This window comes from Acinetobacter tibetensis (assembly GCF_023824315.1).
Classification (GTDB): Bacteria; Pseudomonadota; Gammaproteobacteria; order Pseudomonadales; family Moraxellaceae; genus Acinetobacter; species Acinetobacter tibetensis.
Window position 1 is genome coordinate 2,881,550 of sequence record NZ_CP098732.1, and the last position, 230,686, is coordinate 3,112,235.

General features: G+C 42.1%; 208 protein-coding genes, 12 tRNA genes and 2 pseudogenes (1 of these 222 only partly in view). 90 read left to right on the plus strand and 132 right to left on the minus strand.

The genetic code is table 11. From position 1 onward, the window contains the following. Positions 1–139, plus strand: the 3' portion of a protein-coding gene (rpmG, locus tag M5E07_RS13880) for a 50S ribosomal protein L33 (protein ID WP_003654787.1). It extends 17 nt beyond the left edge of the window; only the last 139 of its 156 coding nucleotides appear in the window; the start codon falls outside the window, past its left edge; it ends in the stop codon at positions 137–139. A 143-nt stretch (positions 140–282) separates the two neighbouring features. Continuing rightward, positions 283–2,001 (plus strand): cation:proton antiporter, encoded by a 1,719-nt coding sequence (locus M5E07_RS13885; protein ID WP_252220106.1) that lies wholly within the window; start codon positions 283–285, stop codon positions 1,999–2,001. A gap of 64 nt (positions 2,002–2,065) precedes the next feature. On the opposite strand, the gene M5E07_RS13890 is transcribed toward M5E07_RS13885, so the two are convergent. The 13 genes from M5E07_RS13890 to M5E07_RS13950 all read right to left on the minus strand — a co-directional run bounded on the left by M5E07_RS13890 (position 2,066) and on the right by M5E07_RS13950 (position 14,364). Further along, the gene (locus M5E07_RS13890) at positions 2,066–2,344 is read right to left on the minus strand and encodes a hypothetical protein (RefSeq protein ID WP_116758647.1); all 279 of its coding nucleotides are present in this window, start codon (positions 2,342–2,344) and stop codon (positions 2,066–2,068) included. A gap of 109 nt (positions 2,345–2,453) precedes the next feature. Beyond that, entirely contained in the window at positions 2,454–2,957 is a 504-nt protein-coding gene (locus tag M5E07_RS13895) for a DUF6586 family protein (RefSeq protein ID WP_252220108.1), read from the minus strand. Between the two features lie 75 nt (positions 2,958–3,032). After that, positions 3,033–3,395: an ASCH domain-containing protein gene (locus M5E07_RS13900; protein WP_252220110.1), complete on the minus strand. Its 363-nt coding sequence runs from the start codon at positions 3,393–3,395 to the stop codon at positions 3,033–3,035. 41 nt (positions 3,396–3,436) lie between these two features. Then, on the minus strand, positions 3,437–3,697 hold the full coding sequence (locus M5E07_RS13905; protein ID WP_116758649.1) for an RNA recognition motif domain-containing protein: 261 nt from the start codon (positions 3,695–3,697) through the stop codon (positions 3,437–3,439). Positions 3,698–3,795: 98 nt separating this feature from the next. Next, on the minus strand, positions 3,796–5,784 hold the full coding sequence (locus M5E07_RS13910; RefSeq protein WP_252220112.1) for an ATP-dependent helicase: 1,989 nt from the start codon (positions 5,782–5,784) through the stop codon (positions 3,796–3,798). A 403-nt stretch (positions 5,785–6,187) separates the two neighbouring features. Next, positions 6,188–7,330 (minus strand): glycerate kinase family protein, encoded by a 1,143-nt coding sequence (locus M5E07_RS13915; protein ID WP_252220114.1) that lies wholly within the window; start codon positions 7,328–7,330, stop codon positions 6,188–6,190. Between the two features lie 94 nt (positions 7,331–7,424). Continuing rightward, the gene (locus tag M5E07_RS13920) at positions 7,425–7,997 is read right to left on the minus strand and encodes an HdeD family acid-resistance protein (protein ID WP_252220116.1); all 573 of its coding nucleotides are present in this window, start codon (positions 7,995–7,997) and stop codon (positions 7,425–7,427) included. Between the two features lie 134 nt (positions 7,998–8,131). Next, positions 8,132–8,890, minus strand: a complete 759-nt coding sequence (locus M5E07_RS13925; protein ID WP_252220119.1) for a hypothetical protein — start codon at positions 8,888–8,890, stop codon at positions 8,132–8,134. A 5-nt stretch (positions 8,891–8,895) separates the two neighbouring features. Beyond that, entirely contained in the window at positions 8,896–9,699 is an 804-nt protein-coding gene (locus tag M5E07_RS13930; protein ID WP_252220122.1) for an NYN domain-containing protein, read from the minus strand. A gap of 91 nt (positions 9,700–9,790) precedes the next feature. After that, the gene (topA, locus tag M5E07_RS13935) at positions 9,791–12,436 is read right to left on the minus strand and encodes a type I DNA topoisomerase (protein WP_252220126.1); all 2,646 of its coding nucleotides are present in this window, start codon (positions 12,434–12,436) and stop codon (positions 9,791–9,793) included. Positions 12,437–12,472: 36 nt separating this feature from the next. Continuing rightward, a complete protein-coding gene (locus M5E07_RS13940; protein ID WP_116758655.1) occupies positions 12,473–12,922 on the minus strand; it encodes an ammonium transporter in 450 nt (149 codons plus the stop codon). A 70-nt stretch (positions 12,923–12,992) separates the two neighbouring features. Beyond that, positions 12,993–13,985, minus strand: a complete 993-nt coding sequence (locus tag M5E07_RS13945; RefSeq protein WP_116758656.1) for a hypothetical protein — start codon at positions 13,983–13,985, stop codon at positions 12,993–12,995. A 133-nt stretch (positions 13,986–14,118) separates the two neighbouring features. Then, complete coding sequence (locus M5E07_RS13950; RefSeq protein WP_116758657.1) at positions 14,119–14,364, minus strand: SlyX family protein; 246 nt, start codon at positions 14,362–14,364, stop codon at positions 14,119–14,121. Between the two features lie 33 nt (positions 14,365–14,397). Here M5E07_RS13950 and M5E07_RS13955 point away from each other — a divergent pair, with 33 nt between their 5' ends. After that, positions 14,398–16,308, plus strand: coding sequence for an ATP-binding cassette domain-containing protein (locus M5E07_RS13955; RefSeq protein ID WP_252220129.1), 1,911 nt, complete (start codon positions 14,398–14,400; stop codon positions 16,306–16,308). A 114-nt stretch (positions 16,309–16,422) separates the two neighbouring features. Here M5E07_RS13955 and M5E07_RS13960 read toward each other — a convergent pair whose 3' ends face one another. Further along, positions 16,423–17,394, minus strand: coding sequence for an acyltransferase family protein (locus M5E07_RS13960; protein ID WP_252220132.1), 972 nt, complete (start codon positions 17,392–17,394; stop codon positions 16,423–16,425). Between the two features lie 342 nt (positions 17,395–17,736). Between M5E07_RS13960 and M5E07_RS13965 the strand changes: the two genes are divergently transcribed. The 3 genes from M5E07_RS13965 (at position 17,737) to M5E07_RS13975 (ending at position 20,636) form a co-directional block, all read left to right on the plus strand. Then, positions 17,737–18,369 (plus strand): LysE family translocator, encoded by a 633-nt coding sequence (locus M5E07_RS13965; RefSeq protein ID WP_252220135.1) that lies wholly within the window; start codon positions 17,737–17,739, stop codon positions 18,367–18,369. Between the two features lie 130 nt (positions 18,370–18,499). Beyond that, positions 18,500–19,435, plus strand: a complete 936-nt coding sequence (gene lpxL / locus M5E07_RS13970) for an LpxL/LpxP family Kdo(2)-lipid IV(A) lauroyl/palmitoleoyl acyltransferase (protein WP_252220138.1) — start codon at positions 18,500–18,502, stop codon at positions 19,433–19,435. 94 nt (positions 19,436–19,529) lie between these two features. Then, positions 19,530–20,636: a glycosyltransferase family 4 protein gene (locus M5E07_RS13975; protein ID WP_252220141.1), complete on the plus strand. Its 1,107-nt coding sequence runs from the start codon at positions 19,530–19,532 to the stop codon at positions 20,634–20,636. A 295-nt stretch (positions 20,637–20,931) separates the two neighbouring features. Here the strand turns inward: M5E07_RS13975 and M5E07_RS13980 are convergent, their stop codons facing one another. Next, complete coding sequence (locus M5E07_RS13980; protein ID WP_252220144.1) at positions 20,932–22,053, minus strand: endonuclease/exonuclease/phosphatase family protein; 1,122 nt, start codon at positions 22,051–22,053, stop codon at positions 20,932–20,934. Between the two features lie 188 nt (positions 22,054–22,241). Between M5E07_RS13980 and asd the strand changes: the two genes are divergently transcribed. The 5 genes from asd to truA all read left to right on the plus strand — a co-directional run bounded on the left by asd (position 22,242) and on the right by truA (position 28,168). Continuing rightward, positions 22,242–23,360, plus strand: a complete 1,119-nt coding sequence (asd, locus tag M5E07_RS13985; protein WP_252220147.1) for an aspartate-semialdehyde dehydrogenase — start codon at positions 22,242–22,244, stop codon at positions 23,358–23,360. A 140-nt stretch (positions 23,361–23,500) separates the two neighbouring features. Further along, positions 23,501–24,952, plus strand: coding sequence for a FimV/HubP-related protein (locus M5E07_RS13990; RefSeq protein WP_252220150.1), 1,452 nt, complete (start codon positions 23,501–23,503; stop codon positions 24,950–24,952). A gap of 68 nt (positions 24,953–25,020) precedes the next feature. Continuing rightward, a complete protein-coding gene (fimV, locus tag M5E07_RS13995; protein ID WP_116758665.1) occupies positions 25,021–26,334 on the plus strand; it encodes a T4P machinery localization factor FimV in 1,314 nt (437 codons plus the stop codon). A gap of 46 nt (positions 26,335–26,380) precedes the next feature. Next, positions 26,381–27,352 carry an asparaginase gene (locus tag M5E07_RS14000; protein ID WP_252223847.1) on the plus strand — a complete coding sequence of 324 codons (972 nt, stop codon included), beginning with the start codon at positions 26,381–26,383 and terminating at the stop codon, positions 27,350–27,352. 18 nt (positions 27,353–27,370) lie between these two features. Beyond that, the gene (gene truA / locus M5E07_RS14005) at positions 27,371–28,168 is read left to right on the plus strand and encodes a tRNA pseudouridine(38-40) synthase TruA (RefSeq protein ID WP_116758666.1); all 798 of its coding nucleotides are present in this window, start codon (positions 27,371–27,373) and stop codon (positions 28,166–28,168) included. A gap of 52 nt (positions 28,169–28,220) precedes the next feature. On the opposite strand, the gene M5E07_RS14010 is transcribed toward truA, so the two are convergent. Continuing rightward, positions 28,221–29,228, minus strand: coding sequence for an AraC family transcriptional regulator (locus M5E07_RS14010; protein WP_116758667.1), 1,008 nt, complete (start codon positions 29,226–29,228; stop codon positions 28,221–28,223). A gap of 229 nt (positions 29,229–29,457) precedes the next feature. Between M5E07_RS14010 and infA the strand changes: the two genes are divergently transcribed. Continuing rightward, positions 29,458–29,679, plus strand: coding sequence for a translation initiation factor IF-1 (gene infA, locus M5E07_RS14015; RefSeq protein ID WP_001284370.1), 222 nt, complete (start codon positions 29,458–29,460; stop codon positions 29,677–29,679). A 66-nt stretch (positions 29,680–29,745) separates the two neighbouring features. Here infA and M5E07_RS14020 read toward each other — a convergent pair whose 3' ends face one another. From M5E07_RS14020 to leuC, 5 genes are all read right to left on the minus strand, one after another. Then, on the minus strand, positions 29,746–30,117 hold the full coding sequence (locus M5E07_RS14020) for a lysozyme inhibitor LprI family protein (protein WP_116758668.1): 372 nt from the start codon (positions 30,115–30,117) through the stop codon (positions 29,746–29,748). 311 nt (positions 30,118–30,428) lie between these two features. Beyond that, positions 30,429–31,508 (minus strand): 3-isopropylmalate dehydrogenase, encoded by a 1,080-nt coding sequence (gene leuB, locus M5E07_RS14025; protein WP_116758669.1) that lies wholly within the window; start codon positions 31,506–31,508, stop codon positions 30,429–30,431. 42 nt (positions 31,509–31,550) lie between these two features. Beyond that, a complete protein-coding gene (locus M5E07_RS14030; protein ID WP_116758670.1) occupies positions 31,551–32,114 on the minus strand; it encodes a hypothetical protein in 564 nt (187 codons plus the stop codon). A gap of 100 nt (positions 32,115–32,214) precedes the next feature. Beyond that, on the minus strand, positions 32,215–32,865 hold the full coding sequence (leuD, locus tag M5E07_RS14035; RefSeq protein WP_116758671.1) for a 3-isopropylmalate dehydratase small subunit: 651 nt from the start codon (positions 32,863–32,865) through the stop codon (positions 32,215–32,217). A gap of 21 nt (positions 32,866–32,886) precedes the next feature. After that, the gene (leuC, locus tag M5E07_RS14040; RefSeq protein WP_116758672.1) at positions 32,887–34,305 is read right to left on the minus strand and encodes a 3-isopropylmalate dehydratase large subunit; all 1,419 of its coding nucleotides are present in this window, start codon (positions 34,303–34,305) and stop codon (positions 32,887–32,889) included. Between the two features lie 227 nt (positions 34,306–34,532). On the opposite strand from leuC, the gene M5E07_RS14045 reads away from it, so the two are divergent. Beyond that, positions 34,533–34,760: a DUF2061 domain-containing protein gene (locus tag M5E07_RS14045; RefSeq protein WP_116758673.1), complete on the plus strand. Its 228-nt coding sequence runs from the start codon at positions 34,533–34,535 to the stop codon at positions 34,758–34,760. A 137-nt stretch (positions 34,761–34,897) separates the two neighbouring features. Then, on the plus strand, positions 34,898–35,755 hold the full coding sequence (locus tag M5E07_RS14050; protein ID WP_116758674.1) for a LysR family transcriptional regulator: 858 nt from the start codon (positions 34,898–34,900) through the stop codon (positions 35,753–35,755). A 46-nt stretch (positions 35,756–35,801) separates the two neighbouring features. On the opposite strand, the gene M5E07_RS14055 is transcribed toward M5E07_RS14050, so the two are convergent. Together M5E07_RS14055 and M5E07_RS14060 are read right to left on the minus strand one after the other, a co-directional pair. Beyond that, positions 35,802–36,044, minus strand: coding sequence for a DUF2789 family protein (locus M5E07_RS14055; protein ID WP_252220153.1), 243 nt, complete (start codon positions 36,042–36,044; stop codon positions 35,802–35,804). Between the two features lie 148 nt (positions 36,045–36,192). Next, positions 36,193–36,846, minus strand: a complete 654-nt coding sequence (locus M5E07_RS14060) for an HAD family hydrolase (protein WP_116758676.1) — start codon at positions 36,844–36,846, stop codon at positions 36,193–36,195. Between the two features lie 182 nt (positions 36,847–37,028). On the opposite strand from M5E07_RS14060, the gene M5E07_RS14065 reads away from it, so the two are divergent. Continuing rightward, positions 37,029–37,511, plus strand: coding sequence for an RNA pyrophosphohydrolase (locus tag M5E07_RS14065; RefSeq protein ID WP_116758677.1), 483 nt, complete (start codon positions 37,029–37,031; stop codon positions 37,509–37,511). A gap of 82 nt (positions 37,512–37,593) precedes the next feature. Then, complete coding sequence (ptsP, locus tag M5E07_RS14070; RefSeq protein WP_116758678.1) at positions 37,594–39,891, plus strand: phosphoenolpyruvate--protein phosphotransferase; 2,298 nt, start codon at positions 37,594–37,596, stop codon at positions 39,889–39,891. Positions 39,892–39,899: 8 nt separating this feature from the next. Here the strand turns inward: ptsP and M5E07_RS14075 are convergent, their stop codons facing one another. After that, positions 39,900–40,088: a DUF7230 family protein gene (locus M5E07_RS14075; RefSeq protein WP_116758679.1), complete on the minus strand. Its 189-nt coding sequence runs from the start codon at positions 40,086–40,088 to the stop codon at positions 39,900–39,902. A gap of 250 nt (positions 40,089–40,338) precedes the next feature. Between M5E07_RS14075 and M5E07_RS14080 the strand changes: the two genes are divergently transcribed. Together M5E07_RS14080 and M5E07_RS14085 are read left to right on the plus strand one after the other, a co-directional pair. Further along, complete coding sequence (locus tag M5E07_RS14080; RefSeq protein WP_116758680.1) at positions 40,339–40,779, plus strand: MarR family winged helix-turn-helix transcriptional regulator; 441 nt, start codon at positions 40,339–40,341, stop codon at positions 40,777–40,779. A 389-nt stretch (positions 40,780–41,168) separates the two neighbouring features. Further along, complete coding sequence (locus M5E07_RS14085) at positions 41,169–42,134, plus strand: MDR family NADP-dependent oxidoreductase (protein ID WP_286675272.1); 966 nt, start codon at positions 41,169–41,171, stop codon at positions 42,132–42,134. Positions 42,135–42,461: 327 nt separating this feature from the next. Here M5E07_RS14085 and M5E07_RS14090 read toward each other — a convergent pair whose 3' ends face one another. Beyond that, a complete protein-coding gene (locus M5E07_RS14090; RefSeq protein WP_252223850.1) occupies positions 42,462–44,111 on the minus strand; it encodes an acyl-CoA dehydrogenase family protein in 1,650 nt (549 codons plus the stop codon). Between the two features lie 82 nt (positions 44,112–44,193). Between M5E07_RS14090 and M5E07_RS14095 the strand changes: the two genes are divergently transcribed. Both M5E07_RS14095 and M5E07_RS14100 read left to right on the plus strand, forming a co-directional pair. Then, positions 44,194–44,814, plus strand: coding sequence for a TetR/AcrR family transcriptional regulator (locus M5E07_RS14095; protein WP_252220159.1), 621 nt, complete (start codon positions 44,194–44,196; stop codon positions 44,812–44,814). Positions 44,815–45,096: 282 nt separating this feature from the next. Then, a complete protein-coding gene (locus M5E07_RS14100) occupies positions 45,097–45,705 on the plus strand; it encodes a LysE family translocator (protein WP_252220161.1) in 609 nt (202 codons plus the stop codon). Here the strand turns inward: M5E07_RS14100 and M5E07_RS14105 are convergent. Next, entirely contained in the window at positions 45,655–46,578 is a 924-nt protein-coding gene (locus tag M5E07_RS14105) for a LysR family transcriptional regulator (protein ID WP_252220163.1), read from the minus strand. The two genes, M5E07_RS14100 and M5E07_RS14105, sit on opposite strands and share 51 nt — an antisense overlap. A gap of 220 nt (positions 46,579–46,798) precedes the next feature. Here M5E07_RS14105 and M5E07_RS14110 point away from each other — a divergent pair. Beyond that, a pseudogene (locus M5E07_RS14110) lies at positions 46,799–46,915 on the plus strand (IS982 family transposase); the annotation flags it as partial. A gap of 103 nt (positions 46,916–47,018) precedes the next feature. Here the strand turns inward: M5E07_RS14110 and M5E07_RS14115 are convergent. Then, on the minus strand, positions 47,019–49,073 hold the full coding sequence (locus M5E07_RS14115) for a TonB-dependent siderophore receptor (protein WP_252223853.1): 2,055 nt from the start codon (positions 49,071–49,073) through the stop codon (positions 47,019–47,021). Between the two features lie 334 nt (positions 49,074–49,407). Continuing rightward, positions 49,408–51,597 (minus strand): catalase/peroxidase HPI, encoded by a 2,190-nt coding sequence (gene katG, locus M5E07_RS14120; RefSeq protein WP_252220166.1) that lies wholly within the window; start codon positions 51,595–51,597, stop codon positions 49,408–49,410. A gap of 312 nt (positions 51,598–51,909) precedes the next feature. Between katG and M5E07_RS14125 the strand changes: the two genes are divergently transcribed. Both M5E07_RS14125 and M5E07_RS14130 read left to right on the plus strand, forming a co-directional pair. Continuing rightward, positions 51,910–52,365, plus strand: coding sequence for a thiol-disulfide oxidoreductase DCC family protein (locus tag M5E07_RS14125; RefSeq protein WP_252220169.1), 456 nt, complete (start codon positions 51,910–51,912; stop codon positions 52,363–52,365). Further along, positions 52,343–52,744 (plus strand): DoxX-like family protein, encoded by a 402-nt coding sequence (locus M5E07_RS14130; RefSeq protein WP_252220172.1) that lies wholly within the window; start codon positions 52,343–52,345, stop codon positions 52,742–52,744. Before M5E07_RS14125 ends, M5E07_RS14130 begins: the two co-directional genes overlap by 23 nt. 22 nt (positions 52,745–52,766) lie before the next feature. Here the strand turns inward: M5E07_RS14130 and M5E07_RS14135 are convergent, their stop codons facing one another. The 7 genes from M5E07_RS14135 to hcaE form a co-directional block, all read right to left on the minus strand. Continuing rightward, positions 52,767–53,816, minus strand: coding sequence for an MBL fold metallo-hydrolase (locus M5E07_RS14135; protein WP_252220175.1), 1,050 nt, complete (start codon positions 53,814–53,816; stop codon positions 52,767–52,769). Between the two features lie 240 nt (positions 53,817–54,056). After that, entirely contained in the window at positions 54,057–55,295 is a 1,239-nt protein-coding gene (hcaD, locus tag M5E07_RS14140; RefSeq protein WP_252220178.1) for a 3-phenylpropionate/cinnamic acid dioxygenase ferredoxin--NAD(+) reductase subunit, read from the minus strand. Positions 55,296–55,299: 4 nt separating this feature from the next. Beyond that, positions 55,300–56,265: a 3-carboxyethylcatechol 2,3-dioxygenase gene (locus tag M5E07_RS14145; RefSeq protein ID WP_252220181.1), complete on the minus strand. Its 966-nt coding sequence runs from the start codon at positions 56,263–56,265 to the stop codon at positions 55,300–55,302. 319 nt (positions 56,266–56,584) lie between these two features. Then, the gene (gene hcaB / locus M5E07_RS14150; protein WP_252220183.1) at positions 56,585–57,400 is read right to left on the minus strand and encodes a 3-phenylpropionate-dihydrodiol/cinnamic acid-dihydrodiol dehydrogenase; all 816 of its coding nucleotides are present in this window, start codon (positions 57,398–57,400) and stop codon (positions 56,585–56,587) included. 2 nt (positions 57,401–57,402) lie between these two features. After that, complete coding sequence (gene hcaC, locus M5E07_RS14155) at positions 57,403–57,729, minus strand: 3-phenylpropionate/cinnamic acid dioxygenase ferredoxin subunit (RefSeq protein ID WP_067722172.1); 327 nt, start codon at positions 57,727–57,729, stop codon at positions 57,403–57,405. Then, complete coding sequence (gene hcaF / locus M5E07_RS14160) at positions 57,729–58,247, minus strand: 3-phenylpropionate/cinnamic acid dioxygenase subunit beta (protein WP_252220185.1); 519 nt, start codon at positions 58,245–58,247, stop codon at positions 57,729–57,731. Before hcaF ends, hcaC begins: the two co-directional genes overlap by 1 nt. Continuing rightward, complete coding sequence (gene hcaE, locus M5E07_RS14165) at positions 58,244–59,611, minus strand: 3-phenylpropionate/cinnamic acid dioxygenase subunit alpha (protein WP_252220187.1); 1,368 nt, start codon at positions 59,609–59,611, stop codon at positions 58,244–58,246. Before hcaE ends, hcaF begins: the two co-directional genes overlap by 4 nt. 282 nt (positions 59,612–59,893) lie before the next feature. Here hcaE and hcaR point away from each other — a divergent pair, with 282 nt between their 5' ends. Together hcaR and M5E07_RS14175 are read left to right on the plus strand one after the other, a co-directional pair. After that, positions 59,894–60,793 carry a DNA-binding transcriptional regulator HcaR gene (hcaR, locus tag M5E07_RS14170; RefSeq protein WP_116758695.1) on the plus strand — a complete coding sequence of 300 codons (900 nt, stop codon included), beginning with the start codon at positions 59,894–59,896 and terminating at the stop codon, positions 60,791–60,793. Between the two features lie 304 nt (positions 60,794–61,097). Then, positions 61,098–61,775, plus strand: coding sequence for a DUF1345 domain-containing protein (locus M5E07_RS14175; RefSeq protein WP_116758696.1), 678 nt, complete (start codon positions 61,098–61,100; stop codon positions 61,773–61,775). Positions 61,776–61,868: 93 nt separating this feature from the next. Here M5E07_RS14175 and M5E07_RS14180 read toward each other — a convergent pair whose 3' ends face one another. From M5E07_RS14180 to M5E07_RS14220, 9 genes are all read right to left on the minus strand, one after another. Next, positions 61,869–62,729 (minus strand): alpha/beta fold hydrolase, encoded by an 861-nt coding sequence (locus M5E07_RS14180; protein ID WP_116758697.1) that lies wholly within the window; start codon positions 62,727–62,729, stop codon positions 61,869–61,871. A gap of 282 nt (positions 62,730–63,011) precedes the next feature. Then, entirely contained in the window at positions 63,012–64,250 is a 1,239-nt protein-coding gene (locus tag M5E07_RS14185; protein WP_252220189.1) for an OprD family outer membrane porin, read from the minus strand. 720 nt (positions 64,251–64,970) lie between these two features. After that, positions 64,971–65,990: a 4-hydroxy-2-oxovalerate aldolase gene (gene dmpG / locus M5E07_RS14190; protein ID WP_068909697.1), complete on the minus strand. Its 1,020-nt coding sequence runs from the start codon at positions 65,988–65,990 to the stop codon at positions 64,971–64,973. A 10-nt stretch (positions 65,991–66,000) separates the two neighbouring features. Further along, positions 66,001–66,897, minus strand: a complete 897-nt coding sequence (locus tag M5E07_RS14195; protein ID WP_252220192.1) for an acetaldehyde dehydrogenase (acetylating) — start codon at positions 66,895–66,897, stop codon at positions 66,001–66,003. 25 nt (positions 66,898–66,922) lie between these two features. Next, on the minus strand, positions 66,923–67,720 hold the full coding sequence (locus tag M5E07_RS14200; RefSeq protein WP_116758701.1) for a 2-keto-4-pentenoate hydratase: 798 nt from the start codon (positions 67,718–67,720) through the stop codon (positions 66,923–66,925). Between the two features lie 555 nt (positions 67,721–68,275). Next, positions 68,276–68,881, minus strand: coding sequence for a glutathione S-transferase family protein (locus tag M5E07_RS14205; RefSeq protein WP_252220194.1), 606 nt, complete (start codon positions 68,879–68,881; stop codon positions 68,276–68,278). Positions 68,882–68,930: 49 nt separating this feature from the next. After that, entirely contained in the window at positions 68,931–69,644 is a 714-nt protein-coding gene (locus M5E07_RS14210; RefSeq protein ID WP_252220197.1) for a helix-turn-helix transcriptional regulator, read from the minus strand. 74 nt (positions 69,645–69,718) lie between these two features. After that, positions 69,719–70,387: an HAD-IA family hydrolase gene (locus M5E07_RS14215; protein ID WP_252220200.1), complete on the minus strand. Its 669-nt coding sequence runs from the start codon at positions 70,385–70,387 to the stop codon at positions 69,719–69,721. 249 nt (positions 70,388–70,636) lie between these two features. Next, positions 70,637–71,575: an RluA family pseudouridine synthase gene (locus tag M5E07_RS14220; protein ID WP_116758705.1), complete on the minus strand. Its 939-nt coding sequence runs from the start codon at positions 71,573–71,575 to the stop codon at positions 70,637–70,639. Between the two features lie 755 nt (positions 71,576–72,330). On the opposite strand from M5E07_RS14220, the gene M5E07_RS14225 reads away from it, so the two are divergent. The 5 genes from M5E07_RS14225 to M5E07_RS14245 all read left to right on the plus strand — a co-directional run bounded on the left by M5E07_RS14225 (position 72,331) and on the right by M5E07_RS14245 (position 78,132). Then, positions 72,331–75,675 carry an Rne/Rng family ribonuclease gene (locus tag M5E07_RS14225; RefSeq protein WP_252220203.1) on the plus strand — a complete coding sequence of 1,115 codons (3,345 nt, stop codon included), beginning with the start codon at positions 72,331–72,333 and terminating at the stop codon, positions 75,673–75,675. A 188-nt stretch (positions 75,676–75,863) separates the two neighbouring features. Then, the gene (locus M5E07_RS14230) at positions 75,864–77,705 is read left to right on the plus strand and encodes a long-chain-acyl-CoA synthetase (RefSeq protein ID WP_252220207.1); all 1,842 of its coding nucleotides are present in this window, start codon (positions 75,864–75,866) and stop codon (positions 77,703–77,705) included. A 133-nt stretch (positions 77,706–77,838) separates the two neighbouring features. Beyond that, positions 77,839–77,914 (plus strand) — tRNA-Lys (locus M5E07_RS14235). Positions 77,915–77,932: 18 nt separating this feature from the next. Further along, positions 77,933–78,008, plus strand: a tRNA-Lys gene (locus M5E07_RS14240). Positions 78,009–78,056: 48 nt separating this feature from the next. Further along, positions 78,057–78,132: transfer RNA gene (locus tag M5E07_RS14245), tRNA-Lys, on the plus strand. 98 nt (positions 78,133–78,230) lie between these two features. Here the strand turns inward: M5E07_RS14245 and M5E07_RS14250 are convergent. Continuing rightward, positions 78,231–78,887 carry a hypothetical protein gene (locus tag M5E07_RS14250; protein WP_252220209.1) on the minus strand — a complete coding sequence of 219 codons (657 nt, stop codon included), beginning with the start codon at positions 78,885–78,887 and terminating at the stop codon, positions 78,231–78,233. Between the two features lie 292 nt (positions 78,888–79,179). Here M5E07_RS14250 and M5E07_RS14255 point away from each other — a divergent pair, with 292 nt between their 5' ends. Next, complete coding sequence (locus M5E07_RS14255) at positions 79,180–79,446, plus strand: PspC domain-containing protein (protein ID WP_116758709.1); 267 nt, start codon at positions 79,180–79,182, stop codon at positions 79,444–79,446. Positions 79,447–79,529: 83 nt separating this feature from the next. Here the strand turns inward: M5E07_RS14255 and M5E07_RS14260 are convergent, their stop codons facing one another. Together M5E07_RS14260 and M5E07_RS14265 are read right to left on the minus strand one after the other, a co-directional pair. After that, the gene (locus M5E07_RS14260; RefSeq protein ID WP_434087816.1) at positions 79,530–80,630 is read right to left on the minus strand and encodes an HPP family protein; all 1,101 of its coding nucleotides are present in this window, start codon (positions 80,628–80,630) and stop codon (positions 79,530–79,532) included. A gap of 122 nt (positions 80,631–80,752) precedes the next feature. Continuing rightward, positions 80,753–81,163 (minus strand): lysozyme inhibitor LprI family protein, encoded by a 411-nt coding sequence (locus M5E07_RS14265; protein WP_252220215.1) that lies wholly within the window; start codon positions 81,161–81,163, stop codon positions 80,753–80,755. 263 nt (positions 81,164–81,426) lie between these two features. Here M5E07_RS14265 and glyQ point away from each other — a divergent pair, with 263 nt between their 5' ends. The 6 genes from glyQ (at position 81,427) to M5E07_RS14295 (ending at position 89,113) form a co-directional block, all read left to right on the plus strand. Next, positions 81,427–82,416: a glycine--tRNA ligase subunit alpha gene (glyQ, locus tag M5E07_RS14270; RefSeq protein WP_116758712.1), complete on the plus strand. Its 990-nt coding sequence runs from the start codon at positions 81,427–81,429 to the stop codon at positions 82,414–82,416. Then, the gene (glyS, locus tag M5E07_RS14275; protein ID WP_252220218.1) at positions 82,416–84,485 is read left to right on the plus strand and encodes a glycine--tRNA ligase subunit beta; all 2,070 of its coding nucleotides are present in this window, start codon (positions 82,416–82,418) and stop codon (positions 84,483–84,485) included. Before glyQ ends, glyS begins: the two co-directional genes overlap by 1 nt. 67 nt (positions 84,486–84,552) lie before the next feature. Further along, positions 84,553–86,988 carry a P-loop NTPase fold protein gene (locus tag M5E07_RS14280; protein WP_252220221.1) on the plus strand — a complete coding sequence of 812 codons (2,436 nt, stop codon included), beginning with the start codon at positions 84,553–84,555 and terminating at the stop codon, positions 86,986–86,988. A gap of 201 nt (positions 86,989–87,189) precedes the next feature. Beyond that, a complete protein-coding gene (locus M5E07_RS14285; RefSeq protein ID WP_252220224.1) occupies positions 87,190–87,579 on the plus strand; it encodes a hypothetical protein in 390 nt (129 codons plus the stop codon). Between the two features lie 308 nt (positions 87,580–87,887). Next, on the plus strand, positions 87,888–88,496 hold the full coding sequence (locus M5E07_RS14290) for a hypothetical protein (RefSeq protein ID WP_252220227.1): 609 nt from the start codon (positions 87,888–87,890) through the stop codon (positions 88,494–88,496). A 188-nt stretch (positions 88,497–88,684) separates the two neighbouring features. Further along, positions 88,685–89,113, plus strand: coding sequence for a hypothetical protein (locus M5E07_RS14295; protein WP_252220230.1), 429 nt, complete (start codon positions 88,685–88,687; stop codon positions 89,111–89,113). A 57-nt stretch (positions 89,114–89,170) separates the two neighbouring features. On the opposite strand, the gene M5E07_RS14300 is transcribed toward M5E07_RS14295, so the two are convergent. The 3 genes from M5E07_RS14300 to M5E07_RS14310 all read right to left on the minus strand — a co-directional run bounded on the left by M5E07_RS14300 (position 89,171) and on the right by M5E07_RS14310 (position 91,828). Then, the gene (locus M5E07_RS14300; protein ID WP_116758720.1) at positions 89,171–90,124 is read right to left on the minus strand and encodes a 2-hydroxyacid dehydrogenase; all 954 of its coding nucleotides are present in this window, start codon (positions 90,122–90,124) and stop codon (positions 89,171–89,173) included. A gap of 98 nt (positions 90,125–90,222) precedes the next feature. Next, positions 90,223–90,420, minus strand: coding sequence for a hypothetical protein (locus tag M5E07_RS14305; protein WP_252220233.1), 198 nt, complete (start codon positions 90,418–90,420; stop codon positions 90,223–90,225). Positions 90,421–90,538: 118 nt separating this feature from the next. Beyond that, the gene (locus M5E07_RS14310; protein WP_252220236.1) at positions 90,539–91,828 is read right to left on the minus strand and encodes a hypothetical protein; all 1,290 of its coding nucleotides are present in this window, start codon (positions 91,826–91,828) and stop codon (positions 90,539–90,541) included. Positions 91,829–92,105: 277 nt separating this feature from the next. On the opposite strand from M5E07_RS14310, the gene M5E07_RS14315 reads away from it, so the two are divergent. Beyond that, positions 92,106–92,882: a class I SAM-dependent methyltransferase gene (locus tag M5E07_RS14315; protein ID WP_252220240.1), complete on the plus strand. Its 777-nt coding sequence runs from the start codon at positions 92,106–92,108 to the stop codon at positions 92,880–92,882. Positions 92,883–92,903: 21 nt separating this feature from the next. Next, positions 92,904–93,455, plus strand: a complete 552-nt coding sequence (locus tag M5E07_RS14320) for a hypothetical protein (protein ID WP_252220243.1) — start codon at positions 92,904–92,906, stop codon at positions 93,453–93,455. Between the two features lie 92 nt (positions 93,456–93,547). Here M5E07_RS14320 and M5E07_RS14325 read toward each other — a convergent pair whose 3' ends face one another. The 3 genes from M5E07_RS14325 to M5E07_RS14335 all read right to left on the minus strand — a co-directional run bounded on the left by M5E07_RS14325 (position 93,548) and on the right by M5E07_RS14335 (position 95,880). Next, a complete protein-coding gene (locus M5E07_RS14325; RefSeq protein WP_252220246.1) occupies positions 93,548–93,955 on the minus strand; it encodes a GFA family protein in 408 nt (135 codons plus the stop codon). 65 nt (positions 93,956–94,020) lie between these two features. Continuing rightward, complete coding sequence (locus tag M5E07_RS14330; protein WP_252220249.1) at positions 94,021–95,208, minus strand: TIGR03862 family flavoprotein; 1,188 nt, start codon at positions 95,206–95,208, stop codon at positions 94,021–94,023. Between the two features lie 3 nt (positions 95,209–95,211). Beyond that, the gene (locus M5E07_RS14335; RefSeq protein ID WP_252223854.1) at positions 95,212–95,880 is read right to left on the minus strand and encodes a tRNA (guanine-N(7)-)-methyltransferase; all 669 of its coding nucleotides are present in this window, start codon (positions 95,878–95,880) and stop codon (positions 95,212–95,214) included. A gap of 83 nt (positions 95,881–95,963) precedes the next feature. On the opposite strand from M5E07_RS14335, the gene M5E07_RS14340 reads away from it, so the two are divergent. From M5E07_RS14340 to M5E07_RS14350, 3 genes are all read left to right on the plus strand, one after another. After that, complete coding sequence (locus M5E07_RS14340) at positions 95,964–96,137, plus strand: DNA gyrase inhibitor YacG (RefSeq protein WP_116758726.1); 174 nt, start codon at positions 95,964–95,966, stop codon at positions 96,135–96,137. Positions 96,138–96,299: 162 nt separating this feature from the next. Next, on the plus strand, positions 96,300–96,482 hold the full coding sequence (locus M5E07_RS14345; RefSeq protein ID WP_116758727.1) for a hypothetical protein: 183 nt from the start codon (positions 96,300–96,302) through the stop codon (positions 96,480–96,482). 356 nt (positions 96,483–96,838) lie between these two features. Then, complete coding sequence (locus M5E07_RS14350) at positions 96,839–97,021, plus strand: hypothetical protein (protein ID WP_116758728.1); 183 nt, start codon at positions 96,839–96,841, stop codon at positions 97,019–97,021. Positions 97,022–97,171: 150 nt separating this feature from the next. Here M5E07_RS14350 and M5E07_RS14355 read toward each other — a convergent pair whose 3' ends face one another. The 5 genes from M5E07_RS14355 to M5E07_RS14375 all read right to left on the minus strand — a co-directional run bounded on the left by M5E07_RS14355 (position 97,172) and on the right by M5E07_RS14375 (position 101,583). Continuing rightward, positions 97,172–97,816, minus strand: coding sequence for an MBL fold metallo-hydrolase (locus tag M5E07_RS14355; protein WP_252220252.1), 645 nt, complete (start codon positions 97,814–97,816; stop codon positions 97,172–97,174). A 15-nt stretch (positions 97,817–97,831) separates the two neighbouring features. Continuing rightward, the gene (gene hemH, locus M5E07_RS14360; RefSeq protein WP_252220254.1) at positions 97,832–98,845 is read right to left on the minus strand and encodes a ferrochelatase; all 1,014 of its coding nucleotides are present in this window, start codon (positions 98,843–98,845) and stop codon (positions 97,832–97,834) included. A gap of 81 nt (positions 98,846–98,926) precedes the next feature. Next, a complete protein-coding gene (locus tag M5E07_RS14365) occupies positions 98,927–99,940 on the minus strand; it encodes a DUF4062 domain-containing protein (RefSeq protein ID WP_116758731.1) in 1,014 nt (337 codons plus the stop codon). Positions 99,941–100,049: 109 nt separating this feature from the next. Beyond that, positions 100,050–100,925: a glutamate racemase gene (gene murI / locus M5E07_RS14370; RefSeq protein WP_116758732.1), complete on the minus strand. Its 876-nt coding sequence runs from the start codon at positions 100,923–100,925 to the stop codon at positions 100,050–100,052. A gap of 46 nt (positions 100,926–100,971) precedes the next feature. Further along, positions 100,972–101,583 carry a DUF1285 domain-containing protein gene (locus M5E07_RS14375; RefSeq protein WP_116758733.1) on the minus strand — a complete coding sequence of 204 codons (612 nt, stop codon included), beginning with the start codon at positions 101,581–101,583 and terminating at the stop codon, positions 100,972–100,974. A gap of 188 nt (positions 101,584–101,771) precedes the next feature. Here M5E07_RS14375 and M5E07_RS14380 point away from each other — a divergent pair, with 188 nt between their 5' ends. Next, complete coding sequence (locus tag M5E07_RS14380) at positions 101,772–103,484, plus strand: electron transfer flavoprotein-ubiquinone oxidoreductase (RefSeq protein WP_252220258.1); 1,713 nt, start codon at positions 101,772–101,774, stop codon at positions 103,482–103,484. A 158-nt stretch (positions 103,485–103,642) separates the two neighbouring features. Here the strand turns inward: M5E07_RS14380 and M5E07_RS14385 are convergent, their stop codons facing one another. Continuing rightward, a complete protein-coding gene (locus tag M5E07_RS14385; protein ID WP_252220261.1) occupies positions 103,643–104,170 on the minus strand; it encodes a hypothetical protein in 528 nt (175 codons plus the stop codon). A gap of 81 nt (positions 104,171–104,251) precedes the next feature. Next, positions 104,252–104,509 carry a sulfurtransferase TusA gene (gene tusA / locus M5E07_RS14390; protein WP_016168359.1) on the minus strand — a complete coding sequence of 86 codons (258 nt, stop codon included), beginning with the start codon at positions 104,507–104,509 and terminating at the stop codon, positions 104,252–104,254. Positions 104,510–104,746: 237 nt separating this feature from the next. Between tusA and M5E07_RS14395 the strand changes: the two genes are divergently transcribed. Both M5E07_RS14395 and lnt read left to right on the plus strand, forming a co-directional pair. After that, entirely contained in the window at positions 104,747–105,586 is an 840-nt protein-coding gene (locus M5E07_RS14395; protein WP_116758736.1) for a CorC family transporter, read from the plus strand. After that, entirely contained in the window at positions 105,583–107,142 is a 1,560-nt protein-coding gene (lnt, locus tag M5E07_RS14400; RefSeq protein WP_252220264.1) for an apolipoprotein N-acyltransferase, read from the plus strand. The genes M5E07_RS14395 and lnt overlap by 4 nt, the downstream gene beginning before the upstream one ends. A gap of 73 nt (positions 107,143–107,215) precedes the next feature. Here lnt and M5E07_RS14405 read toward each other — a convergent pair whose 3' ends face one another. The 3 genes from M5E07_RS14405 to gspF all read right to left on the minus strand — a co-directional run bounded on the left by M5E07_RS14405 (position 107,216) and on the right by gspF (position 109,512). Then, entirely contained in the window at positions 107,216–107,560 is a 345-nt protein-coding gene (locus M5E07_RS14405; RefSeq protein WP_252220266.1) for a hypothetical protein, read from the minus strand. Between the two features lie 277 nt (positions 107,561–107,837). Continuing rightward, a complete protein-coding gene (gene gspG / locus M5E07_RS14410; protein WP_116758739.1) occupies positions 107,838–108,275 on the minus strand; it encodes a type II secretion system major pseudopilin GspG in 438 nt (145 codons plus the stop codon). A 31-nt stretch (positions 108,276–108,306) separates the two neighbouring features. Continuing rightward, entirely contained in the window at positions 108,307–109,512 is a 1,206-nt protein-coding gene (gene gspF / locus M5E07_RS14415; protein WP_252220269.1) for a type II secretion system inner membrane protein GspF, read from the minus strand. A 152-nt stretch (positions 109,513–109,664) separates the two neighbouring features. Here gspF and M5E07_RS14420 point away from each other — a divergent pair, with 152 nt between their 5' ends. From M5E07_RS14420 to M5E07_RS14450, 7 genes are all read left to right on the plus strand, one after another. After that, positions 109,665–111,887 (plus strand): primosomal protein N', encoded by a 2,223-nt coding sequence (locus tag M5E07_RS14420; protein ID WP_252220271.1) that lies wholly within the window; start codon positions 109,665–109,667, stop codon positions 111,885–111,887. 54 nt (positions 111,888–111,941) lie between these two features. Next, positions 111,942–113,783 (plus strand): monovalent cation:proton antiporter-2 (CPA2) family protein, encoded by a 1,842-nt coding sequence (locus M5E07_RS14425; RefSeq protein ID WP_252220273.1) that lies wholly within the window; start codon positions 111,942–111,944, stop codon positions 113,781–113,783. Between the two features lie 50 nt (positions 113,784–113,833). Then, positions 113,834–114,709: an Hsp33 family molecular chaperone HslO gene (gene hslO / locus M5E07_RS14430; protein ID WP_252220275.1), complete on the plus strand. Its 876-nt coding sequence runs from the start codon at positions 113,834–113,836 to the stop codon at positions 114,707–114,709. Positions 114,710–115,008: 299 nt separating this feature from the next. Next, on the plus strand, positions 115,009–115,473 hold the full coding sequence (locus tag M5E07_RS14435) for a DUF2147 domain-containing protein (RefSeq protein WP_252220277.1): 465 nt from the start codon (positions 115,009–115,011) through the stop codon (positions 115,471–115,473). Positions 115,474–115,626: 153 nt separating this feature from the next. Beyond that, entirely contained in the window at positions 115,627–116,583 is a 957-nt protein-coding gene (locus tag M5E07_RS14440) for a DnaJ C-terminal domain-containing protein (protein ID WP_116758745.1), read from the plus strand. A 10-nt stretch (positions 116,584–116,593) separates the two neighbouring features. Continuing rightward, positions 116,594–116,932, plus strand: coding sequence for a chaperone modulator CbpM (locus M5E07_RS14445; protein ID WP_131264073.1), 339 nt, complete (start codon positions 116,594–116,596; stop codon positions 116,930–116,932). A gap of 89 nt (positions 116,933–117,021) precedes the next feature. Next, complete coding sequence (locus M5E07_RS14450; protein WP_116758747.1) at positions 117,022–117,282, plus strand: HP1242/YdcH family protein; 261 nt, start codon at positions 117,022–117,024, stop codon at positions 117,280–117,282. Between the two features lie 108 nt (positions 117,283–117,390). Here M5E07_RS14450 and M5E07_RS14455 read toward each other — a convergent pair whose 3' ends face one another. The 6 genes from M5E07_RS14455 to M5E07_RS14480 all read right to left on the minus strand — a co-directional run bounded on the left by M5E07_RS14455 (position 117,391) and on the right by M5E07_RS14480 (position 131,741). Beyond that, positions 117,391–118,626 carry a magnesium transporter CorA family protein gene (locus M5E07_RS14455; protein ID WP_252220279.1) on the minus strand — a complete coding sequence of 412 codons (1,236 nt, stop codon included), beginning with the start codon at positions 118,624–118,626 and terminating at the stop codon, positions 117,391–117,393. Between the two features lie 195 nt (positions 118,627–118,821). Then, entirely contained in the window at positions 118,822–120,909 is a 2,088-nt protein-coding gene (pnp, locus tag M5E07_RS14460) for a polyribonucleotide nucleotidyltransferase (RefSeq protein ID WP_171304924.1), read from the minus strand. A gap of 255 nt (positions 120,910–121,164) precedes the next feature. Next, the gene (rpsO, locus tag M5E07_RS14465) at positions 121,165–121,434 is read right to left on the minus strand and encodes a 30S ribosomal protein S15 (RefSeq protein ID WP_004656162.1); all 270 of its coding nucleotides are present in this window, start codon (positions 121,432–121,434) and stop codon (positions 121,165–121,167) included. A 1,090-nt stretch (positions 121,435–122,524) separates the two neighbouring features. Beyond that, complete coding sequence (gene recD / locus M5E07_RS14470) at positions 122,525–124,273, minus strand: exodeoxyribonuclease V subunit alpha (RefSeq protein ID WP_252220282.1); 1,749 nt, start codon at positions 124,271–124,273, stop codon at positions 122,525–122,527. Positions 124,274–124,314: 41 nt separating this feature from the next. After that, positions 124,315–128,052: a UvrD-helicase domain-containing protein gene (locus M5E07_RS14475; RefSeq protein ID WP_434087786.1), complete on the minus strand. Its 3,738-nt coding sequence runs from the start codon at positions 128,050–128,052 to the stop codon at positions 124,315–124,317. Continuing rightward, positions 128,052–131,741: an exodeoxyribonuclease V subunit gamma gene (locus tag M5E07_RS14480; RefSeq protein WP_252220289.1), complete on the minus strand. Its 3,690-nt coding sequence runs from the start codon at positions 131,739–131,741 to the stop codon at positions 128,052–128,054. Before M5E07_RS14480 ends, M5E07_RS14475 begins: the two co-directional genes overlap by 1 nt. A 178-nt stretch (positions 131,742–131,919) precedes the next feature. Between M5E07_RS14480 and M5E07_RS14485 the strand changes: the two genes are divergently transcribed. Further along, entirely contained in the window at positions 131,920–132,426 is a 507-nt protein-coding gene (locus M5E07_RS14485; RefSeq protein WP_252220292.1) for a hypothetical protein, read from the plus strand. 39 nt (positions 132,427–132,465) lie between these two features. Here M5E07_RS14485 and pap read toward each other — a convergent pair whose 3' ends face one another. Further along, on the minus strand, positions 132,466–133,884 hold the full coding sequence (gene pap / locus M5E07_RS14490; protein WP_252220295.1) for a polyphosphate:AMP phosphotransferase: 1,419 nt from the start codon (positions 133,882–133,884) through the stop codon (positions 132,466–132,468). A gap of 210 nt (positions 133,885–134,094) precedes the next feature. On the opposite strand from pap, the gene M5E07_RS14495 reads away from it, so the two are divergent. From M5E07_RS14495 to M5E07_RS14560, 14 genes are all read left to right on the plus strand, one after another. Beyond that, positions 134,095–134,799 (plus strand): DUF8198 family protein, encoded by a 705-nt coding sequence (locus M5E07_RS14495; protein WP_116758754.1) that lies wholly within the window; start codon positions 134,095–134,097, stop codon positions 134,797–134,799. A 167-nt stretch (positions 134,800–134,966) separates the two neighbouring features. After that, complete coding sequence (gene ubiE / locus M5E07_RS14500) at positions 134,967–135,911, plus strand: bifunctional demethylmenaquinone methyltransferase/2-methoxy-6-polyprenyl-1,4-benzoquinol methylase UbiE (RefSeq protein ID WP_252220298.1); 945 nt, start codon at positions 134,967–134,969, stop codon at positions 135,909–135,911. A 23-nt stretch (positions 135,912–135,934) separates the two neighbouring features. Then, positions 135,935–136,603 carry a ubiquinone biosynthesis accessory factor UbiJ gene (locus M5E07_RS14505; RefSeq protein WP_252220301.1) on the plus strand — a complete coding sequence of 223 codons (669 nt, stop codon included), beginning with the start codon at positions 135,935–135,937 and terminating at the stop codon, positions 136,601–136,603. A gap of 18 nt (positions 136,604–136,621) precedes the next feature. Continuing rightward, on the plus strand, positions 136,622–138,241 hold the full coding sequence (locus tag M5E07_RS14510; RefSeq protein WP_252220305.1) for an ABC1 kinase family protein: 1,620 nt from the start codon (positions 136,622–136,624) through the stop codon (positions 138,239–138,241). Positions 138,242–138,411: 170 nt separating this feature from the next. Continuing rightward, complete coding sequence (locus M5E07_RS14515) at positions 138,412–139,494, plus strand: patatin-like phospholipase domain-containing protein (protein WP_116758758.1); 1,083 nt, start codon at positions 138,412–138,414, stop codon at positions 139,492–139,494. 176 nt (positions 139,495–139,670) lie between these two features. Then, on the plus strand, positions 139,671–140,456 hold the full coding sequence (gene hisIE, locus M5E07_RS14520; protein WP_252220308.1) for a bifunctional phosphoribosyl-AMP cyclohydrolase/phosphoribosyl-ATP diphosphatase HisIE: 786 nt from the start codon (positions 139,671–139,673) through the stop codon (positions 140,454–140,456). A gap of 14 nt (positions 140,457–140,470) precedes the next feature. Continuing rightward, positions 140,471–141,976 carry a UvrD-helicase domain-containing protein gene (locus tag M5E07_RS14525; protein WP_252220312.1) on the plus strand — a complete coding sequence of 502 codons (1,506 nt, stop codon included), beginning with the start codon at positions 140,471–140,473 and terminating at the stop codon, positions 141,974–141,976. Between the two features lie 24 nt (positions 141,977–142,000). Next, complete coding sequence (locus tag M5E07_RS14530) at positions 142,001–143,380, plus strand: AAA family ATPase (RefSeq protein WP_252220315.1); 1,380 nt, start codon at positions 142,001–142,003, stop codon at positions 143,378–143,380. A 296-nt stretch (positions 143,381–143,676) separates the two neighbouring features. Continuing rightward, positions 143,677–146,517, plus strand: coding sequence for a monovalent cation/H+ antiporter subunit A (locus M5E07_RS14535; protein WP_252220318.1), 2,841 nt, complete (start codon positions 143,677–143,679; stop codon positions 146,515–146,517). A 1-nt stretch (position 146,518) separates the two neighbouring features. Further along, a complete protein-coding gene (locus tag M5E07_RS14540; protein WP_016168388.1) occupies positions 146,519–146,884 on the plus strand; it encodes a Na+/H+ antiporter subunit C in 366 nt (121 codons plus the stop codon). Next, entirely contained in the window at positions 146,884–148,695 is a 1,812-nt protein-coding gene (locus M5E07_RS14545) for a monovalent cation/H+ antiporter subunit D (RefSeq protein ID WP_252220321.1), read from the plus strand. Before M5E07_RS14540 ends, M5E07_RS14545 begins: the two co-directional genes overlap by 1 nt. A gap of 2 nt (positions 148,696–148,697) precedes the next feature. Continuing rightward, entirely contained in the window at positions 148,698–149,219 is a 522-nt protein-coding gene (locus tag M5E07_RS14550; protein ID WP_252223857.1) for a Na+/H+ antiporter subunit E, read from the plus strand. Then, positions 149,216–149,491: a monovalent cation/H+ antiporter subunit F gene (locus M5E07_RS14555; RefSeq protein WP_116758765.1), complete on the plus strand. Its 276-nt coding sequence runs from the start codon at positions 149,216–149,218 to the stop codon at positions 149,489–149,491. Before M5E07_RS14550 ends, M5E07_RS14555 begins: the two co-directional genes overlap by 4 nt. Before the next feature lie 12 nt (positions 149,492–149,503). Beyond that, positions 149,504–149,866 (plus strand): Na+/H+ antiporter subunit G, encoded by a 363-nt coding sequence (locus M5E07_RS14560; protein WP_116758766.1) that lies wholly within the window; start codon positions 149,504–149,506, stop codon positions 149,864–149,866. 61 nt (positions 149,867–149,927) lie between these two features. Here the strand turns inward: M5E07_RS14560 and M5E07_RS14565 are convergent, their stop codons facing one another. The 10 genes from M5E07_RS14565 to tpiA form a co-directional block, all read right to left on the minus strand. After that, the gene (locus M5E07_RS14565; RefSeq protein ID WP_116758767.1) at positions 149,928–150,332 is read right to left on the minus strand and encodes a ribosome-binding factor A; all 405 of its coding nucleotides are present in this window, start codon (positions 150,330–150,332) and stop codon (positions 149,928–149,930) included. Next, a complete protein-coding gene (gene infB / locus M5E07_RS14570; RefSeq protein WP_116758768.1) occupies positions 150,332–153,025 on the minus strand; it encodes a translation initiation factor IF-2 in 2,694 nt (897 codons plus the stop codon). Before infB ends, M5E07_RS14565 begins: the two co-directional genes overlap by 1 nt. A gap of 10 nt (positions 153,026–153,035) precedes the next feature. Beyond that, the gene (gene nusA / locus M5E07_RS14575; RefSeq protein WP_116758769.1) at positions 153,036–154,520 is read right to left on the minus strand and encodes a transcription termination factor NusA; all 1,485 of its coding nucleotides are present in this window, start codon (positions 154,518–154,520) and stop codon (positions 153,036–153,038) included. 35 nt (positions 154,521–154,555) lie between these two features. Beyond that, complete coding sequence (gene rimP, locus M5E07_RS14580) at positions 154,556–155,080, minus strand: ribosome maturation factor RimP (RefSeq protein ID WP_252220325.1); 525 nt, start codon at positions 155,078–155,080, stop codon at positions 154,556–154,558. Positions 155,081–155,284: 204 nt separating this feature from the next. Continuing rightward, positions 155,285–155,361 (minus strand) — tRNA-Met (locus M5E07_RS14585). 95 nt (positions 155,362–155,456) lie between these two features. Continuing rightward, positions 155,457–155,533: transfer RNA gene (locus M5E07_RS14590), tRNA-Met, on the minus strand. A 71-nt stretch (positions 155,534–155,604) separates the two neighbouring features. Beyond that, positions 155,605–155,681 (minus strand) — tRNA-Met (locus M5E07_RS14595). A 48-nt stretch (positions 155,682–155,729) separates the two neighbouring features. After that, positions 155,730–155,814: transfer RNA gene (locus M5E07_RS14600), tRNA-Leu, on the minus strand. A gap of 53 nt (positions 155,815–155,867) precedes the next feature. Beyond that, a complete protein-coding gene (secG, locus tag M5E07_RS14605; RefSeq protein ID WP_116758771.1) occupies positions 155,868–156,197 on the minus strand; it encodes a preprotein translocase subunit SecG in 330 nt (109 codons plus the stop codon). A gap of 13 nt (positions 156,198–156,210) precedes the next feature. After that, positions 156,211–157,002, minus strand: coding sequence for a triose-phosphate isomerase (gene tpiA / locus M5E07_RS14610; RefSeq protein ID WP_252220328.1), 792 nt, complete (start codon positions 157,000–157,002; stop codon positions 156,211–156,213). 280 nt (positions 157,003–157,282) lie between these two features. Here tpiA and pilB point away from each other — a divergent pair, with 280 nt between their 5' ends. From pilB to coaE, 4 genes are read left to right on the plus strand one after another with little or no spacing between them, the layout of a single operon-like run. Then, entirely contained in the window at positions 157,283–158,989 is a 1,707-nt protein-coding gene (pilB, locus tag M5E07_RS14615) for a type IV-A pilus assembly ATPase PilB (RefSeq protein WP_116758773.1), read from the plus strand. Positions 158,990–159,017: 28 nt separating this feature from the next. Next, entirely contained in the window at positions 159,018–160,244 is a 1,227-nt protein-coding gene (locus M5E07_RS14620; protein ID WP_252220331.1) for a type II secretion system F family protein, read from the plus strand. Continuing rightward, on the plus strand, positions 160,244–161,104 hold the full coding sequence (locus tag M5E07_RS14625; RefSeq protein ID WP_252220334.1) for a prepilin peptidase: 861 nt from the start codon (positions 160,244–160,246) through the stop codon (positions 161,102–161,104). Before M5E07_RS14620 ends, M5E07_RS14625 begins: the two co-directional genes overlap by 1 nt. Positions 161,105–161,106: 2 nt before the next feature. Next, positions 161,107–161,724 (plus strand): dephospho-CoA kinase, encoded by a 618-nt coding sequence (gene coaE, locus M5E07_RS14630; protein WP_252220337.1) that lies wholly within the window; start codon positions 161,107–161,109, stop codon positions 161,722–161,724. Here coaE and M5E07_RS14635 read toward each other — a convergent pair. The 3 genes from M5E07_RS14635 to ppnP all read right to left on the minus strand — a co-directional run bounded on the left by M5E07_RS14635 (position 161,721) and on the right by ppnP (position 163,885). Next, positions 161,721–162,638 carry a DMT family transporter gene (locus M5E07_RS14635; RefSeq protein ID WP_116758777.1) on the minus strand — a complete coding sequence of 306 codons (918 nt, stop codon included), beginning with the start codon at positions 162,636–162,638 and terminating at the stop codon, positions 161,721–161,723. The genes coaE and M5E07_RS14635 overlap by 4 nt on opposite strands. Before the next feature lie 34 nt (positions 162,639–162,672). Beyond that, positions 162,673–163,425, minus strand: coding sequence for a 23S rRNA (guanosine(2251)-2'-O)-methyltransferase RlmB (gene rlmB, locus M5E07_RS14640; RefSeq protein WP_116758778.1), 753 nt, complete (start codon positions 163,423–163,425; stop codon positions 162,673–162,675). Positions 163,426–163,561: 136 nt separating this feature from the next. Further along, on the minus strand, positions 163,562–163,885 hold the full coding sequence (ppnP, locus tag M5E07_RS14645; RefSeq protein ID WP_016168405.1) for a pyrimidine/purine nucleoside phosphorylase: 324 nt from the start codon (positions 163,883–163,885) through the stop codon (positions 163,562–163,564). Between the two features lie 328 nt (positions 163,886–164,213). Between ppnP and recN the strand changes: the two genes are divergently transcribed. From recN to ruvX, 3 genes are all read left to right on the plus strand, one after another. Next, a complete protein-coding gene (gene recN / locus M5E07_RS14650; RefSeq protein ID WP_252220340.1) occupies positions 164,214–165,875 on the plus strand; it encodes a DNA repair protein RecN in 1,662 nt (553 codons plus the stop codon). Positions 165,876–165,987: 112 nt separating this feature from the next. Next, on the plus strand, positions 165,988–166,542 hold the full coding sequence (locus M5E07_RS14655; RefSeq protein WP_104441194.1) for a YqgE/AlgH family protein: 555 nt from the start codon (positions 165,988–165,990) through the stop codon (positions 166,540–166,542). Further along, on the plus strand, positions 166,535–166,978 hold the full coding sequence (ruvX, locus tag M5E07_RS14660) for a Holliday junction resolvase RuvX (RefSeq protein WP_131264105.1): 444 nt from the start codon (positions 166,535–166,537) through the stop codon (positions 166,976–166,978). Before M5E07_RS14655 ends, ruvX begins: the two co-directional genes overlap by 8 nt. Before the next feature lie 43 nt (positions 166,979–167,021). On the opposite strand, the gene M5E07_RS14665 is transcribed toward ruvX, so the two are convergent. Genes M5E07_RS14665 through M5E07_RS14675 form a run of 3 tightly spaced genes read right to left on the minus strand, consistent with a single transcriptional unit; the run spans position 167,022 to position 170,363 of the window. Further along, entirely contained in the window at positions 167,022–168,026 is a 1,005-nt protein-coding gene (locus M5E07_RS14665; protein WP_252220344.1) for an HlyD family secretion protein, read from the minus strand. Between the two features lie 38 nt (positions 168,027–168,064). Beyond that, positions 168,065–168,274, minus strand: coding sequence for a DUF1656 domain-containing protein (locus M5E07_RS14670; RefSeq protein WP_116758782.1), 210 nt, complete (start codon positions 168,272–168,274; stop codon positions 168,065–168,067). Position 168,275: 1 nt separating this feature from the next. Then, positions 168,276–170,363: an FUSC family protein gene (locus M5E07_RS14675; protein ID WP_252220346.1), complete on the minus strand. Its 2,088-nt coding sequence runs from the start codon at positions 170,361–170,363 to the stop codon at positions 168,276–168,278. A 439-nt stretch (positions 170,364–170,802) separates the two neighbouring features. Between M5E07_RS14675 and M5E07_RS14680 the strand changes: the two genes are divergently transcribed. Next, entirely contained in the window at positions 170,803–171,579 is a 777-nt protein-coding gene (locus M5E07_RS14680; RefSeq protein WP_252220350.1) for an IclR family transcriptional regulator, read from the plus strand. A 254-nt stretch (positions 171,580–171,833) separates the two neighbouring features. On the opposite strand, the gene pgsA is transcribed toward M5E07_RS14680, so the two are convergent. From pgsA to M5E07_RS14700, 4 genes are all read right to left on the minus strand, one after another. Continuing rightward, on the minus strand, positions 171,834–172,421 hold the full coding sequence (gene pgsA / locus M5E07_RS14685; RefSeq protein WP_131264143.1) for a CDP-diacylglycerol--glycerol-3-phosphate 3-phosphatidyltransferase: 588 nt from the start codon (positions 172,419–172,421) through the stop codon (positions 171,834–171,836). A 108-nt stretch (positions 172,422–172,529) separates the two neighbouring features. Beyond that, the gene (locus M5E07_RS14690; RefSeq protein WP_252220354.1) at positions 172,530–173,324 is read right to left on the minus strand and encodes a thioesterase family protein; all 795 of its coding nucleotides are present in this window, start codon (positions 173,322–173,324) and stop codon (positions 172,530–172,532) included. A gap of 101 nt (positions 173,325–173,425) precedes the next feature. Next, positions 173,426–175,231 (minus strand): excinuclease ABC subunit UvrC, encoded by a 1,806-nt coding sequence (uvrC, locus tag M5E07_RS14695; RefSeq protein ID WP_252220359.1) that lies wholly within the window; start codon positions 175,229–175,231, stop codon positions 173,426–173,428. A 139-nt stretch (positions 175,232–175,370) separates the two neighbouring features. Next, positions 175,371–175,751 (minus strand): winged helix-turn-helix transcriptional regulator, encoded by a 381-nt coding sequence (locus M5E07_RS14700; protein WP_116758787.1) that lies wholly within the window; start codon positions 175,749–175,751, stop codon positions 175,371–175,373. 104 nt (positions 175,752–175,855) lie between these two features. Here M5E07_RS14700 and M5E07_RS14705 point away from each other — a divergent pair, with 104 nt between their 5' ends. Next, positions 175,856–176,857 (plus strand): zinc-binding alcohol dehydrogenase family protein, encoded by a 1,002-nt coding sequence (locus M5E07_RS14705; RefSeq protein ID WP_252220363.1) that lies wholly within the window; start codon positions 175,856–175,858, stop codon positions 176,855–176,857. Positions 176,858–176,924: 67 nt separating this feature from the next. Here M5E07_RS14705 and M5E07_RS14710 read toward each other — a convergent pair whose 3' ends face one another. From M5E07_RS14710 to M5E07_RS14720, 3 genes are all read right to left on the minus strand, one after another. Continuing rightward, the gene (locus M5E07_RS14710; protein ID WP_252220365.1) at positions 176,925–177,347 is read right to left on the minus strand and encodes a PH domain-containing protein; all 423 of its coding nucleotides are present in this window, start codon (positions 177,345–177,347) and stop codon (positions 176,925–176,927) included. Positions 177,348–177,460: 113 nt separating this feature from the next. After that, a complete protein-coding gene (lpxO, locus tag M5E07_RS14715) occupies positions 177,461–178,375 on the minus strand; it encodes a lipid A hydroxylase LpxO (protein ID WP_252220367.1) in 915 nt (304 codons plus the stop codon). 147 nt (positions 178,376–178,522) lie between these two features. Then, a complete protein-coding gene (locus tag M5E07_RS14720) occupies positions 178,523–179,500 on the minus strand; it encodes a hypothetical protein (protein ID WP_252220370.1) in 978 nt (325 codons plus the stop codon). A 450-nt stretch (positions 179,501–179,950) separates the two neighbouring features. Here M5E07_RS14720 and fadB point away from each other — a divergent pair, with 450 nt between their 5' ends. The 5 genes and pseudogenes from fadB to M5E07_RS14745 all read left to right on the plus strand — a co-directional run bounded on the left by fadB (position 179,951) and on the right by M5E07_RS14745 (position 185,026). After that, positions 179,951–182,104 (plus strand): fatty acid oxidation complex subunit alpha FadB, encoded by a 2,154-nt coding sequence (fadB, locus tag M5E07_RS14725; protein ID WP_252220372.1) that lies wholly within the window; start codon positions 179,951–179,953, stop codon positions 182,102–182,104. 12 nt (positions 182,105–182,116) lie between these two features. Then, entirely contained in the window at positions 182,117–183,289 is a 1,173-nt protein-coding gene (fadA, locus tag M5E07_RS14730) for an acetyl-CoA C-acyltransferase FadA (RefSeq protein WP_116758793.1), read from the plus strand. A gap of 167 nt (positions 183,290–183,456) precedes the next feature. Continuing rightward, positions 183,457–184,080: a PH domain-containing protein gene (locus M5E07_RS14735; RefSeq protein WP_116758794.1), complete on the plus strand. Its 624-nt coding sequence runs from the start codon at positions 183,457–183,459 to the stop codon at positions 184,078–184,080. Between the two features lie 31 nt (positions 184,081–184,111). Beyond that, positions 184,112–184,207: pseudogene (locus M5E07_RS16410) on the plus strand (hypothetical protein); the annotation flags it as partial. Between the two features lie 120 nt (positions 184,208–184,327). Next, positions 184,328–185,026 (plus strand): YidX family protein, encoded by a 699-nt coding sequence (locus M5E07_RS14745; RefSeq protein ID WP_252220377.1) that lies wholly within the window; start codon positions 184,328–184,330, stop codon positions 185,024–185,026. Positions 185,027–185,086: 60 nt separating this feature from the next. Here M5E07_RS14745 and M5E07_RS14750 read toward each other — a convergent pair whose 3' ends face one another. The 3 genes from M5E07_RS14750 to M5E07_RS14760 all read right to left on the minus strand — a co-directional run bounded on the left by M5E07_RS14750 (position 185,087) and on the right by M5E07_RS14760 (position 186,865). Beyond that, the gene (locus M5E07_RS14750) at positions 185,087–185,359 is read right to left on the minus strand and encodes a hypothetical protein (protein ID WP_252220380.1); all 273 of its coding nucleotides are present in this window, start codon (positions 185,357–185,359) and stop codon (positions 185,087–185,089) included. Between the two features lie 104 nt (positions 185,360–185,463). After that, the gene (locus M5E07_RS14755) at positions 185,464–186,204 is read right to left on the minus strand and encodes a hypothetical protein (protein WP_252220383.1); all 741 of its coding nucleotides are present in this window, start codon (positions 186,202–186,204) and stop codon (positions 185,464–185,466) included. Between the two features lie 145 nt (positions 186,205–186,349). Further along, entirely contained in the window at positions 186,350–186,865 is a 516-nt protein-coding gene (locus M5E07_RS14760) for a hypothetical protein (protein WP_252220387.1), read from the minus strand. Positions 186,866–187,102: 237 nt separating this feature from the next. Between M5E07_RS14760 and M5E07_RS14765 the strand changes: the two genes are divergently transcribed. The 6 genes from M5E07_RS14765 to M5E07_RS14790 all read left to right on the plus strand — a co-directional run bounded on the left by M5E07_RS14765 (position 187,103) and on the right by M5E07_RS14790 (position 191,935). Then, a complete protein-coding gene (locus M5E07_RS14765; RefSeq protein WP_252220391.1) occupies positions 187,103–187,813 on the plus strand; it encodes a DsbA family oxidoreductase in 711 nt (236 codons plus the stop codon). Positions 187,814–188,073: 260 nt separating this feature from the next. After that, positions 188,074–188,307: a hypothetical protein gene (locus M5E07_RS14770; RefSeq protein ID WP_252220394.1), complete on the plus strand. Its 234-nt coding sequence runs from the start codon at positions 188,074–188,076 to the stop codon at positions 188,305–188,307. 228 nt (positions 188,308–188,535) lie between these two features. Beyond that, positions 188,536–188,718, plus strand: a complete 183-nt coding sequence (locus M5E07_RS14775) for a hypothetical protein (RefSeq protein ID WP_252220397.1) — start codon at positions 188,536–188,538, stop codon at positions 188,716–188,718. Positions 188,719–189,024: 306 nt separating this feature from the next. Beyond that, entirely contained in the window at positions 189,025–189,204 is a 180-nt protein-coding gene (locus M5E07_RS14780) for a hypothetical protein (protein WP_116758830.1), read from the plus strand. A gap of 9 nt (positions 189,205–189,213) precedes the next feature. Further along, a complete protein-coding gene (locus M5E07_RS14785) occupies positions 189,214–190,716 on the plus strand; it encodes a hypothetical protein (protein WP_252220400.1) in 1,503 nt (500 codons plus the stop codon). Between the two features lie 79 nt (positions 190,717–190,795). Next, a complete protein-coding gene (locus M5E07_RS14790) occupies positions 190,796–191,935 on the plus strand; it encodes a hypothetical protein (protein WP_434087787.1) in 1,140 nt (379 codons plus the stop codon). 92 nt (positions 191,936–192,027) lie between these two features. Here the strand turns inward: M5E07_RS14790 and htpG are convergent, their stop codons facing one another. The 5 genes from htpG to M5E07_RS14815 form a co-directional block, all read right to left on the minus strand. Then, complete coding sequence (htpG, locus tag M5E07_RS14795; RefSeq protein ID WP_252220405.1) at positions 192,028–193,947, minus strand: molecular chaperone HtpG; 1,920 nt, start codon at positions 193,945–193,947, stop codon at positions 192,028–192,030. Positions 193,948–194,058: 111 nt separating this feature from the next. Further along, complete coding sequence (locus M5E07_RS14800) at positions 194,059–194,403, minus strand: lysozyme inhibitor LprI family protein (protein ID WP_116758804.1); 345 nt, start codon at positions 194,401–194,403, stop codon at positions 194,059–194,061. A 170-nt stretch (positions 194,404–194,573) separates the two neighbouring features. Beyond that, positions 194,574–195,179 carry an OmpW/AlkL family protein gene (locus M5E07_RS14805; protein WP_116758805.1) on the minus strand — a complete coding sequence of 202 codons (606 nt, stop codon included), beginning with the start codon at positions 195,177–195,179 and terminating at the stop codon, positions 194,574–194,576. A gap of 303 nt (positions 195,180–195,482) precedes the next feature. Next, positions 195,483–196,850, minus strand: coding sequence for a Na+/H+ antiporter family protein (locus M5E07_RS14810; RefSeq protein ID WP_252220407.1), 1,368 nt, complete (start codon positions 196,848–196,850; stop codon positions 195,483–195,485). A 106-nt stretch (positions 196,851–196,956) separates the two neighbouring features. After that, entirely contained in the window at positions 196,957–197,835 is an 879-nt protein-coding gene (locus M5E07_RS14815; RefSeq protein ID WP_252220409.1) for an alpha/beta fold hydrolase, read from the minus strand. A gap of 123 nt (positions 197,836–197,958) precedes the next feature. On the opposite strand from M5E07_RS14815, the gene M5E07_RS14820 reads away from it, so the two are divergent. Beyond that, a complete protein-coding gene (locus tag M5E07_RS14820) occupies positions 197,959–198,444 on the plus strand; it encodes a PaaI family thioesterase (RefSeq protein WP_252220411.1) in 486 nt (161 codons plus the stop codon). A 64-nt stretch (positions 198,445–198,508) separates the two neighbouring features. Here the strand turns inward: M5E07_RS14820 and M5E07_RS14825 are convergent, their stop codons facing one another. The 30 genes from M5E07_RS14825 to M5E07_RS14970 form a co-directional block, all read right to left on the minus strand. Further along, positions 198,509–198,868, minus strand: a complete 360-nt coding sequence (locus M5E07_RS14825; protein ID WP_252220413.1) for a YMGG-like glycine zipper-containing protein — start codon at positions 198,866–198,868, stop codon at positions 198,509–198,511. Between the two features lie 136 nt (positions 198,869–199,004). Continuing rightward, on the minus strand, positions 199,005–199,544 hold the full coding sequence (locus tag M5E07_RS14830; protein ID WP_252220415.1) for a hypothetical protein: 540 nt from the start codon (positions 199,542–199,544) through the stop codon (positions 199,005–199,007). A 144-nt stretch (positions 199,545–199,688) separates the two neighbouring features. Beyond that, the gene (gene rpoC / locus M5E07_RS14835) at positions 199,689–203,888 is read right to left on the minus strand and encodes a DNA-directed RNA polymerase subunit beta' (RefSeq protein ID WP_116758811.1); all 4,200 of its coding nucleotides are present in this window, start codon (positions 203,886–203,888) and stop codon (positions 199,689–199,691) included. Between the two features lie 156 nt (positions 203,889–204,044). Further along, the gene (gene rpoB, locus M5E07_RS14840) at positions 204,045–208,133 is read right to left on the minus strand and encodes a DNA-directed RNA polymerase subunit beta (protein ID WP_252220418.1); all 4,089 of its coding nucleotides are present in this window, start codon (positions 208,131–208,133) and stop codon (positions 204,045–204,047) included. A gap of 306 nt (positions 208,134–208,439) precedes the next feature. Then, positions 208,440–208,805: a 50S ribosomal protein L7/L12 gene (gene rplL, locus M5E07_RS14845; RefSeq protein ID WP_116758813.1), complete on the minus strand. Its 366-nt coding sequence runs from the start codon at positions 208,803–208,805 to the stop codon at positions 208,440–208,442. Between the two features lie 48 nt (positions 208,806–208,853). Next, positions 208,854–209,360, minus strand: a complete 507-nt coding sequence (gene rplJ / locus M5E07_RS14850) for a 50S ribosomal protein L10 (RefSeq protein ID WP_116758814.1) — start codon at positions 209,358–209,360, stop codon at positions 208,854–208,856. A gap of 304 nt (positions 209,361–209,664) precedes the next feature. Continuing rightward, positions 209,665–210,360 (minus strand): 50S ribosomal protein L1, encoded by a 696-nt coding sequence (gene rplA / locus M5E07_RS14855; RefSeq protein ID WP_100242784.1) that lies wholly within the window; start codon positions 210,358–210,360, stop codon positions 209,665–209,667. Positions 210,361–210,363: 3 nt separating this feature from the next. Then, positions 210,364–210,792 carry a 50S ribosomal protein L11 gene (gene rplK / locus M5E07_RS14860; RefSeq protein ID WP_004637639.1) on the minus strand — a complete coding sequence of 143 codons (429 nt, stop codon included), beginning with the start codon at positions 210,790–210,792 and terminating at the stop codon, positions 210,364–210,366. Between the two features lie 116 nt (positions 210,793–210,908). Further along, a complete protein-coding gene (gene nusG, locus M5E07_RS14865; RefSeq protein ID WP_116758815.1) occupies positions 210,909–211,442 on the minus strand; it encodes a transcription termination/antitermination protein NusG in 534 nt (177 codons plus the stop codon). A gap of 7 nt (positions 211,443–211,449) precedes the next feature. Continuing rightward, positions 211,450–211,890, minus strand: coding sequence for a preprotein translocase subunit SecE (gene secE, locus M5E07_RS14870; protein ID WP_116758816.1), 441 nt, complete (start codon positions 211,888–211,890; stop codon positions 211,450–211,452). Positions 211,891–211,965: 75 nt separating this feature from the next. Continuing rightward, positions 211,966–212,041 (minus strand) — tRNA-Trp (locus tag M5E07_RS14875). 49 nt (positions 212,042–212,090) lie between these two features. After that, positions 212,091–213,281 (minus strand): elongation factor Tu, encoded by a 1,191-nt coding sequence (gene tuf / locus M5E07_RS14880; protein ID WP_116763782.1) that lies wholly within the window; start codon positions 213,279–213,281, stop codon positions 212,091–212,093. A 147-nt stretch (positions 213,282–213,428) separates the two neighbouring features. Then, positions 213,429–213,503: transfer RNA gene (locus tag M5E07_RS14885), tRNA-Thr, on the minus strand. A 12-nt stretch (positions 213,504–213,515) separates the two neighbouring features. Beyond that, positions 213,516–213,591: transfer RNA gene (locus M5E07_RS14890), tRNA-Gly, on the minus strand. Between the two features lie 36 nt (positions 213,592–213,627). Continuing rightward, positions 213,628–213,711 (minus strand) — tRNA-Tyr (locus tag M5E07_RS14895). 54 nt (positions 213,712–213,765) lie between these two features. Then, positions 213,766–213,841 (minus strand) — tRNA-Thr (locus tag M5E07_RS14900). A gap of 99 nt (positions 213,842–213,940) precedes the next feature. After that, the gene (trpE, locus tag M5E07_RS14905) at positions 213,941–215,434 is read right to left on the minus strand and encodes an anthranilate synthase component I (RefSeq protein ID WP_252220421.1); all 1,494 of its coding nucleotides are present in this window, start codon (positions 215,432–215,434) and stop codon (positions 213,941–213,943) included. A gap of 115 nt (positions 215,435–215,549) precedes the next feature. After that, positions 215,550–216,221 (minus strand): phosphoglycolate phosphatase, encoded by a 672-nt coding sequence (locus tag M5E07_RS14910; RefSeq protein ID WP_116763500.1) that lies wholly within the window; start codon positions 216,219–216,221, stop codon positions 215,550–215,552. 70 nt (positions 216,222–216,291) lie between these two features. Beyond that, the gene (locus tag M5E07_RS14915; RefSeq protein ID WP_252220424.1) at positions 216,292–216,957 is read right to left on the minus strand and encodes an FHA domain-containing protein; all 666 of its coding nucleotides are present in this window, start codon (positions 216,955–216,957) and stop codon (positions 216,292–216,294) included. 74 nt (positions 216,958–217,031) lie between these two features. Beyond that, positions 217,032–219,290: a type II secretion system secretin GspD gene (gene gspD / locus M5E07_RS14920; RefSeq protein WP_252220427.1), complete on the minus strand. Its 2,259-nt coding sequence runs from the start codon at positions 219,288–219,290 to the stop codon at positions 217,032–217,034. Positions 219,291–219,332: 42 nt separating this feature from the next. Further along, positions 219,333–220,160, minus strand: coding sequence for a type II secretion system protein N (locus M5E07_RS14925; protein ID WP_252220430.1), 828 nt, complete (start codon positions 220,158–220,160; stop codon positions 219,333–219,335). Then, complete coding sequence (gene gspN, locus M5E07_RS14930) at positions 220,160–220,903, minus strand: type II secretion system protein N (RefSeq protein WP_252220433.1); 744 nt, start codon at positions 220,901–220,903, stop codon at positions 220,160–220,162. The genes M5E07_RS14925 and gspN overlap by 1 nt, the downstream gene beginning before the upstream one ends. A 165-nt stretch (positions 220,904–221,068) precedes the next feature. After that, the gene (locus M5E07_RS14935; RefSeq protein ID WP_252220435.1) at positions 221,069–221,395 is read right to left on the minus strand and encodes an H-NS histone family protein; all 327 of its coding nucleotides are present in this window, start codon (positions 221,393–221,395) and stop codon (positions 221,069–221,071) included. Positions 221,396–221,547: 152 nt separating this feature from the next. Continuing rightward, positions 221,548–221,976, minus strand: coding sequence for an acyl-CoA thioesterase (locus M5E07_RS14940; RefSeq protein ID WP_116763488.1), 429 nt, complete (start codon positions 221,974–221,976; stop codon positions 221,548–221,550). Positions 221,977–221,984: 8 nt separating this feature from the next. Further along, positions 221,985–223,178, minus strand: coding sequence for a heme biosynthesis protein HemY (locus tag M5E07_RS14945; RefSeq protein WP_252220437.1), 1,194 nt, complete (start codon positions 223,176–223,178; stop codon positions 221,985–221,987). A gap of 1 nt (position 223,179) precedes the next feature. Beyond that, the gene (locus M5E07_RS14950; RefSeq protein WP_252220439.1) at positions 223,180–224,031 is read right to left on the minus strand and encodes a hypothetical protein; all 852 of its coding nucleotides are present in this window, start codon (positions 224,029–224,031) and stop codon (positions 223,180–223,182) included. Continuing rightward, the gene (locus M5E07_RS14955; RefSeq protein WP_252220441.1) at positions 224,028–224,807 is read right to left on the minus strand and encodes a uroporphyrinogen-III synthase; all 780 of its coding nucleotides are present in this window, start codon (positions 224,805–224,807) and stop codon (positions 224,028–224,030) included. Before M5E07_RS14955 ends, M5E07_RS14950 begins: the two co-directional genes overlap by 4 nt. A gap of 3 nt (positions 224,808–224,810) precedes the next feature. After that, positions 224,811–225,728 carry a hydroxymethylbilane synthase gene (gene hemC, locus M5E07_RS14960; protein ID WP_252220443.1) on the minus strand — a complete coding sequence of 306 codons (918 nt, stop codon included), beginning with the start codon at positions 225,726–225,728 and terminating at the stop codon, positions 224,811–224,813. Between the two features lie 105 nt (positions 225,729–225,833). Further along, positions 225,834–226,571, minus strand: coding sequence for a LytR/AlgR family response regulator transcription factor (locus M5E07_RS14965; RefSeq protein WP_116763480.1), 738 nt, complete (start codon positions 226,569–226,571; stop codon positions 225,834–225,836). 56 nt (positions 226,572–226,627) lie between these two features. Then, positions 226,628–227,749 (minus strand): sensor histidine kinase, encoded by a 1,122-nt coding sequence (locus M5E07_RS14970; RefSeq protein ID WP_252220446.1) that lies wholly within the window; start codon positions 227,747–227,749, stop codon positions 226,628–226,630. Between M5E07_RS14970 and argH the strand changes: the two genes are divergently transcribed. Both argH and M5E07_RS14980 read left to right on the plus strand, forming a co-directional pair. Further along, entirely contained in the window at positions 227,740–229,170 is a 1,431-nt protein-coding gene (gene argH, locus M5E07_RS14975) for an argininosuccinate lyase (protein WP_171458297.1), read from the plus strand. The genes M5E07_RS14970 and argH overlap by 10 nt on opposite strands. 11 nt (positions 229,171–229,181) lie before the next feature. After that, complete coding sequence (locus M5E07_RS14980) at positions 229,182–229,454, plus strand: oxidative damage protection protein (protein WP_116763475.1); 273 nt, start codon at positions 229,182–229,184, stop codon at positions 229,452–229,454. A gap of 430 nt (positions 229,455–229,884) precedes the next feature. Here M5E07_RS14980 and phoU read toward each other — a convergent pair whose 3' ends face one another. Continuing rightward, positions 229,885–230,607 (minus strand): phosphate signaling complex protein PhoU, encoded by a 723-nt coding sequence (gene phoU / locus M5E07_RS14985; RefSeq protein ID WP_016168465.1) that lies wholly within the window; start codon positions 230,605–230,607, stop codon positions 229,885–229,887. Positions 230,608–230,686 lie beyond the last annotated feature (79 nt).

Below are 230,686 nucleotides of genomic sequence, written 5' to 3' on the forward strand. Positions count from 1 at the left end.
CTTAGTTTCTACTGCGGGTACAGGTTATTTCTATACCACGACTAAGAACAAACGTACTATGCCGGAAAAAATGGAAATCAAAAAATTTGATCCAAAAATCCGTCAACACGTAATCTTCAAAGAAGCTAAAATCAAGTAATTTTAGTTTCTTTAAAAAACGACCTAATCTTAGGTCGTTTTTTTTTGCATTTTTTTTATGCATCTTGATAAACTTAAAACAATTTTTGGCATTCTTTGTGCTTATTTTCTTTTCACCCTTAACCTGTGTTTAAGGAGTTTTTAGTGCCGCATAATGTAGATCTCATCATATTACTGGCTTTTGGGTTTGGGCTCGCACTTATTTTTGGTTACCTTGCTGCCCGTTTACGCCTCCCTCCTCTAATTGGGTATTTAGTTGCTGGCATTATTCTTAGCCCGAACACCCCAGGAATTGTTGCGGACATTCAACTTGCCAACCAACTTGCCGAACTGGGCGTCATGTTTCTGATGTTTGGGGTCGGTATGCACTTTTCGCTGAATGATCTCCTACAAGTCCGACGCATTGCACTACCGGGTGCCATTTTACAAATTGCAGTGGCAACACTATTAGGCATTGGGGTTTCCATGCTTTGGGGCTGGAGCTTTGGTTCAGCGCTGGTGTTCGGTCTGAGTTTATCTTGTGCCAGTACTGTTGTATTACTCAAAGCCTTAGGTGATCAAGGTCTACTCAATTCGGTCAATGGCAAAATTGCGGTAGGCTGGCTCTTGGTTGAAGACTTGGTGATGGTCTTGGTCTTGGTACTATTACCAGCAACAGCGGTATTGCTGGGTGGTGAATCCATGACTGCTCATGGCGGCAATGATAATATTTGGCTCACATTAGGGCTAACGTTATTAAAAGTGGCTGGTTTCATCGCCTTTATGCTGATTGTGGGTAAACGTTTAGTGCCCATGATTATGCAGGTGGTTGCGCGTTTGGGTTCTCGTGAGCTTTTCACTCTGACCGTGGTTGCCGCAGCCGTTTCGATTGCTTTTGGTGCCTATAAAGTCTTTGGCGTTTCTATGGCTCTCGGCGCATTCTTTGCCGGTATGGTGGTGAAAGAATCTGATTTTAGCCATCGGGCCGAAGAAGAAACCCTACCTTTACGTGAAATCTTTTCCATCCTGTTTTTCGTTTCGGTTGGTATGCTGTTTGATCCGCGTATTTTATGGGAACAGCCTGAACATGTCTTGGCGGTCGTTGCAATTATCATGATTGGTAAAACCATTGCTGCGATGGCACTGGTGCTGTTTTTCCGCTATCCAATCAATACCGCCCTGACCGTTGGCGCAAGTTTGGCGCAAATTGGAGAGTTCTCCTTCATTCTTGCCACTCTAGGACTATCGTTAAAACTGCTTTCCCTTGAAGGGCAAAATTTGATTTTGGCAGGGGCGCTCATTTCCATTACCTTAAACTCCTTTATTTTCTCTGCAATAGAACCCCTTCAAAACTGGATTCGCGAGCGCTCATCTCTGGCACGCTTGCTAGAACGCAGTGGCGACCCACTAGCAATGTTACCCGATGAAGTTTCACAAGATTATTTACGGGATCAGGTGGTGATTGTCGGTCATGGTGAAGTCGGACGTCGCATCACCAAGACACTTATGGCGGAAGACATTAAAGTGGTGATTGCGGAAGAAAACCGTGAAATTGTGGAAAATCTGCGTGAAAAAGGTATCGCCGCTGTTTCTGGTATTGCAACCGAACCTGGGGTACTGATTCAAGCCCATATTCAACATGCACGCTTATTGGTGCTTTCACCTATGGATATTATTGATATCCATAAAATTGTTGATATTGCGAAAACTCTCAATCCGCAAATTCAGGTGCTGATTTGTGCAGAAAGCAAACAAGAAGCCGAAGTGATCCGTAAGGAAAACATTGGCGATGTGTATTTTGCCAAAGAAGAAATGGCAAAAAATATGAGCAATCATATTCTCAATCAAATTGAAATTGCACATCATCAAGCCCCTAGCCATTAGGCATCTCTCTCAATTTTGAACATAAAAAAAGCGCACATCATGTGCGCTTTTTAGCCAATGTAGATTAGCTCATAAACTGTGGTTTTTCGTCCACAACCTCGGCTTGCCATTCATTCACTTGTTTTTCAAGCAAGCTAAATAAAGCGGCCTGAATCATGTGCTGTGCAATCACAGCGGTTTGGTCACCCAATAACGCTTTAACTTCATCGTTAAACTGAATTTTGACCAAAGGTTCTTTTTCCGAGCCTGCATTTCGCAATGCCAACTCACCACCTTCAAGTTGAACCAACTCTAGAACCGCGTCCTGATTCCCAAATAATTCTTTCAATTGCTCTATAGACATATGTTCCTCCATGTTCAACATGGTGGCAAAGGCCTGTTGCACTTTGCATCGCTTAGACTTATTAATATCGGGTCAAAAATCTAAACTTCAAGCGCTCGCCATCTTTTCCTTAAAATTCGACCATTTCGTTACGAAAACCATCAATCAACTGACTCAAATCACGATGCCACTCACGTAAAATTTTGGTATCTGGCAACCATGCCTGAGGCGTTTGCGTCACCTTAATAATTAAGTTGGAAGACGTTTCATCTTCTGGTTCTGGTGCACTTGGTTCTGGCGCATACTGACACATCCGATAAGCACGTTTTAGTTCTGCAATAAAGCCATCTTTCGAGAGCTGCTGCATGACCACCACTTCGGGAGACACCTGCCCCTTAGCAGCCATCTGTTCTTCAATTGACTTCAATGTTGGCTGAAAGTCATTGAGACGGTAATAACGTACCAACTCCTGCAAAAATGCAAGCACTGCACCATGTAAATGAAAAACCGCAGCTTCACGGCAAGCTTGAGCTTGTTGAATATGATCGATTTGCTCTGCTTGCTGGCACGACAAACGTGCAAAATATAATTTCTGGTTGGTTCGGTCGGCATGAAAGCGAGCTACACGGGACATACAATTTTCCTAATTTTTGGGCATTTGTTACAGGTCTAAGATTAAACTTAATTGAATTCAATGCACAATAAAAAATTACATCTGTTCCAATTCTACCCAATAAATTTTTCTTCGAGCTGGCATATTCACAGGTGGATGTATTGGCCTAACATTTTCAATGACCCAAGCCCAATACCCCTCTTGCCAATAAGAAGCTTTCGCAGATTCAATTTCAGTATTCTTCCACGCATGAACAGAATGAATATCAACAAATGCGATAGCTCGTCCTTCTTCTTCATCTCCACACTGATTCAGATAATGCGTATTTTCAACAATGATTAAATTTTTAAGAGGAAGTTGCTCAGGTCGCCAAGAGCGAATTTCTAATGTCTTTACGCCTTGAGTAATATATTCACCAGATGGAGCCACTATAGAGAGTGCTTGATACAACTTTCTCATTATTTTCCCATAAAAAAGGAGCATCAATTGCTCCTCTTTACTTATGCTTCTGGCTTCTCAGGCTTATTTTCGGCCTGTTTTACACGAATACCTGTCCCATGTAGACGTAAGGTATTTAAACCTTTAATCGCTTTCACAGCTTCACGACCATGCGGCATGTCCACAAAAGCGAAGCCTTTAGATTTACCTGTTTCGGCATCCAACACCAATTGACAGGTCTCTACTGTGCCATATTGTTGAAACAGTTTCAGTAACTCAGCTTCTGTCACGGTACGTTCTAAATTACGAACTAAAATTTTCATTTAACAACCTTCAAAAATAGGCAAAATCATCAAAAAGCAATCGCCTACGCTACTTTCTGAACATTGCACATCAAATACAACATTGGAATCCACTTAGTTTAATCGAGATTAATCCCAAAATCTAAATTAATCGACTGTCGTTCAATTAAGGCACTTTTCACCGTTTGCTGGCGGGGTTTATGATGGGTTTCCAACGTACATAAATTTCGAGTGAGATCATTTAAGAAATAGCTGTCAACTTTACGCCCTTGTTCATCAATCACATCTCGCGCCCAAAGATTCAAATTTTGCTTGGTGAGTATAAGTTCATTCTGCGCACGAGTCAGCGCCACATAGAGCACCCGACGTTCTTCCTCGACCGCATCAAAATCTCCCTGAGCACGTGCATGCGGGTACTGCCCAGCCGTCACATTCGCGACGTAACACACTTTCTGCTCCGTACCTTTGGCAGAGTGAATGGTAATTAATGTGACTACATCTGTATCCGACTGACGTTCAATCTCAGAAATGGAAACCGGATCAAGCACATATTCCTCTAAAAACTCACTCAACTGGGCATGTTTAGAAGCCAATTGTTTGACCAATTCAAAGTCACCTTGGCGACGGCTCCAGTCTTTTTTATAGTTCTCAGCCAATTGCGCTTCAAGGGCTTGAATACCTAAACTGACACACGCTTGCACATCTTGCTTCAGTACCGTCATCTGCTTCATCATCAATAAGGTTTCAGCAGGAATGCGCCCAAACTGTTCTAATTGATTAAAAATCAGTTCGAATTCAGGTTGAAGTAACAACTGTTGTGCCAGACGACTTGCCCCCACATCGCCCACCCCATTCCATAGGGTAAGAAAGCGCATCCACGCAATATCATCTAAAGGATTGGCAATTACCCGTAGCAAACTGAGCAAATCTTTCACATGTGCAGTTTCAAGCAGTTTCATCCCACCAATAAAACGGTAAGGAACATTGGCCGCTATACACGCCGCTTCAATATGCCGCGCAGCGAAGCTTGAGCGCACTAAGACCATATGATCCGACCATTTCTGCCCCTGCAAATAATGGCGCTCTTTAATATCAATTGCGATCCATTTGGCTTCATCAAACTCATTCGGGAAAATATGCATGCGCGGCTTAATTCCCTCACCTCGATAGGCATCAAGACGCTTGTCATATTGAATCTCAGATTGATCGAGCAGCCAATTGGAGAGGTCTAAAATTTCTTGGGTGGAACGATAATTTTGCTCAAGTTTAAAGACTTGGGCATTGGGTACGCGTTCTTTAAAATGATGAATATTTTCAAAATCCGCCCCGCGAAAACCATAAATAGACTGCGCGTCATCACCCACACAGAACAGACTCACTTGGTCTTTCAGCGGTTCAAGCAACGCCCATTGCAAAGGATTGGTGTCCTGCATTTCATCCACCAGCATGTGCTTACAAATCGATGCGACATAATCAACCAAGCCTTCAGATTGATCGAGTGCCGAAGCCACAATTGCGAGAATGTCATCATAATCCAAGAAACTACGCGCACGCTTTCGTGTCTCGTACTCTTGCATAATTTTGGCAATTTGATCTTTAAACACCAAATATTCAGGATGTTGCTTTTCTAAAGCATCGCTCAATTTTTGGCGGGTATTGCGCGCAAAAGAGTACAAATCACACAGCTCTTGTGGCTTAGGCAACTGATTGGGATTTTTCTTGTCATCTTTACCACGAATTAAACGGAACATCATGATTTGGTCATCACGGTCGATAATCGTGAATTGCTCTAAACCAAAGGCTTTCGGCACACGACGCAATAAATACATACAAAAAGTATGAAAAGTCGATGCGCGAAGTCCTTTGGCTTGCTCCCCTAAAGCCAACTCTACTCGGGCTACGATTTCACTGGCTGAACGACGAGTAAAGGTTAAAATTTGAATTTGGTTGGCGGGGACGCCTTGATCAATCAGGTACGCAGCACGTGCCACAATGGTTTTCGTTTTGCCACAGCCAGCCCCTGCGAGTACCAGACTGTGTTGCGACGCAGTCGTGGCAGCTTGTTTTTGTTGCGGGTTTAATTCATCAATTAGGCTGGCTAAACTCATAGTGTCTCATCGTGCTGGGAAGATGACTAGTTTAACAGAGCTACAGATAAATTATGAATTTTAGCCAGATGATCATGGCATCGTTTGATCGATAACAAATAAGCCAATCAAAATGAATAGTTACAGATCAATAATGACAATGACATGAGCATTTTTTAAATCAAAGCAATTTAAATCAACAAGAATGTCTCGATTTAATTTATACAATCTATCCAGACTGATATGCCGATTTTTAATTTCAAAAAAATGGGATACGAGACAAAACGGCATGGATGCCGTTCGTTGGATTGGGGTATAGGGACATATCCTCAATCCAACAAAGGATTTTTGTTACTGTTCATCCTTGAAAAGTAAGGCATTCTCTACACAAAAATATTTAAATTTATTGAGAGTAATGTGGTTGTTACGGCGTTAGGGCTAAAATTCTAGCAACATTCTGACAGGTTCTTTCCAAATTCTTCTCAGCATTTTCTAAAGCGGTTTGCAAATCACATGCCCGATCTACAATCCCTAAAATTGCAGTAAAGCCTTCTGCATAGAGCTCCTCTATGCCCTCACCCACATAACCTGCACAAGCAATCACAGGCGTATTCAGTTTTTTGGCAACTTGTGCGACACCATACGGTGTTTTGCCAAATTTGGTTTGGAAATCTATTCCACCCTCTCCAGTAAAGACAAAATCTGCCCGTTCAATTTTTTCCGCCAATCGTGTTTCTTCTATCACAATTTCCACGCCTGAACGAAGGGTTGCCCCTGCAAATGCCATTAAGCCAAAACCCAAACCACCTGCGGCACCCGCGCCAGCAACATGAGCATAATCAAGTTGGAGTTGCGATTTAACCAAGCCAGCAAAATACTTTAGGTTCTGATCCAATTGCTCAACCATGGTTGGTTTTGCCCCTTTTTGCGGAGCAAATACGTAAGCCGCACCGTGTTCACCATAGAGCGGATTATTCACATCACTGGCAATCAGCATCTCAACTTGTGCCAATCGAGTATCCAAATTCGATAAATCAATCTGGCTAATCTGATGTAATTGTCCGCCCCCCTGAACCACCTCTTTGCCAGTGACATCTAAAAATCGAACCCCAAGTGCTTGAGCCATACCCATGCCTGCATCATTGGTGACGCTGCCACCGAGTCCAATAATGATTTTTTTAACCCCATGATCAAGGGCTAGCTGAATCATTTCCCCTGTTCCAAAGGTCGATGTTAAGGCTGGATTTCGCTCTGAAGGCTCCAGTAAATGAATGCCATTGGCTTTGGCCATTTCAATCACAGCCGTTCGCCCTTCATCAATCAAGCCAAAATATGTCTCGACTTTCTGTTCGATGAAAGGGCCCGACACACTACAGCTCACCATCTCACCGTGCGCAGCAGCAACCAAAGCATCTACTGTTCCCTCACCGCCATCTGCCATGGGGACATGAATATATTTTGCCTCAGGGAAGACACGTTCTAAGCCTCGTTGCATCGCCTGACATGCTTGTAGCGCAGTCATACTTTCTTTAAAAGAGTCTGGGGCAAGTACAAAGATTTTAGACATAGCAGTTGTGCTTTTTAAGATGAATTATCCTCAATCATACGCAATAAAAAAGAGTGCATATAGCACTCTTGTTCCACTTAATCATCTGTAATAATTACACATCAGCCGAACTCTTGGGTACTTCATGCTTAATATAAGAGGCCAAAGTGAGGTAGTTGATGCCTTGAAATAGAATATCTATCGCCAAAAACATACCCAACACCCAAAATGGTGCTGTCGGTGACATTAAGATAATTACCCCTGTAATAAAGGTCAGAATTCCAGAGAAAAGCGTCCAGCCCCAACCTGCCAAAGGCTTGAGTATAAAGGCATTAACACTCCGTACAATCCCTGCGATCACTAAAAAAATAGCCAAGAGACTGGTCAATACAATGGCAGTTTTGACAGGTGTGGTAAAGGCATAATAACCCGCGATCAGATAGAAAATAGCAAATGCAGCCCAAAGCCAACGATAGCCTCCTTCAAAGATTTTAAAAGCCGCGACCAAATGCAGCACACCACCTACCATCATTAAGATACCAAACAAATAAACTGCGGACAGCGTGGCAAAAGGTAAATAGGCGAGCAACACCAAACCAAATAAAGTCAGGAGTACACCTAAGACCAAGTACCATTTCCGATTTTCATGTAATTGATGACGAATAAGATCATTTCCAACTGTTTTCATAATTTTTCTCAAGTACTTACAATGGAATGCAATTATTGTGGTCTTTTTTTCCGTAACTGTCTGTTATCAATCTGCATCTTTTTTATCCACATTAGTCTTCCCTTCTGTGGATAAAAAAGCACTTATACACAGCTTTATTTAATCCAACCAATTTCCAGTGCTGTAATTTCGTTGAGTAGCGTATCTTGTAAACGATCTGGCATTTTACTTTTCTCGGCAGAAACAGGAATATGCCCCGCCATTAACTCTGCTTTGGCTTGTGGAAATAAAGGCTGTTGTTTCGGATAAGCATAGCCTTGAGGATAGAGCGGTTGTCCTGTCGCAGCGTCATATTTATCGGTTGCACCAAAGGCATGTAATAGCTCATGTACCAAAACAATTTGATTCTGCTCATTTTGTTTTTTACTGGCATACAAATTCACTGCACCAATACGCCCCTTTTCCAAAGCAGTAGAGTGTTTTAATTCACGTGTGCGTTCGGGATCGTAATAATTTAAATACAGCGTGACAGCAGGAGCACCATCACTGCGCTCATGCTGTTGCCAATCATAAAAGCGGAATTTAAGACTCCACAATATGATATCGAGCATGTTCGCCTGCTCTGGTACCTTCGGTGGTTTTTGGGTTAATTCACGCCCTAAATTTAAATAAACCTGAATAGGTTGACCACGATAATGTGCTGACATTTGCTGGAGATAAGGCTGCACAGTCGCAAGATCACTTAAAGATAATTGTTGAATATATTGTTGCGTACTGGCTTGATCATCGGCATTAATAGGATGCAGCAATACAATAATCGGTTTATCCCAGTTCTGATTTTGATCGCGCCAAGCGTTTACTGCCACAATTAACAAAATCAGCAATAGACATAAAATTCTAATTTTTTTCCACATTTATTTTAAGCACTCTGCTTCTTCATTTTTCTTAAATACATCTGGCTCATATCTACTTTTGTTTCAAAAAGATTAAGCGTTTTAATTAAGCCTGATAATTTTGCTCTACCATAATTACGAGAATCAAATTCAGGTTTTACAGCGCTGATATATTGTCCAACCATACTTAAATTTGCCCATCCATTTTCATCTGCATTATCTTTCACTGCTTTATAGATTAAATTTAAAGTTGCACGATCCATTATATCTGTCGTGGTAGTATCCTTAACTGAAGAAACAGCTTTTACATCGGATATTTTATTTGTATCTAATATCTTCTTTACTTGAAGATTTACAATTTCATAATCTTCCGTATTCTTTAGATCACTCTCGGAAATCAAATTTTCAACAAAAACAAATTTATCACAGGCCTTTTTAAATGCCTCTGGTGTAGATTTTTTACCAAAACCATAAACACTTAAACCATTTTCACGAATACGCGAAGCTAAAGGTGTAAAGTCACTGTCACTCGACACGATACAAAACCCATCTAATGCCCCAGCATAGAGTAAGTCCATTGCATCAATGATTAAAATCATGTCCGTTGCATCTTTACCTTTTGTGTAGGCAAATTGCTGAACGGGAGTAATGGCATGAGGCAACAAAACATCACGCCATTTCTTTAATGTTTCACTACTCCAATCCCCATAAACACGCTTTACGCTTGCAATTCCATATTTAGCCACTTCTTCTAATACTAATGAAATAGCACTAATCGATGAATTATCTGCATCAATTAGTACTGCAAACTTCTTTGTTTGAATATCCACAATTCCCCCAATTTTTTACTTTCTTATATGAATGATTGTGACATAAAAAATGCCCACCGAAGTGAGCATTTATATTCAATACCTTAAGTCGTTAAGCCTCAACCCATTTTCCATCTTGGAAAACCAAAGACCATTTGGTTTGTTTCCCTTCTGGCGTTTCCGAACCAATATATTGTGCTTGGTTTTTACGGCTAAATTTCACCAATGTTGGATTCCCTTCTGGGTCAACATCGGGTGCCTGCAAAATAAACTGATACTTCGGATCAAGTTGATCAGCAACACTACGAAGCTCCGAAACTTTAGGTGCACGTGTTTCACGTACTTTCGGGAACTTACTTGCTGCCAAGAATAGACCTGCCGCTCCATCACGCAGAACAAAAAAGTCATCATGCTTGGTCGAGCGTAAGTGTTCCATCTTGATTGGGTCCACACGTGGAGGTGCAGGCTGACCGCTTTTCAAAACCTTGCGGGTATTGTCACAGCTCATGCAAGCAAAGTACGGCCCAAAACGACCTGTCTTAAGTTGCATTTCACCATCACACTTATCACATGGAATGGTTGGACCATCATAACCTTTGATTTTGAACTCACCTTCTTCCAGTTCAAAACCCGCACAATCAGGATTGTTACCACAAACATGTAGTTTACGACCACCATCAATGACATAACTGTCCATCGCTGTTGCGCAAATCGGACAGCGTTTTTTCGACATCAAGTCTGCTGTTTCTGCGGCATCATCATCAGACAACGCTGCAAGTGATTCGACTGGGGTTAAGTTCAAAGTACCTTTACAGCGCTCTTTCGGTGGCAAGTTATAGCCTGAACACCCTAAGAAGACACCGGTAGTCCCTGTACGAATCTGCATTGGTCGAGAACATTCTGGACAATGTACTGCATCAACTTCCACAGGTTGATTGCGGCGCATACCACTTTCACCTTGTGCATTGGTCAGACGCGTTTTGAAATCACCATAGAAACTGTCAAGCAACTCTTTCCAGTTACGTTCGCCATCGGCCACTTTATCCAACTGACCTTCTAAGTCCGCGGTAAAGTCATAGTTCATGAGGTTATTGAAACTTTCATCCAAACGATCAGTAACAATCTCACCCATTTTTTCTGCATATAGACGACGGTTTTCCAGTTTCACATAACCACGGTCTTGAATAGTAGAAATAATCGCAGCGTAAGTTGATGGTCGACCAATGCCCTTTTTCTCAAGCTCTTTCACCAATGACGCTTCAGTAAAACGTGCAGGCGGCTTGGTAAAGTGTTGTGATGGATCTAGTTTTTCCAGATTCAATACCTCACCCACTTTCACCGCAGGCAATAGCACATCATCATCGGATTTGTTTTGACCACGAACTTTGGTAAAACCGTCAAACACCAAGGTGCGACCTTTGGCTTTCAGTTCAACACCATTGGCATCGACCAAAATTGTGGAAGATAGATATTCGGCTGGTGTCATCTGACATGCCACGAATTGGCGCCAGATTAAATCATATAAACGTTGTGCATCACGTTCCACCCCCACCAAACTATCGCCTTTTAAACCGACATTGGATGGACGAATGGCTTCATGCGCTTCTTGTGCACCCGCTTTATTGCCATAACGGTTTGGCTTCGCAGGTATATATTTTTTACCAAACTCAGTCTCAATATGGTGACGCACCATATTTACCGCATCGTCACTTAAAAAAGTCGAGTCGGTACGCATATAGGTAATGAAACCTGCTTCGTACAAACGTTGCGCCAACATCATGGTTTTCTTAACTGAAAAACCTAAACGTGTGCTGGCTGCTTGCTGTAAAGTCGAGGTGATATACGGCGCACTCGGATTAACCTTGGTCGGTTTATCTTCACGTGCTGAAACTTTGTAATCTGCATCTTTCAAAATTTTCAATAAAGCATCAGTTTCTGCTTTATTGCGTAATTTGAGAGCCTTACCTGCTTGCTTTACCGCCTCTAAACGAATTTCATCGCTTGAAGATTTAGTATCTGCAAATACCTGCCAATATTCTTCAGGAATGAAGGCACGAATTTCACGCTCACGTTCTACGACCAGTTTGACTGCTACAGACTGTACTCGTCCTGCGGATAGACCACGCGCAATTTTCTCCCACAATAAAGGAGAAATCATAAAGCCAACCACACGGTCTAGAAAACGGCGTGCCTGTTGGGCATTGACTTTATTGGTGTCTAAACGTGCTGGATGCTTAAAGGCTTCTTGAATGGCATTTTTGGTAATTTCGTTAAACACTACACGTTGATAACGTGAATCATCACCGCCAATGACTTCTTTTAAATGCCACGCAATCGCTTCCCCTTCACGGTCCAAGTCCGTTGCGAGATAAACTTCATCAACTTGCGATGCCAGTTTTTTTAATTCAGCAACCACATTTTCTTTGCCCGGAAGCACTTCATAATGTGCCTTCCAGTCATGTTCAGGATCAACCCCCATACGGTTGACCAAGGCTTGTTGTGCTTTTTCAGCCTTTTGTACTTCGGTCAGTTTGGTTCGAGTTGCTGTAGTTTTCTTATCCGCAGTTTTACCTGAACCACCCGTCGGCAAGTCACGCACATGACCTACAGAGGATTTTACAATGTAATTTGGGCCTAAATATTTGTTGATTGTTTTCGCTTTTGCAGGCGACTCCACAATCACTAAGGCACGTTTATTCCCAGCATCAGAAGATTTTGCTGTTGTGCTTTTGGATGTGGATCGAGGAGCATTCGCCATAGTTAACCGTTTTTCCTATTTCAGTGAATCTAAAAATTAAAGTTCAGCCAAAGAATGTAAATATGCTTTGATGTCTTCCAATTGGGCTGCTAATAAGTCAGCTTCTTCGTCCCAATAGATTCCTACACAGTTTGCCTGCATATCAATAGCATAAATGCCCTTTAATGCAATGGGAAAATTATTAAATTTTTCATCACCATGCACCACCTTGAGCTGCTGATCTTCAACACGGGCACGCATCAGCGGCAAACGTGCATCTGGAATCAGGACACTATAATAAGCAACCATACTGGCACGATTTGAAGATGCCAACGGAATTTTAGTCCAATCTGGTGCTGCCACTAAGCGTGGGTGTAATCCCATTTTCCGTGCTTTTTCACGCATTAAGCCCAATGCTTTTTCTCGAGGGCTAACGCGGAGTCCCAAAATTGACCCGAGCACAAACACAATAATGACAACAGCAACCCAAATTCCTGTATTTTCCATAGCAAAACCTTTTTTGTCTTTTATTAGAGTTGCATAAGCACAATATAAAACGCAAGTTGGAACGATGAAATTAATTTAGGAACATTTCATGACTATATAAGACTTCATGTCCATTCCAGTAAATATAACCTTTTTCAATCAACTCTTTGAGTAACAAACGCACATCTGCTTTAGGAAACATTTGCTCTAATAAATCACGTAAGGCATAGATGTCTTTCGGCTTATCATTTTTCAATTCGCGTAGCTTTTTCGCGACTTCAAGCTGTACAGGATCTATTTTTCCAAAATCTTTAAACAAAGCATCTTGTGCTTGTTGCACGTCTGGTACTGAAGATGCCAATTCGGCTGAACTCTGTAACAGTTCTACCGCTTGCGCTAAATTACTTGAGCTCACCAACGCTGCTTGATCTTGTTCAAGATGTAACAGTGCCCATTGCTTTAATACTTTTTTACGAAAATTAATCTGCTCATCATAACGTTTCACAATTTTCAGATTAATCAACATGCCCACCAAGTGCTGTGCTTTTTCAGGCACCACTTGCAAGATATTCATAACCGAGTTTTTTAGTGAATCGATGGTATTGGGTTTACCTGGCATTTTCGCCAAAGCATCGCAGTATTGCTTGACCATTTTTAAGTACGGTTTACTTTGAATGACATCCAAGCTTGGAATTTTGTATTTGGGTTTGCTGATTTCAGCCGCATCTTGAATTTGAATCAAGCTACAAGTCAGTGCCGAACCACGCATCAACTCGATTAAAACAGCACTGGTTTTTGCTGCCGAAATCACTTCGACATGCGTATCCGGTTCGAGTAAAGCCATTAACTGTCCAACGACCACCGCATATTCAAACTCTTTCTCTTTGGCTTGAGCAGTTTCTAAAATCACCACTTGCCCTGTATTGACCCACATTGCAAATTCAGTCAGATCTTCCAACGTATATGCAAACTGACCGTTGCAATTAAACAAATACAAAGTCGGATAATGCTGCACCAGATCGCGCAGCATCTTTGCCGTTGGCATATTATTTTCTAGATCGAACAAAACCGCTTTAGCAGACATAAATACAGAATCATGAGAGATAAGCAAAGAGCGTGCATTAGAACGGGAAGCGGGCAAAAGGTCAAGCCTTGCCCTCGTTCCCTTGTTTGAAATGCATAGGATTAAGCCATGCCGCTCAAAGCTTCAAACTAGATCAATAGTGTGGTGGTATATTGCTGAAAGGATCAAAAGCTTCGATCCCTTCAGATAAATCGGCAGATTCCACACGTTGATAAAGAAACTGCATTTGTTTTTTTAAATCAGCAATTTCGGCATGTTGGCGAATCACTTGTTCATTGAGTTGTTCAACTAAATCATCTAAAAATGCAATTCGGACTTGCAAATCTTCAATGGGTGCGGACAATGACGCCTGATTATCTAGATTTTGTTGCTTAGTCATTCAAAGTCCTCATTTGAGATTTCAGGAAACATTATGGCCTATATTACTTTAAGGGATGTCCAGCTTGCATTCGGTGGACCTGCCCTACTCGATGGCGCGAATTTTAACCTAGAACGCGGCGAACGGGTGTGTTTGATTGGCCGTAATGGTGAAGGTAAGTCTACGCTACTTAAACTAATTGAAGGTACTTTATTGCCTGATTCTGGCGAAGTTGCTATTCAAAATGGCTTAACGGTGTCTATGTTGGCACAAGACGTCCCTATGGATTCTGGCAAAGTCGCAGACATTGTGGCAGACGGCGCAGGTGAAGCTGCCACTGTACTTAAAGCATACCACGAAGCATGTGATGCCTGCATCTTAGGTGATATGGAAGCATGCGATCGCATGGGCAATTTACAGCATAAATTGGATCAACTCGATGGCTGGGCTTTAGAAAATAAAGTCAATTCCATTTTAAGTAAGATGGGACTAGACCCAAATGCCGATTTGGCCGATTTATCGGGTGGACGTAAGCGTCGTGTGCTGTTAGCACGTGCCTTACTGACTCAACCAGACGTTCTGTTACTGGACGAACCGACCAACCATTTGGATGTAGAAAGCATTGAATGGTTAGAAAAATTCTTACTCGATCAAAATAACCTAACCCTCTTATTTATCTCGCATGACCGTTCATTTGTGGACAGTATTGCCACCCGTATTGTCGAGCTTGATCGTGGGACTTTACGTAGCTACGAAGGTAACTATTCGCGCTACTTAGACCTCAAAGCACAACAAATGGAAGCCGAAGAAAAACAAAATGCGTTGTTCGATAAACGATTAGCTGAAGAAGAAGTATGGATTCGCCAAGGGATTAAAGCCCGTCGTACCCGTAATGAAGGTCGTGTCCGCGCCTTAAAAGCGCTGCGTGAAGAATCCAAAGCACGTCGTTTCCAGCAAGGCAAAGTCAGCATGGCAACCCAAGATGCCAATCGTTCTGGGAAATTGGTGTTTGATATTGAACACCTCAGTGTTTCTTACGGTGACAACCTACTGATCAAGGATTTCTCTGCGTTGGTGATGCGTGGCGACCGCATTGGTTTAGTTGGGGATAACGGTGTTGGAAAAACCACCTTAATTAAAGCCATTTTAGGTCAAATTGAACATGGTGGTTCAGTCAAAACAGGTACACAGCTTGAGATTGCCTATTTTGACCAATTGCGTAATGCGCTTGACCTTGAAAAAACCGTGATGGCCAATGTGTCAGAAGGCTCTGACTTTGTCGATGTAAATGGTAACCGTCGTCATATCTACAGCTACTTACAAGACTTCCTATTTTCGCCAGAACGCGCACGTACGCCAGTCAAAGCACTCTCTGGTGGTGAAAGGAACCGCATTCTGTTAGCCAAGTTGTTACTCAAACCATCCAATTTAATCGTGATGGATGAGCCAACCAATGATTTGGATATGGTTACGCTAGAATTGCTGGAAGAGATGCTGTCTGATTATAAAGGCACCTTATTGCTCATTTCGCATGACCGTGCCTTTATGGACAACGTAGTCACTTCAACTTGGGTGTTTGATGGCAAAGGCAATATTGATGAGTACATTGGTGGTTATCAGGATTACCTAGAACAACGTCCAGATCAGAAAGTGGTTGATCAAAAAAGTGATGTGAAAAAGGCTCAAGCCAAAGCTGAAGCGGCTGCCGCAGCAGCAACGCCTGCGCCGAAAAAGGTGAAACTGAGCTATAAAGATCAACGAGAACTCGATAGCCTACCTGCGGAAATTGAAGCTCTGGAAGCTGAACAAACTCAACTTTCAGACAAGTTGGCAGATGGTTCTTGGTTTGTTTCAAATGCCGATGCCGCGACTCAAGCGTCACAGCGTCTGACTGAAATTGAAGAACAGTTACTTGAAAAATTGGAACGTTGGGATAGATTAGAAAACCTCAGCAAAGGCAACTAATTTAATGCTCAATAACCCGATTGGCTGAGCCATTTAGCCAATCGGGTTTTTTTATTGTTTAATTCAAATCGTACAAATAGCCAAAGTCATATGACAAACAAACCAATGAGTCGGCTATTTCTGCCACAATTTATGCGTCGGTCGTAGCAACCATTGTGATAATTGGCGAATACTTTGATCAAATATACGTTGCTGTAGCAATACACAAGTCAAAATTGACAGCACCACACAGACCAATACTTCCACAGCCACAGGCAAATTGAGCTGAATCATTCGTGCCAGCCAAATCACCACAAAACCATGTAACAAATACACAGGCAAAGTGTTTTGCCCCAAGCGCATAAAGCAGGTTCCTAGATGCTGAAATAACACCAGAAGCGTGAGTACACCCCAACTTGATAGCAATAAACACGCTATACGAGTCAAACTTCCTTGCCAGATATCCACTTTGAGCTGAGCATAACTCAAACTGCCATACCACCAGAATTGACTTAAATTCGTCCAATACAGAATAAGCACGATGAAACCAAGACTTAGGCTTGCCCAGAGTACCGCGTGATTCTGCTGTTGTAACTTTTGCATGATGGGCTGACCATAACGATACCCCAACACAAAAAAAGGCAAGAAGACACAAATTCTGCCAATGGAATAGGCATAGTTATTCCATGGCGAAAAACCAATGCCTAAAGCAATCAGCGCCGCGAGCACAAGGGCAAAACGGTTTGCATGGAACACATGCATAAATAACGTCCAAGCCATCATCCCCATGAGATACCACATCAGCCAATACGGACGTTCAAACAAACTCCAATGCCATTGCCCAGACATAACTGCATCTGATGCCAAGTACAACAGTTGAAAAGGCACATAAAGCGCAATAAAAAAGATGAGGTTTTTGAGCCAGTTTTTATCTTTATACAACATGCCAGAAATAAAAATAAAAGCAGGCATATGTATGGCATAAATGGTTTCGAGCAGTAACTGATTACTCGCTTGTGACCAACCGATCATACGCTCCAGAAAATGCCCCAACACCACCAGAAAAATTAGACCTGCTTTGGCAGTATCAATCGCGTCATTTCTCATCTATACATGCAATTAATTTGAAATATGTTGCTAGTCTAACATCTGTATTTCAAGTTACTTCATATCCATCATGCTGAATCATCGGGATAAAATGAATCCCCTTTTGTTCAGTCGCATAACCAGAGATGACCAAGCCAAATTTCAAGAGCATAGTTCAGTAAAAAGTACGCGTGCCCTATCCCATCTTTCACCTCATTCATTAAAAATCTAAAACTAGAAAAGATTAACTTGATAATCTTAATGACAATTCAACAGGTTAAATTACCCATTGGCAGCACAAACCAGATTTATCAACATCGATATGCTATACCTATCAACATAAGAATAACTGAGCCTTTTATCATGTTAGATTTGTCACAAATTTTCGCATTTGCTTTGGTGAGCCTAGCAATGGTCCTCACCCCTGGCCCGAATATGATTTACCTGATTTCACGTTCAATTTCTCAAGGAAAAACAGCAGGTTTCATTTCTTTAGGCGGTATCGCTCTGGGCTTTGTCTTGTATATGCTTTGCGCTTCTTTCGGGATCACAGCGCTCGTTGTCGCAGTTCCATATGCTTATGACACGATTCGTATTGTAGGGGCTGTCTATTTACTCTGGTTGGCATGGAAAGCTTTACGCCCCAATGCAGCTCCTATTTTTAGTCTCAAAGATTTATCTATCGATTCACCGTTAAAATTATTTTTAATGGGCTTTTTGACAAGTTTACTTAATCCTAAAATTGCGATTATGTATTTGTCGTTATTGCCACAATTTATTCACCCACAACAAAGCAGTATTTTAGCGCAGTCTATTCAACTCGGTACAATCCAAATTTTTGTCAGCGTTTCAGTAAATGCAGTTATTGTTTTTTCTGCCGGTAGCATTGCACTTTTTCTACAGCGAAAACCACTTTGGGCAAATGTACAGCGTTGGCTCATGGGCACAGTTCTCGCTGGGCTTGCAGTACGCATTCTTCTGGAAAGTCGCCGTTAGACTGTCATATCAAAACCAGCAGATGGTGACAGGCAACGTTCATCCTCATTTTTAGCGTGGATAACCTTGACCAAATAAGTTCATGCTACACTTTGCACAGTCTTCACTTTTTCAAACTAATTATATCGTTATGAGCCAAGCACAGACCTATACACCTGGTGAATTTCAATGGTCATTCCTCCATCCTAAATATTGGGGAGTTTGGCTTGGCATCGTTTTCTTAATGATACTGGCAATTTTGCCGTGGGCAATTCAATATCGCTTAGCCACTTTTCTGGGAAATTTAGCATTTAATAAACTGAAATCCCGCCGTAAAACTACGCTGCGCAATTTAGAAGTCTGTTTTCCAGAATGGAGTCCAGAACAAGTCCAAGACAATGCTCGTCAGGTCTTTGTTGATCAAATGCTCGGTGTGTTTGAAACCCTTAATGCTTGGTACTGCCCACAATGGTTTAAAAAACGGGTCACTATTGAGGGTTTAGAACATATCCAAACCGCGCAAGCAGCGGGTAAAGGCGTCTTACTGCTCGGCACTCATTCCACCTTACTCGATGCAGGCGGCTATTTATGTGCACAATATTTTGAACCCGATGTGGTGTATCGTCCACAAAATAACCCTTTGTTAGACATGCTGATTTATCGTTGTCGTGCCACGATTTACGCCAATCAAATTGACCATGATGATATGCGTGGTCTGATTCGTAATTTAAAAAATGGACATGCCATTTGGTATAGTCCAGACCAAGATTTCGGTTTAAAACAAGGGGTGATGGCGCCCTTTTTTGGGGTGCCTGCCGCAACTGTTACGGCACATCGACGTCTATTAAAAATTTCTAAAGCTGTTGCTGTTCCCCTGTATTTTTATCGCCACGGTGATGTGGCAAATCCAAAGTATCATCTGTTAATTGAACCAGTGGTAGACAACCTACCTAGTGAAGATGAAGTAGATGATGCAGCTCGGGTAAATCAAATTATTGAACGACAGCTTCGAATTGCACCGACTCAATACATGTGGTTTCACCGTCGCTTTAAAACCCGCCCAGAAGGGTATGAAAAAATTTATTGATCAACTGTATCGGGGAGAAAGTATGATTTCATCCTCGATATTTTGATTGATACATTGGCTTGAACGGCACAACAGGACAAAAAGGATAAACTCAATGAAGGTGATGCAGCTTCTTCCTGAACTGAATAGCGGTGGTGTTGAACGTGGCACACTCGAAATTGCCAAAGCGCTGATTAGTCAGGGGCATGAGTCATTGGTGGTTTCCAATGGTGGTCGTATGGTGGCGCAACTCGAAGCCGAAGGCTCTACCCATTTAACCTTGCCCATTCACAAGAAATCATTGTCCAGTCTGTGGCAAATTCGTCCATTACGTCAACTTATTCAGCAGCATCGTCCAGACATTGTGCATGTCCGCTCACGCGTTCCTGCATGGTTGACTCATTTTGCCTTAAAAGGGATTCCTGCAACTGATCGCCCGCACTTGATAAGTACCGTACATGGTTTCTATTCGATTAATCGTTATAGTGCAATTATGACGCAAGCGGAAAAAGTCATTGCGGTTTCGGACAGTGTGGTGCAGTACATCACCGAACATTATAAAAATTGCCCTCCGCAAGATATCGTGCGTATTTACCGTGGTATAGACCCCAAAGCATTTCCACATGGCTATCAACCGTCAGTACAGTGGATTCAACACACCTTAAAAGACTATCCACAACTCGAACATAAGTTCCTCTTGTGCTTACCAGGTCGAATCACGCGTCTGAAAGGGCATGAAACCTTAATTGAATTAGTACAGCAACTACATACGCAATTCCCCTACCTGCATGCCATTGTGGTTGGCGGAGCTGATCCGAAAAAAGCCGCTTATTTGGATGAACTACAACGCAACATTCAAAGCAAAGGCTTAGAACATCAGATTACCTTCGTCGGTCACCGCTCTGATATTCGTGAATGGCTCGCCTACAGTGATGTGGTCTTGTCTTTATCAAATCAGGCAGAAACCTTTGGACGTACCGCCTTAGAAGCCTTGTCCGTGGGTACACCTGTGATTGGCTGGAAAAGAGGTGGGGTTGCTGAAATTTTATCTTCAGTTTATCCGCAAGGACTCATCCCTGTTGATGATCAAGCTAAACTTATTCGTGTCATCCAACATCATATTGAACAGCCTCAACACGTGGCTCCTGTCACGCAATTTAGCTTGCAAGACATGTGTGATCAGACTTTAGCACTTTATCAACGTATATTGGAGTCGTCATAATTTTTAAATAAATTTCGGGTATCTTAAAACACATAACCCGAGTTCTGCTTCCTGCAAAACTCGGGCATATGAGGTTGTGCTTTCAATCATAATTCTTGTTTTAGTGTTTGGTCGTCCTAACCAGCCATCATTTCCGTGATGATTTTCCTTCAGCGTCGTCTTCCTTAGTGGGATGTTCCGTTCCCTGTTCCGTGTGCTGATGAAATAAGAATAAAAGAATTCTTATCGTTCGACCATTCGTCAGAGACCGAAACCTTTGTAAGCAATTTCCTACACAATTTCTCATGCAATTTGTTTACTGCTTCTCGTTTTTATAATCCTGTGCAATTTCATCCGTTACTATTTTTTCTTCTCGCTCCGCTTTTTCAATCCCTTCTTGTATGGCAATCTGAGCTTCTTGCTCATCTGCATCCGTTTGCTCCAATTCCTCTTGCTGTTGCTCAAATAGACGTCCCGTTTGTAATTTGACATAGATAGGAAAGTGATCTGAACCGATATGCGGTAAACGCTGCATTTGAATGAGAGCAAAATCAGTACTGTGAAACACATGGTCGAGAGACCAGCGTAAAAAGGGATAATCGGCATGAAAAGTATTCACATAATGCCGCCCAACTCGCGGGTCGAGTAAGCCACTGATCCGTTGGAATAGACGCGTCGTTCGTGACCAAGCCACATCATTCAAATCCCCCATGACAATACAGCTTTGATCCAGCTCTTTGATTTGATCACCGATAATCAACAATTCAGCATCTCTTAACGTTGAATCCTTGGCTTCAGTCGGACTAGGCGGTTTCGGATGTAGACAGTACAACTGCACAGGCTGCCCTGAAAGCAGCAGCACAGTAGTATGAATGGAAGGAATTTCATCACTTAAAATAAATTTCACTTCTGTATCGATGAGTTTCAAGCGACTATACAAATGCATGCCATACAGGTTATCTAAGGGAATCGGGACACAATAAGGATAATCCGCCTCAAGCACCTGTAATGCCTGTTGCCAACACTGATCTGTTTCTAAGGTCAAAACCAGATCGGGTTTCAATTGAGTAATTTGTGCAATTAATAAGTGATATTGTGTATTGGGTGTGAGTACATTCGAAACCAATAATGAAATCTGCCGCTCGGGCTGCAATTGCTCGTGAGAAACAGTCTGAACCTGTTTTTTCCACACGAAGGTATAAGGTAAAACCATTTTTAACTGATATGCCAAGGCTGCGATTAACGCGACGAAAATCAATTCACGTTGTAAATCCCAAGGATTAGGCCAAAAGATCAGTAAAATAAAGGCCAGAAGCCCAAGTGCTAAAATTTGTAGTCGTGGAAAATCGGCTCCGCGAATCCACCATTCATCACGCGGAATCAATGACCAAAACGTCAGAATCACCACAACAGCCGCCAAGATTTCCACCCAAATCATATTGTTTTTCTCAATCTATTCCGTTTGGTAAACTAAATCTGGACTAACTTTATCAATTCTGTATGTATCATAAACAAGTTATTTCGTTCAATTATAGTGATGTTTTACTTATGTAGTACTTGCAGTTGTGGTCGCTTTTGATACACTCAAACCCCTTTTAAATTTTTAACGCACCGAGGCAAAATGACATGAAAGTAGGTCTGGTCGGTTGGCGCGGGATGGTTGGTTCTGTCCTTATGCAACGTATGGTTGAAGAGAATGACTTTGCTCACTTTGAGCCATTCTATTTTTCTACCAGTAATGCAGGTGGTGAAGCCCCTGCATTTGGTGGTAAGACTGCCCCAGCACTTATGGATGCGACAGACATTAACAGTCTGAAGCAAATGGATGTCATTATTACCTGTCAAGGTGGCGACTATACCTCTGAAGTCTTTCCAAAGTTAAAAGCTGAAGGCTGGAAAGGCTATTGGATTGATGCAGCTTCTACCCTGCGTATGGAAGATGAAGCCATCATCGTGCTTGACCCTGTCAACATGAACGTGATTAAAGATGGTTTAGTGAATGGCACTAAAACATTTGTCGGCGGTAACTGTACCGTTTCACTGATGCTGATGGGCTTAGGTGGTTTATTCCAAAATAACCTTGTGGAATGGGCAACCTCAATGACCTATCAAGCGGCTTCAGGTGCAGGCGCGCAAAATATGCGTGAACTGATCTCTGGTATGGGCTATTTGTACAACAACACCAAAGATTTATTAGATGACCCACGCTCTCCAATTTTAGACATCGACTCTAAAATTGCTGAATTACAACGTGGTGAAGGTTTCCCTTCTGCAAACTTTGGCGTACCGTTAGCGGGTTCCCTCATTCCGTATATCGATAAACAGCTTGAAAGCGGTCAATCGAAAGAAGAATGGAAAGGTCAAGTTGAAACCAACAAAATCTTAGGCAATCAGCAGATTGTTCCAATTGATGGCCACTGCGTCCGTATTGGTGCCATGCGTTGTCACTCACAAGCAGTTACGTTGAAATTGAAAAAAGACGTGCCGCTAGATGAGATTGAAGACATGTTACGTAGCGCGAACCAATGGGCGAAAGTCGTTCCAAATACGCGTGAAGCTTCAATGACTGATCTGACTCCTGTTGCAGTAACAGGCACACTTAGCGTTCCTGTAGGCCGTTTACGTAAACTGAATATGGGTAAAGAGTACCTCGGTGCATTCACTGTGGGTGATCAACTGTTGTGGGGTGCTGCTGAACCACTACGCCGTATGCTACGTATTCTAATTGATTTTAAAAATGCATAAGCATTTTTAAATTTTCAAACAAAGCCGATCAATTATGATCGGCTTTTTATGTAACTAGAATGTTATCCATTTACAATTCCTCAACATCTCGGTAATGTATAATTCTCTCGTTGCGATATATGACCAGAGTCAAAACTAAGATGACTGTATATAACAAATTAAAAATTGCTATTCTCGCCATTATTGCATCGCAAAATCTTCACGCGATTAGTATTGATCCATTACAGATCCAGTCTGCGCCTGGAGAATTACTCTACGCAGAAATTCCATTTCATCATGCAAAAACCGATGAGCCTGTTCAAGTCAGCTTGGCGACACCAGAAGATATCAATACCTTAGGTGTTGTTCATCAACCTCCAGGTCATCTGAATTTCTTTTCTCGACAAAACAGTTCAGGTGAGGGCGTCATTACCATCACGTCATCTCGTCCATTGACGGAATCTGAGCTGAATATCGTGGTGCGTATTCAGGAAGGTAATGCGGTACATTTACGCCATATTCGTACACCGATCCAACGTACCACTGCACCTAAGCCGATGTTTAGTGCCAAAGCCAATGAAAAAGTGCTTAGTCCAATCATGATTGTGAGTGAAAAGGATATTGCGCTTAACTTGCCGACCAGTGCTCAACTTCAGCCTCCTGAAGCAGCACAACTGAATCCAATGTCCAATTCAGTTGATTCACTAAAACTAAAAACAATACAACCGCCAAAGTTGGCAACAGTGACTGACTCAAATGAAGCGCCTATCGTCGTTTCTAGTTTAAATACCGCGAGTACACCAGCAGCACAGGCCAAAGTGCTTACCGAAACTCAGACTGACTCAGCAAAGTCAACGACAAGCATTGCCAAAAATACCTCCAATACGGCAAATCTAACCCCTAAACAGTCATCTGCCCCGCAAGTACAGCAGTATCAGAAACGTGCGGAAACAGCGAAAGTTTCTGCTGCATCAGCTCAAGCAACAACTTCAACACCCAAATTACCAACTGAACCAAAGCCAGCAACCATCAAGCCTGCTCCTACTGCGGCAGTAGCTGACGTGAAAAAAGTTCAGCCTAATCAGCATACCGTACAAAACAATGAATCGCTTTGGGCAATTGCACAACGGGTTGCCACTGAGCAAAATCGTCCAATTGGTGAAGTGATGCAGCAAATTAAAACCCAAAACTCGCATGCATTTATTCGGGGTGATATCAATCGATTACGTCGTGGGGTGACTTTAAACTTACAAACCAATACCGCCAATAAATCCCAACAAAAAATTGTGGCTCCACCCAACACAGTGGCAAAACAATCTGGAAAAGCAAAATATCGCCTGAATCAAGCCGAAATGAGCTTAGTGGCAGAAAAGAACCCCGAAACCACCAATGGAACAGCAAAGCAGAAAGCTAAGAATGAGCAAATATCAAATGAATTGTCATTAAAAGTTATGACATCTCGGGAAAAAACCGTTAAATTACAGAGAAACGTAACTCAGCTGGAATTGGCACTACGTCAAAAGGACCAAAGAATTCAATTATTAAATGCTCGTCTTGCACAATTGCAACAACAGTTGAAAGCACAACAAGCACAGAAAAAGCCAAACAGCTAACGTGTTATAAATTTTTTAATATTAGAATCAGTGTCTTAAGATTACATTTGATTCGTAAGGGGTAAAACATGCTGATTTATGTGATTCCGTTTATACTTTTGTTAGTCGTGGCAATTGTTTTAAAAAAACGAGAAGCTAGTAAAGAAGCCGATACGGCACCAAAAAAAACGACTGCGGCTCGTAATAAAGCCAAAACTCCTGTAAATAAACGGAAAACCCCACAAAAAACCCAAGTGGTGGAAGATCCAGTTATTGAAAAAAAACAGGAAACACCACTAAGTAACGAGTTACGCAGCCAAATTCAAGGGCAAATTCGTGATCGCAATTACTTTGCAGCAGAAGCACAAATTAATCAGGCACTGAATAAAGATAATTCCCAACATGAACTTTATTTATTGTTATTAGATATCCATCTAGAACAAAAAGATGAATTTGCGGTTAGCCAATTATTCAATCATTTACGCTCGCTTGAACTTGAAGAAACTCTGGCGCTAGCGGAACAGAAAAAAGCTGAACATGAAAAAGAGCATCTTTCATCGGTAGACACTATCGACTTTCAGCCGCAAACGCTTTCAAGCTATGCTGAACCAACCCCTGCGGCACAAAACGCACCAGATTTTGATGCACTCATTGAAAATAAAGTTACAACATCAAGTTCTTTTGATCTGTTGCAGGCGGAAACACCTAGTACCTCTCCTGTTGAAGAAAAGCCGTTAGAGTTTAAGTCTTTCAGTGTAAGCCCTGAAATCATTGAACCTACCATAGAACCAACACCAGAATCAGATGCTCCGTCTCTGAAATTTGATGATTTAGTTGAGCTGAAACCTCAAGTTGAAGAACCAGTTCAGGTACAAAAAGAAAGTGAATTAGCTGTTACTGAACTTAAAGATTTAGAATTTTCGTTTAATTTAGATCCTGCACCAACAACTGAAGCAGTCGTTGAAACTGTTACTGCACCGATAACAGAAAAATCTGAAGATCAGCCAGAATTCAAATTTTCGTTTGATCTTGAACAACCAAGTGCTGAAAAAGCAACGACGCAAGTCGAGGTGCAATCAGAAGTATCTACTATGTCTTTTGACTTAGAGTCACCAAAGACAGATCTTGCAACAGCACACTCGATTCCTCAAGACATGACGGAAACAACAGACTTTGCCACGTCTGCTGTACAAACAGATGTTCATCTACAAGATCCACTGGTGCAATCTTTTCCAGAACTTGGACAAATCAATGAAAGCACATTGAATTTAGATTTAGTACAACAGTATATTCAACTCGGCTCTTATGAAGCAGCTCGTCAACTGTTTGCTGAGAGTTCGAATAATTTTTCAGCGGAACAGCAGCAACGCGCGGAACAGTTACTGAATCAAATAGCATCTTAAGGCATTTCCCTCTACTATAAAGCAGTCATACATGACTGCTTTTTTTATGATGAAAAAAATTGCTTTGATTTATATGGGTGGGACCTTTGGCTGCGTGGGTGAACCACTGAGCCCTATGCCTGCTGATGAGTTTCTACCTCAACTTAAGAAAGTCTTACCTCTGGATTTGACCGTTGAATGCATGATTGCACCTGTCATTAAAGACAGTAGCGCCTGCACACCTGCCGATTGGTTACAGTTAATACAATTTGTACAACGGCTCCAATTACAACAGTTCCAGCATTTTGTGCTTATCCATGGCACAGATACCATGAGTTATGCCTGTGCCATCCTCTCTCGATTCCTAGGACAATCCGCGCATGTTGTGCTTACGGGTAGCCAATATCCTCTACTCAATATTCAGGGTACCAACACACGTGAATTTACCGATGCCATCGACAACCTAAGCTTTGCATTACATGCCGTTCAAACTCAACCCGTTGGCGTATATCTTGCCTTTCATCAGCAGTTATTTCATGGACGCAGTGTTTTAAAACAACACACCACGGAACTTGATGCTTTCTCAGGGCTAAGTAGCCAACAAGAACTGCGTCAACCCGAGTCGGCTTATCCAGTTCAAGCTGAAGATCTAATCAAAGCCAATCAATTCAATTGTCTAAATCTTATGATGCAACCCATTGCATTAGATCAGCAATTACAAAACATTAAGACTATTGCACAACATCCGCCTAGTTTTCTCATTTTACAAGGCTTTGGTACAGGCAATATCTCAGTCAATGCAGACTGTATCGAATGCTTTAAACAGCTACGTCAACAAGGTTGTATGGTTTTACTTACCACTCAGGTCAGCTTTGGCAAAACTGACCAACGCTATGCGATTAGCAGTTGGATTCAGGATGCTGGTGTAGTGGTGAGTGATTGCATCAGCCATGCAGACTTATATGCCAAAGCGCTGTTGATGTATCTCAAGCATGATTCCATTGATCAATGTTTCACCCATTGGCATGACTCGGTTTAATCAAAGGTAAATAGATCTATGCAACGTTTTGCCATTGGCATTGAATTTTCAGGCGCAGGATATCGTGGCTGGCAAACCCAACAAGCCGGGGTAATCAGTGTGCAAGAAACACTTGAAACTATCCTGAGTAAAGTTGCAGCCGAACCCATTGCACTACATGGCGCAGGTCGTACTGATGCAGGTGTACATGCAACCAATATGGTGGCTCATTTCGATACACATGCAATCAGACCTCTACGTGGCTGGTTAATGGGTGCCAATAGCCAACTACCTAAAGACATTGCCATCCAATGGATTAAGGAGATGGATCATGAGTTTCATGCCCGTTTCAAGGCTCAAGCACGTCGTTATCGCTATGTGGTCTATAACCATCCACAACGCCCTGCTTTACTGCATAAACAAGTAACCCATGCACACTACACATTAGATGTAGAAAAAATGATTGCTGCTGCAAAAAAGTTTGAAGGTACACATAATTTTGAAAGCTTTCGTGCTGCGGCTTGTCAGTCCAATCAACCTGTGCGCCACGTGAGCCATTGTCGCTTAATTCGACATGGCGCATATTTGGTGCTGGATATTCAAGCCGATGGCTTCTTACACCATATGGTGCGTAATATTATGGGCTGTTTGCTGGAAATTGGACAAGGCATGTATGACATTGACCATATTGACCATATTTTCGCTGCACAAGATCGTAAAGCAGCGGGCGTAACAGCCCCACCCGATGGCTTATATTTTATTCATGCCGATTATCCAGCGCAGTTTGATTTACCCAAAGTGCCTTTAGGTCCTCATTGGTTAAACATGCCAGATTAATGCTCTACATATAATAAAAAACCTCCACATGGGAGGTTTTTTAAATTTTAAACTAACGCTGTTTACGTTTTCGATATTCAACAGGTGTTTCATTGGTCCAGCGCTTAAATGCACGATAAAACGTACTCGGCTCTGAAAACCCGGTCAAATAAACAATCCGCTCTACACTTTCATTGGTATTCGCAAGCAGCCTTTTCGCTAAACGACAACGATAGTCCGATAGAATCTGCTGAAAACTGGTATTGGCTTCACTCAGTTGGGTACGTAAACGACGCGGCGTAATATTTAAATGTACAGCAACCGTTTCTAAAGTGGTTTCACCGCTTTCTAAGGTTGAACCAATCGCACGGCGTACCTCACCTACCAAATCATAGCGCGCCAATTCTTGCAGTTTTTCAATTGCCAATTGTTCATGCAATTGCAATAACTCAGGTTCGGCCTGCCACAATGGATAAGCCAAAATCGCAGGATCAAAATAAAGCCGTGTTTCTTTTTGACCCAAGCTCACAGGACACTCAAAGACACGGAAATATTCGTCATCTGGTGCACCTTGAGAAAAATTAAAGTCGATATACAGCGGCTGAAAACGTCCTTCCGTAATAAATTTAAAAAAGCGCAAGATCCCTGACATAGCACATTCAGAAAAATGTCGATTAATTAAATTTTCCGCCCACGGCTGCTCACCATTGGTCAAATAACAACGATCATCTTCAACAATCAAACGGGCATGAAAGGCATCGCTAATTAAACGCTGATAGGCCAAAGCACGCTTAAGACCTTCACCAAAATTTTCACTACTAATAAATAAATGTTCAATCACCTGCCCACGATATAAAGGCAAATGCTCACCCAAATGCAAACCGATATCAGGGTCCTTACTGACATCTTCGGCTGCTGTCCAAAAAGCAAACTGCGCATTTAATGGGGTACGATCATTGGCCTGAACTTGATTTAAGGCGACCCCTGCTTTTGTTAAAATTTCTTCGGTTGGTAATCCTGAACGACGAATCGCCTGATAGCCCAATCGTAGTACAACCGATGCATCCGTTAGCTGACCCACGCAATGACCTTCCTTGTATGTGATTCATTTATACCTAAAACAATAAATTTAGATTAACTGCGATTGACCAAACTGACAACATCTATAGTCAAATTTTTCCGGATTTTTTTGAAACCGCCAGTTCGCTTAATTTACTGCCAGCTAACACGTTCTCAAGGGTTTGATTCTTGATTTTTTCTAAAAAATTGACTATAATTTGCCCCTTTCCAATTTGATCATCAGGTAGGCTATGGCCAATAAAGAGGAACTCATTGAGTTCGAAGGCGTTGTCACCGAAACGCTTCCTAATACGATGTTCCGTGTACGTTTAGAAAACGGTCACGAAGTGATTGCCCACATTTCTGGTAAAATGCGTAAACACTATATCCGCATTTTAACTGGCGACAGTGTGAAGGTAGAAATGACCCCTTATGACCTCACGAAAGGTCGTATCACTTATCGTGCACGCTAAGCTCTGATTAGTGAAAGCAAAAAAAGCCACATCATGTGGCTTTTTTTATATCGAGATCTTCTACACCTATTCACTTAAACGTGAGGTTTTACAGCCCACCGTTTGACATTCACGTAAACGTTCTTGTAACCAGTGGTTACGATCCTGAGTGGTGGTTAAACGACACTGCACATTAACAGTACTTTGTACGTCATCGGTACACTCCGCATCGCGCTGACGAATCCATGCCAATTGTGACTTTTTCAACGTTTTTTGTTGTGCTGCATTCAGTTGTTTACGTAATTGTTGATAGTTCTTATTCAAATCGGCATCTGCACTGGCATAAATTTTATTGGTGCAGTAAATATCATCATAGGTGTTACGAGCATTGTCACAGTTATCTGCATAGCTGAAGGTTGCCATCGCCCCGCAGAGGAGAGCCAATATGATTTTGCGCATGAAATTGTCCAAATCGCTTTATTATATGGCCTATCTAAGCATATTTTGCTGAACTTGAACATTGCCCATAGACAGACAAGGTTGTATCTTTTTTATCTCTGCGCTGTACTGCTCTAGACAGTAATTTGCTTTTGACCTTGCATCAAAAAATTACTACAACCCATCATTCTTCTCTATGAGTCAGACATCCTACTGAACGAATAAGCCTGAGTCCCTCGAGTCTGCACAAGCTCATTTACCGCCTGTTATGGGTAAATCTTCCCCCCCATAAAAAACGCAGCGATGGCTGCGTTTTTTACACGACAAAGAGATTATGCGAGTGCAGCAACTACAGCCTGCCCCATCTCCACTGTACCTACTTTATTCATTCCTTCCGACATGATATCCGCAGTACGTAGGCCCTGATCCAAAACTTGTCCTACCGCGTCTTCAATAGCCTGTGCAGCAGCCTCTTCACGGAAGGTATAACGCAACATCATGGCAACCGACAAAATGGTCGCCAATGGGTTCGCCACGTTCTGACCTGCGATATCTGGTGCCGAACCGTGACACGGCTCATACATGCCTTTACCATTTTCATCTAAAGAAGCTGATGGCAACATCCCAATTGAACCTGTCAACATGGCTGCTTCATCTGACAAAATATCGCCAAATAAGTTACCCGTTACAATCACATCAAACTGCTTAGGCGCACGCACCAACTGCATGGCTGCATTGTCGACATACATATGTGACAAATTAATTTCAGGATATTGCTCTTCTTTTAATGCGGTAACGGTTTGCTTCCAAAGCTCTGTCACTTCAAGGACGTTGGCTTTATCGACTGAACAGACTTTGCCACCACGCAAACCAGCTAACTCAAAAGCCACTTTCGCAATACGCTTAATTTCTGACTCTGAATAGACATCGGTGTTAAAGCCTTGCTTCTCGCCATTTTCCAATTCACGAATACCACGTGGCTGACCAAAGTAAATCCCGCCTGTTAATTCACGTACAATCAGAATATCCAAGCCCGCAACAATTTCAGGTTTTAAGCTCGATGCATCTGCCAATTGTGGGTAAAGAATCGCAGGACGTAAATTTGCAAATAAATTCAATTCACTACGAATTTTCAACAAGCCACGTTCTGGACGAATTGAGCGCTCAATGCTATCCCATTTAGGACCACCCACAGCACCTAACAAAATTGCATCGGCTTTTTTTGCCTGTTCCGCTGTCACTGCTGGGTACGGTTCACCATGTGCATCAATGGCTGCACCACCCAATAGGCCATGTTCCCATGTGAGACCTAAATTAAATTTTTCATTGACTCGATCGAGTACATGCTCTGCGGCCTTGACAATTTCAGGACCGATACCATCACCCGCCAAAATCAAAATTTGTTTAGACATGAGAACTTCCATTATTTCATCAGTACTAGGACTGTTTAGAGATTAAATTTTTTGCTCTACAAACTCACCTAACCCAGTTTGCGGGTCATACGGTCTGCAAAAGCGACGAATTGTTTTTTGTTCTTGCTGCAAATCTACGCACAGTGGGTCTGGAGCAGATGCATTCAATAAACTGATATGTTGTCGAGTTCGATCCCGATACATTTTAAAGGTATAGCTTTGTTTGGCTTTAAACGCATGAATCACATGCAAAGTTTCTGCTCGATCTGGTGAAATTGGATAAAATCGAATCACCAATTCTTGTTGTTTCGCAGGCGCAGATAAATACAATGCATTCGGCTGATTCAAGGTTTTGGCTTGTAAACGAACCAAACCTTTATCAATTGCTTCAGAATTTACTCGATGGGTTCGCGCATCGACAATAAAAATGTCGCCTAAACGCTCAAACTCACAATTATGTGTTCCAGAACAATAAATTAAAGCATTTGATGATGGGCTTTCGGCATATTCCACTTGCTTAATGCGAGCACTATCTACCCACTGGCATGCGCTCAGTGTGCTGAACAACAATCCCGCAATAACACATTGACCGAAAACTTTCGTCATTTTGCTAGCCCAACCTTGCGTAATAAAGCATTTATCATGTTGATTATGCCCCGATGTTAGCAAGAGTTGGGCGGTGTTGTCATGACTAAATATGCAACCTTTAGCCTTGGATTTCTTGGAAAACCCAAGGTCGTGATTGTTTGGTTTTCGCTTCATAAGCACGGATATCATCTTGTACTTGTAAAGTTAAACCAATGTCATCTAAACCGTTCAATAAGCAGTGCTTACGAAATGGATCAACTTCAAATTTGAATGCTTCACCATTGGGTGTACGTACTTCTTGTGCAGCAAGATCAATCGTAAGTTGATAACCTTCTGTCGCAGCACATTCTTTGAAAAGTTGATCGACAATTTCTTCAGCCAAAATAACTGGCAACATGCCGTTTTTAAAACTGTTATTAAAGAAAATATCGGCATAACTTGGTGCGATCACGGTACGGAAACCGTATTCTTCCAATGCCCAAGGTGCATGTTCACGGCTTGAACCACAACCGAAATTGGCACGCGAAATAAGAACCGATGCACCTTGATAACGTGGTTGATTTAAGATGAAATCTGGATTTTTGGGACGTTTAGAATTGTCCTGTCCTGGATAGCCTTCATCTAAATAACGTAATTCATCAAATAAGTTATCGCCAAATCCTGTGCGCTTAATTGATTTTAAAAACTGCTTTGGAATAATTAAGTCGGTATCGACATTGGCACGGTCTAATGGTGCAACAATACCTTGTTCAACGGTATAAGCTTTCATGTTTTGCTCCCCTTAGTCCAATTAGAATGTACGAACATCAACAAAATGACCTGCAATCGCCGCGGCGGCTGCCATTGCTGGACTCACCAAATGTGTGCGCCCACCATTGCCCTGACGACCTTCAAAGTTACGGTTTGAAGTCGAAGCACAATGTTCACCCGGCTGTAATTTATCGGCATTCATTGCCAAGCACATTGAGCAACCTGGTTCACGCCATTCAAAACCTGCATCAAGGAAAACTTGATCTAAACCTTCTTCTTCTGCCTGTTTTTTGACTAAACCAGACCCTGGAACCACCATGGCTTGCTTAATGCTTGCAGCTACTTTACGACCTTTCACCACTTCTGCCGCTGCACGAATATCTTCAATTCGTGAATTGGTACATGAACCAATAAATACACGATCCAATTGAATATCCGACAATGCTTGACCCGCTTCTAAGCCCATGTAGTTATAGGCACGTGTCCAGTCATTGCGCTGCACGTCATCTTTCGCTTGTGCCAAAGTCGGTACCGCTTGCGAAACTGGAATCACCATTTCTGGAGAAGTTCCCCAAGACACCTGTGGCTCAATCTCTTCGCCTTGTAATACCACGACGGTATCAAACTCAGCATCGGCATCAGAATGTAAAGTGTTCCAATACTCAACCGCCGCATCCCATTGTTCTGCTTTTGGTGCATAAGGACGGTCTTTCACATAGGCAATGGTTTTGTCATCAACAGCGACCATACCCACACGTGCACCCGCTTCAATCGCCATGTTACATACGGTCATACGGCCTTCAATGGACATATCACGGAACACTTGACCACCAAATTCAATCGCGTGACCCGTACCACCTGCTGTGCCAATTTTACCAATGATCGCTAACACCACATCTTTTGAGGTTACGCCCTGCCCTAAAGTACCGTCGACACGAACCAACATGTTCTTCATTTTTTTCTGAACCAAGCATTGGGTTGCCAATACATGTTCAACTTCTGAAGTGCCAATCCCGTGCGCCAAACAGCCAAAAGCACCATGAGTTGCCGTATGCGAATCACCACACACTACCGTCATACCTGGCAAAGTTAAACCTTGTTCTGGCCCAACGACATGTGCAATCCCTTGACGGATATCATTAATTTTAAATTCAACAATATTGAAGGCTTCACAGTTGTCATCCAAAGTTTGCACTTGAATACGTGAAGTATCATCTTCAATCCCTGCAATTCCTTGCTCACGCTCTTTCTTTGAAGTCGGTACGTTATGATCAGGAGTCGCGACATTCGCACTTAAACGCCAAGGTTGACGTCCAGCAAGTTGTAAACCTTCAAAAGCTTGCGGTGAAGTCACTTCATGCAATAAATGACGGTCGATATAAAGTAAGCACGAACCATCATCACGTTGTTTTACTAAGTGGTCATCCCACAATTTGTCATATAAGGTTTTGCCTGCCATGTCGACGCGCTCCATAGAACTGGGTAATTTCTTTACTTTAAGTGATTATAGCGCTGAAATAATATAAATCTAATTTATCATTTTTATAAATTTAAAAACTTTTTGGAATAATTTAAGCCCCCATTTATCATCTAACTATCCGATCAATTTAAAAAATATATTCGTTTTAACAAATCAAACGAAAATCATTATTATTTACTTATTCCCCACAGCTCAAGGCATGACGCATGGCACACCTTTATCACTTTGTTCAACACAACCAACGCACTTTAAAGAAAACTTTTAGTTATTACATTATGCATATAAGTGTCGCGATGTTGGTCGGATACTGTGTGACAGGTAGCCTGATCATGGCAATCACTTTAAGTTTACTCGAACCTACAGTACAAGCATTTGCCTTTTTCTTCCACGAAAAAGTCTGGGATAAGCAAACAATAACCGCAACGCAACCTTAAGAATCCTGCGTGTAATCCAGTATGTCCTTGAGCTTGAGTTCCTCTTTGCACCCTCCCTCGGGTGCTTTTTTATTTGATTAATCCTTAAAGTTTCTAAATAATAGAATATATATAAAAAAACTTTATGGATCTCCACAATGAATTTGGCTGCCTTTGAAGCATTTGTAAAAGTCATGGAAACAGGTTCAATTTCTTTAGCGGCGGACCAACTGTTCATTACCCAACCTGCGGTAACCAAACGTATTCATAGCTTAGAAGATTATTTTGGGGTGAAATTATTTGAATCGGCAGGACGTGGCGTTCAAGCGACCCACGCTGCACATTCTTTATTACCGAAAGTTAAAAACTGGTTAAATGAACTCGGCGATATTCACCATACCCTGAGCCATGAACAAGGACAGGTACAAGGTAAACTCAAGATTGGCACCAGTCATCACATTGGTCTGCATCATCTGCCGCATCATTTACGCCATTATGTACAACAATTTCCACAAGTCACCTTAGATGTACATTTTGTCGACTCAGAACAAGCACACGAGCAAGTCCTTGCAGGTGATTTAGAACTGGCTTTCCTTACTTTACCTCCACAAGGCGATCATCGACTCAATTATGTCACCATTTGGAATGATCCTCTGGTGTTCGTTGCAGCCCCCTTTCATCCCTTGGCACAAAAGAAAAACCTAAAACTGGAAGATTTAATTGCCTATCCAAGTTTATTGCCCTCTGCCCAAACCTATACCAGTCAAATTACCTTAGCAGAATTTGAAAAACAGGGATTAAAGCCGAAAATTACCATGAGTAATAATCCACTAGAATCTATTCGGATGTTGGTTTCAATTGGTCTAGGCTGGTCAGTCTTACCACAAACCCTGCTCAATCAAGATTTACAGCAACTCGACATTCGGTTTGAAATGAATCGTCAATTGGGCATGGTTTGGCACCCTGGACGTACCCAGTCGAAAGCAGTACTAGAGCTGATTGAAATGATGAAATAACAGAGTGAGCCTTCAGTAATCGCACTGCCGTAGAAGGCTCAACAAGTTAGGTAACTGAATCTTCATGCAACGATTCATTCAACTGATCCACGACAATCGCCCATTCTCCATCGGACTGAATTTTTTCTTCTAAAAATTGACGTTGCGCTTCGCTCCAATAATCTGCCTGTACAAGATGCGTCTGTGCATTCAGTTGATGGGTCACAATAAATAACGCAATTGCATCTTCACTCGCGTCTAAACCGAGCTGTTCAAATAAATGTGTCATTCTTGGTCGAACTTGATTCATGCTCATGTCCTTCAGTTTTCTTATTTTCCCAATTAGCATATCAACTCAACAGCCTAAAAACTGTTAAATCTCTTTAATCTGTCCATGAAAAAAGCATAGGCGGATTTCAATCCCCTATGCTTGTTCATCAAAATCTACTAAAAACGCTTTAGCTAATCGACCAATCTTGAATAGCCCAACCTTGTTCTTTGGCCAAAACTTCTAGACGATCATCTGGATTCACCGCAATCGCATGGTCTGCATATTCCAACAGAAAACGATCATTGATGGAGTCAGAATAAGCCCAAGACTCTTTGACTTCACGGCCCGCCAACCATAAATCTAAACGCGCCAATTTGCCTTTTTGGTAGCATGGAATATTAATCACTTTACCCGTGTATTTTCCATCAACCACTTCAGCATTGGTGGCAATAATTTCAGTAATACCAAATTCACGAAAAATCGGCGCAGTAATAAAATCTGAAGTGGCGGTAATTCCGACCAAGGCATGGCCTGCTTCACGATGCTTTTCAATAGCAGCGAAACCCTCAGGGCGCATTTGAGGACGAATCACTTTCTGCATGAACAATTCATGTAATTCGGTTAAATACTGGTTGTCATGCTGGGTCAAAAATTCAAATACAAATTCATTGTAGGCAATCGGGTCTAATTGCCCTGCCTTATAGTCTTCATAAAATTTGTCGTTCATTTGACGATGGCGGATGGGGTCGACCAGTCCTTCATTGACTAAAAACTCTCCCCAAGAATGATCTGAATCGGTATTCAGTAAGGTGTGATCGAGATCAAATAGCGCCAATTTCATGAAAATACTCGTAAAAACTGAAATTTAAGAAAAAAATTGTAAATCTATCTCCGCTAGTCGATAGAAATTCGTTAAGATCATAGCAATTTTAACATTTTAGCTTTGTTTTGGTTCGAGTTGGATAAAGAAATAACAATCCCCGAACGCGAAGCCACAATATTACACAAAATTTAGGTAGCCAAATGATCGACTCTGAAGGTTTCCGACCCAATGTCGGGATCATTTTGGCAAACGACTTTGGACAGGTTTTATGGGCAAAACGCATTGGACACAATGCTTGGCAATTTCCACAAGGAGGTATCCAATATGGAGAAACCCCCGAACAGGCACTTTATCGTGAGCTGAGAGAAGAAGTTGGCTTACTGCCCGAACACGTCGAAATTGTAGCGCAAACTAAAGGGTGGTTGCGCTACCGTTTGCCACATCGGTATATACGTACGGATTCAGACCCCGTATGTATAGGTCAAAAACAAAAGTGGTTTTTACTCAAGTTAACCGCTTCGGTACAGCATATTCAATTGAATTTGTCCGATCCACCCGAGTTCGACCAATGGCAATGGGTGAGCTATTGGTATCCATTAGGGCAGGTGGTGAATTTCAAGCGAGATGTCTACCGTAAAGCTATGGTGGAATTGTGCAATCAATTACCCATAAAAAAACCTTAAAAAAATGTATAAATATGCAGATTTTTTAAGACACTATTGCTATAAATAAAACTAATTTACATTTTTTTTGGGAGCAGACTCTATGTCGAACATGCAACTGGATACCCTTAGACGTATTGTGCAAGAAATCAATGCGTCCACCAGTATGCATGAATCACTCGATATTATGGTCAATCAGGTCGCTGAAGCGATGCATGTCGATGTCTGCTCGATCTATCTTTTAGATGAACGTAACCAACGTTATCTGCTCATGGCTTCTAAAGGGCTAAATCCTGAATCTGTCGGACATGTGTCCTTACACACAGGCGAAGGTTTGGTCGGTCTGGTTGGACAACGCGAAGAGATTGTCAATCTAGACGATGCACCCAAACATGAACGCTTTATGTACCTACCAGAAACTGGGGAAGAAATTTATAACTCTTTCCTCGGTGTACCCGTCATGTACCGTCGCAAGGTGATGGGTGTGTTGGTGGTTCAAAATAAAGATAAACAAGATTTTAGTGAAGCGGCTGAATCCTTTCTTGTCACACTCTGTGCGCAGCTTTCAGGCGTAATCGCGCACGCACATGCTGTTGGCAATATTGATGTGTTCCGTAAACCCAACAATTTACCTGCTTACAAAACCTTCCAAGGGGTGTCTGGTTCAGGAGGTATTGCATTAGGTCGCGCTGTCATTTTATATCCTCCTGCTGACTTATCGGCAGTACCAGACCGTGAAGCTGATGACATTAGCGAAGAATTGGCTTTACTGGATAGTGCACTCAAGGCTGTTCGAGAAGAAATTCAATCGCTCGACGATAAAATGCAAGATGCCTTGATGGCAGAAGAACGTGCATTGTTTAGCGTCTTCCTGCGTATGCTGGACGAAAATGCCCTACCAGCCGAAATTAAATCGGAAATCCGGGATGGGAATTGGGCACAAGGTGCCGTCCGTATTGTGATTGAAAACCATATTGCGCTATTTGCACAAATGGAAGATGACTATTTACGCGAACGCGTGGCCGACCTGAAAGATTTAGGTCGACGTATTTTGGCTTTTTTACAAGAAGCTGATTCTAGCCACCGTGAACTGACCGACGAAAGCATCCTGATTGGCGAAGAAATTTCAACTGCGGCATTGGTCGAATTACCAGTGGATAAGATTGCAGCGATTGTGACCAGCGAAGGGGCAATGAATTCGCACATGGTCATTGTGGCACGTGCACTAGGAATTCCAACAGTGGTTGGGGTGACTGAACTGCCAATTAATACCCTTGATGATGCTGAGATGATTGTCGATGCACATCAAGGTCGGGTATTTATTAATCCACCACGTCGTTTACGTACTCGCTATAAAGAAATCCAAAAAGAAGAAGAGCAAATTGCCAAAGATCTCAAGCAATATGAGACCAAAGATGCAATTACGCCTGATGGCGTTGCTGTGCCTCTTTATGTGAATACAGGTCTCATGATTGATGTCGTTCGTGGTGTACAACGTGGCGCCAAAGGTGTTGGTCTATATCGCTCTGAAATTCCATTTATGTTACGTGACCGCTTCCCCGGAGAAGAAGAACAACGTGCCATTTATCGTCAACAGCTCAGCCACTTTGCCAACAAGCCTGTGGTTATGCGTACCCTCGATATTGGTGCGGATAAAGATTTGCCTTATTTCTCGATTGAAGAAGAAAACTCTGCCTTGGGCTGGCGAGGTATTCGTTTTACCCTCGATCATCCCGAAATTTTTTCTTCACAAATTCGAGCGATGCTCAAAGCTAGCATTGGACTAAATAATCTGCATATTTTATTGCCGATGGTGACCAGTGTCAGTGAAGTCGAAGAAGCTTTGTATTTACTCGATCGTGACTGGCAAGCGGTGCAAGAAGAAGAGCAGGTTAAAATCAATAAGCCGAAAATTGGCATAATGGTTGAAGTACCGAGTGTGCTGCTACAAATTGAAGAGTTTGCAGAGCTGGTGGATTTCTTCTCAGTGGGTTCGAATGACTTAACCCAATATTTATTGGCGGTTGACCGTAATAATCCACGCGTTGCCAATGTCTACTCACACTTTCACCCTTCAATTTTAAGAGCGCTCACGCGTTTGGTTCAAGAGTGTCATAAGTACAATAAGCCCATCAGTATTTGTGGTGAAATGGCGGGTGATCCGCTCTCTGCCGTCCTGCTTATGGCAATGGGCTTTAATACGCTTTCTATGAGTTCAAGTAACATCTTGCGTGTACGTAAAGCGATTTGTCATGTTCCGATGTCTGATGCTCAAGAACAACTGGATCGTGTTTTAAAAATGAGTAATCCACTCATGATAAAAAGTTGGATGGAATATTATTTCAAAACGCATGGCTTAGCCGATATGGTGAAATCAAGTACTCGTATTGTGGGTGCTTAACACATCCATCATGCTGCACAGAATAGCAATAAAAAAGGGCGATAATCTTCGGAATATCGCCCTTGCTTATGTTTGCTATAACCTCGTTTTGCATTTTTCTTTCGATCTACAAAAACGTGGCTTTGGTTAACTTCATGCATGTGTTTTGCCACAAAGTTGTGAATCACGACTTTTGGCTCAGCTTTCTTCTTGGCCATTCTGTTCCACCTTTTAAATACAGATTTCAATTTTTCTACTTTTACAGCAGGAAAATAAGCATACGCCTTTTTGGCTATTTTACAAGCAGATTTATGCCCATATTGATCATCATCCTCGCCCCAAGTTCACAGCAAAAATACAGATTATTGTATGCAAATTTTGCCTAAATACCTGAATTTGAAGATGGGTATGTCAGCCATGCTGGCTTAAAGATATAATAGAAGTTATTTCACAAATTGGTACACCCTTATGTCAAACCAAGAGGAGTTATTAAAGCTCGATAATCAACTTTGTTTTGCTTTATATTCGACTCATCTTGCGCTGAATCAGTACTATCGAAAATTATTACAGCCGCATGGAATTACCTATCCACAATATTTGGTCATGCTGATTTTATGGGAACAAGATCAGCTCACTGTGTCTGAGATTGGACAACGAATTTTTTTAGAATCTTCCACCCTCACTCCCTTATTAAAACGGCTGGAAAGTTTAGGTTTTATTGAACGCAAACGCTCAGTTGAAGATGAACGACGAGTACTGATTTCCTTGACCACCAACGGACAGGCTCTAAAACAAGCCGTAATGCCAATTCCTGAACAAATTCTGACAGCCATTCAATGTGCGCCAGACCAAGTCAGTCAGTTACGTGAAGAACTCAATCGCTTACGTGCTCAATTAAAAGAGCAATGATGCAGAAAATGGATCAAAATCAGATTGAAATGCCATAGCTGTACATTTTAAAATCAATGTATCGCATTCATGTCTCTACAACGCCAGACAGACTTTTCGGCATGACCAATACTGAAAAATTATTCATATCTGTGAACAATACAATTCAGTATCTGTACTTGATAATGTCTCAATGAGCCGACCTCTTCAGGAGAAGACCGACAGAATAAAGACATCACCCCGTACATAACAAGACTGAGATTAAAAACAGTAAAATCGTCTACGCAAGAGTAAACAATAACGATAGAACGGTCTTTCTTCACACAACGCTTGAGCTTGATCAGTGCAATATCAATGATAAAAAAGCAACTGTAAAAGGATGACAATCATGAGGAATCAAAACATTTAGGTTGTCCAGATATCCACAAGGAAAATTGAGTATGGATATATTTGATAGGGTTCCCTTACCTTCGCCAAATTTAACTGTGGGTGAGTTTTTGGTTAGGCAGACGCATATATGCTTAGACCCTGTCATGCCTCATTGGTTACAACAAAGACATTACAATACATTTACGCCCACGCAGAAGAGTGAAATTATACAATCTTATGGTGTTGGTGAGGTCATTGAGTCTCTAAATCCTCAATTTCCCGTAGGGGTTCAAGTGGTGGGGATTACAGGTTGGAATGAATACGTTTTAGGACATTCTGAGATGTATATTATTGATTCGAGCCTCCCTGCGGAAGCCGTACTTTCTTTATTCTATTTTACAGGTCTTACCGCATATATAGGGTTAATCAAACTTGCCCAACCGAAAGCTGGGGAAACGCTCCTGATTGCCAATGCAGCAAGCACACTGGGTTCTTTACTGGGTCAACTCGCAAAAGCCAAAGGTCTAAGGGTCATCGGCTGTTCGGACTCCAGTAAAAAATGCCAATACTTAGTAAATGAATTGGGTTTTGATTCAGCCATTCATATGAGCAACAAACATTCTGCCACCCAATTAAGCCTTGCAGCACCAGATGGTATAGACATCTTCTTTGATAATAAAGATGAACCACAACAAAGACTAATTTATGCGCAAATGAATCAATCTGGACGTGTCATCGTATTAGACAAGCCATTCACACAGCACCCCACGTCTTACCATTCAGCAAATTTAGAGGGTATTCAGCACAGGTACTTAAGTATTCGGGGGACTATGCTCAGCCCCTATCTCGAATTTATGCATGAATCGAATCGAGTAATCGCTGAATATTTAGCTCAAGGGAAAATGACTTATCAAGCACATCTGATTGAGGGTTTTGACCATTTGCCTGAAGCTTTAATTCATTACTTCAATGAAGAGGCCATGGGAACCTTGATTGTAAAGTTCTAGTTCTACGACCCAGTTTTCATACTTCAAGTTTAGAAACTTGATTGTTCAAAATTATGCAACATCACACATAAAAAAAGCCCAACATCCTGTCGGGCCTTTTCCATATTTGTTGCTCGGTATAACTTCCTGTTGCACCAAAACGATCCTTGCTTTAGAACATTTCAATCCTTGAATGTTCTGGAACATCCTGTTCCTGAATGAAATGCATGATAGGTGATTTCAAAAAAATTGCCTATACGCAAAGTCCATCATTCATTGTACGCTTTGGCTTACACGATTGATTAAAAAATCATCTAATTTATGGTATTTTGTTCAAAAAACAATATTTTATACCGCTAAGACTCGAGCCAATATTTTCTCGACATTTTGCTGTTGTACTTCAAGTATCCCCACAACACGACCATGGAACGCCTGATAACGGGATTGAATAAATACATCTGCAATGAATGCAGGGGCATACTGTTGTAATAAACTGGCTTGTGCCAAAATCACCAACCGACTGACTAAGCTTCGTGCCATAAACTCGAGTTGCTCAGGTGCTTGCTGAAATAACTGTAGCAATTGTTGCAGTTCTGCTTGTAATAATGGCTGTTGCTGGGCTACATCGGCAAAAGACTGCAACAACACCTGCATGGATTCTGGATCTCGTTGAATCGCACGAAGCACATCTAAACACATCACATTGCCTGAGCCTTCCCAAATGGTATTCACAGGCGCTTCTTTAAAAATTCTCGCCATAATCCCTGCATCAACATAACCGTTACCCCCAAAGACTTCCATCATTTCGCCTGTTAGCTCCACCGCGCGTTTACAAATCCAGAACTTCGACGCTGGGGTCATAATGCGTTTCCATGCCACAGATAAAACATCTTCTTGCTCATAGCAATGTGCCAAATGGAAACTGAGTTGTACTGCGGCTTCGGTTTCCAAAGCCAAATCCACCAAAACGGCTTGCATCAGCGGTTGTTCAGACAAATGTTTTCCAAAAGCCTTACGCTGTCGGGTATAAGCAAGGCACTGCACTAAAGCTTGTCGCAGCATAGCGCTGCTACCTACCGAACAAGTGAGCCGAGTATAATTTGCCATTTCAATAATAGTAGGAATACCGCGTCCCACCTCACCAATCATAATGCCCCAAGCCTCTTTAAATTCGACTTCGGAACTGGAATTACTGCGGTTCCCTACTTTTTCTTTTAGGCGTTGAATCTGTACGGTATTTTTACTGCCATCTTCTAGCCAACGCGGTACAAAGAAACAGGCCAAACCATCCTGCTCGGTTTGTGCCACCACCAAATGTGCATCACACATGGGGGCAGAGAAAAACCATTTATGACCTGTCAGCAAATAAGCTTGACCACGCCCCGACTCTGTAACTGGAATCGCAATGGTTTCATTGGCTCGCACATCTGAACCGCCCTGCTTTTCGGTCATGCCCATGCCCAGCCAAATTGATTTTTTCTGACTGATTGGCACATCACGCGCATCGTATTCGGTTGATAATAACTTAGTGCCAATTTTTTCCCACAATTCAGGTTCACGTTGCAGCAATGGAATACTGCCGAGCGTCATTGCGGTTGGACATAAGCTGCCGCATTCGACTTGTCCACTCAAATAAAAGCGTGCTGCCCAATCCACCCACGCAGTTTGGGATTGCGGTGCAATAAAAGGATAGGCATGTACAGCATGGTTTCGATTCAATTGCATCCACTGATGCCATGCAGGATGGAACTCAATACAATCTTTGCGACGTCCACGTGCATCGAAGGCATGTAAGATGGGGGTATGCCGATTAGCTTGATCTGCATATTGGTAATATTCTGCCGAGCCTGCAACTTGCCCAAGTATTGTTAACGCAGGCTGATCTTGACTGCCATACCGAGTCAAAATTTCTTGTAAAACCTGATCGGTGCTAAATGGGTTATAGCCCTGCTTTTCATCAAATTGATTACTGATTTGATGAGTTGTCCATGTATTCATCATCTTTATTTTGCTCTTGTTCTAATTCGATTTTCATTTCAGTATAGAGAAAAAATGACCTTGATATGTTCAGCTTTGTGCAATGAAGAATCCTGAAGTCCAAGTGCGTCGTAGACCGCGCCAATCCAGAGCCAAGCTCACACAAGAAGCTTTGCAAGAAAGTTTTGTTCGGCTTTTACATGAGCGTCATGCGCACGAAATCACCATTCGTGAAATTACGGATATAGCAGGAGTCGGCTTGGGTACCTTTTATGAATACTTTTCAAAGAAGGAAGATTTGGTTGCATTGACCATTCATCAACATGTGAAAAGTAATGCCGAACTACTCAAAAGTTATGCACAAAGTCTGATGGAGTTATCCACAAAATTAAGTTTTGCAGACTATTTACAGCAGATTATCCACTTTCAGCTTGAACAGATTCAGGCTCGGCAGTTTCTTTGGGCACAGACTTTTTTGCTCGAACGGCAAGTTTCGAACATTGAAAGTTACCGTAAAAGTTATGCCATGATGGTACAGATGTGGCACAGCATCCTTAAGCCTTATATTGATGATGCAGAACAACTCCAGCACATCAGTTTAAATGTGCAACGGGTCTGTTATGGCTTTGTGTCACAGACCTTGTTGGTCGAGCCTGAATTTATAGAATGGATCATGTTGGAGAGAGATATTCTTCAAAGTTTAGAAAAGATTAATTCAAAATAAAAACAATCGCTTATAAGCAAATTAGCCATCTTGAATTGGCCAAACAGAACTAGTTGCAAAAAAGCCGACTTGTTTCAAAGTTGGTGTTTTGTACATTCTTTAGCAGGTGTAAAATCCTTAAGCTATTGATATTTAAATTAATATATGAGTACATATTTCATAATGTCGATTATATTAAATAGTGGAAATTTCTAAAACTGTTTTTGATAAAAATGGGCTAATTCTATATGTTTTATGATAGTAATCTTGAGCTACATAGATATTTATAAATTGATCGTAAAGATGTCATTCGCAATAATTTTAAGCATGTTCATGTTCTCTCTGAGTATGTCTATTTCGCCTGGTCCAGTAAATATAACAATACTGTCAACGAGTTTAAATCATGGTTTTATTAAAACATTTCCTTTTATATCAGGAGCTACTATTGGGTTTGTATTGCTTTTAATATCCGTAGGATTCGGTTTTTCTAAAATTATAAATGCTTACCCTATCATCTTTAAGTTGTTAGAGTTTTTAGGATCTGCTTTTATTATTTATATAGGTTATAAAATACTATCATCTAAACCAGAAATTGAAGTCAATCATAATAGCTCTATCCCTAATTTTATAGATGGATTCTTGTTGCAGTGGTTGAATCCTAAAGCATGGATTGCGTGTGCTTCAGGTGTTGCTTTATTTTCAGTACCGCATACTAACACTCCACTTACAGTATTTATCTGTATTTACTTTCTAATTTGTTATTTATCTTTAGCTTTATGGGGGGCTTTAGGAGGAAAATTATCTATTGTATTGAGCAATAGTCAGCGTATTTTATTCTTCAATAGATTAATGGGTTTTTCCTTAATCTTCCTTTCTATATATATGATATTGAATCTTTTCATTATTAAATGAACTATAAATTTTATTAATTAACGAATAGGCAATACTATTGATGGGTAAATTGGCTGGCCAAATCGCATATACATTTAAAGGTTGTAGTTCCCATTGAGGTAAAACTTTTACAATATCCCCCTTAATAATGTCATTTTTAATTAAATAATCAGGAGGAGCAGCCAAGCCAGCATCAAGTTTTGCTAGTTGATAAGAAGCTTCTACATTATTTACACAAATATTTGGATTATAGGAAATTTTTATTTCCTCACCATTCTTGTTGTTTTTCAATATTCTTGAATGTGGACGCATACTTAGACCAATCCATTTCATGGCTTCTAAGTCATAGGGTGTTTTCGGTTCACCGTAGGTCTTAAGAAAGTTTTTTGTCGCAACAATACTTCTTGGTAGATCAAACAAATACTTAGCTTTTAGAGCGCTATCCAAAGGCTCTCCTATTCTAAAAGCTACATCTATATTTTCAAAAACGATGTCATTTTTTTCATCATCACACGTAATATTTAATATTAAATCAGGAAAATATTTTATAAAATCAGTAATATGATTCATAAATTCCCCATGGATAAAAATAGCAGGAATAGAGATATTTAATTTTTTATTCCCGATGATTGAGCTTTTTCTTAAACCATTAATACCTTGCTCATAGGTGTCTAATATGGATTTAGCTGTTTCTAAAAGCTTTTCTCCATCATGAGTGAGAGTTATTTTTCGAGTATTTCTATAGAACAAAGCACACCCCAAATTTTTTTCTAATTTTGTAAGGTGTTGACTAGCGGTTGCACAAGATAAGCCAATCGCTTTAGCCCCTTTGCTAATAGAGCCTATTTCAGCAATTTTGGCAAAAACTATTAAGTATCTAATATCTTCAATCATTTCATACCATATATTAAATAAAATCTAAAATTAGCATAATACACCGTATACGAAAGGTAATTGTTATTCCCCAATTAAAATGTCTGCTTTTAGAATATATGCATTTTCGATTTTCTTAGCGGACTGTTTGATATGTTGGTGTCTATGTCGGATAAAGAACTTAAATAATTGTCGGTCTTGCAAGAAATCTGTGATCAATGCATCCAATGCCATAAATCAGACGAATAAAGCTCGAAGTATTCCAGGGTTCTTAAGTGACATCTATGCCTCGTTATGTGCATCCCAATTAAATCACCGAAATAAGCCAATCATTCAAATTATAGAATCATTGACTTAAACAGGATTGAGGTTAAATAGATAAAAAAATAGGAGTAAATAAAAAAATGATAACTTTTGAGAAATTATTAAAAAGCCAGCATTAATGCTGGCTTCCTTTAAAGTTAGAAATTATAGGTGATGCCGAACTTTGCAGTTCGTGGTTGTCCTGGATAGACATAACGGTTGAAAGCACTGTCATCATATTCTTTATTAAAAATATTTTTAATATCAAAACTTAAGCGTACATCTTTGTTCCAATCATAATAAGAAATCAAATCTGTTGTTGCATAACTGCCCATGTCATAGGAGCCATTGGCAGTTTGGCCTTTACGGCTCCCCACATAACGTTGATTCACTCCAAGCCCTAAGCCATTCAATGCACCTGATTTAAACTCGTAAATACTGAGTAAATTAAATGAATCTTGAGGAATATTGGCTAAACGGGTGCCTTTTGCCAAAGAATTATCTTTACTCACAGCCGCATCGACATAAGAGTAATTACCAATAATTTTCCATGCAGATGTAATATTACCTACGAGACTTAAATCTACCCCCTTACTCGTCACCTCTCCTGCGGCAACGCTCTTGGTTGAATCTAATGGGTCTAGAGTCAATACATTTTCTTTCTTTACATAATAGATTGCGGTATCAAAAGAAAGTTGATTATCCCATAAGGCATACTTTGAGCCAATTTCGTAAGAAATGCCTTCTTCTGGATCGAAGCCTTGATTGTTACGATCTGCTCCCGGGTTCGGTTTAAATGATTTACTGATATTACTGTAAACCATAAATTGATCCGTTAGATCATAGGTCAAACCAATACGTGGAATAAATGCATTAGTGTCCGTAGACCATGAAGTACTATTGACGAAATTACTATAATCTTGCTTATAGTTTTCAAAGCGCATCGCAATTAAAGTATTTAAACGATCCGTGATGCGAATTTGATCTTGGACAAAAAAGGCTTGGCTTTTCAGTTGCTCACGGTCATTCGTGGTCACGTTAACCAATTCTGGCAATGGTTGTGTGTTGTAGGGTTGGTTGATGTTTAAATCAAAACTATCTCTTGAACGGATGATATAGGATTTATAATCGTAATCTTCAAGCTCAATCCCTGAGATTAAAGTATGTTGTAAATTGAATAGATTGAAATTACCAACGACATTGGCTTGAAAATTTTTATCAATCCAATCTAAGTTACGCCAATTATAGTTGCGGGTAATCACTTCACCATTGCTATTCGCTTTGATTCCATTGGCTTCAACTGCATAACCATGTAAGTTCCCATTTAAATATTGAGCACCAATATTCAATTTCCACGCATCATTGAGCACATGTTCAACACGGAACTGTAGCATGTCGTTATTATTATATAGACGATTGCGATCTTTACCTGATTCCCACCAATAGTTTGATGAATCAAATGAAGTTTTTTGCTGCCCATCATAACGAGTAAAGCCACGATCCAAGGCATGCTGATTACGTAAAAAATCAGCTTCAAATGTCAATTTGGTAGCATCCGAAGGCGTCCATTGCAGCACAGGTGCAATATTCCAACGTTTAGAATCCACATGATCACGATAAGTATTGCCATTTTCACCCATCAAATTTAAACGATAGGTGAGGCTTTCATCTTGTGTTAAAGCACCAGTGGTATCTACGGTGCCACGGTATAAACCCTCTTCATCAACAGTTAAACCTAAAGTTGTTTTCTGTTCAGTTTGCGGTGTTTTACTCACTACGTTAAATGTTCCACCGGGATCACCACGCCCATATAAACTTGATGAAGCCCCTTTTAACACTTCAACTCGTTCCACGGTACTGCTATCGGGCGCATTAGGATAACCACGGTTAATTGGGAAACCATTTCGATAATATTCGCCACTGGTAAATCCGCGCGAAGTAAAGGTTGTTAAACCTTGTCCACCAAAGTTATTCGCCCGCCCAACACCAGCGACATCAAGTGCTTCAGATAAACGTGTTGCTTGAATGTCTTTTAAAACAGCTTCAGGAATAACTGTCACAGCTTGAGGTGTTTCTTTCAGTGAGGTATTAGTTCGCGTTGCTGAGCTGGCAGTACTTACTTTATAGGTTTTTCCAGCATCTTCAGAAGTACTAGTGGCTTGTAAACTAATGGTTGGTAAAGCACTGATTTGATCACTTGCAAAGACTGACATTACACAGCCAAGTGGCAGTAGACTTGGTAATAAACGACGTTTGAACACGGGAATATTTCACTGAAATTTGGTGATAATGATTATATTTTACAGTTTATAAAAATACACATTAAATTTTTAGTTTTGTGCCTTTATTCTTTTTATAAGTTATTGTTTGATTTTAAAGTTTTCCTAAAATCAACATAATCCACCTTATACAAAATTCAGTTAATAACGTAAATATTTCAATAGCTTAAAATATAAAAGGCCAAGTGTACAACGCATTGAGTTTTCGATGAAAACTCATCGTTCAATAAAAAACCGCCCTTACGAGCGGTTTTTTATTTTGCGAAAACTACTTCACATCAAAACGGTCTGCATTCATCACTTTATTCCAAGCAGCAATAAAGTCATGTACAAATTTCTCTTTGTTGTCATCCTGCGCATACACCTCAGCATAAGAACGTAAAATTGAGTTTGAACCAAACACCAAGTCTACACGGGTTGCCGTCCATTTCACTGTACCCGTAGCACGGTCAGCAATTTCATAACGGTTTTTACCCACAGGTTTCCATGTATTGTTCATGTCGGTCAAATTGACAAAGAAATCATTGCTGAGCACGCCAACACGGTCGGTCAATACGCCTTCTTTCGCACCGCCATAGTTGGTGTCGAGCACACGCATCCCCCCAATCAACACCGTCATTTCAGGTGCAGTTAAGCCCATTAATTGGGTACGATCTAACAGCATTTCTTCAGGTTGCACCGCATAATCTTGCTTTAACCAGTTGCGGTAGCCATCATGAGTAGGCTCTAAATCAGCAAATGAATATTCGTCAGTTTGCTCCTGTAAAGCATCTCCTCGACCTGCAATAAATGGCACTTTCACATTCACGCCTGCGGCTTGGGCTGCTTTTTCTACCGCAGCCGTACCTCCCAATACAATCAGGTCAGCAATACTCACTTTCTTCGCCAACCCTGCCTGAATTTCTTCGAGCTTTGCGAGCACCCGTTGCAAACGCTCAGGCTCGTTGCCTATCCAGTCTTTTTGTGGAGATAAACGGATACGCGCACCATTGGCACCGCCACGGAAGTCCGAACCACGATAAGTTCTAGCACTGTCCCAAGCGGTGGTAATAAGATCACTGCTGGATAAACCACTATTAATGAGTTTTTCTTTCAATTCATCAATTTCTGCTTCAGATAGAGTGTAATCCACAGTCGGGATTGGGTCTTGCCAAATTAAATCTTCTGCAGGTACATCAGCCCCTAAATAACGTGATTTTGGCCCCATATCACGGTGTGTCAATTTGTACCAAGCACGTGCAAAAACTTCCGCCAAATAAGCAGGATCTTGATAAAAACGCTCTGAAATTTTGCGGTATTCAGGATCCATTTTCAGTGCCATGTCGGCATCGGTCATCATTGGATTACGACGCACATTCGGGTTATGTGCATCGACAGGCTTGTCTTCCTCTTTGATGTTAATTGGTTCCCATTGCTTAGCGCCCGCAGGACTGGTGGTTTTTTCCCACTCATAGGTGAACAGCAAATAGAAGAACTCGTTATCCCACTTGGTTGGGTGTGTAGTCCAAGCACCTTCTAAACCACTGACCATGGTATTAGGGCCATTGCCTGTCCCTTCTGGGTTATGCCAACCTAGACCTTGGAATTCAACATCTGCACTTTCAACATCTTTACCGAGTAATTCAGCTTTACCATTGCCGTGCGCTTTACCGACAGTATGACCACCTGCGGTCAACGCCACAGTTTCTTCATCATCCATTCCCATACGGTCAAAGGTCACGCGCATGTCTTGTGCGGTACGCAGCGGATCTTGCACACCATCAACCCCTTCAGGGTTTACATAGATCAAGCCCATTTGTACCGCAGCCAAAGGATTTTCCAGTGATTGACGGTCTTGGTCGCTGCCATAGCGGTTGGCGGTTGGTGCCAGCCATTGATGCTCTTCGCCCCAGTAAATGTCTTTTTCTGGATGCCAAATATCAACTCGCCCCCCTCCGAAACCAAACGTCTTTAATCCAGCAACGTCATACGCCACAGTCCCTGCAAGGACAATTAAATCGCCCCAAGACAGTTTATTGCCATATTTTTTCTTAATTGGCCAAAGTAAACGACGGCCTTTATCCGTATTAACGTTATCTGGCCAACTGTTGAGTGGAGCAAAACGCTGGTTACCTGTATTTGCACCACCACGACCATCTTGCTTACGGTATGAACCCGCCAAATGCCATGCAGTACGTACAAACATCCCGATGTAGCTACCATAATCCGACGGCCACCAGTCTTGGCTGCTGTTAATTAAGTCCCGAATATCTTGTTTAACGGCGTCTAAATCGAGCGATTTGAAGGCTTCGGCATAATTAAAGTCAGGATCGAGCGGATTGGTTTTGGTGTCGTGTTGTGAAAGGATGTCTAAATTAAGTGAATTTGGCCACCAATCGCTATTTGAGCTGGCAGCGGAGGTATTGGCACCATGTGAAAATGGGCACTTACCTGACGAGGCTTGCGAATTATTGTCCATGTTATGTCTCCAGACTCAAGTCTTTCAATGATTATTATTGAACCGTGTAAAAGTAGTGTTCGACTATCAACATAGCCTTTTTTTTAGACAAGCTAAAGCGGTATTTACTAATCAAAACAATCGAATTCTTCTATATAAGCATTGAAGAAAAAAAGATTTTTAAAGGGTTGTGGACACACATTTTATGTCTACGGGCTTCACAACACTCGTACTGTTTAGCATTTCAAACAGCATGATTCTGGATAAAATATAGACTATATGTGATAGATAAATTCTGCTATTTTGAACGGATGAGGACTTTAGAACATAAAAATGCAGAATGATCTCGATCACATCATTCAACAGTACGACATCATCTTATTTGATGCGATTTGTGTTATCTGTAATGGTTGGGCACGTTTTCTCATCCAACATGACCCGCAGGCTCAATTCAAACTCGTTTCAGCACAGTCCCCTTTGGGAGAAAAAATTCTTGAATATTATGGTCTGTCGACCACGCATTACACCACCATGGTTGTGATTATAGATGGACAATTATTTACAGAATCTACCGCCTTATTCAAAGTTCTGGCTCGGCTCGGTCTACCTTTCTCTCTGATGAAAACGGGTTATCTTATTCCCCGACCATTTCGAGATTTTCTTTATCGTCGTGTTGCACTCAATCGCTATACCCTTTTTGGTAAAACCGATGATTGCCTCATGCCATCCCAAGAAAATAAGCATCATTTTTTAGAACAGGTCATCCGTGAATACTCAACGATTCCATAAGAAAACGCTTCAAACCATTCATATGAGCCTAGCAATACTGTGGATTTATCAAGGTCTGATTCCCAAAATTCTATTTCAAGCCAATGATGAACGCCGTATTTGGATGTTACAGGGATTCAATGAACATACTGCACTGAACCTTATGCAATATTCGGGCGCAATCGAAATCATCTTCGGAGCATTATTTTTAACGGGTTATAAAACCTTAGCGCTCCATTACCTCAATATTGTCGGCATGCTCGGATTAAGCTTTTTAATTTTGCTCGTCGACCCACACTATTTCACCCAAGCCTTTAATCCATTTGTCATGAATATCGCAATGATGGCTTTGTCTTTAACCGCGATTCACCTTTTAAAATATCCAGAAAGAAACGCATAATGAACAACATTCAACGTCAATATTAAACAATTAAACGCTTACCTTCACGAATGCAATAAAACGGATTCATTAATTTTGACGAACCGCGCATCGCTACATGTAAATCATGTTCAGGTTGCTCACGTGCTTCATCGGTCAATTGATAGCTACGGTAATGAATAGCCAATGAACATTTGGCATGCAAATCTTTATGTGCCTGAAATGCATCTTCAGGATTCATATGCATATAACGCATCAACTCACGTGGCTCATAAGCACCAATCGGCAATAAGGCAATACGTGGAGGCCCCAAACGGGTATGAATTTCCTTAAAATGCGGTGAATAGCCTGTATCGCCCGCAAAGAAACTATATTCACGTCCCTGTTTAACTGCAAAACCACCCCAAAGCGCCATGTTCTGATCACGTACACCACGACCTGAACCATGCTGTGCAGGCGTATAAATCAATTCCAGTTCATGAAACTGTGCAGATTGCCACCAATCCAATTCAATCACATGCATACTTTTAGGTAAGTACCACCCATTACCTAAACCCGTATAAATTGGCATGGCAAATTTTTCATGCAACCAGTTCAGGCTTGCCAAATCCATATGATCATAATGATTATGGCTAAGCAAAACAGCATGAATGGTCGGTAATTCCTCTAAGGCAATGCCTGCGGGACAAAAACGCTTAGGACCACGTCCCTGTTTTGGACTGACAAATTCCGCCCAAACTGGATCCGTTAAAAAATTATAAGGACCTATCTGTAACAGAACTGTGGCATGCCCCACAAACCAGACTTGCCAATTATTCAGTGCTGCATTCGGACGATTTTGTGGCAATACACGTGGAGTCGCAGAAGCAACATCTGATGGGGTTTCTTTGTCCCAAGTCGATGACTTGCGTTTTAACAACCATTTAAACAAGTCAAAATGGCTACGCCCCTCTGGTGCATGAAGCGGATTCAAAAATCGCGTACCATTAAAGTGAGCAGATTCAAGATACTGAAAAGAAGGTTTACGCCAAGTATGTGACCAACACTCTTGGGTTTTAATCTGGAAATGCTGTTGTTCTAAGTTCTGCTTCATGTAATATCATTATCTAAAAGAAACGTCACATTCAATGCAATAACATGAATGTCGAGATTGGCGTGTTTCTTATTGTAGATACTCTATTGGCTAATTCAAGCCAAACAACAAAATATAAACTTTAGACTTCTATGAAATCAGACGGCATAGCAACGCGAGTGGTCATACTCAAATTTGATGGGAATAAAAAAGCGGCAGACTCGAATTAAACTCAGTCTGCCGAGGTTGTAAACTCAAATCTTAAGCAATCTTACGTAAATCTAAAGCAAGATCTAAATGCTTTTCGGCTTCAAATGCTGCACTTTTAGCAATTAACTTTTTCAAGTGACGCATCTCCTTGGCTGCATTGACTGTGATCCCTCCCACAATTATGCCGTCGGTTACACCGAACAGAACAAATGAAGAGGCTGCTCGAAGTTCAGGCCGAATTACACCACGAACAATCCACTCTGCAGCAGCCATATCACCGACAAACTGATAGTTAATATCAAGCTGATCCGTCCAAAACCATGCAGGATTAGGAGTCGGATGTTCAATACCCAGAATATGACGCGCAAAAATTCCTGCTTGTAGATTGGCATTTTCCCATGTTTCCACACGACGATACTGCCCATCCGCACGTAACTGTGTCGCAACATCACCTGCGGCATAAATATCAGGATGTGAAGTTTGACAGTTTTGATTCACCTGAATCGCAACATCCACCGCTAAGCCTGCATCTATTGCAAGCTGTGCATTTGGGACAATGCCAACACCATAAATCACCGCATCTGCACGCAGTTCTTCACCATCCGCTAAAGTGATTACAACTTCTTCACCTTGCTGATTCTGCTCAAGACGACAGTTTGTAATTGAAGTTGCTAAACGGACATCGACACCAGCAAGATGCTGTTGTGCCAATAAAAACTCACTCAAAATCTGCGGAGATGAACGCCCCATCACCATCGGTCCCATTTCAATCACGGTCACTTGGCAATCTTTAAAGCGCGCAGAGGAAGCTAACTCAAGACCGATTACACCACCGCCAATCAGTACAATACGTTGCCCTGCTTGTAGGACAGGCACCAATGCTTGTGAATCTTCCAAATTACGTAAGGTATAAACGTGTTTACCTAAAGCATCGAAATTCGGCAAGCGGCGCGCTGCGCCCCCTGTGGCAAGCAACAGTTTGTCATAAGCAACAACATCACCCTTTTGCAATTCAACGGTTTTTGCCTCAGGGTTGATTTTGACTACGCCATTGCCACGAATATGCGTTACACCTAAAGTCGCCAATTTCTCTTCAGATAAAATCTCAACCTTAGTTTCTTCTGGCTTTAAAATCACATCTTTAGACAATGGTGGACGTTCATAAGGCAAATGAAGTTCATCCCCAATCAGGATAATGTTGCCTGCAAATTTATTGCTACGGAGTTCTAAAATCGCGCTTGCCCCTGCTTGGCCTGCACCGACGATGACGATGGTTTCGATATTGCTCATGTAATTAACCTTTTAACTCTGCCGATACGATGCCAAAGCCCGCAATCCACTCGCTGATGTCTTCATAACAATGCGTTGTCATCTCGTATTCGCCAAGTTCATGTAAGGCTGCAAATGCCGCCATCCAAGAACGGACTTCCTGACCACCACGCCCACCATCACGGCGAATGTCTGCTTCAGTCATGGCTTCAATCGTGGCGAAGTCTGCTTTGGCCAATGTTTCAAGCAATGCACGATCCCATTCTGGATTGAGCGGCACTGCCACAGATTGATCGCCTGCAGCCAGTTTTTGACCCACAGCAATAATTTTGGCTTGACGGTTATTGCGTGATTCTGCGGATGGGTTACGTCCACAAATCAAAAACTCTTCCACTTCTGGCGGTACAGCGCCCATTTGTGGTGTCGGAGGATCATGCGAAAGTCCACCTGTTCCTAAAATTAAAACCCGTTCATTTTCAAGATTTAAGGACTGAATAAACTGTCCAACGGCACGCCCCAAAGCGACGGTACGCTTGGTGGTTGGCATCGGTGCCGCTGCGCCATTAATAAAAATAGGAATGGTTGGATAACGATCTAATTGACCATCACACAGGAAATGTAGTGGCTGCGTCACGCCATGGTCAGCTTGCATTCGGTAGGAATAGGCAACATCGACACCTTCATCAAGTACACGACGCACCAAAGCAAGCGCTGTGTCTTCAGGGACATTAATTTTGTCGTTGTCTTTACCGTAGTCCCAATCGCCTGCCGCAGTCGCACGAATACCCACACAGAAGCTTGGCATCAGGTCATAGAAAAAACCATTAAAGTGGTCTGGACCAAAAGTAATGATTAAAGTCGGATCGTAAGCTTTAACTTCTTTGGACAGCTTTGCGAAAGTCTCACGTACAACGTGTTCTTTACGCTGTTCTTGTGGAGTTGCGAACTCCATTAAAGGACTGTGCGATGCACAAATGAGTTTAACGGCCATGTATGACTCCAAAATCAAAATATCTACTGAAAATACAGTTGCCCAGTAAAGTCTTTAGCAAATGGCTTAAATCATTGTGAGTGGCTCCAAATGAAATATAGAATTCACGATGCTATTCACTATCACGGTTGGCGACATGGATGTCGCCGTTGGGTGGAGGTTTCAGGGATGAACCTCTCACCCAACAAGGGATTTTTGTTACTTTTGATCCGTCAAAAGTAAGGAAATGCCTCCGCAAAACCATCTAAACTTTTGCATTTATTTGTAGCCGTGCCTTATTTAAATTTGGGCCAATTAAAAGTAAGACACCACGCCAAGGTCACTCATCAAAGAACCCTGCACGAGGTTGGCGTAAACCACGGATTCCCAAACCACATTCAGCATTGATCAAGACACCTGTCAGTGGACGGTTGTTTTGACGTGATGCCAACAGGACGTATGAACCTGTCATTTCTTCTGGTTCAGGCAAGAAATTCAGCGGCATACCACGGGCAATCTTTTCAGGGTCACGTGCATCCAATAGACCCAAGTTTTCTTGACCTAAGGACGCTGCTCCTTTGATATTGACATTCATACCTGACGGCGCGACCGCATTCACTCGTACTTTAGGCGCAAGCTCATAGGCCAATTCTTTCATCACGCCTACACCTGCATGCTTAGAGGCTGTATATACGGGGCCTCCGCCTGCCGAATACAAGGCTGAATTAGACAAAGTAAATATGATTGACCCTTCAGAAGCTATCAATGCATCCAGTGCTGCCTTCGCACCTAAGATGAGCGATTTGGTATTAATGCCCATAATTTCATCGAAGGCTTTTTCTAACTGCTCACCTGATGTATTGACGATATCGGCATAATGATCCCAAATACCGGCATTACCGACAAAACAGTCCAGTTTGCCAAAACGCTCAACGGTCGCTTGAACAGCACGGACATTGTCTGCATAGCTGGCTACATCACCTTCAATCGCAAGAACTTTACCACCGAAGTGTTCGTTCAAGGCAGCCACTTTTGCTTTTGAACGTTGAAGAACCGCAACTTGTGCGCCCTCTTCCAAGAAACGCTCAACCAAAGCCCAACCCAGACCTGAACCACCACCCGTAATAAGTGCAACTTCGCCTTGTAGCCAACCCATGATTACTCTCCTGCCATCTCTACGAACAATTGACCATCTTCAACAATCACAGGGAAAGTTTTGATTGGATCAGTTGCAGGTAGACATAAAGCTTCACCTGTTTTCAAGCAGAAACGTGCTGAATGCAATGGGCATTCAACCGTACCATCATCTTCAAGATAACCTTCAGACATAGAAGCATTACCATGTGAACAACGGTCATTCATGGCGAAGAATTCTCCGCCATTGTTGAACACTGCAAGCGCTTCAATACCGTTCACGCCGCAATCTACTTTTAGCGCTTCGCCTTCGTCTAATTCGTCAACTTGGCAAACAAAAATCTTATTCATTAGAAGAATACACTCAGGTTATGTGAGTTATAAGTCACTTGATCTAACGTAATTTTACGGTTGAAGATTTGGAAGCCCAGATCACTTTCAACTTTACGGATCTTGTCGTGACGCTTACCACAGTAAATCGTTACGTCTTTCTCTTTTTGCGTACGGTATAACAAATAAGTTACGTACACGTCGTATTCGCCTTCCACTTCAGTCGGCTCTACAATCACGTTGCTCACCATGTGAGTGGTCCGTGATGGAGGCTCTTCAGCCCAAGCCATACCAGTTTCAAGACGCGCAACACGACGCTCTAAAAGATCTTTGGTATCGTTAAATACCCAAGTCGTTGGCGGTTCAACTGAACGGCGGCGGTCACGGGTTTGTGCATTTGGTGTCGTGCGCAGCGTATAAGAAATATCGTCCGCCAACATATCCAACCAATCGCGGAATTTCCAATCGTCCAGCGCTTTGCCTTCACGATAGAGAAACTGACTAATTTGATGATGAAGTTCTAAACTGATCTGACTCATTTCATTAGCTCCTTCTCATATTGCTCAGCGGCTTTTTCAACCTCTTCCCATGTGTCATGAATCAACAGATCTGCCCAACGACGGTATAAAGCACGTGCCGCAGTTTCAGAGAAAATGTAGTTGGTAATGCCAGGAATACCATCTTCACGTTTTTTCTCGTTACCCAAGCCCATTTCCATAATGAGTGGGTTATTACGCGCTTTATAACCACGTAATACTTTTTGAATCTCAATCCAGTTCTCAGAGTCATCTTGCTCTAGGAAACCCGCAGGGCCAAAGGCACGTGTTGCAGAACGCTCAAAAGCTTCTTTCACTTCTTGCGACGCTTCAGCATCGGCAATACAGAATGCCCAGACTTCAGTTTTATTTGGACCACGTGGGTGCCATACGCGAAGTGTTGCCGTACCGTTTAACCAAGACATGGTTGGGAACATGTTGTTGTGACCCGCCAAACGCAATGCGCGCGTTTCACCCAAACGTTCTTTGACTTCTTCATACGTTTCACGGAAGTAGTTGGCAACTTCACCATCTACCCAGACGTTTGCATCGGGTTTTTCAGTAAAGAAGAAACCTGAACCATGACCACGCGAACCGTATTGGATGGCATCTTTAGCCGTTTCCCATACTGGGCGTGCAGTTTGTGCTGCACCTAATTTTTTAGAAGACTCGTCATCTGGTTTTGCACCCAACACTTGAATGGCAGATGCATGAGAGAACAAAGCATGGTACTGATCTGATGCGAACTGTTCCGCAGCAAATTTCCAGTTACACTCGATTTCCCACTTATGTACCCCACCAATAATTTCAGTTCCGCCCGGACGGCGATCGACCACACCATCTAAATACCAAGCGATGTCGCCCATGTATTCAATAAGGTCTGGGGTAGACTCATCCCAACAACCGAAGATTAAGCCCTTATAAGACTCAACACGATTCACTTCAATCAGACCCCATTTTTCTTTGCAGGCACCTTGCGGGAAAGCACGATCTTCTAATGGAATATCTTTCAGTGAACCATCCACCCCGTAAGACCAGCCATGGTATGGACAGGTAAAGGCACGGGTATTTCCACAGTCAGCAAAGCTAACGCGCATAGAACGGTGACGGCACTGGTTTAAAAGTGCCTTGATTGAGCCATCTTTTTGACGAACTACAATAATCGGGTCTTCACCCATGTAGGTATTAAAAAAATCGCCTGCCTTTGGAATTTGGCTCTCATGACATAGGAATAACCATGTACGCCCAAATACACGTTCCAGTTCTAATTCGTATAAATCTGGATCGGTATAGATGGATGGCGAGATACGTCCATTTTGTGCATCGACCAAAGCGTCGATTTCACGCACATCAATTTTTCCACTCATGAAAAGCTCTCCTGCGACCAATACTCGGCACAACGTAAATAGACTCAACTTTTGAGGCATCATGATTTTTTAGACAGCTTTAGGGAAATATTTTTTTTGTTTCAATTAATACGTTTTAGCAATTATTGGAAAAGCTATTTCTTATATTAAAATCGCAGCACTAGGCTCAAGACCATTTATTTTCTAAATACTTGAATCATCTTCACAGCATAGTTGTTTATAGATTATACTTTGCCATAGTCGTGGTAAGACATTTTTTGGATTACTCAGTGGGTTATCGATATGGAACTTAGACACCTTCGCTATTTCATTACCGTTGCTGAAGAGCTCAACTTTAGCAAGGCAGCATTGAAACTTTACACCGCCCAACCCTCTTTAAGTCAGCAAATCAAAGACCTTGAAGAAGATGTTGGTGTGCAGTTACTGTATCGAACCAAGCGCAAAGTAGAGCTCACGGAAGAAGGTGCTGTTTTTCTGGAACAGGCACGCCTGACCTTAGCTCAGGCAGACAAAGCGGTCGCTATGGCACGTCAAGTGGCACAAGCCAAACAGCAGATGCTGCGCATTGGTTTTGTCCCTGTTGCGGAAATGAAAATCTTTCCTTATGTGCTGCCCAATTTACGGGTACAAAACCCAGACTTAAAAATTGAATTGCTCAGTATGAACAATACTGAACAAATGCGCTTACTAAAAAAAGGTGAATTGGACATTACCTTTACTCGGCATAATTTTCATAGCGATGAAATTGAAAGCCAGTTTGTCTTACGTGAACCACTGATTTTCTTACTGCCGAAAGACCATCCTTTGGCCAAATACGAGCGAATCCCGATTAAAGCTTTAAATGGTATTGATTTTATTATTCCCGCAGTCGAACAGTCACAGACCCTGCACCAGACCATTTTAGAGTTTGCTAAAGCCAACAACATTGAATTCAATATTGTGCAAAAAGCCGACAATATTCTGTTTAATATCAACTCGATTGGTATGGGACTCGGTTGCACCATTTTACCAGGCTACGTTGCACCCTTGACCATGAACAACACGGTAATTCGCCCACTTGAAGTCGAGCTCCCCTATTTGGATCTGTATGTGAGCTATCGTAAAAACAACACTTCACTGGCCGTGAATAAATTTCTAGAACTGCTGACTCGAATATTTTATTTGGATATTAACCGCGAATAAACCAACATCTGACCCACATCAATCATCCCATTAGGCACACCACTATTTTCTGAATAAATAGCGATGTGCTTTTTTCATGGAAAAATGCGCTACATCGTAAGCGTATTTGCAGCATTTCTGACTTATCCAACGTTCATCAGCTCACACTTTTCATTTTGTATTCTTTTTTAAGCTAGGGTATGGTGATAAAAAGCTGACTTTTTGTCAGGTTTTACCTACAACTTAAGTCTAAACTTAGGCTTATATTTAAACAGATCTTGGTACGTTAGCAGCACAAAAAAATATAACAGAAAAGGAGAAGATTATGCCGACGCACACTTTGCAGCGTTTAAAAACGGCAATGCAATTTCGCCCCTTCTTTTTCATTAGTTTTTTGATGACAGCCGTTTTTTATGCTCTGCTGAATACGTTTAATGACTGGTCTTGGTCGACCAATTTATTAATCAGTTGGAATATTGCCGTATCGAGTTATTTAGTTAAAACCATGACGACCCTGTGGTCTGTTGACCATCGACACATTCTGCAACATGCACAACAACAAGATGCGAGTAAATGGATCATTCTATTATTAGTGATCATGACATTAATAATGTGCTTGATTGCGATTGTGTTGGAATTGACCTATCTCCCTAACGATCCAACCATCAAATATGGCCACTTGGCTTTGTCCTTACTGACCATTATTAGTGCATGGTTTTTTATGCATACCGTGTTTGCCATTCACTATGCACATGACTATTATCTCGCCCTTGCAGATCAACAAAATGCGGGCTTAGACTTCCCGAAAACTACACAGCCGACCTATCCCGACTTCTTATACTTTAGTTATGTCATTGGTACCTCGGCACAAACAGCAGATGTGTCGATTACTTCCCGCTCCATGCGGATTTTAAATATTGTGCATATTATTCTGGCTTATGGTTTTAACACTTCCATTTTAGCCATTAGCATCAATGTTGCAGCAGGCTTCATTACGCTTTAAATCCGTTGTTCTTCTACATCTGCCTTTATAAAAGATATAAAAAAGGATGGTCTTAACCATCCCTTTTTCTTCAACTCAATAATCGGACTTAAATTATTGCACGCCACGTGCGCTTAAATAGTCTTTAATCACCGTGTTAAATTCCTCTGCCTTTTCAACCTGTGACCAGTGTCCACACTGACTGAAAATATGTGCATCTGCAAATGGTACGGTATTTAAAATATCCCATGAGCGAGATACTGGAATAACCACATCCTGTACACCATGAATTAACAACACAGGTACTTGGATGTCTTTCATTTTGTCAAAATCGAGTGGGAACTCGAAGCGATCACGGTCACGCGCGCCAACCACATCCATTAAACGGTCTGAAGCATAGTCATTTTTTGCCGCTTCAAAACGTACTTTCACCAATTCATCGGTAATTAAGCTTTTATCGACCACAAACATCGACAAAGTATTTTTAATGCCTTCTTCCGTCAAGACAGGATTGGCATGGGCTTTCAGTGCCGCAGTTTGTTTCGCGCCGCCCGTACCCATCGACACAATACCCAAGACACGTTCTGGATAGTCCAACACCATTTGAAAGGCTAACCAGCCACCCAATGAGTTGCCCACTAACCAAGTTTTTTCAATGCCTAATGCATCCAGTGTACGGACTGCATGATCTACCCATGCACGAATACCATAAGCCGTACCGTCTGCCACAACGGTCTGACCATAGCCAATCGAGTCAATCGCGATACAACGGGCTTGTTCAGCAATTTGCGGTAAGTTCAACCACCAGTTTGCCGCTGCCGATACACCTGTACCTGAACCGTGTAAAAATAAAATTGGGGTGCCTTCACCCAATTCATGGTAATGGGTTAACTCACCTTCCGCTGTTTCAATCCATTTATCTTCCAAGCCAAAGAATGGATCGGTGGTGTAATTGGGGATTTGGACCGTGCTCATAATTACTCCTCGTACAGCCTTAAATCTGTCTGGTTTGATACTTCCAAAGACAGATGAATTCGTTCATTTCGACAGTTTTACTGCTCCATCTTACCTGCTCAAAGCGACCCAACTGATACTTGTTTTCGATCACACACTACAAAAAAACTATTATTTAAGTATTTGTTTATAAATACTATATTTTAAAAACAAGTGCTGCTCAATAATCCACCCGACAACAACACATCTGGCATAAAAACAAGGTGATTCTTTTTTCAATCACCCTGCTCTGCTTGCTGAAGATTAGAATTTATAACTGTACGTGGTCGCAACACGATATTCTTTTAAATCACTTTTCCAGTCGTAATCGGTGTCGATGTACATGGCTTGAATCCCTAGACCTTTAAATTTGCCTTCAGGTACGGTGTAATTCACAATCAAGTTCAACTCTTGTTCGTCCTGATTCGTTTTTCCGCCCGCTTTGGCATCGAAACCTGCAAAATAAATCGCATTGGCATTTAAACCTTTTAACCCCAATGCGGTAAAGTCATACCCATACGACACATTCCATGATTTTTCTTTGGCATTGGTAAAGGTCGCGACTGACCAATTCACTAAATAAGGCTGTGGTACCCATCCCGCCAAAGTTGGGAAATTATTTTCCCCAAACATTTGCTGATAACCTAAGCCTACACTGTGTGCTCCATGATTGAACTTGGCTCCCATCGACAAGGCTTGGTTGTCAATTTCACCATACAATTTATCACCTGACTCAGAGTTATCAAAATAACGCACATGGCTGGTCAGCTTAGTCTTCGTACCCAGCGTGGTGTTGTAATTGATGCCTGCATAATGCTGTTGATAAATATCTTGGACATCGGCATACCAATAACTGGCACCAATTTCAGGGTTAAACTGATGATCAATCCCTGCGATATACATGCCATCCGCAGCTTTGGCAGTATTTGGATTATTGTTCGGGAATAAACTTAAATCCTGAAATTGATTGTCATACCGCGCATTAATGCCATCAATATAGGCCAAGCTCAATTTGGTATCTTTAAGCTCTTTCGACTCTAACCATGCCCCGCTATACGTGGTCAGCAACTGACGCGATGGATCAAATACTAAAACTGGAGAAACAGGCAATAACTCACCCACTTTCAATTCTGTTTGTGACACTTTGGCTTTTAAGGTTGCACCCACTTTGCCGAAATTGCTGGCTTGTTCTTGACCATTATGTGGCAATACCCAATCGGCATTTTTATCACGGCCATTTAAACGAACAGCATGTTGCACTAACACATCCGCACCGACCTGCAATGCGCCAATTTGGGCATAACCAGATTTGGCATCTAAGGTAATGCCTTGTGACCAACTGCCCCAATTATTTTGCGGTACAGTTTCGTACTGACGGTCTAAATAGAAATTTCTGAATTTTAACTGGACTTGGCTATCGTCGATAAAGTCTGCATTCGTTGCAGTTGTACCTAATGCCGCAGTTGCGACACAGATGGCTGTCCATAAAGTTTGACGACGCATGATATTCATTCCAATGATCACATTAAACTATGACACCATCATGCGGAACTCATCGAAGAGAAAAAATCCGACCACAGTCTTAAGAAAATGTGACTTCACCCCCTATAAATACAAAGGTAGGCACCACTTTTTTTTCATTTAGATAAAATTACAATAACTCACCTTAAACACCATTTTTCAGATTGTACTGAAAGATTGAGTCTCTCTAGCCTTGCTCGTTTAAAACCTCTTTCTTTTTTGAATGGTTTTGATCATTAAGCGTTTTTTTGTTTAAGTATTCCGATGCCACTTTTTCATAGCGGCTTAGATTTATAAGAAAAAGCGCTCATATCACAGAAATTTTCTATATGTGCATAATGAAGTTAAATCGCTTTAAAACTAGAAAAGTCTAATTTATTAAATGCGATATAAAATAAAAAATCACGTTGTAATAATAACTATATTTAAAAAACTGCCTTCTTCTTAAGCTATTCACTACGGAGTCTTACTGCTTTAAATCCATTTTTCGGAGCTCATTTCGTTCTTTTGTTATGCCAAAAGAACCAAAAACATTTGTCATCAGCAAAACCTGTTCACCAGATACATTTAAATACTGCTATTGCAAAAACAGTCTATTTCAAATATCACGCAGGTTGCTGATGACATTCCCCCCGAATAATTTCTAAATGCCAAAAACAAAAAAGCGTCCCAAAGGACGCCTTTCAAATACATATTAATAAATTAAACCAAAGCAGCCTTCGCTTTAGACATGGTCAAAGCCAAATCTTCAATCATATCTTCCTGACCACCGACCGTCCCACGACGACCTAATTCCAACAAGATTTCACGTGCTGACACGCCATATTTCGCTTCCGCACGTTTCGCAAACAATAGGAACGATGAATAGACACCTGCATAACCTAAAGTTGCAGCATCACGGTCAGCACGAATTGGGTTTAACATCATTGGAATGACCAAATCTTCTGCCACATCCTGTACTTTAAACAGATCCACGCCTGTTTCTAAGCCCATACGGTTGGCGACTGCAATGAACAATTCCAATGGTGTATTCCCTGCACCCGCACCTAAACCAGCAGACGCCAAGTCCACACGAATTGCACCCGCATCAACTGCGGCTACTGTATTTGCCACACCCATACCCAAGTTATGATGCCCGTGGAAACCCAGTTCAATACTGCTGTCCAACTCTTGACGGAGCAAACCAACGCGATCTGTGACATCTTGCGGCAACATATAACCAGCAGAGTCAGTCACATAGATACAGTTCGCGCCATAAGACACCATCTTTTTCGCTTCTTCAAGCAATTGAGCAGGCGATGCCATGTGTGCCAACATCAAGAAACCAACGGTATCCATACCCAGTTGACGTGCCGCAGTAATATGCTGTTCTGAGCAATCTGCTTCGGTACAGTGGGTTGCCACACGGATGGTTGAAACGCCAATTTCGTGTGCCATTTTCAAATGATCGACCGTACCAATTCCCGGCAACAGCAATGCCGAAACTTTGGCATTTTTCATGCGCGGAACAACCGCTGACAAATACTCTTCATCAGTTGCTGCGGCAAAACCGTAGTTCACCGATGAACCACCTAAACCGTCGCCATGCGTCACTTCAATCAGCGGTACACCTGCATCGTCCAAAGCTGTTGAAATGGCAATCATTTGCTCAACAGTGGTTTGATGGCGCTGTGGATGCATACCATCACGCAAAGTCATATCATGCACAATAATCTTAGACATGGGTTGCTCCTTATACTTCAGCCGTAGCCAATAAACGTTCCGCAAACATTTCCGCAGTGCGCGCGGCTGCCGCAGTCATAATGTCCAAATTCCCTGCATACTTTGGCAAGAAATCACCCAAGCCTTCTACTTCAAGGTAAATCGACACACGGTTGCCATCAAATACGGGGCCATTCACCAGTTTATAGCCAGGTACATATTTTTGAACTTCGACAATCATGGCTTGAACAGATGCCGTAATTGCTGCTTGATCAGGTTCACCTTCAACCAAGCAATGCACCGTATCACGCATCATCAATGGTGGCTCGGCAGGGTTAATAATGATGATCGCTTTACCTTGTTTCGCACCGCCGACTTTCTCAATCGCGCCAGCCGTAGTACGGGTAAATTCATCAATGTTTTTACGCGTACCCGGACCCACAGATTTGGTCGAAACCGTAGCAATAATTTCACCATAGCTCACAGGCTGAACACGTGAAACGGCAGCCACCATCGGAATGGTCGCTTGTCCACCACAGGTCACCATGTTCACATTCGGTAGCTCACCTGCATCCAAGAGTTCTTGAAGATTTACAGGTGGCACACAGAAAGGACCAATGGCAGCAGGCGTCAGATCAATCATCTGCACACCTAATTCGTTCAACTTACGGCTATTTTCCGCATGTACATAAGCTGAGGTCGCATCAAAGGCAATTTGAATTTCATCCGCAAGCACATGTGGCAGTAGACCATCTACACCCTCAGCTGTAGTTTTTAAGCCCATACTCGCTGCGCGGGTCAGACCTTCTGAAGTTGGGTCAATCCCCACCATCCAGACAGGTTCCAAAAACTCGCTGCGCTGTAACTTATATAGCAAATCAGTTCCAATATTTCCCGGACCGATTAATGCACATTTAATCTTTTTCATGCATCTACTCTCTCAAAATTTCAATTTATTCCGCAGCAAACGCAGCGACCACTGAACCAAAGCCTTCAATCTCAACTTTGAATTCGTCACCCGGGTTTGCAACAACCATTGGGCCAAGCGCACCAGTTAAAATAATGTCTCCCGCAAGCAATGGGCGACCACGGCGTACCATTTCATCGGCAAGCCAAACTGCGGCATTTAAAGGATTGGCTAAGCAGGCTTTGCCAATGCCTTGTGAAACCACTTCATCACCGCGGGTCATGGTCATTTTGCAATGAGCCAAATCAAGCTGATCTAATTTCACTGGGCGTGAACCCAACACAAAAGCAGCAGAAGACGCATTGTCCGCCACGGTATCAATCAGTGAAATTTTCCAGTTTTCAATACGGCTATCCACCACTTCTATGGCAGGCAAGGCATAAGCTGTAGCGCTGATAATATCCGCATAGCTATGTTTTTCTTGGGTTAAATCTTTGTTAATAATCAGTGCAATTTCAGCTTCAACTTTCGGTTGAATGAGCAAACCAGCAGGAATAGCCTCACCATCGCCATAAGCCATGTCGGCAAACAACATGCCAAAATCAGGTTGATCCACGCCCAATTGAGCTTGAACCACTTTAGAGGTGAGACCAATTTTACGCCCCACTAAGCGACGTCCTTCTTTCAAGGCACGTTGGGTATTCACTTCCTGAACCGCATACGCAATATCGACGTCTGCCTGTTCCGCGCCCAGTTGTGGGCGAATGGGTGCAATCGCAGTCTGTGTAAGCTCAGCGTTACGTAAAGCCTGCGCAACGGATTCAACAACAGCAGAATTCGACATCTAGGGTTCCTTAAACTGCAAAATAGAGACAAATACCGTTTTAGCGAGCAAGGGAAATCAAGAAATAGTCAAAATAGACCTTGCAAATAACCAAAGGTGAAACCAAGGGCTTATCCCTAAGCACCACTAAAAACGAGTATGTTTTAGACCGCTTAAGCATCGGAAAATTGCAGGTTTTGCGCCAATACTTATTTTATTTTTTACAATAGTTAGAACCTATAAATCTTTTTTGTTTTATCCATCAAAATAAACAGCATAGAAAAAATCAAAGAGAAAAATGACCCAATCATTCAGAATTTAGTGGGGTATATTTTGATTACACTTTGTATCTACGACTAAAAAATAATACGCGAGAAGTCTATCTATAGAATATCTACCACAAAAAATACGCCTCTTTTCATAAGTCATACCAGTCCGTTACACCTCATGCCTCGAACAGTTGCGGATCACGCTCCACCACACCGAATAACATCATGAATTTAAAATAAAAATGCCAGTCAAGTTATTCACTGACTGGCATTACCTGCATAAAAAGCTTATCAGAGTAAAATGGTTTTACGCTGCAAATAAAGCAGGATTATTCTTTAAACTTTCACGTTGTTGTATGGCCAATACATAGCGCTCAATTGCAGGATGTGGTTTTAATAAATTCATTTTTAATTGCCACATGATCATTGCCCCTAAACTGATGTCGGCTGCCGTAAACTGTGAACCGCATAAATACGGGCTTGCTTGTTCTAAACCTTGAATCAAGGCTTGATAGGTATCTTGATAATCGCCATAGCCCAGAAACATTTTTTGCTCTGGTGCAACCTGAACTTTTAAATGTTCATTGTCGGAAGCTGCTGCAAACGGGCCTGCACCAAAGAACAACCAACGATAATATAGACCTCTTTTCGGATCATCTAGTGCAGGAGCTAACCCTTTTTCAGAGAATTTATCTGCCAAATACGCACAAATGGCATCTAACTCATAAATCACCACATCACCATCAACCAAAACTGGCACTTTACCAAAAGGGTTGAGTTTTAAAAATTCGGCTGATTTCATTTCCGCGCCATAGGCGATTTCTATGCGCTCAACTTCAATCCCCAAATCAAGAATGAGCCAATCCACCACAACGCCTCGAGATTGCTTATTTGTATATAAAGTTAAAGCCATTGTTCTATCCTCTGTGTTTATTGTTTTTTTAGAATAGAACTAAGCTGTGTCAGTTTTTGTCAGTAGTGCTTGCTGATTTTTCTGAATGTGAAAATTCTTTTTGACACCATTGTTGAAATAAATGGCGTTTAAATTGGGGATAAATTTGCTCCGTGGATATCAGCGTTTGAATTCGATCTAAACGGAAATTTCTAAAATCTTCACGTAATTCACACCATGCCGCCAACAACATTTTATCGTTAAAATATCCCAATGCAAACGGCCATAATTGCCTGTGTGAAATCTGTTTCTGCTCATCAACATAATCAATCTGAATTTTAGTTTGTAAACGAATGGCGATACGAACTTGTTCCACAATGGTTTGATCAACCTCAATCCATGAATGAATGGATTTTAGATACGTATCATTTAAAAATTCTTGTTTTCTTTGTGGCAATACGGCTTTTAATTTGCTTAATACCGAATGTGAAGCCTGCTGTAATGCTTGATCAGGAATAGATTTAGCCCATTGTAATGCCAGATACATCGCTTCAATTTCGGATTCATCCAAACTCATTGGCGGAAGGAGAAAGTTTTCTTTCAATTGAAATCCTACACCGACACTTCCCTCAATATTGACCCCTTGATCACGTAAACTTTCAATATCTCGATAAACACTTCGCACACTGATTTGTAAATGTTCAGCCAAACGTTGCGCAGTAACAGGATAACGCTGTTCACGTAGATGTTGTAATAAATGAAGTAATCGAATGGAACGACTCATAGCGTATTTTCTTGTTATTCAAAAGTAATTTTAGGCGTATATCCTTACACGCCTTGAAAAATAATCAACTTTGCTTAAGCCACATCAGAAGCATTTACTTGCAGATTTAAAAACTGATCTAAGCTCGCGACATCATCTGCAATGGTCAACGGATTAAACTGCTGCAAAATATTTTTAGTATGTACACCATAGGCGACACCGACTCTTGGCATGGCAATATTTTGCGCCATTTCCAAATCATAAGAAGTATCGCCGACCATAATCGCCTGCTCTGGGCGCAACCCTGTGAACTGTAAGATTTCCCGCAACATCAGCGGATCAGGTTTAGACTTGGTTTCGCTTGCCGCACGCGTAATCTCAAACAAATCATGACTATTGGTTTGAGCCAGCACACGATCCAAACCTTTACGGCTTTTGCCTGTCGCCACCGCAAGCTGAACCCCCTGATTTTTGAGTCCATATAACATTTCAGCAATCCCCGCAAACCAAGCATCATCGGTTGAATGGGCAACATAATGATCGCCATAACACTTCAAAAGATCCGTATGTAATTCAGGCACTGTCGGAAATAAGACTTGAGCCACTTCAGGCAAACCCAAACCAATAATACTTTTTGCCGCTTCAGGCGTTAAGGGTTGTTCAAATTGCTGCGCTGCAAACAAAAGACTGTCCACAATTTGCCCCACTGAATCAAATAATGTGCCATCCCAATCAAAGATAATCAGTTCTACAGGTTCTTGCATGCTGGGGTTCCAATATTTGCTTTTATGAAGAAAATTTACACGATGCATTTGCTACATGATGGCGACAAGGATGTCGCCGTTGAGCTGTGGTACAAGGACGTTCCATCAGCTCAACAAAAGATTTTTGTTACTTTTCATCTTTGAAAAGTAAAAATGACCAATACAGCATCATTTCCAGTTAATCACGACAAAAGAGGTCCTATTTTATTACCTCTCTCTAACCCTCTCCTAAAAGGAGAGGGAAAAGGTTTAGTCCTTCTTCTGTGCTCTTAACTGCGCCACAATATTCTGCATATCTTCAGGTAAAGGTGCTTCAATTGGTGGATAACCAGGAATATCCAAACGCATAGCGTGTAAACATAAACGGCGTGGTTTTGGTCCCTTATATTCCGTTTCATGACCATATTTATCATCGCCAACCAGCGGATGACCAATACTTAAACCATGCACACGAATTTGATGGGTACGACCCGAAAGCGGCGAAGCATACACCAAAGTCGCATGCATAAAACGCTCAGCGACATTCCACTGAGTTTTCGAATCTTTACCTTCTTTAGAGACGCGTACACGACGTTCGCCATTCGACAATTCGTAACGGTGTAAAGGCGCATCAATCAACTGCTTATCGAGGCTGACGACACCTTTGACCACAGCAGCATAAGTCTTCTTAATTTTGTGTTCACGCAGCATATCTTGCAAAGTTTTTAACACGCTACGTTTCTTAGAAATCATCACCAAACCGGATGTATCACGGTCAATACGGTGAATCAGTTCTAAATATTTTTTTCCCGTTGCAGCCCGTAAACCTTCGATCAGACCATAGGCCACGCCACTGCCGCCATGCACCGCAATCCCCGATGGTTTATTCACCACCATCAAGCCCTCATCTTCGTACACGACACGGCTCAGTAAACTTTGTGCGACTTTGTCTGAAACTGGCGCAGCCGTTTCATCTTTTTGTTCATAACGAATTGGCGCAACACGAATCTGATCGCCAATTGCCAATTTGGTTTCCGCTTTAATGCGCTTTTTATTCACGCGCACCTGACCTTCACGAATTAAACGATAAATGCGACTTTTCGGCACACCTTTGAGTCGGCTAAATAAAAAATTATCGATGCGTTGACCCGCTTGATGCTCATCCACTTCAAACCAAGTGACACTTTGCCATTCTTGCGTAGAATTCATACAGATACTGTGACCTAAAAAAATACTAAAATTGATTAAAAACTGATCATTTAGGCTATACTTTTCACTAGAAACGTTAGCTTAGCCCATAGGCAGATGATGCAAGGTTTGCTATAGTCAGCGCACGGAAACCATCGTAAGTGAATCATCATCAACGCATTTCAATTGAATTTAAGTTGAAATGTGACTGACATTTTGATTATAAACTCGAAAAGGTCCCAAAAGAATTATGCCGACGCCGAAGGCTTATTATATCGGCAAAACTGCAAACTGTTGCGTTTAATTGTACCTCAGGTACATAAATCAGTTTGCCTGAAAAAATATGTCGCCAATCTCAAGTTGGTTTTTAAACGTAAACTGATACACATCAGATTAGTCGCACCCTGAAACCACATTCAGGCTACAGCGTCTGATGCATTGGATCTGCACAATTTGTAAAGATACGACGATAATTCCGTATCAAGACACTCTTATGTAGGGATGCTCTTCGAGCAATGTGACAGTGAAAGTTACTCACATCCAATGCACCGCTCGTTCGCCAGTGAAGTGTACAGGTGTCTTTAATCGTTGAAAGATTGAAGCCGTATTGCCATCATCAATACGTGAATCAAAACTGGAGCCCACCTTAAAAAAGGCCAGTGAAAACCCTCAGACCACAATTGGTTTATTTGAGATCTGAGTTTGATCCATGATGTTTGATGCTCGCTACGTGAATAGCGATTTTTTGCTGTGTATCACTATAAGGTGTTACACCCATGAAACGTATGTTGATTAATGCAACACATGCTGAGGAAGTCCGCGTTGCACTGGTTACTGGTCAGCGTCTTTACGATTTTGATTTAGAAAATCGTACTCGTGAACAAAAAAAATCGAATATCTATAAAGGTCATGTGACTCGCGTCGAGCCTTCTCTAGAAGCCGTATTTGTAGAATATGGTGCAGGTCGCCAAGGCTTCCTGTCTATGCGCGAAATCGCAAATTCATACTACAAAGCTGACCCTCGCCAGACTTCGAATATCCGTGAACTGATTACTGAAGGTACTGAGCTTTTAGTCCAAGTGGAAAAAGAAGAACGTGGCAACAAAGGCGCGGCACTTTCTACCTTTATTTCTTTGGCAGGTCGCTATTTAGTCCTTATGCCTAATAATCCAAAAGGTGGTGGCATCAGCCGTCAAATTTCAGGTTCAGTTCGTGAAGAATTAAAAGAAATGTTGGCATCACTCAATGTCCCTCGTGGCATGAGCGTGATTGTACGTACTGCGGGTATTGGTCGTTCTCAGGAAGAGTTACAACTCGATCTACAACACCTTCTCGATCTTTGGGCACAAATCCAAAGCACTGCAAGTTCTGGTCCATCACCAATGTTGGTGCATCAAGAAGCCGGTGTGGTGACGCGTGCCATCCGTGATTACTTACGTGATGATGTGGCAGAAATCTTAATTGACTCTGAGCAAGCCTATAACGAAGCGTATAACTTCGTAAAAGCAGTCATGCCTCGTCAAATCGACAAGTTAAAAACCTATACGTTAAACGAGCCATTATTTGCTCATTTTGGTATTGAAAGCCAAATTCAAACTGCGTATGAGCGTGAAGTAAAATTACCTTCTGGTGGTTCAATCGTGATTGACCAAACAGAAGCTTTGGTTTCTATCGATATTAACTCTGCAAAATCGACTCGTGGTCATGATGTAGAAGAAACTGCACTCAATACCAACCTAGAAGCCGCAGAAGAAATTGCACGTCAATTGCGCTTACGCGATATTGGTGGTTTGGTGGTCATCGACTTCATCGATATGACCAAAGACCGCAACCAACGCATGGTGGAAGCAAAATTACGTGAAGCAACGCAAAGCGACCGTGCGCGTATTCAGTTTGGTCAATTGTCGCGCTTTGGTTTAATGGAAATGAGCCGTCAACGCTTACGTCCATCTTTAGAAGAAGCCACTGGTTATGTTTGCCCACGTTGCCACGGTACCGGTATGGTGCGTGACTTGCGCTCACTTTCACTTTCAATTATGCGTAAAGTGGAAGAAATTGCCCTACGTGAACGTCATGGTGAAGTTCAAGTTGAAGTGCCTGTAGAAATTGCTGCATTCTTATTGAATGAAAAGCGTCACAGCTTGGTTTACTTAGAGCAAACCTCGGGTGTTCGTGTAACAGTATTGCCACACCCTCACTTAGAAACGCCACATTACGAAATTTCTTATAACCCTGAAGGCTTCGCGCCAACCAGTTATGAACGTACCGAAGCAACACGTTCTAGCGAAAAAGAATTGGGTTATGAAGCTTCAAATTGGCATTTAGAAGATGCTGATCAACAACCAAGCGCTGCACCTATTGCTGACAAAAATGGCAAGAAAAAGCCACAGCAAGCTGCTCAACAAAGTACGCAAGCCCCTAGCCCTGCTGCTGCAACAACTGCGTCAAGCAGCCCATGTGCATGGTTAGAAAATCTATTTGTTCAAAAGCAAGCACACACGGTTGATCAAGCCCGTACAGCAAATAATGCTGCATCTGCAATTGAGCAAATGGTCAATGGTGGCGCAGTCAGCCGCGGTCAATTTGGTCAAGTAACAGCAACACCTGCTGCTGTTGTCGCAACACCTGTTGCAAACAACAATGTGTACTTGTCGGCTACACCTGCTCCACAAAAATCAGAGCAACGTGACTTTGCAGAAAAAAATTCTGAGAAAGAAGAAAAAACGCAACGTCACAACAAAAAGCGTAACAATAACACCAAGCAACGCGAACAACGTGAGCAACCACAAGAACAAAATCAAGTGGTTGAAGAAGTTGTACAAATGTCGCGCCAAGAGCAACGCCAAGAACAGCGTGAGCAAAAGCGTCAACGTCAGCAACAACGTCAACCACAGCAAGATCAACAGAGCGAAACGCATGCTGAACAAGCTGTTCCACGTCGTGACCGTAACAACCAGCAACGTCCGAATCGCCCAAATCGCCACCGCGACCAAAGCGTATTCAATGAGCAGCAAGCTGCGGTAGCAGCACCTGCTCCAGTCGTGGTCGATGAGCAACAAGTCAAGGTAGAAGTCATTGATGCTCCGCGTCAAGACATCATGCCGACAGCACTCGTGGTCAATGTGGATCAAGCGCAAAGTGAAATCATCGCCATCAACAAGCCTACAACCGTAAAGGCTGTGGAAGCTGTGGCTGTTCCTGCCGTGACTGAAACTCCAGAAGTGGTTGAAGCTGCTCCTGCCACTGCTGTGGCTGAAGCAAAAGTTGAAGTTCAGGCTAAAGTACCAGCACCACAAGTTGAAGTGGAAGCTCAAAAGCCTCGTTCTGACGGCAAACGTGCAAGCAATGACCCGCGTATGCATCGTCGCCAACAACGTGATGCTCAAGCTAAACGAGCGCAAGCGCCAAAGCTTAACCCATCACAAGTACCGACTTTAGCCCAATACACAGTAGGTAGCTTAATTCGCCATGTTTATGGTGAAGACTGTGCTGTGCTGATTGAGCAGTTTGGCTTAATTCCAACCTTCAACCGCGCACTACAGAAGTTTACTGCAGAATATGCAGCAAGCCTCAACACAAGTACTGTGGTTGTTGAATCGGAGAAAAAACCTGTCACACGTGATGTAGAAGTTGCGAAAGCTACTCCTGAAGCTGAACCTGCACCTGTGTTGGACTTAACACCGCCAAAACCTGAGTCAGAAAAGCGTGTTGCCAATGACCCGCGTGAGCGTCGTCGTTTAGCAAAACAGGCTGCTGAGCAAGCCCTAGCGCAAGTAAAACAAGCACACGTGGAAGAAACGCCTGTTGCTGCTGAACTCACTGCCGTAGCAGTAATTGAAAATGTTACTGAGGCGGTTGAACCTGTCGAGGCTGCTACCGAAGTTGCAGTAACTGAAGCTGTTCCTGAACCTGCTGTAGTAGTAGAAGAGGCAATGGTTGAAACTAAAACACCTGTGAAAGCTAAAGCCAAAGCAGAACCTGCACAGACTGAGCTTGCTGTAGATGTTATCGAAGATACAGCAACAGAAGAAACTGCGGCTGAAAAGGAAGAGAAAGAAAAAGCTCGTCCGCGTCGTCCACGTGGTCGCCCACCGAAAAAAATAACGCCTACAGCAGAGTAAGTATTTACCCTATTGTTGTAAAATAATTAAAACCTAGTCATTTCGATGGCTAGGTTTTTTTTGTTATTTTGAACAGATTAGGTTGATTGCACTAGAAAGAAACGATTAAAAGGACAACTGTACAGATTATCTCGTTCAACCTGTAGACAAAGACATCGTATTGGACACGAAAAATAAATAGGATTCTTATGAGCCAAACCACACAGAGCGATCTTATTGGAATTACAGACGTCGCTGCCAAAATCCCACAATTTATTGGAAAACTTCCACATCTGGTTACAGGGTTGAAACAAGCATATTTACGTACCCCAAACTCACCAGCGGGCTTAGGTATTGCCTTTGAAAAAGCCGTAAAACGTAACCCACATGGCTATGCATTATTATTTGAAGAGCAGAAATATACCTACCAACAACTCAATGATTGGGCAAACCAAATTGGACACTATTATTTGTCAATTGGCGCACAAAAAGGTGATGTCATTGCAGTGATGGTTGAAAATCGCCCAGAACTGGTTGCCAGTGTTTTAGCTTTGGCAAAAATTGGGGTCACGGCGGCTTTGGTGAACACCTCACAAGTTGGCAAAGTTTTGGCGCATAGTATCAATTTGGTCAACCCAATTGCACTCATTGTTGGAGAAGAATGCCGCGCTGCCGTAGATGAAATTCGTCAAGAGCTTAACTTGGCCGAGCAGCGTTTTCATTGGTTTGCCGACCAAGAAACACGTCAACATGCAGCTACAGCACCGGCACATTATCTAAATTTAGCCGATGAAATCATCACCTTTCCGACCTTTAACACGCCAACCACACACAGTGTAAAAGGAAAAGATGGCTTATTTTACATCTATACTTCGGGCACCACTGGCTTACCGAAAGCGGTGATTTTCACCCATAGTCGCTGGACACTTGCCTATGGCACTTATGGGCACGTGCTGGATTTAAACAGTGATGATGTCATGTACGTTACCCTGCCGCTCTACCACGCGACAGGTATTGTGGTGTGTTGGTGTGGGGTGATTGCAAGTAGTGCGACTTTGGCATTGCGACGTAAATATTCGACCTCTGCGTTTTGGAAAGATGTGCAAAAATTTAACGCATCTGCGATTGGCTATGTGGGAGAGCTATGCCGTTACTTAATGGATGCGCCTGCATCGGAGTTGGAGCACACCCATCGTGTCAAAAAAATGATTGGCAATGGAATGCGCCCGAATATCTGGGACAAATTTAAACAACGTTTTGGTGTAGAAGAAGTGCTTGAACTCTATGCATCTAGCGAAGGTAATGTTGGCTTTAGCAATGTATTTAATTTCGACAACACTGTCGGATTCTCCCCAACACCTTATGCCATCGTTCAATTCGACAAAGAAAAAAACGAACCTATTCGTGATACAAATGGTTGGTGTCAAAAAGTAAGCAAAGGCGAAGTCGGCCTGTTGATCGGTAAAATTACCCGTCGCTCCCCTTTTGATGGCTATACCGACCCTGAAAAAAACAAGTCTGTGATTATGTCCAACGTGTTTAAGAACGGTGATGCCTACTTTAATACCGGTGATTTAGTCCGTGATATTGGCTTCCGTCATGCACAGTTTGTCGACCGCCTTGGCGATACCTTCCGCTGGAAAGGCGAAAATGTCTCGACCACCGAAGTCGAGAACATGTTGTGTGAATATCCCAAAATTGCCGAAGCGGTAGTATATGGCGTGGAAATTCCACACACCAATGGACGTGCAGGTATGGCTGCTATCACCTTAGCAGAGCAAGCCCAACTGAATGAACAAGACCTGCAAGCCATGCTCAGTTGCTTCAAAAAAAGCTTACCCGCCTACGCCATCCCTGTGTTCTTACGTGTTCAAAAACAAGTGGAAACCACAGGCACTTTTAAATATCAGAAGAACAAGCTGAAAGAGCAAGCCTTCGATCCAGAAAAAACCAATGAACAAATTTTAGTCTTATTGCCCAATAGCAATGCCTATTGCGATATGAATACTGAAATTTACAGCAATATCCAACAGTACCAATATCGCTTCTAAACTGAAATTTTGGTAATTTTTTGCATAAAATCAGGCAAAGTTGTTGTATTTATAATCAAACATCAACAACTTTGCGATTTTTCTCTTGCGCTCGTTCGATATCTTGCTACAATACGCTCCATCAAAACGAGATGGGTCGTTAGCTCAGTTGGTAGAGCAGCGGACTTTTAATCCGTTGGTCCCGCGTTCGAGTCGCGGACGACCCACCACTTATTTTGATTCCTGATGGGTCGTTAGCTCAGTTGGTAGAGCAGCGGACTTTTAATCCGTTGGTCCCGCGTTCGAGTCGCGGACGACCCACCATCTTTAAGCTTTATTTAAAAGCTGTCATAATGTGAAAGCATTCTAAATGGGTCGTTAGCTCAGTTGGTAGAGCAGCGGACTTTTAATCCGTTGGTCCCGCGTTCGAGTCGCGGACGACCCACCATTTATTGCAAAACATCTTAAAATATCTCCTTGAGCACCGCTCTCCGCATCGCTACTAGATTTTCATAGCAAATTGATAGCGTCAAATTTCATTGCAAATTATTGATCTTTAATTAAACGATATGCTTGTGTTGGCATCGGATAGCCTGCTGCAAATAAGTGTTGATTCATTTGATTATCTAGATCTAAAGTTCGATCCAAATTTAGAATAAGATTCTGTTGTTTATCGATCCGATAATAAAATTCTGCCCCCTCTTCTAAATGCACCACCAACTCAGAATCTTCTGGGTTCACTGACCATGTATCACGTCGATAAGTTTGGATATTACTGTCTTCAGCCATTTTTTCACTAAACAGCTTTCCTGTGTAAACAATACTCCGATAGGCAGAACCATCAGCAGCCAAAGTCAAAATATATTCTGCTGCACCTTCAGAGCATTGTACGAAGTCATCTTTACAGGAAATCTTGACATGATAGCGTCCCACATAAGGGGCTTGCTCATCAGTTGAATCTTGTTGCACTGTTGATGCCGCCTCGTTAGGTATACTCGCCTGACCCGCCACTTCCGTTAATTTCTTGCCTGACTGTGGCGGATGGGCAGCAGATGTAGGCTGTTCTTCAGCAGCAGATGCTATTTGGTCAGCATTTGGGGGTATTGAGCGATTACACGCAGCCAAAATTAGACTGACACACAAACAAGCCAGTAATGCCCCACCTAACTTCGGATGAAGTCTTACACTTTTCCATTTCATCACGTTAATACACAATCCACATTCATTTGACCGAGCACCCAAAGGGTAAAAAATGTTATCGCGTCATTTATCCTTAAATTCAGCAATAGCATTGTAAGCGCCTGTATTTACTTATCAAAAATAAAGGCATCTGTAAATTTGATCACATTTTATGTAGCACACGGCTTAGCGCCTATGTTTATTTACATAACTTAACTATTTTCGTGCTGGCTTTGCTTTAAAAATTGAATTGCATCACCATTTATTAACTATGGGTTTGCAAGATACCCCTCATTCAATTTTTAAGGAGACCTGAATGGCCAATGTTGGTTTATATCGTTCGAATCGCCAAAATATAATTGCAGGTGTTATGGGCGGTATTGCTGAACGTTTTGGTTGGAATGCAAACTTATTAAGAATTATTTTCTTTTTGGTTTCCGTCATGAGTGCCGCATTTCCAGGTATTTTAGTGTATTTGATTTTATGGCTAGTCATTCCGAAACGGGTAGAAGCGATAGATTCAGATGCATCGAATTACCACCGCCCTATACGTACTGTAAATAACAACAAGACACCATTATAGGTTTTAAACAATATCATTTGACCTACCATTTTGGTCGCTACGGCTTTTTCCCCAAAGAGTCGTAGCTTTTTTATTTAGCTCACTTATTTTTGATTTTTCAATTGAATTAATTGCTGGTTTAATGCCGCAATCATATCTGCACGACTAATCATTCCCACCAATTGTTGTTGCTCAACCACAGGAATGTAGTTAAACGAACGCTCTACAAAGTACGGCACTAAATCCTGAATTGGCTGACTTGGCTGTACCGTCACCACTTGTCGATTCATAATTTGTTTCACCTGATGTTCCCAACTGGCTTTTGGGTCGGCAGCACGTTTAAACCATTCCACGACTTCATACAGTGCTAAAGTTCCTACCAAATGGTTGTCTGCATTGACTACGGGTAAGCTCATCAAGTTCACTTGTTTAAACTTATCTAAGGCTAAATGAATATCATCTTGCTCATTGAGCATCAGTACATCTTTAGACATTAGATCTTGGCAAGTCAGTTCATTCACTGTACGTGCGTTGGCAATTTCCTGCGCCTTGAGAATAATCTTTTGTAAATCATATTCACTGATGTCGAGCAACTGTGGCTGATGTTCCAACACATTGTGAATATCTTGCGGCTGAATGGTGACTTTTTGGGTCGGTGTCGGATCGGTGGAACGTGAGTTTAGCTGTGCTGTTTGCGGATATTGGCGTCCCAACATTCGGTTAAAGATAATGGCGATAATCAAGAGCAATAATGAATTCAATAACACAGGATAGGCAATAAAGGCATAACCTAACTCATGCACACTTTTGCCACCCAACACCGCAGTAATGGCGACAGCACCACTGGGTGGATGTAAAGAATCAGTGGTCATCATCAAAAAGATCGACAACGCCACCGCAATACTAAATGCTTCGGTTAAATTCGGCATATATAGCGCGCAAGTGACGCCTATAAAGCCTGCCAAAGTATTACCAATAATCATATTCCATGGCTGCGCCAAAGGACTGGCGGGGACAGCAAATAGTAGTACCGAAGATGCGCCCATTGGGGCAATGTACCATGCATTTATATCACCCAACACCCACCAACTAATAAGCGAGGAAAGTGCTAAGCCCAATAATGCACCTAAACCACAGAGCATTCTTTCCTTTAGCGGTAACACTTTAAAATTAGGTTTTAAGGTATTTAACCATTCAAGTTGCATATGAAACACAGCCGCCCTTCTACTTTTTTGCACTTAACTGGTGCAAAATTATACGTGGTCTTCCCAATAAGATGCATCTATTTTATATCTTATTCTTATGAGTAATTCTGTTGAACAACTTGTTAAATATATTGCTGTAACTGTGCAACCCGCTCAGCATACTGCTGCATTGGACAATACGCATACATGGGCGAACCAATATACTGTCCAGCATTCTCACACTCTTGATCAACATAGGCTTTCCACAACCGCTGCGACTTTAAAATGGCTTGATAGCGTTCAGGTTGATACCACTCCGCACTTTGTACCCGAATTTGATCGAGTAATGCCACAATTTGCTTTTCGTAGCCTTGTTTGGCTTGATCCGCGCAAATTTGTACCACGCTATTGTTAATCCCTGCCAGTTGCTGCTCTTGAATGGTTTGCTCAGCACATTCGCTATACGGATCCGATTCAGTCGTCGGTTGTTGGGCACACACCAACCCAATAGAGCCAAGAACCAATACACTGGTGGATAGAATAAATTTCAGCATGACTTGTCACTTTTGTTGTTATAAATTGTCGTCAATATAACAAAATGCTTGATGATCGCCTAATCTACACAATTGATCTTCAAGCTTTAAAACTCGAATTTGAAGATTCGAATTTCAGCAGTTCATCTTATCTAACCGTGTTCAAGCCATAGCAAATACATACACAAATTTTAAATTGATGATTCAAGCTGAACCCTTTGCCACTCCCCTGCAAAATCCTTATACTTAGAGCCAATTTTTCTCTAATTTTTAATGGATGCACCATGAGTCGCGCCATATCGCATATTGATACATTTCAAGGCTTAATTCTTGCCTTACAAAACTACTGGGCTGAACAAGGTTGTGTGATCTTACAACCTTATGATATGGAAATGGGGGCTGGGACTTTCCACACAGCAACCTTCCTTCGCGCTTTAGGGCCAGAAACTTGGAACGCGGCTTATGTACAACCTTCACGTCGTCCAAAAGATGGGCGTTATGGCGAAAACCCAAACCGTTTGCAACACTACTACCAATTCCAAGTGGTGTTAAAACCAAACCCAGACAACATCCAACAGCTTTACCTTGACTCGCTTAAAGCCATCGGAATTGACCCACTGGTTCACGATATTCGTTTTGTCGAAGACAACTGGGAATCTCCAACACTGGGTGCTTGGGGCTTGGGTTGGGAAGTTTGGCTCAACGGTATGGAAGTAACTCAGTTTACTTACTTCCAACAAGTCGGTGGAGTTGAATGCTACCCAGTGACAGGTGAAATTACTTATGGTCTTGAACGTTTGGCCATGTACTTGCAAGGTGTAGACTCGGTTTACGATCTTGTTTGGACCAAAGGTCAATTTGGTACAGTGACCTATGGCGATGTATTCCATCAAAATGAAGTAGAACAATCGACTTATAACTTTGAATATGCCAACGTTGAAAAAATGTTTGAATTATTCGATTTCTATGAAGCGGAAGCTACGCGCTTAATGGAAGCTGAACTTCCACTTCCTGCCTACGAACAAGTGATTAAAGCATCACACAGCTTTAACTTGCTCGATGCACGTGGTGCGATTTCTGTAACTGAGCGTCAACGCTATATTTTACGCGTGCGTACTTTGGCACGTTCGATTGCACAAAGCTATGTGGCTGCTCGTGCGAAACTCGGTTTCCCAATGGCAGAACCACACTTACGTGATGAAGTATTAGCTCAACTTAAAGCTCAGGTTGAAGCGGAAGCGGCTCAAGCAGAAAAATCAGCGGAGAACAAATAATGTCTAAACATACCGTTTTATTTGAACTTGGCTGTGAAGAACTTCCCCCAAAAAGCTTAAAAACTTTACGTGATGCCTTACAAGCTGAAACCGTAAAAGGCTTAAAAGATGCTGGCTTGGCTTTTGATTCTATCGAAGCCTATGCTGCGCCACGTCGTTTGGCATTGAAAATTATCAATGTAGATGCAGCGCAAGCAGACACGCAAAAACGTTTTGATGGTCCTGCTGTACAAGCTGCTTATGATGCTGAAGGCAAGCCGACCAAAGCACTTGAAGGCTTTATGCGTGGTCAAGGCATTACCGCGGATCAAGTTTCTACTTTCCAAGCAGGTAAAGTTGAAAAAGTCTGCTTCTTGAAAGATGTTAAAGGTCAAAGCCTTGATGCTTTACTGCCACAAATTTTACAAACCGCTTTGGACAACCTTCCAATTGCAAAACGTATGCGTTCTGCGGCAAGCCGTACTGAATTCGTGCGTCCTGTAAAATGGGTTGTGTTGCTTAAAGATAACGATATTGTTGATGCAACCATTCAGGATCACCAAGCAGGCAATGTGACTTATGGTCATCGTTTCCATGCGCCTGAAGCGATTACTTTAGCCAATGCAGATGCTTATTTAGATGCACTTCGTGCTGCGAAAGTTGTGGCGAATTTTGAAGAACGCCAAGCGATCATTGATCAACAAGTGAAAGCACTTGCGGATGAAGTCAATGCAATTGCGATTGTGCCTGCGGATCTTCGTGACGAAGTGACCGCATTGGTGGAATGGCCAGTTGCACTTCGTGCCAGCTTTGAAGAACGTTTCCTTGCTGTGCCTCAAGAAGCATTAATTACTACCATGCAGGACAACCAAAAGTATTTCTGCTTGGTCAATAGCGATAACAAGCTCCAGCCTTACTTCATTACCGTTTCAAACATTGAGTCTAAAGATCCGTCTCAAATTATTGAAGGTAATGAGAAAGTGGTACGTCCACGTTTGTCAGATGCTGAATTCTTCTTCTTACAAGATCAAAAGCAACCGCTTGCGTCTCGTAAAGAAAAACTGGCGAATATGGTATTCCAAGCACAATTGGGTACACTTTGGAACAAATCTGAACGGATTGCCAAATTGGCTGTAGCCCTTGCGCCAATTACAGGTGCAACCGTTGCCGATGCTGAAAAAGCAGCACTGCTTGCAAAGTGTGACTTAACGTCTGAACTTGTAGGTGAATTCCCAGAACTTCAAGGGATTGCGGGCACTTACTACGCACGTCTTGAAGGCGAAAATGACGAAGTGGCTGAAGCTTTAGGTGAACAATATCTTCCGAAATTTGCGGGTGATGTTTTACCGAAAACCAAGACAGGTACAACGATTGCGCTTGCTGACCGTTTAGACACGCTCACAGGTATTTTTGGTATTGGTCAAGCGCCTACAGGTTCTAAAGACCCGTTTGCTTTACGTCGTTCTGCGATTGGTATTTTGCGTTTAGTGACTGAAAACAATCTTGATGTTTCGATTGAAGAACTCATCAAGTTGGCTTTGGCGGCTTATGGCGATGTATTGAAAGATCACGACAAGACTTTGGCGGATGCTGTTGCATTCCTAGAAGGTCGTTACCGTGCAAAATATGAAGACCAAGGTGTTGCTGTTGACGTGATTCAAGCCGTTCAAGCGTTGTCGCCAAAATCTCCTCTTGATTTTGACAAGCGTGTGAATGCGGTCAACCACTTCCGTAACTTGCCTGAAGCTGCTGCTTTGGCTGCGGCAAACAAACGTGTTGCCAACATTCTTGCAAAAGAAGCGGCACCAGAAGGTTCTGTAGTTGAAGCGAAATTGGTTGAAGATGCAGAGAAAGCATTATTCGCTGAACTTCAAGCCATTACCCCAATGGTTGAGCCATTATTGGCTGCGAAAGACTACACCGAAGCACTTTCTAAATTAGCTACCCTTCGTGCACCAATTGATGCCTTCTTTGATGGCGTAATGGTGATGGCTGATGATGCTGACCTGAAAGCAAACCGTTTACGTTTATTGGCTCAGCTACGTGGCTTGTTTACCAGTGTTGCAGATATTTCAGTGTTGCAGCATTAAGCTCAATAATTGAATTTCAAACAAAAACCCGCTATAAATTAGTGGGTTTTTTTATAATGAAAAATTTATGTCTTACTCGAATGAAATAATTGAAAATGTAAAATATCTAAGAACGACAAATGCAAATGAAGCAGAGACTAGAAAAAAAGTTATAGATCTTATTTTAGAGGAGGTCTTGGGCTGGAGTTCTAGGGACATAGCTTATGAAGAAAAAATTCAAGAGGATGGTAGTACTAAATATGCAGATTACATTATTAGTAATGCGAATTACTCCTTATTAGTTGAAGCTAAGAGAATTAACATAGGTTTTAAGTTACCTCAATCTGCTCAACCTAGATTAAATAAAGCTTTTGTAAAAGAAGACGTAGGTTCAGCTATTATTCAAGCTAGGGACTATTGCAGACAAAAATCAATTCCGTTTGCAATGGTAACAAATGGTGATCAATGGATAATTTTTCCTGCATGTCGTACCGATGGCGTTAGTTTTGAAGAATCTACAGCTATTATCTTCGATAGTATTGAAGATGTCCTTATCAATCGAAATGAATACTTTAAAAGTTTAGTATCTCGTAAAGGTTTTCTTGAAGAAAATCTAAAAATTGAGTTACTTGGAAGAACGATCGATCAAATCGAAGATAGAAGACTAAATAAATTCTTCAAGGGTACTTCTTCAAATCTGAATCCCGTTTATCCATTTATCGAAAGTGAAATAACTCTAGCATTCTCAGATTCTTTAATTACTACTGATGCTGAACTTTTGGAAAAATGTTATGTAAGTAATAGTGATCGACAAAAATTTGATCAAAAAATTCAAATGCATTTACAAAAAAAGGAAGCAATTTTTTCTAAAAATATTATTAGACCATTAAGACCTAAAGAGTCAAAGCTCTTTAATAAAAAAATTGAAGGCACATCTCAATTGAATAGACCTCTTGCAATACTTCTTCTTGGTAGTGTTGGATCAGGTAAAAGTACTTTTTTGGAATATACATATAAAGTTGCAAGCCAATCTTTTTTTTCAGGAGGTCATGAATATAACCCCCAGTGGATAAAAATTGATTTCAGAAATTATTCTGCTCAAGAAAATTCATTAGATTTTATTTATAATAATATATTTGAAATAATTACCGATGAAAATTATCCATTTAATGATAATGAAAAGGTGATATTAAAAGCATATCATCAAGAAATTGAAGCGTTAAAAAAAGGGCCGCTAGCTCTTTTTGGTTCGAAAGAAGAAATTCAGAAAAAAATTGCTGAGAAAATTTACAATGATTACCAAAATAAAAAACCATACATTGATAAACTGTTAAAGTTTTACTCATCAAAATCTCCTGTTTTTGTAGTGATTGATAATGTAGACCAATTTGAATCGGAAGAAGTTCAATCTACAATATTTTCTAACTCAATTGCCTTTGCTGGAAAATTAAATATAAATCTTATTATAGCAATGCGTGAATCCACGTATATCAATCATAGAAATTCACCAACTTTCGATGCTTTTGACTTTGACCCAATTTTAATTGAACCACCCGAGATTTCTTCAGTTATCTCAAAAAGATTTACCCTAGCAGAACAATTATTACAAGGGAAAAAATGTTCGTTTACATCGTTAAATGGTGCAAAATTTGATGTTAACAATCTAGCAGATTTTATAAGTCTAACTAAAAGTTCCGTTTTAGGAACAGAAATTGGAAATAGAATTGATGTACTCGCTAACCATGACGTACGCTTAGCACTTAGAATGACCCGTGAGTTTTTAGCAAATGGATACACCGATCCAGCCAAAGCCATTAACTTCCATCAAACAGGAAAACCCTATAAATTGCCGCCACATGAAGCATTTCGTTCAATTTTATTAGGAAATAGATCTGTATATGATGAAAGTTATTCTGTAATTGGAAACCCCCTAGATTCTAAATTAAATCAAAATAATTCAGAACTATTAAGATTATTTATTCTTGCAGGTTTAGTGAGACAGTACTCACTAAATAGCTCAGTATTTATTACGGCAGAAGATATAAAAAATGCTTTAGCAGAAATTGGTTTTAAGGAAAATATTGTTTTACAAGTACTCAAAGATTTATGTGAAAAAAGATTTATCCATACAAAGTCACATAAAATAGCAGATATGCAGAGCAGTTTTTATCCTAGCCGATTAGGCGGACATGTCATAAAAGTTCTATTAGGAGATTTAGCATTTATTGAAAATATTTTAATGGATACATTTATTAGTGATAATGAAATATGGCACAATTTAAAACAACTGAGTGAGCAAGTTTCATATGAAAGAAGTAATATTGTTAAAAGGTTAAAAATTCGTATAGAAAGAGTTCAAACTTTTTATACTTATATGCAAAAATTATATTCTCCACTTCTTGAGCAAGCTAAAATTAGAAATTTGGAAACTATTTGGCTTACAAATCCTTTGGAAGAAGCCCAGAAAGATTTATATGCAAATTGTGAAAGGGCAATTACTCGTGCCACACAAAACTATGGCTAACTTTATAAATTAATATTCCACTTCTATTCTAGATAAATACATTATGAACCTAACAAATCTTTAGCAAAACAGTTTGTGCAGATCAGGGCTATCAGACTTGGAAGCCTGCGCAGGATATAAAGTCTGCTTAAAACCTATAGGATTTTTACTTTCATTTCCCTATACTCAAGCTAACAACACTCAACAAAAAAGAACGTTAATATGAAATTAAAAACACTTTTACTTACGGGCTTCACTTGCGCAGCACTCACAGCATGTACTTCATCTCCTAAAATTCCACAACTGGAAACAGGTGTACTACAAGAAGTTCAAAACCTAGATGTATATCCAGACACAACTGACAATAAAGCCAAACTCACCAAATTTATTGACAAATGCGTCATCGAATTTACAGGGAATTTAGAAGCAGGCAAAGTCATTGAACAATGGTCTTTTAGAGGCAATACCCTCATTACAGGTAGTACAGCAACATTCGAGAAAGATGGTACCAGTCAAGCCAGCAATTTCGACCTGAACAATGCCCAAGTACAGCAAAATTTCATTAAATTACGTAAAAACTTCGCCAAAGATGCTGTTGCGCAATGTAACTAAGCAACACAGAGGCTTTGCATCCATATGATGCAAAGCCTTTAAAAAATATTTAAAATTCAAAACTATAAATTCATTTCCTACAATATCCCTGCACTTACATAAGTTTGCCGATATCAACAAATGGCAGCATTTAGATACATCAACACCCTCTAGCAAGCATGTATCTCTACAATCTTGTAGCGAGTGTTAAGCTGTTGTACTGAACTGTGTAAGTTTCATCTCAAACGCCAAAATGCATATTGAATCTGTTTATGATGCCTCACACATCCCCTCCCAATAACGGGTGCAATGATAGAGGAAAATCCAACATGAACATGATAAAAACAGCATTCATGAGTACCGCATTTTTTGCTTCTGCTTCAGTCTTTGCCAATGTCGCAGTCAATGGACAGGTCAATGCCTCTGCCGAAGCACAAAGCAATACTCACGGTGTATTACACAACATTCATGAAGGTGTAACGACTTCTGCCAAGAAAGTCGGCAATGGTTTAAGCACAGCAACAGAAAATGTTGGACATGGCGTTCAACATACTTCTACCCAAGTTGGACAGGGACTCAGCACAGCATCCGAACGCGTCGGTCAAGGCATTGAAAATGGTGCTCAAAAAACTAAATCTACCAGTAAAGCAGTATGGAGCAACACTAAACAGTTCAGCGCAGAACAAATGAAAAATGCAGGTCAAACTGCAACCAAAGCCAAAGACTACAGTGTGGAAAAAGCCGAAAGAACCCAAGCCTATTTGGGGCAAAAAATGCAGCAAGGTAAAGCAACCACTCAACACACTTGGAACAAAACCAAAACTGCACTCAGTACAACTGCACAGGCAGATGTGAACGCACAGGTGGGCGTGCATACCCCTATTACCAAAACTCAGGTTGGGGTTTCATCACAAACGGCAGTGAACACAGCACAATAATGCTACCAATCCATTGGTGTAGACACATTTTTAAACCAAGCAGTACTTGGGCATTCAATGAAAATTCTTGACGTCCGATGGGATACAGCAGAATATGAGGTATCCATTCGATCATGACACTATGCAAAACATGCCAGCCTACAACATGTTTTCTGCAACATAGTGCAGAGCAATAGAGGACAAAGTGCATGCAATTGATAAAAGCCGCCTTAATTTCCAGTACGGTGTTCGTGGCTATGACTCTATCTGCCCATGCTGCAGAAAGTGGCAAGAAAAAAGGCTATGGAGATAATCCAAATATTTTTGAAGTGCTGGGGCAAAAAACCTTAGATACCGCCCAGGATGCTGCCAATGCTGTGGATCGGACGACACAAAAAGGCATTGCCAAAGTCAGACCGAAAGTCGCTGGCACTTGGCAGGAAACCAAAATCTATAGTGAGGAGCAGACTGAAATCGCCAAAGAAAACTCACAGAAAGCCGCCGCTACAGTCAATAAAAAATGGAATGAAGCCAAAGCCAGTGTTTTAGGTGATCCTAATAGCCCGCCTGCTCCCATCGAATCGCACCCACTGAGTCAATCCAGCACTTCCCCTGCTCAGAATGGACAACTGAACTAAAACTATTTTAAAAAATAAAAAAGCGCAGCCGACAGACTGCGCTTTTTTCATTTTTAGTCAGGCAACTTGGCGAATTGGTTGTCCTTGCTGAAAGGCAGTCACATTTTCCACCATCTGCTGCACAATACGCTGTCGTGCATCAACACTGCCCCACGCACTGTGCGGAGTGATAATTAAATTTGGAATATCTGCTGCCAATAGCACATTGCCATCTTTCGGTGGCTCTACTGTTAATACATCGGTCGCAGCACCTGCAATACGCCCTTCACGCAAAGCCTGTGCCAAAGCGGCTTCATCGACAATACCCCCGCGCGCGCAATTAATCAGAAAGGCGCTGGCTTTCATCAATTCAAATTCATCCGTACTGATTAAGTTACGGGTAGAATCGGTCAGTGGGCAATGCAGTGTGAGAAAATCCACCTGTGGCAATAATTCAGACAAAGGCAAACGACCTTCACGTTGTGGGCGATCAGGTAAAGTAGCAATCAAGACTCGCATATCAAAGGCTTGCGCCAGTTTGGCCACGGCCTGCCCTAGCTCACCATAACCCACAATGCCCAAGGTTTTACCCGCAAGTTCCACAATCGGAAAGTCCAGTAAACAGAACTGTTTTGAGCTATTCCATACGCCTTGCTTCACCGCATGGTCATATTTCAGCAGTGAAGTTGCCAATGCCAACATCAAAGCCAAAGTGTGTTGTGCCACCGCCGAAGTGCCATATCCCTGACAGTTACACACCACAATGCCCTGTGCTTTGGCTTGAGCTAAGTCGACATTATTGGTGCCCGTGGCAGAGATTAAAATCAGTTTTAACTGTGGGCATTGCTGCATCACTTGTGCAGAAATCTGTACTTTATTGGTGATAATGACCTGTGCATCTTGCACGCGTTGTAGTACCTGATCGGTTGATGTTGCAGGATATAAAATCAGCTCATCAAAAGCGGCAGTTAAGGGTCTCAGATCCAAATCATGCTGATCTAAAGATTCCACATCTAAAAATACTGCCCTCATCCCTTGCTCCTGCTGTTATTTTCCATGACTCATGTGCAGCTTATTAAAAGCCAAAGCAGGTTTCGGTTCAAGACATACACCGTAAAAAGAAAAATCCACTATTTTGTAGAATCTTTTATACACTCACGCACAGAAAGTCGAATTTGCTGATAAACATAACTCGCGAGCATCAACACCACCAGCACGCTACCAGCAAAGATGATTACTGCCAAATCAAAACCTTGATGAATGAGATAAATCAAACTAAAAATCAGTGTGATAGACAAAAGTACAGCAGGTATAAATATCCTATTCATACAACCTGACCTTAAGTGAAAAATAAAAAAGAGTGGATATTTTTTATCCACTCTTTCGATCTTAAACCAATTCAGTTAAAAATCAAGCCATCCAAATCAAATAAGATTCACCTAATTTTTAGGCTTGTTCTACGTCTTCCGATTCTTCGGGTTGCGTCATGAACTTGGCGGTTTCAGGCGTATCCTCAATAAAGTCATTGCCACCATATTCATCACTGCTGAGATTAAATTGCTTATAGCTGAGCAAGTAATAGTCGCTATATTTTTTTAACACCAACGGGTGCATCCCAGCAGACAATTCATCCTGTTCTTTGAACAGTTTCATTACATGACGGTCATTCATGGCAATCACATAGCGTTCATCGTTCAGGCTAATCTGTACTAGTCCCGTGCCTTTGGCAAAAATCGGAATCAGGAATTTATGGTTGAGGTTAATCGCATTTTGCGCATAACTTTCAATTTTCTGGGTAATCACGTTAAACACCAGACCATGCCCAAAACTGTCCAACAACTGACTGTTACTTTCCTGTGGCAAATTCACCTGAATGCCCAATTTCAACAGATCTTGTTCACTGACCTGACGGTTACTGAGTAACTGACGAATAATGCTTTGTTTCAGTTTGGCATCAAAAAACTGACTATCCAACTGCATGTCATTGTTTCTGAGAATTTTCCCCAGTGAACGACGATGATGCGGCAATAGGGTTTCAATCACTTTACGGTAATAAAACTTGCTGCCTTTTTTCACCTGACGAATTTTTTGATAGAAATAGACACCGTCAAATTCGCGCGTTAAAAAGTCTTTAAGCAGCTCAGAACTTGCCAACACCGCAATGGCATCATGTCCTGTAAAGGGCAAGTTCAGCACTTTAATGTCTGGAATAACCTGTTCTAATTCAACAAAATGCGCCCGGTCTTCGGCACAGTAAGGGTCATAAACCACAATATATTCACAGTCCGCCGCAATGTCCTGCGTTTGCACCTGCATATTCGCATTGAGTTCTGCATGGTAAAACATGTTATAGCGGCTATCTTCAACCACCTCTGGGTCAATCGAAAACTGGGGAACCAAAGACACCACACGGCTTAAACCCAACAATTTTGAATATTTAATCGCGGCATAGCCCCCCATTGAACCGCCATAACCAATGCGTTTTTGAAAGGGGGCAATTACATCTTCAATGGCTTTGAGCAAGTTGTGCATGGACTCCGCAGGAAACCATGATTTTTCTTTGGGCATAATGCCAATCACATTAAACTCAAATTTGGCTAATGATTTTTCCGCATTGATTGCAAGTCCTTTGGCACGAGTAATTAAGTCACCAAAAGAAAAAACTAACTCGTCAGACGAACCTTTTAAAAAAATAGCGCGAATTTGTTCGTCTTCAAAAATAATGTGTTTATCCATGTCCACACCGAAACAAATCGGCCCTAATTTTTTGTATCAATAAAATTCATAGACCAGCTACTTATTACGCTGTCTATGTAGGAGAATGTGTCGATCTCATCTGCATCACAATCAACAACAAAATAAATCTACGGCGTCACAAATCCGTGGCAACATTTTAACGTATGCTGCAACAGATGTATGTATTAGAAAAACAAGTCCCGCCAACGCTTGCTAAGATCACTCGGAAAGGACTATGTTATTTTATAGATGCACAGCAGATAAAAAAGCGCAAAATATGACACAATCACTTCATCCTGCCGCACAGCAAGGTTTCAGTTCTGCCGCTGAACTTTATCAACAAGTCCGTCCAAATTATCCACAAGAAATTGTGATGTGGTTAAAACAACAACTCCATCTGACAGCGCAGTCGAAGGTGGTCGATTTGGGTTCGGGTACAGGAAAATTCCTCCCTTATCTGCAACAGGTGACATCCCATATTATTGCCGTTGAACCCATTGCGGAAATGCTGGCACAATTACAGCAAGCCTATCCACAGATTGCGACCCTCCAAGCCAGCAGTGATCAGTTATCCATTGCATCGGAAAGTATTGATGCCGTCATTTGTGCCCAATCTTTCCACTGGTTTGCCACGATTGAAAGCCTGAATGAAATCCATCAAATCTTAAAACCCCATGGACAACTGGGTTTGGTCTGGAATCAACGAGATATTCAGGTGGATTGGGTCAAAGCATTGGCAGATGTGCTCGAACCGCTCGAAGGTGATACACCACGATTTCATAGCGGACAATGGCAACAAGCCTTTGAACAGCAATTTTTATTCAAACTGGATCAGATCAAAACCTTTCAGCAACTTCACATTGGACGTGTCGAAGACGTCGTGTCTGGACGGCTCCTCTCGACCAGTTTTATTGCAGCTTTACCCAAAAGCCAACAATACCAACTGAAAGCCCAGTTTGAACAAATTGTTGCCGATTACACGGGCAAAGCAGCACAGGATGAAATTGCCTTCCCTTATGTCACTTACGCTTATAATTTTAAGAAAACAACATAAATATTCTTTAGGATAACTGAAATGAAGCACTTTAAGGCTTATTTGCTCCCACTGCTCTGTAGCACTCTGCTATTCACCGCATGCAGCAAAAACAATGAAAATGATGTACCTGATCCCTCTCAAGATCGGATGATGCAAGAACTGGAATCTTCACCCATTAAGGAGTTTCCTAAAACTGCGAATGATCAACATGACATTAAACTTCTGGTCGACTATGACCGTCGTTTTAGTGAAATGAGTGATGCTATGGAAGATGAGCTCATTAAAATGCGTGACAACGGCAGCCTCACCGATGAATTTGCTCGTAATCGCAAACAAGACAATATTCAATCGGCATTAACCATGCTCAAAGATCTGGATTTAAAAACTGAACAAGGCCGATATATTCAAGGGCTGATGGCACAATATTGGGAAAACCAAGCCAAGTTATTAAATCAAAATAGTAAGACTTCGCAAGATATTCCCAACTCAACACCCGACAATATTAAAGGCTTGGGTGAATTCCTACATGCGCAAGAACAACTGGATCATTGGGAAGCACAATATGAACCTGCTGAGAAAAGTAAGTCTTAACACAGATTCACCACCTAGAAAGTGAACGCTTTAAACTCAAAAACCAGATGCAATCTTGTTGCCATCTGGTTTTTTATAGCAGTGCAATAAATTTAAGGACGTTCACTGTATTGTGGCAATTCATCCTGAATGCTGTCCCACTCTGCTTTGGAGTCAACAAAAATATGCATGGTCGGTTTTTGCGTTAATGTCGTATCTAAAGTTCCAAGGCGTAACCGATAGTACTCTGGTGTATCCGCTTTAATACTCATAATCGGCGAACCGCACTCACTGCAAAAGCAACGCTGCGTGGTTTCAGTCGACTGGTAAGCTTTGAGGAATTGTTCACCTTGCACAATTTTAAAATCTGTTTTCTTAATCGGTGCATTGGTGGCAAAGGCTGTGCCATTGGCTTTACGGCAACGTTGGCAGTGACACTGCACAATATCGCCAATTTCACCACGCACTTCATAACGAATTGCACCACATAAACAGCTTCCCGCATAACAATGTTGTGACATCAGTTCAGCCCTGTGAATGAAAGAGTTTTAAATTAGCATGTCTATCTTTGGCTTTATATCACTTTTTAATGTGAAGCCAGATATTCATGCACTCCTTCACCTGCGGCACGTCCTGTTGCAAAACAGGCGGTTAAGAGATAGCCCCCTGTGGGTGCATCCCAATCTAGCATTTCACCACAACAAAAAATCTGTGGCTGTTGCTGCAACTGCAAATGAGCCGTTAAAGCTTCGCGTTTCACGCCACCAGCACAACTAATAGCTTCTTCGATTGGACGAAAACCTTTTAATTCAATTCGCAACTGCTTAATCTGCTGTGCTAATTTTTCAGGGTCATGCCAATCTGCTTTTGGCACCAACTCACGTACTAAACTGGCTTTTGCTGCATCTAAACCAGCTTTACGCCAGACATTACTTAAAGACTGTTTTTTACTGGGTTGTAATTTCTGCACCAACTGTGCATTGCTTAATTCAGGCAACAAATCGAGCATCAACTGCATTTCTGACTGCTGTCTTAAAGCTCTGCCCAGTTTATAAATCAAGCCACTTTCCAAGCCATAATGGGTGATCACAATATCGCCCTGACTCTTTTCCGCAACATTCACCCAAGCCACAACTCGCTTTAGCGGTTGCCCAAATACCGCTTGCATAAAGGTAGACCATTCCCGTTCAACACCAGCGTTACTGGCTTGAAATGGATTTAATTGATCTACTGCTAGCCATTGTTGCCACTGACCATCACTGCCCAATTGCGGCCAAGAAACTGCACCACATGCCAGTACAATGGCATCAAAGTCTTCACTAAATTCGCGTTGCTGAGCTAAATCTTGAATTTTTAACGTATTGGACTGAATCCCTAAGCACGAATGTCGATAATGAAATTGTATGCCCTGCTCGGTTAAGCGTTTGAGCCACGCGCGGAGTAATGGTGCAGCTTTCATCTCGACGGGGAAAATACGCCCTGACGATCCTACATAAGATTCAATACCCAAGCCCTGCATCCAGTTTTGAATCCATGTCGCATCCCAACGGCGGATCCAATCGGAAAGCCAATCTGCCCGATCATAACGCTGAATAAATTGCTCAAACGGTTCAGCATGTGAAATGTTCAGCCCTGTCTTCCCTGCCATTAAAAACTTGCGCGCAGCAGACGGTTTCTGTTCATATACATGCACATCATAATCCCACTGGCTTAACATCTCAGCGGCCATTAAACCCGCAGGACCTGCACCGATAATCGCAATCCGCTTTTTCATGACTTAGGCATCACTTTGTGCATCGGCAGAATTCAATTTAGGCATATTTACCCCTGCCAATGCCTGAAAATCATCAAAGCGCGTGCTGTAATGCTCGGGTTTTTGAATCAGTAATTGCTGACATAATTCTCCACGCTCCAGATACTTAATCTCAAAATGGGTGCGTGCTGAATCAGAAGCAATCACCTCTTTTACATAAGGTAGCTTCCAAACCTCTTGTAGTTGTTGTTCTGCTTCTGCAATGTATTCTGGAATATTACTGGCTAGGGTAATCTGACCACCGACTTGTAGTCGGGACAACAGAAATTCGAAAAATGGCATATTCAGCCAGCGCTGTGCAGGATTATGTGGCTCTGGATTCGGGTATAAAATGAAAAATTGCTGAACTTGCTGCGGTGCCAAAGCATGCACAATCCACGGCAAAGCATCGGCATGCACAGTTTGTAAATTTGTTTGCCCTTCTAATTGATGCTGTTTTTGCATCGCCACAAACTTTTCGCGTGTTCGTTCTATGGCAATCAGCTTGCTGTCTGGATGCTCACGAGTAAACAACAAAGCATGCTTACCTTTACCTGCACCAATTTCCACACAAATCGGCGCTGAATCAATCATGATAAAATCACGCGGAGCATGCATATGCTGTGCTTGAAATTGACGAATCGGCATAATCAGATCAAACTAAAGAAAATCTGCGCCAGTCTAACACTGCACAAAGTTTTGACCAAATCTTCCCATCTATTTCACTGGAGTCTATTATGCCAAAGACCTTTGCTTGCCCACGTTGTGGCAAACCTTCGACTTGGGAAGGCAATCCTTATCGACCATTTTGCTCTGAGCGTTGCAAGCTGATTGATTTAGGTGCTTGGGCAAACGATGACTATAAATTACCCACCGAAGATGCACCTCAGGCAGGAAATTCAGAAGAATAGCCTTTTATTTTTACAATTCATCAAAACGACATACAAATCATTAATTATTTTATACATGATTATTATTTGCACAGGTGCCTTTTGGGCACCATAATATGAATAATGAGAATCATTCTATTCTTTGCTTTTGTATTGTGCTGTGTTTTATTTTGAGAATTTCCCATGAAAGAATTAACCTTAAAAATATTCTTCTACCTTTCTATTGTCTTTACATTGTGTAGCTTTATTCTCGCAATTTACGCACAAGATCTTATGTTTGTGGGGATTGGTATTTTACTGGCAATTGCAGCCGTTTTATTAGGTTTAGAGAGTAAACAATTTTCTGCCAACCCCTTCCGTAAATAGCACTTCCCAGTTAATCGCTCACTGATGGTTTTATTCACGATTACAGCCTAGTGTTCAATCAAAAAATTAGGCTGTATATTTGATTTTTAAAAAATTTAAGTCAATCTTCCGCATCTCAACAGGATGATGCTTCCATTCGATTGGTCGAGTCACTTAATTCAGCAAAGACCATGCTAAATTGAAGAAGTATTCCTCCAACTATCTCAAAGTTATTCCTGCAAACACAACACAGTTATCATATTTTTAAGATTTATCTAGATTTTCCTAAAAACTCCCCTATAATTCATAAAATTTTACGCATCAAGTAACAATTTGTTAAGTTTGTTGCATTTTTGGAAAATTGTGGAATCTCCCCCATGAAAGAATTGGCTTTAAAGTTTTTTTTCTATCTCCTTGTCGTTTTAACTTTATGTGCAGTAACGCTAAGCCTATTCACTCATGACATGATGATCATGGGCGTAGGCATTCTATTGGCAATTGCGACCCTTCTACTTGGTCTCGAGAAAAAACAACACAAAACAGATCCTTTTAGAAGCTAATACTCTTCAATTTGATTACCACATAAAAAATGGGAGTGAATACCTCCCATTTTTTATCAATATCATTGAATCTATACACCCTTCAATAACATTGCATTTTACGTTTATTCTCTCTGTGGTGAGCCATTCATTCATGCCCTGTGCAGGAAATTAACCCGCCTTACCTGCCACAAAAGGATTATGCTGTTTTTCAAAACCAATTGTGCTCAGTGGTCCATGCCCAGAAATAAATTGCGTTTCATCGGGTAGGCTAAAACATTCGCGCTGAATCGAGTCGATTAACTGTTGATGATTCCCACGTGGGAAATCAGTACGCCCAATCGAACCTTTAAACAACACATCTCCAGTCCACAGCAAACCATAGTCTGCGTTATAGAACATCACATGCCCTGGCGTATGACCGGGTGCAAAACGCACTTCAAAGCTTTGCTCGCCCAAGTGCAACATTTCGCCACCGTCAAGCCACTGTGTCACTTCAACTTTCTCTGGAATTGGAAAACCATACCGCTCGGAGACTTCTTGGAGCATATCTAACCAAAATTGATCTTCCTTGTGTGGACCAATCACAGGGATATTCCAAATGCGGCTTAAAGTACCCACTGCACCCGCATGATCTAAATGCCCATGTGTCAACCAGAGGGCTTTTACTGTCAAACCCAGTGCTTCTACTTCAGCCTTTAATTTTTCTGGTTCACCGCCAGCATCAATCAGTACTGCTTCTTTGCTTTCAGAATCCCAAACAATAGAACAGTTCTGCTGAAATGCAGTTACAGGTACAATTTTCACTTGAAGCATAGTCTCTGGTCTCTCTTAGGCAGATGCTAATGTTTGTTTTAAACCATCAAGATTAGCTTGCAATAAGCGCAAGAGCAATTGCAGATGGTCTTCACGTGCATTCAAGGCAGGAATATACGCATATTGCTCACCACCCAATGATAAAAATAATTCAGCATTCTCAATGGCGAGTTCTTCTAAAGTTTCTAGACAATCGGCAGAAAATGCAGGGCTCATAATCTGCACCGACTTGACTCCTTGAGCTGCCCAATCTTGCAACAACTGATCCGTATAAGGCTTAACCCACTCTTGCTTACCAAAACGTGACTGGAAACTGATTGCCCATTGTTCATCGGTTAAATCCAGAGCCTGAGCCAATAATTGTGCTGTTTTACGGCAACGGTCGGCATAAGGATCTCCCTTGTCGGCATAAGGCTGTGGAATCCCATGAAAAGACATCAGCAGCTTTTCTGCCCGACCATGTTCCGCCCAGTAGTCTTTGACACTTTGGGCTAAAGACTGGATATATAAAGGGTGCTGATAATAATCGCGGACAATTGAAAGACCGGGCAAATTACGTTGCTTTTGCATCCACTGCGCTAATAAATCGTATAAAGGTGCAGTTGAAGTCGCTGAATATTGTGGAAAAAGTGGCAATAAAATAATATGGTCTTGCGGATTTTGGGTTATTTGCTCAAGCACCGTTGCCATTCCAGGTTGACCATAGCTCATGGCTGGAACCACGTTTAACTCAAATTCTGGATATTTCTCAGTTAAAATTGCTCGCACTTGCGCCACCTGCGCCAATAAAATTTCACGCATGGGCGAGTCTACAGACCAAATACTGGCATAGGCATGTGCAACACGTTTCGGACGAAACGGTAAAATAAATAACCGTAAAATGATTTGCCATAACGGCTTTGGAATTTCAATCACACGTTGATCAGAAAGAAACTGTTTTAAAAACTTTCTGACTGCTGGTGCAGTGGGTGCATCGGGCGTGCCTAAATTGGCTAAAATAACGGTGATTTTTGCTTTTTCCGCAGGCATGAGTTGACCTTTATTTCCAATTTAACCCACTCACTTTAACAACTTTTCTATGAAATGAAATACGAATAAATACAATTATTTCTATAGAGAAACACGATTATCCGAAAGTAAATGACTTTCTAATAAATGATGCCCTTTCTGAGTTAGTTTCCATAACATGCGTTGTCGGTCATCTCGCCCAGCAGGACTAATCCATTCGTTTTGACGCATCTGTATTTTAATATTATGTAATGCACGAATATTGATTTGTGAGCGGGCAACTGCATGTGCACGAGGCATTTCAATTCGCGCATCGGCCAATCCAATTTCATTTAAATATTCATTCATGCGTTTAGAAAAATATTCTTCAGGTGTTGGATTTAAAAAAGTACTGCCCAATACCGCCAAAAGTTGCGCCCATGTTAAGGTCTTCTGAATCTTCAGTTCTTTAAAATTACCATCCTGATAAGCATGTACACGATATTCAAAACTAAAGGCTTCATTCATTGCCACTTTCGGCAAGGTTAAAAATGGGTCGATTTCACGTGTACCTAGATCTCGTTCTAGCTGACTAATTTTGGCTTTAAGGCGATCAATTTCATCATGTAACTTTTGTGCATTTTGAGGTCGCACCCACCCCGTAGTTGGATAACGCTCCAACATTTGTGTCATATTTAAACGCACAGCCATTTCTAAGTCACGCAAGGTTCGGTAGGTAAAAACCTGATCAACTTCTTGCTGCAACAATTTCCGAAACTCGTTAAATTTTTCTTTCAGCTCTGGTTTCTGGTCATGTAAGGCAGGGTCACGAGAGGCAGGCTCTTCATGCATAAACACAATAACTGGCTTTTGCTTGGTCATGGCATAGATATATTCCAGATGCATATAACCCACACCAGAAACCGATTGTTCACCATATTGGCTGCCCAACAGCATAATCACATAATCACAATCATCAATCTGACGGCGTGCAAAAGCGGTGCTTAATGGTGTTCTTTGTTCTAATCCCCAAGAAAAAAAACCCATGCCCACTAAGGTTTGAGACAAAATCATGCGCTCTGGCTGCATATCCGCCCCAGAAGTCGAAATAAATACCTGATAACGCTTATCGATCATTGGTTATCCTCACCTTTTCTTTTGTATACCGCAATCAAAGTCTTACAGTATGACAACCCCAATTTTTAATATTGATACTCAAGTTTTAAGACGGATTATTGTTCTGCATTTATTTCATGACAATATTGGCGATGCTCCAACTCAAATCAGGTGGAATGAGATGTTGCACAATCGATTCTAAATGCTTGGCATTATTTCCACTGACATAACATGCTATCCGCGGTAAACCATCTTTCCGTCTTTGTTCAAATAATAACTCATTTTTTAACAAAATACGGGAAGTTTGACGTGCAACGGCATAACCTGAGTCAATTAATGTCATTTTTTGCCCAAAAATTGACTCAATTGCAGGTTTCAAGAACGGATAATGGGTACATCCCAGTACCAAATAGTCCGCTCCCTGATCGACTACAGGCTGTAAAATACGTTCTAAGGTCATTAAACAAGCAGGACTCATTTGCTGACCACTTTCAACAAAAGGAACTAGTTCCAAACACGTCACTGCCAAAACATTCACCTGAGAGGGAATAGCAAAACGCTGCATCACATCTTGGATTAATTTGCCACGGAATGTGGCGGGTGTTGCCAGAACCGCAACGGTTTTACTTTGACTTTGCAGAACCGCAGGCTTCAATGCAGGAACCAAACCAATAATTGGGAAATCTTCCCCATAATGTTCACGTAAATAATCCAGACTAAAAGCCGAAGCGGTATTACACGCGACCACAGCAACTTTACAGCCTTGTCGATACAACCACTCAATGGCGCGGGCCGTCAGTTCACGAATCTCCTGATCCTCACGTGGACCATAAGGTACATTCGCGGTATCTGCAAAATAGACAATGCGCTCATTCGGCAAATAGTGTGCAATTTCCTGTGCTACCGATAACCCGCCAATACCTGAATCAAAAATTCCAATGGGTGCATCAGATTGCGCTTTTGGCATGGGATCAACTAAGGGGTAAATCGGATGAATGGCTGTCATAACACACTATTTACGATGAAAGATCAGAATGAATAAAGCTTAAACCTCAGGTGCCCAATTGCAAGTGAAAATCGCCACTTTGTAGGCTTAAAATGGTATCGCCTTGCTGATTTTCAACCAACTCTCCCATTTCGATGAGATGAAAAAAAGCGGAACGCTGAATTAAGGCATTTATCCCAAAGCGCACATGTACATAAGGACGTAACTCGCCCGCAAATTCACGCATAAAAATGGAATGTTCAGCATCCACAATAATCAGATCGGCATTGGTTGTGGTGAATTGAATATATTTTTTGTCTGCAATGACCGTAGAGTCAACTTGATTGACGAACAAAGGTTCATCTTCAACCTCGATTTCAATTTGCTCTACTGGTGTCCTTAAATAAAACCGACCCTGTTCTTTCCAAAGCACGCTTGAAAACAAGTCTAATAAGGGCTGGCGCTTAATCAATTGACCTTCGTGCCACCATTCTCCGTTGGCCAAAACCTTCAAATCCATTTTGCCACAATGCTTTGGCTGCCATTGCTCCATAGGAGGAATTGACCTTTTGTGACCGCTCTGTGCACTTTTTAAGTATTGTGCAATACTCATTATGTTTTTATCATCATTTTTCGCTGTATTATTCATCGGATTATTGGAATTAGTTTGATTTACCATGAATTAATGCCTACATGACGTAAAAATATTATGATTCAGCCAATTGGCTAGACCACGGTTTAAAACTATACTAGCCCACAATATATAAAGGCATGATAATCCATTTGTGCCGACTATTTAAGAACACTCATGGCAGCACTGTAAAGAGTCATACAGTTGCCACCTTTAAGTAATATGAGGAGTCCTACATGGAACACATCGAACGTGAATCGATGGAGTTTGACGTCGTTATCGTAGGCGCAGGCCCTGCAGGTCTTTCTGCTGCGATCAAAATTCGTCAACTTGCGATTGAAAACAACTTATCTGATTTATCCGTTTGTGTGGTAGAAAAGGGCTCCGAAGTCGGTGCGCATATTCTTTCGGGTGCTGTACTAGAACCACGTGCGATTAATGAATTATTCCCAAACTGGAAAGAAGAAGGTGCGCCTTTAAATGTTCCTGTCACGGGAGATGAAACTTATTTCTTATTATCTGATACCAAATCTCAGAAAATGCCTCACTGGATGGTTCCTAAAACCTTGCACAATGAAGGCAATTATGCGGTTTCACTCGGCAATGTCGTTCGTTGGTTAGGTCAAAAAGCCGAAGAATTAGAAGTTTCTATTTTCCCAGGTTTTGCTGCATCTGAAGTACTTTACCACGAAGACGGTACTGTAAAAGGTATTCAAACTGGTGACATGGGGATTGGTAAAGATGGCGAACCAACCCATAACTTTACCCCAGGCTATGAGCTTCACGCTAAATACACCCTCTTTGCTGAAGGTTGCCGTGGTCACCTAGGTAAGCGTCTGATTGCCAAATTTGATCTAGATAAAGATGCAGACCCGCAACACTACGGTATCGGCATTAAAGAGCTTTGGGAAATTGACCCAGCAAAACATAAAGAAGGCTTAGTCATGCACGGTGCAGGCTGGCCATTGGCTGAAACAGGTTCTTCTGGTGGTTGGTTCTTATATCATATTGAAAATAACCAAGTTAGCTTGGGTATGATTATTGATCTATCTTATGAAAATCCACACATGTATCCATTTATGGAAATGCAGCGCTGGAAAACGCATCCACTGATTAAACAGCATTTAGAAGGCGGTAAGCGTATTTCTTACGGCGCACGTGCAGTAGTGAAAGGCGGTTTCAACTCATTGCCTAAATTGACTTTCCCAGGCGGTTGCTTAATTGGTGATGATGCTGGCTTCCTGAATATGGCAAAAATCAAAGGTTCGCACACTGCCATGAAATCAGGCATGTTGTGTGGCGAAGCTGTATTTGAAGCGATTGCTGCCGGTGTAGAAAAAGGCGGTGATCTTGCGATTGCCCGCGTTACTGAAGGCGAAGATTTATTCACTAAAGAATTAACTTCATATACTGAAAAATATAATAATTCTTGGTTAAAAGAAGAGTTATATAACACCCGTAACTTTGGCCCTGCGATGCACAAGTTTGGTCAGTGGATGGGTGGTGCTTTTAACTTTATCGACCAAAACGTATTTAAAGTACCGTTTACGCTACATGACTTAGCCCCTGATTTCAGCGCACTAAAAACTGTAGATGCGGCAACCTTCAAGCCAAACTATCCAAAACCAGATGGCAAATTAACCTTTGACCGTTTGTCTTCAGTCTTCGTTTCAAACACGGTTCATGAAGAAAACCAGCCTGCGCATTTGAAACTGACCGATGCATCGATTCCCGTGAACGTGAACTTACCAAAATGGGATGAGCCTGCTCAGCGCTACTGCCCTGCGGGTGTGTATGAAATCATGGAAAATGATGATGGTTCAAAACGTTTCCAAATTAACGCGGCGAACTGTGTTCACTGTAAGACCTGTGACATTAAGGATCCATCACAGAACATCACTTGGGTAACGCCAGAAGGTGGCGGTGGTCCAAACTATCCGAATATGTAATGTCTAATCCACCTTCACTGCAAAAGCATAGCTTTTGCACTTGCGGCAGGACAAAGCGCTGCTTTGTTCTTCCTGCCTCAGGCGGTGGTGGTCCGAACTATCCAAATATGTAATGTCTAATCCATAAAAAAATCCCCTCTCTGTGAGGGGATTTTTTATTAAAACATATCCGATTTTTGACTCAACACCATAACTGTAGGCCCAATCGCTGTATGTTCAGCGCCATAGTCCTGATGAATTTCAATCCGGTAATCATCACATTGATAGATATATTTATTCTTTTTTTGTACCCAGCCTTTTTGGGCAACTTTAATTTTTTTGAGAATTCTGCTTTTAAAAAGATCCAAATCCGTCTCATAACTCGCCATGGGGCCATCCAGAAAACTTAAACTGAATGAAGTGATGACTTCAGTATCTGGATCATAATGAATATGCTGACCCCAACTCACGCCTGCCTTTTTGATTTGTAGATCAGCACCATCGGCAAACGCTAACTGGTAATTATTTCCCCCTAAAACCACAGGTTTCACGGTAGGGTGAAGCTTTTGAAACTCACTGATACTCTGCCCAACCTTTAAACCTGCGACATTCATGGTTTGTACAGGAATTTCACAGGGTTTTGCCCACACGATTGAGCCCGATAAGGCAAAAATAGCAAACCCTAAGCATCGAAATATACTTTTCATTTTTATGTCCTAAAATGAGCTGTATTTATTGTTTTAAACTCATATTATTAGGCTCAATCTTAAGATTCTAACGCTTAAGTCTTAGCCTTTTTTCACCAAATAATGAAATTCTTTATTGCCATTTTCGTCTAAGCGTTCTTCTTGCAACAACAACTCATGTCCCAAATGCATACAAAATTTAGGAATATCCCACGAGGTCGAATTGTCTGTTGCAAATACCTCTACCACATCCCCAGATTTAGATTTACGAATGGCTTGATGCAACATCATCACAGGTTCAGGGCAACGTAATCCACGGGTATTTAATTGCAGGGTCGGGGTAACAGAGGATTCAGACATCTAGACACTCTTCATAAATTTTCAGCGCCATTCTAACATAAACTCGAAATGACACAGCAACACCTCCCCGCTTATCTGTTTAGCAAGCAAACCATTAACTCAAAGTTTCAACCCATTTAGTTCAGTAAAAGATGACGATAACATTCATATTTTGCAGTACTTTTTGCATAGACATCTGCATTTTCTAAGGTATGATGAAAATAATTTTTTTCATATCTAGAGTCTTTAGGAAAGATCATGCACGATGAATCCAGCCCGTCGTGGGGCATGCGTGGCTTAAGAAAGTGGTTAGGAACTGCACCAGAAACTCGCGACGAATTGCTCAAACTCGTACAAGATTCACGTCGTTTTTTAGAGCCTGATACGGTTGCGATGCTTGAAGGTGTATTCGATCTTCCTGCGACTAAAATCCGCGAAGTCATGACACCGCGCACAGCGATGATTAGCCTGCAAGAAGATGATGAATTACTCGATATTTTGCATGTCTTGATTGAATCAGCGCACTCACGCTTTCCTGTGTTTTCGTCCGATCAACCTGATAATGTGGTCGGCATTTTGTTGGCGAAAGATTTACTGCCTTTCTTGACCGAAAAAGCCAGCAAAGTCGATATTCGGGTGCTCATGCGTCAGCCACTTTTTGTCCCTGAAAGTGCACGCTCTGACCAAGTGTTACGTATGCTAAAAAACACTCAGACACATATTGCTGTGGTGATTGATGAATATGGCACCACATCAGGTTTGGTCACACTTGAAGATATTCTGGAAGAGATTGTCGGTGAAATTGAAGATGAACACGACATGGTCGATGAAGAAGCTCAATATATTGTCCCTGATGATGATCCCAAAACTGCCAATACTTGGTTGGTGCAGGCACTTACACCAATCGAACACTTTAACAATCTTTTAGATGCTGATTTTCCTGATGATGAAGTAGAAACTATGGGCGGTTTGTTGCTTCAAGAAATTGGTTTAGTGAGCGATTTACAAGGTCAAGTGATTGAAATTGGCGATTGGGAATTTACCATTGTAGAAGCAGATGCACGTACTATTCATCTGATTCGAGCTGTCCTTAAATGAGAACATACTTTCATGCGCTGTTAACGTCTTCACAACAACAAAAACAGCTCCCCATGATTTTCCCTTTGATTATTTCCCTTTGTTCGGGTGCCATGTTGAGTTTTGCATTGGCGCCTTACTATTACTGGTGGATTGCCCTACTTTCCCCTGCCTTACTCTATGCCTGCTTGCGCCAACGTTCAGCCAAACACGCATTCTTCATTGGCTGGAGTTATGGCTTTGGGCTGTGGTTTGTTGGTGCTTTTTGGCTCTACACCTCCATTCATGTCTACGGCGATACCAGTGCCGTGCTCAGTGTGCTCATGATTGCCATTATGGCACTGGCAATGGGACTCTTCACCGCACTACAAACTTGGATATATCGCAGATTTTTCCCAGAAACACCACTCACCTTTGCTCCGCTTTGGGTGTTTTTTGAATGGGCGAAAACCTGGGTCTTTACTGGCTTTCCATGGCTGTTTGTCGGCTATGCGTTTACCGAACGCTTCCTCGATGGCTATGCCCCGCTGTTTGGCGTATTCGGGGTGTCTTTCGTCGTCATCCTCTTGGCCTGCGCGATTGTGGAAATCCTCAACAAACGTCTATTCTGGTTGGTTCCTTCGCTGATTTTACTGCTCGGGGCTTGGGGGGTTGCACAACTACAGTTTGTTCAACCTAAGAATGAAAAACCACTTTCAGTTTCTCTGATTCAAGGCAATATTCCGCAAGACTTAAAATGGCTGACCGAATACCAAACCCAGACCTTAATGATCTATGCTGAACTCAGTCGTAGTGAATGGGGACGTGATTTAATCGTTTGGCCTGAATCTTCCATTCCAATGTTCCAAACCGACATTCAGCCATTTTTAAATGCCATGAAAGTTCAAGCGCAAAAAACGGATACGGGATGGGTTACAGGAATTCCTTATTGGGATTTAAAAGCATCTCAGCAACAAGGCTCCCCAATGTTCTATAACAGCATCATGGCTTTGGGCAGTCAATCCGAAGGACTGTATAAAAAACAACGTCTGGTGCCCTTTGGTGAATACATTCCCCTATCTGGTATGCTGAGTTGGGTATTGCCCGCCTTACAAAATGACCCGACTATGAGTGGTTTTTCACGTGGTGCATCCGATCAGCAACCCTTACATATCAAACAGCATAATTTAGCCGCTGCAATTTGCTATGAAGTGGCTTATCCGAATCTAACACGACGGAATGCCAGCAACAGTGACTTCCTTGTGACCGTTTCTAATGATGCGTGGTTTACAGGTACGGCAGGCCCTTGGCAACATTTACAAATGGTGCAAATGCGCGCCAAAGAGAATGGGCGTTGGTTTATTCGTGCCACCAATACTGGTGTAACTGCCTTTATTGATCATCAAGGGCATATTGTGCGCCAAGCGCCGATTGATCAAAAAGCAGTACTACGGGGTGATTTACCTGCAATGCAAGGTCAGACACTCTACAATCGTCTAAGTGACTGGCCAATCCTCGGATTTTCAGCGCTACTTTTGATTATGGGTTGGTTCTTCCGCCCACGAAAAGTTGATATTTCATTTAAAAGCAGACGCTAATAAAAAAGGGAGATTTTGAAATCTCCCTTTTTTTATTCTGATGCTTAATCAAACTTCAGAAATCTAGAATCAATTAAAACATTGAAGCAAACTGACTCGCAAAATAAGCGACCAAGCTAGATAAAAACAGCATCGGTACATAACGATAGGCAGAAAAGATTGTTTGCTCAATGACAGAATTCAGACTTTGCGATTGCCAAACGGTTGCTTTGAGCGCACTCATAAAACACACCGTGACCCATGCACTCATGACACTTAAGGTCAAAAAACCAATCATAATCTGGCTGCTGCCTTCGGTATGTTGCCATAAAGTCATGGCCCCATTCATCATCGGCAAGACAGTTAAAATCAATAGAACAGATTTCAGCATCGCCCAATGAAATTGGGTGATTTCATCTGATAAAACGAATGCTTTCATTCTATTCTCCCCATCACATTTTTGTTCTTAAATTTATTATGCTAGGTTTTTTTCAAATAAAAAGTCTATTTATCCATATACTTGACAATTTTTGTAAACATTACGGCTAGGAATAATTCTTATTATAACTCTCAAAAACTATTTATTATTTTTATTTATTTAAATTCAAATACTTATATTAATATTAATGAATAAGAAAGATTATCACTTTATTTATAATTGAATCACTCAATAAAATAAAGTGATAATTTCCATCCATTAACTCAGGCGATATTGATTAAGGTTGATAATAAATATCGGCATCAGTCCCTTCGCCACCTTCTTTACCATCGGCACCAAACGAATATAAATCGAAAGCACGACCTTCAGCACCTGGGTTAATGTATTGAATATCATTTTCCCAACTGTCTTTTGGATAACCACCTTTGACATAACCACCCTGCATCCAATTTTTTGCCGACGCGGGCTGATTCACCAAGGCATCTAAACCACCATCTTGCATCGATGGGTATTTACCATTATCTAATTTATATTGATCCAGCGCACCTGCAACCCCTTTTAAGGTGATCACCGTGGTATCGACTTTGGCTTTTTCACCACGCCCCATGACATTCGGTACAATCAGCGCAGCCAACACCCCTAAAATAACAATCACCACCATCACTTCAATTAAAGTAAAACCCGATTGTTTGGTTTGATATTTATTCACTTGCATTCAACCACTCACTCTTCAATCTTTATATTCTTTAAATCATATTGTTCATATTAACGATCGGCAGCATCACTGCAATCACAATCACCAATACAATACTGGCCATAAGCACCAACATTAGCGGTTCAAGTAACGCCAATAAAGTCGAAATTAGGGTCGTAACTTCTCGATCTTGCATGGCCGCAGCACGCTCCAACATGCGATCTAATTCACCTGAGGCTTCGCCACTTTTGATCATTTGTACCATCATCGGGGGGAAATAACCACTGCGCTCCAGTTGGGTGGCCAAGTTGCCTCCTTCCGTAACTTTTTCAGCCGCCAAATCGACCGAATCCCGAATCACCCAGTTATTGCTGACCGCAGCACCAATGCGTAATGCATCTACTAGCGGTACACCTGACTTGGTTAGAATAGACAAGGTACTGGCAAACCGTGCTGCATTAATACCACGTGATAATTTACCAAATAATGGCAATTTGAGCGTTAAACGATCAAAAGCATAATGTCCTGCGGTGCTCTTTAAAAACCGTAAAAGAAACACGATCCCCAACACCGTTGTAATGATTAAAAATGGCCAAGCTACGCGAATAAAGGCACTGGCTTTCATCAGCGCAACTGTAATCCAAGGCAAAGCATCTTTATTTTGATCGAAAGTTTTGACAATATCGGGAACCACGTAGGTCATCAGCCCCATCACAATCGCAAAAGACATCAGCATTAAAATAATTGGGTAAATCATGGCACCTTGAATTTTCTTTTGCATGGCAAAGCGATTCTCGGTGTAATCTGCCAATTGCTCCAGAATCAAATCCAGATGACCTGAACGCTCGCCCGCCGCAATTGTTGCACGGTAAAGTTCAGGAAAACGCCCAGATTGCTGCAAGGCATTGGCTAAAGAGTGTCCTTCCAAAACTTTGGAACGAACCGACACAATTAATTGTTGCACATGGGCTTTTTCACTTTGCTTGGCAACCGCTCGTAAAGCTTCTTCTAATGGAATTGCCGCAGCCACCAACACCGACAATTGACGCGTAAAAAGAGCTAAATCATAGGCGGTAATCTTTTTTTGAAACCAGCGCGATCCTTGCTGTTTGGTTTTGTGTTCTACAGGATCGACACTAATCGGGATGAGAGATTTCTCACGTAATTGCTGACGTATTTGTCGTGCCGAATCACCTTCTAGCACGCCTTTTTGCTGCTTCCCTAAAGCATCAATGGCGGTAAATTGATATGCAGGCATTGTAATGCTCTAATTTTCCGAAATTTCCTTCAGCGCTGTTGCGTCTGACCCCTAAAATCATTCATATTCTTCAATATAAATTTTATTTGCACACTCTAACATAACTCAAGACTTCACACGACGAACATTCAGCCGGAACCTTTGACCCTTTTATGCCAAATACAGTATCGCCCCCTTTCGTGCCTTATCGGATTCGCGTAGCCGTTCCAGCCCATGTTTATGACTGTTTCGACTATCAAATTTCCGCAGATGATTATGCGCAGGCGAAGGTTGGAGCGCGTGTTGCTGTGCCCTTTGGATCTCGAAATTTAATTGGTGTGATTATGCAAAAACTCACACCTGACACTCCTGAGAATCCCAAGTTTAAGCTAAAACCCATTCAAGCTTTGCTAGATGACGATGCCATTCTAGACAGTAAAGTTTTAACTTTGTTGACATGGGCAGCGCAATATTATCAATTTCCAATTGGTGAAGTGGTGCAAAGCGCCTTGCCAAGCTTATTACGTCAAGGCAAACCGTATGATCTGTTGGCCCACATGTGGCGGCTGCTTGACCTACATGCAGATGAAAAAGTTAAACGCTCTGAAAAACAACAACATGCTTATAAAATTTTAAAACTCCACCCCGCAGGTACGGCAGAAAATATTCTGAATTTGGCGGGCATTGAAACCGCGACTTTAAAAGCGCTGGAAAAGAAAGGCATCTGTGAAGCCTATTTAGAACAAAAAGATTTTAGCCCACAAGCCCTGAGTTTGGCGCAAATGCCACTGACCGCCAATCCCGATCAAAAGCATGCCATTCAGCAGGTATTGAAATCGCTCTCGTCTTATCATGCCTATTTACTGGATGGTTTAACGGGCAGTGGTAAAACAGAAGTTTACTTGCAAATCATGTACGAGGTACTAAAACAAGGCAAACAAGTGTTGGTCTTAGTGCCTGAAATTGGCTTGACACCACAAACCATCAGCCGTTTTCAATCGCGTTTCCACTGCCATATTGCCCTGCTGCACTCAGGACTGACAGATGCTAAACGTTTACAAGCATGGCAAAGTGCACAAATGGGCAAAGCCTCGATTATTTTAGGCACACGTTCCGCAATTTATACCCCATTGCACAATTTAGGCTTAATCATTTTAGATGAAGAGCATGATCTGTCTTTTAAACAGCAAGAAGGCTTTCGTTATCATGCTCGTGATGTCGCGCTCTATCGCGCGCATTTGGAAAACTGTCCCATTATTTTAGGTTCAGCAACACCGAGCATGGAAAGTTATGCACTGGCCGATCAAGGTAAACTGACCCGACTAGAATTAAATGAACGTGCAGGCACAGCACTGTTGCCCAAATTACATATCTTGGATTTAAAAGTCGGGCGCAAACAGCATGGTTTTAGTCAGTTTTTACTGGATGAAATGCACAAGCGTCTAGCGCGCAAAGAACAAGTACTGATTTTTCTCAATCGACGGGGCTATGCCCCTGTACTGATTTGTGAAAGTTGTGCTTGGCAAGCGAAATGTCCGCATTGTGATGCCAACTTTACTATACATACCCAACCTTATCAGCATTTGCATTGTCATCATTGTGGCACCATTCATCGCATGCCAGACCATTGCCCGCAATGTCATCACACTGAGCTCAAACCGATTGGCATGGGCACCGTCAAAGTTGAAGAAAGTTTAAAAGAACTCTTTCCAGAATTTGAAGTCATTCGGGTCGATCGAGATTCCACCAGTCGTGTTGGTAGCTGGCAAAAAATTTATGATCGCATTCAAAAAAGCGAGCCGATTATTTTACTCGGCACGCAAATGCTTGCCAAAGGGCATCATTTTCCCTATGTCTCTTTGGTGGCAATTCTAGACATTGATTCAGGCTTACTCAGTGTCGATTTCCGTGCACCAGAACGCACTGCCCAACTCATTGTTCAAGTGGCGGGGCGCGCAGGTCGTGGTGAGAAAAAAGGCGATGTCTATTTACAGACCTTACGCCCAGAACACCCGTTATTGCACACTTTAGTGGATGGTGATTATCGACAATTTGCTCGCCAGACGTTGAAAGAACGACAACAGGCGTTATTTCCACCGTTTCGTTATGCTGCGCTGATTCGCTGTGAATCGAAAAGTCAGGAACAAAATCAACAGTATCTTACCGAACACGCACAACAACTGCGTCAGATTTCCGAACTCAACATCGATATTTGGGGACCTATTCCTGCACCAATGGAACGTAAAGCGGGTCGTTATCAAGCGCATATGGTGCTATTGTCTCAAGATCGGGCACGTTTACATTATTATTTGAGAGCATGGTGGCAAAACATGTTGCAGCACAAACCTGCCAACATGAAACTGAGTCTGGATATAGACCCACAGGAATTGAGTTGAGTCTAAGTCAGCACTTCAGCAAGTCATCACAATTTTTAATTTCAGGATAGATGCATGTCGTTATTGTTGCAAATCACGCTTTTTTTAGGTGCCGCGCTGATGGTGGTGCCACTACTAAAACGATTCGGCATTGCTACAGTCTTGGGATATTTAATCACAGGGATTCTTTTGGGACCTCACGTCCTGAACATTGCCAATGATCCCGAAGCTATTCAGAAACTCGCTGAATTCGGCGTCATTCTTTTGATGTTTTTAATTGGTCTAGAACTAAGACCACAACGACTCTGGAATTTACGTCAATCTATTTTTGTCATGGGCAGCGCCCAAGTCGGCATCACGGCGCTCGTCATTGGATGCATCCTCTTATTGGTGTTGCAACAAGGTATGGCTGCCAGTTTGGTCATTGGTAGTGCACTGGCGTTGTCATCCACCGCCTTTGTGTTGCAACTGCTCACAGAAAAGCAGCAACTGAATACCAGTTATGGACAGCAATCTTTCTCTATTTTACTGTTTCAAGACATCGCAGCGATTCCTCTGATTGCCGTGATTCCTCTTCTGGCAGGCGTAGAATCAACGCATTATGGCATTGCTTATTTTGCTGCCATTGTGGCGGCATTTACAGGACTATTCCTTTTTAGCCGTTATTTAATTCGCCCCTTTTTCCGTTTTGTAGCCAAAACAGGTGCGCATGAACTGATTACTGCGGTTGGGCTATTTATTGTTTTAGCCGTGGTGATGTTGATGGATCTACTCAATATCAGCACCACACTAGGTGCATTCTTAACGGGAGTATTATTGGCAGATTCCGAGTTCCGACATGAACTGGAAGCCAGTATTGCACCATTTAAAGGACTGTTACTGGGTCTGTTTTTTATGACGGTGGGCATGCTGACCCCCATTCATATTTTATGGCAACAACCTGTGTTTATTCTGGCAGGCGCAGTACTCCTCTTGCTGGTTAAGTTTACGACGCTCACGGCGATTGCGCGTTATTATCAGGTCTCTTGGCCCAACAGCTTGCTGCTTGCCAGTTGTTTGGCACAGGGTGGAGAGTTTGCCTTTGTGGTGTTCAGCGTAGCACAAGATGAACAACTTATTTCTGCTGCCAGCATTGCACCCATCACCCTCATCGTGATTATCTCCATGATGTTGACCCCAATTTTGTATTGGGTGATTCGCCAAGGTGTGGTGCCGCGTCTTACGCCTGTTACAGTCCCTGAATATGATGATATTCCTGAACAACACTCCGCCATGATTATTGCGGGCTTTGGTCGGTTTGGACAAATCATTGCCCGTATCGCGCATTTACAGCATCAAAAATTTACCGCCATCGACAGTAATTTAGAAAAAGTCGATTTTGTACGTAACTATGGTGGTCATTTATATTATGGCGATGCCACCCATCCTGATATTTTAAGAGCTGCGGGCATTGAACACGCCAAGGTGTTTATTTTAGCCATTGATGATATTGAAGACTCGATGAATGTGGCACGGCATATCCGCCTCAATTACCCCGAGTTACAGTTATTAGTCAGAGCACGAGATCGACATCATGTACACTTATTACGTGACTTGGGTGTCCAGCACATTTGGCGAGAAACCTATTTATCTTCACTTGGTATGGCATATAAAGCCTTGTGTGATTTAGGCATTAGCGAAACCGATGCCCAAAAAAGTATTGAGTTATTTCGCGATTATGATGAACAACTCTTGGCACAGCAACAACGCGTTTATACCGACGAACAAAAGGTATATGAATCGCACCGAAACGCCCTTGCTGAGCTGGAACATTTGTTTGAGCGTGATACAGAAATTCGAATGGTAGAAACAGGTGTAAATTTACAACGTGGTTTAGATTCTACCCGAATAGATGTGACACGAGATGAAGCAAATTGACTTGTGTTTTACAATATCGCCACCATTAAAGCAGGGTTTTGGAGAAAATTATGTCTGATATACGTCAACGCTTTTATATTGAAGATTGCCCTGTTCGTGGTGAAGTCGTTCATTTGGAAGAAACCTTACAAACGATTCTTGCCCAACGTGACTATGCACAAGCCGTACAAATTTTACTGGGTGAAATGCTCAGTGCAACCGCCTTGCTTGCCAGCACGCTGAAAATTAAAGGGCGTATCAGCTTACAAATTCAAGCCTCTGGAACATTTAAATGGGCCATGGCAGAATGCAACCATTTAGGTGAAGTTCGTGCCTTAGCCGACTATGAAGAAGATCCGCGTTTCCACGCCGCAACTGACAGCAGTACGGTGCTAAAAGCGCTCAGTAATCCAATTCTTTTTATTAACATTGAACCTGAATTTGGTGAGCGTTATCAAGGGATTGTACCTTTAGATCAACCTACATTAGCGGGCTGCTTAATGCAGTATTATGATCTTTCAGCGCAAATTCCTACCCGTATTGTATTGGCAAGTACAGCGCAACGCTCGGGTGGTTTACTCATTCAGTTGTTACCGCGCATCAGTGAAGAAGAACAGCAACGGATCGATGAAGATTTATGGCCACGTCTGACTATGCTGACTGAAACATTAAAAATCGATGAGCTGACAGACTTAGATGCCAATGAAATTCTGTATCGTTTATACAATGAAGAAGACGTTCGCCTACCTGAAATTGAACAATTAAAGTTTGGCTGTACCTGTTCTAAAGAACGTTGTGCCAATGCTTTACAACAAATTGGCGTAGAAGCCGTACGTGAAACACTAGAGCATCAAAATCCGATTGCTATGGATTGCCAATTCTGTAATACCCAATATCAGTTCACGGCCGAAGAAGCCCTCGGTTTATTTGGCGAACATTTAAGTTAAGCGCTCATCAACTGTCTATCTGCCTGTTGTTATGCATTTCATTGCTAGCCAACAGGTAGTTTATCCTCTGCTAAATTAAATAGCCTCTAAGAACATTCCATGTCCACTTGCTACACCACAGCCCTGATTTCTGTGCGCTTGGAACAAGATGATATATTCAACGTATAAAAAGATACGCTAAAATAGCGTGACGAAGATAACAATTTTTTTGTTGAACTGCGTCTCTACATGATAAAAAAATCATCATTTCAATATGTGATTCATTCAAACTTAACGGATATACACTGAGGTAATATTTCATGGGAACTCGCTTTCTTTCCCGTACGGTTTTCGTTACAACTTTGCTGTGCAGCACCTACAGCTTAGCAACCACTGATCCTCTGATTGGCAGATGGAAAACCATGGATGATCGTACAGGTCACTCACTGGCAGATGTCATCATCAGTAAAAACCAGCATAATATATACAGTGCACAAGTGATCGAAATACGCTCATTATCAGGCAAGGATAAACTGACCACTTGCCACAAATGTACAGGCCATTTAAAAAATCAACCGATGATTGGCTTAACCATTTTATCGGGTTTAAAGAAAAACCCTGAAAAGCACAACCAATATATTGAAGGCAAATTTCTTGATCCGCTTTCAGGACATCATTATGCTTCGGAAGCACATTTAGTTCAGCACGCCAAATATTTGCAAATTCGCGCTCAAGAGGCTGGTTCTTCGAATGTTCGCCAGATGACATGGGTGAAAGTCCAGTAAAATTCAAACCCAGCTATGCCAACAAAAAAGCCCTCTGTGGGCTTTTTTTGATTGTCATGATTTGAAACAAATACGAACAGTTCTACACTACTTCCCACTTTCAGAAAGACATAATAATATTGATTAAATTATCATCGATTTTATTAAACACGTATGTCTAAAAATTATTATGAAATTCTAGGAGTACCACGCAATGCTCCTCCCGACCAAATTAAAAAAGCCTATCGGAAGCTAGCGCGAAAGTACCACCCTGATATTAGTAAAGAAAGTGATGCTGAAGCCCGTATGCAAGAACTTAACATCGCATACGACACGCTGAGTAACGAAGAAAAGAAAAAAGAATATGACTTCATCCTAGATCATCCTGAAGGCTTTTCAGGATTTGGGGGACAGGCAGGTGCATCTGGGTTTGATGATGCTCAATTTTATCGACAAGGATTTAACCAAGGTAATTCTTCAGATTTTTCAGGCTTTGAAGACTTATTTGGTCGCTTTGGAACTGGTTTTGGAGGAGGGAGTTATCAATATAAACAAAAACAGTCATCTTTTCGGGGTGAAGATCAACATGCCAAGCTAGAGATTGACTTAGATGTTGCCTTTCATGGCACTTCTCAACAAATTACGCTGCAAATTCCAAGCATTAATGCTTATGGTGAACCTGAAGTCCAACGTAAAACCCTAGAAGTCAAAATTCCGAAAGGAATGAAAGAAGGACAACAAATTCGCTTGGCAGGTCAAGGACAAACAGGTATCCGTGGAGGTGAAAATGGTGATTTGTATATCGAAATTTACTACAAAGATACCGCGCAATACCGCGTTGAAGGTGCGGATATTTATTACACGCTGCCTGTGACCCCATGGGAAGCCGCGTTAGGACAACAAATTGAATTACTCACGCCAGCAGGTACTAAAGTTCAGGTGAACCTCCCCAAAAATGCCAAAACAGGACAACAATTACGTTTAAAAAATCAAGGGATTCCCAATAAAACAGCAGGACATTTATTCTTGATTCTAAATATTGTGAATCCACCTGCACAAAACGCTGAGCAAGAACAAGCTTACCGCGCTTTTGCTGAAGCCTTTAAGCAGTTTAAGCCTCGACAACTTTAAGGAGAACGCTATGACAACTATTCATTATCGAGAAATTATTTGCGACGGTTATAGCACCGCAGAGATCGTCGATGAACATCGTAGTTTCGATTTAAAACACTTTGCCGAAGCCTGTGGTCAAAGCCCAGAATGGGTTTTACAACTACTGGAATACGATATTTTAGCCACACGCCCAGAAGAGCGGATTCATCAATTCTTTGGTGAAGATGTCACCCGTGCGCGTAAAGCCTATCGTTTACAACGTGACTTTGATGCCAGTTTTTCAGCAGTCGCTATGATGTTGGATCTTATTGATGAAGTACAACAATTACGTCGCCAAGTTCGACATGCTCACATACAAGAATCATAAACCCTTGATGCAGCCCGTTCCTTGAGATTGAAACATCATTGAATGGGTTGTTGTTCTTTTATCATTTACTTGAGAGAAATACGGTTACTATGAAGACAAAAGAATGTAATAAGAAAGTTAAACTGATGTTTCCTGAGCATCGTGAAATTATTCCACAGTTGCGTCAGGATAATCCGCATTTTGCGAAAATTTTCGAAGAACACGCAGAGTTGGATCAGGAAATTTACCAACGTGAGTTGAATCCAGTGTTTCGTATCAATGATGATATTGAAGCGTTAAAGCGTAAAAAACTGCGTCTCAAGGATGAGATTTATCGCTTACTGCAACATCATGTAAATTCACAAGCCTAAGTGGTGCATGATGCCATTAAAATAAAATCAGATCGTACTTTTTAGGCTATATAGAGCATATAAAATGAAGATGTCAGTTTCGTGACATCTTCTTGTATTGTCTCGTGATTATTTTAATTTTGTCAGTTTTTCTACTTCTTTCAAAGTCACTTTAACCCCTTGCTTGATAGGTTCATAATCGAGAAACCAGAGCAAGCCCACATGCTGATCTTGGTGCTGCTGTGCCAACATATCAATGACGCTTTTTTCTCCACGACCCACCAAGTGCCGACGATAAAAATACAATAGGAGCCAAACGGTCGTGATCAACATCACCATCAACATCAACCAAAAGCCAATTGGAGATTTTAATCCTGGTATAAATTCAAAATTCATACCATATATCCCTGTCAGTAAAGTTAATGGTGCGAAAATGGCAGTAATAATTGCCAAAATCCGCATATTTTCATTGGTTTGGTTAGCAATCGCTGAAAAATGTAATTCGATTGCGGCCTGTACTGCACTGCGTAAACGCGTCGTATGCTTTTGAATCCGCTCCACATGACTGACCAAATCGTCGGTACGTACCAACACAATATCGCGTTTTTCGGAGCGCTTTTTGGATTTCAAGTGTGAATAGTTTTCAACAATTTCATCGCGTAATTCTTGCAAGACCTCTATTTGCTCTTCACACAAATTTTCAATTTGCTGAAATGCCATGTTTTCTTGTAACAACTGATTCCACTTGGTAAAACGTCGATGGCCTTGCAATAACTCTTGTTGCCAATATTCTACGCGTCGTGTCAACGGAACTCTCAAATCCAAGTAACCATCAACCATGGCATTGAGTAAACGTAAAGCCAAATCTAAAGGGCTATGCGACAGTTTACGGGGTTTGTTTTGCTCACTCAGAGTGCGTGCCGCAATTGATTTTACCCGTTCAATATATTGCTCAATAATTTGATTGCCCTGCTCCCGTACGGTAATCAACACTTGTGACGTCAGGATAAAACTAATCGGTGTAGTGGACAGCCCAAAAAAACGCTCATGCTGTTCTAACGCTTGTTCACCTGTCTTAATTTTGTCATCTGGCGTAATGAGTTTTCGGAAAATGAGCAAGTCATAATCTTCCATCGCATCGAAAGCACACGGATGCTCCAGATTTAAAATATCTCTTAGGTGAAACTCGTTCAGACTCACCCCAGTCATTTCAAACATTTGACTTTGCCAGTCTTCGGCATGATTTACGACATCTTCGCGGGTACTATCAATCCAGATAAATTCAGGCTCCACATCATCCAATGCCTGTTGTTGTACGTAAATATAAGCATCCGTGGGATGTTGATAAAAATAGTAGCTTTGCATCTATTCTGTCACTCTATTCCGTCAATCTTGTTGTTTAATTCATGCGATTGAGTGTAATGCATTATGCTTAGGATATTCATTTTTATCGCAATTTCACCACAAACTTTATGGTTTTACACCGCACTGAAATAAAAAATTAAGCATAAAAAAGCCCGCTCAGTAGAGCAGGCTTTTTATTAAAAGATGATCAACGCATTAAACTTGTTCAACATCTTTCATGGTTAACTTGATACGACCACGGTTGTCGACATCAGCAACTTGTACTCTCACTTCCTGACCTTCAGCCAATACGTCTGCAACATTGGCAATACGTTCGTTCGAAATTTGTGAAATGTGAAGTAAGCCGTCAGTGCCTGGTAAAATATTTACGAACGCACCGAATTCAACAATACGAATGACTTTACCTGTGTAAATTGTGCCTGGCTCAATTTCAGCAGTAAGCGCTTGGATTTTTGCAACAGCAGCAGCAGCAGCGGCTTTAGTTTCACCAAATACACGAACTGTACCGTTGTCTTCAATATCAATTGCAGCTTTCGTTTCTTCCGTAATGGCACGGATGGTTGCACCACCTTTACCAATCACGTCACGAATCTTGTCTGGGTTGATGTTGATTACTTGGAACGTTGGTGCATGCATTGAAATTTCAGAACGTGCACGAGAAATCACTTGATTCATTTCGTTCAAAATGTGCATACGACCCGCATACGCTTGATTCAATGCAGATTCCATGATTTCTTCAGTGATGCCTTCAATCTTGATGTCCATTTGAAGTGCAGTAATACCGTTTGCAGAACCTGCTACTTTAAAGTCCATATCACCTAAGTGATCTTCGTCACCCAAGATGTCAGAAAGTACTGCGAAACGCTCGCCTTCTTTCACTAGACCCATTGCGATACCCGCAACTGGTGCTTTCAATGGAACACCTGCATCCATAAGGGATAAAGAAGCACCACATACAGAAGCCATTGAAGATGAACCGTTTGATTCAGTAATATCCGATACGATACGAATGACGTACGGGAAGCGGTCAGCCGCAGGAAGAACAGCTTGTACACCACGACGCGCCAAACGACCGTGACCAATTTCACGACGCTTAGGACCAGATTCACGACCTGTTTCACCGACAGAGTATGCAGGGAAGTTGTAGTGCAACATGAAGTTGTCAGTTTTAGTACCTGCAAGGGTATCAACCATCAATGCATCACGTGTATTACCCAAAGTGGTGGTGACCAACGCCTGAGTTTCACCACGTGTGAATAATGCAGAACCATGCGCACGACCTAATACGCCCACTTGAACATCAATCGCACGAACAGTTTTCGTGTCACGACCATCAATACGTGGTTTACCAGACAAGATGTTGTCACGTACGGTGCGGTATTTCAAATCTTCGAATAATTCGTTTACTTCGTCAGCAATACCAGTTTCATCATTTTCAGGAACAAACTGTGCAACGGCTTCTGCATAAAGTGCATCAAGTGCCGCATAACGGTCTTGTTTCACTGCAATGGTATAAGCTTCAGAGATTTTCGCTTCGAAAGCAGCTTTTAATTGCTCAAGAAGGACTTCATTTTTAGTTGGAGCAACCCAAGTTGACTCAACTGCACCCGCAGCGGCTGCAAATTCTTTAATTGCTTGAATCGCGATTTGCATTTCGTCATGACCGAAAAGCACGGCACCCAACATTTGGTCTTCTGAAAGTTCTTTCGCTTCAGATTCAACCATAAGAACTGCTGATTCTGTACCTGCAACCACAAGGTCAAGATCACTTTCTTTCAACTGTTCGTTGTTTGGGTTAAGAATGTATTCACCGTTGATTAAACCAACACGTGCGCCACCAATTGGACCACGGAACGGTGTACCTGCAATCGACATCGCTGCAGATGTACCTAACATTGCTGCAATATCAGCTTCCATAGTTTTATCAGAAGAAATAACCGTTGCAGTTACTTGAATTTCGTTGAAATAACCTTCTGGGAACAACGGACGAATTGGACGGTCAATGAGGCGTGAAATTAAAGTTTCAGCTTCAGATGCACGACCTTCACGCTTGCCATAACCACCTGGGATACGACCCGCAGCATATTGTTTTTCTTGGTAGTTAACAGTCAATGGGAAGAAGTCTTGACCCGCTTTTGCTTTAGGCTGTGCAACAACTGCAACCAAAACAGTCACGCCACCCATTGTAACCACAACCGTGTTTGCTTGACGTGCAACACGACCTGTTTCAAGTACGACATTGTACTGACCGTATTGGAATTCTTTACGAATAATATTAAACATAGACATGTATTTTTTTCCTAGTTCTTGTGAACAGCTATTCTAGTGGAGACCCCTAAGGTTTGGCATTCGCAACCAAAAGCTTGCGCAAATGACAAAGCTTAGAAGCCGACCTCACTAGACACACTATTTTCAAACACAAAGAAGGAGCGAAACATTCGCCCCTTCCCCATTATCTAGACATAGCTAGATATACTTCAGTTTTCAGTAATACAGCATTTGACATGCAATAATCCGAAAATAAAAGTTTCAATCGAATTAACGACGTAAACCTAAAGCACCGATCAAAGCAACATAACGGCCATGATCTTTACCATTTAGGTAGTCAAGTAACTTACGACGTTGGTTAACCATACGGATAAGACCGCGACGGCTATGGTGATCGTGCTTGTGCTCTTTAAAGTGACCTTGTAAGTCATTAATTTGAGCAGTTAAAAGCGCTACTTGAACTTCTGGTGAACCAGTGTCGTTTTCAGCACGAGCAAATTTAGCGATAATTTCTGCGCGATCTGTGTTTGTTAAAGCCATTCGATTTCTCCGAGATGCTTAATTAATTACATTTGATACAAATCAAATTGATTCTTCAAAACCAATTTGACTGCCGTGCATCACTACAGCAAGTCCGATATTTTAAGGGAAAATGCTGCTGATTGCAAAATATGCGCACTATTTAAATTTACTAAACAAAAAAAGAACCTGGTTTTGGACTTCAAGTATCCAATCTGGAATGAAATGTCATGCCATCCAAAATTAAAATTTAAAAAATGAACATTGGATCACATTTTCAATAAAATTTAACTGTGAAAGATACATTTTCTGACTGAGTAAAATACCAAATCTAAGCAATGCCCTTTTTAAGCCACAATACACAACTCTCTACCAATGCAATCATCCAACATCTATTTAAATAATAAAATGCCAGAGTATGACTGGTCCTGTTGTATACAATAAACAGCACATCAGGCTTCAACCCCCAAAATAATGTGCTTTATTTCTCACTAAAAACGATTTAATACAAGTTTAATCCTATTTCAAACATTCAAAATTTTGATACTTTTTGCAAATCCTAAAATATATTCATACAGAATGAAAAAAGCCCAAGCAAAGCTTGAGCTTTTTTCATTGCGCTGTAGTTCTTATATTTATTGTTATACTTGTTTTAATTATTGCGCATAATGCGCTTATTGTGACAAACAATCCTTGTTTCCACTTTATGTCCTTATGTGTAATATTTTGCCACAATAAAATCAGAAGACTAGAGGTGTTTTTCCAAACTCAGTGTACGTTTTTGCGTACATGGGTTTACATCAGCAAAAAATGAAGTCTATGAGAAAAAATGTATTGCTGAAAACAAAATTCAAGTCAATAAAAAAGCCCTGTAGTCTCTCCCAAAACTACAAGGCTTAGCGGCTGTAAGTTTCCTCTTTCACCTACTTCACTGTAAGTTCGCTGTCATATTCCGACTTTGTTCTTATCCTTTTGCGATTATGGCTCAACATTCCGTGTTGTGCTCTTTATGTGAACTCATCTTCTCAGAAACCGTATGAAAGCTCTATGCGCAAATATCTTGAATCAATGTAAGCTTTTTCGTACAAAGCATCCCATTATGTAGTACAAGTTAATAATCCAAGATACCTTTTATTTTTTCTAAAACTCCACTCATCCGAGTCGTCCTTTTAGACAACGCTTGTGCCAAAGCCTGAGGATCTGCCAATACACTCACCACCGTTTTAGCACGCGTAATTGCGGTATAAAGCAATTCCTGACTCAACAAATTTTGCGCTTGTGCATCCAAAACCACTGCCGTATGCGTGAACTCTGAACCTTGTGATTTATGAATGGTCAATGCAAATGCAGTTTCTATACTTTTGGGTAGGCGTGTTGCCAGAACCCATTTTTCTAAACTTGGGAAATAGACTTCAAACTGAGACTGTCCTTGACGTTGCCTTTTAAAACAGATGCCAATATCCCCATTAGATAATCCTAATTGATAGTCATTATAAGTCATCATCACAGGGCGCCCGACATACCAGTCCCCTTGTTTGGTCGTGTAGCGACTGAGTTCATTCAGTAAGCGCTGTTCCATCTGTTGATTAAGCTGTTTCAAGCCAAATGCACCATGTCGAATGGCCGTGAGGATACGGTAATCATCAAAAACCTGAATCACATGCTGAAGAGAAGCATCTGGATCTTCCGCAGTCAAATGTGTTTTCAATACTTCAATATAATGCTGATAGCCCAACATCAGTTGATCGTAATATTGCTCTGATGTTGGATGCGCTTGAGCAAAGTACTCCAGTTGCAATACATTCGGCATCTTGGCTAAAAGTGGTACAGCTTGGATTTCAGTCGGTGCTACCACCTGTTGGTGAAATTGTTCCAGCAAGGCTTGGGGGGATATGACTGCTGGCGGCTGCTGAATAAATGCTGCCATTTGTCCAATTAAGGCTTCACCATCAAAGCGTCGACTGGTCTTTAAATGTACCCGATTATCTTGCAACGCTTGCACCTGCTGTAAATCTGCCAATACTGCCCCAACATCAACCGAGGCCAATTGATTGGCATCTCCCAATAAAATCAGTCGAGCTTGATTGGGCACGGCAGCAAGTAACATACTGGCCAGATTCAAATCCAACATCGAAGCTTCATCCACCACAATCACATCATAGGGTAATGGTTGTTCGGCATCATAACGTGGACGAGCAGAATGCCCTAAACCCAACAAGCGATGCAGTGTGACTGGATTTAATTGTTTTAAAGCAGGAGTAACTAAAGGCTGCAATATCTCATCATTCAAGGCATTTTGCAGGGCTTCTTTCATGCGTTGCGCCGCCTTGCCTGTGGGTGCTGCCATCGCAATGCGTAAATGTGGTAAAGATTGGTTTAATGCCGCAATAATACGTGCCAAAGTGTAGGTTTTACCTGTACCCGGTCCGCCCGTAATAATATTGAAAGCGTGCTGACACACCATGCTTAATGCCTGCTGTTGATGTTCATCACTCAGCAAACTTGAGTAAACTTGATGATCGACAACAGGAACCGTTTGTTGTTTTAACCTCGCCACGTGCCGTGCCAAAGTATCTTCTTGTTTCCAATAACGATACAGGTATAAATATTGTGCGTCATAAATGAAAGGGGCAACCCGATATGCTACTTCATTTTCACCGATGGCTAAATGCCCCAAAGTTTGCACGGCATCAGGTTCAAACAACACACAACTGTTGCCCTGTAACATCGCTTCCAATACGGACTGTATAACGGCATCTGCTTGTGGGTTTGGCGTTGCACTAAAAGGAGGCTGCTGAAGATATTGACTCCACGATTTAATCCATTCAGCATTCAATTGCTGTTCCTGCTTGTTTTCCACACAGTTATCCTCAAAGTTATCCACAACTTAATTCATTGTTTTTACACAACAGCCAAAGGTGTTGATGCACTTTTATGAACATGCTCTTCAGCAAAGTAGCCCAATAATGCATCTAAACGCAATATAAACTCTGCATCAGGGCACCAATACTTTACCCCGTACTCGGCATCTCCATGCATGCCCCGTAAATACAGATAACTTGCACCGCCTAAATGTTTTTGAATGTCATAATCTTGCAACTGCACTTGTAAATAACGATGTAACGCCACCAAATACAGCCCCGCCTGCAACCAGTAACTGGCATGGGACATGCTTTCTTGTAACTTTGTTGGCGTGTAATCCATAATATTTACACCCAAAAAATTACTCTTATAATCGGCAATCTGGTAACGCTGCCCATCGAAATAAACCAAGTCGATAGAGCCCGTTAAATAACGTGCCGAATTTGCAGGATTGAGTTCTGGCATATAAATGCCATATTCAGCATATAAGTCCTGTATGCGTTTAATCGCCAAAACGTGATTGGACAAGGCCAAATAAAATGGAAACTCTGCCAGATATGAGTCTGCGCCCAACTGGTTGAGGCAAAACTGCTGATGTAAGGGCGTAGACAACACCTGTGCCAACCATTCAGCCATCCACATCAGTAATTGTTCTTCATCCACCTGCTGAAAGTCTTGCTGATATTTTTCACACAACGCCTGCCATAAACTTGGATAATCATTTTTAAAACGACGACGGATTTCGATTTTCCAGTCCTGTTGCTGTTGAAAATCAATGTGTTCAAAAATTTCATGCAAAAAATTACCCGCCAGAGTCCCCATCGGAAATTGACGCTGAATCCAATGGATCGGTTGCATAACCTCCTCAGACGATGCAACAACTTCGAGATTCATTTCATCCGCAGCACTTTGTCGCTGTTCACGCTGCACAGCCAATGCATCTAATGCTTGCTGCCGACTCAAATGCTGTGCCAATGCACTAAAACTGGTTTTTGCACGCGGATAAAAACGTTGCGTTGGAAATTCGGCGGCATACAGTTCAGGAATGCGCTGATCTTGTGTACGTTTCAATACTGTAGGACATTCGGTTAACACCGCTTCATCGACACTATATGGATGCTGAAAAACCTGCGCAGCATGTCCACGCCAAAATGCCAAGCCCGTGGTCGATTTACCTGCCTGATCTTGTAATATGGCATAAACCCGATGACTGGCACGGGTCAGTGCCACATACCATAAACGATGCTGCTCCGCTTCTGCCCGTGCATTATGCTGTTGAATTGCCAGCTCATCCAAAAGATGCTTGTCATTCACCGCAATCACACGCTGCATTTCGGGCTGCCCTGTAGCGGGATCGGGTAATTGTTGCGTAGAGAAATTCAGGGTTTTGTTCATTTCCCGAAAATCTTTATCAGCGCCTAACAAAAACACCAGCTTAAACTCTAAGCCTTTGGATTGGTGAATGGTCATCAACTGCACGCCCGCCTCATTCGACAGTTTTCGTTCCAGTTCCCATTCACGCTCACTCGGTGCTTGAATCTGCCTGAGATACCAGTGATATAGCGCCTGTGGTCCCTGAAATTGCTCACTGTGTTGACTGAGCAACTCAGTTAAATGGCGTAAGTTCACCACACAGCGTTCATTGTCGCGGCTTTGGCTTGCCACCAGATTTGACCATGCCTTAAATAGGTTTAAAGCATATTGCCAAGCGCTTAAAAAGCCTGTGTTAAACCACATTTCCCGAATGTAATCAAAATCTTCAATAAACTGACTCAATCCTTCGGGGCGTTGTTCCAATGCTATCAATTGACTGAGTTGGAAGTTCAGTAACCGTGTGAGTAATGCCCGCTTGACCTTGGCTTCATCATAAGGATGCATGATTGCGGTCAAAATGGCCGCTACGTCCTGTGCAATCGCGCTATCAAATACGCTACGTTTGGAAGGACGATTAACCCGAATCCCCAAACGCTCTAGCTCATATTGCACCTTATCTAGCCCATCATGGCTTTTGGATAAAATTGCAATATCATTTTCATCAATGCCACGGTTGCCTGTGGCTTCTGCCAAATACAACTGCTGCTGAATACCTTGATTCAGCAAATCACGGATTTTCCACGCCACTTGAATAAATTCATCTTTCTTGTCTTGTAGCATCAACCAGCGCAAAGGCTGATGATTGTTGCCTTGCGCATCCACCAGAACTGGATGTGGTCGTGGCCCTGCCTCAACGGCGCTATATTCAACCTCTTCTCCCAATTGGATTTGACGCTGAAATAAAGCATCGACCACCGTGACCAATTCAGGTACAGAACGATGATTGTATTTCAGACTGTACAGTCGGCCTTGCTTACTCAGTACATCGGCACGCGCTTTGTTATAGGTCAGCATGTCTCCGCCACGGAAGCCGTAAATCGCCTGTTTCGGATCACCCACCATTATCATGCAGCCTTTGGCATAATGTCCTGCATCACGCCAGATACGTGCCAGCATATTGTCCTGATCTTGATTGGTATCCTGAAACTCATCCACCAAAATTAAGGGATAACGGGCTTGAACAAAACGGGCAAAGCGCGCGCCTTGTGCATCTTGTAAGGCATCGGCCAAAGTACGAATTTGCTGCGCAAAGGTAGTTTCGCCCTTTTGCTGCAAGATTTGCGGCAAGCGTTTTTTCACTTCCGAGGCCAGATAGAACTGCAAATAACTGTCCAGTGTTTCTAGATCAAAACTGAGCTGGTCTAGACTGTGCATAAAAGCCGTCAGTTCACGAATCAGAGGATGCTGTTGAAATCCCTGTAAGACCTCATCTGGGCATTTGTTCAATACTTTGTGGGTGGCATCGCTCAGATTTTTCAGGGTTTCGGCATATAAGGGCGCGAATAAAGCATAAGTGCCTTGCTGCTTTAACACCTCCAACAATTCAGGCAGCTTGATCGTCAAGAGTTGCTGTAATTTGTTGTCATCACGCCATTTCTTGGCCAGTAACTTAAAATGGGCTCCTTCGGCAGAATAATAGTCTGCCAATTCAGACAGACGACTCCAATCCAGCCCCAATAAATGTTCGACTTGACGACTAAAGCCTTCTACATCGACTTCTGGGGCAGCCACCGCCTGAAAATGTGCGGAAGCAAAATTTAGACTGTTTTCTACCACCGCCACATAAGCCTGTTGCGACTTTAATTTTTTATTCAGCAGCAGATAATCCAGAATATTTTGCGGTTGCTGCTGAATCCATTCACGCAGTACGTCGTGAATCAATTGCTGGGTATATTGTTTGGCGTCATCGGTAATTTCTACCCGCTCAATTTTGCCACTTTCAAAGGCAAATTCACGTAGCAACTTCTGGCTAAAACTATCCAAGGTTCCAACAAAGAGTTCATCCAGTTGATCAATCACCAATTTAAGCCGTTCACGCGCATAGTCCACCCGCGGTGCATAATCCTGTAAAACTTTTTGATATAAAGGATCGGATTCTGTCGTGATTTTCTGTTGTAGCTCCGATTGCGTCAGGCTTTGGCACGTCTCAAAGTAACGTAAAGTATCTAGCAAACGACTGCGAATCCGTCCCTTTAATTCTGCCGCTGCCGCACGGGTAAACGTGGTGGCAATCACCTGATTCGGGAGATAATCACCTAAGAAAATTCGTACCATTAAACTAGACAAGGTAAAAGTTTTGCCTGTGCCTGCCGAAGCTTCAATCCAGTGCAGCCCTTTAAACTGCATATCCACAATCGGATGATAAGAAGTTGAAGCAGGTGGAATTACGGTGCTCATCTGCATTATTCCTTAATCAACTGTTGATATTGAAAAATTGGGGCATACAACGCATAGGCATACTGCTGACAGGCTTGTGCTAACAAAGCCGTGCTATCTTGCTGTTGCAAAATAAACTGCCAATCACGATGTTGAGCACTGGCTTCATTGTCTAAAACAGAAAAACCAGCAAAACGCCCATCATCCTGCCAGTCTTTGACCAAAGCATCCCAGTCTTTGATCTGTGGTTGACCCTGTTCATCGGGTTGCCATTCCAGTTGTTTGCCTTTTTCTGCGACTTTAAATAATAAAGCGGCGGGTAAAACCACAGGCTGCATCTGCCCGTGTTGCCACATCTCAAACCACGCTGCTAAATATTGCTGTGCTTGATGGGAAGATACTCCATGACACAGCACCGTTTGATCACTGAATACGACCAAGCGCGTCAAGTCTTGCCCTGCATCACCTAAATTTTCATGAGCCAACCAAAACAGATATTCCAACCAGAGCTGAACCCGTCGTTTGGCACGCGCACTCGATGCTTCTAAACTGACCCATTGCTGCGTGGACTGAGATGGAATAGTGATTTGGAACTGGATATTTGCACTCATATTCCAAAGCTGTTGTGTGACGGCGGTGACTGTTTCTGCATAACGCTGCAAACGTGCTTGTAATTGCTGCTGTTCAATTACACTGATTTGCCATGCAGCTTGCTGCATTTTCCCGACAGGCAACTGATCCAATAACAGTTCAGGCTGGGTCGTTTGCCCTTGCTGTTGTAAGAAGTTTCGGACTGCATAACGCCCCAAACCGTCTAAAACCAAGGGTTCAACTTCATCGGGCAGGTTTTCAGGTTTTAAGTTTTCCACCCCAAGGGTTTTTAAATATAAACGTGCAGGGAAACAGACATCCTGAATCCATTGTCGACTTTGAAGACTGACAAAATCATTGGATGCAGCCATATAAACCGTATCTTGCCAAGCCTGACGCTGTCCCGTGGGAGCAGCAATCTGCTGTGCCACCCGATACCAATGATCTTGAAAGCGCATTGGTTTTGGCTGAGTAAACCCTGAAACATCAAAAGGTTGTAAAGGATGAATTTGATACAAGGAATGCAATTGTGCAGGTATCTCTAAGCCCTGAAAATCTGGACGGGTCGCTTCCTCCCCATCTACTTTTTGGGTAATTAAAGCCAAATATTGAATCAATTCTTGTACAGCGGTAGAAGGTTCACGCATTTCGCCATCATTGACATCAAAACCTTTATAAAACAACCATAAACTCTGCTGTGCCAACAACAAGGCATCCAAGAAAGCCCCCTGATCATCCTCTAAACGAGAACGATCGCCCAATTGTGGTTTAAGGATGTCCATCAAATCAAATGGTAAATGCTGATTGCGACTCGGGAATTTTCCACTGTCCAAATTCAACATCACAATCAGACGATAGGGAATCGGACGAATCTGCCCCAACTGACTAAAAGTGATCTGTCCAGTCGGTTCAGCCTGATCGAGCTGTGCATCCAGCGTAGTTTGAATTTCATCGAGTAAATAGGTCAAGGGCAAGCTTAATTGATCTAACCCATACTGCTCTTGCCCCTCATAGAAATTAGAGAGGGTCAGCATACGCTCTTGTTTTTTAATAATTTGTGCAACACTTGCCAATGCCTCTACACCAGCCTGCTCAAATTCTGCCACTTCCTGCATTAAAATTTTGAGCCACTGTTCTACAGACTTTGGCTGCTGCTGTTCATGTGCCAACAACCAGTCCCGACGTGCATCCAAATCCTGATAAATCTGAATCAATTTGGTAATCAGTTCAAAATCACTTGGCATGACCTCGGCAAAACTGAGTGTTTCTTCAAACAGCGTATGTTCAGGAATCGCAATACCAATGGCCAAACGGTCTAAGGCAAATTTAAAACTAAAGCGATAATCTTGATCACCTTTGGTCAGACTCAATGCCAAATGTTGCGCATCCAAGCCGCGCTTAAAGCCTGATTGTTCCAGCAGTTCCAGCATGCGTTCTACACGATTCATGTCTAAGCCATAGCATTGCTGCGTGGCCGCCAAGCTCAACCAGTCGGCAAAATCATCTAAGCGAAAGCGTCCTTGCGTCAGTTGTATACGTCCTAATACCGCACGCCATGCATTAGTAGCATCCAATTGAGTCACGCCTGCAATTTTCACAGGCAGATAAATACTGTCTTGGCTAATCCGTGTTTGTGCATTCGGCATTATGCGCTCGGCCTCACGCTCCCGTGCAGGCGGTGCAAAAATGCTCCGAATATGCGGTTCAATGTCTTTTAAATTGGGACTGAGCACCAAAATATCGCTGGGACGACGTGGTTGCTCCTTGCTCCCTTGTGCCAACCATGCAATCAGTTGTTCTTTCAGCACTTCCAGTTGACGCAAAGTGGAATGACAGACATGCACCTGAATTGAATCATCTTGTGCATCCAACACAAATTGATGTTGTTCTGGCTCAACCAAATACAAAATATCGGATTGGACTTTGCCCAATAAAGTGGGTGGATATTCATCAACAAATACATCTGCCCAAACCCCATCTTCCCCCGAAGAAAGTCCAGATAACAACGAAAAATGATCTCGCGCTTGCTTACCAAAACGGGTTAATAATGGATGGCGCGATTCACGAATTTCGGCATTAAAATGCAGGGTAAAATCCTGAAAGAATTGTTGAATTTCGGCATCACTTGCCTGTGGATTTTTCGCAATAAACCGCTCTTTCACCCGCAAGTCATAACGTGCTTTCCAGTTCGGATCGACACTGTCTGCCCAGTATTCCTGAGACGGGTTATAGTGCAGCAGATACACATCAATATATTGCCCTAAACGCTGTAAAAACTGTAACTGACTCGGTGGTAAGTCCAGTAAGGTAAACACGACCAAGGGCTGTGGCAGCTTTTTCAGTGCCGCTGCATTCGGTGCCTCGACATTGCCCAGCGTCTGCCAAAATGCAGCATCAATCTGCTGCATGTCCATAAAATCCTGATGAAACACCACCTGCCACAGCCAACGCTGCCACGCTTCCAATTCGTACGCTTGATTCAGCGTAAATGCCGAGATTTCAGTATGGGTTTGGAAGAACATCTGCTCAATCGGCAACGCCTGATTATTGCCCCAACGTTGTAACCAGTTGGTCGGACAGGAACATTGGTTGCTTGGACAGTTTTTCTGGCAATGTCCTCGGTATTCCATGTAATGGCTAAATAACTTAGACACCTGCTCAGCAACCCAATACAACATGCGCTGCTTTTTCAGTTGTTTTTCGATGCCCTGTTCAAGCTGGTCTGCACTGGCATAAATGCGTTGCACAATCGGAGCAAGCGGATGTGCCGCATCCAAAGGAGAGTGCTCTGGCTGAATATAAGCCAGCAAGGCTTGATAAACCCGCCATTTAATAATCATGCGTGGAATATTGGCTTTACGTACCTGTTCTTTGTCTTGATCCAGCACCCACTGATAGGCTGACCATTGAAAACCACGAATGCGATGATGAAACTGAGTGTTGGCACTAATGCCTTTTTGCTCGGCCAATTGCTGGGTCAGCCAAACTTCAACCGCGGGCGATGGCACAATAAAATGCTGGGTTTTTAACACCTGTAAAGCATTACTGCTCTGTGATTTTACCGTTTTTAACATGGCCTGAAGTAAAACATCAATCCGTTGACTTTGAATCACGTGAATGGCCATGAATATTTTTTCTCCAACGATAAATGAACAGCAATCTACAAAAGCATAAAGATTATTGACTATACTTCATGTACTGTCTATGTCACGGTATAATCGCACTTCGATTTAAAAATGACTTTGAAAATCGAAGCTTAAAGATGCTTCAATATAAAAATGGATACAAGGTTTAGAGTACACAATGAAAATAGACAACATTCCCGATTCAATTGATGCCTCGTTAAATCTAGAACAAATACGGGCTGAATGCTTAGAAATGGTACAAAAACGTGCCTATGTTTCTGCGGGTGCAGCCGTCATCCCCGTCCCTTTTTTTGATGTCGTGATTGATGTCGGAATTTTGTCACAACTGATTCCCGAAATTAATGCCCGCTTTGGCTTGGCACCCGAACAAATCAGTGTGTTTGATTTAGAAACCAAACAAATTCACTGGCAAGAATTGCGTAAACGTGGTTTTGAATTTTCGGGTTTGGTTGTTGCAAGAACTGCCGTAAAAAACTCATTGCACAACATGGCATCTAAAATGATTACCAAACAAGTCAGTAAGTATATCCCTCTGGGTGGTCAGTTGGTTGCGGCAGGTCTTGGCTATTTTGTCATGAAAAAAGTGGCTGAGGCACATGTAGAAGACTGCTACAAATTGGCTAAATCCATTCAGCAAAAGCAAAACCTACAAGCACTCATTTAAAAATAGGTTTCGCCTAAATCATATTGCTCAAAGCCATTTTTAATCGGCTTTGAGTTGCTTCAAAATACTTCTTAGAATTTCCAGTCGTGCACTGTATTTGTCATCATTGGCAATAATGTACCACGGTGCATAGTCGGTATTGGTGCGTTCAAACATATCCGCCGCCGCATGCAAATATTCATCCCACTTTTCCCGATTGCGCCAATCTTCTGAGGTAATTTTAAAGCGCTTATGTGGCGTTTTTTCTCGTTCTTTAAAGCGCGTATATTGCTCATCTTTACTAATCGAGAGCCATATTTTGACCACTACAGTTTGGCTGTCACTTAAATCCTTTTCAAAACGGTTAATTTCTTCAAAAGCGCGCTGCCACTCCACATCACTGGCAAAGCCTTCAACCCGCTCCACCAAAACCCGCCCATACCAAGTCCGATCAAAAATACTAATCCGTTCATTGGGTTGTAGTTTGTTCCAGAAACGCCACAAATATGGATGACGCAATTCATGTTTTTCAGGCGCAGCAATACTATAAATTTCATATTCGCGCGGGTCTAAACTTTTAACAATCCGTTTAATCGCTCCGCCTTTACCTGCGGCATCCATCCCTTCTAAAGCAATAATCACATTGCGTTCTCCAAAACGTAATGCATCTGCCACTTTACGGGTCAACTTATCAAGCTCTAGCTTATATTCATTCTTATCAATTTTTTCCACAGGCGGCTGTTGTAGCACCGCAGGAATATCGGCCTGCTTCCATTTATGCTGTGCCGATTTCACATGCTCTGGGCAATGCTTTAAGGCTCTTAAAACATGTTTGGCAAATTGTTGATCACGCGATTTTTCATCTTCACAATCAATAATGATCCAATCTTCGGTAAAGCGTTGCCGTAACTTTTGTAAGCGGTCATATTGTTTTTTATTGCGCCAGTTTAAACCATGCAATTTATGCCAGTGCAACTCACTGGCATCCATATTATCCAAACGCTTTTGCAACGACTTCCAAGACAAATCAAACCAGATTTTAATCACATCCACATGGTTGTTTTTTAAGTCTTGTTCATAAGCACGCATATTGTCGACATATTCATCATAGAGCGTTTCATCTAAGGGCTGTGACACATGCAAAGCCGTCGTGAGTAAATCTCCGTACCAATTCCCGAACATCACGGCAATTTGTCCTTCGGCAGGAATAAAGCGTGCATAAGGCAGCCAAAACGGCTGGGTATTGTTAAACATCTCAGGGGCATCTGCTTTCACCCGTAAATAACGCGGATCCATCCATTCGCGGAGTTGTTTTACCGCCTCGCCTTTACCCGCCAGTTCAATACCGCTCACCAACACCAAAACACTTTTGGCATTCGGCTGATCTTGGGTATCTTTTAATGCATATTGTGCATCGATTAAATCAAGCGACAGTTGATCTTCATCAGCCAAGGCTGGTTCTGATTGTTCTTTTACCATAAGTTTCCGCCCTAAATTTCAAATTATTTTTTCAATTTTTTAAGCCATCATTTTGTTTCAGTATAAAACAAGCGGAATAGGCATTTTGACAGATCTTTGTATAATTTCATGACAAATTGACTGATTTTCATGCCATATTCGATCATTTTGTCATAGCGAGAACGTGCAACAAGCTCTAAGATTTGCACATGTTTCAAATCGAGATAGCACATGTCTAAACTTGCGGTACTAGATGAACTACTAGAACAGTACGATCAATTGCAATATCACAATAATGCTGAGCTATTTCAACGTCTGCAAGATGTGCAAATGTGGCAAAAACATCGCATGCAACGCACCCATCAACAGCACTTCGCGGTGAAAAACAACCAATTGATGGCGCAGTACTTTTTGAACCGTTTGTATGGCGGCCCCGACTTTGATGCTTTGGCCAAACAAATTGCACGCATGATGAAATATGTGCATAAAGCAGAGAAACTCATTCCAGACAATGCGATTAAAACAGGGACTGCAGGTGTCGAATTGGCTATCCTCGCCGTACAGTTGGATGAGCATGTCGCACTACAATTGCTCGAAGACTATGCTCCGAATACACCACTCACCGATGAAATGATGCGCCTTAGTTATTTAAAACTGGATCAAGGCCAATCACGTTTACATCAACTGGAACTGCTCGATCAACTGGGTGCCAGCCTCGACAAATATATGCGCTCATTTATGGTCTATACCGCGTTTAAAATGTGTAAAGGCGTGGCTTACAAACACCATTTCGATGTGATGTATGAGTTTATGCAGGACGGTTTTTTGGCGATGAAACCATTAAAATCGGCGGAGCAGTTTGTCAAAGATTTTACCGCCATTGAACGTCAAATTATTGGTAAAGTGCACGCAGGTGATCTGCATCCTTTCCAATAACAGTGCATTCGTAGCAGGATAAACTCTTGAGCGAACCTACAGCACGCGTATTTTTTTCTGTATATTATTCATAACAATTGCATGATGATTGCTGCACATCGGCCAAGAATCTGTCATCATGCTTGCACTGCAACATTAACCCTATTTTTATGTTAGGAGTGACTTGAATGTCTAATGAAAATCAAACGCCTACCCCTACTTCTGAGTCGGCTCAACAAACAGACAAAGTCAGCCCATTCCTAAACAGCCCACTCCCTGAAGGTATCCCTCAAGGACAGCAACAATCATTACAACAACAATTAACGGATACACCTGTCAGCGGCACAGTGCCAAAATACAATCTGCCACGCGGTGCCAACACAGGCAACGTCGGTGCCACCACACACTTCGGTTATCAAACTGTCAGCAGTGAAGATAAAGCACAAAAAGTTGCGGAAGTATTCCATTCAGTGGCCAGCAAATACGACATCATGAATGACCTGATGTCATTTGGTATTCACCGCTTATGGAAGCGTTTTGCCATTAACATGTCAGGTGTACGTCGTGGTCAACACGTGTTAGACATTGCTGGTGGTACAGGTGACTTGGCTAAAGTGTTTAGTCGTGAAGTAGGACCTACGGGTCATGTGGTCTTGTCAGATATTAATGAATCGATGTTGAACGTCGGTCGTGACCGTTTGATTGATGCAGGCTGTACCAATGTCGACTTCGTCTTGGCGAATGCGGAAACACTAGAACCTTTTGCCGATAATAGCTTTGACCTACTCACCATCAGCTTTGGTTTACGTAACGTGACCGATAAAGACGCTGCACTGGCGGCGATGTACCGTGTACTTAAGCCAGGTGGTCGCTTATTGATTTTAGAATTCTCTAAACCAGTGTTCGAGCCATTCTCAAAACTCTATGATTTGTATTCTTTCACTGCATTGCCAATCATGGGTAAAATTATTGCCAATGACTCAGAAAGTTATAAATATTTAGCTGAATCCATCCGTATGCACCCAGACCAACGTACCCTAAAAGGCATGATGGAACAGGCAGGCTTCCAGAACTGTGACTACCATAACCTGACAGGTGGTATCGTCGCGGTACACCGTGGTTTCAAACTCTAAACAGACTGGGTGAAGGTTAAGCTATGTGGTCAATTCTGGCACTTGGTGCAGTTGAACGCTTGATTCACCATGTGATTGATCTGGATGCCATCACGCGCATTCAGCTCAATCAACTGCAAGGCAAAATGTTGCGTGTGGTACTCGACTCCCCGCAACTCTCGGTCGATGTGTTCTTTGATCAAGATAAAGTTCGTCTTGAACCGACTGTCACAGGTCAAGCTGAACGTCCGTCCATTTTTGAACAACGCCCGTTTGATCCGCAACAAACCACGACAGCAGCAACTGCAACCTTGCAGGTTAAAAATGTGGTGGAACTGCTAAAATTATTTTTGGCTGAAGATGTGGGTACCATTCCTGTACAAGGTGACTATCATTTACTGCAAGATATCCAAAGAATCATGCAGCAGGCTGAACCTGATTTAGCGGCGCATCTTAGTCCTTGGGTTGGACCCGCCTTGGCACATGAGTTAGGCAAAATTCAACTTGCACCCAAGCATCTCAAGCGCTCTTTACAGAGCCATTTATTCTTTGCTGAAGATGCACTCAAAGAAGATTCAGGCTTGTTTGCTGCACGTTGGCAAATGGATGACTTGCAACAAGATACCCGTCTTTTCAATCAAAATCTTGACCGTGCAGAAGCCAAAATCCAACATCTGCAACGCCAAATCGATGCACTTCCAGACTCTCTTTAAATTTAGGTAATACACGTTATGATTCCGCACGTTTCACGTTTACTCGAACTTTGGCGTATTGCTGCGCACTATAGACTCGACACGTTGTTTCCTGCGGAAGAATTACCTGAGAAGGCGCGTCATGCCTTAGCCTTTATTCGTATGCACCCTGCGGCATGGTCGAGTAAAGAACGTAAAAATCCGCTTAAATTGAAGCAAGCGCTCGAAGACATGGGGCCTTTGGCGATTAAGCTGGGGCAGTTACTCTCGACGCGTCGTGACTTGATTCCACCTGAAGTGTTGGCACAGTTGGTGTTATTACAAGATCGCGTGAAACCCTTTAGCGCCGATGTAGCGAAAGCACGCATTCAGCAATCGCTCAAAGCCGATCTTACGACTTTATTCAGTCGTTTTGATGAACAGCCGCTTGCCGCTGCTTCGATTGCACAAGTCCATACCGCTGCTCTGCATGATGGGCGCGAGGTCGTAGTAAAAGTCACCCGCCCCGATATCCGTAGCCAAATTCTGCAAGATTTTGAAATTCTGGAATGGTTAGGTGCAACTCTAGAAAAACGCCTTGAAGCCGCACGTGCACTACATTTATCTGAAATTATTCAAGATTATCGTCAAATTATCTTGAATGAACTGGATTTAACCCTAGAAGCAGACAATACGCGTCGTATGCGTCACTACTTTACTGGTTCAAGCATGATGTATGTGCCTGAAGTCTATATGGACAGTAAAGAAGTGATGGTGGCGGAACGCATTACGGGCGTGCCGATTTCTGACACGGCGACTTTTGACCGCATGGGCATGGATCGTAAAGATTTGTCAGAGAAAGGTTTAACCATCTTCTTTACCCAAGTGTTCCGCGACAACTTTTTCCATGCGGATATGCATCCAGGCAACGTGTTTGTCGAGACCATTAATCCAAGCAATCCACGCTTTATTGCACTGGACTGTGCGATTATGGGTGAACTGTCCAAGCACGACCAAATGACCGTTGCGCGCATGTTACTGGCAGTCATGAACAGTGACTTCATGCAACTGATTCAAATTGTGCATCAAGCAGGTTGGATTCCACCGGGTACCGACCAAGATGCCTTGGCACGAGAAATGCGTCGCACGGTCGGACCCATGGTCTCGAAACCAATGCATGAGTTGGACTTTGCTGGCATTCTGATTCAAGTCATGGATATTGCACGCCGTTTCCATTTGGAAATTCCACCGCAATTGATGTTACTCCTGAAAACATTGGTACACGTGGAAGGCTTAGGTACTGACCTGTATCCAGAATTAGACATTTGGAGCTTGGCAAAACCAATCCTCACCGATTGGATCAAAGCCCAAATGAATCCGCAAAAAAATCTGAAAGAACTCGGACAGAAAATCCCTGATTTACTGTTAGGCGCACAAGATTTTCCAACCCTGTTGGTCGATAGCTTAAATGGCTTAAAAAATCAGTCGGCTTGGAATGCGAAGCAACTAAATGAACTGCAAAGCCTGCGTCTACAGATGGAACATCAACAAAAACGCAGTTGGATTTTCGGTAGCTTGATGGCAATTTTCCTCTCCATTGCAATTATTGCGCCGTGGTATATCTCGATTGTCTTAATTGTCTGTGCCAGCCTCTTGTCTGTGTGGCGCTTGTTTAAATAATTTTGTCGATAAAACACACTGTGGATAGCCCAAGAGTTATCCACAGTTTTGTATATTTTTAACGCACACCTCTAAAGTGACTGCAAAGTCACCTAAAGTTTCTCCCCGCCATTGAGCCCGTAGGTAGAACTTTTAAACTAAGTGCACATTTGTATATTTATCATTGCACCATGATTCAAATTCTTGAAAAGCGCTCTCCCGCCCTGAATATTCGTGCTGGTCATCTGGCTCGTCAACTGATCCAACAACAGGGCTTACATGCCCAACAGGTCGATATTCTACCGGGTGCGGCAGGTGGTCCCAAAGGTATAGGTTTAACAGGACTTGATCAGGCCATCTTTGGAACTTTTCTTCCACAAGCCAAACAACGCCGCTTTTTGGTCGGCTCTTCAGTCGGTGCATGGCGTTTTGCAGGAATTTTGGCGCAAGGTGAAAAGCTTGGGCCTGAGCAATTGGCAGAGCTTTACATTCATTTGCCTTTTCATCACAAAATGAAAATTGCCGATATCGAAAAAATTTCACGCGAGATGTTGGCTGGAATTTTAAATCAGCAAACGCAAAAATTGGTCGATCATCCCGATTATCACCTCACCATCATTGCGGCCAAAGCCGAACACCTCTTCCAAAGTGATCAACGATTGGCGCTGTATGGTTCATTACTTGGCATTGTGGGCAGCAATGCGATTGCACGTCAGCATTTAAGGCTTTTTATGCAACGGGTCATCTGCCAACCAAAAAATTTTCCACAATTTAAAATCAAAGACGATAGTTTTAAAACCCACTATCTGAACTTCAACCCAGACAATGTTGCAGACTGGCTCATGGCATCGGGTTCAATTCCCGGTGTTACGCCTGCGGTAAAAAATATCAGTGATGCACCGCAAGGTGCTTATCGCGATGGAGGCTTGATCGACTATCACATCGATTTACCCTTTGAAAGCCAAGGCATTGTGCTCTATCCACATTTCAGCGACAGCATTACTCCGGGTTGGTTCGACAAGATGTTTAAATCGAGAAAATCCAACCCAAGCAATCAAGCACGCACCCTGTTGATTTCTCCTTCACAGGAATATCTGGCACGTTTACCACTAGGACGTTTACCAGATCGTAAAGATTTCACCCTCAAAGGTATGGAGCCACAACGTCGCATTCAACTCTGGAAACAATGTGTGGCTGAAAGCCAACGTTTGGGCGATGAGTTCTTGGAGCTGGTCGAAAAGCAGCGCTTTGCTGAGGTGATGCAAGAGCTTTAATCAGTTTACGATGCAGCATGAACTCAGCTTCCAAGTTCATGTTGCTGCACATCCGTTGACTAAATTGCTGAAAGATAATTCACACAAATCCAGCCTGATCACCTACACTATAGCCTGATGTTTTTCGCATCAACTTGAATATTCTTTTCGATTAACTGATTTTTGGTGAAGTCCCTATGAACAACGTGTGCTGGCTCGATGAAGTAAAATTTAACGAACAAGGTTTAGTCCCTGCCATTGCACAGCATCATCAAACAGGACGTGTGCTGATGGTCGCTTGGATGAACCGCGAAGCTTTGGCACTCACCGCTGAAAAAAATCAGGCGGTTTATTTTTCCCGTTCACGCAACAAGTTGTGGCACAAAGGTGAAGAATCAGGGCATTTTCAAACCGTGCATGAAATTCGTCTGGATTGCGATGCCGATGTCATTATTTTGCAGATTGAACAGCATGGGGGCATTGCCTGCCATACGGGTCGTGAATCATGTTTCTATCGCAAGCTCACCCCGCAAGGTTGGGAAATTGTGGATGCGCAACTGAAAGATCCAAGCCAGATTTATGCGGCTGAAAAATCTAGCAATCTACATACCCTTGCCATGAATGCATCTAATGCACAATCGGAGCAAGTCGAAGTGCTGTCTTACCTCGGTCAAATGATGACTGAACGTAAAGGTGCAGATCCTGACTCTTCTTATGTGGCAAAGCTCTATCACAAAGGTCTGAACAAAATTTTAGAAAAAATTGGTGAAGAAAGCATTGAAACCATTCTTGCCGCAAAAGAATTTCAATTGGTCGCCAATGAAGACAATAAAAATGATTTGATTTATGAAGTAGCAGATTTATGGTTCCATACCATTGTGATGTTGGGTCATTTTGACTTAGATCCACAACTGGTGTTGAATGAATTGGCACGACGCCAAGGACTCTCAGGTTTGGTCGAAAAAGCCAACCGTAGCCACTAAAGCGCTCTTTGCCTGTGTCAAATCAACATCAGAAACCGAGCGCAACCTATGAGCAGGCGACTGCCATTGATAACGCGCGTCTGGGGCAATCCTTTAAAGTGATTGCCTATGCGGGCACAGGTAAAACCACCACCTTACAAATGATCAGTGATGCCATGCCACACCGACGTGGCATGTATCTGGCGTTTAACAAAGCCATTGCCAGCGAAGCACAGCAGAAATTTCACTCCAATGTGGATTGTCGCACCTTTCACTCACTGGCATTTCGTAGTGTTCCACGTGGAATCACCGACAAACTGCGTTTACCCCGACTCAGCCCCAGCTTCATTGCCAAAGAGTATCGGCTAGAACCGATTACCTTAAGGCGCATGATGGGCGGACGCTATGAAAAATACGTGCTGATGCCAAGTCGGCTTGCCAGTTTAGTGGCCAATGCCGTCAGCTATTTCTGCTCAACCAGTTCGCAGTACCCTGCTCCACGGCATTTGCAAGCACCCAATTGGCTGCATCCCGACGATATCGACACCTTACAAAAGCACCTTTATCCTGCTATTGAACGCCGTTGGCTAGAGTCAATTGACCAAAATCATCAGGCAGGGATTGGACACGATGTTTATCTGAAACTGTGGGCATTGTCTGAACCGAATATTCCTGCCGACTACGTGCTATTTGACGAAGCACAAGATGCTGACCCTTTAATGTTAGGGATCTTATTACGTCAGAAAAATACTCAAGTGATTTATGTCGGCGATGCACATCAACAGATTTACGCTTGGCGTGGTGCCGTTAATGCCATGCAGCAACTGCCTTTACCTGAATCTCGCCTCACCACCTCGTTTCGCTTTGGTGAAAGCATTGCGCACAATGCCAATGCCATTTTGGGCGCGCTCAATGAAAAAGTGCCTCTGTTGGGCAATCCACTGTTGAATTCCAAAGTGGTGAATAAACCACACACCAAAATGCGGGATGCGATTTTATGTCGAACCAATGCCCGTGCCATGGAACTGTTGCTTTCAGGATTGGTACATGGCGATAAAGTCAGTCTGCAAGCCGACCATGTCAAACTGAATCGTTTTGTCGATGCTGCCAGCATGTTGAAACAAGGCAAACGTGTCACCGACGTGCCTGAACTGGCTTGGTTTAACTCTTGGCATGATGTGCATGAATATTGCGAAACCAATGAAGGTAGCGACATTAAACCTTTGGTGAAATTGGTGGATGATCATGGCACTGATCCGCTTAAACGCGCTTTAGCCAAAATTACCCCGATTGAACAAGCCGACTATATTATTTCCACGGCGCACAAAGCCAAAGGGCTAGAATGGGACCGTGTGCACATCGAAGATGACTATCAGTTTAAGCTGACGGAAAAAGACCATAAAATTAGTGACGAAGAGTTAAGATTGCTGTACGTCGCCTGTACTCGTGCTAAAGTAAGTCTAAATATTCACCATATTTACGACTTGATGCAACAACTGAAAAATAGGATGCCTATCTCATTGCGCCAAGCGGTAGGCTAGCCATTGCACGAATGCGGGGCTTATATGAAAATCGAATCGTTACAGCTCAAACATACCAATCTATTTGCCAATATAGAGCTAAAATTTCATTATCATGATCAACCGATCACCCTAATTTTAGGCGATCAAGCCACAGGCAAAACCAGTATCCTCAAGCATGCCTATCAGGCCTTAACTTGGTTTTCTGCCCGTTATAAAGACCTGCGTAGTGCAGGTGTGGTCATGTTGGATCAAGATATCCTGCACAGTCGCCTACAGTCCAAGATTCAGATTTGTGTCGAAATTCCTACCGATATTGGCACCCTCGCAGAGTCTGAAACAGTACAACCTGCGATTTCCAACCGCTGTAGTTGGCAACTCTATAAAACCCTCAGCCAACAAGGCATTGGACTGAGCAAAGCAGATACTTTACAACTCGAACAATTGGTACAGCTTTATCATCAAGCCCTACAACAAGACCCGATGCAAGGTTTACCTCTGATTGCTTATTATCCTGCTGAACGTTTTGTCAATGAAATCAATTTACTCAGCAAGAACAATCCGATTGTATTTCAAGCTGCATATGCCTATGACGTAGCAGCCATTCCTTTTACTACCTTTAGCCGTTTCTTTGAATGGTTTCGTGAAATTAGTGATCTGGAAAATGCGCAGACGGCGCAATTGTTTCAGCAACTGATGCGCGACAAGTTACATTTAGGTCAACACCTACAACCTGAAAATATCCCGAACACCTTATTTCAAGCCCATGCACAACTCCATGCGCCATGCTTAAAAGCACTAAAAGATAGTCTGAGCATTGTTTTGCCTGAACTGAATGATATTTTTGTGCAATATCAGCCCAAACTGCAATTGATGGTGACCTATCAAGGCAAGACAATGCAATTTCAACAGCTTTCTAGCAGTCAAAAAAACTGGATTGCGTTGATTGGCGATATTGTGCGACGCATGTGCTTACTCAATCCCTTAAGCCTCTATCCTTGCTTGGAAGGCGATGGCATCTTACTCATTGATGCGATTGATGAGCAACTAGATCAGCAACATTGCAGCCTGATTTTGCAACAGTTACATCAGGCCTTTCCACGACTCCAAATTATTGTCACAGGGAACCGCACAGCACTTCTCGAAAATGCAGCCGCCTATCAATGCCTGCAACTTTCTGCACAAGGCATACACGATATTGTACTGCAACCCCTCCAACAACAATTCGATCAAATTTACGCCGAACTGAGTCAACTCTCACTCTCTGGCACAACGGAACTTGAGCCATTGTCAGACGAACCCTCCATCTCTGCGGCACAACAATTGTATGCACAAATTCAACAACTCTCCCCAGAAGCACAAGCAGAGTTTCAGCAACTTTGGCAACAAGAGCATGACTCTTCTTTTCAGAATCCATCTTCCTAGTTTTCTCGCAAGAAAACAGTTGCTTTAAGTTCAATTTTGACCTCAAAACAGATAATTCGATAGGTGCGCACAAAAAGGTTTGATGTTGTTTTATTCATGTAATAAGATCGGATTTATTCAGCTTTTTTATAGTAAAATTTTGTTTTGCTATAGTTTTCAAGTTGCGCAACACAGCTTGTTTTTCGCTTTTTTTATTTTCTTTACGGCTTTCAAGATTGAATTTTTTGGATATCTCCTTGCTGTCCTGTAATCCTTGAAAGATAAGATTCACCCATAGGTTTCGACCTATCACGACAATGGATACAAGTGTGCTACCAATTATTATCTTGTTACCGTTAGTACTGGGCACAACCCTTGTCTCGTGGCTGAAAAATTTTTCGCGCGGGGTAACGGCTTTCGGGGCTATCGGAGTCAGTCTAAGTAGTTTAATTCTGTTACTGACTCAAGCAAAGCAGGTCTTTCATGGTGAAGTCATTACTCAAAGTTGGTCTTGGTTACCACAACTGGGTATTGATCTCAGTTTCCGTCTTGACGCCTTAGGTCTACTTTTCTCTTTGCTGATCACCGGTATCGGCACGCTCATTTTTATTTACGCCTATTATTACCTTAGCCCTAAAAACTCATTGAGCAAGCTCTATCTGTTGCTCATGTTGTTTATGGCGGCAATGTTGGGTATCTCTCTTTCCAATAATTTAATCTTGCTGTTAATTTTTTGGGAACTGACCAGTATTTCTTCTTTCCTCTTGGTCGGCTACTGGAGCAACTATGATGTTGCACAACGTGGCTCACGTATGGCTCTCACCATTACCGGGATGGGGGGCTTGGCGATGCTGGGGGGCTTCATTTTACTGGGGCAAATTACAGGTACTTATCAAATTGACCAGATTCTGACCATGTCGGAACATATTCAAAGTCATGCCTTATTTACCCCAACCTTATTACTGATTCTACTGGGTGCCTTTACCAAAAGTGCGCAGTTCCCCTTCCACTTCTGGCTTCCGAATGCCATGGCTGCACCAACTCCCGTGTCTGCCTATTTACATTCGGCCACCATGGTGAAAGCGGGAATTTTCTTGCTGGCACGCTTACTCCCGATTTTTGCTGGTGCTGCGCTGTATCACAATATTGTGACCTTTGTTGGCTTATTCACGTTGTGTATGGCGGCATTCTTCGCCATTTTCAAAGAAGATCTGAAAGGGCTTCTGGCCTACTCGACCATCAGTCATCTGGGTTTAATCGTCTGCCTATTGGGTATTGGCTCGCCTCTGGCTGTCGCTGCTGCCATTTTCCATATCATCAACCATGCCACCTTTAAAGCGGCACTGTTTATGATTGCAGGCATTGTGGATCATGAAACAGGAACACGCGACTTACGCAAATTAAGTGGCGTATGGCAATTATTACCGTTTTCAGCCACCCTCACCATGGTCACCGCAGCGGCTATGGCAGGTGTTCCGCTGACCAATGGTTTCTTGTCTAAAGAAATGTTCTTTACCGAATTATTGGCGAACTTAAATGGCCCAGTACTGGTATTGTCAGCCATCGTTGCAACCTTGGCAGGTATTTTCGCGGTTGCTTATTCGACTCGCTTAATCCACGGCGTATTTTTTGACGGCCCGCTGGGTGAGCAAGTTCCTAATAAAGATGGACATGAACCCCCAATCGGCATGCGTGCACCTGCAATTCTCTTGGCAACTCTCTGTATTGTGGTGGGCATTTTCCCTGCGCTCACGGTTGAACAAATTGTTAATAGTACAGCGCGTGCCAGTACCCAGCTACACGACTTTTCTGGAACACATTTAGCCATCTGGCATGGTTTTAATTTACCGTTAGTCATGAGTTTGATTGCACTGGTTGGCGGTTTAAGCTTTTACTTTGTCCTTGCAAAAGACCGGAAAATTCGCAGTATTGATTTAGATCTTTTCTTGGGACCTTTTCAAGGCAAACTCTTATTTGAGTCTTTCCTCAAACACTTGCTCCTTAAATCACGTAAGATTAAACGCAAAACAGAAACCGGCTCCTTGCAGACTTATCTGCTCTGGATCGTAGCGTTTAGTATTGTCTTAGCGGCTGTTCCTCTGATGGGTCAAGGGCTAACCACAGGTACACGTGAACTGACTCATGCCCCTATGCTGGCGATTGTGTTGTGGCTGTTATTATTCTCTGCCTGCTGGATGATGCTCTGGTTCCACCATGAACGCATTAAAGCCGTACTGATTAGTGGTGCCATCGGTTTAGTTGTCACCATGGTGTTTGTCACTTTGTCAGCACCAGATTTGGCTTTAACCCAAATTACTGTGGATGTTGTGACGACTGTGTTGTTGTTAATGAGTTTATCGCTCTTACCTCAGCTTACACCGTATGAATCCAGTCAAGCACGTCGTTGGCGCGATGCAATTCTTTCGATTATCGGTGGACTTGGCATTGGTTGGATCACTTGGCTGATTCTGACGCGTGACCATAATTCGATTTCTTGGTTCTTCTTACAACAGTCAATTCCACTGGGCGGTGGTTCAAACGTTGTTAACGTGATTCTGGTCGATTTCCGTGGTTTCGATACCTTCGGTGAAATTACGGTATTGGGTATTGCTGGCATTGGTGCGTTATGTCTAATGGATGGTATGCGTGCACATGGCACCAGTACGACTCAGGGTTTAACCTATCGCTTTAACCCCTCCCCTTTAATGCTTCGTATTGCGTCCTCTTGGATTTTACCGTTGGCATTGGTCATCAGTCTGTATATTTTCCTACGTGGACATAATGAACCTGGCGGTGGTTTTATTGCAGGCTTAATTACCTCATTGGCATTGATCATTCAATATATTGCCTTAGGTCAAGACCAAGCCGAACAATTGCTTCGCGCCAAATCTGGACGCCTATATGAAATCTGGATTGGTGCAGGCTTAAGCATTGCAGGATTAACCGCAATTGCAGCATGGTTCTGGGGACGTCCATTCCTGACCAGCGCACACATCTATGTTTCCCCGCCAATTTTAGGTGAAATGCACTTGGCTTCCGCGGCTGCATTTGATGTTGGGGTCTATGTCACAGTGGTCGGTGCAACCATGCTGATGATTTCTGTTCTGGGTGACTCACGCCACTCGAGCATGTCTGGTCCATTACCAAAGGGGAAATAATATGATTAGTCTAGAATTTCTTATTGCCTCTGCGATTGGACTATTAGTTTCAACGGGTATCTATCTGATTCTGCGCGCGCGTACTTTTCCGGTGGTACTTGGCTTAGCCATGATTGGCTATGCGGTAAACGTATTCTTGTTTGCCATGGGTCGAGTACAAATCAACTCACCTGCGGTATTAACCGAAGCCTCCAAGTCCACCGACCCATTGCCACAAGCGCTGGTTCTAACAGCCATTGTGATTGGTTTTGCCACCACAGCCTTTATTGTACAACTGGCTTTACGCAGCCGTTATGAATCAGGGACCGACCACGTTGACTCAAAAGAAGAAATTAGTCTTGTTGACCCACGCGAGGATGAGCCTTAATGCATAACTTCATCCAATTTTGGGCCGAGCATACACCAATTTTCAGCATCATCATTCCTGCATTTACTGGCTTTATTCTGGTTTTACTGGGCAATCCCGGCTCAGGTTCACTTGCCTACGACTGGCGTCAGCCTTGGCGTCGTGGCATCAGTCTCATTTCTGCCTTACTGGGACTCGCTACTGCAATTTGCTATTTAATGGTGGCCAGTCATGGACAAATCAGCAGTTATAATCTGAGTGAATGGACGGCACCCTTCGGGATCGTTTTGGTTTTAGACCAACTCTCTGCCTTAATGCTGGTGTTAACCTATGCACTTGCGGTACCTGTTTTGTGGTTTGCAAGCCGTGAATGGGATACCCGTGGTCGTTATTTCCATGCCATGTTCCATTTCTTATTAATGGGATTATGCGGAGCATTCCTCACAGGCGACTTGTTTAACCTGTTTGTATTCTTCGAAATTCTATTGATGGCTTCTTATGTGCTGCTCTTGCATGGACAAGGCAAAGCACGCTTTCAGCTTGGTATTCATTACGTCACTATCAACCTGTTGGCCTCTGCACTGTTCCTGATTGGTCTGGGTATGATTTATGGTAGCGTCGGCAGTTTAAATATGGCAGATGTTGCACGTTTGCTGCCGGGCTTACAACCAGATGAACATAAACTGGCTGTAGCAGGTGGGCTATTGTTATTCGTGGTCTTTGGTATTAAAGCCGCAATGCTCCCTGTCGGCTTCTGGTTACCTAAAACCTATGCCGTAGCCACCACGCCAGTTGCTGCCATTTTCACCATCATGACCAAAGTCGGCATTTATGCAATTTTACGCGTCAACGGCACGGTATTTGATGATGCTTTAAGTCAATCAATTCTACAAAACTGGTTACTGCCTATTGGTTTAATCACCTCACTCTATGGTGTGATTGGTGCCATTGGTACGGAGCGCCTACGTCGTTTTGTCGGTTTTATGGTGTTGTCTTCCATTGGGACTTTACTCATCGCTATCGCCATGTTTAATACCCAAGCATGGTCAGCAACGCTGTACTATTTGGTGCATAGTACTTTAATAGCAGCCGCCTTTTATTTACTTTGTGGTTGGATTACCTCGCAACGCGGTGTCTACAAGGATCATTTGAAAATTGCACCACAGATGAAACAACATCATGTGCTCTCAATTTGCTATTTCTTGATTGCTTTAATGATGGCGGGATTACCCCCATTCAGTGGTTTTCTTGGGAAAGTCTTTATTCTTCAAGCCACTGCAAATGAACCTTATCAAGGCATTGTGATCGCAGTCATTCTGATTGTGAGTTTGCTCAGTATTCTCGCGTTTACCCGTGTCGGTTTTATTCTGTTCTGGCGTGCCAGTAAACCCGAAGAAATCGCACATATTGAAGCGGATTATACCGCTTATCAAGCCACACCCGAAAAAGCACCGCCACGTAACGATACTGCAATCTATATCTTATTAGCAGGCCTGATTGGCTATATGGTCGCGGCGGGTCCGATACAGCAATACACCCTCAATACTGCATTACAAATTCAAAACAATGCCTTGTATGAAGCGGCTATATTGAAAAAGGATGAGCTTAATCAAGTCATTAGTGTGCAGCCATTTGATCCTGAAAACTTACCCGAAACCAAATATGGGGGGGAAGAACTCGATCCTAATGCACATCTTATTCCATATACGATCAGTGAAGCTACCTTGTCTGGTGAGCACATTTCACCGTATAAGTTACGTCAGATTCAAGAACAACAGACCCATGAAAGGTTGATTCCTGATGATGCTCAACTTAAACCCGAGGAGCCGTAATGATGCAAAAAAAATCTTTTCTTCATCGCTGGCTCCCTCATCCGTTTGTTTCGGTTTTGGTTGCGATCACTTGGATGATGCTGGCACATAGTTTAGATGCAGCAACATTAGTCATGGCAAGTTTACTTGCCTTGATTATTCCACGCTTAGTACAGCCATTTATTCAGCAGACACCGAATATTCATTGGAAGGCAGCCGTTAAGCTATTTTTTGTTGTGCTTTGGGATATTGTGATCTCCAATATTCGGATTGCTAAGTTGGTTTTAGGTCCAATGGATCAATTACATCCTAAATGGTATCGCGTACCTTTAGACACCCAACATGATGAGGTTAATAGCTTACTGGCCATGATCATTACCACCACACCAGGTACAGTGTCAGCTGGCATCGATCAAGATCGTGGTGATATTTTGGTTCATGCATTAAGTTCGGATAATACCGAAATTGATATTCAAGACATCAAAAACCGTTATGAAAAACCATTAATGGAAATCTTCCACGTCAACTCAGGAGATGCCGCATGACCATTCTGCCCTATGCTTTAGGCATCTGTATGGTGGCGATCACACTTTCGATGATGATGTGCTTGGGTCGCCTGATTATTGGACCATCTATTGTGGATCGACTGTTGGCTTTAGATACCTTGTTCTTGAATGCAACCTGTCTCATTGTCGTACTTGGCATCTATTGGAGTACCACCTCATTATTTGAAGGTGCACTGCTGGTCGCTATGCTTGGATTTGTATCTACTGTGGCCTTGGCACGCTACTTTACCTCTGGTCATGTCATCGATTAAGGAGCACATCACATGCAATTACTCATGGAAATACTGGTTTCTATTTTCTTGCTGATTGGTGCATTCTTCATGTTGGTCGGGGGAATAGGCATGATTCGCCTACCCGATTTATTTATGCGTTTGCATGCGCCTACCAAATCGAGCACTTTAGGTTTAGGTAGTTTCCTAATTGCCGCCATGATTTTCTCTGCTTTTCAGGGAAAGATTGGTTTCGCAGAAATTTTATTAACACTTTTAGCCTTCATTACCGCACCTGTATCAGCCAACCTGATGGCGCAAGCGGCCCTTCATCTGCGCTTACGCTCAATGAGTGGTGATGTCCCCGAAGCATTAAATCGACCATTACCTTGGCAACGTCAACGTCGTCGTGAATAAATCATAAGCATAAAAAAGCCACCCTCGGGTGGCTTTTTTTATCACTCAATTAACCTTGAGCTTATTCATCATCTTGTTTTGCTTCAGCAGCAGGTAAATCCTTCACTGCTTCTGCAATCAGACCAAACATATAGTTACCATAAGCATTGGTCTTGTCATAATGGAAACGTAAACGTGGCGTAATACGTGTCTTAATACGACGACCCAGTTCATGGCGTAAGAAACCTGATGCTTTATTTAAGACATCCAAAGTTTCTTTATTTGCCACTGCACTTTGCTCATCGCCAAGCTCACGCCCCATTACGGTGACATAGACTTCTGCATAGCCTAGATCTGGGCTGACCTTCACCGCCGAGATGGTCACAAGACCACCCAAGCGTGGATCTTTCAGCTCTTGGCGGATTAACTCAGACAACTCACGTTGAACTGTATCTGCCATTCGCTTAAGACGCTGACTACCCGCCATTAAAGACTCCGTTTAATCAGTTGAACATCATAGACTTCGATTTTATCTTTAACTTTGATGTCTTTATAACCTTTCACCGCAAGACCACATTCCATACCTGCACGAACCTCTTCAACCACGTCTTTATAACGACGAAGAGATTCAAGCTCGCCTTGGAACACAACCACGTCATCACGTAATACGCGAATCGGTTTATTACGGTGTAACATACCCTCAAGTACCATACAGCCTGCTGCTGCACCAAACTTACTTGAGTGGAACACTTCACGTACTTCAGCCACACCCAGAATCGTTTCACGGTGTTCTGGAGCAAGCTTACCGCTCATCGCTGCTTTCACATCATCAATCAATTGATAGATGATTGAGTAGTAACGAATATCGATACCATCTGCATCCGCTTTTTGACGCGCAGTGTTGTCTGCACGGACGTTAAAGCCCAGTAATACGGCTTCAGAAGATTCAGCCAAAGTTACGTCAGACTCAGTGATTGCACCTACGCCTGAACCAATGATACGAACTTTCACCTCATCTGTTGCAAGTTCAGCAAGCGCAACATGTAATGCTTCCAAAGTACCACGTACATCAGTTTTCAATACCACATTGACGATAGGCACATCTTTCTTGCCCATAGACGCCATGATATTTTCAAGACGCATTGCACTTTGACGCTCAAGACGCTTTTGACGCTCACGATCCATACGCGCATCAGCAACTTCACGTGCTTTCTTCTCATCACTGACAACAAGAACTTCATCACCCGCCATTGGCGCTTCTGGTAGACCTAAGATTTCCACTGGAATCGAAGGACCTGCAGATTGAATACGTTGACCATTTTCATCCGTCATTGCACGAACGCGACCGTAAGATGCACCCGCAAGAACAAGGTCACCTACTTTCAGTGTACCGTTTTGAACAAGGATAGACGTTACCGCACCACGGCTATTGTCAACACGTGCTTCAATCACCACACCTTGTGCAGCACCTTCTTCAGATGCTTTCAACTCAAGCAATTCAGCTTGGATTGAAATAAGATCTAGAAGCTCATCGATACCTTGACCAGAATGTGCTGAAACCATTGCAACAGGTACATCACCGCCCCATTGTTCAGGCACGATTTCTTTTACTGTCAATTCGTTCAATACGCGATCTGGATCAGCAGATTCTTTATCCATCTTGTTGATTGCAACAATGATTGGTGTGCCCGCTGCACGCGCATGATCAATTGCTTCCGCAGTTTGTGGCATTACACCATCATCTGCTGCTACAACAAGAACCACGATATCAGTCGCTTTCGCACCACGTGAACGCATTGCCGTAAATGCAGCATGTCCAGGAGTATCAAGGAAAGTGATCATACCTTTTTCAGTTGTAACGTGGTAAGCACCGATATGCTGTGTGATACCGCCCGCTTCACCTTGAGCAACTTTTGCACGACGAATACGGTCAAGAAGCGATGTTTTACCATGGTCAACGTGACCCATGATTGTCACCACTGGTGCACGAGTAGATTGAACACCACGCGCGCCTTCAGCAGCTTCAAGTAAGTTATCTTCCGCTTGCGTATCAGATACAAGAACAGGGTTATGACCCATTTCTTCTACGATTAATGCCGCAATTTCTTGATCAATTGCTTGGTTTTGTGTAACCAACTCACCCATTTTCATGAGCGATTTAATTACTTCACGTACTTTAATCGCCATTTTTGCTGCAAGATCTGCAACAACAATGGTTGAACCAATTTCAACATCATAAACTTGCTTTTTAACAGGTTTTTCAAAGCCATGTTTATTTGCAGTACTGGTTTTCAAACCACGTTTATGTGAGTTATCACGGAAAGATTGCTCTTCGCCACGACGACCACCTTTCTTCGGTGCACGTGCACCTGGTGTATTGGCACCACGTTTGATGTCACGGTCTTCTTTCGCAAATGAATCTTCATATGCTTGACCAACAAGACCCGCAGCAAGAGGAGAATCATCCACTACACGAATGGTCGCCGTTGCATCTTCGTTTGAATACTTAGATGCCATTTGACGCATTTGTTCAAGTGTACGTTGCTGCGCTTCTTCAGCTGCTTTACGACGTGCTGCTTCTTCAGTTGCTTTTAATTGAGCTGCTTGTGCTTCACGCGCTTTCTTCTGCTCAGGAGTTTCAATCACTTTAATTTGTGCTTTAACTACTGGCTTGTTTGTCGATTTACGCTTCACCACAACAGCTGCTTTTGCTGTTTCTTGCTTGGTGGTTTCTTGCTTAGCTGCAGCACGCATTGCTTCTAAGTTTGCAGCCGCTTTATTTGCCACTGGACTTTCAGCCGTTGCTTTAGGTTCAACAGTCTTACGTGTCTGTTGTTCTGCTTGTGCTTTCGCCAAAGCTTCTGCTTTGATTTGTTCAGGATCAGGCTTGGTAAATGTATGCTTCTTGCGAACTTCTACATTAATAGTTTTTGCCTTACCTGAGGTACTTGCTACTTTAGCCGTACCTGTAGTTTTACGTTTCAACGTGATTTGTCCTGCTTGCCCTACGTCCTGACCATGAACTTTCTTCAAATGGTTAACGAGGGTATCTTGTTGTTCAGTAGAAATAATGTCGTCAGCTTTACGTTGCGGTAAACCTGCATCGCGAACCTGCTCTAGGAGCTTGTCTACAGGACGTCCTACGCTGAGTGCTAACTCTTGAATCGACTTGTCCGTCATCTATTACCTCCTAGTTAAACCATGATTCACGCGCTTTCATAATTAATTGACCCGCTTGCTCAGCCCCTAAACCTTCAATATCTGAGATATCGTCAGTCGCTTGGTCTGCCAAGTCATCAACAGTCACTACTCCGCGTGCAGCCAATGCATACGCGATTTCTTGTGTCATTCCTTCCATTGCAAGAAGTTCAGCACTTGGGTCTTGGATATTTTCTTGCTGTTGTAGTGCATCTGCCAATGCCAATTCTTTGGCACGACTTTGCAACAATTCAACAGTTTCAGCATCCAACTCAATTTCATCAAATGTTTCAGCTGGAACATAAGCAATTTCTTCAAGAGAAGTAAAGCCCATATCCACCAACGCCATTGCCAAATCTTCTTCAATATCTAGACGTGATACAAATAAGTCTAAGTATTGTTGTGCTTCATTTTGCTGACGTGCATGATATTCTTCTTCAAGCATCATGTTTAGTTTATAACCAGTCAGTTCAGAAGCTAAACGTACGTTTTGGCCTTGAGAACCAATCGCACGCGCTAGTTGATCGCTAGTTGCGAAAATAATGTCCGCAGTACGCTCTTCTTCATCAATCACAATACCAGATACGTCTGCAGGCTCTAATGCGCTTGCAATGTATTGTGCTGGATCATCAGACCATACTACTACATCAATACGCTCACCATTCAACTCCTGTTGAACTGCTTGAATACGCGTACCACGCATACCAATACAAGCACCTACAGGGTCAATACGATGATCATTGGTTTTCACTGCAATTTTAGCACGCACACCAGGTTGACGCGCTGCGGCTTTAATCTCAATGATTTCTTCAGAAATTTCAGGAATTTCTTTTTTCATCAAAGCCATGAGCATTTCAGGACGTGCACGTGACAATAACAATTGCGCACCACGACCTTCACGATTCACGTTAAACAAAATCGCATTTACGCGTTGTTTTGGACGTAAAATTTCTTTTGCGATCATTTCTTCACGCGCAAGATATGCTTCAGCATTATCACCAAGGTCAATAATGAAACCATCTTTGGTTTGCTTTTTCACTTCGCCGTAAATTAGCTCGCCTACTTTAGATTCGTAAGCATCAGCAACTAAAGCACGCTCAGCTTCACGAATCTTCTGTACGATCACTTGCTTAGCAATTTGCGCTGCAATACGACCGAAGTCAATTGAAGGCACTTCAAGCTCACGAATGTCACCAATCGACCATTTCGCAGGATCGACGTCAGAAATAGCATCTTGGCATGCAGGCATTTCATGATCTTCATCTGCAACCACTTCCCATTGACGGAAAGTACTATAGTCACCAGTTTTACGATCAATCTCTACACGGAGACGCGCTTCTTCAGAATTCGTGCCTTCATAGAATTTCTTTTTCGTCGCTGCAACGAGAGCTTGTTCAAGCGCTTCGAAAATTGCTTCGCGACCTACACCTTTTTCGTTACTAACCGTTTCAACGACGGTAAGGATTTCGCGTGCCATAAGCCACCTATTTGTTCAGATTCTTATAAATTGAATTAATCTTGATAAACCAGATTTGCTTTGTCGATATTGTTACTATCAATTTCAAGCACTTGTTGCTTTTCTACTTCAACCTGAATCACTTCATTTTCCATATCTACCGCAACCAATTTCGCTTGAAATTTGCGACGATTTTCAACAGCACTGATCAGGCGTAAAGCAACTTGTTGACCAATATATGCCGGCATCTGCTCCAATTGGAAAAATGGACGATCCCACCCTGGAGAAGACACCTCAAGTGCATACTCACCAGAAATTGGGTCATGAACATCAAGCATAGCACCCACTTGTTGAGTGACACGCACACAGTCTTGTACGCCAATACCACGGCCAAGCTCAAGCTCACCGTCTTCACTAATCATTGGTTCTACATTTTCATCAACAGCTTTGTCAATATAGATACGCAATAACGAACGTTTGCCCTGAGGGACAAATTCAATCCCCCATAGATCTACATTACAAGCTTGCACTGCAGGAGCGATTAAATCTTGGAGTGCTTGGGTTTTATTTGATAACTTCATTTACTCTCGTCATTTTGTGCGATTTAATGGCCGTGTTGACCGATGAAACAGACCCACTACAGTGAAGCATGACTATTTGACCAATTGATGTCGACACTACACGATAGCCAATAAAAAAGGGCGCAATCGCCCCAATTATTACACAGAAAACCAATGTCCACTGTGCAAAAAGGCCCACCTTGTTGTGAGCCTCTTTTAGAAACTTGGTAGCGGGAGCTGGATTTGAACCAACGACCTTCGGGTTATGAGCCCGACGAGCTACCAGACTGCTCCATCCCGCATCAACGTGCAAAAATTATATACAAATATGAAATATTTTTCAATCTAAATCTAAATACTTCATACCTGCTCTGATTTAGTTGCACCTAAATCAAATTGGTAGCGGGAGCTGGATTTGAACCAACGACCTTCGGGTTATGAGCCCGACGAGCTACCAGACTGCTCCATCCCGCAACAAAACGCAAAATTTCTTAATTTAATCACTTAAATTACTTATTTTAGTTTGCTTCTAAAATAAGGTTGATTGGTAGCGGGAGCTGGATTTGAACCAACGACCTTCGGGTTATGAGCCCGACGAGCTACCAGACTGCTCCATCCCGCATCAACAGATTTGCCGCATACACCAACTTAATCTTCTGGATTCATAAGTTGGTGCGGAAGGGGGGACTTGAACCCCCACGCCCGAAAGCACTACCACCTCAAGGTAGCGTGTCTACCAATTCCACCACCACCGCAGCTGTGACGAATTCTAGTAGCATCACCACAAAAAAGAAAGGATTAATTCTAATTATTCACTCGTTTTAGGTGCAGATGGCGAAGTTTCACCCAAATTGGTTGTTGCTGGTGCTGTTGTCTGTACAGATTTCAAGCTATACGCTTCTGTGGTTTGCTGTTTTGCGAATACTGCCAGCGTTAAACTGGTAATAAAGAATAAGGCTGTCAAAATCGCAGTTAGGCGTGTTAAGAAGTTACCTGAACCTGACGCACCAAAAACCGTTGCAGCGCCACCGCCACCAAAAGAGGCACCTGCATCTGCGCCCTTACCATGCTGTACAAGAATCAAACCGATCATTAACACGGCAAGAATAATATGCACCACCAGCACAAAAGTATGCATGATGAACTCCTCGTTATTTTGTATGCGCAAAGGCCTGAGCGATTTGATAAAAAGATGCAGCATTCAAAGATGCTCCACCCACTAAGGCGCCATTAATATCTGGACAGGCCGCTAACTCTACTGCATTTTCTGGCTTAACACTACCACCATATAAAATTGGCATTGTGCTACCTAGTGTTGTGAGCTGTTTTAAACCTTCACGAATTTTAGCATGCATGTTTTGTGCATCTTCTGGTGATGCGGTCTTCCCAGTACCAATAGCCCAAATTGGCTCATAAGCAATCACAATCTGCTGCCACTGCTCTGCTGTAACGCAACTTGCAATATCACAGATCTGTTGTAATACCACTTGATCAGCTTGACCATTCTCTCGCTGTTCAAGGCTTTCACCGACACAATAAATGACCGTTAAACCTTCTGCCAAGGCATGCTTTACTTTTTCGCGAATGACTTGTGGATGATCACCAAAAAATTCACGGCGCTCTGAATGACCAATCAATACATGTTCAATTGCACTATCTTTTAATAAAGTCGCACTGACCTCACCTGTATACGCCCCAGTTCCCGGCATACGAGAAACATCTTGCGCAACCACATGAACAGCACAGCTCGCTTGTTTTAATTCGTCTTTTACGAGATGTAGTGCGATTGAAATCGGTGCAACTGCCAAATGACATTGCGCTGGAGAAATTTCATTCTTATTCAATAATTCTTTAAATTCATTTATAAGTTGTTTGGCATTCACCTGCATTGGATTCATTTTCCAATTCCCTACAACCCAAGGTGTGATCGTCGAATCCGACATACTTAACCCATTCACAAAACAATTGATTTAAACGGCGACATTCTACACGGAATTCCGTATTGAGAAGATAATTTTCTTGACAGTTTAGTATTAACTTCACTTTTTTATATTTTTTTCAGTCATTAAAATGGCAAAAAATATCAGTTTCATTAGACTGGTTCATGCTTTTGATTAATAGTTAGTGAAATACAACACTTTCAGATATGGTATTTTTATACAACAAAAGTATAATTTTACAATACCAATTATAAACAATTTAATTGAAGTAGGCATTGAGCGAATGACAGCACTACAAGGTTCTCCACGATTCACAGGTTTTATTCGCCGTTTGGTCGAAGATGGAATCGTTTCTACTGAAAACATGCAGACTGCTGTTAGCAGTGCAAAGAAAGCAAACCAAGATATTGTCCCTTATTTAATTGAGAATTTAAAACTCAAACCCATTGTCATTGCCGAAAAAATTTCTGAAGAGTTTGGTGAGCCGTTATTTGATCTTTCGACTTATGACTCTGCTCATATTTTAAGAGATGTCGTTGAAGACAAACTGATTACCAAATTCCGCGTTTTGCCCATTTTTCGACGTGGGCATCAACTCTTTGTAGCCACCAGCAATCCGACGCATATAGATGCTATGGATGCCATGCGTTTCAACAGTAAGCTCAGCATTGAAGCAATTATTGTTGAACATGACAAATTAGAAAAAATTATTGAACAAAATTATGCCGCAGAAAGTACCTTTGAGTTTGATGATGACTTTGAATTGCATGTCCATGAAGAGCATACAGATCAAGAAGACAACGATGATCAACCTCAAGAAGATGAGGCCCCGATTGTTAAATATATCAATAAATTATTGATTGATGCGATACGCATGGGTGCATCGGACTTACATTTTGAACCGTATGAAAAAGTGTATCGTGTACGCTACCGTGTAGATGGTGTTTTACGCCAGATTGCTACGCCTCCATTACAGTTAGCCAACCGTCTTGCTTCACGTTTAAAGGTTATGTCTCAAATGGACATTGCTGAAAAACGTGTGCCTCAAGATGGACGGATTAAACTTAAAATATCAAAAACGAAAGCCATCGATTTTCGTGTCAACTCACTGCCGACACTTTTTGGTGAAAAAATTGTGTTGCGTATTTTAGATCCTTCGAGTGCAATGCTGGGTATTGATGCCTTAGGTTATGAACCTGAACAAAAAGCTTTATTTATGGAAGCTCTGGAAAAACCACAAGGGATGCTGCTCATCACAGGTCCCACAGGTTCAGGTAAAACGGTTTCTCTCTATACTGGTCTGAATATTCTCAACAAAGAAGATACCAATATTTCAACCGCTGAAGATCCTGTCGAAATTAACTTGGAAGGTATTAATCAGGTTAACGTGAACAATAAAGTTGGTCTAACCTTCTCAGCCGCATTAAAGTCTTTCTTACGACAAGATCCAGACATTGTCATGGTCGGTGAGATCCGAGACTTAGAAACTGCTGAAATTGCGATTAAAGCCGCGCAAACGGGGCATATGGTGATGTCTACCCTACATACCAATAGCGCACCAGAAACCCTGACTCGTTTAAGAAATATGGGGGTCCCTTCCTTTAATATTGCAACCTCTGTAAACTTAGTGATTGCACAACGACTTGCTCGACGACTCTGTCCACAGTGTAAAGTCCCTACTGAAGTACCCAAAAATAGTTTGTTAGAAATGGGCTTTAGCGAACAAGAGATACAACAGCCAGATTTCAAAATTTTTCAACCTGTCGGTTGTTCAGAATGTCGAGATGGCTATAAAGGGCGTGTGGGGATCTATGAAGTAATGAAAATTACATCTGAAATATCCAAGATTATTATGGAAGATGGTAATGCAATTCAAATTGCAGAAGCATCGGCAAAATTGGGGTTTAATAATCTACGTCTTTCAGGTTTAAAGAAGGTCATGCAAGGGGTAACTTCACTACAAGAAGTCAATCGTGTGACCAGCGAATAAAGTACGTATTTAAAATAAGGATAAACGCATGGCTGTCAAAAAAGCACAGATGATGCCAACCTTCAGTTATGAAGGAGTTGACCGCAAAGGGGCAAAAATTAAAGGGGAACTCCCTGCACGGAATATGGCTTTAGCTAAAGTCACATTACGTAAGCAAGGGGTTGCCATTAAGACCATTCGAGAAAAGCGAAAAAATATTCTTGAAGGTTTGTTAAAAAAGAAAGTCAGCACACTAGATATCACCATTTTCACACGCCAATTGGCCACCATGATGAAAGCGGGTGTACCTTTGGTACAAAGCTTTGAAATTGTGGCCGAGGGCTTAGAAAACCCAGCAATGCGAGAAGTGGTTTTGGGCATTAAAGGCGAAGTTGAAGGCGGTAATACCTTTGCTGGTGCGCTAAAAAAATACCCCCTGTACTTTGACAATTTATTTTGCTCTTTGGTCGAATCTGGCGAACAATCAGGCGCGCTTGAAACTATGTTGGATCGTGTCGCAATTTATAAAGAAAAAAGCGAACTCCTAAAACAAAAAATCAAAAAAGCCATGAAATATCCGCTCACTGTAATTTGTGTGGCTGTAATTGTAACCATTATTCTAATGGTGAAAGTTGTTCCTGTATTTGAAAGCGTATTCTCTTCTTTCGGTGCAGATCTTCCAGCCTTTACCAAAATGGTCGTGAATATGTCAGAGTGGATGCAAAAATACTGGTTCATTCTAATTATCGCGATTGGAGTCTTGATTGCTGTATTTCTTGAAGCAAAAAAACGGAGTAAAAAATTCCGCGACTTTTTGGATAAAGCGGCATTAAAGGCTCCTATTTTTGGTGATCTGGTTTATAAAGCCATTATCGCGCGTTACAGCCGTACTTTAGCCACGACCTTTGCTGCCGGCGTTCCACTGATTGATGCTTTAGAATCAACTGCTGGTGCCACCAATAACGTGGTCTATGAGCAAGCAGTACTTAAAATCCGAGATGATGTTGCGACTGGGCAACAGTTGCAATTTGCCATGCGGGTCACGGATAAATTTCCTGCTATGGCGGTACAAATGGTTGCCATTGGTGAGGAATCAGGTGCACTGGATGCCATGTTAGATAAAGTCGCGACACATTATGAAAATGAAGTCGATAATGCCGTTGATGGCTTAACATCAATGATGGAACCCTTAATCATGGCGGTTCTTGGGGTCCTTGTCGGTGGTCTGGTCATTGCCATGTATCTTCCAATCTTCCAAATGGGTTCTGTGGTTTAATGCAAGATTTACTCGATTATTTTATTCAAAACCCAACTGCACTTTATGTCGCAGTTGGGATTTTTAGTTTATGCATTGGTAGTTTTTTAAACGTTGTCATTTATCGCACTCCCAAAATGATGGAGCAAGAATGGCATCAAGACTGTCAACTACTCTTACATCCTGAACAAGCCATTTTGGATGAGAAAAAACTCAGTCTCAGCCAGCCAGCTTCAACCTGTCCGAAATGTAAGAAACCTATTCGTTGGTATCAGAATATTCCTGTCATTAGCTGGTTAGTATTACGTGGTAAATGTGGAACCTGTAACAATCCCATCAGTATTCGCTATCCTTTGGTTGAATTACTGACTGCCATCTGTGCTTTGACAGTCGTCGCGGTCTATGGTCCCACCTTACAAATGTTGTTTGGTTTGATTCTCACCTATACATTAATCGCACTAACATTTATTGATTTCGATACCCAACTTTTACCTGATCGTTATACCTTGCCATTGGCAGCTTTAGGACTGGGGATTAACAGCTATTCCATTTATACCTCTCCAAGTGTTGCTATTTGGGGCTATATCATTGGTTTTCTTTGCCTTTGGATTGTGTATTACCTGTTTAAAATTATTACAGGTAAAGAAGGCATGGGCTATGGTGACTTTAAATTACTGGCTGCTTTAGGGGCTTGGATGGGTCCGTTGCTGCTACCATTGATCATATTACTGTCTTCACTGGTCGGTGCGATCATCGGAATTATTCTGCTTAAAATCCGTAAAGAAAATCAACCTTTTGCTTTTGGCCCCTATATTGCCATCGCGGGTTGGGTTGCCTTTTTATGGGGTGAACAGATTATGAAAGTTTATCTAGGACAATGAGCATGCAAGCTCCATTCATTCTTGGTCTTACAGGTGGAATTGGTAGCGGGAAATCCGCTGCCAGCCATTGGTTTGAAACACAAGGCATTCAAGTGGTCGATGCCGATATTGTCGCGCGTGAAGTGGTCGAACCGAATCAGCCTGCCTTACATGCCATTCAAGCAGCCTTTGGCGACTGGGTACTCGATAAAACAGGTGCACTCAATCGTAAAGCCTTACGTGAACATATCTTTCAACATGCTGATGCGCGTAAAACCCTGGAAAGCATCACCCACCCTGCTATTCGACAATCGATTCTTCAGCAATTGCAGAATGCCACCAGTCCTTATGTGATTCTGGTCTCACCACTACTACTAGAGACCAATCAACACGAGTTGACTGATCGTGTCTTATTAATTGATGCATCGGAAGACTTACAGATTGAACGCGCCAGCCAAAGAGATCGACAAAGTATTCAGCAGATCCGACAGATTATTCAAGCACAAATGCCACGAATGCAAAAACAACAGCTAGCGCATGATATTGTGCTCAATGATGGTCATCTCAGCCATCTTTATGCACATCTTGAACCTTTACATCAGAAATATTTAAGCATGGCACAGCAAAAGCAGTCAGTTTAAGATGACCTCTTTTGCTGATCGAGTTGCGCTTGCAAGGTGTCTTTACGTAACCAACGCCACGGCTGCAAAGCCCCAATTCCCATCCCCAGCAAACCGCACATAATTGCCAAACTTAACGGTTCATGCAATAAAGGCACAGCCAGAATCGCAGCAATAAATGGCGCCAAAGTCACAATACTGCCCGCCTTAAATGCACCGAGTCGCTTGATTGCTTCGACGTAAGTCAGCGTTGCAACAATCACTACAAAAATGCCATGGAAAAGTGTTTGCAACAACAAATGCATCGGTTCTGGTTGATCGAGATGTTTCGGTAAAAATAACAAATAGATAGGCAAATAGATAATTGCAGACCAAATCGCGACACTCGCCATGGAATGCCAAGCGGAAAGTTTCCATTGCCGCAATAGAACCGTAAAAATCCCCCACCAGATTGCACTCAAGAGAAACAGTAAGTCACCAAAACCAAAAGCAACCCCTGTTTCCTGATACATCAAATAAGACATTGAGCCAATTGCGGTCAGCATAATAGCTAAACTCAACCATGTATGGCGATCAAAAGGTTGTTTAAACAGTAAATACGCCGCGATTGCAGTACATAGTGGTAAACAACCATTCAAGAAAATGGCTGCATGTGCCGCAGGAACATAATGAAATGCACTATATGACGTTAAACAGTACGCCACACCCCCGATAAGTGCCAAAATGATCGGTTGTTTATGCCATAAAAAAGCAGTGTCTTTTTTATAAATTAAAATCGGCATTAAAATGCAAAACGCCAGTGCAAAACGCAGTGCAGTGATATCCCACGCACTGATATGCCATTGTGCACTTAAACGAGAAGCCAAAGTAAATCCGCCCCAAATGCACATGGTAATGGCAACAAACAAATAGCCTTTGGAGCGGTGTGAAATCATCTTTACAACAATATGCTAAGCAATAAAAAGTAAATTAAACGCTTTGACGTTGGCGACATGCTTCATAGAGTGCCATGCCTGTTGCCACACTCACATTCAAACTTTGTAAGTTGCCCGCCATCGGAATATAAACGGTTTGATCACATTGAGACTGGGTAATTGGACGCAGGCCTGTATCTTCAGCACCCATCACCACACATACCGCGGTTCCAGTAAAATCGAACTGCTGTAATGGAAGTGCTTTCTCATCGAGCATGGTCCCCACCACACGCACATTAAACTCATCTTTAATTTGCGCTAAAGTCCGTGCCAAATTGGTCACTTGAATAAATTTAACTTTTTCAGCACCACCCGCCGCAACTTTACGTGCTGTCGGGGTCAAACTTGCAGAACGATCACGTGGCACAATTACTGCTTCCACACCCATGGCAGCCGCAGTACGAATACATGCACCTAGGTTATGTGGATCGGTGACTTGGTCTAACCCCAGCAATAAACAATTTGGTGATTGCTTCAGTAAGGCTTCCAGATCTTTTTCATTTAAAATTGGATTAGGGCGAACAGCGGCCACGACCCCTTGGTGAAATGGCAAGCCAGCCATTTTTTCTAATCGATCCCGACCTGTTTGTTGCACACTAATACCAAAAGGTTCAGCCAACTCAAGTACACGTTTTAAACGTTGGTCATCACGCCCTTTCAAGGTGAACAAAGTTAGAACACGTTCAGGCTCCAATTCTAAGAGCGACTCTACTGAATGAACGCCATAATAATATTCAGGTTTTGCCATGAACAACCTCGAGTAAGCAAAAAGATAGGGAGAAACTACAAACAGAAAATCCTGCAAAGTTGCCTTTACAGGATTTTAACTTAAGCCATAGTTTAACTGATTTTCGTTAAAATAGCTTTGCTTATCCGTCCTAGACTTAGCCTTCTAAATGGCATACATAGTCTAAAACTTCATCTGTTTCAATTTTAAAACGGCTATTGCCAGGTACATAAAATGATTGCCCTGCACGGAACAATTCACTTTCTTCACTATCCGCAATTTTTACACGGCACTCACCAGAAATAATTTCCATACGCTCAGGCACATGTGTTTCAAACGTTAAGGCTTGTTCAGTTGGAAGAATAACGCCTAGGGTTTTTTTGGTTCCATCTTCAAATTGAACGGTATGGCTAATGCATAATCCACCAAAGTAAACGTTCGATTTTTTGATAACTGATACATGATCAAACTGAGCTGACATGCGTATTCTCCAGATGATGCGGATAAATATCTTAATGATTGATGTAGTTTAAATAGGCAATAGCAACTAATCAATCGGTGTTTATCTGTAAACAGCATTTTTACTAGAAAACCTAGAGTCACACTTTTACAGCCCCATTTTAACTGAAAAATTGTATATGATTGATGCTTGAGACTCAAATTGCTTTAGTCTTAAATCTTTACTATGCAATTGAAAAATTTACGCTAATATAGAATCCAACACAGTTTCAGCACAGACTAAAACTTGTGAGAATTAAAAAATTTGACTATCTTACAGAAACCAAACTTTTCGCAGCTTGGACGCGTTTATGCTGACACATTTAACTCTCATCAACTTTGCCTTAGCTGATCACTTAGCCATTGATATTGATCAAGGTTTTAATGTTCTTACGGGTGAAACTGGTGCAGGAAAATCATTATTACTGGATGCGCTTTCAGCCAGCTTAGGCGACCGCACAGACACCAATTATGTGCGCTATGGTGCAGATAAGGCCGATATTACCGCCGTGTTTAGTTATGAACAGCATAGCCCCGAAGCCTCTTGGTTACAGCAACATGAGTTAGATGATGATTCAGGCGAAATCCATTTAAGACGCGTCATCTTCGCTACAGGTCGCAGTAAAGCTTGGATTAATGGTCGTCCCAGCAGTTTGTCTGAACTCAAAGAGTTAGGGCGACTTCTGGTTCAACTCTATAGTCAGCACAGTCAACAGCAACTTTTAGAGCCACCTTATCCGAAGCACTGGCTTGATCGTTACAGTAATTTTGCGCAACCTGCACAACAAGTCAAAGAAGCCTATTCAAATTGGCAGCAAACCATTCGTCAGCATCAAGCTGCACTCGATGCCCAAGCCAGCCGTAAACAACGTATTGCAACCCTTGAATTACAACTCGAAGAATTAGAAGAAGTGATTCAATTGGCATATAAAGAGATTGAACAGGAGTTCGACCGACTCAGTCATCATGAACACATCATGCAAGATTGTAGTTATGCCTTAAATACCCTGGATGAAGCTGAGCAGAATATCAATCAGGAATTGTCTGTGCTCATTCGTCGCTTAGAGTCTCATGCGGGACGCAGCGAACAATTGGCAGAAATACATAACTCCATTCTGAATGCGCAAAGCGAATTGGAAGATGCAACGGCAAATTTACGTCAGTTTATTGACCGTCAGAGCTATGACCCTGAGCGCATGGAAGAATTAAATGCTCAACTTGAGGTGTTCCATCGTTTTGCCCGTAAATACCGCACCCAACCAGAAGCTTTAAATCAGGAATACCAAGGCTGGCAAGCAGAGCTAGCACAGTTACATGCCCTAGAAGACCCTGAAACTTTAGCCGAACAAGTCGAACTGGCACATCAGGACTTTTTAGCGAAAGCGCAACATCTAGATGAAATCCGACGTGCGGCAGCAACACCATTGGCCAAACAATTGACCGAACAAGTGAAGCAACTGGCGCTGCCTGAAGCCCATTTTGAATTTAAGTTTGAACCGCTAGAACAAGCTTCTGCCGATGGACTAAGCTTTATCCAGCTTTTATTTACTGCCAATAAAGGCATTCCAGCACAACCTCTGGCGCGTGTGGCTTCGGGTGGTGAGTTGTCTCGTATTGCCCTCGTGATGCAAGTCATGAATGCCGAAAAAACTGAAGCCGAGGTCTTGGTCTTTGACGAAATTGATGTGGGGATCAGTGGCGGAACTGCGGAAATTGTAGGGCGTCTACTGGCTGATTTAGCACAACATGTGCAAATTCTCTGTATTACTCATCAGGCGCAAGTGGCAGCTCAGTCAGATCAGCATTTACTGGTGAAAAAACAGCAAACCGATCCTGCCAGCAGCACCATTATTTCACTCGAAGAACCGCAGCGGATTTTGGAATTGGCACGGATGACAGGTGGTGTTGAAATTAGTGAAACTACGCTACAACACGCAAAACAACTCCGACAATTAAAATTCCAGCCCGTCTAAATTTAAGATCAAAGCTGTAAAAAAAGATTGGTGAATAACGCAAAGTCTTGTAAGTTGAAAGTATACGGACTGTAGTCATCGCATAGATGACTTTTAAAGGAGAAATGCTTAGGTGACCAAACAATATCTCACGCATCGTTGCCTGATTGCCCCGCCAGAAATGAAAGATGAGTTTTTTGCTCATACCGTCATTTATTTGGCTCGACATGATGATGAAGGTGCGCAAGGCATTATTATCAATCGACCTTCTGGCATTTCCGTAAAAGAATTACTTAATGATCTAGAAATTGATGCAGATAATGTACATCCGCATGATGTGTTACAAGGTGGCCCTTTACGCCCAGAAGCAGGCTTTGTATTGCATACAGGACAACCGACTTGGCATTCATCGATTGCCGTTGGAGAAAACGTCTGCATTACCACCTCTAAAGATATTTTAGATGCGATTGCGCATAACGAAGGTGTGGGACGCTATCAAATTGCTCTAGGCTATGCCAGTTGGGCCAAACATCAACTGGAAGATGAAATTACCCGCGGCGATTGGCTGATTTGCGATGCCGATATGGATTTAATTTTTAACTTGCCTTATGGCGACCGTTGGGACGCAGCATACAAAAAAATGGGCGTCGACCGTAATTGGTTATCTTCAGAGATTGGTCATGCCTGATTTATCTCAACCGCAATTAATTATGGCCTTTGACTTTGGCACACAAAAAATGGGCATGGCTGTCGGGCAGTCTATTATTTCCAGTGCTAATCCACTGGCTTTATTTCCCATGAAAGATGGTATTCCCCATTGGGACAATTTACTAAAACTGGTCAAACAACATCAACCGAACTTATTTTTAGTCGGATTACCGTTGAATATGGATGATAGTGAATCGGAGCTTTCAACCCGCGCACGTAAATTTGCTCGTCGTTTGCGCCATCAAACCAATATTGAAACCTTGATGGTCGATGAGCGCCTAACCACCCGCGAAGCACGCGATGAACTCGATCATTATCAAGCACAAGGTCGTGGGAAAAAACTTTCTGCCGATAGTCTTGCTGCCGCATTACTGATCGAAAGTTGGTATCGTCACCCCGAAGGTGTACAACCTTAAAGCTTGATCTGGAAAAGGACGAATATCTCCTTTTCCATATTTATTACTGCTTGGTCTGGATATGAATGGTTGCGGTTCGACCTGCAACAAAAGCCAACTGGTTTTTCGGCATTTCATCTAACACAATTTTCACAGGTACCCGCTGGGCCAAACGCACCCAAGTAAAAGTTGGATTTACATTTGCCAACAAGGTAGAGCTACTCGAACGTTCACGATCTTCAATCCCTGAAGCAACCCCCTGCACATGACCTTTAATTTTCTGATCATCCCCCATCAACTGAACCGTAGCAGGATCACCAATTTGAATATGGTTCAATTTGGTTTCTTCAAAATAACCGACCACATACAATTGCTGACGATTGACCAAGGCGGCAACAGCATCCCCTGTTTTGACATAATTACCCACCTGTAAACTAAAGTTAGATAAGCTCCCATCGGCGGGAGCAAGTACCTCGGAGCGGGTCAAATTGAGTTGCGCCAAATGCAAATTACTGTTTGCCACTTCAATTAACGCTTTTTGTTGCACAATATTGGCTTTGGCCTGTTCAATGGCTGCCAACATTTGCTCATGCTCGGCATGCGATTGATCGCGCGCTGCGAACATTTGATCCTGTTCTTGTTTCGAAATTGCCCCCTCCATCAAATTGCCATAACGACTGGCATTTTTATCTGCCAAATTGGCATTGGCTTGAGACTTAATCACGTTGGCTCTCGCTTGGGCCAGTGCAGCTTCTGCTTCTGCCAAACCTGCATGGGCTTTTGCTAAATCTGATTTTGCCTGCTCTACATCCAGTGCCTGACGTGCGACATCAATTTTAAACAGCACCTGTCCTTTTTTAACGCTTTGGTTATCTTGAACCAAAACCTGAGTGACTAAGCCAGAAACATCCGAAGATACTTGCATAACGTCCCCTCTAACACGACCATCACGTGTCCAAGGTGCTGAATTATAATAATTCCATAAATGCACCACCACGTAGATCGCTGCCAGTAACATCACGGCTGTGACGATGGGGCGGATTACTTTACGTGTATCTAAGGTATTCATTTCTGTTTCCTCTTATCTAATTCAATCATTTGTATGGCCTAAATACCCCAAAACACCAAAAACCCTTCATGCACGCCCATTAATAAAATAATGTAGAGGCAGATATTGAAGACCCCTGGCAATGCGACCCAACCTTGATCCAGCCATGGGTTGGTCAAGATTGAAACCAATTTAAAGACTAAAAATGCAACAATTGCTTGAATCAAGAAAACAGGAATATAAACTCCATACGCATTGAACTCGCCCATCTCAAGCTCCTGTCTTTATCACATGTATCATTTCCTCTGAGGGTGGCTCATGGAAAATACTGCTGCGAATATTGTTGATATTCATTTTTACCCGCATACAAAAATCCGCATTCGGTTCGGCTGCTAAGCACTGCTCTACATGCTGCAACTCAGCAAAAACCTGCTGCTTTAAGCCTTTAGGTAAAATCTGTTGCTTTTCTTGCACCCAAAAGGCTTGTTCTAAACTGTGTTGTAAGGCAATAAAAGCCTGTTGTAAGTTCACACTAATGTCTGGATTCTGAACAAATTCAGCCAGTCGACTCAGATTGATGGCTGCACTGGTTTCAATTAATGCTAAATTCATGGCCTGTTTGAGCTGCTCGGATTGAACCAGCTTGGTATTCAACACCCCTATACGGTCAAGCATACTGCGTAAATGAATCCGAAACTGAACCCCATAAGGAATAAACAAGGCCTCACGCATGGCACGGTAATGCAACGCCAAAATTCGACTAGCACTGGTTTCTGGGGACATGGCTCGAATAAAATAAATAGCAAAAATCGAGATAATTGGACCCACAACCCCTGCCAAAGCGGTATCAATCAGTAAGACTGCATCAGTGCTATAACGATTTTGCAAATTTAAACTCATGATGAAGTTAATCAACATCGGTAATGCCAAACCCATTAAAGGTGGATTCGGCAACATGCTCAGCAAGTACAACGACAGAGGTGCCAGTACAAATGCCAACTGCCAGAACTCATGCACTTCAGGCATAATCACAAAGGCATAGAACATAGTAATGATTGCCGCATAAACTGAACCACGAATAAACAAGCGCAACGCAGGTACAGGGTTGTCTAAGCCTGACAAAATACACACCGTGACTGCGGTCAACTGCGCCATCATATAGCCTGCATGCCAACCACTATAAATCCAGAGCAAAAATGAAATAATCGTGGCAATCACTGCGGCGACAGCACTCCGTACCGCCACACCATGATCTCGATGCAAACTCGGGTACGAGGTAGTTAAAGTGACAATCTGTTCTGGAATACGTTTATTGCCTTGCTGAATCAAATCCCATAAACATTTAATGGTCACTACATTTTCTACAAAATGGCGAATGTCCATTTTCAAAGCATGCAAAATGATCTGTTGTTCAGCCGTCGCCAATTCCGATAACGCAGTAAAATCTTGCTCAAAATTGTTAGGTAATTGTTTTAGTTGATCAACTTGCACATGTTGCTGTGCGCGTAAAAACTGTAATACATGCTCATACAGCACTGGTAAAACTTGCCGATAACGGGTATCTATTTGATCTAGCTGTGCAACCCGTTCAGACATAGCCACCAGATTAGCCACAGTCATGCTGACTTGGTGCAATAATTCTTGCAGTGACTTGGTCATGCCTTGTAGGGCGCCACGTTCATAACTTAAATGTACTGCCAAGCCATGAATATCTGAGGTATCACGGGTAATTGCCGCCAACAGTTGGGTATAACGATGGCTGTGTTCTGGATCGGTTAAAATGCTGCGAAAAACTTGGCGGGTATCATCCAATGTCTTTTGCACTCGCTTTTGCACCAGAGTCCCTAAATGTACTGGAAACAAGGTGCTCGATACCACCGCACTACATAACACAGCGACTGAGATTTCCAAAATTCGCCCCAAAGCCATATCAAAAACGCTATGGGTACTAATGCTATTGATTGAGCTACATACCACCATGACCGTGGTATAACCTGCCAACATAAAGACATAGCTACGCGGCGTACGGTCCAATAAAGAGAGATATAGGCATAGCCCCACCCACCCTGCTAGAACCAGTGTAAAAAAGATAGGAAGCTCAATAAATTGTGGTGTCAGCACAATCGCAACAATCCCACCGATCAACGTCCCCAAAATGCGGTAGACCGCCTTAGAGGACACCATCCCTGCATAGGGATGTGCCACAATAATCACCGTGCCTGCTGCCCACATGGGATAAGTTAGGTCGAGTGAAAATGCAATAAAAAGCGCCAATAACATCGCTACAAAGGTTTTCACAGCAAAAACCATATCCACGCGACTAGGACGAAAGGCCAAAATTGGCTTAATTAACAACATCACCCCATCCTGTAGACGAAGTTGAATGGATCATCTTTTTCAAAGTCACACCAAGGTCGACAATATCAATATGCAAGCTCTGTCCCATCCGCTGAATTGCGGTAACAGAAGATATTCAAAAATGAGAGGGCAGCTTTTAACGTGAGGAAAACGTCATAGCCGCAATTCAAGCGTAAATTTTGAACAGAAAAATTTACAGTGAGAAGTTCAATCCTATTATTTTCATAATAATTACGGTAAAAGTCAAATAAAATATCTTATTGTGATAATTTGATTTATTATTTATAAGCTTATTGGCATTAAATTTAATCAAATTATCGATGATCGTTTAATTTAAAATCTGCCATCGTTTTATGACAAAAGCTCTGCATGACCAACAACAATTTGTTATAACATCACTTTAAATGTCTTTTTCTTTTTGACGTTGTGGCTTCTTCTTATGACACTTTCTAGTTTTGGTAAAATTCTCACCGTTTTAGACCTGTTTTCAGTGTCTCGCCCAATCATTAATGTCGATATCATTAGTGAAGAACTTGGCCTTTCTAAACCAACCAGCTATCGCTATTTAAAAGAATTGGTTTCTGCTGAACTGTTACAGCGCCTAAGTGGGACATCTGGCGACTATACGCTTGGCTCAAAAATTGCCATTTTAGATTATATTTCGCATAAATCTAATCCATTGATTCAAATCAGTATTCCATTCATGAAAGAAATTGCTGAACGAACAGAATTTTGCTGTCTATTGACGCATTTAAATCATGATTCTTGTATCGACTTACATCATGAAGTCACCAAAGGGGTAACTTTATTGTCCTACGGTCGAGGCTGCCCTCGCCCAGTCTATGTAGGGTCATCTCCAAAAACCATTATTTCACACTTACCCAAACAAGGTATTTTAGATTATTACCAACGTTTTTCGACCCAATTGGCGGAAGTTGGATTTGCTCAGAATGACCAAGAATTTCTGAATAAAATGAAAAAAATCAAGAAACAAGGCTATTATTTCTCAAATGGTGAAGTCGATCCAAACGTATCAGGGCTGTCTGTTCCAATCAAATTTTCCAGTAAAGAACCCCCTTTGGCGTTAACCGTACTCGGCTCCAGAAAACGTTTTGAATTTGTCAACTTAGACAAACTCATTGAAGTCTTACATAGCAATGCTGCCTTGATTGAACAACAATTTCTTGCTTTATCGACGACACCAACTGAAATGTAAGTTGTGTCACGTATACAAGAATTGAACAAATTGATTTAGCTTTTCTGGTTGATAAAGCCAATATATTCTCATAATATGATTATAGTTCTTCAGCGGCTTTATGTTTCCATGACATATTGCATGCGTGATTCTCCTCAGAGTTAAAAAGCTCAAGCAGTGTCTTGGGCTTTTTAATGTGTGGAGTATTTTAGATTGCTGTTTTAATTTTCAGACATAAAAAAACTCCATATTTGGAGTTTTTTTTATGCGATCAATTAAGGCTGCTTTAAATACGGCCATGCCGCTTTTAAATAAATGAACATTGACCATAAGGTCAGCACGACTGCGGTGTACAGCAGTAAATAAGCCAGCGTTTCTAAAGGTTGCCAGTTGAGTAAAAACACTGAAATTGCAATCATTTGAAAAGCTGTTTTGTATTTACCGACGGTAGAAACGGCCACATTGGTCCGCGCCCCAAGCTCTGCCATCCACTCTCTTAATGCAGAGACCGTAATCTCACGCGAAATAATCACAATTGCCGCAAAAGCCATTGAAATTGACGGCTGCCATTGCACCAAGACAATTAATGCCGCTGCAACCATGAGCTTATCTGCCACAGGATCAAGGAAACGACCAAAGGCAGACGTCTGATTTAAAGTTCTTGCCAAATAACCATCAAACCAATCTGTCACCGCAGCAAGGACAAAAATCGCAGTCAAAATAAGATGCCGTGTTAAGCCCCCATCATGTCCTGCAACCCCAATGGCGGGTGGCCAATAGGCAATTAATAAAAATACAGGAATCAAGGCGATACGCGCCAAGGTCAAGATATTTGGAATATTCAGGATTCGACCTGCTGTCATAGACACCGCCAACTTTTCCCCTTTATGAGCGATGACTTTATGGTTCAAACGAACACATTTAACTCATCGTATTTAGCGCCACTTTATACGAATTGAGGTACAGTGTCACTAGGCAAACACGGTAACTGTCTGCCTTGAAATCGCAATTAAACGATTTTTTGCATCCCACAAATGCGCATATTCCGTGGCATAGCCTTCCGCAGCGTAGTCAGTAAATACTTTATATTTAAACCAATCATGTAAATTTTGCTGTAATGGATTGACATAAGTCACATGCCATGTCAAAGAACTGGCAGGTGCAAACGTCTTAAATAGCGGAAAAACCCCCGGTGGCCAGATATCAAAAAGCGTCATTAGGTCGGCAACCTCAAAAGGCCGATCACTATGCTTTTCGGGATGAAACCGGCACCAACCCCCAAAGTCACTTTGTTCACTGCCAGTACATGGTATTCCACCTTCAGCCCAGCGCACATCAAACTGCTGATAACACTGTGGAAACTGGGCATTCAACTGCATATCTTGTAAATGCTGGGGTGCCATATAATTTGGCGCCATGCGTTCTTGGCGCACATGAATTTCAGAAGATCGGGCAGCACCAAAACTGGCAATTAAAATACTTTGTACGGCATCGTCTTGCCATAAGCGGACTTCAATGGTGGTCACGGACTTACCCTGACGTAAAATCTCGGCGGTCAGCCGTGCTGCGCCTTGTTGTACAGGTCCAACAAAAGTGACACTGGTACTCAATAACCGTTTAGAACTATCCGCAATGCTCACCAATGCCTTTTGCATCATCAGGCCCGCAACCACGCCACCGTAAATTGTTCGTCCCTGTAACCAGCCTGTCGGTATTTCAATCCATTCATTCTGCTCAAGTGCTTGATACACAGCTAACAGTGTCATGCCTGTCTCTTATTTTATCCTTTAGCAAAGATTGTTCACCATGTACTCGCATTTGTGAATACCATATGACTCACGCGTCACTGAGCATTTTTGCTATTTACTCACAGTGATTCATGCAAAATTTTATAAATGGTACGCGCCATGACTTCCCCCAAACCGGGCACGAGCATGATTTCATTTTCCGAAGCTTTCAGCACCCCTTGAATACCCCCAAAATGCGTCAGTAAATCACGACGACGTTTCGGTCCAAGCCCAGGAATCACTTCTAAAATGGAGGAACCCCGCTTCTTATCTCGTTTGGCACGATGCTTGGTAATGGCAAAACGATGCGCTTCATCACGCACTTGCTGAATTAAATGTAAAGCCTTGTGATCTTCGGGCAATTGGATTTTAGTGCCATCGGTGAAATGTAGGGTTTCTAGTCCAGGTTTACGCCCCTCACCTTTTGATACCCCCACCATAAAAGCATCTAATTCTAAGTCTTGCATCACCTGCATTGCCATATGCAATTGACCTTTACCGCCATCAATCAAGAGTAAATCAGGCAGCATGGCTTTTTTATAACGGCGAGTCAGCGCTTGGCGCATCGCTGCATAATCATCACCTTCGGTAATATCCTGAATCGAGAACTGACGATAATCGCGTTTTCGCGCGCCTCCTGCATCGAACACCACGCAAGAAGCAACCGTAGCTTCACCCATGGTATGTGAAATATCAAAACATTCAATCCGATCAACAGGACGCCCGACCACCTGCTCGAGTTGATGAAAACGCTCATTGAGTTCTAAATGATTTGCCAATTTGCCTTTAATGGCGTGTTGCACATTCATCTGTGCCAACTCTAACCATTCTGCACGCGTTTCACGCACATTATGTTTAATCTGGATTTTTTGTTCAAAATGCTGCTGTAAAGCCTGTTCCAATTCTTTTCGATTGGGAATTTCGACATTTACAATCAACTCATTCGGGACTTCATCCGCCACCTGAAAATAGAAGTTGGCCATAAATTCCGACAGCATTTCACTCAGATCATCGCCTAACATATCGGGGAAATAAGCTTTTCCGCCTAGCATTTTGCCATTACGGACATGCATAATTTGTACGCAGGTCACGCCCGCCTGAAAAGCAATTGCCAGAATATCGGCTTCGCCCTTAATTTTATAAATGGCTTGCTGCGCCTGTACATCACGTAATAAGGCCATACGATCACGATAAAACACCGCTTTCTCAAACTCTAATGCTTCAGCCGCGGCTTCCATTTTCTGAATCAATTCCTGATTCAACTCTTTGGTATCACCTTTTAAGAAACGGATAGAATTATTCACGTCTTCCTGATAATCCTCAGCACTGATCAAGCCGACACACGGTGCAGAACAGCGCTTAATCTGATACTGCAAACACGGACGCTTACGCTGTGAAAAATAGCTATTTTCACACTGCCGAACATTGAACAGTTTCTGAAGCACCAATAGCGTATCACGTGCATTATATGCACTCGGATAAGGTCCAAAAAACTTGCCGATTTGATGTTTGCCTTTCCCGCGTCCACTGGCAATGCGCGGATAAGGTTTGTCTGCCGAAATAAAGATATAGACATACGATTTATCATCGCGCAGCATAATATTATACGGCGGACGATGCAGTTTAATCAGATTTTGCTCGAGCAGAAGTGCTTCGGTTTCAGAACGAACCACCAAAGTTTCAATATCATAAATCCGTGCCACCAGCGCCTGAGTTTTAGGATGCTCAATGGTTTTCACAAAATAACTCGACACCCGATTCTTCAGATTTTTGGCTTTGCCGACATATAACAACTCGCCCTCTTTGCCCAACATCCGATACACCCCGGGCAAGGTGGTCATATTGGCCAGAATCTTTTCGATATGTTCGCGGGCGTTTTCGTTCACGTGCGTTAAAACCTTGGAAAGTTATTCAATGATGTGGATGTGCAAAGGGGCTTTTTCAAGCCAGTCCATTAAATCGTTTGATCGACAACCATATTCTGGTGATTTTAAAGCGATACAGCGAGCTTTAAAGTTAAAAATCTCAAGTCGGCTCTACAGCTTGAGGTTGTGGCATCACTTGTCCATACAGATCCATGTGCTCATCTCCCCAAGCTTTTAGCGCCAATAAAATTTCACGTAAGCTCATGCCTAAAGGTGTCAAACTATATTCCACCTTTGGTGGAACTTGCGGATAAACTTCACGATGAATAATTCCATCCTCTTCCAACTCACGCAGTTGATTGGTCAGCATGCGTTGGGTGACATTGGGAATCCGTTTACGAATTTCACCAAAACGTAAGGTATGCTCGGTCAACAAATGCCATAGAATGATACTTTTCCACTTGCCATCTAAAATACCGATTGCAGCCTCAACCGCACAGCCTGGACTGCAATTAAAGCGAGAGTGCTTTGCTTTACTCATTTCAATAGTATCCTTTTCTACACTATATGCAGAATTTAACCGTATATACCAAATTTAAAACTACGTTAAGATTTTAATCATAAACCCAATTTGAGATTAAAAATATGAGAGCTGTTGGATATTTACAGGCAGGTAATGCCGAACAATTACAAGATATTGAACTCCCAACACCTACCCCAAAAAACCGCGAAGTCTTGGTGGCAGTCAAAGCCGTTTCGGTGAATCCCGTCGATTGTAAAATCCGCACTCGTGTTTCACCCGAACAAGGACAATATAAAGTTTTGGGTTGGGATGCCGCAGGTGAAGTGGTCGATGTCGGTCCAGAAGTAGAACACTTTAAAGTGGGCGATCAGGTCTGGTATGCAGGCGACTTAACCAAAGCCGGCACCAATGCCGAATTTCATGTGGTCGATGAACGGATTATTAGTTTAAAACCGCAGAATCTATCCTTTGCTGAAGCAGCGGCATTGCCACTCACTGCCATTACCGCTTGGGAAATGTTGTTCGACCGTCTACAAGTGCAACAGCATGATCACCCTCATGAATCCATTTTGATTATTGGCGGTGCAGGCGGTGTTGGCTCTATGGCCATCCAACTGCTCAAAGCCAAAACCCAATTGCAAGTGATTGCCACGGCATCTCGCACAGCAACACAGGCATGGGTGAAACAGTTGGGTGCGGACATCGTACTTGACCATCGTCAATCCTTGGTCGAGCAACTACAGGCACAAAATATAACGGCACCACGTTACGTATTTTCCACCACGCACACAGGCAGTTATCTTAGCCAGATTGCTGAACTGATTGCGCCACAAGGTCGGTTTGGTCTAATTGATGATCCTGAACAGTTAGATATTAATCTGTTTAAACGTAAATCAATTGCCGTGCATTGGGAGTTTATGTTTACCCGCTCTATGTTCCAAACCGCTGACATGACAGCACAATCGCATCTACTGCAACAGGTCGCACAACTGATTGAAACAGGGAAAATTAAAACCACCTTGAATCAGGTGATGGGTAGCATCAATGCCGAACATATCCGTCAAGCCCACCATGCGATTGAATCAGAACGGACTCAAGGCAAACTGGTGCTTGAAGGTTTTTAAATGCTAAAAAAGCCCGCTGTCTAACTGATGAAAGCGGGCTTTTTATACGATTCAACCAGAGACCAATTTAACTGATCGACTGCTGCGCCTGTTGCAAAGCTTGTGTAAAAGCCTGTTTATCTTTAGGTGAAATTAAGATGAATTTGGCTTTACCCTGTTTTTGATAATCAATTCGAAGACGATCCAAAGAAAGTGCAGGTGAAGAAACTGAATTACTGCTGGGACTAATTTTCTGGATGGTAGACAATGGAATTTTCCAGGTCAAAAACATACTGCTAACGACCAATTGCTCTTCTTCAATCCGATATTGTGTGCTCCATACAGGCCACCACAGCACCGCTATGGTCAACACATAAATCAAGGTATGCACAGGATATTGTGCCATGCTTCCTTTGGCATACATGGTCAATAACAATTGAAGCAATAAGCCCGTCATCGCAATGATAAAACCGAGAATCCACCAATCTTTTTTTGAACGAAATTTTTGCATATTCTCCCCCATTTGCTCTTATCTTACACAAAAAATAGCAAACTGTAAGAGCAAGTACCCACGACTTTCAGACCTAAAAAAACGTCCCGCAGGACGTTCTGGTTTAGCAAGGCTTAGAATACGTAAGGACGGACAAAGATCAGGAAAAAAATACCTAACATCAGGAACCATTTTAAAAAATAGTACAATTTGCGATTGGTTTTCTTTAAGGCTTTGGCCTTTAACCGAGCTTGATAAACTGTTCCAAAAACCTTATTCAAACCACCCGTTTGATCCTCTGTTACATTGGGTGAACTGGCAGCCGTCATGACATTTCGACCAAACCAACGATTAAACTTTTGCATCAACCGCGTCTTTAAGGGACGTTCAACATCGGCAAAGAAAATAATGCGGTTTTGTTCCGTTTTATTCTCGGCATAGTGAATATACGTTTCATCGAACACAACGCTTTCGCCATCACGCCATGAATAACGTTGCCCATCGACATCAATAAAACAGCGATCATCATTTGGGGTGATTAATCCTAAATGATAACGCAGTGAACCTGCATAAGGATCTCGATGGCGCACCAAACGGCTATCAGGTGCCAGTTCGGTAAACATTGCAGCTTTAATGCTCGGTAAAGTCTTTAATAATTCGGTGGTTTTGGGGCATAGTTCGGCAGCGGACGGATGCGCAGAGTCATACCATTTTAAATAAAAACGCTTCCAACCTGTTTTGAAAAATGAATTAAAACCGAGGTCATCATAACTACTCGATGCTTTGATACCACCGCGTTCATACAATGCTTGGGCTTCATCTCGAATCATTTCCCAGTTTTCATCCAAAATTTTCAAATCATGAAAATATTGAGTTTCAATATATGGCTGATTCGGCACCTTGGAAAAGAGGTACATTAAAAAGTTGATGGGCGCCAATAAGGTCGAATGGTCAAAAAATTGACGGTAAAAAGAATGACGCACTTTACCGCGATTTTGGATATACATTGCTGAAATCACAAAAATCGCCAAGATAATCCACTTAATCATACAGCACTCGTTTCATTGCTTCTGATGGTCACGTCTTACAACGTGACCATGGGGCTAGACCTTAATTTTGGCAAAATCTTATCAAATTTAATGCACAAGTTCATGCCAGTATCCGATCAATGCCATCCGAACAGTCTCCCCAACACATTATCGAATAAAGCTTAAAGTCGCCAATTTGTCTGCTGCAACTTGGTTATAGATGAAACAGCCTCGCTCCAAACTGGCAATCGCGAGTTTAGAATTTCTGAGTTGTTCAGGATTATCTTGATAAACACCATAGGCAATGCTGTCTTGTTCAAACTGCATTTGATTCTTTGCTGTCCATTCACTGGCACTATTCAAATTGGCAGCATAAACCTGATCATTAAATTGTACTTTGCTTAAACCTGAAATTTCCTGTCCCGTCACACTGCTAAAAACAGCGCTCCAATTTAAGCGATCTGCCCACTGCCCTGTAGCATGTTCTACGCCAAGCTTAGGCCACTGTTTTTGTGCCAAACTGGCGGTCAACTGATTTTGCGCTTGCACCTGAGCAAAGGTTTGTGTTTCTGCACGATCCGTTTGAAAGCTAAAATAAGATTGATTATTTTTCGTGGAGATCAAACGGTAACAGGTACTGCCTTGTGGGAATTTTTCTGCACCATGTGAAGCTAAAAAGATTCGTGCATTGGCATACGGACTTTGCGTATCAAAACGTAAGTCGCGATAGCCCGGCATCACCGTATCAAAGACGTTTTTTCCACTTAATGCGACTTGTTCGAATTTCCAGTCTGTTTTCAGGTTGGCAATTAAATTTAAGGTCCAATGTGACATTGACTGCACATCAATATCCGCTTGGTAGCGCTGGGACGGCTCATACACCGCTTGTTGAGTCACAATATACTGATTCAATGGCTGGTGACTGTCTGCGGTCACAATTTTTCTATTTTGCAATTCAAAATGGGAAACGCTAAAAGCATCACCTTTATCATCAAAATAATACTGGATACGATAGTATTTGGTGCCGTTGGCAGTATCTTCTGGTGCAGGTTTGAAGTTGCTAGCACCATCGCCACCCCCTCCACAAGCACTGAGCAACGATGCGATTAAAGGCAACAGCAATAAATGTTTATTTTTTAAAGTCATGATATTTTCTTTTTTGAATGGTTGTTAAAATAAAACCCGCACAAATTTTAACTTTTCTTAATAGATAATCAAGTCCTATAAAATAAAGTCCTCTTCTTTATCATTAGTGGAAACTTCCAAAATACAATTGACTTTTTTGACACAGATTGCATAGTGATGGATGGTGGTTTTTCATTCTCCATCAAACACAAAAAAAGCATAAGCAGTACAATTTTTGTATAAAAAACAGATGCATCTTATTGAACAATTTTAAGTACGGTTTTCACTTCAATAATTTTTGCTGTAAATGAAATTAAAATTGATGACCATTGCGTCACTGCTTGATACAACTTGTTATGTTCTTTTTGGATATAGTTATCGTAAGATTAGCGAAGCATTTTCGTGCGCAGAACAAGCGAACACGCTTCAAAACATCAACTTAGAAGTCCTCCAAAATAAAGGAGATCAGGCATGATCCACGCTGGCAATGCCATTACCGTCCAAATGCTTTCGGACGGAATTGCAGAATTCCGCTTTGACTTACAAGGTGAGTCGGTCAACAAATTTAACCGTGCAACGATTGAAGATTTTAAAGCTGCTATTGCTGCTGTAAAAGCAGATAGCTCAGTAAAAGGCTTGGTCGTTACTTCAGGTAAATCTACATTCATCGTTGGTGCAGACATCACAGAATTTGGTGAAAACTTCGCGCAAGGTGAACAAGCGATTATCGACTGGGCAATGCCTGTACATGACATCTTCAACAGCTTTGAAGATTTAGACATTCCTAAAGTTGCTGCAATCAATGGTATGGCATTGGGCGGTGGTTTTGAAATGTGTTTAGTCTGTGACTACCGTGTCATGTCTGAACAAGCTCAAGTCGGCTTACCAGAAATCAAATTGGGGATCTTCCCGGGTTTCGGTGGTACAGTTCGTTTAAGCCGCGTCATTGGTATCGACAATGCAGTTGAATGGATGGCGATGGCTGCGCCGAAAAAACCTGCTGCTGCGCTCAAAGATGGCGCGGTTGATGCGGTTGTAACGGCTGACAAACTCCAAGATGCTGCAATTGACTTGGTGAAACAAGCCCTTGCAGGTCGTGTAGACTGGAAAGCAAAACGTCAGGAAAAAATTGACCCAGTCAAGTTGAACCAACTTGAACAAATGATGGCGTTCAACTCGGCGAAAGGTGCGGTTCTTGCAAAAGCAAATCCTGCGCAATACCCTGCGCCTAAACTTCTACTTGACTCATTACAAGCAGGTGCAAGCCTTCCACGTAATGAAGCATTAAAAGCAGAAGCAGCGGGTTTTGCCAAAGCTGCCATTACACCACAAGCAGGTGCGTTAATTGGTCTATTCATCAATGACCAAGTGGTGAAGAAAACTTCGAAGAAATATGAAAAAGGTGCTCACCCTGTCAACCAAGCGGCTGTATTGGGCGCAGGTATCATGGGTGGTGGTATTGCTTACCAAGCGGCAAGCAAAGGCACACCAATCATCATGAAGGATATTGGTAATCCACAACTTGCTTTGGGTATGAAAGAAGCCAATGGCTTACTCACCAAACAAGTTGAACGTAAGAAAATGAAACCTGCTCAAATGGGTGAAACGCTTGCGCGCATCCGTCCAACTTTAAGCTATGACGAGTTTAAAGAAGTGGACATCGTGATTGAAGCGGTAACTGAAAACCCTAAAGTGAAGGGTATCGTACTGGCTGAAACCGAGAAAAATGTTCGTGAAAACACGATTATTGCGTCTAACACGTCTACGATTTCAATCACACGTTTGGCTGAAAACCTACAACGTCCAGAAAACTTCGTGGGTATGCACTTCTTTAACCCAGTACACATGATGCCATTGGTAGAAGTGATCCGTGGTGAGAAGACTTCTGCTGAAGCGATTGCAACCACGGTTGTTCTTGCTCAGAAAATGGGTAAAACACCAATCGTGGTAAATGACTGCCCAGGCTTCTTGGTTAACCGCGTATTGTTCCCTTACTTCGGTGCATTCGACCTTCTGCTTAAAGATGGTGCGGACTTCCAACAAGTCGACAAAGTCATGGAAAAATTCGGCTGGCCTATGGGTCCTGCTTACTTGATCGACGTGGTCGGTATCGACACGGGCGTTCACGGTGCAGAAGTCATGGCGGAAGGTTTCCCTGACCGTATGAAGCCAGACTTCAAAGGTTCAATCGAAATCATGTACGAAAACAAACGTTTGGGGCAAAAGAACGACGTTGGTTTCTACAAATACGAACTTGACCGTAAAGGCAAAAAAGCCAAAGTGGTTGATCCAACGGCGTATGAGCTAGTTGCTTCTGTAGCGACTACCGAAAAACATGAGTTTGATGCTCAAGAAATTATTGACCGTATGATGCTTGCTTTCTGTAACGAAACTGTTCGTTGCCTAGAAGACAACATCGTAGCGACTGCGTCTGAAGCAGACATGGCGATGATTATGGGTGTAGGTTTCCCTCCATTCCGTGGTGGTCCATGCCGTTACATCGACCAAACAGGTGTTGCTGAATACGTTGCGCTTTGCAATAAATATGCACACTTAGGTAAGGCTTATGAAGCGCCACAAATGTTGCGTGACATGGCTGCTAACAACAAAAAATTCTACGGTTAAGGAGCAACGTGAATGGCTACTTTAAATCCACGTGACGTTGTCATCGTTGATGGCGTACGTTCAGCAATGGGTAAAACCAAAAACGGTATGTTCCGCAATGTACGTGCCGACAGCTTATCTGCTGAATTGGTTCGTGCTTTAGTTGCTCGTAACCAGTTTGACACCAATGAAGTTGAAGACCTGATCTGGGGCTGTGTAAACCAGACTCTAGAACAAGGGATGAACATTGGCCGTAACATTGGCTTATTGGCTGATCTTCCAAAAACTGTGGCAGGTCAAACGGTAAACCGTCTTTGTGGTTCATCTATGCAAGCGCTTCATACTGCTGCTGCACAGATTGCAACCAACCAAGGTGATATCTTCATTATTGGTGGTGTAGAGCACATGGGTCACGTCGGTATGATGCACGGCATCGACCTGAATCCTGAAGCATCTAAACACTACGCTAAAGCATCGAACATGATGGGCTTAACTGCTGAAATGTTAGGTCGTATGAATGGTATTAGCCGTGAAGAGCAAGATGCGTTTGGTGTGGAATCTCACCGTCGTGCTTGGGCTGCAACGCAAGAAGGTCGTTTTAAAAACGAAATCGTGGGTGTTGAAGGTCACGATGCCAATGGTTTTAAAATCCTTTGCGACATCGACGAAGTAATTCGTCCCGATGCCAACCTTGAAGCATTCAAAGCATTACGCCCTGTATTCGATCCTAAAGGTGGTTCAGTAACAGCAGCAACATCTTCAGCTTTGTCTGATGGTGCGTCTGCAATGTTATTGATGTCTGCGGAACGTGCTCTTGCTTTAGGTCTTAAGCCACGTGCTGTGATTCGCTCTATGGCGGTTGCAGGTTGTGATGCTGCGATTATGGGTTATGGTCCAGTGCCTGCAACTCAAAAAGCGTTGAAACGTGCTGGTTTAACGATGGCAGATATCCAAACCATCGAATTAAACGAAGCATTTGCGGCTCAAGGCTTATCCGTCATGAAAGGCTTAGGCGTATATGACAAGCAAGACATCATTAACTTAAATGGTGGTGCGATTGCGTTGGGTCACCCATTGGGTTGTTCTGGTGCACGTATTACAACAACATTGTTGAACGTGATGGAACAGCAAGATACGCAAATTGGTCTTGCAACCATGTGTATCGGTTTGGGGCAAGGTATCGCGACCATTATCGAACGTGTTTAATACACTAATTTGATGTATAAAAATCCTCGCTTTGGCGGGGATTTTTTATTGCATAACATGAAGTCTCTATCTTTTATTGAAAAGCTTAAAATTCAAAAACACGATCTAGACAGAACAATACACAGCAAATTATGATCACCACTCCAATCAATAATAAGGTTTTAATAATGTTTAAAAATATGGCAGCTGATTTAATGGGAACCAGTGATATCGGTAAGATTATTGAACCTCAAGATTATGACAAAACAGATATTGATGACTATATTTTCCATGAAGATAACGAAAAAATTTTCTTTTTAATTAAAGCCAAGACAGATGAATATTGTTTCACTAACACTGCATTTATTCATCTTGATGGCACAAGTGCAGTCAGCAAAAAACGAACGCTACATCGCTATCCATATAAATATCATCAGATTAGTCGAGTTTTGCTTGAAACTGCTGGCACGGTTGATCGAGATGTGGAAGTAAAGTTCCAACTTGGCGGAACAAGCTATTCCATTGATATTGAAAAATCCCAAATTGATAAAGTCCGAGATTTATACAAAGCATTATTTAGTATTGGCGAAGCATGCAAAGAAATTGAACGTCAAACATCGACGCTCATGCAAACACAGCAAGCCGTGAATACTATGTTTTCTCTGCGTGAGCTGCCTGAACAAGTTGTACTTAACTTACCCGATATTATTTGCCAAACAACACTGCAAGTTGAAGAAAATCTGATTAAACGCCGTAAACAAATTGAGAACTATGATTTTTCAACAATTTTTGAACGCTATATCAAACAATAGAAAGATTCATCAGCTTAAAGAAGCTTAGGCGTTGATGAAGGTAATGGAACAACAAGATATGCAAATTGGGCTTGCGACCATATGTATCGGTTTGGGGCAAGGTATCGTGACCATTATCGAACGTGTTAAATACACTAATTTGATGTATAAAAATTCTCGCTTTGGCGGGGATTTTTTATTATGGTTCTCTCAAGATTTTATAAATATTAATTTTAAAGCTTAACAATAAAGTGAGCAGGAGAACTTGATGTTTTCATCACCAGTAAAAACGATCATCAGTGCAAGCATCATAGCGATACTTTTCACAGGCTGTGCCACCAAAACCCTGATGACCAAAGACAATAAAACCTATACCCGTTCCAACAAAGTCACTTTAGTCGAAGACCAAGTGGTGGCATTTGGCAAACCTGCCCAAGTACTCAGTACGCTACCCGCCAATAGTCTAGTGATTGCAGGGCAAAAGAATAGCTACATCTTGACCCAAGGCGGAACTCAGTTTGTCTCGCTGATCACCAAACTAGACCCGAAAAATATTCAAATGACCAAAGAACTCAGTTTCTATTCAGAGAAAAATGATGGTCATTTCACAGGTACACTGCCACTGTCTTATGTCAAACTCAAAGAAGACATCAGTAAAAAAGACCTCGAATTCTTTATAGAAAATGGGGCAAAAGAGTGTTCAACTTATAGTGATGAACGCATGAAGGCTCAACGCTTCTGTTTCGACGTTGCTTTGGCTGGTGTGGTCTACCCTGCCGCCAATAATCTCAATACTTTAAAAGCGTTGAGTAAGCCTTATCAAGTCAGCATTTATACCTATCAAGAGGAAAGCTACAAATCAAAATCAGGACTCAATCCTTTTGAAAAACTGGTGTTACTGCCTTTTGCTGTAGCGATTGATGTCGTCAGCCTGCCATTCCAAGCAGCCGAAAAAATCTTTGATTAATGTTATGAACAACGAGAAGTCCAAACTCAATGGATGGACTTCTAGAACCAGTGCCAACTGTTAAGCCCGTAACTCTGCCATCAACCATGCCATGTATTTTTCTTGATCCATAAAATCGGGGGCATTGCCTGTATCCAAACTGTAATACTGCCGATTAAACTCAATCACAATTTGTTCGGTATGGTGCCAATCTTCAATTAAACGGAAATATTGGCTAAAGAAGAAACGGTTTTTACCCCAGTTACTCAGACTTTCCAGTTTGGGATAGGCTTTATTTTGTAAAAATTCGACATACACCTGTTGAATATCATCAAAGACCTGAATGGTTTTCATTGCTGTACCTGCTTTAAATCTGATGCGTGAATGTGCTCAACAGTTCTAACTTAACGCAGTCATTTTAAAGTTATATGACACCAACTCAGTGCTTATTCATCTTTCTATTCAAGTGCTTGTTTATTTTGCTGCTGGATCTGTTGCATCTGTGCATTCAGTTTTAATACGTCCTGATACAGCGTATTAAATTGTTTTAAGGCCGCAGCATCATAAAACATGAAGGTATTATTTTTACTCTGCCAGCGGTTATTCTTTAACACCAAGAAAATTTGATCGGCTTTTTCAAGTACTTGTTTTTCAATTTCGAATAACGCTAAAGCCTCATTCTGCTTTTTACTCTCCCGCAAATTTTCTGCCAGTTGATGCCGATAACGCGATTGAATCGGCAGTTGTTTTGCTTGCTCTAGGGCATTTTGTTGTGCTTGTTCAATCTTGACCTGATACTCTGTCGCCAAGGCATGTGCTTGCTGCAACATTAAATCCGTTTCTTGATAATTCTGTTTTTTATCCTTGTTCAAGCGGTCAATATTTAAAAATTCATCCCAATCAATCGCTTTTAACTCACGCAAATAAGCATTCCGCGCTTCGGCACTTTGAATCATCTGGCTCAAAACAAAACTGGCCATGACTTTATAATCACCCTGTAAGCGTGCATCGGTCACATCGACGTTTATGGGCTTGTTCCAGTCTTTGGCTTGGGCGTAAATTAAATCGGTTTTTTCGTACAGCACCTTTTGATATTGTTCGAGTTGAGTCGCTTCTTTTTGTTGCTCGTAGTATTGATAAAATAATCCACCAAACACGACAGTTGTCGCTAATCCTAAAATCAGAAAAATACGTGGCATAGTTCGCTCCGATTCCCCGTTGTATCTATCATAACAAACATCAGAACATGCTGAATATTTCAGCATTTTTTTACATTTTAAAAAATATACGCTGCTGTAAATTCAGCCAAATTAACAATGGGTTACGGTCAAAATCCTGAACGTTTTATTTTGTATTTGGTGCGCGTGGTAATTGCGCATTTGGTTGATTACCCTGCATAAAATTATAATCGACTTGTCCAATAGAAATTTGTTCACGCACAATCTGGACATTTTTCGCATTCCGATCAATACCAAAAGGTTGCAACATAATATACAACCCCTCAGTCGGATCAGATGACTGTAAACCCGCGGCAATATTTAACACATGCTCGCGCAATAACGGGGGTAATGAATCTAGATCAGGTATTGCAGCAGGCGCTAAAACATCTAGATTGTGAACGAGGGTCGGATTAACCACAAAAGACTGGGTATCATCCTGTAATTGCATCATCCGATGCTGTAACGCTTTACGAATATTTTCATCCTGCTGATAAGGAATGAGGCCTGATTCTGCGCGAAGCTCTGACTCTGCCATGACTTTAAATGTCGGTAAGCTCACGATTTCACCGTTGGCTTGAACATCCATCGATATGAGGACCCAAATAAAAGAAAGCGCAGGAAGATATTTCAAAAAATTCATAAAACCATCCAAAAATTAGAGATATAAGCAGGATAATTCGATACATAGCCCCAAGCATATTGTATATTTTTTCAGCTACATCCAGTTTGCTTGTCAGATAAACGGTCAATTGTGGATGAGAGTGCACGATGCCCCTTGCATTCAACACAACGCTTTTTTTCATCTCATTTGCTTTAAATTCTAGGAATCATCCCCATCATTTTCTGAATTGCTATTGTTACTTTTTAGAGAAATTACATGCGTGTTGATATCTGGTCCGATGTCGTTTGCCCATTTTGCTATATCGGAAAAAAACGTTTAGAAGCTGCAGCGGAGCAAGCGGGCGTAGAACTGGAAGTGCATTGGCACAGTTTTGAACTTGATCCAGATGCTCCAGCACGCCAAGAAATTTCAAATTCTGAACGTCTAGCACAAAAATATGGTCGCACACTTGCCGAAGTCGAAGACATGCAACGTAATATTGCAGCGATGGCAGCAGCAGAAGGTATTGAGTTTAATTGGGAAAATGCCAATTCTGGCAATACCTTTAATGCACACCGTATTATCCACTTGGCGCAAAGCAAAGGCTTGGGTTCTGATGCCAAGGAAGCGTTCTTTTATAGCTATATGACCCAAGGTTTGCCGATTGGTGAACGTGAAACCATTGAAGACGTTGCTGCGCGTATTGGATTGAACCCTGTCGAAGTCGATGATGTACTCAATTCAGATGAATATGCAGACTTTGTCAAATTCGATCAGGAAGTCGCACGCGATCAACTCAAAGTCACAGGCGTACCTTTCTTTGTGTTTGATCAACGCGTTGCTTTAGCTGGTGCACAACCTCGCGAAGTCTTCTTACAAGTCTTAGAGAAAGCCATTGAAACAGCAGATGATGCCGATACAGCACCTGAAGCAAATCAATGTGATGTGGATGGACAATGTGATCCTGTCTCAGAACAACCGAAATAAGTCTTCCGTAATTTAACTGCTTCAGTTTTTAAACCACCTCCTAAGTGCAAACTTCGGAGGTTTTTTCTGCCGCAAATAAAAGTGCTCCTCTAAACAGCAGGTACAACCGAATCCATACGCAGTACACATTTTCATCAACAATCAAAACAATTCGCTTGCATAAAGTCAGCCTTGACTACACAGGAACATGACAGTTCTTACATAACATAGGGATAGGCTAGAACAGTACAGTTACTCATCCAACTTTTGGCGAGGTTTATATGAACCATCAAGCGACTCCAGATCAAACGATTGACTCACCTGCTACACAAGATTTTTCCCGTACCAGATCAACCCAAACAAAAAAGAAATCTCGTGTTTCGCCTGCTTTTGCAGGTGCTGTGATGGGTGCAATTGCGGGGCGTTTTCTTCCTAAACTTAGCCCTTTTTCGGGTGCAGTCATCGGGATTATGAGTGCAAAAATGTATCAAAAGCACCAGTCTAAACACCGTTAAATGTTTTATTTTTCACTATTTTTTTCACGACCACAAGATTGTCTTAATAGCTAAGGCAATCTTAGAGCAATAACTCTATTACATTGATTTAAAACAATAATTTGACTGAGCATTCATCTTTTTTGGGCTGAAATACACCCCATTTTGATCATTTTTTGATACCATTCATTTGCTTATTTTTTCTCCCTATCCATTTTGGATATTCTCTCTGTTATCAAGGTGATTTTTATGTCAATCATGAAATCTATTTTGGCTATTGCCGCGTTTGCTATTTCTGCTCAAGTTTCTGCACAAGTCGTTTATGTACCCAATTTCCCAGTGAAAAAAGAGGTGAAAGCACAAACTTCAACTGCAACACCAACTGAACAGATTGCTCAAGATGCATCTGTACCAGCAAAAGATGCTGCCTAAGACTCAGTTTTTCGTATGCTAAAAAACAGCCCTTAATCGGGCTGTTTTTTTTATTGTTGAGCGATGCATAAATATCTAAAACAAAAAGTAAAAATGTTGAAACGATCTGCCTTTTTCAACAACTGGCGTTGTTGTGATTCGGTTAAAATGAATTGTTACGAATAATTTTTAATCAAAACTTTTAAATAAATGTCATATTCACCTAAAAATGCGTCAAAGATGACAAAAATTTTCATGTTTTTTTCTGATAAATCCATATAATCAAGTGATCTAGAGGCATTAATCGAGGAATTTGATTTTATGTACATGCAAGATATTCAAGCACTGATTCAAGGAACAGTTCCCCCTCAAGCAATTAATTTGGATGAATTGATTGCCATGGCAGAACGCTATCCTCAACACACATCTACAGAATATAAATTGTTAGAAATAGCAGCCAATATTGTTTTGGCAAGTTATTTGGAAAAGGCTCAACAGCATCTATAAAGACCATCTATGAATGTTTTAGAAAAAGCCCATTTAGCCAAGGAATTACAAGGTCTTATTCATAGCTTAGACCAACGGTCTTTGTCATTTTATGAAATTGCAAAATCAAAATGTCGTCTAAAAGAAATTTTTTTACGTTGTGATGAACCTATTTTTAAAAAGCAAATTCTAAATTTTAAATCTTATATGCATCCCGAGCATGCAGCAGATGAGTTTGCTCAACATTCGTTATATAGACAAACCTTTCGTGGCGTATTTAAGCATGACTTAGCCTTAGAACAGGCACTTGAGCAGTACCCAGAAATGGGCTGGGCAATTTTACATCGTGCCAATTTAGGCTTTCAAATCTGGTATATCCCTGCTCCGCATCGTACTGCACTAATCAGTGACTGGGATGGGCTCGAACAGAATTATGCCTGGATGTTAGAACAACAAGAAATCTATGCGGCATTAAAAACGGATGCCGAGCTGAATCAATTGTCTGTCGAAACAGCTAAAAATTTTAAAACCAGTAAAAAAGGCTCTGTTTCATTTGCAAGTTCCAGAAAAGACGACAGCATCATTGCACCCCACACGGCCAATCGTCCCTTTTCTTTTGAACCACTCGCGCTACAGCAAAATTCTGCTTCCTCAACCGCCCCAATTCAGCCTCTGGAGTCAGATTCACCAAGCATCGCAATCCACACGCTTGAATTGAGTTCGAAAGATGATGATGCAGCACCCTCATTGTTCTCAACCAAAGCGGCAACAGTAACTCCACTGCCTAAAGCAGCGACTACGCCTCTCAACTCCAATCATTTGCTTCCACAAGTCGTTGAACTTGGACAGTGGAAATGTCGTTTAAGCGCGTTAGAATTCCCTCAAGCCCAAGAGTTAGCGCTTTGTAGCTTAACAGTGGAAAATGTGCCAGAAATCATGCCGTTACTTGAGATTATTATCTCGGTTTCGCAACTGCAACAGTATGTCAATCAACCCGTTTATTTAGCCGAGCAAATCAATGCTCAAGGATGCTTTGTTAAATATATCGTGATTTTAGGCGCAGAAGATCAATTACATGCCATACGTCTTGGTAATATTATCAGCCAACATTATGCCTACGAACTTGTGGCACTCAAACTCCTGCCGAATGAGCAATCACTCAAACAATGTAAAAATGCGGAGCAATTTTTCGAACTATATAGCGAACAAGCCGAATTGGTCTGGAACACTGAAACTTATCAACCGTTTATTCCTGCAAAATGTATTCAAAAGCATAAATTAATTGCATTTGAAGAAACTTCTGCCAACTACACAACCGCAATTATCTTGCTTAAAGAACGGCAGAAAATTCGTGTCATTCATGGTCAGGCTCGACTACAGTTATCGCGTGAAGAAATGGCTTATCCTTATATTCTCTTAGACCGCAATCAAGGTGTGTCATGGCAATTAATCCAAAGGATTATTCAAACGCTCCCCCAACCGATTTCGGCTTCAAAATTGCATGATGCCATTCAAATACACATTGGCAGTTAATTTATTTTATTTTGTAGCAAAAGCTTGATTTTCATCCCTAAAATTTACCAAACTTGGAAGGTAAATTTAGAATAAAAGAATGCCTACAATGAGAAAAACTTTTACACAGCCACTTGTGTTGATGGTTGCCTTGGGGATGGGCCATACTTCAAGCTGGGCAAATACGAGTGACGTACAAGACGTCTCCCCAGCTTCTCCCCCGTATAGCATAGAACAAGCACCTACTACGGAAGATAGCTTGCTCTATACTATTCCACGTTGGATTGATTCAGCCCCAACGGTTTTGCCAGAACAATCCGATGAACAAATTGTGCCTTCAACGATGGTCACAGAAAATCAAACTTGGATAGATCGTAAACAAAAGCTCATTCGCAACTGGGCTGATGATACCTCTGAGAACATTGATGGTTGGTTTGGTGAAAAAAATACCAACACTCCTGCTTCCGCAACCTTAAGGGTCCTGATTGATAACCGTTGGAACAAACATGATGAATACGACATTAAACCACGTATTCGCGGTAAGATCAGTTTGCCCAACTTAGAAAAAAAACTCAGTCTGGTTTTTGGTGATGACTCACTCGATAACGAATTGGCCAACAACGTGGCCATTACCAATGAGAATCCACCTAGCCCAGACAATGACAAAGCCTATGATCGGCGTCAAAACCGAGATGCCAACAGTTCATTGGCTTTACGTTGGTCAGATATTTCCAAACGCCTCCCATTTGAAACCGACTTTGATATCGGGGTTCGTTCTGGCGATGATATCTACCTCCGTTTGAAAGCCAAAAAAGATTGGACGCTAGAAAATGACTTTTTCTTTCATGCAGAACAGATTTACCGTTATGGTGTCGACAGCGAAAATTATTTAAGAACCAACTTAGAACTCACCCATGCACGACCAAATGAAGCATTTCTAAGGGATCAATTCAGCTTAACCTATGCCGATATGCAGCAGGATGATTTGAACTGGGACAACTATGCTTTTCGCCAACATCAATTCTTCCAGGGCAACCAGTTTAACTATGGGCTCTACACAGGTGGCTATTTGGATAATTCAGATTTACGTCTGAATAGTTGGGGACCCTTTATTTCGTGGCGGCAGCCTTTATGGCGTGAATGGTTCTATGTGCAAACCGATATCAATTATTACAATGATCATCGTGCAGACCGTAGTCATTATTTAAGTACTTTATTACGCTTAGAAGCACTCTTTTAACCCAATTGTGGATAACTTCTCTGTTATCCACAAAAGTGTCTTATTAAAAAAGGCAACCGATAACAGGTTGCCTTTTTGCATCAGTCCTTATCTTATTTAAGTAATAACTGATTAATACGCTTCACATACTCAGCAGGATTTTCAGGTAAACCCCCTTCTGCAATTACCGCCTGATCAAAGATCACATTAGCGAGATCTTCAAAATGGCTTGTACCATCCAGTTTTTTCACCAGTGGATGCTCAGGGTTAATTTCCAGAATTGGCTTGCTTTCAGGCACTGCCTGACCCGCTTGTTTCAACATACGGATGAGTTGTGGCGAAAGCTCACCTTCACTGGTTACCAAGCATGCCGGTGAATCCACTAAACGCGTGGTCACACGGACTTCTTTGGTTTTTGCTTTTAAAGCATCCGACAATTTGTCTACGACAGGTTTAAATTGTTCAGCAGCAGCTTCAAGTGCTTTCTTCTCTTCCGCATCTTGCAAGTCACCTAAATCCACCGCACCTTTAGATACGTTTTGCATTGGCGTACCATCAAAGTCTTGGACAAAATTCATTGCCCATTCGTCCACACGGTCTGCCATTAACAACACTTCAATGCCTTTTTTCTTGAACAACTCTAATTGTGGCGAGTTCTTCGCAGCATTCAAACTATCCGCGGTCACATAGTAAATGGCTTTTTGCCCTTCTTTCATGCGCGCTTTGTAGTCTGCTAAAGAGGTACTGATGTCGTCATTGGTTGAAGTCGCAAAACGTAATAACTTTAAGATGCGCTCACGATTACCAAAGTCTTCACCCAAGCCTTCTTTCAAGACCGAACCAAATTCAGCATAGAAAGTTTTAAATTTCTCTTGGTCTTTTTCATCTTCCGACTTCGCCAGACCATCTAGCACTGTCAAAATACGGCGGGCATTACCTTCGCGGATGGTACGGACATCTCGGCTTTCTTGTAACAATTCACGGCTGACATTCAGCGGTAAATCTGCACTATCCACCACACCTTGCACAAAACGAAGATAATTTGGAATTAAATTATCTGCATCATCCATAATAAAGACACGCTTCACATACAGCTTGATCCCTGCTTTAGCCTCACGAGTGAAAATATCGTGCGGTGCCTTGCTTGGAATGTACAGTAATTGCGTATATTCAGTACTACCTTCGACACGGTTATGTGCCCATGCCAATGGAGCGTCAAAATCATGACTTAAGTTCTTATAAAACTCGATGTATTGCTCTTCAGTGACTTCATTTTTACTGCGTGTCCATAAAGCACTGGCCGAGTTAATCGCTTCCCATTCATCGGTTTTGACCATCTGACCGCCTTTCGGTGTTTCACCTTCGGCTACTTCTTCTTCCTGCCAAACCTCTTTTTGCATTTCAATTGGCAGGCTAATATGGTCGGAATATTTGTTAATGATTTGCTTAACTTTATAACTTTCTAAATAATCTAAAGCATCTTCACGTAAGTGCAAAATAATGTCTGTACCACGGGTTGCTTTTTCAATTTGCTCAACTTCAAAGTCCCCTGTACCACCACTGATCCAGCGTACCGCTTCATTCTCAGGTGTACCTGCGTGGCGCGATTCAACCGTAATCTTATCCGCAACAATAAAGCCCGAATAGAATCCGACACCAAACTGACCAATCAACTGTGCATCGGCTTTTTGATCGCCCGTCAACTTCGACATAAAGTCCTTGGTGCCCGACTTAGCAATCGTTCCAAGGTTATCAATCGCTTCTTGTTGTGTCAGACCAATACCGTTATCAGAAATAGTCAGTGTTTTTTGTTCTTTATCTAAAATGACCCGCACATGTAAATTTGGGTCATTTTCATAAAATTCAGGGTGATTAATACCTTCAAAACGCAGTTTATCGCAGGCATCCGAAGCATTCGAAATTAACTCACGCAAAAAGATTTCTGGATTTGAATAAAGTGAGTGAGTCACCAAATGGAGTAATTGCGCTACTTCAGCCTGAAAGCTATGTTTTTGTGTATTGTGTTCGTTCATACAACCTTCCTCGAATTCATTCACACAGTGTTTTTATCAGATGCTTAATGAATTGGAGTGACTCGATGATTTTTCAATAGCAAGTGTTCTTTTTTTAATCATTTATATTTTTTAATACGGTCCACGTTGATAAATCTGCTGTAAATATAAATCCAATCGTTGCTGCCGCATGGCATACACATCGTTTAAACAACGCAGATTATCGCGACATTGGTCACGTAAACGCAGCCATTTCACTTGCTCATCCTGAATCACAGAACGTGTTCCCATAGGCACCAACCGTTTTAAAATATTATAACTTGTTGCCATTTTCACATCGGCATCATTCAAGCTAAGCTGGTTACAAATCTTGTGTTCAGTCACGGTTGCTGCACGTGCACAATCAAAACTGGCAGCATAGCTTCCCATTGCAGTTAATGAAGACAATATTAATAAAGTTATTTTTAAAATTCTCATGTTTAAACACTCTATTTTTTATTCAATTTAAACAAAATCAGTAGGATAAAGTGTAATCTTTTGCGTCTGCACAGTGAAAGATTGTTGCAGATATTTAAATAAAGAACATAAAAAAACCCCATCAAAAGATGAGGTTTTAGCGCTGTTATTATTATTCTTATTTTTATTACTTAGAATTTATAGCTATAGCCGATGGTATAAACCACTGGATCAATATTTAAATCAAATTTACTTTTACCTACCGCCTGAGCAGTCGCATCATCCAATGTAACTTCTGGGCTCAAATCGGCATAACGCACATCTAAATATACGCCCCAATTTTTCGCATCTGCTGGTTGGAAATTAAACCCAATTTGACCTGCAAAGCCATAATCGTTTTTAACGTCTTTTGCAACCCCTTCTTCATCCCAAGCAATAAATGCAGTACCACCTACCCCAATATATGGTGTGAAACGAGTTGAGTTTTTAAAGTTATATTTTGCCGTAATAGTTGGCGGTAAATGTTTCACCTTCGCCACTTTGCTGCCATTTAAAAGCACATCATGATTAAATGGAGTTGCCAATAATAATTCAGCAGAAATAGGTGTATCACCAAAGAAATATTCAATAGATGGTGTAAAACCGAACTCGTGATCTGCTTCAACCAAAAGGCCTGGCGCCAAAGTCGAATCGCCAGTTGGAGAAAGTACTGAAGCTCCTACTTTTGCCTGCCAGCCACCTGCCATCGCAGATGCAGAAAACCCCAATAATGCAATAAGTGCAGCTTGTTTTAACATATTAAACAACCCTTTTTATAATAAAAAACCTAACGCTTAATTAATATTAAACAAGACTGTTATTAATATGCAACACTTATTAAATAATATAAATACAACTTATTTCAAACCACTGATTAATAATGTTATTTATTTTAATTTGACTAATATGGTTGGTATTTAAAACCAACCATATTAATCAGATATTTATTATTATATTCAGAGCATATTACTCAAGTTTTTAATATAACCACACATATTAATATATTTTAAATATACCTTATAATCCATTAAAATAAAATAGATTAAAATCTCAGAATTTAATTAAAGCACCATGGCTGCAATCCAACCAAAGACCAACAAAGGAATATTAAAATGAATAAACGTTGGCACTACACTATCTCGCATGTGATCGTGTTGACCATCCATATTTAAACCTGAGGTTGGGCCTAATGTTGAATCTGATGCTGGGGAGCCTGCGTCACCCAGCGCTGCAGCCGTTCCAATAATCGCAATCGTCGCTGATGGACTAAAACCAAACTGTAGACATAAAGGAACATAAATAATTGCTAAAATCGGCACTGTCGAGAAAGAGGAACCAATCCCTAAGGTAATCAATAAGCCAATCAGTAGCATAAGGAAAGCAGCAAGTGCTTTACTGTTACCAATCCACTCAACAGATGCTTCAACTAAGGCAGGAACCTGATTGGTCGCTTCAATCACTGCTGCAAAGCCTTGTGCGGCAATCATAATAAAGCCAATTAAAGCCATCATACGCATACCACTAATGATGACATCATCCGCTTCTTTCCACTTGAAAATGCCCGCACAGCTTAAAATAGCAACCCCGACTAGACCTGCGAGAATCATGGAGTCCGAATAGAGCTGCACAGCCAGCGTCGCAATCACTGCAAATGCTGCCATCCACAAGGTAAATTGTGCGATTTGCGGTTTACCATCATGGCTTTGATTCACATCCGATGAAATACGGTGAAGGGTATTACCGACTTCTAAATTTTCATATACACGTGGTTTTCGATAGCTAAAAAAGACTGCGATCAATAAACCCAAGAACATTCCAGCCACGGGAATAATCATCGCATGTGGAATTTGCTCATTGGTGATGGAAAAACCATAAGGCTTACCAAAGGTATTGATGTTATGTGCCAAAATGTCATTTAAGAAAATAGCACCGAAACCAACGGGCAAACACATATAGGTTGCGACTAAACCAAACGTCAGCAAACATGCAACTGCACGTCGGTCTAAATTTAAGTGGTTAAATACACTTAATAGCGGTGGAATCAATACTGGAATAAAAGCGATATGCACAGGAATTAAATTCTGTGAAAATACTGCTGCTAAAGCCACGGTAAAAAAGATCACATATTTCACTTTGGTTTGTGCCTTGTGATCCGCTTCGTTCTTCACCGTTTTAATTAATTTATAAGCCAGTAAATCAGGTAAGCCTGAACGTGCCAAAGCCAAGGCAAATGCGCCTAATATGCCATAAGCCAAAGCAATTTTTGCCCCGCCTCCTAGTCCATTGTTAAAAGCATCCAAGGTACCTTGTAAGCCTAAACCAGCCAATAAACCTCCTGTAACTGCACCAGTGACCAATGCAAATACCACAGGAACACGAGCCAAAGACAGTCCAAACATGACTGTAATAGCAGCAATAATCGCGAACATAACAAACAAGTATGAGAAAAAAGAAGCATTCTAACAGAGTTAAAACTGAAAATTACTTCTCTTTCTCATGCTGCTCGAAGAACAGGAATACAAAGCAAGTGACGGTTTAACTGCTGAGTTGATTACGTTCGATAAAGCGCTGAATATACGAAGCCACTTGCTCAGGCTGACTCAAAATTGCCCAATGGTTTGCATCTAAATCGACCCGCTGAAAATCAGGACTCCATTTTGGTATTTCATCAATCAGTGCTGGGCTGACAAACTTATCTTTTTTCAACACAATGGCTTGTACCGCACATTGGGCAAAACGTTGTCGCGGTTTACTGAGTCGAGGCAGAAAATTCGCCCGATACAGCCCTACGCCATACTGACCATCTTTGGCAATATGTGTATTTAATGGCAAGTCCTGAGTTTGTTCCAACTTTTGTAGCACTTGCCCCCAATGTTTAGGTTTGAAGAATCGCCAGAGCGTAGGTGCTACAAATGGTAAATGAAATGCCATGATGTACCATGACTTACCCAGTTGTTTTAAAAACTGTTGTGGCTGTGTCTTAAATTGCTCACGCATCCAAAAAGCGGCGTGGTCTAAACATGGTCCAGAAATGGTGGTGTAGGATAAAATCCGCTGCCCAAAGTGCTGATCTGTAACCGACTCCCAAGATTGTATAGATCCCCAATCATGTGCAGCCAAATGAAATTCACGTTCTGGAAGTACCGCATCGACCACCGCCTGCAAATCTGCTGAAAGTTGCGACAATGCGTAAGCCTGAATGGATTTGGGTACAGAAGATTGCCCTGCGCCACGCACATCATAGGTAATGATATAAAACTGGTTGGCCAATAACCGAATTACAGGTTCCCACACTTCCTGATTATCTGGATAACCATGCACCAAGACTAAGGCAGGGTTGCGCACCTCTCCCCATGCTTTGACATAAAGGCGCTGCTGATCGGTGGTTTTTACCCATTGGGTTTGGACTTGCATATTGTGTTTCCTTTTTGTTTTATCGTAATTTTTCTACAATCAGACGAGCTACCGTCACTTCATTTGCTTTTTTTGGGTGTCAGGTTAAGATGAGATCAGACTTTAAGAAAAATATTTTGCATCATGAGTGTTCTCAAAAGATTACAAAGCGTTCCAGTCATCACTAAATTTATTTTGAATCGTTACGCTCCCTATCGGGGTGCTGGTATTCAGGTCGAAAAGATTGACTTTCCCAACTACCATATTCGGGTCAAAATGCTCCTGACACGCAAGAACCAAAATATTGTTGGGGTACATTTTGGCGGCAGTCTCTATTCGATGATTGATCCATTCTACATGTTGTTGCTGATGCATCACCTTGGCTCAAAATACATCGTCTGGGACAAAGCTGCCAAGATTCAGTTTTTATCCCCTGGGCGTGGCACTGTCTATGCAGATATTCGAATTGATGCAGCAGAAATTAAACAAATCAAAACTTTGGCAGAAGACTATTCTGCAGTAAATCGTATTTATCAGTTAAGTATTTATGATGAAACTGGAGTTCGCATTGCTGAAGTAGAAAAAACGGTCTACATTCGACGTAAAAAAGCTAAACCCGATTTAAAATAAAAAAGGCGCTATATTCAGCGCCTTTTTTCAATCCTTCAAATCTCAAATGCGATGCAAAAGAGATTTAACGATTATTGTTTTCTATTGCTGCACCCGCACCACCACCAATCGCACCACCAATTGCAGCACCAGCATCGCCACCAAATACCGACTTACCAATAACAGCACCTACACCTGCACCTACACCACTATACGTTGCATTCTTGGTCGAACCACTTTGGGATTTACTTCCTACCGCGGCACCAGCACCTGCACCCAAGGCTGCACCTGTACTTCCACCTACACGACTACCAACACTACCACCTACAGCACCACCTAAGGCGGCTGCACCCACACGCTGCTCAGATGCAGACATATTGCTACATCCTGTGAATACGAATGCAGAAACTGTTGCAATAATGGCTAAATTCATCAATTTTTTCATGAGAGTATCTCCTTTTCCCATTACCTTAGTGCCTACTTTATGGAAGCATTAAGGAGTGAAGATGAAGTTTTATAAAAAAATCCCCGTAAAATTACGAGAATTTTGTAACCTCAAAACTGAAAAAGTTTATCCCCTACTACTCATTTTTAATGACCACTACATCTTTAGTGGTTTTACCATCATTTTGAATCACGGCATGGGTTGCACTTTTACTATGCTCATGATTTTGAATCTGATTAAGTTTCAAATTCTTCTGCACAGGCTCTTGCCCTTTTTTAAACTCAATTCCAGAAGCATCTAGCTGCTTAGCTTCAGCAACCACTTCCCCATCTCTCATCACTTTTGAATCCACTTCAATTTTAGAAGTTGGAACAATCACACCGCCCTGTTGTACAACAGGTGTTCTCATTTTCTCATCGGAAAATTCAGCCTTGTCATCTACAATGACCACATCACGCGCAACAACATCCTTACCCTTATTCGTCACTTCAAAAATAGTGGCATTCACAGTACGTACCGGCTCTCTACCTGGCAGAGTCCGAATAACTTGAGTTTTTACAATAGGAACTACAGCTTTATCTTCAATCACAATTGTGTTGGGCATTGGTGCTGCAAATGATGAACTCGCTGCCATCATCCCAATCATACTTAAAAATATTTTTTTGTTAAAATTCATACTATTATACCTTGTTCTTAATTATCGATTTACGTTTAATCATAGAGCTTTAAGCATTTTATTATGTGATTTTTTTTAGTTTTTCTGCTTCAAAATGTAAAAAAGCCACCCGAAGGTGGCTTTTCATCAGGGTTTAAGGACTAATTAAAGACCATTAAACTCATCACTAAATGCTTGGCTCAGTGCTTGGTCTACATCAGAGAAGTCATTGTGAAGCTCAAGCTCTGCAGCTTCAGATTCTTGACGACGACGCTCTAAGTGATATGCCAAACCTGTACCTGCAGGAATCAAACGACCTACAACTACGTTCTCTTTCAAACCACGTAAATCATCTTCTTTACCTGTTACAGCAGCTTCAGTTAACACACGTGTTGTTTCCTGGAACGATGCAGCAGAGATGAACGAGTCAGTAGAAAGCGACGCTTTGGTAATACCCATCAACTGGCGTTCAAACTTCGCAGGGAACTTATTCTGCGCAAGCACAGCTTGGTTTTCACCCATAACACGGATGTAATCCACTTGTTCGCCTTTGATGAAGCTAGTATCACCACCATCAGTGATATCAACTTTACGCAACATTTGACGTACGATCACTTCAATGTGCTTGTCATTGATTTTTACACCTTGCAGACGGTATACGTCTTGAACTTCGTTCACGATGTAGTTAGTCAACGCAACTTCGCCTTTCAAGCGTAAGATGTCATGTGGGTTTTGCGGACCATCAGAAACAGTCTCACCACGGTTCACATGTTCACCTTCGAACACGTTCATGGTACGCCATTTTGGAATCAGTTCTTCGTAGATCTCAGAACCATCATCTGGTGTAATCACTAAACGGTTCTTACCTTTAGTCTCTTTACCAAAGCTTACAACACCTGAAATTTCAGCAAGAATTGCATGCTCTTTCGGTTTACGTGCTTCGAACAAGTCAGCTACACGTGGTAGACCACCGGTAATGTCACGCGTACGTGAAGTTTCTTGAGGTACACGACCAATAACATCACCCACACCAATTGTTTCGCCATCACGGACAGAAAGAATGGTGTTTTGTGGTAGGAAGTAGAACTGTTCACCACCATCCGTCGTATCAAGAACAACCGCAGGACGTAAATCTTTACCAGAAGCAGGACGTGCTGTTACAGGCAAGATTTCAACAGTCGTCATACCTGTTGCATCATCAGTCTTAGAAGTTGCTGTTACACCGTCAGCGATCTGGCTGAAACGGATTTTACCTGCAACTTCTGTTACTAATGGATGTGTATGTGGATCCCAAGTCGCTACGATACCACCTGCTTCTACAGCTTCGCCATCTTTCAACAAGATTGACGCACCGTACGGCAGTTTATAACGCTCACGCTCGCGACCTAAGTCATCTGCAATACCGATTTCACCTGAACGTGAAACAGAAACCAAGTGACCTTTAGCATGTTGTACAGTTTTCACGTTATGGAAACGTACAGTACCTTTGTTACGTACTTGTACACTGTTTGCGGCAGAAGTTCGGCTCGCTGCACCACCCACGTGGAAGGTACGCATGGTTAACTGTGTACCTGGCTCACCAATCGATTGAGCAGCCATTACACCCACAGATTCACCTGGGTTCACCAAGTGACCACGCGCCAAGTCACGACCATAACATTTCGCACACACGCCAAATGTAGATTCACAGTTTACAACTGAACGGACTTTAACTTCATCGACACCTGCTTCTTCAAGGAAGTTTGCAAGTTTTTCGTCAATTAAAGTGTTACGTGGCAAGATAACGTCGTCAGAACCCGCTTTCTTCACGTCTTCTGCAACCACACGACCCAATACTCGAGTACCTAAGTTCTCGATCACGTCACCGCCCTGAATGAACGGAGTCATCACAAGACCGCCCAAAGTACCACAATCAGGCTCAGTAATAACTAAATCTTGTGCTACGTCTACCAGACGACGGGTTAAGTAACCAGAGTTCGCCGTTTTCAATGCTGTATCGGCCAAACCTTTACGCGCACCGTGCGTCGAAATAAAGTACTGAAGTACCGTTAAGCCTTCACGGAAGTTCGCCTTAATTGGCGTTTCAATGATCGAGCCATCTGGTTTTGCCATCAAACCACGCATACCCGCTAACTGACGAATCTGAGCTGCCGAACCACGGGCACCTGAGTCAGACATCATGTAGATACTGTTGAATGATTTTTGCTTCTCATCTTCACCCTGTTTATTTTTCACAGTGGTGTAAGACAAGTTGTCCATCATCGCTTTCGCAACTTGGTCGTTAGTACGTGCCCAGATATCGACAACTTTGTTATAACGCTCGCCCGCAGTTACAAAGCCTTGTTCGAACTGTTGTTCAATTTCACGAACTTCAGTTTCTGCTTTGTCAATAATCACTTGCTTCGTCGGCGGAATAACCATGTCTTCCATACCTACCGATACGCCTGAACGTGTCGCTTGACGGAAACCAAGGTACATCAATTGGTCAGCAAAGATAACAGTATCTTTTAGACCCAATTTACGGTAGCAAGAGTTGATTAACTTCGAGATGTTTTTCTTGGTCATCTCAACGTTGATTTGTTGGAAATCCATACCTTCAGGCACAACTTCCCAAAGTAAGCAACGACCCGGTGTTGTATCTACAACGATGGTTTGCTGTTCACGGTTACCATTTTCATCAATGACAGTTTGATGTACACGTGCTTTAACGCGAGCGTGTAATGCAACCTGACCTGTCGCCAATGCACGGTTAACTTCATGCGTATCCGCAAACACCATGCCTTCACCTTTGGCATTGATTGCATCACGCGTGATGTAATACAAGCCCAATACAACGTCCTGAGATGGAACGATGATTGGTTCACCGTTTGCAGGTGACAAGATGTTGTTGGTCGACATCATTAACGCACGCGCTTCTAATTGAGCTTCGAGTGTTAATGGTACGTGTACCGCCATTTGGTCACCGTCGAAGTCGGCGTTAAACGCAGCACAAACGAGCGGGTGTAAACGGATTGCCTTACCTTCGATTAGAATCGGTTCAAATGCTTGAAGACCCAAACGGTGAAGTGTCGGTGCACGGTTCAACATCACTGGATGTTGACGAATAACCGATGCAAGAACGTCCCAAACTTCTGGAGTCTCGCGCTCAACCATTTTCTTCGCAGCTTTAATGGTTGTTGCCTGACCTGACGCTTGTAATTTCGCGAAAATAAACGGCTTGAACAATTCAAGTGCCATTTTCTTCGGAAGACCACATTGGTGCAAACGTAAGTTAGGACCTACAGTAATTACCGAACGACCCGAATAGTCAACACGCTTACCAAGTAAGTTTTGACGGAAACGACCTTGTTTACCTTTGATCATGTCTGCCAAAGATTTCAATGGACGTTTGTTCGAACCAGTAATTGCACGACCACGACGACCATTATCAAGCAACGCATCTACAGACTCTTGTAACATACGTTTTTCGTTACGTACGATGATGTCTGGTGCAGCAAGATCAAGAAGACGCTTCAAACGGTTGTTACGGTTAATGACACGACGGTAAAGATCGTTCAAGTCAGACGTCGCGAAACGACCACCTTCAAGTGGAACCAACGGACGAAGATCTGGTGGAAGTACAGGAAGTACGTTCATCACCATCCATTCTGGCTTGTTGTTCGACTCTTTGAATGCTTCCATCAACTTCAAGCGCTTAGACGCTTTCTTCAACTTCGTTTCAGAAGTTGTTTGTGGAATCTCTTCACGAAGACGAGAAATCTCAGCTTCAAGATCGATATCTTTCAGCAAGTCTTGAACCGCTTCCGCACCCATTTTTGCAGTGAATTCATCACCGTGTTCTTCTAACGCATTGAAGTATTCTTCATCGTTAAGAAGTTGGTATTTCTCAAATGGAGTCATACCTGGGTCAGTGACTACATAAGATTCGAAATACAATACGCGTTCGATATCACGTAGCGTCATATCAAGAAGTAAGCCAATACGGCTTGGTAAAGATTTTAAGAACCAGATGTGCGCAACTGGAGAAGCGAGTTCGATGTGACCCATACGCTCACGACGAACTTTCGCAGTTGTAACTTCAACGCCACATTTTTCACAAATGACGCCTTTGTATTTCATACGCTTGTATTTACCACACAAGCATTCGTAATCTTTGACTGGACCAAAGATTTTGGCACAGAATAAACCATCACGTTCTGGCTTGAACGTACGATAGTTAATTGTCTCTGGCTTTTTCACTTCACCGTGAGACCATGACTTAATCATTTCTGGTGACGCAAGACCAATACGGATGCGATCAAACTCTACAGGAGCATGACCGTCTGAGTCCGTCTTTTTGCGCATGATATCGAGCAAGTCTTTCAATTTTTTTCTCCGTGTGTCGAGGAGATTTTCACTTCTCGACTGGGTCACAAATATTGTTTTTTCACTGAACAGGGAATCTCAAAAAATCCCCCTAAGTCCCCCTTTACTCAGGGGGATTTCTCCCCTCTTTCTTAAAGAGGGGTCGGGGGAGATTTCTTAGTCACCATTTTTCAGTTCAATGTTGATACCTAAAGAACGGATCTCTTTGGTCAATACGTTGAACGATTCAGGCATACCTGGGTCCATATAATGGTTACCATCTACAATGTTCTTATAGATACGAGTACGACCTTCAACATCATCCGACTTCACAGTAAGCATTTCTTGCAGTGTATAAGCTGCGCCGTAAGCTTCAAGTGCCCAGACCTCCATCTCACCGAAACGCTGACCACCAAACTGAGCTTTACCACCCAATGGCTGTTGCGTTACTAATGAGTAAGAACCAGTAGAACGCGCATGCATCTTGTCGTCAACCAAGTGGTTCAACTTGAGCATGTACATATAACCTACAGTTACAGGACGGTCGAAACGTTCACCTGTACGTCCATCATATAATACGGTTTGACCCGAGCGTGGAATTTCAGCCAGCTCTAGCAACTCTTTGATTTGAGCTTCTTCAGCACCATCAAATACAGGAGTAGCTAAAGGCACACCAGCGCGTAAATTACCCGCCAAGATTAGAATCTCGTCATCAGTTAAGCTGTCTAAATCTTCTTGCTGACCGCCCACTTTGTTGTAGATCTTGTCTAGGAAAATACGTAGTTCAGCAATTTCACGCTGTTGTTTGAGCATCTTATCAATTTGCTCACCCAAACCTTTCGCAGCCATACCCAAGTGAGTTTCAAGAATCTGACCCACGTTCATACGTGACGGTACACCCAATGGGTTCAATACGATATCGACTGGTACACCATTGGCATCATGTGGCATGTCTTCAACTGGCAAGATGTTAGAAACAACACCCTTGTTACCGTGACGACCCGCCATCTTATCACCAGGCTGGATACGACGTTTAACCGCAAGGTAAACCTTCACAACTTTCAATACGCCAGTTGTAAGTTCGTCACCTGTAGAAAGTTTGCGTTTTTTCTCAGCAAATTTCTCGTCAATTTCGAAGCTCTTCTCTTTCAAGAACACTTGAATTTGCGTTAAACGCTCAGCAATGGCTTCATCACTTGGCTGGATTTCAAGTAAATCAACCAACTCTAAGCCAGACAACATATCCTCAGACATTTTGTCGCCACGTTTTGTACCGCCACCGCCATTCGACTCTTGACCTGTCAACAAGCGAACAACACGTTCACGTGCTGCTTCTTCGAAGATTTTGTATTCTTCTTTCAAGTCTTTACGGTAAGCATCTAATTGAGCTTTTTCAATTGCTTGTGCACGTTCATCTTTTTCAAGACCGTCACGTGTAAACACTTGAACGTCAATCACTGTACCTTTGGTGCCAGATGGAACACGTAAAGAAGAGTCTTTAACGTCAGCCGCTTTTTCACCAAAAATTGCGCGAAGCAGTTTTTCTTCTGGTGTTAATTGCGTTTCACCTTTAGGCGTTACTTTACCGACTAGAATGTCACCCGCAGCAACTTCAGCACCGATATATACGATACCTGATTCATCTAGCTTAGACAGTGCAGCTTCACCCACATTCGGGATATCAGCAGTAATTTCTTCAGCACCCAATTTGGTATCACGTGCAACACACGATAATTCTTGGATATGAATCGACGTTAAGCGATCTTCTTGAAGTACACGCTCAGAAAGCAAGATCGAGTCTTCATAGTTATAACCGTTCCATGTCATGAACGCGACGCGCATGTTTTGACCTAGCGCAAGTTCACCACCATCAGTTGATGGACCGTCAGCCAATACATCACCACGAGCAACTTTGTCACCCATGCGAACAACAACGTTTTGGTTGATACATGTATTTTGGTTAGAACGTGTATATTTGATGAGGTTGTAGATATCTACGCCCGCTTCACCCGCAATCATTTCTTCTTCGTTTACACGAATCACGATACGAGAAGCATCCACGTATTCAATCGCACCACCACGGTTTGCGATAACACACACACCTGAGTCACGCGCTACGTTTGCTTCCATACCAGTACCAACAAGCGGCTTGTCAGCCAATAATGTTGGAACAGCCTGACGCTGCATGTTCGAACCCATTAATGCACGGTTCGCATCATCGTGTTCAAGGAATGGAATCAGTGATGCAGCAACAGAAACAACCTGCTGAGCAGATACGTCCATATGCGTCACTTTTTCAGGCGGCATACGTACGAAATCACCTTGGTGACGTACAGAAACAAATTCTTCAGTCAAATGATTCTCTGCATCAACTGCAGAGTCGGCTTGTGCAATGACTGTGCCTACTTCTTCAATCGCAGATAAGTATTCAACTTCATCCGTTACACGACCATCAACAACTCTACGGTATGGAGTTTCCAAGAAACCGAAGTTATTACATTTTGCATAAACAGATAGCGAGTTGATCAAACCAATGTTTGGACCTTCAGGCGTTTCAATCGGACATACACGACCATAGTGAGTTTGATGTACGTCACGTACTTCAAAGCCCGCACGTTCACGTGTTAAACCACCAGGACCAAGCGCCGATACACGACGTTTGTGCGTAATCTCAGACAATGGATTGTTTTGGTCCATAAACTGAGACAATTGGCTTGAACCAAAGAATTCTTTGATTGCAGCTGCAACTGGTTTCGCATTGATTAAATCTTGCGGAGACAAGTTGTCTGCTTCTGCTTGGCTTAAACGTTCTTTTACAGCACGTTCAACACGAACCAAACCAACACGGAATTGGTTTTCTGTCATTTCACCAACAGAACGAACACGACGGTTACCCAAGTGATCGATATCATCGACTTCACCTTTACCGTTACGAATTTCAACCAATGTTTTTAATACATCAGTGATATCGCTGTTCGAAAGAATGCCTTCAACTTCACGTGACTTCTGGTCAGTTCCCACTTCGTAAGGACGACCCAAACGACGGTTAAACTTCATACGACCTACTGGCGATAAATCATAACGCTCAGAAGAGAAGAACAAGTTATTGAATAGGTTTTCAGCAGCTTCTTTTGTTGGTGGCTCGCCTGGACGCATTACTTTGTAGATTTCAACAAGCGCTTCTTCACGACCTGTTGTTGTATCTGCACGTAAAGAATCTGCAATGAATGAACCACGGTCAATGTCATTCGTGAACAGCATATTGAACTGTTTCACGCCGCCTTCAGCCAATTTCACCATAATTTCATGGCTTAATAAGGTGTTCGCAGCGATGACGTCGCCATCACGTAAAGTGATATCTTCAGCAGTGATACGCTCATATAAGTATTCATCTGGAACAGAAAGCTTAGTTAAGCCTGAAGCTTCCATTTGACGTACATGACGCGCGTTAATACGTTTACCTTGCTCAACAATCACTTTACCTTCATTATCGGTAATGTCGAATTGTGCCATTTCGCCACGCAGGCGTTCTGGAACAAGGTCAATCTGGTAGCTACCCATATCTAAATAGACAGGTACTTTCTCGTAGAATAAGTCTAGAATTTGTTCGTTGCTATAACCCAATGCACGAAGTACCACAGTCGCAAGCAATTTACGACGACGGTCAATACGAACATAGACTAAATCTTTCGCATCAAATTCAAAATCTAACCATGAACCACGGTAGGGAATAATACGTGCTGAATAAAGCACTTTACCGCTTGAGTGAGTTTTACCCTTATCATGATCAAAGAACACGCCAGGTGAACGATGTAACTGAGATACGATTACACGCTCAGTACCATTAATAACGAATGTCCCGTTATCCGTCATGAGTGGCATTTCACCCATGTACACTTCTTGCTCACGCACGTCTTTGATTGATTTCGTTTCACGATCTTTAATGATCAAACGAATTTTTACACGCATTGGTGCCGCATAAGTTGAGCCACGAAGAATACATTCGCGAACATCAAACTCCGGCTTACCAAGGCTATACTCAACAAATTCTAGAGCAGCATTGCCAGAATAACTTTCTATAGGAAAAACTGAACGAAATGCGGCTTGGAGACCGATATCTTCGCGGTTTTTTGGTGATTTGCCATCTTGCAAGAACGTTCTGTACGAGTCGACTTGAATCGCGAGCAAGTACGGAGCATCCATAACACTAGGCAATTTACCAAAATTCTTACGGATCCGTTTCTTTTCGGTATATGAGTATGCCATCTGGAGTCCTCGGAAAGTAAACTAAACCCGCCTGCAGAACGGGTTTAGAAGGAATTACGCAGGCCGATATGGCCACCACTGTTTACAAATGCTGCAATTTTTAGTGGTATTAAAACGCTTAACAATATTTTTTGAATAGAAAAATATTGGTAAGCGTTTAAAATTTATCTTTATTGTTTAAATTTGATGGTTTTTAAATCAATCAAATTAAAGTCGAGCCGATTATTGTAACGCAAAAAGGCTGATGACCCAAGAGCCATCAGCCAATTTTTGGGGGTGAAATTAATATTCCTCCCCCTGGTAACATTACTTAATAGTAATAGTAGCACCAGTTTCTTCAAGTTTTTTCTTAAGTTCTTCAGCTTCTTCTTTAGAAACTGCTTCTTTAAGAACTGAAGGAGCGCCTTCAACTAAATCTTTAGCTTCTTTCAAGCCAAGACCAGTGATTTCACGAACTGCTTTAATTACCGCTACTTTGTTCGCGCCGAAAGAAGTCAACTCAACGTTGAATTCTGATTGCTCTTCAACAGCAGCAGCAGCAGGACCTGCAGCTACAGCTACAGCAGCAGCAGATACGTTGAATTTTTCTTCAAAAGCAGAAATAAGTTCTACAAGTTCAAGAACAGTTTTTTCAGCAACTGCGTTTAGGATTTCTTCGTTTGTTAAAGCCATGAGATTAATTCCAAATGGGTATTGAATGATGTGTGTTTAAGTTTGAGCTTATGCAGCTTCTGACTCGTTTTTCTCTTGAAGCGCTGTAAGTAAGCGACCCAATTTCGAAATAGGAGCCTGAAGAACGCTTGCAAGCATAGTAAGCGCTTTCTCTTGGTTTGGAAGATTCGCGATAACGCTAACTTCTGCGCCTTGATAAAGTTTGCCTTCAAATGCAGCAGCTTTAAGTTCAAATGCTTTGTTAGTTTTCGCAAATTCTTCAAATAAGCGTGCCGCAGCACCCATATCATCTGCAGAAGTTGAGAAAGCTAAAATTGTTGGGCCAACAAGGTTGTCGTTCAAGATATTGAAAGGAGTATCTTGAAGAGCGCGTTTAGCCAAAGTATTACGTACAACACGTGTAGCAACACCCAACTTACGAGCTTCAACACGAAGAGCAGTTAATTGCTCAACAGTTAAACCTTGGTAGTCAGCAACAACAGCAGCAAACGCAGTAGAAGCAACTTCAGTTACTTCAGCAACGATCTGTTTTTTGCCTTCGATAAGAAGAGCCATTGTAAAACCTCCTAACGGTGATTTATGTACCCGAATACACAGGCACACTCCCAATTCGCAAGTTCATCACTGAACTTACACGCGGAGGATGAACAAATCACACCACCGCGTCTACTCAGGCTGGAAAATTAAGAAAGTAATCGAAATCACTTTCGCCTGAGGTCTTTGACGCTGATAAATTAAATTTATCAATTCAAAGTTTGCCTAAGTTTGCAATTTCACCAAAACTGGTTTTTCTTGCCTAAAACTCAAAGCAGTACTTTGAGTTTTACTCAGGGCTTTAAAATTCTGTCTAAGTAAAAACTTAGTTAGAAACGTTGTTTACATCAACAACAAGACCAGGACCCATAGTTGAGCTCAAAGTGATCTTTTTGATGTATACACCTTTAGAAGTTGCAGGCTTTAACTTTTTCAAGTCTGCAATCAAAGTTTCAACGTTTTGGCGAACAGCTTCAGCAGAGAAGTCTACTTGACCGATCGCAGCGTGGATAATACCCGCTTTGTCTACACGGTAACGTGCTTGACCAGCTTTAGCATTTTTAACTGCACCAGCAACATCTGGAGTTACAGTTCCTACTTTCGGGTTTGGCATCAAACCACGTGGACCAAGGATCGTACCCAACTTACCTACAACGCGCATTGCATCTGGAGCAGCAATTACTACGTCAAAGTCAAGGTTACCTTGTTGAATGCTTTCAGCCAAGTCATCAAAACCAACAATGTCCGCGCCTTCAGCTTTAGCAGCTTCAGCAGCAGCGCCTTGAGCAAACACAGCAACACGTACAGTTTTACCCGTACCTGCAGGAAGTGTAGTCGCGCCACGAACAACTTGGTCAGATTTACGAGGGTCAACACCTAGGTTTACCGCAACATCCAAAGATTCTTTGAATTTCGCAGCAGGAAGACCAGCAAGAACAGCTACTGCTTCTTCTAAAGTGTAAACTTTGTTTGCTTCAATAGCAGCAGCAATGGCTTTTTGACGTTTAGTTAACTTTGCCATGTCTTATAGCTCCACTTCCAAGCCCATAGAACGTGCAGAACCAGCGATGGTACGAACACGTGCGTCTAAATCAGCACCAGTTAAATCTGGTTCTTTAGTAGTCGCGATTTCTTCCAATTGAGCACGAGTCAACTTACCAACTTTAGTTTTGTTAGGTACAGATGAACCCTTTTGGATACCAGCAGCTTTCTTAAGAAGAATAGATGCAGGTGGAGTTTTCATGATGAATGTGAACGACTTATCGTTGTACACAGTGATCACGACTGGAATTGGCAAACCAACTTCAAGTTTTTGTGTTGCAGCATTGAATTCTTTACAGAATGCCATGATGTTAACACCACGTTGACCCAATGCAGGACCAATCGGTGGAGATGGATTCGCTTTACCAGCTGGAACTTGCAGCTTGATATAGCCGTCAATCTTCTTAGCCATTTCAAATTACCTCTGGGTACAAACGCCTTTTACAGCTCCCCAATATTTTATGTAGTAAGAACCACTACAACAACAATGCCCGACTGAATAAATCGGGCGTTTTTAACCAATCTTAATTAAATTGTTTTTTCGACTTGGCGAAATTCCAATTCAACTTGCGTTGGTCGATTAAACACATTAATCGTCAACGTTAAACGTGACTTCTCGTATAGAACTTCTTCCACCACGCCTTTAAAGTCGGTGAATGGACCGTCAATTACAAGTAATTCTTCACCTGGTTCAAACATCGTCTTAGGACGAGGTGCTTCACCAGTATTACGTACACGCGCAAGAATTGCATCAGCTTCTTTTTGCGTAATTGGTGCAGGTTTTTCCGCCGTGCCACCAATAAAACCTAAAACTTTAGGACATTCTTTAACAATGTGCCAAGTCTCATCATTCATTTCCATTTCAACTAACACATAGCCAGGAAAGAATTTACGCTCAGACTTACGCTTCTTACCATCCTTCATTTCTACCACTTCTTCGGTAGGAACAAGAACTTCACCAAAGCTATCGGCTACAGCGCTACGCTGGATTCGATCATTAAGTGAACGCATCACCTGTTTTTCATAACCTGAGTAGGCATGAATAATGTACCAACGTTTCATAGCTCTCTTACCCGATAATAAACTTCATAAACCAGCCTAAAATATAATCAAAACACCACAATACTAAGGATGCAATAACTACAACTGCAAGAACTTGCCACGAAGTGGTCATCGTTTCTTGCTTGGTTGGCCATGTGACACGACGCAATTCAATGCGTGCATCTTTTAGCAAACGAACAAAGCCTTTGCCTTGATGGGTGGCGTATATTAAACCTAAAGCCACAATGATACAAGACAAAATTACACCAACACACACCCAAACATTATTTGCTGGTGCCCAATATGCTGGCAAATGCTGATTCACCATGGTTGCACCAATAATTAAAATTAATGCAATAATCCACAGCACAACATCTAATGGTGAGCCAGAATTAACAACTTCAGCAGAATTATTTCTTTGAGGGATTGGCGCGTCGCTTAATGCGTCACGCGATTTATCATTCGACATTTTTTTACTCGTCGTAGAATTCGCGATTTATTATATGACTAGTTTAGCCAGCATCAAGCTCTTTTACTAAAAAAGTGGCAGGCTAGGAGGGACTCGAACCCCCAACATTCGGTTTTGGAGACCGACGCTCTACCAATTGAACTACTAGCCTGCAGTGTAAGTCGAGAATCGAAATTCTCGACTTAAAACTTGTGTACCTATTATGCAGTTACTTTCGCAACAACACCAGCACCAACTGTACGACCACCTTCACGGATCGCAAAACGTAGACCTGGGTCCATTGCGATTGGGTGGATTAATTCTACTGACATTTCAACGTTGTCACCTGGCATTACCATTTCAACGCCTTCTTGTAATTGGATTGCGCCAGTTACATCAGTCGTACGGAAATAGAATTGTGGACGGTAACCATTAAGGAATGGAGTATGACGACCACCTTCTTCTTTAGAAAGTACGTATACTTCTGCGTCGAATTTAGTGTGCGGCTTGATTGTACCTGGTTTAGCAAGTACTTGACCACGTTGTACGTCTTCACGCTTAGTACCACGTAGAAGAACACCACAGTTCTCGCCCGCACGGCCTTCGTCAAGAAGTTTACGGAACATTTCAACGCCAGTAACTGTAGTTGTTTGAGTATCACGGATACCAACGATTTCAACTGATTCGCCTACTTTCACGATACCAGCTTCTACACGACCAGTTACTACTGTACCACGGCCAGAGATAGAGAATACGTCTTCGATTGGCATTAAGAATGCTTTGTCGATAGCACGTTCTGGTTCTGGAATGTAAGAGTCAAGCGCTTCAACAAGAGCAAGAACTGAAGACTCACCGTACTGACCAGCGTCGCCATTAAGCGCAGCAAGAGCAGAACCACGGATAACTGGAGTGTCATCACCTGGGAAGTCATAAGTAGAAAGAAGTTCACGAACTTCCATTTCTACTAATTCAAGTAATTCTTCGTCGTCAACAAGGTCGCATTTGTTTAAGAATACGATGATGTAAGGTACACCAACCTGACGTGAAAGAAGGATGTGTTCACGAGTTTGTGGCATTGGACCGTCAGTCGCAGCACACACAAGGATCGCGCCGTCCATCTGAGCAGCACCAGTAATCATGTTTTTAACATAATCGGCGTGGCCCGGGCAGTCTACGTGAGCGTAGTGACGGATTGGAGAATCGTATTCTACGTGTGAAGTATTAATTGTAATACCACGTGCTTTTTCTTCAGGAGCAGAGTCGATTTGTGAGTAATCTTTCGCTTCACCGCCGTAAGTTTTTGCACAAATAGTTGCAATCGCAGCAGTTAAAGTAGTTTTACCATGGTCAACGTGACCGATTGTGCCCACGTTTACGTGTGGCTTATTACGTTCAAACTTAGCCTTAGCCATGTTTATATTCCTCGTTTACGTCGAACACAATTCTGAGAAATGCTCAGCATCGACATATCGCCTAAAAAAGCAGACACCCAATACTTGAAAAGCAGACTAATAAGCCTGCTTTTTAAAATCTTTGTAGAATATCTACTAAACTGTATCTGGAGCTCTTATCGAGATTTGAACTCGAGACCTCTCCCTTACCAAGGGAGTGCTCTACCACTGAGCTATAAGAGCAATCTTCTTCGATGGAGCGGGAGACGAGGGTCGAACTCGCGACATGTAGCTTGGAAGGCTACCGCTCTACCAACTGAGCTACTCCCGCTTAATGTTGGCAATTAACCACTTCAATCGAAGTTAATGGTGGTGAGGGAAGGATTCGAACCTTCGAAACTTTCGTAGCGGAGTTACAGTCCGCCCCCTTTGACCGCTCGGGAACCTCACCACTTCACACTTATTTCAGTGTTGTTCTTCACTTCACAACTACACACTCTTAAGATGGTGCCGGCACACGGATTCGAACTGTGGACCTACTGATTACAAGTCAGTTGCTCTACCAACTGAGCTATGCCGGCTCTTTCTTAGTGTTTCGTACGTTTCGTATCGGAACGGTGTGCAGTTTAGCAAAACTTAGAATCCTTGCAAGTGTTTTTTTCAAAAAAAACGCTAAAAACTCATAAAATCAATCCATTTGATGATAATTCAACCGCTTTGATCACTGCGCGAGCTTTTATTTGCGTTTCATTCCACTCAGACTCGGGATTTGAGTCTACAACTAACCCTGCTCCCGCCTGAACAAAGACCTTATTTTCACGAATGACGCAGGTGCGAATTGCAATCGACATGTCCATTTCGCCATGCCAGCCTAAATAACCAACAGCACCACCAAAAACACCACGTTTTACTGGCTCAACTTCGTCAATAATTTCCATCGCACGAATTTTTGGGGCTCCAGATAAAGTCCCTGCAGGAAAAGTTGCTTTAAAAACATCCAAGGCATCTACATCATCACGCACTTCACCTTGCACATTAGAGACAATATGCATGACATGCGAATAACGTTCGATCACCATTTGATCAGTCACTTGTACTTTGCCAATTTTAGAGACGCGACCGACATCATTACGTCCCAAATCAATCAGCATTAAATGTTCTGCAATTTCTTTTTCATCTGAAAGTAAATCTTTTTCTAATGCTAAATCTTCTTCTTTTGTTTTACCGCGTGGACGTGTGCCTGCCAAAGGACGAACCGTGGCAATCCCATTTTCTAAACGAGACAAGATTTCAGGTGAAGAACCTACAATATGAAATGGCTTTTGATCTGTCAGGGTCTTCCCTTGTACCAAGAATAAATATGGCGATGGATTTAAATGACGCAACGCACGATAGACTTGTAAAGCCTCTCCATCAAAATCGGAGACCATGCGATGCCCAGGGACCACCTGCATGACATCCCCAGCGCGAATATATTCTTTCACTGTCTCTATCGATTCTAGGAATTTCTGTTTACCTGTTAACGATTCAAAATGCGGTGCACTGTGTTTTTTCGCTTGTAGACTCACTGGAGTCGCAAGTAACTGCTCTAAGGCATCTAGCTGTGTTTGTGCCTTAAAATACGCCTCTGGGTCATTCACATCGGCATGTACAATCAAAAACAAAGTATCTTTGAGGTTATCAAATACGATCACCGTTTTAGACAGCATCATCCAGATATCAGGTAAACCCACTGGATCTGCCTCGGGCACATTGTTTAACCGTGGTTCAATATAACGCACCGCATCATAGCCAAAATAGCCAACCAATCCACCCGTAAAGCTTGGCAAGTCAGGTAAGTCTACTTGTGTCGGAACTTTAAACTGTGCTTGGAAGGTCCGAATATATTCAAAGGGATCAGCACAGTCTTGTTGTTCATGCATTCCATCCGCGTGCTGAATGGTGAGCTTGCCCGCATTACAAGAAAATACGGTAGATTCTCCCAAACCAATAATGGAATAGCGCGCCCAGTTTTCTCCACCTTCAACCGATTCAAATAAATAGGCTTGTTGATGGTCTTTCAGACGCGCAAAAACAGAAAGTGGGGTTTCTGTGTCTGCCAAGCGTTGGCGGTAAACAGGAATCAGGTTATAGCCTTGTGCTTTTAATTGCTCGTATTGCACTTGAGTCGTCATGAGGTTCTCTCTAAATTTTCGATTGGGGTCAATTCAATTTTTCGTTACATCAGACTGAGCGACGCCATCGAAAAGCTTTACAACGACTCATGTGTCATTATTCCTTATCTACAAATTACGTTTTGATTAATTCTCTTAAATCATCCACCACTTGTTGTGGCTGGCAATCCTGTATATCTTCACCATGATTATAACCATAGCTTACGACAATACAATCAATACCCGCACGCCGTGCCGCCTCGACATCATTACTTGAATCGCCAACCATTAAAGTTTGAGATTTCTCAAATTGATATTCTTCCACGCAATGTAACAACTGACGTGGATGTGGCTTACGTTCTTCAAAACGGTCGCCACCAATCACATCGACAAAGTATTTAGACATCCCCAAAACTTCGACAATCATCCGTGCAGGCTGTTCAGGTTTATTGGTAACACACACCATTTTTTTATTGTGTTGTAAGCCCCATTCTAGAAACTCCAGAATGCCGTGAAATGGACGTGTTTCGACACAAGGTTCTGCATTGTAAATTTTTAAAAAAGTATCGAGTAACTGTCTGTGCTGTGCAGGATCAACCTCACCCGTGAGATGTTGCAACGTACTGTGGCAAAAGATGGATGTGCCCTTGCCCACCCAAACGCGAACTTGCTGTTCAGTCACCAAAGGGAGCTGGAGTACATTGAGACTCATATTCATCGCACGATATAAATCCGTCGCTGAATCGACCAAGGTTCCATCTAAATCAAATAAAATGAGTTCACGGCGATCTAATTGTGCAATATTCATAAGCAGCTCGAATGATTCAGATATAAAAAAGGCATGCCGCAGCATACCCTTATTGTAGGCAATTCACAGATTATTTAAACATCACCCAAGCGAGGATTGCCAAAATCACCAAAACAATAATCGTGATTAAACCCAGTGAGGCATTCTTCTGCTGTGTGCGTTCTTCTTCTACACGAGAAACTGGTTGCTCAACAGGAACCGGTGCAGGCTCTGGTGTCACTTGAGACAAGTCGATCCCTTCTGGAATTGGTGCAGGTTTTGGCACAGAGACATTCTGCGGCATTCCATCACGAGTTAACTGCACATTACCATCACGCTCAGTCAGGCTTGGCATCCCCTGTTCATTCATGTGTTGTGCTGCTGATTTCTCTGCTGCTGTTTCAGATGGTGCAACAGCTTCGGCAGGTTGCTGCACTTCAATCTCTTCTTGCTCAACTGTCTCTGGTGCAGGTGCAAAGACTGAAAATCTAAAGCTTGCAAACTGGACAATATCTCCATCCTGCAACTGACTTTCATTTTCAATTTTTAATTCATTCACAAAAGTGCCATTCGATGAGTTTAAATCCTGCACCCATAACGCCTGCTCTTTTAACAACAGTGCTGCGTGTTTACGTGACACCTCTGCCGATTGTAACAATACGTCTGCATCTTGATGGCGCCCAACCAACATATCGCGGTCGATATTGATCTCTTGCCCCGTAAATTCGCCTGTAATTGCCTGTATCTTCCAAGTCATCACATTATCTCTTTATGATTTTGCCTCATCATACCATGCAACTTATAGATTTCAATTTGGATACTTTATTGGCATTACGAAGCTGGATGCACACGGATTGTGGTCACTGTATTTTTGGTTTTTTCTACTTCCGATTTTGGCAAAGGGCTGCTGGTGATTGGCGGCTCAATTGCCACAGGTGTTGTTACAGTCGTGGCATTGGAGGTCTGTGCACCTGATGGAACTGCTTGGTAAGGACTGGTGCGCGGTGCACCCGGTTTCACTGGTAAGCGCTGCATGTAGACATCATCCACCTGCTCAGGCAATTTGGCAAAGCCGCCATCTTTATCAAGCGCCAATTGTAAGCTATAAAGCTGACTATAACGTTGTTGAGATAAACGACGAACATCATTACCCCCACCCACAATCGTTGGATGAATAAAGACCAATAAATTGCGCTTCTGATTCGATTTTGAGTCCGATCTAAATAAACGCCCTACTCCAGGAATCGCACCTAGACCCGGAACCGATTGACGACTATAAATCGAGTTATCTGAAATTAAACCACCCAAAACCACTGTTTGACCATGCTCTGCTAAAATTGAAGTTTTGATTGCCCGTTTGCTGGTCACCAAGTCCGAAGCTTGACCTTTGCTATTTTTGACCCCAGAAACTTCTTGTTCGACTTCTAAACGCACCGTGCCATCTTCCCCGATGTGTGGAATCACTTTTAGCGTCACACCAACATCTTTACGTTCGATGGTGGTATAAGGATTCACTGTGCCATTATTGGTGCTCACCGAACCTGTCACAAAAGGCACGTTTTCACCCACCACAATATACGCTTCTTCATTGTCCATCGTGACAATAGAAGGAGTCGAAAGCAAATTGGATTTGGTGTTTTCTTTGAGTGCCTGAATCAATGCACCATAAAGTCGACGTGAACCATCACTGCCCTCTTTATAATCACCCAACACCACTGAGCTGCCCGCACCCGTCAAGGCCTGTCCCAGACCTGAAGCGCCGCCACTCAAATAACCCGCGGCGAGACTGGCTAAGCTTGAACCCACGTTATCAAAACTGATTAGCCCTACACCACTGCTAAGGTCACCCAAAGCCCATTGCACACCCAATTGATCGGCATCAGAACCTTCTACTTCAATAATTGCGGCTTCAATTAAGACCTGTTGGCGACGAACATCTAGTTGCTGAATCGCAGACTCAATTTCTCGCATCAACTGTGGATCTGCTTTGACCACCAACGCATTTTGCGAACTATCGGCAATAATACTGATCCCATTGGCATTAAAACTGGTGATGTTATTCTGATTATTCCCAGAAGAACTGCCCCCCAAATTAATTGCTGGTGTCGAAATACTTGAAGATGAAGAACCATTGCTTGTCGTCGTATTCGCACTACCCATCATATTATTGTTGGCATTGGATGTACTGTTCGCACGACCATCAGACCCTGAAACTGCCTGCCCTGTGACCAGACCTTGTAAAATTTCGGCCAAGTTTTTTGCACTGGCGTACTTTAAGCGAAAAACCTTCAAGCCACCCAATCGGTCTGCCGCAGGCACATCCAACATTTCAATCAATTGACGCAAACGTTTGCGTGTTGCCGTATCACCTTTAATTAAAATGCGATTAGTACGATTGTCCGCAATCACACGCACTCGCGCGCCTTTTAAATCTTTGGCTGCACCTGTTGCCGTCATGGAATCTAATAAGCCAATCATTTCCTCGGCTTGACTAGATTGCAACGTAATCGCTTCGATATCGTGTTGATCAGTACCATCTAAATTACGGATGATGGTTTCTAGTTGATAAATATTACTGGCACGATCTGACACAATCAGCGCATTAGCCCCGGGTACTGCTGACAAATTTGCAAACTGCGGCATCAATGGACGTAAGGCAGGAATTAAATCATTGGCATTGGTATTTTCCAGCCAAATCACACGCGTGACAATTTGATCACCCCTAGCGCGATTTTTAGCATCGTAGGGAATCCCCGAACTTTTCACATTGCTGTCTGGAACGATTTTCACAGTATTGCCCGAAGGAATGGCGACCACACCATTCACATTGAGTACACCCAAAAATAAATCGTAAACTTCACTTTTATTGAGTGGCTTATTGGAAATGACCGTCACATTGCCTCGTACGCGAGGATCAACTGCAAAATTTTTCCCTGTAATATCGGCCACTTCATTAATAAACGCCGTTAAGTCCGCATCACGTAAGTTGATTTTCCATGTTTGCGCATAGGCACTGCTACTCACGGCAGCAATCAGAGGTGCACTTGCGAGCAAAGCCCAAACTGGACGATTATTATGAAATAAAGCCATATACTTCTGTGTTTCCTAACCCTACGGGCGATTTCTCATCATTTAAAAATTTTGTTGTATGGTCATCACCTGATCACCACGTTTTATTTCAAGTTTGACTTGGCCTGCTTGTTTGGCTTGTTCAAGTAATTGTGCATCATTTTGCCCCTGCCCCACGCCTTGACCATTTAAGGACAAAATTCTATCTCCAGGTTGTAATCCAAGGGTATTGCGTAAAGCTGAAGGTGTTTTACTGGTGACTTCATAGCCTTCACCCGTTGCCGCACCAACCCCCATATCGGCCAAAAACTGGTCACGATTTTGATGCATTTGTTGCACCGCTTGCCCTAAAGCATTTTGAGTCGATTGCGGTGTATTCGCTGTTGGCAATGAAGCTGCAACCGCAGGTGGAACAATCGGTTGATTTAGACCATTGGCAATTCGATTAAATGCAACTTGCTGGCTTTGTCCTGTGGAGTCTCGTAACACCACATGATCCCAATACACTTCGGCCAATTGATAAGCTGTGCCTGCTAGTGTCTCCCCAACCTTATAACGGTCAGCTACTTCATTAACTTTAATCACTGCTGAGGAATATTGACTCGGATAGGACACCACCACCCCTTGCAAAACAAAATTGGCGAGGTTCGCACCACTCGAAGCATTATTTTCCTGAAATAAAGAAAATGCAGAAATATTGGGAACTTGAGGTTGCTGCGAACCCAACTCTACACGTTCTAATTGCATAGGCATTGGCGGAGCAACCCACAACCAAAATATACTGGCCAATTTCCAGCTTAAATAGGCCACTAACGCTGCCAATAGCCACGGTGCAAAACGATTGAATTGCGCACCATTCAAATGCTGTAACTTCTCTTTGACCGATCTCATTACATACCACCTTTCAACAGGGGCTGACGAGAACTCACGACATAGGTATCTAAACCTGCTTTACCTTGATACGACGGCACATTCATCAACATACGTTGAGTAATCTGCACATCAAGCATCAAGTTTTTATCCAAAAGCAGATTTATCATTTTTTGATCACGCTGATCTCGCACATCAACCATCAGCACTTGATCTCGATCACTTAAGCTTCCTTTTAATGAAGGAATATTCATTTGCTCTTGACGTTGTGCAAAGCGATAAGTCAGCTCACCACCAACCCACTGCACGGTGCCTTCTGCTTGTTGAAAGCCTTGTTTTTTTTGATATTTAAACTGTAAGTCTTGGACTTGAATCGGATTACTCGGCCATTGCCAATCGGCAACCCGCTTTAATGTTTCTGGGGCAATTTCCCCAGATAATGCTTTCACAGTCCAACGCTGCCCCAAACCATAGCCCACGGTACCTTGTAACTGGGTACGCCCACTATGAACATCAACTTGAGCACCCAAACGAAGCAACAATAAATCTAAAGGGCGCACCTTCCAATTCAATGAGCCTTTTAAAGCCCCCTGATGCCAATCCGCCTGCCCTTGCCAAATATTACCACTAACATTTTGTAAAACTTGATTATTTTTATAAAATTTAGAAATGAGCCATGCTGCAGGAATTTGCAGCACTACAAAAAATAAAAATGTACTTAATGCAAAAATCCACCATGCAAGGTGCTTATTTTTTTTTGTCATCCCAACACAACCAACATCACTATTTTTATTCCCTGAATATGTATTTTATCTTTGCCACCCATTATGCACACTTTTTTCTCATCGCCAATTCATCGCTATAAAAAAACCAAGCAGTTTTGCTTGGTTTAAATAGTTTAATTAGATTGCATGACAATCTAATGAAGGCTAGATGAGAAAATCCTCAAGTTTTGCGCCTTTTTCCAATTCAGCCACTAACCAGCGCGGTTGTTTACCACGACCAGTCCAAGTTTCTGATACATCTGATTTATTGCGATAACGTGGCTCTACAGATTTACGAGTACTTTTCTTACGTTTAGTTGCGCCAAACTCTAAGATTTGCTCAATACTCAAACCCACTTTATCAGCAATATCCATAATCTGAGTATATGCATCTTCAATTGCTTGGTCTTTTTTAGAAACGATTAAGGCTTCCGCTTCTACTTGTAAACGCTTTAACTCTTCTACAGATAAATTACTAATGTCCGGCATCATATTAACTCCATTAAATACGATTTAATTTCTTACATACAAGATTATCATATTTTTATTAACTCGATTATTCAATACTTATATTTAAATCCACTACAAGATTTGAACAATTAATACAGGTTTTAATAATCCAATATTAAAATAATGATCAAAAATTAAATTAAATGTCCAACATGCTGTTCCATTTTGAGAATCTTCTCACGAATATCATCAGGTATTGCGGTTTTTTGCATATTGTCTTGATCAACACAAACAATCACCGCCTCTGCCATCGCAACGACTGCATCTTGTGCCGTACTAAATAATAGATAACTCATACGCATTGCACTATTACGCAATTCATCCACACGAACAGCAATTTTGAGTTGGTCTGGATAAAATACAGGTCGTAAATATTTGCACTGATTTGATGCAACAACCGTCAATACGCTTTGCTCAAATATATTTAATGCATCAAAATATTGAATACGGGCACTTTCAATATATCGATAATACATCACATTATTTACATGTCCAAAAGCATCCATATCCCCCCATGCAACATTTTGCTCATACACGATTGGATATTCATTGAATAACGACATATATTTCCTTAAATCTTGATTTTCATAAAATTCGCATTATTTTCAAAGATCAAATTTAACTGATGAATCAAATCTTCCCGATTTTTCAACGTCGATTTAATCCTTAAATAATTCATGAGCACATTATCAGGATATAAAGTTAATAATGCATCTGCTTTATTTAACCGATCAGTCGCTTCGTAGATATGCCATTTTGCAAAGGTCAAAACTGGTAAAGATGGATATTTCAACTCCCAATCCTGAATATATTGCTCTACGTCGCTATAATTTGGCACCTGCTTCAACAATTGTTGCTGGAACCATGAATAAAACACCTCAGGATTAAACTGCTGATCTAGTAAATGTAAGGCCAAAGTTTCATGCTGCTGACTTAAGTCAGGTAACCGCGATAATAGTTTTAACCACAGCATCTTAATGTGGTAACTACGGGTTTCGATTTCAGTCGACAAATCTAAGTAACGTTGTTGCAAATCTTGCAAGTTTTCGGCACTGGCTTGGTCAAACTGTTGTAAAAGTTGCTCTAACCATGCTTGTTTGGTGGCTTCATCTAAATGTCCATATTGCATAGAACGTAAATACAACCACGGAAACTGCACAGCAAACACCCCCCACAGTTCGGTTAAGCGTTGCTCATACGCGACTTGCACATCCTTTAGCCAAGGGGATAATTCATGCTGAGTTAAAAACTCAAGATGTGTTAGTGCTTGCTCACCATCTTGCTGCGCCAGATAAACTTGAATGCGTTGAATTTCTGCCAATTCAAATGCCATGGCATGGCTATGATTTAAAACAGACAACGCTTGTGGATATTCCTGCTGCATCAAATACAGTCTTGAGTCAATTACACCGCGTAATAAACCAGACTGGGCAAATGCATTTTGAATAAATTGCTGTTGCTCCCGACCCGCATCTAATAACCAAATGACAGCCAACTGCTCATAAGGATGCAAGGTCTTGAAGTCGTAGATTTCGATTTGTTTTCTTTGTGCACGCGTAAAATAGCGTTTCAGCAACAGCCAAACCAACTGAAAAATAAAGCCCAGCACAGCCAAAAGCACGAACATGAACCAGACATTACTCTGTAACTGCCATTCACGCCAATACACATAAACATAGCCTGCACCAAAACCGTAACTCAACACACTAATCACAGCAATCACAAGCAGGCATATAAAAGCATAGGCTAAAAGAATCTGTTTCATATTAAGATCCTAGCAATGCACGTGTATTTAAAACAGGCATCGGAATAATACTAAATCCTTTAATCTTCTCCACTTGCTTACGCAGTTTTTGTGCTTGTGCATCAGGCAAAGTTGATAACATCTGCATAATCTCCGCCAAATCTTTTTGATATTCGACATATTGACCATGATTCAATGCTTCTCGAGCAACCAATAGACGCAACTGCACTTCTTTCAAAATAATTGCACGCTGCATCAGTTGTGTAGCTGGTTGCTTAGCAGGCTGTAACTCAAACCAACGCTGCCAGAAAGGACTATCTTCCGCTCGAACGGGTTTCATTTGAGCCTGTTTAATTTCTTGTGTTAATACCACATCTACTTGTTGTAATAGTTGTTGAATTTGTTGCTGCTGCTCTGTACGCGCTTGTACAGTTTGCTGTATCAATTGTTGATCTTTACCCATCACCTGATGCAAGCTTTGTTTCAAACTCGGTGCCAAAGCATATTGCTCAATATTAATATTCAGTTGTGCTAACTTTTCTAAAGCAAAATGGTACTGCTGTTGCTGCAAAGCAAAATCGACCAAGTCCAGTTGCTGGCGAATCAAAACCATAGGATCAATCTGTACTGGAGTAGCCGCTGCCTGTACACCCGTGCCCGTAGCTGTCACATTCGATGCGTTTGGCTCAGATGGCTGTGGGGTTTGACGCTGTAAAGCAACCATTTGATCATTCAAACTGGCACTATTGGCTTCAAGCCGTTGTAACGTATCCTGCATTGCAACTTGCGTTTGATTGAACTGAAAAATGTCATAACTTAATTTGGCAATCCATGCCACACAGACCAAAATTAAAACAATTAAAAACTTTTTCATGCATTTCTCGGCATCGCTCGAAGGCATTGCAATATTGTTGCTGTATTTAAATCAGGTAATTGATAGAGATGAAATGATAAATGCTGTTGTCGCTGTGTATTTAACAGCACTTGATAAAGTCGCTCACCCAATACCATAAAATGTCCTCGTGCCAGCAACTCCATATGGGCTTGCATCAATTCCAACCAGTTTAGCCAACTGGCTTCACTGCTAATCAGCACACTATAGTGCTGATGGTGTTGCAACTGTACGACAACTTGATCAAAATTTTGAATCGTCTGCGCTGGGCAATGTCGTTGATACAAAATAAAATTTAAAACAGAAACACCTTGCTGTTGCAAAGTCTCCATCATAAATTGACGCCCACCTTGTCCTCGCCAAAAAGCCACACAAGCAGATGGAGACAGATCTTGCAACAATGGAATCTGCAACATCCCCTCTGATGTTTCAACCTTAGGCACATGACTAGATAAGCCATATTGGGCCAGTGCTTGTGCCGTTTTTTCACCGACTGCAATCCACTGCACCTTACTTAAGGCTTGTAGCGACACACCACTTTGCTTTAAGCCCTGCATCCCAAATTCAACCGCCGAAGGACTGACCACCACAATACAGGTCGCCCTCGGTAACTGCTGATACAAATCCTGCAACTCAGATGACCATGCACACGGCTCCAACACCAACAATGGAAGCTCCAAGACTTGAATACCTGCTTGTTGGATGTTTAAGCTAAGTTCGGTCGCACGAGTATTCGGGCGGGTATTAATAAACAACATGAATTAATGCAAAGCTTGGAGCAGTTCTCCTGCACCTAACTTGAGTAGTTGTTGTGCCAACGCTTCACCTAGCTGCTCTGCTTGCACCACTGGTCCACGCAATTCAGCAACCAATAAAGTGGCACCATCGACACTGCCAACACGTCCTTCAATGTGTAACTCATCTGCATGTAAAGTGGCATAACCTGCAATTGGCACCTGACAACCACCTTCTAAATAAGCATTAAAGGCACGTTCAGCACGAACACAAGCCGAAGTTTCCATATGCAACAAAGGTTGGATTAAATCTAAAACCTGTTGATCATCTTCACGACATTCCAACCCCAATGCCCCTTGTCCTACCGCTGGCAAACTAACACTGGCCGGCAAGGTATGGCGAATACGCGCTGAAAGCCCTAAGCGCTTAAGTCCTGCACTCGCTAGAATGATGGCATCATATAAACCTGCATCTAATTTCGACAGACGGGTTCCGACATTACCGCGTAAATCAATAATTTCAAGATCTGGACGCTGCTTCAGAATTTGACATTTACGGCGCAAGCTTGATGTTCCTACTTTAGCACCCTGTGGCAAATCGTTAAAATTTGCATAGTGGTTTGAAACAAAAGCATCAAACGGATCTTCACGTTCACAAATCACCGCCAAGCTTAAACCTTCTGGAAGTGCCATAGGGACATCCTTCATAGAGTGTACCGCCAAATCGGCTCGACCATCCAACAGCGCAGCTTCCAGCTCTTTGACAAACAAACCTTTCCCGCCGATTTTCGCCAACGGCGTATCTAAAATTTTATCGCCTTGAGTGACAAACGTAACCAACTCCACCTTTAAATCAGCATTGCGCTCTTCCAAACAGGAACGAATAAATTCTGCCTGCCATAAAGCAAGGGGACTTTGGCGTGTTGCAATCTTCAAAGTTTTCATAAATTTTAGATACATTGAATAAGGTCAGTTATTCTAAACTTAACTGGCTAACTTTAAAATGCAAGCAGAATTACCAACTCACTGCATGAAATCATCCATTTGGCTTCAAAGTTTATGAATTCGTTCGCGTAAATTTGGTAAATGTCGTCGACTCACAGATAAACGTTCGTCTAATTCACGGCAACGCACTTGGTATTGTCCAGAGTTAATCACCTCTAACCCTTCAAGATAATGCACCGAAACCAAAGCATTGCGATGAATACGAATAAACCGTTCACCAAATTCTAATTCTAAGTCCTTTAAAGTTTCATCAATAAGTACACTGCCATTTTTATGACGTACCGTGACATATTTTTGGTCCGCTAAAAAATAATAAATATTTTCTACGGGAACCAGTTCTACCCCGCGATAGGTCTTCGCAGCAATTTGATGACGTTGTGCTTGATTATCCATATCTTCTTTTTGTTTTAAGTTACTCATTTGCGCTTGCGTGAGTTTGGTCAGTTGGTCTAAAACCTGTTGCAATTCCTGTTGCATAATCGGTTTTAGCAAGTAGCCTTCGGCATGCGATTTAAACGCATCCAAGGCATGCTGGTCGTAAGCCGTACAAAATACGATAGCTGGGGATGGTTCCAACTGACGCAAATATTGCGCGCAGGTTAAACCATCCATTTCTGGCATTTGTATATCTAAAAGCACCACATCGGGTTGATAAAATTGCACCATTTCAATTGCTTGCTGACCATAAGCCGCGGTTGCAATAACCTGATGCCCCATTTGCGTGACCAATCTGGATAAACGCTCTACTGCAAGAGGCTCATCATCACAAATCAGGATGTCCATTATTCCTCCTTCGTTCAGTTAACGTGGATTATTTTTATAAGTTAACCGCCACTGTTTTATTTATACGGGTATTGCACCACAGTGGTATACATCCCATCCCCTGCAAAAGTTCGGAAGATGACTGCGCGCCCATAATACGCCATGAGACGCTGTTTTACATTATCAATGGCAATACCGTGTCCTTGTCGTAAATTTATTTTATCCTGTGTGTACGGGTTTGTAATGACAATATTGACTTGATGTTGTGTAATTTCGACCAATACACTCACTATACTGGTTGATAATGTTTTCTCAACCCCATGAAAAATACTATTTTCTAGCAAAGGTTGCAAAGTGAGCAACGGAATTTGGACCTGCGAAAATAATTCAGGATGTACAAATTTCCATTCAACCTGCAACCGATTTCCTAGGCGAATCTGCTCAATCGCCAAATAACGTTGGCACAATTCAATTTCATCTTGCAACTTCACCAGCTTTAACTCTTGGAAACTGGCACGAAATAAACGCGATAAATCTAACAGCATTTGTTCAGCTTTATCAGGATCAACAACAATTAAACTGATGGCACTATTTAAGCTATTAAATAAAAAATGCGGATGAATTCGGGCCTGCATCGCCTGAATACGTGCATGCAGTTCACTGTGTTGCTGTCGCATCCATTGTTCTCGAATATACAAATATCGAAAGCAAAATGCCCCCAGCAATCCCCCATAACTTAAATGTAGCACCACACCGTGCAATGCACTCGAAAGATCCAAACCTTTAAAGCTAAAGTTTTGCCCAAAAAAGACAAAAATATTGAGAATCAAGCTGGTACAAAAAATAATGCTTTGTAAAATCACAAAACCCAACAGCAACATTGAAGTTAGCCCCCAATGTTCTAAGCGAGGTTGCAGGCGCTCAACAATTGCCGTAAAGCACAGCAAGACCCAATTGATATACAGCATAAATAGCAGCACTTGCGTCCCACTCAGGGCTTGCCATGAATGTGCTTCGGCCAAAGCCAACAAAATGGCTAAAATATTGCCTGCGATACACAGCTCGACTAAATTTTGCCACCGTCCCGCCGTACTAAAAAAATAAGAATAGGATGCTGGGGCTTCGGCAACTGCTTTTGAATTTGCTATACTCTGTTTAATTTGCCGATTTTTTATTTTACTGAGCCGACATGACCACATCTTCTAATTCCTCTAATCCGTCACAAGCCCAGACTTCTGGCATGTGGGGCGGTCGTTTTACTGAAGCGACTGACGCTTTTGTTGCAGAATTTACCGCATCTGTGCAATTTGACCAACGCTTTTATAAACAAGATATTGCAGGCTCAATTGCCCATGCAACTATGTTAGCAAAAGTTGGCGTACTAACTGAATCTGAACGTGATGCCATTACCGAAGGTCTCCGCACCATTCAGGCTGAAATTGAAGCAGGCAATTTCGAATGGCGTATCGACTTAGAAGATGTGCATATGAACATTGAGTCACGTCTGACTCAACGTATCGGCATTGCAGGTAAAAAATTACATACGGGTCGTAGCCGTAATGACCAAGTCGCAACGGATATTCGCCTTTATGTGCGTGATGAAATTGATGCCATTTTAGAACTCTTGGCGAAACTGCAAAAAGGCATTCTATCTTTAGCAGTAAAAAATACTGGCACAATTATGCCGGGCTTTACTCACCTGCAAACAGCTCAACCTGTAACCTTTGGTCACCACTTATTGGCATGGTTTGAAATGCTGGTGCGTGACTCTGAACGTTTAATTGACTGCCGTAAACGTGTGAATCGTATGCCGTTGGGTTCGGCTGCTCTTGCTGGGACAACTTACCCAATCGACCGTGCTTATACGGCTGAGCTTCTTGGTTTCGAAGCTGTTTCTGAAAACTCACTCGATGCCGTATCGGATCGTGATTTCGGCATTGAATTCAATGCCGCAGCATCACTGATTATGATGCACTTATCTCGTATGTCTGAAGAGCTGATTCTATGGACATCTGCACAGTTTAAATTCGTCAATATTCCTGACCGCTTCTGTACTGGTTCTTCAATCATGCCGCAGAAGAAAAACCCAGATGTGCCTGAATTGGTTCGTGGTAAAACTGGTCGTGTTTATGGTGACTTAATGAGTTTACTGACCCTCATGAAAGGTCAACCCTTGGCATACAACAAGGACAATCAAGAAGATAAAGAACCTTTATTTGACGCGATTGATACCGTACGTGGTTCACTCATGGCATTTGCTGACATGATTCCTGCATTGGTTCCAAACATTGAGATTATGCGCGAAGCAGCTCTTCGTGGTTTCTCAACCGCGACAGACTTGGCAGACTACCTTGTGAAAAATGGTGTGGCATTCCGTGATGCACACGAAATTGTAGGTAAAGCCGTTGCACTTGGGGTACAAGAAGGAAAAGATTTATCGGAACTAACACTTGAGCAACTTCAACAGTTCTCTGACTTGATTCAAGCCGATGTATTTGAAAAAGCACTCACTTTAGAAGCATCAGTGAATGCACGTAACCACATTGGCGGTACCGCACCAGCGCAAGTCGAAGCTGCGATTGCACGCGCCCATGTTCGTTTAGAAAAACTTTACGCTTAAGGGGTTTCGTAATGTCTCGACAAATATTCTGCCGTAAGTATCAAAAAGAGATGGAAGGCTTAGACTTTGCGCCATTTCCTGGTGCCAAAGGCGAAGAGTTCTTCAATAATATTTCCAAACAAGCATGGCAAGAATGGTTAAAACACCAAACAACACTAATCAATGAAAAGCGTTTAAATGTGTTTGAACCTGAAGCCAAGAAGTTTTTAGAAGAACAGCGTGAGAAGTTCTTTAGCAATGACAGCAGTATTGAAACTGCCGAAGGTTGGAAACCAGAAGCTTAAGTTTTTTTGAATACTAAAAATGAAAAGACCAGCCAATTGAGCTGGTCTTTTTGTATGTATGTTTTTGAATTTTATTAAATTAAGTCCAACTTAAGGCAAGCATTGGGGTGGCACATTCAATTTCAAGGTTTGAGATATAAAAAGCTACATATCCATAAATAAGGCTACATTTGCACACAATATCCTACATGAGTCATGTGCAGCATCTCACTATAATGACAATTATAGAGATGGAGACATCTCTGAATATTAAAATAATATCCCCCTATTCATTTTATTCCCAGATTTCCCCCAAAATCTGGGATTTTTTTTAACTTGCTCTACAACTTCGATCACTCTCAATACAAGAAAAAAGGCTTATGTAGGTTCAACATAAGCCTTTAGCAACATTTAACAAAATAATTTGAATTGTTTTAATATGAAGTAAATCTTAACGCTCTTGAACTTTTTCTTCAATTTCGGCCACACTGGTATGTCGAACATCTAAACCTTTGACCATATAAATCACTTGCTCAGAAATATTGCGAGCATGATCACCGATACGTTCCAAAGAACGTAAAACCCACATCACGTTAATCACACGAGAAATATGGCGTGGATCTTCAATCATATAAGTCATTAAAGTACGGGTTGCCGACTGGTATTCACGATCAATATCCGCATCTGCCAACATAACTCGTAGCGCCTGATCCACATCTAAACGTGCAAAGGCATCCAAAGCATCATGAATCATGACACGAACTTGATTGCCGATATGACGGGTTTCCATATAACCACGCGGGGAACCGCCTTCTTCACAAAGGCTCTGCGCAATGCGAGCAATTTTTGCCGCTTCATCACCAATACGTTCTAAATCGGTATTGGCTTTACTCATGGCAATGACCATACGTAAATCAATCGCTGCCGGATGACGACGCGCTAAAATTAAAGTCAGGGCTTCATCAATTTCACGTTCATAACGATTGACGGTATTGTCTTGATATTGCACATCAATGGCTAAGTTCGCATCCGTATCAAGTAAAGCGTGGATTGCATTTGCCACTTGTTGTTCAACCAAGCCACCCATGGTCATAAATTTGGTATTTACAGCCTGTAAATCTTCATTAAATTGTGAAGAAATGTGATGGTTTAAAACAGGGTTACTTGGACTCAAAATGAACACTCCACAACAGCAGTTAAAGACAAACGCTTTCGCTCAATATTAAAGCATACCTATTATGAACATTTCATGA

Bases quoted from the DNA above. Each gene is read 5' to 3' on its own strand.
- M5E07_RS13890 (WP_116758647.1), bottom strand. From the start codon at position 2,344: ATGTCTATAGAGCAATTGAAAGAATTATTTGGGAATCAGGACGCGGTT.
- M5E07_RS13895 (WP_252220108.1), bottom strand. From the start codon at position 2,957: ATGTCCCGTGTAGCTCGCTTTCATGCCGACCGAACCAACCAGAAATTA.
- M5E07_RS13900 (WP_252220110.1), bottom strand. From the start codon at position 3,395: ATGAGAAAGTTGTATCAAGCACTCTCTATAGTGGCTCCATCTGGTGAA.
- M5E07_RS13905 (WP_116758649.1), bottom strand. From the start codon at position 3,697: ATGAAAATTTTAGTTCGTAATTTAGAACGTACCGTGACAGAAGCTGAG.
- M5E07_RS13910 (WP_252220112.1), bottom strand. From the start codon at position 5,784: ATGAGTTTAGCCAGCCTAATTGATGAATTAAACCCGCAACAAAAACAA.
- M5E07_RS13915 (WP_252220114.1), bottom strand. From the start codon at position 7,330: ATGTCTAAAATCTTTGTACTTGCCCCAGACTCTTTTAAAGAAAGTATG.
- M5E07_RS13920 (WP_252220116.1), bottom strand. From the start codon at position 7,997: ATGAAAACAGTTGGAAATGATCTTATTCGTCATCAATTACATGAAAAT.
- M5E07_RS13925 (WP_252220119.1), bottom strand. From the start codon at position 8,890: ATGTGGAAAAAAATTAGAATTTTATGTCTATTGCTGATTTTGTTAATT.
- topA (WP_252220126.1), bottom strand. From the start codon at position 12,436: ATGGCGAATGCTCCTCGATCCACATCCAAAAGCACAACAGCAAAATCT.
- M5E07_RS13940 (WP_116758655.1), bottom strand. From the start codon at position 12,922: ATGGAAAATACAGGAATTTGGGTTGCTGTTGTCATTATTGTGTTTGTG.
- M5E07_RS13945 (WP_116758656.1), bottom strand. From the start codon at position 13,985: ATGTCTGCTAAAGCGGTTTTGTTCGATCTAGAAAATAATATGCCAACG.
- M5E07_RS13950 (WP_116758657.1), bottom strand. From the start codon at position 14,364: ATGACTAAGCAACAAAATCTAGATAATCAGGCGTCATTGTCCGCACCC.
- M5E07_RS13955 (WP_252220129.1), top strand. From the start codon at position 14,398: ATGGCCTATATTACTTTAAGGGATGTCCAGCTTGCATTCGGTGGACCT.
- M5E07_RS13960 (WP_252220132.1), bottom strand. From the start codon at position 17,394: ATGAGAAATGACGCGATTGATACTGCCAAAGCAGGTCTAATTTTTCTG.
- M5E07_RS13965 (WP_252220135.1), top strand. From the start codon at position 17,737: ATGTTAGATTTGTCACAAATTTTCGCATTTGCTTTGGTGAGCCTAGCA.
- lpxL (WP_252220138.1), top strand. From the start codon at position 18,500: ATGAGCCAAGCACAGACCTATACACCTGGTGAATTTCAATGGTCATTC.
- M5E07_RS13975 (WP_252220141.1), top strand. From the start codon at position 19,530: ATGAAGGTGATGCAGCTTCTTCCTGAACTGAATAGCGGTGGTGTTGAA.
- M5E07_RS13980 (WP_252220144.1), bottom strand. From the start codon at position 22,053: ATGATTTGGGTGGAAATCTTGGCGGCTGTTGTGGTGATTCTGACGTTT.
- asd (WP_252220147.1), top strand. From the start codon at position 22,242: ATGAAAGTAGGTCTGGTCGGTTGGCGCGGGATGGTTGGTTCTGTCCTT.
- M5E07_RS13990 (WP_252220150.1), top strand. From the start codon at position 23,501: ATGACTGTATATAACAAATTAAAAATTGCTATTCTCGCCATTATTGCA.
- fimV (WP_116758665.1), top strand. From the start codon at position 25,021: ATGCTGATTTATGTGATTCCGTTTATACTTTTGTTAGTCGTGGCAATT.
- M5E07_RS14000 (WP_252223847.1), top strand. From the start codon at position 26,381: ATGATGAAAAAAATTGCTTTGATTTATATGGGTGGGACCTTTGGCTGC.
- truA (WP_116758666.1), top strand. From the start codon at position 27,371: ATGCAACGTTTTGCCATTGGCATTGAATTTTCAGGCGCAGGATATCGT.
- infA (WP_001284370.1), top strand. From the start codon at position 29,458: ATGGCCAATAAAGAGGAACTCATTGAGTTCGAAGGCGTTGTCACCGAA.
- M5E07_RS14020 (WP_116758668.1), bottom strand. From the start codon at position 30,117: ATGCGCAAAATCATATTGGCTCTCCTCTGCGGGGCGATGGCAACCTTC.
- leuB (WP_116758669.1), bottom strand. From the start codon at position 31,508: ATGTCTAAACAAATTTTGATTTTGGCGGGTGATGGTATCGGTCCTGAA.
- M5E07_RS14030 (WP_116758670.1), bottom strand. From the start codon at position 32,114: ATGACGAAAGTTTTCGGTCAATGTGTTATTGCGGGATTGTTGTTCAGC.
- leuD (WP_116758671.1), bottom strand. From the start codon at position 32,865: ATGAAAGCTTATACCGTTGAACAAGGTATTGTTGCACCATTAGACCGT.
- leuC (WP_116758672.1), bottom strand. From the start codon at position 34,305: ATGGCAGGCAAAACCTTATATGACAAATTGTGGGATGACCACTTAGTA.
- M5E07_RS14045 (WP_116758673.1), top strand. From the start codon at position 34,533: ATGGCACACCTTTATCACTTTGTTCAACACAACCAACGCACTTTAAAG.
- M5E07_RS14050 (WP_116758674.1), top strand. From the start codon at position 34,898: ATGAATTTGGCTGCCTTTGAAGCATTTGTAAAAGTCATGGAAACAGGT.
- M5E07_RS14055 (WP_252220153.1), bottom strand. From the start codon at position 36,044: ATGAATCAAGTTCGACCAAGAATGACACATTTATTTGAACAGCTCGGT.
- M5E07_RS14060 (WP_116758676.1), bottom strand. From the start codon at position 36,846: ATGAAATTGGCGCTATTTGATCTCGATCACACCTTACTGAATACCGAT.
- M5E07_RS14065 (WP_116758677.1), top strand. From the start codon at position 37,029: ATGATCGACTCTGAAGGTTTCCGACCCAATGTCGGGATCATTTTGGCA.
- ptsP (WP_116758678.1), top strand. From the start codon at position 37,594: ATGTCGAACATGCAACTGGATACCCTTAGACGTATTGTGCAAGAAATC.
- M5E07_RS14075 (WP_116758679.1), bottom strand. From the start codon at position 40,088: ATGGCCAAGAAGAAAGCTGAGCCAAAAGTCGTGATTCACAACTTTGTG.
- M5E07_RS14080 (WP_116758680.1), top strand. From the start codon at position 40,339: ATGTCAAACCAAGAGGAGTTATTAAAGCTCGATAATCAACTTTGTTTT.
- M5E07_RS14090 (WP_252223850.1), bottom strand. From the start codon at position 44,111: ATGAATACATGGACAACTCATCAAATCAGTAATCAATTTGATGAAAAG.
- M5E07_RS14095 (WP_252220159.1), top strand. From the start codon at position 44,194: ATGAAGAATCCTGAAGTCCAAGTGCGTCGTAGACCGCGCCAATCCAGA.
- M5E07_RS14100 (WP_252220161.1), top strand. From the start codon at position 45,097: ATGTCATTCGCAATAATTTTAAGCATGTTCATGTTCTCTCTGAGTATG.
- M5E07_RS14105 (WP_252220163.1), bottom strand. From the start codon at position 46,578: ATGATTGAAGATATTAGATACTTAATAGTTTTTGCCAAAATTGCTGAA.
- M5E07_RS14115 (WP_252223853.1), bottom strand. From the start codon at position 49,073: ATGTCAGTCTTTGCAAGTGATCAAATCAGTGCTTTACCAACCATTAGT.
- katG (WP_252220166.1), bottom strand. From the start codon at position 51,597: ATGGACAATAATTCGCAAGCCTCGTCAGGTAAGTGCCCATTTTCACAT.
- M5E07_RS14125 (WP_252220169.1), top strand. From the start codon at position 51,910: ATGCAGAATGATCTCGATCACATCATTCAACAGTACGACATCATCTTA.
- M5E07_RS14135 (WP_252220175.1), bottom strand. From the start codon at position 53,816: ATGAAGCAGAACTTAGAACAACAGCATTTCCAGATTAAAACCCAAGAG.
- hcaD (WP_252220178.1), bottom strand. From the start codon at position 55,295: ATGAGCAATATCGAAACCATCGTCATCGTCGGTGCAGGCCAAGCAGGG.
- M5E07_RS14145 (WP_252220181.1), bottom strand. From the start codon at position 56,265: ATGGCCGTTAAACTCATTTGTGCATCGCACAGTCCTTTAATGGAGTTC.
- hcaB (WP_252220183.1), bottom strand. From the start codon at position 57,400: ATGGGTTGGCTACAAGGCGAAGTTGCACTTATTACGGGTGGTGGTTCA.
- hcaC (WP_067722172.1), bottom strand. From the start codon at position 57,729: ATGAATAAGATTTTTGTTTGCCAAGTTGACGAATTAGACGAAGGCGAA.
- hcaF (WP_252220185.1), bottom strand. From the start codon at position 58,247: ATGAGTCAGATCAGTTTAGAACTTCATCATCAAATTAGTCAGTTTCTC.
- hcaE (WP_252220187.1), bottom strand. From the start codon at position 59,611: ATGAGTGGAAAAATTGATGTGCGTGAAATCGACGCTTTGGTCGATGCA.
- hcaR (WP_116758695.1), top strand. From the start codon at position 59,894: ATGGAACTTAGACACCTTCGCTATTTCATTACCGTTGCTGAAGAGCTC.
- M5E07_RS14175 (WP_116758696.1), top strand. From the start codon at position 61,098: ATGCCGACGCACACTTTGCAGCGTTTAAAAACGGCAATGCAATTTCGC.
- M5E07_RS14180 (WP_116758697.1), bottom strand. From the start codon at position 62,729: ATGAGCACGGTCCAAATCCCCAATTACACCACCGATCCATTCTTTGGC.
- M5E07_RS14185 (WP_252220189.1), bottom strand. From the start codon at position 64,250: ATGCGTCGTCAAACTTTATGGACAGCCATCTGTGTCGCAACTGCGGCA.
- dmpG (WP_068909697.1), bottom strand. From the start codon at position 65,990: ATGTCTAAGATTATTGTGCATGATATGACTTTGCGTGATGGTATGCAT.
- M5E07_RS14195 (WP_252220192.1), bottom strand. From the start codon at position 66,897: ATGAAAAAGATTAAATGTGCATTAATCGGTCCGGGAAATATTGGAACT.
- M5E07_RS14200 (WP_116758701.1), bottom strand. From the start codon at position 67,720: ATGTCGAATTCTGCTGTTGTTGAATCCGTTGCGCAGGCTTTACGTAAC.
- M5E07_RS14205 (WP_252220194.1), bottom strand. From the start codon at position 68,881: ATGGCTTTAACTTTATATACAAATAAGCAATCTCGAGGCGTTGTGGTG.
- M5E07_RS14210 (WP_252220197.1), bottom strand. From the start codon at position 69,644: ATGAGTCGTTCCATTCGATTACTTCATTTATTACAACATCTACGTGAA.
- M5E07_RS14215 (WP_252220200.1), bottom strand. From the start codon at position 70,387: ATGCAAGAACCTGTAGAACTGATTATCTTTGATTGGGATGGCACATTA.
- M5E07_RS14220 (WP_116758705.1), bottom strand. From the start codon at position 71,575: ATGAATTCTACGCAAGAATGGCAAAGTGTCACTTGGTTTGAAGTGGAT.
- M5E07_RS14225 (WP_252220203.1), top strand. From the start codon at position 72,331: ATGAAACGTATGTTGATTAATGCAACACATGCTGAGGAAGTCCGCGTT.
- M5E07_RS14230 (WP_252220207.1), top strand. From the start codon at position 75,864: ATGAGCCAAACCACACAGAGCGATCTTATTGGAATTACAGACGTCGCT.
- M5E07_RS14255 (WP_116758709.1), top strand. From the start codon at position 79,180: ATGGCCAATGTTGGTTTATATCGTTCGAATCGCCAAAATATAATTGCA.
- M5E07_RS14260 (WP_434087816.1), bottom strand. From the start codon at position 80,630: ATGCAACTTGAATGGTTAAATACCTTAAAACCTAATTTTAAAGTGTTA.
- M5E07_RS14265 (WP_252220215.1), bottom strand. From the start codon at position 81,163: ATGCTGAAATTTATTCTATCCACCAGTGTATTGGTTCTTGGCTCTATT.
- glyQ (WP_116758712.1), top strand. From the start codon at position 81,427: ATGAGTCGCGCCATATCGCATATTGATACATTTCAAGGCTTAATTCTT.
- glyS (WP_252220218.1), top strand. From the start codon at position 82,416: ATGTCTAAACATACCGTTTTATTTGAACTTGGCTGTGAAGAACTTCCC.
- M5E07_RS14280 (WP_252220221.1), top strand. From the start codon at position 84,553: ATGTCTTACTCGAATGAAATAATTGAAAATGTAAAATATCTAAGAACG.
- M5E07_RS14285 (WP_252220224.1), top strand. From the start codon at position 87,190: ATGAAATTAAAAACACTTTTACTTACGGGCTTCACTTGCGCAGCACTC.
- M5E07_RS14290 (WP_252220227.1), top strand. From the start codon at position 87,888: ATGAACATGATAAAAACAGCATTCATGAGTACCGCATTTTTTGCTTCT.
- M5E07_RS14295 (WP_252220230.1), top strand. From the start codon at position 88,685: ATGCAATTGATAAAAGCCGCCTTAATTTCCAGTACGGTGTTCGTGGCT.
- M5E07_RS14300 (WP_116758720.1), bottom strand. From the start codon at position 90,124: ATGAGGGCAGTATTTTTAGATGTGGAATCTTTAGATCAGCATGATTTG.
- M5E07_RS14305 (WP_252220233.1), bottom strand. From the start codon at position 90,420: ATGAATAGGATATTTATACCTGCTGTACTTTTGTCTATCACACTGATT.
- M5E07_RS14310 (WP_252220236.1), bottom strand. From the start codon at position 91,828: ATGGATAAACACATTATTTTTGAAGACGAACAAATTCGCGCTATTTTT.
- M5E07_RS14315 (WP_252220240.1), top strand. From the start codon at position 92,106: ATGACACAATCACTTCATCCTGCCGCACAGCAAGGTTTCAGTTCTGCC.
- M5E07_RS14320 (WP_252220243.1), top strand. From the start codon at position 92,904: ATGAAGCACTTTAAGGCTTATTTGCTCCCACTGCTCTGTAGCACTCTG.
- M5E07_RS14325 (WP_252220246.1), bottom strand. From the start codon at position 93,955: ATGTCACAACATTGTTATGCGGGAAGCTGTTTATGTGGTGCAATTCGT.
- M5E07_RS14330 (WP_252220249.1), bottom strand. From the start codon at position 95,208: ATGAAAAAGCGGATTGCGATTATCGGTGCAGGTCCTGCGGGTTTAATG.
- M5E07_RS14340 (WP_116758726.1), top strand. From the start codon at position 95,964: ATGCCAAAGACCTTTGCTTGCCCACGTTGTGGCAAACCTTCGACTTGG.
- M5E07_RS14345 (WP_116758727.1), top strand. From the start codon at position 96,300: ATGAAAGAATTAACCTTAAAAATATTCTTCTACCTTTCTATTGTCTTT.
- M5E07_RS14350 (WP_116758728.1), top strand. From the start codon at position 96,839: ATGAAAGAATTGGCTTTAAAGTTTTTTTTCTATCTCCTTGTCGTTTTA.
- M5E07_RS14355 (WP_252220252.1), bottom strand. From the start codon at position 97,816: ATGCTTCAAGTGAAAATTGTACCTGTAACTGCATTTCAGCAGAACTGT.
- hemH (WP_252220254.1), bottom strand. From the start codon at position 98,845: ATGCCTGCGGAAAAAGCAAAAATCACCGTTATTTTAGCCAATTTAGGC.
- M5E07_RS14365 (WP_116758731.1), bottom strand. From the start codon at position 99,940: ATGATCGATAAGCGTTATCAGGTATTTATTTCGACTTCTGGGGCGGAT.
- murI (WP_116758732.1), bottom strand. From the start codon at position 100,925: ATGACAGCCATTCATCCGATTTACCCCTTAGTTGATCCCATGCCAAAA.
- M5E07_RS14375 (WP_116758733.1), bottom strand. From the start codon at position 101,583: ATGGTAAATCAAACTAATTCCAATAATCCGATGAATAATACAGCGAAA.
- M5E07_RS14380 (WP_252220258.1), top strand. From the start codon at position 101,772: ATGGAACACATCGAACGTGAATCGATGGAGTTTGACGTCGTTATCGTA.
- M5E07_RS14385 (WP_252220261.1), bottom strand. From the start codon at position 104,170: ATGAAAAGTATATTTCGATGCTTAGGGTTTGCTATTTTTGCCTTATCG.
- tusA (WP_016168359.1), bottom strand. From the start codon at position 104,509: ATGTCTGAATCCTCTGTTACCCCGACCCTGCAATTAAATACCCGTGGA.
- M5E07_RS14395 (WP_116758736.1), top strand. From the start codon at position 104,747: ATGCACGATGAATCCAGCCCGTCGTGGGGCATGCGTGGCTTAAGAAAG.
- lnt (WP_252220264.1), top strand. From the start codon at position 105,583: ATGAGAACATACTTTCATGCGCTGTTAACGTCTTCACAACAACAAAAA.
- M5E07_RS14405 (WP_252220266.1), bottom strand. From the start codon at position 107,560: ATGAAAGCATTCGTTTTATCAGATGAAATCACCCAATTTCATTGGGCG.
- gspG (WP_116758739.1), bottom strand. From the start codon at position 108,275: ATGCAAGTGAATAAATATCAAACCAAACAATCGGGTTTTACTTTAATT.
- gspF (WP_252220269.1), bottom strand. From the start codon at position 109,512: ATGCCTGCATATCAATTTACCGCCATTGATGCTTTAGGGAAGCAGCAA.
- M5E07_RS14420 (WP_252220271.1), top strand. From the start codon at position 109,665: ATGCCAAATACAGTATCGCCCCCTTTCGTGCCTTATCGGATTCGCGTA.
- M5E07_RS14425 (WP_252220273.1), top strand. From the start codon at position 111,942: ATGTCGTTATTGTTGCAAATCACGCTTTTTTTAGGTGCCGCGCTGATG.
- hslO (WP_252220275.1), top strand. From the start codon at position 113,834: ATGTCTGATATACGTCAACGCTTTTATATTGAAGATTGCCCTGTTCGT.
- M5E07_RS14435 (WP_252220277.1), top strand. From the start codon at position 115,009: ATGGGAACTCGCTTTCTTTCCCGTACGGTTTTCGTTACAACTTTGCTG.
- M5E07_RS14440 (WP_116758745.1), top strand. From the start codon at position 115,627: ATGTCTAAAAATTATTATGAAATTCTAGGAGTACCACGCAATGCTCCT.
- M5E07_RS14445 (WP_131264073.1), top strand. From the start codon at position 116,594: ATGACAACTATTCATTATCGAGAAATTATTTGCGACGGTTATAGCACC.
- M5E07_RS14450 (WP_116758747.1), top strand. From the start codon at position 117,022: ATGAAGACAAAAGAATGTAATAAGAAAGTTAAACTGATGTTTCCTGAG.
- M5E07_RS14455 (WP_252220279.1), bottom strand. From the start codon at position 118,626: ATGCAAAGCTACTATTTTTATCAACATCCCACGGATGCTTATATTTAC.
- pnp (WP_171304924.1), bottom strand. From the start codon at position 120,909: ATGTTTAATATTATTCGTAAAGAATTCCAATACGGTCAGTACAATGTC.
- rpsO (WP_004656162.1), bottom strand. From the start codon at position 121,434: ATGGCTTTAACAAACACAGATCGCGCAGAAATTATCGCTAAATTTGCT.
- M5E07_RS14475 (WP_434087786.1), bottom strand. From the start codon at position 128,052: ATGCAGATGAGCACCGTAATTCCACCTGCTTCAACTTCTTATCATCCG.
- M5E07_RS14480 (WP_252220289.1), bottom strand. From the start codon at position 131,741: ATGGCCATTCACGTGATTCAAAGTCAACGGATTGATGTTTTACTTCAG.
- M5E07_RS14485 (WP_252220292.1), top strand. From the start codon at position 131,920: ATGAAAATAGACAACATTCCCGATTCAATTGATGCCTCGTTAAATCTA.
- pap (WP_252220295.1), bottom strand. From the start codon at position 133,884: ATGGTAAAAGAACAATCAGAACCAGCCTTGGCTGATGAAGATCAACTG.
- M5E07_RS14495 (WP_116758754.1), top strand. From the start codon at position 134,095: ATGTCTAAACTTGCGGTACTAGATGAACTACTAGAACAGTACGATCAA.
- ubiE (WP_252220298.1), top strand. From the start codon at position 134,967: ATGTCTAATGAAAATCAAACGCCTACCCCTACTTCTGAGTCGGCTCAA.
- M5E07_RS14505 (WP_252220301.1), top strand. From the start codon at position 135,935: ATGTGGTCAATTCTGGCACTTGGTGCAGTTGAACGCTTGATTCACCAT.
- M5E07_RS14510 (WP_252220305.1), top strand. From the start codon at position 136,622: ATGATTCCGCACGTTTCACGTTTACTCGAACTTTGGCGTATTGCTGCG.
- M5E07_RS14515 (WP_116758758.1), top strand. From the start codon at position 138,412: ATGATTCAAATTCTTGAAAAGCGCTCTCCCGCCCTGAATATTCGTGCT.
- hisIE (WP_252220308.1), top strand. From the start codon at position 139,671: ATGAACAACGTGTGCTGGCTCGATGAAGTAAAATTTAACGAACAAGGT.
- M5E07_RS14530 (WP_252220315.1), top strand. From the start codon at position 142,001: ATGAAAATCGAATCGTTACAGCTCAAACATACCAATCTATTTGCCAAT.
- M5E07_RS14535 (WP_252220318.1), top strand. From the start codon at position 143,677: ATGGATACAAGTGTGCTACCAATTATTATCTTGTTACCGTTAGTACTG.
- M5E07_RS14540 (WP_016168388.1), top strand. From the start codon at position 146,519: ATGATTAGTCTAGAATTTCTTATTGCCTCTGCGATTGGACTATTAGTT.
- M5E07_RS14545 (WP_252220321.1), top strand. From the start codon at position 146,884: ATGCATAACTTCATCCAATTTTGGGCCGAGCATACACCAATTTTCAGC.
- M5E07_RS14550 (WP_252223857.1), top strand. From the start codon at position 148,698: ATGCAAAAAAAATCTTTTCTTCATCGCTGGCTCCCTCATCCGTTTGTT.
- M5E07_RS14555 (WP_116758765.1), top strand. From the start codon at position 149,216: ATGACCATTCTGCCCTATGCTTTAGGCATCTGTATGGTGGCGATCACA.
- M5E07_RS14560 (WP_116758766.1), top strand. From the start codon at position 149,504: ATGCAATTACTCATGGAAATACTGGTTTCTATTTTCTTGCTGATTGGT.
- M5E07_RS14565 (WP_116758767.1), bottom strand. From the start codon at position 150,332: ATGGCGGGTAGTCAGCGTCTTAAGCGAATGGCAGATACAGTTCAACGT.
- infB (WP_116758768.1), bottom strand. From the start codon at position 153,025: ATGACGGACAAGTCGATTCAAGAGTTAGCACTCAGCGTAGGACGTCCT.
- nusA (WP_116758769.1), bottom strand. From the start codon at position 154,520: ATGGCACGCGAAATCCTTACCGTCGTTGAAACGGTTAGTAACGAAAAA.
- rimP (WP_252220325.1), bottom strand. From the start codon at position 155,080: ATGAAGTTATCAAATAAAACCCAAGCACTCCAAGATTTAATCGCTCCT.
- secG (WP_116758771.1), bottom strand. From the start codon at position 156,197: ATGCATACTTTTGTGCTGGTGGTGCATATTATTCTTGCCGTGTTAATG.
- tpiA (WP_252220328.1), bottom strand. From the start codon at position 157,002: ATGTCGGATTCGACGATCACACCTTGGGTTGTAGGGAATTGGAAAATG.
- pilB (WP_116758773.1), top strand. From the start codon at position 157,283: ATGACAGCACTACAAGGTTCTCCACGATTCACAGGTTTTATTCGCCGT.
- M5E07_RS14620 (WP_252220331.1), top strand. From the start codon at position 159,018: ATGGCTGTCAAAAAAGCACAGATGATGCCAACCTTCAGTTATGAAGGA.
- M5E07_RS14625 (WP_252220334.1), top strand. From the start codon at position 160,244: ATGCAAGATTTACTCGATTATTTTATTCAAAACCCAACTGCACTTTAT.
- coaE (WP_252220337.1), top strand. From the start codon at position 161,107: ATGCAAGCTCCATTCATTCTTGGTCTTACAGGTGGAATTGGTAGCGGG.
- M5E07_RS14635 (WP_116758777.1), bottom strand. From the start codon at position 162,638: ATGATTTCACACCGCTCCAAAGGCTATTTGTTTGTTGCCATTACCATG.
- rlmB (WP_116758778.1), bottom strand. From the start codon at position 163,425: ATGGCAAAACCTGAATATTATTATGGCGTTCATTCAGTAGAGTCGCTC.
- ppnP (WP_016168405.1), bottom strand. From the start codon at position 163,885: ATGTCAGCTCAGTTTGATCATGTATCAGTTATCAAAAAATCGAACGTT.
- recN (WP_252220340.1), top strand. From the start codon at position 164,214: ATGCTGACACATTTAACTCTCATCAACTTTGCCTTAGCTGATCACTTA.
- ruvX (WP_131264105.1), top strand. From the start codon at position 166,535: ATGCCTGATTTATCTCAACCGCAATTAATTATGGCCTTTGACTTTGGC.
- M5E07_RS14665 (WP_252220344.1), bottom strand. From the start codon at position 168,026: ATGAATACCTTAGATACACGTAAAGTAATCCGCCCCATCGTCACAGCC.
- M5E07_RS14670 (WP_116758782.1), bottom strand. From the start codon at position 168,274: ATGGGCGAGTTCAATGCGTATGGAGTTTATATTCCTGTTTTCTTGATT.
- M5E07_RS14675 (WP_252220346.1), bottom strand. From the start codon at position 170,363: ATGTTGTTAATTAAGCCAATTTTGGCCTTTCGTCCTAGTCGCGTGGAT.
- M5E07_RS14680 (WP_252220350.1), top strand. From the start codon at position 170,803: ATGACACTTTCTAGTTTTGGTAAAATTCTCACCGTTTTAGACCTGTTT.
- pgsA (WP_131264143.1), bottom strand. From the start codon at position 172,421: ATGACAGCAGGTCGAATCCTGAATATTCCAAATATCTTGACCTTGGCG.
- M5E07_RS14690 (WP_252220354.1), bottom strand. From the start codon at position 173,324: ATGACACTGTTAGCTGTGTATCAAGCACTTGAGCAGAATGAATGGATT.
- M5E07_RS14700 (WP_116758787.1), bottom strand. From the start codon at position 175,751: ATGAGTAAAGCAAAGCACTCTCGCTTTAATTGCAGTCCAGGCTGTGCG.
- M5E07_RS14705 (WP_252220363.1), top strand. From the start codon at position 175,856: ATGAGAGCTGTTGGATATTTACAGGCAGGTAATGCCGAACAATTACAA.
- M5E07_RS14710 (WP_252220365.1), bottom strand. From the start codon at position 177,347: ATGCAAAAATTTCGTTCAAAAAAAGATTGGTGGATTCTCGGTTTTATC.
- lpxO (WP_252220367.1), bottom strand. From the start codon at position 178,375: ATGATTAAGTGGATTATCTTGGCGATTTTTGTGATTTCAGCAATGTAT.
- M5E07_RS14720 (WP_252220370.1), bottom strand. From the start codon at position 179,500: ATGACTTTAAAAAATAAACATTTATTGCTGTTGCCTTTAATCGCATCG.
- fadB (WP_252220372.1), top strand. From the start codon at position 179,951: ATGATCCACGCTGGCAATGCCATTACCGTCCAAATGCTTTCGGACGGA.
- fadA (WP_116758793.1), top strand. From the start codon at position 182,117: ATGGCTACTTTAAATCCACGTGACGTTGTCATCGTTGATGGCGTACGT.
- M5E07_RS14735 (WP_116758794.1), top strand. From the start codon at position 183,457: ATGTTTAAAAATATGGCAGCTGATTTAATGGGAACCAGTGATATCGGT.
- M5E07_RS14745 (WP_252220377.1), top strand. From the start codon at position 184,328: ATGTTTTCATCACCAGTAAAAACGATCATCAGTGCAAGCATCATAGCG.
- M5E07_RS14750 (WP_252220380.1), bottom strand. From the start codon at position 185,359: ATGAAAACCATTCAGGTCTTTGATGATATTCAACAGGTGTATGTCGAA.
- M5E07_RS14755 (WP_252220383.1), bottom strand. From the start codon at position 186,204: ATGCCACGTATTTTTCTGATTTTAGGATTAGCGACAACTGTCGTGTTT.
- M5E07_RS14760 (WP_252220387.1), bottom strand. From the start codon at position 186,865: ATGAATTTTTTGAAATATCTTCCTGCGCTTTCTTTTATTTGGGTCCTC.
- M5E07_RS14765 (WP_252220391.1), top strand. From the start codon at position 187,103: ATGCGTGTTGATATCTGGTCCGATGTCGTTTGCCCATTTTGCTATATC.
- M5E07_RS14770 (WP_252220394.1), top strand. From the start codon at position 188,074: ATGAACCATCAAGCGACTCCAGATCAAACGATTGACTCACCTGCTACA.
- M5E07_RS14775 (WP_252220397.1), top strand. From the start codon at position 188,536: ATGTCAATCATGAAATCTATTTTGGCTATTGCCGCGTTTGCTATTTCT.
- M5E07_RS14780 (WP_116758830.1), top strand. From the start codon at position 189,025: ATGCAAGATATTCAAGCACTGATTCAAGGAACAGTTCCCCCTCAAGCA.
- M5E07_RS14785 (WP_252220400.1), top strand. From the start codon at position 189,214: ATGAATGTTTTAGAAAAAGCCCATTTAGCCAAGGAATTACAAGGTCTT.
- M5E07_RS14790 (WP_434087787.1), top strand. From the start codon at position 190,796: ATGCCTACAATGAGAAAAACTTTTACACAGCCACTTGTGTTGATGGTT.
- htpG (WP_252220405.1), bottom strand. From the start codon at position 193,947: ATGAACGAACACAATACACAAAAACATAGCTTTCAGGCTGAAGTAGCG.
- M5E07_RS14800 (WP_116758804.1), bottom strand. From the start codon at position 194,403: ATGAGAATTTTAAAAATAACTTTATTAATATTGTCTTCATTAACTGCA.
- M5E07_RS14805 (WP_116758805.1), bottom strand. From the start codon at position 195,179: ATGTTAAAACAAGCTGCACTTATTGCATTATTGGGGTTTTCTGCATCT.
- M5E07_RS14810 (WP_252220407.1), bottom strand. From the start codon at position 196,850: ATGTTCGCGATTATTGCTGCTATTACAGTCATGTTTGGACTGTCTTTG.
- M5E07_RS14815 (WP_252220409.1), bottom strand. From the start codon at position 197,835: ATGCAAGTCCAAACCCAATGGGTAAAAACCACCGATCAGCAGCGCCTT.
- M5E07_RS14820 (WP_252220411.1), top strand. From the start codon at position 197,959: ATGAGTGTTCTCAAAAGATTACAAAGCGTTCCAGTCATCACTAAATTT.
- M5E07_RS14825 (WP_252220413.1), bottom strand. From the start codon at position 198,868: ATGAAAAAATTGATGAATTTAGCCATTATTGCAACAGTTTCTGCATTC.
- M5E07_RS14830 (WP_252220415.1), bottom strand. From the start codon at position 199,544: ATGAATTTTAACAAAAAAATATTTTTAAGTATGATTGGGATGATGGCA.
- rpoB (WP_252220418.1), bottom strand. From the start codon at position 208,133: ATGGCATACTCATATACCGAAAAGAAACGGATCCGTAAGAATTTTGGT.
- rplL (WP_116758813.1), bottom strand. From the start codon at position 208,805: ATGGCTTTAACAAACGAAGAAATCCTAAACGCAGTTGCTGAAAAAACT.
- rplJ (WP_116758814.1), bottom strand. From the start codon at position 209,360: ATGGCTCTTCTTATCGAAGGCAAAAAACAGATCGTTGCTGAAGTAACT.
- rplA (WP_100242784.1), bottom strand. From the start codon at position 210,360: ATGGCAAAGTTAACTAAACGTCAAAAAGCCATTGCTGCTGCTATTGAA.
- rplK (WP_004637639.1), bottom strand. From the start codon at position 210,792: ATGGCTAAGAAGATTGACGGCTATATCAAGCTGCAAGTTCCAGCTGGT.
- nusG (WP_116758815.1), bottom strand. From the start codon at position 211,442: ATGAAACGTTGGTACATTATTCATGCCTACTCAGGTTATGAAAAACAG.
- secE (WP_116758816.1), bottom strand. From the start codon at position 211,890: ATGTCGAATGATAAATCGCGTGACGCATTAAGCGACGCGCCAATCCCT.
- tuf (WP_116763782.1), bottom strand. From the start codon at position 213,281: ATGGCTAAGGCTAAGTTTGAACGTAATAAGCCACACGTAAACGTGGGC.
- trpE (WP_252220421.1), bottom strand. From the start codon at position 215,434: ATGACGACTCAAGTGCAATACGAGCAATTAAAAGCACAAGGCTATAAC.
- M5E07_RS14910 (WP_116763500.1), bottom strand. From the start codon at position 216,221: ATGAATATTGCACAATTAGATCGCCGTGAACTCATTTTATTTGATTTA.
- M5E07_RS14915 (WP_252220424.1), bottom strand. From the start codon at position 216,957: ATGACTTGGAAGATACAGGCAATTACAGGCGAATTTACGGGGCAAGAG.
- gspD (WP_252220427.1), bottom strand. From the start codon at position 219,290: ATGGCTTTATTTCATAATAATCGTCCAGTTTGGGCTTTGCTCGCAAGT.
- M5E07_RS14925 (WP_252220430.1), bottom strand. From the start codon at position 220,160: ATGAGATCGGTCAAAGAGAAGTTACAGCATTTGAATGGTGCGCAATTC.
- gspN (WP_252220433.1), bottom strand. From the start codon at position 220,903: ATGACAAAAAAAAATAAGCACCTTGCATGGTGGATTTTTGCATTAAGT.
- M5E07_RS14935 (WP_252220435.1), bottom strand. From the start codon at position 221,395: ATGATGCCGGACATTAGTAATTTATCTGTAGAAGAGTTAAAGCGTTTA.
- M5E07_RS14940 (WP_116763488.1), bottom strand. From the start codon at position 221,976: ATGTCGTTATTCAATGAATATCCAATCGTGTATGAGCAAAATGTTGCA.
- M5E07_RS14945 (WP_252220437.1), bottom strand. From the start codon at position 223,178: ATGAAACAGATTCTTTTAGCCTATGCTTTTATATGCCTGCTTGTGATT.
- M5E07_RS14950 (WP_252220439.1), bottom strand. From the start codon at position 224,031: ATGAAAAAGTTTTTAATTGTTTTAATTTTGGTCTGTGTGGCATGGATT.
- M5E07_RS14955 (WP_252220441.1), bottom strand. From the start codon at position 224,807: ATGTTGTTTATTAATACCCGCCCGAATACTCGTGCGACCGAACTTAGC.
- hemC (WP_252220443.1), bottom strand. From the start codon at position 225,728: ATGAAAACTTTGAAGATTGCAACACGCCAAAGTCCCCTTGCTTTATGG.
- M5E07_RS14965 (WP_116763480.1), bottom strand. From the start codon at position 226,571: ATGGACATCCTGATTTGTGATGATGAGCCTCTTGCAGTAGAGCGTTTA.
- argH (WP_171458297.1), top strand. From the start codon at position 227,740: ATGACCACATCTTCTAATTCCTCTAATCCGTCACAAGCCCAGACTTCT.
- M5E07_RS14970 (WP_252220446.1), bottom strand. From the start codon at position 227,749: ATGTGGTCATGTCGGCTCAGTAAAATAAAAAATCGGCAAATTAAACAG.
- M5E07_RS14980 (WP_116763475.1), top strand. From the start codon at position 229,182: ATGTCTCGACAAATATTCTGCCGTAAGTATCAAAAAGAGATGGAAGGC.